The sequence below is a fragment of the Paenibacillus sp. PK1-4R genome, from assembly GCF_030369595.1.
Classification (GTDB): domain Bacteria; phylum Bacillota; class Bacilli; order Paenibacillales; family Paenibacillaceae; genus Paenibacillus.
The window spans coordinates 2,767,251-2,997,936 of record NZ_CP126535.1 but is presented as its reverse complement, the minus strand read 5'-3'; the positions used below and the strand labels follow the sequence as shown (position 1 = coordinate 2,997,936).

176 protein-coding genes, 1 pseudogene and 1 riboswitch (2 of these 178 only partly in view) are annotated in these 230,686 nt (G+C 45.9%); of the genes and pseudogenes, 38 read left to right on the top strand and 139 right to left on the bottom strand.

Translation table 11 applies throughout. The features are described from left to right. The 18 genes from QNO02_RS13170 to QNO02_RS13085 all read right to left on the bottom strand — a co-directional run. A protein-coding gene (locus tag QNO02_RS13170) for a glycoside hydrolase family 32 protein (RefSeq protein ID WP_289392322.1) crosses the window boundary here: on the bottom strand, window positions 1–714 show its beginning. Its footprint begins 762 nt before the window's first position; only the first 714 of its 1,476 coding nucleotides appear in the window; the start codon lies at window positions 712–714; its stop codon lies beyond the left edge, outside the window. 345 nt (window positions 715–1,059) lie between these two features. Further along, a complete protein-coding gene (locus QNO02_RS13165) occupies window positions 1,060–2,043 on the bottom strand; it encodes a LacI family DNA-binding transcriptional regulator (RefSeq protein WP_105598542.1) in 984 nt (327 codons plus the stop codon). Between the two features lie 243 nt (window positions 2,044–2,286). Continuing rightward, window positions 2,287–3,960: a ribonuclease J gene (locus QNO02_RS13160; protein WP_289392320.1), complete on the bottom strand. Its 1,674-nt coding sequence runs from the start codon at window positions 3,958–3,960 to the stop codon at window positions 2,287–2,289. A gap of 158 nt (window positions 3,961–4,118) precedes the next feature. Beyond that, on the bottom strand, window positions 4,119–5,390 hold the full coding sequence (gene rhaA / locus QNO02_RS13155) for an L-rhamnose isomerase (protein ID WP_289392319.1): 1,272 nt from the start codon (window positions 5,388–5,390) through the stop codon (window positions 4,119–4,121). Between the two features lie 19 nt (window positions 5,391–5,409). Continuing rightward, window positions 5,410–7,479 carry a bifunctional aldolase/short-chain dehydrogenase gene (locus QNO02_RS13150; protein ID WP_289392318.1) on the bottom strand — a complete coding sequence of 690 codons (2,070 nt, stop codon included), beginning with the start codon at window positions 7,477–7,479 and terminating at the stop codon, window positions 5,410–5,412. Window positions 7,480–7,658: 179 nt separating this feature from the next. Next, entirely contained in the window at window positions 7,659–8,591 is a 933-nt protein-coding gene (locus tag QNO02_RS13145; RefSeq protein ID WP_370739085.1) for a glycoside hydrolase family 5 protein, read from the bottom strand. A 409-nt stretch (window positions 8,592–9,000) separates the two neighbouring features. Continuing rightward, window positions 9,001–11,340, bottom strand: a complete 2,340-nt coding sequence (locus QNO02_RS13140; RefSeq protein ID WP_289392314.1) for a beta-galactosidase — start codon at window positions 11,338–11,340, stop codon at window positions 9,001–9,003. A 52-nt stretch (window positions 11,341–11,392) separates the two neighbouring features. Next, complete coding sequence (locus QNO02_RS13135) at window positions 11,393–14,731, bottom strand: DUF5107 domain-containing protein (protein ID WP_289392312.1); 3,339 nt, start codon at window positions 14,729–14,731, stop codon at window positions 11,393–11,395. A gap of 173 nt (window positions 14,732–14,904) precedes the next feature. Continuing rightward, complete coding sequence (gene treR / locus QNO02_RS13130; RefSeq protein WP_091031114.1) at window positions 14,905–15,615, bottom strand: trehalose operon repressor; 711 nt, start codon at window positions 15,613–15,615, stop codon at window positions 14,905–14,907. Between the two features lie 127 nt (window positions 15,616–15,742). Then, window positions 15,743–23,248, bottom strand: coding sequence for a fibronectin type III domain-containing protein (locus QNO02_RS13125; RefSeq protein ID WP_289392311.1), 7,506 nt, complete (start codon window positions 23,246–23,248; stop codon window positions 15,743–15,745). Between the two features lie 155 nt (window positions 23,249–23,403). After that, window positions 23,404–24,426: an SDR family oxidoreductase gene (locus tag QNO02_RS13120; RefSeq protein ID WP_133384569.1), complete on the bottom strand. Its 1,023-nt coding sequence runs from the start codon at window positions 24,424–24,426 to the stop codon at window positions 23,404–23,406. 97 nt (window positions 24,427–24,523) lie between these two features. Then, window positions 24,524–24,949: a cupredoxin domain-containing protein gene (locus tag QNO02_RS13115; protein WP_165980157.1), complete on the bottom strand. Its 426-nt coding sequence runs from the start codon at window positions 24,947–24,949 to the stop codon at window positions 24,524–24,526. 432 nt (window positions 24,950–25,381) lie between these two features. Next, entirely contained in the window at window positions 25,382–26,335 is a 954-nt protein-coding gene (locus QNO02_RS13110; RefSeq protein ID WP_091031123.1) for an EamA family transporter, read from the bottom strand. 107 nt (window positions 26,336–26,442) lie between these two features. Then, window positions 26,443–26,553: riboswitch (purine riboswitch) on the bottom strand. A 147-nt stretch (window positions 26,554–26,700) separates the two neighbouring features. Beyond that, window positions 26,701–28,920 (bottom strand): DEAD/DEAH box helicase, encoded by a 2,220-nt coding sequence (locus QNO02_RS13105; RefSeq protein WP_289392310.1) that lies wholly within the window; start codon window positions 28,918–28,920, stop codon window positions 26,701–26,703. Beyond that, window positions 28,917–30,260 (bottom strand): ATP-binding protein, encoded by a 1,344-nt coding sequence (locus QNO02_RS13100; RefSeq protein ID WP_289392309.1) that lies wholly within the window; start codon window positions 30,258–30,260, stop codon window positions 28,917–28,919. Before QNO02_RS13100 ends, QNO02_RS13105 begins: the two co-directional genes overlap by 4 nt. Before the next feature lie 6 nt (window positions 30,261–30,266). Beyond that, window positions 30,267–31,844 (bottom strand): TerB N-terminal domain-containing protein, encoded by a 1,578-nt coding sequence (locus tag QNO02_RS13095; RefSeq protein WP_289392307.1) that lies wholly within the window; start codon window positions 31,842–31,844, stop codon window positions 30,267–30,269. 209 nt (window positions 31,845–32,053) lie between these two features. Then, window positions 32,054–34,594 (bottom strand): diguanylate cyclase domain-containing protein, encoded by a 2,541-nt coding sequence (locus QNO02_RS13090; RefSeq protein WP_289392305.1) that lies wholly within the window; start codon window positions 34,592–34,594, stop codon window positions 32,054–32,056. A gap of 281 nt (window positions 34,595–34,875) precedes the next feature. Then, window positions 34,876–35,478 (bottom strand): biliverdin-producing heme oxygenase, encoded by a 603-nt coding sequence (locus QNO02_RS13085; RefSeq protein WP_289392303.1) that lies wholly within the window; start codon window positions 35,476–35,478, stop codon window positions 34,876–34,878. A 349-nt stretch (window positions 35,479–35,827) separates the two neighbouring features. On the opposite strand from QNO02_RS13085, the gene QNO02_RS13080 reads away from it, so the two are divergent. From QNO02_RS13080 to QNO02_RS13065, 4 genes are all read left to right on the top strand, one after another. Next, window positions 35,828–36,625 carry a Nif3-like dinuclear metal center hexameric protein gene (locus tag QNO02_RS13080; protein WP_289392301.1) on the top strand — a complete coding sequence of 266 codons (798 nt, stop codon included), beginning with the start codon at window positions 35,828–35,830 and terminating at the stop codon, window positions 36,623–36,625. A 523-nt stretch (window positions 36,626–37,148) separates the two neighbouring features. Next, on the top strand, window positions 37,149–37,574 hold the full coding sequence (locus QNO02_RS13075) for a DMT family transporter (RefSeq protein ID WP_017688761.1): 426 nt from the start codon (window positions 37,149–37,151) through the stop codon (window positions 37,572–37,574). A gap of 35 nt (window positions 37,575–37,609) precedes the next feature. After that, window positions 37,610–38,308 carry a Crp/Fnr family transcriptional regulator gene (locus QNO02_RS13070; RefSeq protein ID WP_289392297.1) on the top strand — a complete coding sequence of 233 codons (699 nt, stop codon included), beginning with the start codon at window positions 37,610–37,612 and terminating at the stop codon, window positions 38,306–38,308. Between the two features lie 14 nt (window positions 38,309–38,322). Further along, entirely contained in the window at window positions 38,323–38,811 is a 489-nt protein-coding gene (locus QNO02_RS13065; RefSeq protein WP_289392296.1) for a DMT family transporter, read from the top strand. An 85-nt stretch (window positions 38,812–38,896) separates the two neighbouring features. Here the strand turns inward: QNO02_RS13065 and QNO02_RS13060 are convergent, their stop codons facing one another. The 4 genes from QNO02_RS13060 to QNO02_RS13045 all read right to left on the bottom strand — a co-directional run bounded on the left by QNO02_RS13060 (window position 38,897) and on the right by QNO02_RS13045 (window position 44,110). After that, complete coding sequence (locus QNO02_RS13060; protein ID WP_036608916.1) at window positions 38,897–39,613, bottom strand: YebC/PmpR family DNA-binding transcriptional regulator; 717 nt, start codon at window positions 39,611–39,613, stop codon at window positions 38,897–38,899. 278 nt (window positions 39,614–39,891) lie between these two features. Beyond that, on the bottom strand, window positions 39,892–41,613 hold the full coding sequence (cysI, locus tag QNO02_RS13055) for an assimilatory sulfite reductase (NADPH) hemoprotein subunit (protein WP_289392293.1): 1,722 nt from the start codon (window positions 41,611–41,613) through the stop codon (window positions 39,892–39,894). A 53-nt stretch (window positions 41,614–41,666) separates the two neighbouring features. Next, the gene (locus QNO02_RS13050; protein ID WP_289392291.1) at window positions 41,667–43,502 is read right to left on the bottom strand and encodes an assimilatory sulfite reductase (NADPH) flavoprotein subunit; all 1,836 of its coding nucleotides are present in this window, start codon (window positions 43,500–43,502) and stop codon (window positions 41,667–41,669) included. Between the two features lie 218 nt (window positions 43,503–43,720). Further along, window positions 43,721–44,110, bottom strand: a complete 390-nt coding sequence (locus tag QNO02_RS13045) for a winged helix-turn-helix transcriptional regulator (protein WP_133384562.1) — start codon at window positions 44,108–44,110, stop codon at window positions 43,721–43,723. Between the two features lie 177 nt (window positions 44,111–44,287). Here QNO02_RS13045 and QNO02_RS13040 point away from each other — a divergent pair, with 177 nt between their 5' ends. After that, window positions 44,288–44,848 (top strand): NAD(P)H oxidoreductase, encoded by a 561-nt coding sequence (locus QNO02_RS13040; RefSeq protein ID WP_133384561.1) that lies wholly within the window; start codon window positions 44,288–44,290, stop codon window positions 44,846–44,848. Window positions 44,849–45,039: 191 nt separating this feature from the next. Here the strand turns inward: QNO02_RS13040 and QNO02_RS13035 are convergent, their stop codons facing one another. Both QNO02_RS13035 and QNO02_RS13030 read right to left on the bottom strand, forming a co-directional pair. Further along, window positions 45,040–50,265: an S-layer homology domain-containing protein gene (locus QNO02_RS13035; RefSeq protein WP_289392288.1), complete on the bottom strand. Its 5,226-nt coding sequence runs from the start codon at window positions 50,263–50,265 to the stop codon at window positions 45,040–45,042. Window positions 50,266–50,718: 453 nt separating this feature from the next. Next, entirely contained in the window at window positions 50,719–52,275 is a 1,557-nt protein-coding gene (locus QNO02_RS13030; protein ID WP_017688769.1) for an ABC-F family ATP-binding cassette domain-containing protein, read from the bottom strand. A 197-nt stretch (window positions 52,276–52,472) separates the two neighbouring features. On the opposite strand from QNO02_RS13030, the gene QNO02_RS13025 reads away from it, so the two are divergent. Continuing rightward, a complete protein-coding gene (locus QNO02_RS13025) occupies window positions 52,473–52,946 on the top strand; it encodes an SET domain-containing protein (RefSeq protein ID WP_091031152.1) in 474 nt (157 codons plus the stop codon). A 231-nt stretch (window positions 52,947–53,177) separates the two neighbouring features. On the opposite strand, the gene QNO02_RS13020 is transcribed toward QNO02_RS13025, so the two are convergent. The 7 genes from QNO02_RS13020 to QNO02_RS12990 form a co-directional block, all read right to left on the bottom strand. Then, window positions 53,178–53,798, bottom strand: coding sequence for a DUF1349 domain-containing protein (locus QNO02_RS13020; RefSeq protein WP_289392287.1), 621 nt, complete (start codon window positions 53,796–53,798; stop codon window positions 53,178–53,180). Between the two features lie 45 nt (window positions 53,799–53,843). Next, window positions 53,844–55,190: a dihydrolipoyl dehydrogenase family protein gene (locus QNO02_RS13015; protein WP_289392763.1), complete on the bottom strand. Its 1,347-nt coding sequence runs from the start codon at window positions 55,188–55,190 to the stop codon at window positions 53,844–53,846. Window positions 55,191–55,240: 50 nt separating this feature from the next. After that, window positions 55,241–56,755, bottom strand: a complete 1,515-nt coding sequence (gene opuFB, locus QNO02_RS13010; RefSeq protein WP_289392285.1) for an osmoprotectant update ABC transporter permease/substrate-binding subunit OpuFB — start codon at window positions 56,753–56,755, stop codon at window positions 55,241–55,243. Then, window positions 56,748–57,722: an ABC transporter ATP-binding protein gene (locus QNO02_RS13005; RefSeq protein WP_289392284.1), complete on the bottom strand. Its 975-nt coding sequence runs from the start codon at window positions 57,720–57,722 to the stop codon at window positions 56,748–56,750. The genes opuFB and QNO02_RS13005 overlap by 8 nt, the downstream gene beginning before the upstream one ends. Before the next feature lie 224 nt (window positions 57,723–57,946). Next, window positions 57,947–58,807 carry an ergot alkaloid biosynthesis protein gene (locus QNO02_RS13000; protein WP_289392283.1) on the bottom strand — a complete coding sequence of 287 codons (861 nt, stop codon included), beginning with the start codon at window positions 58,805–58,807 and terminating at the stop codon, window positions 57,947–57,949. Beyond that, a complete protein-coding gene (locus tag QNO02_RS12995) occupies window positions 58,794–59,243 on the bottom strand; it encodes a nuclear transport factor 2 family protein (RefSeq protein ID WP_091031160.1) in 450 nt (149 codons plus the stop codon). Before QNO02_RS12995 ends, QNO02_RS13000 begins: the two co-directional genes overlap by 14 nt. Window positions 59,244–59,375: 132 nt before the next feature. Further along, entirely contained in the window at window positions 59,376–59,960 is a 585-nt protein-coding gene (locus QNO02_RS12990) for a TetR/AcrR family transcriptional regulator (RefSeq protein ID WP_289392281.1), read from the bottom strand. Between the two features lie 167 nt (window positions 59,961–60,127). Here QNO02_RS12990 and QNO02_RS12985 point away from each other — a divergent pair, with 167 nt between their 5' ends. Further along, the gene (locus tag QNO02_RS12985; RefSeq protein ID WP_289392279.1) at window positions 60,128–60,490 is read left to right on the top strand and encodes an iron-sulfur cluster biosynthesis family protein; all 363 of its coding nucleotides are present in this window, start codon (window positions 60,128–60,130) and stop codon (window positions 60,488–60,490) included. 412 nt (window positions 60,491–60,902) lie between these two features. Then, entirely contained in the window at window positions 60,903–61,676 is a 774-nt protein-coding gene (locus QNO02_RS12980; RefSeq protein ID WP_289392278.1) for a M15 family metallopeptidase, read from the top strand. Window positions 61,677–61,810: 134 nt separating this feature from the next. On the opposite strand, the gene QNO02_RS12975 is transcribed toward QNO02_RS12980, so the two are convergent. After that, window positions 61,811–62,050: a hypothetical protein gene (locus QNO02_RS12975; protein WP_249910884.1), complete on the bottom strand. Its 240-nt coding sequence runs from the start codon at window positions 62,048–62,050 to the stop codon at window positions 61,811–61,813. A gap of 139 nt (window positions 62,051–62,189) precedes the next feature. On the opposite strand from QNO02_RS12975, the gene QNO02_RS12970 reads away from it, so the two are divergent. Next, window positions 62,190–62,813: a nitroreductase family protein gene (locus QNO02_RS12970; protein WP_289392277.1), complete on the top strand. Its 624-nt coding sequence runs from the start codon at window positions 62,190–62,192 to the stop codon at window positions 62,811–62,813. On the opposite strand, the gene QNO02_RS12965 is transcribed toward QNO02_RS12970, so the two are convergent. After that, a complete protein-coding gene (locus QNO02_RS12965; RefSeq protein ID WP_289392276.1) occupies window positions 62,791–64,023 on the bottom strand; it encodes a leucine-rich repeat domain-containing protein in 1,233 nt (410 codons plus the stop codon). The two genes, QNO02_RS12970 and QNO02_RS12965, sit on opposite strands and share 23 nt — an antisense overlap. A gap of 165 nt (window positions 64,024–64,188) precedes the next feature. Between QNO02_RS12965 and QNO02_RS12960 the strand changes: the two genes are divergently transcribed. After that, a complete protein-coding gene (locus QNO02_RS12960; protein ID WP_133384551.1) occupies window positions 64,189–64,647 on the top strand; it encodes an AraC family transcriptional regulator in 459 nt (152 codons plus the stop codon). Between the two features lie 318 nt (window positions 64,648–64,965). On the opposite strand, the gene QNO02_RS12955 is transcribed toward QNO02_RS12960, so the two are convergent. From QNO02_RS12955 to QNO02_RS12945, 3 genes are all read right to left on the bottom strand, one after another. Next, complete coding sequence (locus QNO02_RS12955; RefSeq protein ID WP_289392273.1) at window positions 64,966–66,210, bottom strand: aminopeptidase; 1,245 nt, start codon at window positions 66,208–66,210, stop codon at window positions 64,966–64,968. 241 nt (window positions 66,211–66,451) lie between these two features. Next, a complete protein-coding gene (mbcS, locus tag QNO02_RS12950) occupies window positions 66,452–68,044 on the bottom strand; it encodes an acyl-CoA synthetase MbcS (protein ID WP_289392272.1) in 1,593 nt (530 codons plus the stop codon). Between the two features lie 264 nt (window positions 68,045–68,308). Beyond that, complete coding sequence (locus QNO02_RS12945) at window positions 68,309–69,313, bottom strand: aldo/keto reductase (protein ID WP_091031170.1); 1,005 nt, start codon at window positions 69,311–69,313, stop codon at window positions 68,309–68,311. Between the two features lie 201 nt (window positions 69,314–69,514). Here QNO02_RS12945 and QNO02_RS12940 point away from each other — a divergent pair, with 201 nt between their 5' ends. Next, window positions 69,515–70,360: an AraC family transcriptional regulator gene (locus QNO02_RS12940; protein WP_289392269.1), complete on the top strand. Its 846-nt coding sequence runs from the start codon at window positions 69,515–69,517 to the stop codon at window positions 70,358–70,360. A gap of 69 nt (window positions 70,361–70,429) precedes the next feature. Here the strand turns inward: QNO02_RS12940 and QNO02_RS12935 are convergent, their stop codons facing one another. The 13 genes from QNO02_RS12935 to QNO02_RS12875 form a co-directional block, all read right to left on the bottom strand. Further along, window positions 70,430–70,828: an Asp23/Gls24 family envelope stress response protein gene (locus tag QNO02_RS12935; RefSeq protein WP_047842725.1), complete on the bottom strand. Its 399-nt coding sequence runs from the start codon at window positions 70,826–70,828 to the stop codon at window positions 70,430–70,432. Between the two features lie 29 nt (window positions 70,829–70,857). After that, window positions 70,858–71,937 carry an AI-2E family transporter gene (locus QNO02_RS12930; RefSeq protein ID WP_091031174.1) on the bottom strand — a complete coding sequence of 360 codons (1,080 nt, stop codon included), beginning with the start codon at window positions 71,935–71,937 and terminating at the stop codon, window positions 70,858–70,860. A gap of 35 nt (window positions 71,938–71,972) precedes the next feature. After that, complete coding sequence (locus QNO02_RS12925; RefSeq protein WP_091031231.1) at window positions 71,973–73,430, bottom strand: sensor histidine kinase; 1,458 nt, start codon at window positions 73,428–73,430, stop codon at window positions 71,973–71,975. Continuing rightward, the gene (locus QNO02_RS12920; RefSeq protein ID WP_091031234.1) at window positions 73,408–74,115 is read right to left on the bottom strand and encodes a response regulator transcription factor; all 708 of its coding nucleotides are present in this window, start codon (window positions 74,113–74,115) and stop codon (window positions 73,408–73,410) included. The genes QNO02_RS12925 and QNO02_RS12920 overlap by 23 nt, the downstream gene beginning before the upstream one ends. A gap of 232 nt (window positions 74,116–74,347) precedes the next feature. Further along, window positions 74,348–75,793, bottom strand: a complete 1,446-nt coding sequence (locus QNO02_RS12915) for a 4-hydroxyphenylacetate 3-hydroxylase family protein (protein ID WP_091031237.1) — start codon at window positions 75,791–75,793, stop codon at window positions 74,348–74,350. A gap of 173 nt (window positions 75,794–75,966) precedes the next feature. Further along, window positions 75,967–77,925, bottom strand: coding sequence for an ABC transporter permease (locus QNO02_RS12910; protein WP_289392267.1), 1,959 nt, complete (start codon window positions 77,923–77,925; stop codon window positions 75,967–75,969). Beyond that, window positions 77,900–78,670: an ABC transporter ATP-binding protein gene (locus QNO02_RS12905; RefSeq protein ID WP_036608600.1), complete on the bottom strand. Its 771-nt coding sequence runs from the start codon at window positions 78,668–78,670 to the stop codon at window positions 77,900–77,902. The genes QNO02_RS12910 and QNO02_RS12905 overlap by 26 nt, the downstream gene beginning before the upstream one ends. 312 nt (window positions 78,671–78,982) lie before the next feature. Continuing rightward, window positions 78,983–79,966 (bottom strand): sensor histidine kinase, encoded by a 984-nt coding sequence (locus QNO02_RS12900; RefSeq protein WP_289392266.1) that lies wholly within the window; start codon window positions 79,964–79,966, stop codon window positions 78,983–78,985. Continuing rightward, on the bottom strand, window positions 79,963–80,667 hold the full coding sequence (locus QNO02_RS12895; protein WP_091031246.1) for a response regulator transcription factor: 705 nt from the start codon (window positions 80,665–80,667) through the stop codon (window positions 79,963–79,965). The genes QNO02_RS12900 and QNO02_RS12895 overlap by 4 nt, the downstream gene beginning before the upstream one ends. A 41-nt stretch (window positions 80,668–80,708) precedes the next feature. Beyond that, window positions 80,709–82,052, bottom strand: coding sequence for a beta-N-acetylhexosaminidase (nagZ, locus tag QNO02_RS12890; protein ID WP_249910891.1), 1,344 nt, complete (start codon window positions 82,050–82,052; stop codon window positions 80,709–80,711). A 397-nt stretch (window positions 82,053–82,449) separates the two neighbouring features. Then, window positions 82,450–83,553 (bottom strand): NADH:flavin oxidoreductase, encoded by a 1,104-nt coding sequence (locus QNO02_RS12885; protein ID WP_249910892.1) that lies wholly within the window; start codon window positions 83,551–83,553, stop codon window positions 82,450–82,452. Between the two features lie 331 nt (window positions 83,554–83,884). Beyond that, complete coding sequence (locus QNO02_RS12880) at window positions 83,885–85,198, bottom strand: hypothetical protein (protein WP_249910893.1); 1,314 nt, start codon at window positions 85,196–85,198, stop codon at window positions 83,885–83,887. Window positions 85,199–85,379: 181 nt separating this feature from the next. Further along, on the bottom strand, window positions 85,380–86,429 hold the full coding sequence (locus tag QNO02_RS12875; RefSeq protein ID WP_076249528.1) for a 2,3-butanediol dehydrogenase: 1,050 nt from the start codon (window positions 86,427–86,429) through the stop codon (window positions 85,380–85,382). 376 nt (window positions 86,430–86,805) lie between these two features. Between QNO02_RS12875 and QNO02_RS12870 the strand changes: the two genes are divergently transcribed. Beyond that, the gene (locus QNO02_RS12870; protein ID WP_017688801.1) at window positions 86,806–87,843 is read left to right on the top strand and encodes a LacI family DNA-binding transcriptional regulator; all 1,038 of its coding nucleotides are present in this window, start codon (window positions 86,806–86,808) and stop codon (window positions 87,841–87,843) included. Window positions 87,844–87,977: 134 nt separating this feature from the next. Here the strand turns inward: QNO02_RS12870 and QNO02_RS12865 are convergent, their stop codons facing one another. Next, the gene (locus QNO02_RS12865) at window positions 87,978–88,946 is read right to left on the bottom strand and encodes a D-2-hydroxyacid dehydrogenase family protein (RefSeq protein ID WP_249910894.1); all 969 of its coding nucleotides are present in this window, start codon (window positions 88,944–88,946) and stop codon (window positions 87,978–87,980) included. A 270-nt stretch (window positions 88,947–89,216) separates the two neighbouring features. Next, a complete protein-coding gene (locus QNO02_RS12860) occupies window positions 89,217–89,798 on the bottom strand; it encodes a TetR/AcrR family transcriptional regulator (RefSeq protein WP_091031256.1) in 582 nt (193 codons plus the stop codon). Window positions 89,799–90,037: 239 nt separating this feature from the next. Between QNO02_RS12860 and QNO02_RS12855 the strand changes: the two genes are divergently transcribed. Continuing rightward, entirely contained in the window at window positions 90,038–91,258 is a 1,221-nt protein-coding gene (locus QNO02_RS12855; RefSeq protein WP_249910895.1) for an MFS transporter, read from the top strand. A 1-nt stretch (window position 91,259) separates the two neighbouring features. On the opposite strand, the gene QNO02_RS12850 is transcribed toward QNO02_RS12855, so the two are convergent. The 13 genes from QNO02_RS12850 to QNO02_RS12790 form a co-directional block, all read right to left on the bottom strand. Further along, window positions 91,260–91,421 carry a hypothetical protein gene (locus QNO02_RS12850; RefSeq protein WP_155985038.1) on the bottom strand — a complete coding sequence of 54 codons (162 nt, stop codon included), beginning with the start codon at window positions 91,419–91,421 and terminating at the stop codon, window positions 91,260–91,262. 32 nt (window positions 91,422–91,453) lie between these two features. After that, window positions 91,454–91,909, bottom strand: a complete 456-nt coding sequence (locus QNO02_RS12845) for an SRPBCC family protein (RefSeq protein ID WP_249910896.1) — start codon at window positions 91,907–91,909, stop codon at window positions 91,454–91,456. A 160-nt stretch (window positions 91,910–92,069) separates the two neighbouring features. Continuing rightward, window positions 92,070–93,161: an HD-GYP domain-containing protein gene (locus tag QNO02_RS12840; protein WP_133384535.1), complete on the bottom strand. Its 1,092-nt coding sequence runs from the start codon at window positions 93,159–93,161 to the stop codon at window positions 92,070–92,072. Window positions 93,162–93,445: 284 nt separating this feature from the next. After that, entirely contained in the window at window positions 93,446–95,281 is a 1,836-nt protein-coding gene (locus QNO02_RS12835; RefSeq protein ID WP_289392259.1) for a UbiD family decarboxylase, read from the bottom strand. A 214-nt stretch (window positions 95,282–95,495) separates the two neighbouring features. Continuing rightward, a complete protein-coding gene (locus tag QNO02_RS12830; RefSeq protein ID WP_289392258.1) occupies window positions 95,496–96,827 on the bottom strand; it encodes a HAMP domain-containing sensor histidine kinase in 1,332 nt (443 codons plus the stop codon). 2 nt (window positions 96,828–96,829) lie between these two features. Continuing rightward, a complete protein-coding gene (locus tag QNO02_RS12825) occupies window positions 96,830–97,498 on the bottom strand; it encodes a response regulator transcription factor (protein WP_289392257.1) in 669 nt (222 codons plus the stop codon). Between the two features lie 29 nt (window positions 97,499–97,527). Next, complete coding sequence (locus tag QNO02_RS12820) at window positions 97,528–99,492, bottom strand: ABC transporter ATP-binding protein/permease (protein WP_289392256.1); 1,965 nt, start codon at window positions 99,490–99,492, stop codon at window positions 97,528–97,530. 194 nt (window positions 99,493–99,686) lie between these two features. Continuing rightward, a complete protein-coding gene (locus QNO02_RS12815) occupies window positions 99,687–101,639 on the bottom strand; it encodes an S-layer homology domain-containing protein (protein WP_289392255.1) in 1,953 nt (650 codons plus the stop codon). 89 nt (window positions 101,640–101,728) lie between these two features. Continuing rightward, entirely contained in the window at window positions 101,729–102,781 is a 1,053-nt protein-coding gene (locus QNO02_RS12810; RefSeq protein WP_289392254.1) for a dockerin type I domain-containing protein, read from the bottom strand. A gap of 192 nt (window positions 102,782–102,973) precedes the next feature. Further along, entirely contained in the window at window positions 102,974–104,266 is a 1,293-nt protein-coding gene (locus QNO02_RS12805) for an amidohydrolase (RefSeq protein WP_289392253.1), read from the bottom strand. Window positions 104,267–104,344: 78 nt separating this feature from the next. Beyond that, on the bottom strand, window positions 104,345–104,638 hold the full coding sequence (locus QNO02_RS12800) for a hypothetical protein (RefSeq protein ID WP_076214685.1): 294 nt from the start codon (window positions 104,636–104,638) through the stop codon (window positions 104,345–104,347). A 74-nt stretch (window positions 104,639–104,712) separates the two neighbouring features. Beyond that, window positions 104,713–105,810, bottom strand: a complete 1,098-nt coding sequence (locus QNO02_RS12795) for a saccharopine dehydrogenase family protein (RefSeq protein WP_289392252.1) — start codon at window positions 105,808–105,810, stop codon at window positions 104,713–104,715. After that, the gene (locus QNO02_RS12790) at window positions 105,794–106,501 is read right to left on the bottom strand and encodes a class I SAM-dependent methyltransferase (RefSeq protein ID WP_289392251.1); all 708 of its coding nucleotides are present in this window, start codon (window positions 106,499–106,501) and stop codon (window positions 105,794–105,796) included. The genes QNO02_RS12795 and QNO02_RS12790 overlap by 17 nt, the downstream gene beginning before the upstream one ends. A 127-nt stretch (window positions 106,502–106,628) precedes the next feature. Between QNO02_RS12790 and QNO02_RS12785 the strand changes: the two genes are divergently transcribed. Next, on the top strand, window positions 106,629–107,738 hold the full coding sequence (locus tag QNO02_RS12785) for a helix-turn-helix transcriptional regulator (RefSeq protein ID WP_289392250.1): 1,110 nt from the start codon (window positions 106,629–106,631) through the stop codon (window positions 107,736–107,738). Window positions 107,739–107,980: 242 nt separating this feature from the next. Here the strand turns inward: QNO02_RS12785 and QNO02_RS12780 are convergent, their stop codons facing one another. The 6 genes from QNO02_RS12780 to QNO02_RS12755 all read right to left on the bottom strand — a co-directional run bounded on the left by QNO02_RS12780 (window position 107,981) and on the right by QNO02_RS12755 (window position 115,277). Continuing rightward, entirely contained in the window at window positions 107,981–108,994 is a 1,014-nt protein-coding gene (locus tag QNO02_RS12780; protein ID WP_289392249.1) for a FecCD family ABC transporter permease, read from the bottom strand. After that, window positions 108,991–110,016 carry a FecCD family ABC transporter permease gene (locus tag QNO02_RS12775; RefSeq protein ID WP_289392247.1) on the bottom strand — a complete coding sequence of 342 codons (1,026 nt, stop codon included), beginning with the start codon at window positions 110,014–110,016 and terminating at the stop codon, window positions 108,991–108,993. The genes QNO02_RS12780 and QNO02_RS12775 overlap by 4 nt, the downstream gene beginning before the upstream one ends. A 117-nt stretch (window positions 110,017–110,133) precedes the next feature. After that, a complete protein-coding gene (locus tag QNO02_RS12770; RefSeq protein ID WP_091031296.1) occupies window positions 110,134–112,101 on the bottom strand; it encodes an AraC family transcriptional regulator in 1,968 nt (655 codons plus the stop codon). Between the two features lie 289 nt (window positions 112,102–112,390). Continuing rightward, window positions 112,391–113,278, bottom strand: a complete 888-nt coding sequence (gene yidC, locus QNO02_RS12765) for a membrane protein insertase YidC (protein ID WP_289392245.1) — start codon at window positions 113,276–113,278, stop codon at window positions 112,391–112,393. Continuing rightward, a complete protein-coding gene (locus tag QNO02_RS12760; protein WP_176872672.1) occupies window positions 113,215–113,565 on the bottom strand; it encodes a hypothetical protein in 351 nt (116 codons plus the stop codon). The genes yidC and QNO02_RS12760 overlap by 64 nt, the downstream gene beginning before the upstream one ends. A 92-nt stretch (window positions 113,566–113,657) precedes the next feature. Next, window positions 113,658–115,277 carry a DUF4153 domain-containing protein gene (locus QNO02_RS12755; protein ID WP_289392244.1) on the bottom strand — a complete coding sequence of 540 codons (1,620 nt, stop codon included), beginning with the start codon at window positions 115,275–115,277 and terminating at the stop codon, window positions 113,658–113,660. Between the two features lie 134 nt (window positions 115,278–115,411). Between QNO02_RS12755 and QNO02_RS12750 the strand changes: the two genes are divergently transcribed. After that, window positions 115,412–117,229, top strand: coding sequence for an ABC transporter substrate-binding protein (locus QNO02_RS12750; protein ID WP_289392243.1), 1,818 nt, complete (start codon window positions 115,412–115,414; stop codon window positions 117,227–117,229). 44 nt (window positions 117,230–117,273) lie between these two features. On the opposite strand, the gene QNO02_RS12745 is transcribed toward QNO02_RS12750, so the two are convergent. Further along, complete coding sequence (locus QNO02_RS12745) at window positions 117,274–118,611, bottom strand: FtsW/RodA/SpoVE family cell cycle protein (protein WP_289392242.1); 1,338 nt, start codon at window positions 118,609–118,611, stop codon at window positions 117,274–117,276. After that, window positions 118,608–118,943 (bottom strand): PadR family transcriptional regulator, encoded by a 336-nt coding sequence (locus tag QNO02_RS12740; RefSeq protein ID WP_017688825.1) that lies wholly within the window; start codon window positions 118,941–118,943, stop codon window positions 118,608–118,610. Before QNO02_RS12740 ends, QNO02_RS12745 begins: the two co-directional genes overlap by 4 nt. A 284-nt stretch (window positions 118,944–119,227) precedes the next feature. On the opposite strand from QNO02_RS12740, the gene QNO02_RS12735 reads away from it, so the two are divergent. Continuing rightward, on the top strand, window positions 119,228–119,812 hold the full coding sequence (locus tag QNO02_RS12735) for a P-loop nucleotide/nucleoside kinase family protein (protein WP_249910915.1): 585 nt from the start codon (window positions 119,228–119,230) through the stop codon (window positions 119,810–119,812). Between the two features lie 598 nt (window positions 119,813–120,410). Here QNO02_RS12735 and QNO02_RS12730 read toward each other — a convergent pair. The 11 genes from QNO02_RS12730 to QNO02_RS12680 form a co-directional block, all read right to left on the bottom strand. After that, complete coding sequence (locus QNO02_RS12730) at window positions 120,411–121,376, bottom strand: sugar phosphate isomerase/epimerase family protein (protein ID WP_289392239.1); 966 nt, start codon at window positions 121,374–121,376, stop codon at window positions 120,411–120,413. Window positions 121,377–121,676: 300 nt separating this feature from the next. Next, a complete protein-coding gene (locus QNO02_RS12725; protein WP_289392238.1) occupies window positions 121,677–123,383 on the bottom strand; it encodes a DUF8769 domain-containing protein in 1,707 nt (568 codons plus the stop codon). 205 nt (window positions 123,384–123,588) lie between these two features. Continuing rightward, window positions 123,589–124,461, bottom strand: a complete 873-nt coding sequence (locus tag QNO02_RS12720) for a carbohydrate ABC transporter permease (protein ID WP_062834079.1) — start codon at window positions 124,459–124,461, stop codon at window positions 123,589–123,591. A gap of 38 nt (window positions 124,462–124,499) precedes the next feature. After that, on the bottom strand, window positions 124,500–125,402 hold the full coding sequence (locus QNO02_RS12715; RefSeq protein WP_289392236.1) for an ABC transporter permease: 903 nt from the start codon (window positions 125,400–125,402) through the stop codon (window positions 124,500–124,502). Between the two features lie 111 nt (window positions 125,403–125,513). Continuing rightward, entirely contained in the window at window positions 125,514–127,115 is a 1,602-nt protein-coding gene (locus QNO02_RS12710; RefSeq protein WP_289392235.1) for an extracellular solute-binding protein, read from the bottom strand. A 396-nt stretch (window positions 127,116–127,511) separates the two neighbouring features. After that, the gene (locus QNO02_RS12705; protein WP_091031330.1) at window positions 127,512–127,886 is read right to left on the bottom strand and encodes a hypothetical protein; all 375 of its coding nucleotides are present in this window, start codon (window positions 127,884–127,886) and stop codon (window positions 127,512–127,514) included. A gap of 236 nt (window positions 127,887–128,122) precedes the next feature. Then, window positions 128,123–130,366, bottom strand: coding sequence for a helix-turn-helix domain-containing protein (locus QNO02_RS12700; protein WP_289392233.1), 2,244 nt, complete (start codon window positions 130,364–130,366; stop codon window positions 128,123–128,125). 21 nt (window positions 130,367–130,387) lie between these two features. Continuing rightward, complete coding sequence (locus QNO02_RS12695; protein WP_240661826.1) at window positions 130,388–131,611, bottom strand: MFS transporter; 1,224 nt, start codon at window positions 131,609–131,611, stop codon at window positions 130,388–130,390. Window positions 131,612–131,660: 49 nt separating this feature from the next. Next, complete coding sequence (locus QNO02_RS12690; RefSeq protein ID WP_289392232.1) at window positions 131,661–132,713, bottom strand: ROK family protein; 1,053 nt, start codon at window positions 132,711–132,713, stop codon at window positions 131,661–131,663. Window positions 132,714–132,749: 36 nt separating this feature from the next. Beyond that, window positions 132,750–134,003, bottom strand: a complete 1,254-nt coding sequence (locus tag QNO02_RS12685; RefSeq protein WP_289392231.1) for an ROK family transcriptional regulator — start codon at window positions 134,001–134,003, stop codon at window positions 132,750–132,752. Window positions 134,004–134,539: 536 nt separating this feature from the next. Beyond that, on the bottom strand, window positions 134,540–135,379 hold the full coding sequence (locus QNO02_RS12680; RefSeq protein WP_062834072.1) for a YitT family protein: 840 nt from the start codon (window positions 135,377–135,379) through the stop codon (window positions 134,540–134,542). A gap of 373 nt (window positions 135,380–135,752) precedes the next feature. Here QNO02_RS12680 and desA point away from each other — a divergent pair, with 373 nt between their 5' ends. From desA to QNO02_RS12665, 3 genes are all read left to right on the top strand, one after another. Further along, entirely contained in the window at window positions 135,753–136,811 is a 1,059-nt protein-coding gene (desA, locus tag QNO02_RS12675) for a Delta(5) desaturase DesA (RefSeq protein WP_091016855.1), read from the top strand. Window positions 136,812–136,898: 87 nt separating this feature from the next. Then, window positions 136,899–138,047, top strand: a complete 1,149-nt coding sequence (locus tag QNO02_RS12670; protein WP_133384507.1) for a sensor histidine kinase — start codon at window positions 136,899–136,901, stop codon at window positions 138,045–138,047. After that, window positions 138,044–138,643, top strand: a complete 600-nt coding sequence (locus QNO02_RS12665; RefSeq protein ID WP_289392230.1) for a response regulator transcription factor — start codon at window positions 138,044–138,046, stop codon at window positions 138,641–138,643. Before QNO02_RS12670 ends, QNO02_RS12665 begins: the two co-directional genes overlap by 4 nt. 179 nt (window positions 138,644–138,822) lie before the next feature. Here QNO02_RS12665 and QNO02_RS12660 read toward each other — a convergent pair whose 3' ends face one another. The 7 genes from QNO02_RS12660 to QNO02_RS12630 all read right to left on the bottom strand — a co-directional run bounded on the left by QNO02_RS12660 (window position 138,823) and on the right by QNO02_RS12630 (window position 150,675). Next, window positions 138,823–139,734, bottom strand: a complete 912-nt coding sequence (locus QNO02_RS12660) for a hypothetical protein (protein WP_289392229.1) — start codon at window positions 139,732–139,734, stop codon at window positions 138,823–138,825. A 48-nt stretch (window positions 139,735–139,782) separates the two neighbouring features. Then, window positions 139,783–140,523 (bottom strand): polysaccharide deacetylase family protein, encoded by a 741-nt coding sequence (locus QNO02_RS12655; protein ID WP_249910925.1) that lies wholly within the window; start codon window positions 140,521–140,523, stop codon window positions 139,783–139,785. Between the two features lie 471 nt (window positions 140,524–140,994). Next, entirely contained in the window at window positions 140,995–141,498 is a 504-nt protein-coding gene (locus tag QNO02_RS12650) for a ferritin (RefSeq protein ID WP_076217026.1), read from the bottom strand. A gap of 156 nt (window positions 141,499–141,654) precedes the next feature. Continuing rightward, complete coding sequence (locus QNO02_RS12645) at window positions 141,655–141,774, bottom strand: hypothetical protein (protein WP_017688846.1); 120 nt, start codon at window positions 141,772–141,774, stop codon at window positions 141,655–141,657. 100 nt (window positions 141,775–141,874) lie between these two features. Next, window positions 141,875–142,132: a YolD-like family protein gene (locus QNO02_RS12640; RefSeq protein WP_036608707.1), complete on the bottom strand. Its 258-nt coding sequence runs from the start codon at window positions 142,130–142,132 to the stop codon at window positions 141,875–141,877. 153 nt (window positions 142,133–142,285) lie between these two features. Further along, the gene (locus tag QNO02_RS12635; protein ID WP_133384503.1) at window positions 142,286–143,977 is read right to left on the bottom strand and encodes a DUF11 domain-containing protein; all 1,692 of its coding nucleotides are present in this window, start codon (window positions 143,975–143,977) and stop codon (window positions 142,286–142,288) included. After that, a complete protein-coding gene (locus QNO02_RS12630) occupies window positions 143,974–150,675 on the bottom strand; it encodes a CLIPPER-2 domain-containing protein (protein ID WP_502921881.1) in 6,702 nt (2,233 codons plus the stop codon). Before QNO02_RS12630 ends, QNO02_RS12635 begins: the two co-directional genes overlap by 4 nt. A 241-nt stretch (window positions 150,676–150,916) precedes the next feature. Between QNO02_RS12630 and QNO02_RS12625 the strand changes: the two genes are divergently transcribed. Then, entirely contained in the window at window positions 150,917–152,056 is a 1,140-nt protein-coding gene (locus QNO02_RS12625) for a GGDEF domain-containing protein (protein ID WP_091031356.1), read from the top strand. A gap of 102 nt (window positions 152,057–152,158) precedes the next feature. On the opposite strand, the gene QNO02_RS12620 is transcribed toward QNO02_RS12625, so the two are convergent. Both QNO02_RS12620 and QNO02_RS12615 read right to left on the bottom strand, forming a co-directional pair. Further along, window positions 152,159–152,680 (bottom strand): hypothetical protein, encoded by a 522-nt coding sequence (locus tag QNO02_RS12620; RefSeq protein WP_249910928.1) that lies wholly within the window; start codon window positions 152,678–152,680, stop codon window positions 152,159–152,161. A 71-nt stretch (window positions 152,681–152,751) separates the two neighbouring features. Then, complete coding sequence (locus QNO02_RS12615; protein ID WP_091031360.1) at window positions 152,752–154,392, bottom strand: sensor domain-containing diguanylate cyclase; 1,641 nt, start codon at window positions 154,390–154,392, stop codon at window positions 152,752–152,754. 301 nt (window positions 154,393–154,693) lie between these two features. Here QNO02_RS12615 and QNO02_RS12610 point away from each other — a divergent pair, with 301 nt between their 5' ends. The 6 genes from QNO02_RS12610 to mnhG are packed head-to-tail and all read left to right on the top strand — an operon-like array spanning window position 154,694 to window position 160,602. Then, on the top strand, window positions 154,694–157,648 hold the full coding sequence (locus QNO02_RS12610) for a Na+/H+ antiporter subunit A (protein WP_091034942.1): 2,955 nt from the start codon (window positions 154,694–154,696) through the stop codon (window positions 157,646–157,648). A gap of 1 nt (window position 157,649) precedes the next feature. Beyond that, on the top strand, window positions 157,650–157,988 hold the full coding sequence (locus QNO02_RS12605; RefSeq protein ID WP_036608715.1) for a Na(+)/H(+) antiporter subunit C: 339 nt from the start codon (window positions 157,650–157,652) through the stop codon (window positions 157,986–157,988). Further along, on the top strand, window positions 157,981–159,459 hold the full coding sequence (locus QNO02_RS12600; protein WP_036608717.1) for a Na+/H+ antiporter subunit D: 1,479 nt from the start codon (window positions 157,981–157,983) through the stop codon (window positions 159,457–159,459). The genes QNO02_RS12605 and QNO02_RS12600 overlap by 8 nt, the downstream gene beginning before the upstream one ends. 6 nt (window positions 159,460–159,465) lie before the next feature. Beyond that, entirely contained in the window at window positions 159,466–159,942 is a 477-nt protein-coding gene (locus QNO02_RS12595) for a Na+/H+ antiporter subunit E (protein ID WP_036608718.1), read from the top strand. Further along, window positions 159,942–160,226, top strand: coding sequence for a Na(+)/H(+) antiporter subunit F1 (locus tag QNO02_RS12590; protein WP_017688855.1), 285 nt, complete (start codon window positions 159,942–159,944; stop codon window positions 160,224–160,226). Before QNO02_RS12595 ends, QNO02_RS12590 begins: the two co-directional genes overlap by 1 nt. Continuing rightward, window positions 160,210–160,602, top strand: coding sequence for a monovalent cation/H(+) antiporter subunit G (gene mnhG, locus QNO02_RS12585; protein ID WP_076249568.1), 393 nt, complete (start codon window positions 160,210–160,212; stop codon window positions 160,600–160,602). Before QNO02_RS12590 ends, mnhG begins: the two co-directional genes overlap by 17 nt. Window positions 160,603–160,732: 130 nt before the next feature. On the opposite strand, the gene QNO02_RS12580 is transcribed toward mnhG, so the two are convergent. The 6 genes from QNO02_RS12580 to QNO02_RS12555 all read right to left on the bottom strand — a co-directional run bounded on the left by QNO02_RS12580 (window position 160,733) and on the right by QNO02_RS12555 (window position 168,685). After that, a complete protein-coding gene (locus tag QNO02_RS12580) occupies window positions 160,733–161,848 on the bottom strand; it encodes a rhamnogalacturonan acetylesterase (RefSeq protein ID WP_289392762.1) in 1,116 nt (371 codons plus the stop codon). Between the two features lie 108 nt (window positions 161,849–161,956). Beyond that, the gene (locus tag QNO02_RS12575; RefSeq protein WP_289392219.1) at window positions 161,957–162,976 is read right to left on the bottom strand and encodes a dienelactone hydrolase family protein; all 1,020 of its coding nucleotides are present in this window, start codon (window positions 162,974–162,976) and stop codon (window positions 161,957–161,959) included. A gap of 189 nt (window positions 162,977–163,165) precedes the next feature. After that, window positions 163,166–165,412 carry an MMPL family transporter gene (locus tag QNO02_RS12570; protein WP_249910930.1) on the bottom strand — a complete coding sequence of 749 codons (2,247 nt, stop codon included), beginning with the start codon at window positions 165,410–165,412 and terminating at the stop codon, window positions 163,166–163,168. Window positions 165,413–165,520: 108 nt separating this feature from the next. After that, window positions 165,521–166,675 (bottom strand): type III polyketide synthase, encoded by a 1,155-nt coding sequence (locus QNO02_RS12565; protein WP_249910931.1) that lies wholly within the window; start codon window positions 166,673–166,675, stop codon window positions 165,521–165,523. 233 nt (window positions 166,676–166,908) lie between these two features. Then, window positions 166,909–167,529 carry a flavin reductase family protein gene (locus QNO02_RS12560; protein ID WP_249910932.1) on the bottom strand — a complete coding sequence of 207 codons (621 nt, stop codon included), beginning with the start codon at window positions 167,527–167,529 and terminating at the stop codon, window positions 166,909–166,911. Between the two features lie 157 nt (window positions 167,530–167,686). Then, window positions 167,687–168,685 (bottom strand): ABC transporter substrate-binding protein, encoded by a 999-nt coding sequence (locus QNO02_RS12555; RefSeq protein ID WP_133384493.1) that lies wholly within the window; start codon window positions 168,683–168,685, stop codon window positions 167,687–167,689. A gap of 415 nt (window positions 168,686–169,100) precedes the next feature. On the opposite strand from QNO02_RS12555, the gene QNO02_RS12550 reads away from it, so the two are divergent. Beyond that, window positions 169,101–169,751: a hypothetical protein gene (locus QNO02_RS12550; RefSeq protein ID WP_249910933.1), complete on the top strand. Its 651-nt coding sequence runs from the start codon at window positions 169,101–169,103 to the stop codon at window positions 169,749–169,751. A gap of 137 nt (window positions 169,752–169,888) precedes the next feature. On the opposite strand, the gene QNO02_RS12545 is transcribed toward QNO02_RS12550, so the two are convergent. Together QNO02_RS12545 and QNO02_RS12540 are read right to left on the bottom strand one after the other, a co-directional pair. Beyond that, a complete protein-coding gene (locus tag QNO02_RS12545) occupies window positions 169,889–171,124 on the bottom strand; it encodes a multidrug effflux MFS transporter (protein ID WP_091031376.1) in 1,236 nt (411 codons plus the stop codon). A gap of 6 nt (window positions 171,125–171,130) precedes the next feature. Further along, on the bottom strand, window positions 171,131–171,874 hold the full coding sequence (locus tag QNO02_RS12540; protein WP_062834047.1) for a GTP pyrophosphokinase: 744 nt from the start codon (window positions 171,872–171,874) through the stop codon (window positions 171,131–171,133). Window positions 171,875–172,307: 433 nt separating this feature from the next. Here QNO02_RS12540 and QNO02_RS12535 point away from each other — a divergent pair, with 433 nt between their 5' ends. Beyond that, the gene (locus tag QNO02_RS12535) at window positions 172,308–172,997 is read left to right on the top strand and encodes an alpha/beta hydrolase family protein (RefSeq protein ID WP_353959119.1); all 690 of its coding nucleotides are present in this window, start codon (window positions 172,308–172,310) and stop codon (window positions 172,995–172,997) included. 86 nt (window positions 172,998–173,083) lie between these two features. Next, a complete protein-coding gene (locus QNO02_RS12530) occupies window positions 173,084–173,800 on the top strand; it encodes a YoaK family protein (protein ID WP_091031382.1) in 717 nt (238 codons plus the stop codon). Window positions 173,801–173,915: 115 nt separating this feature from the next. Here QNO02_RS12530 and QNO02_RS12525 read toward each other — a convergent pair whose 3' ends face one another. Beyond that, a complete protein-coding gene (locus tag QNO02_RS12525; protein ID WP_091031383.1) occupies window positions 173,916–174,812 on the bottom strand; it encodes a LysR family transcriptional regulator in 897 nt (298 codons plus the stop codon). Window positions 174,813–174,950: 138 nt separating this feature from the next. On the opposite strand from QNO02_RS12525, the gene QNO02_RS12520 reads away from it, so the two are divergent. The 3 genes from QNO02_RS12520 (at window position 174,951) to QNO02_RS12510 (ending at window position 178,307) form a co-directional block, all read left to right on the top strand. Next, the gene (locus QNO02_RS12520; RefSeq protein ID WP_091034944.1) at window positions 174,951–175,655 is read left to right on the top strand and encodes an O-methyltransferase; all 705 of its coding nucleotides are present in this window, start codon (window positions 174,951–174,953) and stop codon (window positions 175,653–175,655) included. A gap of 77 nt (window positions 175,656–175,732) precedes the next feature. Next, complete coding sequence (locus tag QNO02_RS12515) at window positions 175,733–177,043, top strand: MFS transporter (protein ID WP_091031387.1); 1,311 nt, start codon at window positions 175,733–175,735, stop codon at window positions 177,041–177,043. A 148-nt stretch (window positions 177,044–177,191) separates the two neighbouring features. After that, window positions 177,192–178,307 carry an AbrB family transcriptional regulator gene (locus QNO02_RS12510; protein ID WP_249910937.1) on the top strand — a complete coding sequence of 372 codons (1,116 nt, stop codon included), beginning with the start codon at window positions 177,192–177,194 and terminating at the stop codon, window positions 178,305–178,307. A 129-nt stretch (window positions 178,308–178,436) separates the two neighbouring features. On the opposite strand, the gene QNO02_RS12505 is transcribed toward QNO02_RS12510, so the two are convergent. The 13 genes from QNO02_RS12505 to QNO02_RS12445 form a co-directional block, all read right to left on the bottom strand. Beyond that, entirely contained in the window at window positions 178,437–178,640 is a 204-nt protein-coding gene (locus QNO02_RS12505) for a hypothetical protein (RefSeq protein WP_017688872.1), read from the bottom strand. 77 nt (window positions 178,641–178,717) lie between these two features. Further along, window positions 178,718–178,981, bottom strand: coding sequence for a YkgJ family cysteine cluster protein (locus tag QNO02_RS12500; RefSeq protein WP_017688873.1), 264 nt, complete (start codon window positions 178,979–178,981; stop codon window positions 178,718–178,720). Window positions 178,982–179,195: 214 nt separating this feature from the next. Beyond that, entirely contained in the window at window positions 179,196–180,044 is an 849-nt protein-coding gene (locus QNO02_RS12495; protein ID WP_091034949.1) for a chemotaxis protein, read from the bottom strand. 228 nt (window positions 180,045–180,272) lie between these two features. Further along, a complete protein-coding gene (gene treP / locus QNO02_RS12490) occupies window positions 180,273–182,282 on the bottom strand; it encodes a PTS system trehalose-specific EIIBC component (protein ID WP_091031390.1) in 2,010 nt (669 codons plus the stop codon). A 28-nt stretch (window positions 182,283–182,310) separates the two neighbouring features. Next, window positions 182,311–184,032, bottom strand: coding sequence for an alpha,alpha-phosphotrehalase (gene treC, locus QNO02_RS12485; RefSeq protein WP_289392210.1), 1,722 nt, complete (start codon window positions 184,030–184,032; stop codon window positions 182,311–182,313). A 376-nt stretch (window positions 184,033–184,408) separates the two neighbouring features. After that, a complete protein-coding gene (dctA, locus tag QNO02_RS12480; protein ID WP_133384482.1) occupies window positions 184,409–185,764 on the bottom strand; it encodes a C4-dicarboxylate transporter DctA in 1,356 nt (451 codons plus the stop codon). 238 nt (window positions 185,765–186,002) lie between these two features. Then, on the bottom strand, window positions 186,003–186,695 hold the full coding sequence (locus QNO02_RS12475) for a metal-dependent hydrolase (RefSeq protein WP_133384481.1): 693 nt from the start codon (window positions 186,693–186,695) through the stop codon (window positions 186,003–186,005). 97 nt (window positions 186,696–186,792) lie between these two features. After that, window positions 186,793–188,484 (bottom strand): glycoside hydrolase family 13 protein, encoded by a 1,692-nt coding sequence (locus QNO02_RS12470; RefSeq protein WP_289392209.1) that lies wholly within the window; start codon window positions 188,482–188,484, stop codon window positions 186,793–186,795. 139 nt (window positions 188,485–188,623) lie between these two features. Further along, window positions 188,624–189,082: a VanZ family protein gene (locus QNO02_RS12465; protein ID WP_091031398.1), complete on the bottom strand. Its 459-nt coding sequence runs from the start codon at window positions 189,080–189,082 to the stop codon at window positions 188,624–188,626. A 42-nt stretch (window positions 189,083–189,124) separates the two neighbouring features. Then, on the bottom strand, window positions 189,125–189,994 hold the full coding sequence (locus tag QNO02_RS12460; RefSeq protein WP_289392208.1) for an effector binding domain-containing protein: 870 nt from the start codon (window positions 189,992–189,994) through the stop codon (window positions 189,125–189,127). A gap of 264 nt (window positions 189,995–190,258) precedes the next feature. After that, complete coding sequence (locus tag QNO02_RS12455; protein WP_289392207.1) at window positions 190,259–192,691, bottom strand: glycogen/starch/alpha-glucan phosphorylase; 2,433 nt, start codon at window positions 192,689–192,691, stop codon at window positions 190,259–190,261. 561 nt (window positions 192,692–193,252) lie between these two features. Continuing rightward, window positions 193,253–194,356 carry a glucose-1-phosphate adenylyltransferase subunit GlgD gene (gene glgD, locus QNO02_RS12450; RefSeq protein WP_091031408.1) on the bottom strand — a complete coding sequence of 368 codons (1,104 nt, stop codon included), beginning with the start codon at window positions 194,354–194,356 and terminating at the stop codon, window positions 193,253–193,255. 26 nt (window positions 194,357–194,382) lie between these two features. Further along, entirely contained in the window at window positions 194,383–195,552 is a 1,170-nt protein-coding gene (locus tag QNO02_RS12445) for a glucose-1-phosphate adenylyltransferase (protein WP_091031411.1), read from the bottom strand. Window positions 195,553–196,172: 620 nt separating this feature from the next. Between QNO02_RS12445 and QNO02_RS12440 the strand changes: the two genes are divergently transcribed. Further along, a complete protein-coding gene (locus QNO02_RS12440; RefSeq protein ID WP_289392206.1) occupies window positions 196,173–197,174 on the top strand; it encodes a hypothetical protein in 1,002 nt (333 codons plus the stop codon). On the opposite strand, the gene QNO02_RS12435 is transcribed toward QNO02_RS12440, so the two are convergent. The 4 genes from QNO02_RS12435 to QNO02_RS12420 form a co-directional block, all read right to left on the bottom strand. Then, window positions 197,171–197,893, bottom strand: a complete 723-nt coding sequence (locus QNO02_RS12435) for a methyltransferase domain-containing protein (RefSeq protein WP_289392204.1) — start codon at window positions 197,891–197,893, stop codon at window positions 197,171–197,173. The genes QNO02_RS12440 and QNO02_RS12435 overlap by 4 nt on opposite strands. Before the next feature lie 43 nt (window positions 197,894–197,936). After that, window positions 197,937–198,875, bottom strand: coding sequence for a tyrosine-type recombinase/integrase (locus QNO02_RS12430; RefSeq protein WP_289392203.1), 939 nt, complete (start codon window positions 198,873–198,875; stop codon window positions 197,937–197,939). A gap of 160 nt (window positions 198,876–199,035) precedes the next feature. Continuing rightward, window positions 199,036–200,187, bottom strand: coding sequence for an iron-containing alcohol dehydrogenase (locus QNO02_RS12425; protein ID WP_289392201.1), 1,152 nt, complete (start codon window positions 200,185–200,187; stop codon window positions 199,036–199,038). A 246-nt stretch (window positions 200,188–200,433) separates the two neighbouring features. Further along, on the bottom strand, window positions 200,434–202,128 hold the full coding sequence (locus QNO02_RS12420) for a M3 family oligoendopeptidase (RefSeq protein ID WP_289392200.1): 1,695 nt from the start codon (window positions 202,126–202,128) through the stop codon (window positions 200,434–200,436). 604 nt (window positions 202,129–202,732) lie between these two features. Between QNO02_RS12420 and QNO02_RS12415 the strand changes: the two genes are divergently transcribed. Both QNO02_RS12415 and QNO02_RS12410 read left to right on the top strand, forming a co-directional pair. After that, window positions 202,733–203,488: a hypothetical protein gene (locus QNO02_RS12415; protein ID WP_289392199.1), complete on the top strand. Its 756-nt coding sequence runs from the start codon at window positions 202,733–202,735 to the stop codon at window positions 203,486–203,488. Between the two features lie 117 nt (window positions 203,489–203,605). After that, on the top strand, window positions 203,606–203,818 hold the full coding sequence (locus tag QNO02_RS12410; RefSeq protein ID WP_017688899.1) for a cation:proton antiporter regulatory subunit: 213 nt from the start codon (window positions 203,606–203,608) through the stop codon (window positions 203,816–203,818). Between the two features lie 82 nt (window positions 203,819–203,900). Here the strand turns inward: QNO02_RS12410 and QNO02_RS12405 are convergent, their stop codons facing one another. Next, window positions 203,901–206,648 carry a PAS domain-containing hybrid sensor histidine kinase/response regulator gene (locus QNO02_RS12405; RefSeq protein WP_289392197.1) on the bottom strand — a complete coding sequence of 916 codons (2,748 nt, stop codon included), beginning with the start codon at window positions 206,646–206,648 and terminating at the stop codon, window positions 203,901–203,903. A 272-nt stretch (window positions 206,649–206,920) separates the two neighbouring features. On the opposite strand from QNO02_RS12405, the gene tgl reads away from it, so the two are divergent. Then, entirely contained in the window at window positions 206,921–207,745 is an 825-nt protein-coding gene (gene tgl, locus QNO02_RS12400) for a spore coat transglutaminase TGL (RefSeq protein ID WP_289392195.1), read from the top strand. Between the two features lie 183 nt (window positions 207,746–207,928). Here tgl and infC read toward each other — a convergent pair whose 3' ends face one another. From infC to QNO02_RS12310, 18 genes and pseudogenes are all read right to left on the bottom strand, one after another. Beyond that, window positions 207,929–208,420 carry a translation initiation factor IF-3 gene (gene infC, locus QNO02_RS12395; protein WP_091031425.1) on the bottom strand — a complete coding sequence of 164 codons (492 nt, stop codon included), beginning with the start codon at window positions 208,418–208,420 and terminating at the stop codon, window positions 207,929–207,931. A 121-nt stretch (window positions 208,421–208,541) separates the two neighbouring features. Then, window positions 208,542–209,474, bottom strand: a complete 933-nt coding sequence (locus QNO02_RS12390) for a manganese-dependent inorganic pyrophosphatase (RefSeq protein ID WP_289392192.1) — start codon at window positions 209,472–209,474, stop codon at window positions 208,542–208,544. Window positions 209,475–209,730: 256 nt separating this feature from the next. Further along, window positions 209,731–210,483, bottom strand: coding sequence for a metallophosphoesterase family protein (locus QNO02_RS12385; protein ID WP_289392191.1), 753 nt, complete (start codon window positions 210,481–210,483; stop codon window positions 209,731–209,733). Between the two features lie 99 nt (window positions 210,484–210,582). Beyond that, the gene (locus QNO02_RS12380) at window positions 210,583–211,590 is read right to left on the bottom strand and encodes an LLM class flavin-dependent oxidoreductase (protein ID WP_036670607.1); all 1,008 of its coding nucleotides are present in this window, start codon (window positions 211,588–211,590) and stop codon (window positions 210,583–210,585) included. Between the two features lie 236 nt (window positions 211,591–211,826). Beyond that, window positions 211,827–213,764, bottom strand: coding sequence for an LTA synthase family protein (locus QNO02_RS12375; protein WP_289392189.1), 1,938 nt, complete (start codon window positions 213,762–213,764; stop codon window positions 211,827–211,829). Between the two features lie 115 nt (window positions 213,765–213,879). After that, window positions 213,880–216,234 carry a putative PEP-binding protein gene (locus QNO02_RS12370; protein WP_289392188.1) on the bottom strand — a complete coding sequence of 785 codons (2,355 nt, stop codon included), beginning with the start codon at window positions 216,232–216,234 and terminating at the stop codon, window positions 213,880–213,882. 262 nt (window positions 216,235–216,496) lie between these two features. Next, window positions 216,497–216,682, bottom strand: a pseudogene (locus QNO02_RS12365) (hypothetical protein); the annotation flags it as partial. A gap of 86 nt (window positions 216,683–216,768) precedes the next feature. Beyond that, entirely contained in the window at window positions 216,769–217,086 is a 318-nt protein-coding gene (locus QNO02_RS12360) for a hypothetical protein (RefSeq protein WP_289392186.1), read from the bottom strand. A gap of 135 nt (window positions 217,087–217,221) precedes the next feature. Continuing rightward, entirely contained in the window at window positions 217,222–218,688 is a 1,467-nt protein-coding gene (locus QNO02_RS12355) for a helix-turn-helix domain-containing protein (RefSeq protein WP_353959110.1), read from the bottom strand. Window positions 218,689–218,990: 302 nt separating this feature from the next. Then, window positions 218,991–219,995, bottom strand: a complete 1,005-nt coding sequence (locus QNO02_RS12350) for an ABC transporter substrate-binding protein (protein WP_091031442.1) — start codon at window positions 219,993–219,995, stop codon at window positions 218,991–218,993. Window positions 219,996–220,173: 178 nt separating this feature from the next. Next, on the bottom strand, window positions 220,174–220,548 hold the full coding sequence (locus QNO02_RS12345) for an immunity protein PIM1 family protein (protein WP_289392184.1): 375 nt from the start codon (window positions 220,546–220,548) through the stop codon (window positions 220,174–220,176). A 22-nt stretch (window positions 220,549–220,570) separates the two neighbouring features. Then, on the bottom strand, window positions 220,571–221,233 hold the full coding sequence (locus QNO02_RS12340; RefSeq protein ID WP_091031447.1) for a 3'-5' exonuclease: 663 nt from the start codon (window positions 221,231–221,233) through the stop codon (window positions 220,571–220,573). A gap of 61 nt (window positions 221,234–221,294) precedes the next feature. Then, complete coding sequence (locus QNO02_RS12335; protein ID WP_349654648.1) at window positions 221,295–221,873, bottom strand: histidine phosphatase family protein; 579 nt, start codon at window positions 221,871–221,873, stop codon at window positions 221,295–221,297. After that, on the bottom strand, window positions 221,870–224,092 hold the full coding sequence (locus tag QNO02_RS12330) for a class I SAM-dependent methyltransferase (protein WP_289392182.1): 2,223 nt from the start codon (window positions 224,090–224,092) through the stop codon (window positions 221,870–221,872). Before QNO02_RS12330 ends, QNO02_RS12335 begins: the two co-directional genes overlap by 4 nt. A gap of 28 nt (window positions 224,093–224,120) precedes the next feature. After that, entirely contained in the window at window positions 224,121–224,954 is an 834-nt protein-coding gene (locus QNO02_RS12325) for an aminoglycoside phosphotransferase family protein (RefSeq protein WP_091031452.1), read from the bottom strand. Between the two features lie 13 nt (window positions 224,955–224,967). Beyond that, on the bottom strand, window positions 224,968–225,558 hold the full coding sequence (locus QNO02_RS12320) for a GNAT family N-acetyltransferase (RefSeq protein WP_289392180.1): 591 nt from the start codon (window positions 225,556–225,558) through the stop codon (window positions 224,968–224,970). A gap of 8 nt (window positions 225,559–225,566) precedes the next feature. Then, a complete protein-coding gene (locus QNO02_RS12315; RefSeq protein ID WP_289392179.1) occupies window positions 225,567–226,013 on the bottom strand; it encodes a RidA family protein in 447 nt (148 codons plus the stop codon). Then, window positions 226,010–226,912, bottom strand: a complete 903-nt coding sequence (locus tag QNO02_RS12310) for an AraC family transcriptional regulator (RefSeq protein ID WP_289392178.1) — start codon at window positions 226,910–226,912, stop codon at window positions 226,010–226,012. Before QNO02_RS12310 ends, QNO02_RS12315 begins: the two co-directional genes overlap by 4 nt. A gap of 127 nt (window positions 226,913–227,039) precedes the next feature. Here QNO02_RS12310 and QNO02_RS12305 point away from each other — a divergent pair, with 127 nt between their 5' ends. Next, window positions 227,040–228,329 carry a Gfo/Idh/MocA family oxidoreductase gene (locus tag QNO02_RS12305; protein WP_289392177.1) on the top strand — a complete coding sequence of 430 codons (1,290 nt, stop codon included), beginning with the start codon at window positions 227,040–227,042 and terminating at the stop codon, window positions 228,327–228,329. 170 nt (window positions 228,330–228,499) lie between these two features. Here the strand turns inward: QNO02_RS12305 and QNO02_RS12300 are convergent, their stop codons facing one another. Next, complete coding sequence (locus QNO02_RS12300; RefSeq protein WP_289392176.1) at window positions 228,500–228,844, bottom strand: hypothetical protein; 345 nt, start codon at window positions 228,842–228,844, stop codon at window positions 228,500–228,502. Between the two features lie 124 nt (window positions 228,845–228,968). On the opposite strand from QNO02_RS12300, the gene QNO02_RS12295 reads away from it, so the two are divergent. Beyond that, window positions 228,969–229,391, top strand: coding sequence for a hypothetical protein (locus QNO02_RS12295; protein WP_133384455.1), 423 nt, complete (start codon window positions 228,969–228,971; stop codon window positions 229,389–229,391). 199 nt (window positions 229,392–229,590) lie between these two features. Here QNO02_RS12295 and QNO02_RS12290 read toward each other — a convergent pair whose 3' ends face one another. Beyond that, window positions 229,591–230,686 carry the final stretch of a bifunctional cytochrome P450/NADPH--P450 reductase gene (locus QNO02_RS12290; protein ID WP_289392175.1) on the bottom strand. It continues 2,078 nt past the right edge of the window, so only the last 1,096 of its 3,174 coding nucleotides appear in the window; the start codon falls outside the window, past its right edge — the gene reads right to left on this strand; its stop codon occupies window positions 229,591–229,593.

The window sequence follows — 230,686 nt, the reverse complement described above, 5'->3', positions numbered from 1 at the left end:
GGAAAAGACAAGTACACCTCTCCCGTCCATCTCCATATAATCTGGGCACTCCCACATGTAGCCAAAGGAGGTTAATTGCGTACGAATTTCACCAAGAAACTCCCAGTTCTTCAGATCTGTTGAGCGATACAGCACTGTACATCCCGTCTCATCTGTTCTCTGCGCACCAATTACACAATAATACGTGTCCCCTTGTTGCCACACTTTGGGATCTCTGAAGTGTTCCGTGTATCCGTCTGGCACAGATGAGATCACTGGATCATTCAGTTTGGCTACTGAACCGTTTTCATCCATAACTGCCAGGCATTGATACGGGTGTCTGACCCAAACCTCATCCCTCGTATTGCCTGTGTACAACAAGTGCAGCTTGCCGTCTTTTTCAATCGCGCTACCGGAATAAGATCCGTGTGAGTCATACCTGCCACCCGGTTCAATTCCAATCCCGACATTTTCCCAGTTCACCAGATTCTTCGAGCGGGTATGATACCAGTATTTCATGCCGTGTACTGTTCCAAGTGGAAACCACTGATAGAACAGATGATAATAGCCTTGATAATATGCAAAGCCGTTAGGATCATTAAGCAGACCTGTTATCGGCTGAATGTGATAACTCTGTCGCCAAGGACATACGGATATCTGTGCTTCAAGCTTCGCAATCTCTCCAGGCTCCGCTTGCTCAATTCGTCTGTAGCGTTGCTCTCTAGTCATTTTCATAGCTGTTCTCCATTCTTGCTTATATAAGTTAGACCAAGAAATTTCACACTGAAACTACGATGGCAGAACAATCCTCAGATCGCTGTTATCCCCAGATTTCCTGATCCCTTTTCTAAAGGGTGAAATCCGGGGATAAAGGCGAACACTACGTTTCTTCAGATTTTTTCTGCCCTCTCCGTAAATGTTTAATTCTTATTTAACTTATACGAAAATCAAATATAGGAACCGGTTCCAATGGACGCAAAAAAATAATTCCATATGGCATTAATGCCTGCCCGTGTTCACATATCCATATTGGATATTCGCAATGGAACCGGTTCGATGGAATTATCATAAAGGATGTTTTTATAGTTTGTCAACGCTTTCTCGAGGAATTAGTTCTACGTCCAGTGTTGTTCGTTCCTCCACCGACTCGCCTTTGACCAGACGAATAATGTGATTCGCCGCTACTTTGCCTGCCTGCAAATAATGATATTTCACAGTTGTCAGCGTGGGGTGAATCATCTCCGTAATATCATACCCGCCAAATCCGGTAACAGATAAATCTTGCGGTATGCGGATTTTATTGGAAAACGCAATCTTCATCACACCCAGTGCAATATTATCTGTGGCCCCTACAATGATCGTTGGTGTGATTTCTTTCAGAATGGCTTCAGCGGTAACGATGGCTTCAGACATCTTAAAGCTTGTCTCATAATACTTCACTTCACATCCACCACACTCGGCGATTGCTCTCTGGAACCCTTGTTTACGATAGATCCCTACCGCCCGATCCTTCTCGCTAACCCCCATATACACGATCTTGCGGTGACCCTGTTCGACGACATATCTGCCCATCTCATAACCTGCCTGGTCATCATTGTGAACCAGACTGTGCAGTTGCTCATGCTGTTGCCCCACCAATAAAACAGGAATCCGTATATCCTCAACGGCCTTCAGATGTGCTTCAGTCACTTCAGCAGCCAGCAGAATAATACCCGACACCTTCTGTCGTGCAAAATCATAGATGGCATCAATCTCGCGCTGCATGTCCTGACTCGTATTAGCGATCAGCATCTGATATTGATTACTTCGCAGTTCTTCATCAATTCCAATCAATGTCTGGGATGTCGCAAAAGAATCCAGGCGTGGCACAACCGTACCGATGATACTGGTCTTCTTTGCCTTCAGACTCTGTGCAAATGTGTTGGGAACATAATTGTATTGTTTGATAATACGCTCAATCTTCTGGCGTGTATCCTCACTAACCGATCCGCCATTCAGGTAGCGAGAGACCGTGCTTTTTGCCACACCTGCCATCTGAGCGATATCAGAAATCGTTTTATTCATAAAGACTCCTCTTATTTCTATTAGCTAGTTTACCTTTTATTATACTTCGAATCGCAAACCCATGGCGAATTTGATTCAACTCCATTTATCGCACATCTATTGTACATTCCCGATGTAATAGCAAAAGCCCGATATCAATGTCGCTCATACAGAAGTACGATCCGACATTCATCAGGCTGTTAAACTTTCATATACACATTTGCTCAGATCACTAACACAAGAACGATCGCTATTTCCTACATCTCAGACTTCAATAATAATAGGCAAGATCATAGGTCTTCTCTTTGTTTGAGCGTAAATGTAGTGACCGATCTCGTCTTTCAGCTTTCTTTTGATCACATTCCATTGATTCACCCCAGCCCCGGTCAACTCATCCATCCGGTTTAGAACAAGCTCATGGATCTCATGCATGAATTCTTCCGAATCCTTAACGAATATAAACCCTCTGGAGATAATTTCGGGTGACGTGACCATCTGTTTTTCCGTTTTGCTCAGTGTAGTCACAATCACCAGCATGCCATCGGAAGACAGTTGCCTGCGATCACGCAGTACAATATTGCCGACATCACCCATAATCAGACCGTCTACGAGACTGTTGCCTGATGCAACTTTGGGACCTAAAGAAGCAGTGCCGTCTTTGTATTGGACCATATCCCCATTATTAACGATAAACACATGATCACGCTCTATACCTACGGACTCGGCAAGCAGTCTGTGCTGATACAACATACGGAACTCACCGTGGATCGGAATCAGATAATCCGGTTTCATCAGAGTAAGCATCAATTTGAGTTCTTCCTGACTGCCGTGTCCGGAGACATGCATTCCTGCTGCACCACTTGAACCATATATCACTCGTGCTCCGAGAACATACAGGTTATCTATTACATGTGCTAGATTTCGTTCATTGCCCGGAATGGCTCCGGCAGCAATAATAACAGTATCGCCAGCATTAATTCTTACGTGAGGATGTTTACCGGATGCCAAACGTGACAATGCTGCCATCGCTTCTCCCTGGCTACCAGTGCATAATACAACGACTTGTTCAGGTGGAAACTGATCCGAATCGATGGCTTCAATCAACAATCCGTCAGGAACTTGCAAATACCCCAATTCACTGGCCACCGATACCACATTCACCATACTTCTGCCCAACAGTGCCAGTTTGCGACCCGTCTCAAATGCTGCATTCACAATCTGCTGTACCCTGCTGACATTCGACGCAAATGTGGAGATAAATACTTTTTGTTTTGCACGGATAAAGGCATCCAGAATGTGGTCTCCCACCACACGCTCAGAAGGTGTAAATCCGGGTCTTTCTGCATTGGTACTCTCGGAGAGCAAAATATGGACACCCTGTTTGCCAATCTCGGCCATGCGGTGCAGATCTGGGAAAGGTCCATGTACAGGCGACATATCAAATTTGAAATCTCCGGTATGCACGACATTGCCCGCTGGCGTCTTAAAGAAGATACCAAGACAATCCGGTATACTATGACTGGTTGCGAAAAAGGAAACCTCGATCCCTCCCAGCGTAATGCTGGAGTGAGCATCGATCGTGTGCAGGTCCGCCTTGCGCAGCAGCCCATGCTCTTTCAGTTTAAGCTCGATCAGCCCGCGAGTGAGCCTGGATGCATACACCGGGATGTTCATTTGTTTTAACAAATAGGGAATGCCACCAATGTGATCTTCATGTCCATGGGTAACCACAAGACCCCTTACTTTATCCAGGTTCTCCAGCAGATACGCTGCATCCGGAATGATCAGATCAATACCAGGCAATGTCTCATCGGGAAACTTCGAACCACAGTCAATCACGATGATGTCCTGATTGTACTGGATGAAATACATATTCTTTCCTATTTCATTTACGCCGCCAAGTGCAGCGATATACAGTTTGTTGTGGGCTAGATTCAACTCTATTATTCCTCCTCTGCGTGACAAACGTATGCGATACGGATCTATATTCCTAGTATGGAAGCAATCGCCTTACTTATGCATTTCAAAGTGATTATGCTAAAAAAACCACCATGGAATATTCATTCCACAGTGGTTTATACGAAAAATAAATACGGTTACACCAATGATTTTTCACGCTGTAGCAATACGTCTTGTTCATAGGTTTTGATATCGGTGATCCACTTTTCACGAACTGGAACGCCTTGCTGAGCACAATAGTAGTCCCAGATCGCGCCAAACGGATAGGATTTGAACTCTTCCGTTAACGCGAGACGCAGGGTGTAATCTCCTTCCAACTCGGCTTGTTTCAAGGCATCCACCGGTTCGAGCATCGCTCGGAGAAGGGCTTTGATCGTATTACGTGTACCCACAACCCATGCAGCTACACGGTTAATGCTTGCATCAAAGAAATCCAATCCAATATGTGTGGTCGCAAGCAGATCATGTCGAACCAGTTCACGGGCAATTTCCAGCAACTCATCGTCCATAATTACCACATGGTCACTGTCCCAACGCATCGGGCGACTTACGTGAAGCAGAATGCCACTTGTAAACAGAGACAAGGACGACAGTTTATTGGAAATAACCTCAGTTGGATGGAAATGACCTGCATCAAGACAGATCAACGTATCATTTTGCAATCCGTAACCCATATAGAATTCATGAGAACCAACCACATATGCTTCCGAACCCAGACCAAACAGCTTACTCTCTACCGCGTCCAGGTTGTGCTCCGGGTTAAGTGGTTCGCCGAATACTTCATCCAGAGATTCTTTGAGACGTTTGCGTGGTGTCAACCGGTCAACCGGATTATCCTTGAATCCGTCCGGTACCCATACATTGGTTACACAAGTCTGACCAAGCTGTTCCCCAAAGTAAGCACCAATCCGGCGGGACGCCTTGCAGTGATCAATCCAGAACTTGCGAATCTCAGGGTCTGGATGACTGAGCGTGAACCCGTCACTTGATTTCTCATGGGAAAAACATGTTGGGTTGAAGTCCAGACCAAGTCCTTGTTCTTTGGCCCATTTCACCCAGTTGTCATAATGCTTTGGCTCAATCCGATCCAGTTCAACCTGCTCGTCTGTATCCGTGTAAATCGCGTGCAGATTGACCTTATGTTTGCCGGGAATCAGAGCAAAAGCTTGCTCCAGATCATTACGAAGCTCTGCAGGTGTGGTCGCAGCCCCCGGATATTGACCTGTAACGGAAATGCCACCTGTTAACTCCCCATCTTTATTCAGAAAACCTTTGACATCGTCGCCTTGCCAGCAGTGTACGGATACTTTGATCTCCGCGAGTTTGTTCAGTACCACGTCCGTATCAATTCCGTGCTGGGCATACAATGCCTTGGCTGCTTCATACGCTTGCTTGACTTGGTTATCCATCCGCAAGAACCCTCCTATTTTAACGTGTAAATGCTGCCGGTACACCGCCATCAATGGTCATCATGCAACCGGTTGTTTTTTCGGATTTCGAAGAAGCAAAAAATGCAATTCCTTCTGCAATATCTCTTGGATAGATATTCACGAGCAATGTCGTCCGTTTGCGATAATACTCTTCCAATTGATCCGGTTCAATTCCGTATGCCGCTGCACGTTCGTTTCTCCAGGAACCGTTCCAGATTGCTGAACCCTGTAGAATGGCATCCGGAAGAATCGTGTTGACACGAATGCCATACTCTCCACCTTCTGCTGCGATACAGCGTGCCAGATGCGCTTCCAGCGCTTTCGCTGAACTGTAAGCAGAAGCACTTTTACCTGCATACACCGAGTTCTTGGAACCGATAAATACCATGCTTCCCCCAATGCCCTGTTGTTTCATCAGCTTGAAGGCTTCACGAGCCACGAGGAAATACCCTGTGCCCAGTACATTCATGTTCAGGTTCCATTCTTTCAGGGAAGTTTCGTCAAATGGGCTGGATGTGGCCAATCCTGCATTGTTCACGATGATATCCACTCCGCCATATTGCACCGCAACATCAGCATAAGCAGATTGAACAGCTTCCTCATCGGTCACGTCCATTTTCAGCGCATAAGCACGATTCGCACCGTACTGATCATTAATTTCCTGTGCTACCTTCTGTGCGCCTTCCAGATTGAGATCAGCGAGCACCACATGCGCGCCTTCTGATACCAATCTACGCGCTGTTTCACTTCCGATACCACCTGCGCCGCCTGTAATAAACGCCACTTTACGGGAGAATTCAGTTTCTGCCGGGGCCAGAGACAATTTATACAGTTCCAGCGGCCAGTACTCCACATTGTAAGACTCGTTTGCACTGAGCGATACGAATTGACCCAAGCTAGTAGCTCCACGCATAACAGCAATGGCTCTGTGATACAACGCTCCGCTTACTTGGGAAAGCGCCCAGCTCTTGCCTGTGTTGATCATGCCCACACCAGGAATCAGGATAACGCGAGGTGCCGCTTCGAACATGACATCACCTTCGTTTTTGTTGCTCTCAAAATACTGTTGATATTGCTCTTTGTAGGCAGCCACACCTTCTACCAGCTTGGCTTTTAAACCTTCAATATCTTCTGCATCCGGTGTCCAATCGATGAACAGAGGTACCACTTTGGTATGTACCAGATGATCCGGGCAAGCTGCACCCACCTGAGACAATTCCGGGGAATCTGCTCCGCCCACAAAAGCAAGTACGTCCTCTTGATCATCAAAGGACAAAATCATTTTTTTGCTATCCGATACCGCTCCACGAATCGTTGGCATCACACGTGATACGATCTGACGACGAACATCAGCGGCGAGTGCCGGGTGTTTCACACCACCAAACAAACTTTCTTCGTTCACCCGTGCTTCGATGAAAGCTTCTGCTTCATTGATAATCTTGATCGTTTGAGCGTAACATTCCTCGGATGTTTCTCCCCACGTCACAAGTCCGTGTTTTTCCATCAGTACGAGTTCGGCATTGGGATTCGAGAATACGCTTTCAGCAATCATTTTAGATAACGTAAACCCAGGGCGTACGTAAGGCACCCATACAAAACGATCACCGTAGATCTCTTTCGCCAATTCCTTGCCGTTATGCGCACAACACAGGCTGATAATCGCATCCGGGTGCGTATGATCCACATGTTTATATGGAAGGAACGCATGCAGAAGAGTCTCGATGGAGGCGCGCGGGTGCTTGGCATCAATCATGCAATGTCCCAGATATTCAACCATCTCTTCATCCGACATGGATTCACGTTCAATTAATGGCCTTATGTCTTCGAGCCCAAGTCCGGTAAAATGTTTCGCTTCCATGGAACCCAGATCAGAGCCGCTTCCCTTCACATACATTACTTCTACATCACGACCACGAAAATCCTTCACTGTCGTTTTGGTAGACGTATTACCACCGTAGATGTTACATACACTGCGATCAGAACCAATGAGATTAGATCGGTAAACCAACTGCTCAAGTCCTGTTGTTTTCTCAGATGCCTGCGATACATTCCATAAACTCTGTACCATTTGTTTCCCTCCGATAATGTTTGTTTTATTCCTAATCCGAGTTTAACATCTTTGTTTTATTTTGAAAACAAAATATTTTAAAACCAAACGGAAATATTCAAAAGTCATCATAGATTGAGGTATATTATTAAAAAAACACCCTGACGTGAACGTCAGAGTGTTCCTGTATCATCGGCGGATTAGAAAATCCCCGCTTTTTGGGAAGTGTTTTTAATACCATAGGTATCATTAACTACGGTGTTGCCAAAGCTCGTTAAGCTTCCGTTCGGACCTGTGGCCATGTCCAGATAGTTCAGACCGGAGCTGTTTCCGTACCAAGACCAGGCAAGCCAGCCTACCCCTTTTTCCTGACCATATCTCATGATGGCATACTCGTCCACATCACCGTTTGTGTGATATCCCCCGAATTCACCAATGATCAGAGCCAATCCTTTGTTCAGCACATTCTCCATATTGGCTTTGACCGTTGCAGCATCTTTGCCAGCATACTCATACATATGAATGGAGAAGACGGTATTTTTCTGTGAATCGGCTGCAAATACACTTTGTCCATAATCCACGATGGATTGAGGGAACTGTCCCCATCCGGCTGCATCCACAATTAGCGTATTTTTAATTCCCGCATTCCGGAGTTTCGGAATGGCTTTTTTGTAACCATCAGCCCACGCACTTCCATTCCACGTTCCATACCATTCGTTGGCGATGTTGACGATGACCCGATCTTCTTTGCCAATCAAAGCTTCCTTAATGCTAATCCAGTAGTTCACTGCCGCATCCAACGAATTATAATCATCTTTCCCTGTGGCGTCATGTACTTCAAGTACAGCTATCATTTTATTTTGGTTAACCACATTAATAATATTTTTAACAGCGTTCAGATCATCTTTGGTGTACAAGCTACCATTCGAAAGAACAATGCGTACCGTATTGGCACCTGTTTTGGCGATTGCAGGGATAGCGGTATTCAAATCATTCTTGAACCAGGAATGTCCGTGATTAACACCTCTCATGACAAAAGCTTTACCTGTGGAATCATACAATTTGTTACCGCTTACATAAAATCCTGTGGCAGCAGATGCTTTGGGTGCTGCACTCCCTAATACCATGAACATAAGAGCAGCAATAACCGTGAAGATTGTACACTTTTTCAGATTAACCATTCGTTTGGAACCTCCTGTATTTGTTTTTTTATTTCAATTAACCCTGCTCTAGGCAATAAGTTAACTAAAATCGTTGGTAATAGAAGTTTTTTTGTTAGTAAATAAACGACTAATAACTTTATTATAGTTACGTTATTTAGTCTAAATAAACTTTATCGTTAAGGTTATGAAGTTATAGTAAATTGAAAACGCTTACCAGTCAAGATCTTTTTACCATGATTAGGAATCATTTTTTTTACATAACACAGCAAAAAAGGCTCTCTCCCCTCACAATCGTTCGGAGAAAGAACCCTCTGTATTATTAACGTCAGTTAACTCTTGTTTCAGTCTTGTTTATCTGTTGTTTAATCCCTGATTTAGACTAAGTGTCTTCCCTAACTCCCGCCAATACCACCCCAACCCGGTACTGTGGTCTCACCCAAATCTCATTAAACTTTCCGATCTCCACCCCCTCAAACCGCTCCACATAAGCCTGATTAACATAACTCTCAGTCGTCCCTTTTCGAATTGGAGTTATAGACAGACGAAGCGCGTGATCAGCCAGCAAATGACGGGATTGCTTCAAACCAAGCATCCAGCTGTGCCCATAGTGAATATGATCTGTTAACATCTGATGATGAATATGTGCTGCAGCGACGTCTCCTTCATAATCAATCTCGATCCACACGTCATCTACTTGTTCCGGCCACGCTGTGTCCAATTTCAGTGTTGCTGCATACTCTTTGGGATAATCAACCTCTACAGCAGGCTCGTAAGGCGAAACTTGGAATGTGTACGTACCGAATATTCCCTGCTTCGACTGGGATGACACAGCATATTTAGAAGCTGAAACATGCTCTGGAGCCGGATAAAAGGATACCTCCATCTCTGGTTGCTCCACGGATGTACATATGAGCATCTCATTCTGTACATACAGATGGCTGCTGCTAATTACAAGCCTTTCTTCTCCGCCGACACGGAAACGGTAGGCATGTAATGCCTCTTCACGGGTCAACGTAATGATTCGTATTCCCACCCCATCCGATGTCGTGATTCGCAGATGATGGCCCTTGCCGGCAATCGGGTGTATCACAACCTCATTTCCCTGCTCAGATACTGTACCTTCGGGCATATCCACATTTGTAACAGATGTTGCATCAATAACATACTCAGGCGCCATACCTTCATGGGTATAAAACACAACCGTGAGCTCCTGATTTACCATAAATCGGGTCAGTGGCTGAACGGTAGCACTAATGATCTTCATTCCATTCAGATTCATATGGAAAGGCAGAATGGCTGCCATGCCGGATTTCAACTGCATCGTTCCTTCTCTTGGATAAAAAGCAGTCCCTTTGCTGGTATGCAGTTCCAATTGTATATCTCGATCAGGCAACGCCACATGATCCTGATAATTATTTATGAACAGAAATCCAGAGCCATCTTGTTGCCGAACAGACCAACGCAGCTCCAATGTGTTCTCCGGGGTTATAGATTGTTGACCATCAGGTATAACACAGCCCATTGGCGCAAGCAACTCACCGTATGCTTCCAGGAACATGGACAAGCTTCGAATGCGGTCATACGATTCACCAACACGTCCAAATTCCCCGAGTGGCGATTGGTAATCATACGTCATTTTCGGCAATGCCTGCTCGTTCATATATGAATTTTTGCCTATCGGATTGGTCCCCCCGTGATACATATAATACCCAACCAGATTGCTGCCGTTCGCAAGTTTCACAATGGTCATCGCCTCGACACTGTCCGCATCAACAACCGGCCGAGCGTGATAACTGACCTGCATGCCACCAGCAAGCTCGCAATACGCAGCAGGATACTCCAGACTGTCATAATCCACTTCTTCCACAGGATTCATATGCAGATCCCGGAACAAATACTCCCGGCTTGGAGGCTGATTGGGAATCCATGGTGTGTACGCATACCCCGCCAGCATCGGTAATGTTCCTTCATCAGGCACCGCAGCATTACCCCAGGCCGTGGCAGTATAGAACATCGGCTTCATACCGACTTCTTCGGCAATATGGCGAAGCATCTTCAGATGTTCTCGTCCATCCCGGCCGGAGGTAATGTATTTTTCGCGGGTATACCCCCATGCATCCATGGGTGCGCCAGCGTGCATGTACTCATTTTCCAACTGTACCCCGATAACAGGGCCACCCTCCTGATAAAAACAGCCGTTGAGCTGACGGGCAATCTCCCGGTATAATCGCTTGGCGTAATACAGATATCCTTCATCGTTCGACCTGACTTCGATTGGATAACTGAATAGCCAATCCGGCATTCCACCATTACGCACTTCTCCATGACAGAATGGACCAATTCGCACGATCAGCGGCAGCTCATGCTTGCCACACAGATCCACAAAGTGCCGCAAATTCAGGTTTCCTGACCAATTAAATCCCCCTTCCTGCTCCTCGTGAAAATTCCAGAAAACATAGGAAGCGACAATGCTCACCCCGCCTGCCTTCATCTTCAGTAATTCTTCTTCCCACTGTAAGTAAGCGAATCTGGAGAAATGAAATTCACCTACCACAGGAATATGGGGTTTAGCATTACGAGTCATATAATAGTTGGTAAAATCATACGATTCCCCTCGTGGGCTTTTGCCGCCACTGCCAGTCATGCGACCCGCACGAATGTCCTTATCTTCCGCGTCCAATATAAAGCGAATATGGCTTCCTGCTATACTATCGTTCATGGATTATATAACTCCTTTGATATAGATGGGATATGGTAGAATCGATTATCAATTATCGATGGATGATTGCCCCTTGATGATTCGGGTTTTTCTCCAGTACCCGCTCCAACTCAAGTTTGGCTTCACTCGTCCGACCCAGTCCCAGAAGACCCAATGCCCGCATATACCGGCAATGTTCTTCATTTCGCTGATTGAGATCGTCGTCGAATACTAGAAAATCGGGCAGAGATACCGCAAAATAATCCATTCGGATGTGATCATGCATATGTCTTTCCGCATAGTCAATGAGTTTGTTAAAGCGTCGGTTTGCTTCCTTCACATTGCCAAGTTTCTGCCAGGCTAGACCCTGATAATAGATAGATTCCGGCGGTTGATCATTATAAAACATCGCGCTTGCCGGTTCATTCAAACCGATTGATGCTCTGTGGAAATTCTCCTCTGCCGCCTGATCATTCTTCAGTTGCTGGTAGGCACAGCCAAGATAAAAGTAAACTGGATTGTCTCCGGCTCCCTCCAGCTTACCTTCACCTAAGTTCTCCGGGTAAACTAATGCCTTCTGCAACAGCTCCATTGCTAGTTCAGGTTGTTCTTTCTCCAGGTTTTGCTTCGCCAGTTCTGTCAGTGCCGTAAGATATTGTCCAGTTACCTTGCCTTCTCCACCTTCCCATGGATGAAACCGCCGGGTCTGAAGGGCATTCCATGCTTCTTGATGGCTACCTTGCATATTCAGTAAAGTCACCCACTCGATATACAGATCATCACGGTGGTGAACCAACTCCATATGTTGTTCCAGCAATTTGATTCGATGCTCGCAGGAATGCCCTATCTTCTTGTGCAATTGATCCAACTCGTAGAAGATTCGGGCATCCTGTGTATCCAACCGGAAAGCTTCCTCTAATGATGCCAGTGCAAGATCGGGGCGATTCAGCTTGTTATAATAAGCCAGTCCCAGATTCCGATGTACAGTCGAATATGCAGCATCCACCTCGCGTGAAGTTTCCCAATGAGTGATCGCTTCCTCGTAGCGTTTATGATCATATAACCAATTTCCCAGGTAATAGTGAGCACGCGCATCATTCGAATCCACTACCAATACATCCTGAAGCACCATGAATTCAAATAACGTATTAGGAAAACAATAATCCGTTGGAGCAGCTTTCCCTTGTCTTTGACATTCCCGGGCCTGCTCCACATCCCCCAGCTGACGATACAAGTAAGCCTTAGCATAACCAACCAAAGGATACGGCTGTGAATTTTCGGATTCAACATACGAGAGTACCGTCAGTGCTTCTTCCCACAACCCACTATCCGCGTAATCTGCGGCTACATTCAGATAATTATAAACGTCTCCTCGCATCAGACGATGGAAATGTTCACGTGCTTGCTCCGCTTGTTCTCTCTCTGAAGGTGCAGTCGCTCCGCTGTAGATCAGGACTAATTCATGTGCAGCTCCAAATTCAACCGGGTCCAGTTCCAACGTTTCATACGCATATTGGAGGGCCCGTTTATCTTGACCCAACCTGCGCAGCAGACACACCTTCAGATGCCGAGCCTTGTAGTTTCTACTGTTACGAATCAGCGAACGTTCGATGTGATCCAGCGCTTCCAGCTCCCGATGTAACACTGTATCGATCTGAGCAAGCATATAATAACCCGTATCCTGATACTGTGCAGACCATACGGCTTTATACAGTGCTGCGTAGGCTTCTTCCTGTTTCCCCTGTAGTTTCAAACTCAGACCGAGTTGGTAAAATGCTTCACTATCATATGGATTCGTATTTTTCCACGTCAGCGATTGAACGGCCTGTCTGAAATGCTTCTCTGCATCTTGAAACAACCCTCTGCGCAGCAGCAATGTGCCATACGCAATGTTTAGACGAATATCCGTTGCATCACGCTTCAACCCTTCCAGATAATAAGGTTCCGGTTCATACGTGGCATGCCGATATTGCTCCAAATGAAGACCAGCCAGATATAGTTGTTCATTCGTACGAATCTCGGATGGTAACGGGAGTGGTGTGGCCGGATCTGGAACTTCCTGAATCTCAGAACGTTCAGGCTGATAGGCCACGAGTACTCTTCCTTCCGCACTTCGAACACTTAACTTCAACTGATGCCATTCATCTTGTCCGCTCCACGGGAATGAATATTTATATAGTTCCGAAGGTGAGATATTACATCTCTCATGGAGATATACCGTGGTTGGACCTATCACTTCAACGGTCACTTGTTCAAAAACCGACGTCGCATATACCATCACGGTTACCATTCCGGTCGTTTCATCCTTTTCCAGATTAACCGCTGCATCAATCGATGCATTTTTGACCATACCAATTCCTTTATACGGCATAAAATACTGTGAAAATGATTTCGCTTCATAAGGCTGTAACCATGTAAAATCAGGCTGATTATCGGTATAGATCCCTGTCATTAATTCAATATATGGTCCATCCTCGTCCGTTAACTGTCGATCCCAGGCTTGCCCGAATTCCCCGTTCCCCCAGGTCCATTGCTTCTTGCCCGGAGAAATATGATGATTGGCTACATGCAACAAACCCGCCTGAACCCCGTGGTCATAACCCCCTACAAAATTATAATCCGACTTATACGCCATATAGGATGTTGGAACCGGTATGTTTTTGTAGCGCGAGATATCCACACCTTCGGAATAGTCCATCTTGTAATAAGTGCCCGTTGCGATTGGAAAGCGGGATACGTCCCGTTTTCCGTGGTCCAGCACAGCCGTTACATCGGGTGGAAAGACGGATTGCGTATGCTCGTTGACGGCTACAGCCGGGTTGGCCCACCATAGAAAAGTTTGAGGTACGCTGGTGCGATTGTATACCTCGGCATGGATTTCAAGATAGGCTTTGCCGGGATGTAATGTGAAGCCAGCGGTCATTTTGGTACCATACATGCGATCAATCTCACCCACCCACACGGTAGCGCTTCCATCTTCATTATTGTCAAATGTATAATCGACTGGGCCAAACGTGTTGGGCCGATGATGCTGTGGCCAGTTGAATTCAATTCCTCCGGAAATCCATGGCCCTGCCAGACCCACAAGTGCAGGTTTAATCACCCGGTTATAATATACAAAATCGTAGTTGTTGGTCCGATCCAGCGCACGATAGATCCGTCCACCCAGTTCGGGCATCATCTCAATACGTACATATTCATTTTCGAGAATAACTAATCGATAAGATTTCATTTTGGCATCATCTTCAATGCTGTCGATCACGGGATGCGGGTACACCTTCCCCGAACTCCCCTGGTAGATTCTCTTTTCAAGAAACATCGGATTTTTGTCCGGTTTACCTGTACCATAGGTTGGAATATCTCTGGTTTCTTCCCATATGCGAACATTTGATGTCGCTGTCACGTGATTCAATTCGCTCACTCCTCGGCCTCGTATATATTGTGATCATACGCTCCGACATGCAGGAAGAACATTGACATTAAGCGGTTCTTGATGGACGATCTTCGGATTCCCATATAACCAAAGAGAGTACCTATCCACTGAATAATGCAGTGAAAGGTACTCTCTGATCGTTCTTGATTAACTTATCTGCGACGCGCAAAATCCACAAATCTGAACTTGTCCGGTCGATGCCTCGATTCCGTATACTGAAATTGACTGGCATCCTCCAGGTACACTTGGCTCCTCACCACAACCACATTATGGAACCCTTCAAGGTCAAGCAGTTCCCTGTCCTCAGCGGTGGGTTCTTCCACCAAAATCTCTTTTTTGGCAAACGAAATGGAAAGCCCCAGCTCTTGCTCAATGTACTCATAGATGGAATCATTACAGATCTCTTTACTGAGCCCAGGAACAAGCCGCTGGCTAATGTAATCTTTGTCCAGTATGACATGCTCTCCATCCACTTTGCGCACACGTCTGATCGCCCAGACCTGTTCATTCAGACCAAAGTTAATATTCTTATGCAACGCCTGATCCACTTGTTGCTCCTCGAAAACCTTCACATACGTTTGAGCGCGATGTCCCATTTTTTTGGCTAATTCCTTGAAGCTAACTAGACCTGAGATGGGAAAATCGATCTTGCGTATGTCCAGTACAATCGAGCCCTTGCCTTGAATCTTCTGAATGTAACCTTCTTCGTACAACATTTTCAATGCTTTGCGAATAGTCTCTCGAGACGTTTGATAACTTTCCGATAGATCCAGTTCCGATTGAAGCAGCGTCCCTGCCTCAATCTCTCCGGTCCGAATACGATCTGCAATATCTTCATATATCCGGATAAATTTATTATTCATTATTCATCACCATTGTTCATTACCCTTTTTTTATCATATTGGCAACCATTATAGCATTAAAAACCAATCAAGCGGTAATGTCGTTACTAGCGATGCTTGCAGTATCACATGTAAAAATCAATTCAATTTAGATATGACGATCAAACGCTGACGCTTTCTTCACTTGATCTGTACGGTTCTCATCCATGACTTGAATCAGCTTATTTAAGCGGAAGATCAGCGCTGCAGCTTCGGATCTGCTCAAATGCTGCATGGGACGGAAGCTGCCATCTTCATATCCGGTAATCATGTACAAACCCGCAAGTTCCTGCACTTCTTCTTGGGCCCAATATGATACATCAGTCTGGTCGGTAAACGCTCTTGGGGAAGTAAGCGGTTCCGGTCTGATTTTACGAACAACATTTGCTATAATCTTAGATGCCTGTTCACGTGTTACCAGTGCATACGGAGCGAATTTGCCGTTCCCCATCCCTTGAACCATCTCATGATGAACGGCTGCCTTAATCTCAGGAGCGAACCAATCATCATCGTTTACATCCTGAAATCCATGGTGTTCATTAACCATTGTGTCCACACCCATCAAACGCACGATCAATGCGGTGAACTCTGCACGCGTGATCGGACGGCGTGGTTCGAAGCGAGTTTCACTTACACCTTGAATGATATTTTGTTCCGCCAGCCAGGTGATCTGGTCTTTATTGAATGTTTGGCTGATATCAATAAATTTGATATTTTTTTTCGCAGGTAACTCAGGTTGCTCATCAGAAGGTTCAGGTTGTGAACTCACCTCATCGGCTTTTACCGAAGTACCTGCTGGATTTGAAGCTGTACCACTACCGCTCCAAGCGGATGGTGGATACGGAAAAGTCATGGCTGCGGCCCGTTTGCTTTCACTTTTCTCACCTGCTGAATTCTCCGTCCATACTTCCACCTCATAATGCTGCTCGGCATTCAGCCCTGACCATACATGACTACGCTCGGTGCCACGGTAGATCTCACGATCTTTATGGGTGATCACAATCACCTCATTCATTGAATCCAGTTCCCAAGTTAGCTTAATCGTATTAGTACCTTGCGCTATGGCTGCTACTGTCAGTTCCTCGGAAGGCAACGTCTCGAATTCCGGAACCTGGAGTGCCTCACCCTCCCCTGCCTCATTAAATGGAATGATTGCAAAGTCAGTATAACGCTCTGCACTGATTAATTCAGACACATGTATTGATGTCTCCGTTGTTGTTCCCACAAGCTCTTCATTTCGATAGATTCGATAACCCGCAGCACCGGGAATCAGTTCCCATACGATGTCTGCACCATACATGGAACGTCCCTCTACTACAGGAGGTGAAGCAGCACTACCGGGCAAAGTCATTGCATGAAGGTAATAACCACCATCACTACTGCCCGACGCATTCATGGTCTTCACTGTATAGGTATAGTTCACGCCCGGTTCAAGTCCCTTGTCGTCATAGAACAGTTCATCTGCAGGAACACGAGCAACCTCCACACCGTCACGCTCAATGATGAACTGCTCGGCACCTTCGACCCGGCTCTGTTCCAATATAAGACGAATGTGGTCCTTCGCCGAATGATACTCCACTTTGACCGGAGCTGCTGGCTTGGTCAGGACAGAATACATGAGCTTCTCCGATGTATCTCCCTGATCATTCTCTGTGTAGATTTGAATCGGGTACTGCTTACCTGCATCCAGTTGATCAATAATAAACTCTTTTTGTTTGCCTCGGTATACTTCTGTACCATCCAGCAATACAACAAATGTTTCGTTCCCAAATGGGAAGTCCCATTCCAGTTTGGCGTGATCTGTCTCGGGGTATATCTTCATTTCCAGTGAATCCACATGAGGCACGGTGTAAAAAGGAGTCACGGTCATTGGGCTTCCTGAACCAGCCGTATTATAAGGAATAATCTGTACCTGATCATATCGGGTTGCACTCTCCAAATGAGTTAATTTCACCTCTGTGATATCCCCTTCTTCTATAGTGGTGAACATCTGATCTCCGATACGTATGATATATCCCTCCGCCCCTTGTACCTTAGGCCAAGAGATCAATCCCTCCTTTTCCCCAATCATGCTTGCATGTAAAGGTTCGTTAATGGTCGCAGGCAACGTGCGCAAGTGAACTTCGAAACCGGAATCACTCTCTCCCGTTGCATTTGATGTTTTAATGGTATACGTGTAATGCTCTCCTGGTGTCAGTACATGATCTTCAAATGAAGCTTGATCTGCTGGAACCTTAGCGACTTCAACACCATCCCGCATAATGATGAATTGCTCTGCTCCCCGTGTGGAGCTTCCAGTCAGGTCCAGTACCGCAGTCTGATCTGTGATGTGTGTTATGCCTGCCGTCTGAGGTGATATGGGTTTCGTTAAAACCTGAATCTGAATAGACTCTGACCGATGACCATCTTCATTAATCGCAACAAGTTCGAATTCATATGCTGTGCCATCCAGCATGCTATTGAGATGTACAGACGGTTCAGACACGCTCTGTACATCTCCCGTTACCCGATTGCGAATCTCATATGCAACAGCTCCCTGAACAACCTCCCAAGCCAGATCCACCTGATGTGTTCCTGCTTTCACTGTTATACTTTCTGCAACCAATGGCAACGTTTGAGTCATTACACTGAAAGTAAGCGGCCCACTCGTTCCACTCGCATTGACTGCCCGAATTACATAAGTGTATTTCGTTCCTGGCGACAGATCCTTGTCTACAAATTGGGTTTCACTAGAATCCATCTGAGCGATCTCTCTTCCATCCCGTTCAATGACATAATGATCTGCCCCTTGGACACCAGTGTTACTGAAATCCAGACCTAGGCTGCTTTTTGCCACATCATATACTGGAACCTTATCGGGTTTCTGAGGCAAAGTCAGCAGGGATACTTCCGTCGCTTCAGAACGAGTCTCCTGTCTGTTGATCGCCCATAGTTGATAGTGATGCCTCGTTCCATCCTGGAGCCCTGTAATTGTTGCTTCATTCTCCATTCCTCTATAGATCTCCTTGCCATTCTGCTCAATCACGTATTCAGCGGCACCTTCCACGAGAGACCAGGAAACTTTTGCATGATGTACTCCTGGATCAACAAGTACTTCGGCAGGAGACACAGGTTTGGACAATCGGATGAGCTGTGCTGTCTCACCTGGACCAGAAGCATTCGTAGCCTGAACTTGCAAAACGTACTCTGTACCTGGCAATAATCCCTCAACCGTGTAGGCCAGTTCTGATGTTCTGCCCACTTCTGTTCCATTGATTTTCACAATATAGAGATTCGCCGTATCTACAGCTTGCCATGCAAGTCCCATACTTGTCTCATCAGTCGATGTGACATTTAGTCCTTCCGGCCTGCTAGGTAGCGTAAGAATTGTACTACTGGTGGATGCACCGTACCCAGCAGCATTGCCCGCCTGTACTTCATAGGTATACTCACGACTGCTTGACAGGTGGTGAACTGCGAGTTGTGTATCTGATATCTCATGGCTCTGTCCATCGATGACCACCCGATATTTCGTTGCCCCAACGACAGGCTCCCAGCTCAAGATTGCTCCCTGTTCAGTTACTTGAACAACGTGAAGTCCCGACGGGCTCTCCGGTAGTGTTGTTCCTGATACCGAACTGCTCATCCCCTGTCCACTTCCGTTCACTGCTTGTACATCCAGTTGATAAGGTGTTCCTGAACTCAGTCCAGCAAAGACCCATTCTTGGGTTCCGACAGGAACCGTTCCGGACTTCTCTCCATTCAACCATAACTCATAACGATCGGCTCCTCGTACTGCATCCCAATTCAGACGAAGGCTCGTTGTGGAAGCATCCGATACGTGTAAGCTGGTCACCTGCCCAGGTAACGTCTTGAGCAAAGGTAATCCTGCCAAGGGCCCTGGTCCTGTCTCGTTTCCGGCAATCAACGCATAGCTGTACTCCGTGCCACTATCCAGACCTGAATCCAGATACTCTGTCTGCTCTCCTTCATATATAGCTGTTCCATCACGCGAAAGACCATAATACGTTGCAGAAGTCACCGTATCCCACGTTAATGAAATATCATGCTCCCGAATCTGAACGGCCATAAACTCACCGGCCATTGCCGGCAGTGTGAGAAATCCGGTCCTACTGCTACCACCTGCGCCACTTTCATTCATTGCCGTTACCGAAATGTTATGAATGGTTCCTGGAACGAGGTTGCTGACGTAGGGAAGGCTACCCGGATCAGATACCGTCTGATCAAACACGGTGACACCGTCCGCAGTTGCAGCAATGATGCGGTAAGCATCTGCTCCCTGTACTGAATCAAATTGGATTTCGGCCAAATGCGGCTGGGAATCTACTTTTCGAACATGCAACGTTCCGGGAGCTGCCGGGATTGTTAATACTTGAGCGCTTACTGCATCACTTACTCCGGTATGGTTTCTCACTCTAACCTCATATTCATAGACCTGACCACCGCTTAGGGAGTGATCGATTATACTGTGGTTAGGATAATCCAGTGTCCATAACTGTCCTGTTGTTTTATTCGTTATCTCATACTGATATCCATTGGTATACCTTTCCCCTGTTGGCAAATCCACTGTAAGTTCAGCTGATGTCTCAGCGATCTGTGTCATTCTCACATGACTCGGTTGCTCGGGCTTGCGTTGAATATGGTAAGGTGATGATGTTGTCTCATATGTATTACCTGCTCTGTCCATGGTTTTCGCATGGATGTACCATATACCTTCCGATTCGATGGATATTTTATGCTCGTCAGAGCGAGCTTCAAGCCAATGATCCGGTGATTCTGCACTGTTCGTAACTTGATAGAATCGTTCCAGTTCCTGAATGCCTGATTGGGCGTCGGCATACTGAATGGTAGTGGATATGTCCATGTCCGTCCAGCCATGCCCGTTCGGTGCAAATGTAATCGTTGGAGCCATCTGATCCACATAGGCGATTCGACTAACTTCCTTGCTCACATTACCAACGGCATCCCTTGCTCGCGCCCGAATGGTAGTAGCGCCGTTTGTACTAACTGTACCGCTATTTCCTGTCATATACGGGGCATCATTCATGCTGTATTCATAGGAAATCGCTTGTTCATCCACACTTCCAGCGATAGTGAATTGCACATGTTCTTTACTCCATCCAGAAGGACTTAAACTAATCACCGGATCGGTTGGAGCTGTCGTGTCAATTCGAACTGTAGCCTGAGCGGACGTGCTTATATTGCCTACACGGTCAATTGAGCGTGCATATACGATCGTTTCTCCCTCATCGGTAACCGTCACTTCGCCCGTGTAATCGATCCAGGGACCTTCTTTGTTAAGTCGATATTGACTCTTGGCAAGCCCACTGCCCGTATCTTCACCACTGTTTATCGCAAAAGTTACATCCTGATTCGTCCAATTCTCTTCACTTAGCGTAATCGTTGGTTGCTCAGGCCCAGTCTTGTCGATTCTGGCTGTTGCCGAAGTGGAAGCACTGACATTGGACGCCCGATCTACACTTCGTGCATAAATCTCGGTTATTCCTTCTTCACTGAGTGTAAGAGGGGTCTTGTAGTCTATCCATTCTCCCTCGCTTCCCAGCTTATACTGTGTCAGACCAATGCCACTTGCTTCGTCCGTACCTTCCGTTAATGTCACGATTACCGCCGCTTTTGTCCATTCGGGCGGATTCAACGAGATAACAGGTGGCGTTGGTGCCGTCCGATCTACCCTGGCTGTCACAGCCGTTTCCTGTCCTGTATTACCAAACGCATCAATACTGCGTGCCATAACAGTTGTGTTGCCTTCACTGCTTACGGTAAACGGAGTACTGTATTCACGCCATTCTCCTGTCGGACCGACTTTAACTTCAGTCTTTTGAGTTCCGCTCAAGGCATCTTTTCCCTCTTCAACCGTAACGAGAACATCTTCCTTGGTCCATGAGGATGGAGTGACTGTAACAGACGGAGCAGTTGGACCCGTCGTATCTTTAATCATCTCTCCAGCGGATATAAACGGGGTCTGTATCCCTTCACCATTCAGTGCCGCCACAAAAACTTCATATTTTCCGTCCGCGAGTCCGGTCAGGGCAAACGCTGTACGTGTGGAAGTTGTTGTTCCCGTTGCAAGGACTTGCCCGCCTGGACTGCGTATTTCCGTTTTATAATGCGTACCTGCAGGATTTCCATTATTACTCCAACTCGCTGTAACGGAGTTGCCTGATTGTGTTACAGCCGCAGCAGCGGGTGGATTGGCCAGTGTATACTTGGAAGCTGGACTGGAGTAACCCGTATAGGAACCACTTGAATTTTTGGCCCGTACGGCAAAAGAATAACTGGTATTCGGAGTAAGCCCAATCACCTGCCGACTGTTTGATGTACCTGTGTCCACGATCTGATTTGTCGTCATATTCTTCAGTTCATACGTAACGGATGCATCATTCGCCTTCTTATCCCAATTCACCGTCAAGCTATTAGGGTTAACCAATGTATATGTCGGCGTTCCGGGCACAACAAAACTTCTTACCGTAAAGTTAACGGTGCCTGCTGAGGACACCCCACCTTTGTCATCCATGACCCATACTTGTAATGTGTGTGTGCCATCTGGCAGGGTGTCAGGCAAAGTGTAATTGGTGTTGAAAGACTGATTAGAACCCGTTGCGGTCATCTGGGTCAGAATGTTCTCGGACCCACCATCTATGGACCATTTCACGGTCAACTGGTCGCCTACATCCGTATCTCGCGTTGTACCAGAGATCTGAAGTTGCTCGCCTTTGTAATAGGTTTGACCCGAAGAGGGTGCTGTTAAGGTAAATGAAGGTGGAGCATTTTTGGGGCCAATCCCCACAATGGTTGAAAATTTGCGTGAAGCCTGATTTGCTGTTGACTTGGCGTCCCACCAAAATTGTGCAGCTGTATCACTCGCCGTAACGGTCTGGCCTGGAGTGAACGCTGAAGGTGAAGACCCTCCCGTGAGCTGGGCGCTGTCTGGACTGCTGTACTGGCCCATATATATACGATCTGCATTCACAACATTGTACGTATTGGCATAAAAAGCCGTGACCTGAACACCGCCGCTGTAATTGCGCCATCCATTCTCGATGACTTCAAACGGAGATGCATCATTGCCATTCACCATCGTATCCCAATAAAATGTTCCACCCAAATTCAGTGCCGTTCCACTACGATTGATAGCTTCCAGTTCAACCTTCATGTACCCACCTTGTGAGGTAGCATTAACGATAGATACACGCAAAATATATTCCACATTGTCCTTTTGCCGGGACATTTCAATCACATTATTGTTAATTCGGTAATAATTCAATGGCAACGTTTTGAAGTTCACGGGTGATCCATTATGGTCGATAATCGTAGATACATTCCCTGTATCGCCACCGTAAAATACATTTGTGTTTGGTAGTAATACAATTCTGTATTTGCCATCACTGTTCATCTCTACTTTCACCTTGGATGACTGTACAATCTTCATGCTGGACGTGTCGGATACAATCCCGATTGTTTCAACCGTTTCAGCCATTACCGTGGCTGCACCCCATTCAAGCAACAGGGCTTGAGGTGATAATAACGCAAATGCCAGTACCACTTTGGTTAACTGTTCCGCTTGTTTCTTCACACGTTTTCCTGATTTCTTCAACGTCTACTCTCCTTTTTGGCACACAAAAAAGGGAGGCCCCCCAACAAAGGAACGATGTCCTAAGTTGGGGTGCCTCCCCTAACAAGTGTCATTTTTTCTTGATTATAACGATTAAGCGCATGAATGTAAACACTTGATCATGAACGCCTTACTTCTCATTTCTCATCTCTGATCTTTAATAACGCTTCGTCCAGTGCGCCAACGACCTTGTCACACCATACATCAAATTCCGGATCTTCGGTCTGTAATTCAGGATGGGCCAGTATGTGCTCAATCGTACTTCGAATACCCTGATCGGCTCTTGTCGTTGCTACAAATTCCGGAACAAGCCGCTTCAGCTTACTGTTGTCAAACACAACGGTATTGGCTTTGTCCCCCAGCAAACCGCCGCGAAGATCCTGGTCACTGCATGCTGCCAAGAACTCGGAGGGTACATGTACCGCATGAAGCTTAACTCCCAACACACCGGCGATAATCTCATGAATCTGATTCCAGGTGACGGATTCGTCCGAGGTGATATGTACCGATTCACCAATGGCATGGATATTTCCCATAAGCCCGATAAACCCTTTGGCAAAATCAGTATTGTGCGTAATGGTCCACAGTGAGGTGCCATCTCCATGGATGATAACGGGTTTGCCTTCACGTATGCGCTTGATAACCTGCCAGCTGCCTTGAGCACCATGAACACCGAGAGGTACCGATTTGTCACCATACGTATGGCTCGGACGCACGATGGTCACAGGGAATCCGTGCTCGCGGTATTGTTTCATCAGATAGTCTTCACAGGCAATCTTGTTGCGAGAATACTCCCAGTATGGATTCGATAAGGGCGTACCTTCCGTGATCCGGTAATCAGCCAGAGGAGTCTGATACGCTGATGCTGAACTTATAAAAATAAACTGCTTTGTTTTATCCTTGAACAAACGGTAATCTCTCTCCAATTGAGACGGTACAAAAGCGATAAAGTCTGCCACAACATCAAATTCCAGATCAGCTATCAGTTCCGCTACACGTGGCTCGTCATTAATATCCGCTTGAAGTACGTTGACTTCCTTAGGTAAGTCATGGTTATGATTGCCTCGATTAATCAGATACAGTTCACAGCCTTGCCGTGCAAGCATCTCCGTAATGGCCGTACTGATGGTGCCTGTCCCTCCAATAAATAGCGCTTTCATTTTCGCCACCTCCTGATCGATTTCACCCACTTTCTCATGATATCACGCACCAAAAAAAGGAGCAAAGCTCGGTGACCCGAAACCTTGCTCCTTCTGCTTATACGACCTTAATCGTTGCGTATATCATATACATACCGCAGTGAATCTCATATTCTCCCTTTGGCAGATCTTTATCGACGGTATAATAATTAGGTCCCTTTTGCATGTATAGATCCATGCCAAGCTTTTGTGATCCGACTGATTTGACATGTGTCACCGACCGGGTCAGAATAAAGTTGATTTTGGTTGGTACGCCAGCTTTCACCTCGATAACGTCTGGTCCAAAACCATCGTTACTTACGTCCACATCAATGACTTCATATCCCTTCAAATCCTCCGCTGTCTCGGCTTGTGCAGTTACAGCACTTCCAGATCCCGGGGATAAGTCTTTGCCCATAAAATAAACCAAAAATGATCCAAGCAGTACAACAACGGTCAGACCCAGTGTTAACCAAGGCCATGTTTTTCCAAACCAGCTTTTCATATAAACACTCCTCATTCGATGTCCCATCAATATTCAATCAACAGACGGATGTATTCTTTAAGCATACCTGATTCGCATGACAATGAAAATGACCCCTCTGGGCTATTGTAGTTGAGCCGTATAAATTGAACTAAAGAATATTTACATTGGACACTCCGATGACAGAAGAACCTTCCGATCGCTGTTATCCCCAGATTTTTTGATTTCCTTTTCAAAGGGTAAAATCCGGGAATAGCGTATGCTTCCGAAGCAGCTTTCTTTCAGAAAGCTTTTAGGCGCACGCTTCGCTTCTTCAGGTTATTTCTGTCCTCTCCGTTTCGTGTAAATGTTTAGTTCAATTTATATAGAAAATTTAAATAAAAAAAGCCTGATTTCTCAGGCTTTACTACGGTTATTCCCGTTCAGGCTTCCCAATATCCCTTTTTGTATAACTCAGGAATAGATCGGTGTATTCCGACTTCGTCTCATACGTAATTTATACAACTCTGGCAGGGCTACACCAATGAGCACAATAATAACTCCGAACCATTGCAATCCGCTGACATGCTCATGGAGCACGATTGAGGATAACAATACTGCAATTGGAAGCTCCACTGCACCCAATATTCCGGCCATGTCACCACCAATATGCGGAACGCCGATAGCGAACAATACTGGTGGAATGAAGGCCCCGAAGAATCCAAGCAGCAATCCAAATACAAGCAACTGGCTCCAGATCAATCCGTTAAAGAGGAATGTCGGCGGGAACAAAATGCACAGGAGGATCAAACCGCCTGTAACCATCCACGCACTGCGGAAGGCTGGATGCGCTGAAGGAACCGCTTTACCGCTGAACAAGACAAACAGGGAATAACTTACGGCTGCCATTAGTCCAAGAGCAATACCCAGACCGTTGAACTCACCCAATCCTTGTTCCAGGAAACCCGCTGCCAGTAAGGTTCCACCAAACAGAATGATCAACGTCAGGAACGTGACTTTGTCTGGACGTTGACGTTTGCTAATCGCCTGAATCAATACGCTAATCCATGTGAACTGGAACAACAGGATAATAGCAAGTGAAGCAGGGATATAACGCAAAGACTGATAATACACGAGACCTGTAATTACCGTTGGTGTTCCGGCAGCCATCAATAACAGACGTTGTTTCCACGTCAACCGTTTGAATACCTGTGCCACGGCTCCTGATGTTTTGCCATTTGCCTGTGACTTGCGTTTGGTTCTAAATCTTGTGTATAGCGCCAGCATCCAGGAAAGAAGAAAACCCGTTATCAGCTGTGTTCCGACAACCTCTCCAAGTTTATATCCTTCGCCATACGCCAGAACCACAATCGTGGATAATATGCCATAACTCATCGCTCCCGCGAGAACGGACAGATAATATTTCATTTGTGAATAAACCTCCTGATGATAAGAAAAATACGCCCGCATGTTGGTTCATGCCAAGGTCACAGACACCATCTAAATGCAAAAAATCCTAACTACGAGCAAGGAATACATTGATTCCTTGGCATCGTAGTTAGGAAGTATAGGCTTCCCGTAGAGACCCTCGCCCTGTGTACACTTTCGGCCTGCGAGGTTATACGAAATGATATATGCAATTTGATGTAATTCGTGTGTGACGACTTTTCATATATTACATGGGAGGTGAGATGGTGTCAACCCTATTCCGCATAAAAAGTTAAACTACATTATTACACCGAGTCGCTTCGATTGCTGTACCATTCTTCACACACACTGATTACGTAAAAACGTCATGTCCGATTGGAGCTTGAGAAGTCCCACTCCAATGTTTGCTGTAAACCTTCCTTCAATCCATCCAGATCCAGCCCATCCACGGCAAAAGCCTCACGGATCAAAGGCGGCGCGACGAATTCATCATACTTGCCCAGATAAGGCGCTTCATCTTCAGCCAGTAACGCAGATGCGTCTTCGGCCGTCCGACACTCACTCATAATCTCGGCTAACAATGTTCGTTCATCGATCTTGCCGGACACCACAAAATAATAGGGCTCCATGGGCACAACCGAACGCAAGGCAAGTTTCTTGGACAGATTATGCTTCATCAGGCGCTCCAATGTACGGAATGATTTACTTCCCACCCAAGGAAGAACGTACATCGAATCTCCCCCTGCCGGAATGACAACCTGCTTCAACAGTCCACTTTCACGAGCTAAGCGGCGTGCCCGTTCAAGTCGATTGACGGCTTGTGGTGACAGGTAGGGATAGATCACTGAGTCGGACAACACTTCACGCATTTTCTGTACCACCGACGTATGAATATCTCCTCCCGCTCCAAGCCATAACGTATCTACTTTACCTTTTGCAGACTTTACATACACAGCCTTGTGCTTGTGATCGACCTCTTCCACTTTCCACAGTTTGCCTGCGAGCGAGAAGCAATAGCCAGGTGGGGGTACGGTTGTAATCGAACCAATCTCTTCCGAGCCGTTCAGCACTTTATGTTCCTCATCGTCCTTAAACACCGCGTAGAAGCGATAATTATTCACGATTTTCTCACCTGTCAGACCGATAATCAATGTTCGATCCTCTGTCCATTGCAGATGATCCGTCTCAATGAGGTAATTCAGGAAAACCTGATATTGATCAGGTCTAATCAACGCAAAGGGAGCCAGCGAAAGGATGGCTTCTGCAAGATCTCTCGGCTCCGCCTCCCCCATACTTTTCAACATGCTCATCGTCTGATGATAAAGTACACCTATGGGCATTTTGCGGGCTTCAAGCGGCTCTACCCACTTGGTTTTTACATACAGTTCGATAACAGCAATCGCACGCATCAACGTCCACGGCATACGTGCTGGCAATTGCGCTTCCTCGTCCTCTTCCTCCGGACATACAAAAAGCATCTCCGATGCCATGTCCTCTCGTCTCCCCGAACGTCCCAGACGCTGTACAAAGCTGGACGCACTATACGGTGCACCAAGCTGAACCACACGTTCCAGTTCGCCCAGATCGATGCCCAGTTCAAGCGTGACCGTTGCCGCAGCAACCGCGGGCCCTGATCCAGTGCGTAGGGCAGCTTCCGTCTCTTCCCTCAGCATGGCGGAGATACTTCCATGATGCACATGGAACACATCACGCTCTTGCCTGCGAGCCGCGACCCGCCGCATCTCAAGAATAGTAACCTCAGCGTCCGTACGGCTGTTGGTGAAGATCAGCGCTTTTTTTCGATGTGTGCTCTCATAAATGAAGTCGTAGTACGCTTTACGTGCGTTATGAAGCTGCTCCGCCTGCTCCTCGTCCTGCGCATCTGGAAAAGAGAAATGTTCCACCCGCAGTCGCAGCTTGCGACCGCCCGGGGAAGAGACTACATCCACCCCCTGCTGCGTTCCGGCAGCAAGCCAAGATGTAGCCGCATCATAGTCACTAAGTGTAGCGGACAAGCCCACTCTTCGCGGTGTACAGCCAGCCATACGCTCGATTCTGGCAAGTTCGCTGAGTACTTGAATGCCCCGATCCGCTCCCATGAAAGCATGCACCTCATCGATGATGACATATCGCAAGTCATGAAACAGCGCCGGGATTGCATTCGGTCGATTCATGAGCAGACCTTCCAGCGATTCTGGCGTTATCTGGAGCACACCGGACGGATTTTTCATCAGTTTTGTTTTCTCCGCCTGAGGCACATCCCCGTGCCAATGCCAAACCGGAATATTTCCTTCGGATAACAGATCTTTAAGACGTTCGAATTGGTCGTTAATCAGGGCTTTCAGCGGTCCAATGTACAAAATGCCAACCGATTTTGAAGGCCGTTCATACAGCTCGGTCAATGCAGGAAAAAAAGCCGCCTCCGTTTTGCCAGAGGCTGTGCCTGCCGCAATCAGCATATGATGCGGAGTATGAAAACAGATATTGCAGGCCTCAATCTGGGCAGGACGAAGCGATTCCCATCTTTTTTTATAAATAAATTCCTGAACAAACGGCGCCAGCCGATAGAACGGATTCTCACTCATAATTCAAACTCCGCCAGGAAATCGTCCAGTTCATCCGTATTTGCGGAAGCATCTGCCCCTTTAACCGTTTCCTGAGGTTTGGCAGCCCGCTCGCCAAGTAATTGAGTATATGTCACTTCGGGATTCTGGTGGAGCGTATGCAGTACATCCATAAAGTCCCGTACCACTTCACGCGTGGTCAGCAATTCATCCGCCCCCAGTCGATTCACCGCCGTTTGCATAAAATCAACCAATTGTTCATCCGTCAGACTTGCACTGTATCCAAAATGCAGGGCATGAATCTGCCGCAGCTTCTGGAGCAGAATCAGAATCTCTTCATGCGATAACATCGCCAGCTTCAGGATCGGGCCCGTATAATTTGCATACGCTTTGGCTGCATAACGACCATCAATAAGCCTGGAGCGAAGCGCTTCATAGCTGTATAGTCCACGCCGTTCATCCTCCACAAATTGCGGCGTACCGCCCACAAATATGCCCAGGTGCTCTGCCTTGCCCTGCATCGTATCATTAAACATCGTCAGCAATTTCTCATAGTTGCTTTGACGTGAGACGCTGTTTGTAATTTTGTACAGATTCACCGCTTCATCAATGAACAACAGTAATCCTTTGTAACCAATGCGCGCTGTGAATTCAGACCATAATTTGAAGTAGTCATACCAGTTGTCATCGTCAATGATTACACCAACAGCCAGTTCTTTTTTTGCTTCCGTTTTGGTTGCAAATTCTCCTCGAAGCCAGCGAAGTGCCGCCTGTTTGCGATCATCATCAGCGAGCTTGTACCCATTCCAATAAGAAGCCAGTACCTTGGCAAAATCAAAGCCGTGAACCAGATTCTGCATCTCTCCCGTCACCGCATAGATCTGCTTCTCTACTTCCAGCGGCAGAGCCGGATCATCCGGGCGCAGGTTCTGACTTTGCATCGTGGATTGTTGCAACCCGGCGATCCATTTTTGCAAAATCGGCTCCAATGCTCCCCCATCCGGGCGTGTGCGTGTAGACAGACGAGTCATCAGTTCGCGGTATGTGGCAAGTCCCTGACCTTTGGTACCCACCAATCGTCGCTCTGGTGACAGATCGGCATCTGCCACAACAAATTCGCGATCCATCGCATAATTACGAATCATCTGCAAAAAAAAACTTTTACCGCTGCCGTAACGACCCGTAATGAGTTTAAACGCTGCTCCACCCTCCGCAATATTGTCCATATCCCGCAAAATGGCTTCCACTTCCGGTTTCCGGCCAACGGCAATCTGCTCCAGTCCAATTCTCGGGACAACACCAGCTGTCAATGAATTTACAAGTGCAGTGGTCAGCCGCTTTGGTATTTTAAGTTCTGTCACTGAATATCACCTCTTCACATGTTCGAACACATCTATATAATCAGGAGCAATCCGATCAGCATCAATCAGAAGATCACCGATCGTTTCCATAGCCACATCATTAATTTCATCCAGCAGAAGCGTAGGCATCGTTCCATATTGCTCAGCCAGACGCATCAGCTCCGTATCTGGACTTGCACCAAGTAGAACATGAATCGTTTGTACCTGCTGAGGGGATAGTTCCTTGGCAAAAAGCAGCCATTCTTCATCCAGATCAGCCTCAGCAGACTCGTCCCACTGCAACTCAATCGATTCTGCTGACACTCTTGTTGCAATCTCTACTGCAGATGGATCTGGCTCTATGGAATCTTCAGTTGGAGTGATCTCATCCCTTGCTTCTAGCGCATCGAATGGATTACTTGTAACATTTGCGTTGTTAACCTCTTCATCCTTCACTTCAGAAGGGTGATCATCCTCAATTGTAAGTGCCAATCGCACATACTCACTTTCCTGCTGTAACGATGCCAATTTCTCTGTATCAATCCGAATCATCGGTTTTTCCACAGACTCCGCCTGCTCGATCGCATATGCTCTGTCCAGGTAACGCTCAATCAGATTCGCAAGTTCGGGTTCAAGAGTCTGTCCTCGCAATCGGCCTCTGAAGCCGAGCAGTTCACGAAGTTTATTTTCAGTACATCGATAGATCCGCGTAACCATCTGCACAAATTCAGCCTGTTCACCTATGGGCATATATCTGAAAGATACCGATCTTCCATAGATCGAATCATCATAGACTGCTTTGCGAAACAGAATGCGCTCCATGGTGCGTTCATCGTTAAGATCACACTCAGGCAACAGTCCAACTTGTCGCGTACATTCCAGGTACGAATCAACCAAGGCCATGACGCGCGGGATGTACTGCTCCATCACTTCTTTGCCGCCATCTCTATAAAATTTACTGAGTGTAATATCGTAATCATAGTATCTTTGCAGCATATTCAGCGAGATATCCGATACATTATCCTGTAAAATACGTTGCAGCTCCCTATCCAGCATCTCTGCTGGCAGGTATCCGCCCGAAAGGCCCATAACCTCGGATAAGGACATCTCCATCTGATGGACTAGCACATAATCGACCATCCACTCTTGCATATATATATTTAATTGGGGCAACCGTTCACGGTAGTTCACCCATAGCTGCTTCAATTGATCATAACCATCCTGAGGATTCTGCCAGCCAATGCCGTTAATTAACTCGTAGATATGAACAAATAGATAGGACAGATCGGTATCAGGGTATCTCCCGTGACGTACTTCCTTCCTCCAAAACATATACCACTTGCGCTGGGCTTCATTCATCACGCCATACGTTGGCCAGTAACTCATAAAGGGAACCCACGGGGATACATCACCCTCCATCTCTGCCCACTGCTTTGCTTCCTCCACAAAACGTTTCTCTGAGGATAATATGCCTCCACGATGCTGCATCGTATCATGTGCAGACTGCACAATGGTTGAACGATCAGGAACCGGAACTGCTGCTGTTTCAGGTTCTTCACTCAGATCTATCTCCATAAATTCCAATTGTCTTGAGTTGTCTTTCATAGAACGTTATCTCACCCTCCTCCAAGACAGAATACGAACAAGTGTATCCATAGGGATCATTATATCATTTGTCCTGTGTCTGCGGTGACGAAATTTAGACATTCTTGGACACAAAAAAGAAGGCATTTCTGCCCTCTTTTCATCATGTATTTTTAACTTTTTCACAATAATGAAAGTATCGTTTCAAATCGAACGTTGCACAGGCGTAATTACACGACAATTGCCCGATTTTTCCCTTCACTTTTGGCTTGTACCAAAGCCCGACTGGCTTTTTCGATCAGATCGGATGCATTGGAATGCTCATCCGGCACCATTACTGCACCACCGACACTAACTGTGACGATTCCACTCGGACCGGATGATTCCCTTTGAATCTGGAGAGCCAGCACGTGCTGTCTAATCTCTTCAGCAAGTTCTCCTGCATAATCAGACGTTGTGCTCTTCAATTTTAACATGAATGTGCCTCCACGAAGACGAGAGATCAAGGCATGATGCTGTTCGCTAACCACCGTAAGCACCTCACCGATCCATTGCAGACACAGGTCGCCTCCTTGAAGGCCATATGCAGCATTATACGAACGGAAATCATCAATATCTATAATGAGCAGTCCCAGACTGCATTTTTCCTGTAAACAGTCATCCCAGTCAGCTTGAAGCTGTGACTTGAACACCGTCTGAATCGGCATATCCGTTAACGGATCTGTTGTCAGATAGTTCTGAAGCTGGCTCGTTGTTTCAGTGTAATTGTCCTGTTCATGGTGGGACGCGCCGCTGTGCAATAGGACCATCACAGAAGGCTTACCCGCGTGCGTAACAGAAGCAAGTGTAATTTCAAGCAACAATGAGGTACCTGCCGCTGTGGTGAAATAGGACTGGCTGGTAATCAAACTTGTGTTATTGTGCTTTAATTCCTCAAAATTCTGTTGTAACGTCACTCTCGTTTGCTCAGGTACAAACGCCCTGAAGTCCTTGCCCATCAGGTCTTTGGAACTCTCGAACCCGAGCAGCTCGGATGCCTTTGTATTACAGTAGATAATCTGACCGTCAGTCAAAGTAAAAAATGCCACGGGCGAGTAATCCATTAACTGCAAATAACGCTGTTCATTTTGTCGCAAAATACGAGCATTCTGCAGCGCCTGTTCTTCGGCCTGAACCAACTGGTTCTCTGTCTGCCGACGTACAATGGTTTTGAGTAAAGGTAACACGCTAAGCTCTTTGGATGTCCAAGGATACGAAGTTGATTTCACAACCTCACGCCATTTCTCGAATGATTTACGCGGAGATAACCGCATGCCATCATCTGTCTTTAACACTGCCTTCGCGGGGTCACCCGCCCAATCGACAACCTGTACGACCTCAGGTCGGAACCAGAGCATGTAGTTATGCTGTCCAGGCGAAATGGCAACATAAATAACCCCGGAAGCCTTATCCTGATAAGCTTTGGATGTTTCATACTCTGCACTCAGTTTCGACGTATGATAACTATAATCCTCGGACTTTCCTGCAAGCCAACCTGCCAGTTCACGAATCTGTCCACTGTTTGGCGTTTCACCATACAACAACAACTTGTCCTGGTAACAGATTGCTGCTCCGGCAGCACTCATCAGATTCAGCACCGTCTCTTCTTCTCCCTGTAATTCCTCAAGTACTCGGGCAGGACTTGTGTTACCGATAAAAATGTTGGCAATTCGTGAAGCGGCTTCACGTGATTGAATCTCCGATTGATAATCATCGAGTTGCTGACGCTGAAACAATTCATTCGAGAAGAACGCGCCTAGGAAATTGCACAGATTCCGTACGCGATGGGGCACATATCTAGCCGAATAATGATGGCATGTAATGAGTCCCCACAGCTGATTGTTATGAATGAGAGAGATCGTCACAGTCGCACCTACACCCATATTATGCAAATATTCGATATGAAGCGGAGATACACTGCGCAGAACCGAAAGACTCAAATTCAGCGGTTTGCCAGTGAGCGGTTGAAGCGTAGGCACAATCTCCACGGGTTTATAATTGACATTCACAATGGTTCGCAACCAATTGCGAAGATACAATTCCCGAGCCTGCTTGGGAATATCCGAAGCCGGATAGTGATGGCCAAGGAATGGTTCGAGTTCTTGTTCACGCGCTTCAGCAATTACTTTACCATTCCATTGCTCGTCAAACTCATAGATCATCACTCGGTCATAACCGAGCATTTCCTTCACCTGTTCAGCCGCAATCTGACTTGCTTCCACGCGACTATCTGTACTTTTAATCCGACCGAAGAATCGGGATATCCACTCAAAGTCGGTAGTCTCCACGCCCTCTTTTTCATAAAAAGGCTCAATCTCCAGAATGAGCAGCCCTTCACTTTCATGAAGAACAGAGGAGAAGACCCGGTCCTCACCGGATACCTTAATGGTCAGATCCATGTAATGCAAATCAGAGGTTACATCCGCATTGAAGCTGCTACCCAACAGTTTGCTTACTTCTTCCTTACCAATCAGATTTTCCAAAGGCATGCCCAGAACATCCTCATAGGCAATACCCATATGGTCCTCCGTATTTTGGCTACACTGAACAATGGTTGGCGTAAGACTGGTATTAATGGCCAAAAGAACACCATGAGGTTGAATAAAGCCGGGGATATGAATTGGTTCTTTATCACAGTTATTCAGATCTATCGGATCATTTGTGTATGTTCCCTGATGAAGCAACGTGCGGTTCAACAAATTTTGTTCTTTCTTGGACTTCGGTTCGGCCATGGCCAGGAAAATCCCCTCTCATGATGTTATATAAGTTGAACTAATGATTATTTACATTGCACTACGATGACAGAATAACCTTCCAATCGCTGTTATCCCCAAATTTTATCGATTCCCTTTTCTAAAGGGAAAAATCCGGTTATAAAGGCGCACGCTTCGCTTTTTCAGGTTTTTTCTGTCCTCTCCGTTAGGTGTAAATGTATAAGTTCAACTTATATAGATACCTTTTAATATATGAAAAAAGTCTGCCCTACAGGCGTTCGGGGTGGTGAACCGGCATGTTACTTGTCCTTGTCCATATTAATCCACTGATCCAGCAGGCGGAACGTCTCCGATGCACTGTGTACCATGTTGTCATGATCTTCTGGCGTGCTGATGGACTGCTGTAGCAACCCCGTAAACTCGCTCCATCTTGTTCTTGTCTCTGAGCCGTAGGCATTGAAATATTCCAATCCACGATCCGCTTCAATGGACAGGAACTGCGACAAACGTTTGGTCATGATCTGTCCACCGTTCGTGGACCCCTCAATTACATACAGGTATCCAAACAAACGGGCAGGTGTCGAAATATCCGGAAGTTCTTTGCAAAGTGGAAGTTGGCTGATTTCTTCTTCACTTGCACCAAGATTGCGCAGATCTTTCTCCAGTAGTCCAGCCTTGCCTCTAATCTCGATATCCAATCCCGTACTTCCCCAGAAAGGCTGCTGTACAGCCTGATCCTCCAGCGGTTTGAGGAATCCATAAAACTTTTCTAAATATGTTTTATATTCTTCTATAGTCACAGTTTGATTCATAATGGCTTTTGCATAAGGGTTCTGTTCTACTTGTCTGTGGTAATGAGCTGTCTCGCTCTTCAGACGTTCCATAATATTTGTTGCTGTCATCGTAGTTATCCCCTTTCACAATCTGTTCTGTTGTTGCATATGAGTGCTTATCCTCAATCGAATCTCAGTATATATTTGAAATAGAAACCGGTTTGTTGCAAACAGCTCCATTTAAATGCAATAAAGACTCTATGTAAGTATACTTATTCTTGTTTGAGAAAACTATACGAATCCAACATCTGTACATAGTTAACACTTTTCTCCGTTGTTATCTTACCTAACTGTTATCTGCATGTTTTAGTATTAACCGAAAACCATAAAAATGACCCCTATAATCTGGAAGACAGTAGATTTCAGATGTCAACATGGTACACTGTTTTTATATCCTGTCATTGGAGGAATGCATTCTATGGATCTTACTGTTCAAGACGTTGTACTTCATCTCGTAGATAACATTGCACTGCCGGAAAACACGGTGGATCAGCTCATTACTGGCTCACTTGATCGTAAGGTCACAGGAATTATCATAGCTTTTATGCCCACACAATATGTGATTGAACAAGCCATACAGCAAGGTGCTAACTTAATCATTGCGCATGAATCTCCGTTTTATAACCATCACAGTCATACCGATTGGCTTGCAAATGATTCGGTTTATATGGACAAAAAAAAGTTGATCGACGAAGCAGGCATTTCCATCTATCGATGTCATGATATCATCCACCGCTTCCAACCGGATGGCATTACCGAAGGACTGATTCAGGCCTTGGGGTGGTCCTCTTATGTGGAGCAACGAATACCAGAAGCAGACATCCTTTCTTTTCCGGAAGGAAGCACCGTTGAAGCTATTGCTCACCATATGAAAAGTTCCCTGGGCATAGAATATGTACGCATAACAGGCAATGCGGAAATAGTCTGTAGACGCGCAGCGGTACTGGTAGGTTTTCGTGGTAATGGACATGTGACGATTCCCTTGATTCAGAATGAGCAATTGGATCTCATCATCGCTGGAGAAGGATTCGAATGGGAAACACCGGAATATATCCGTGATGCTGTGCAACAAGGCAAGTCCAAGGCACTGATCATGATGGGGCATGCAGAGAGCGAGGCTTCGGGGATGAAGCTATTAGCAGACAGGTTGGCAGAACGTTTTCCCGAATTGTCTGTTCGTTTTGTAAACGAGAAGCCTGTGTACACTGTAATCTAGTAGGATCATTGGATTTGTACGGAGAGGATCTTCTAGCTGATTGCATCTAATCTCATTGCCTGTCCTACCCTGGAGCTTTGGATACTTTCTATGCTCCGGGGTACGCTGGGCAGACTCTCGTTTCAGTTCTTGGATAGCTAACTAACGAACCTGACACACTCTATTTAGTGGATATTTTCCAATTTTCAAAAGTAACGAATTGTAGACACCCTATTCCTCCATTCCCCCCTGTTTTACCGCCCATTTCTACCCGACATAACCCATTTAACGTCGCTGAGATTCGTTAGATTTATCAATTCAATCGAATCAATAAAATAAGGTGTCACTGGTTCGTTAGATCATGATGAATAATGAGTACTGAGCACATATGCCGGCATCTCTTCATGCCCCTTCTGGATTTAGCGAGTTCTTTATAGTACTCTAAATGCTGTGACTTCAAAGCTCAGGACATTTGTCCTTGGCGTTCAGAGTTAATTTATCATTTAATAATAGAAGTCGAAGTGATTGAATAAGGAGCGTACATATGAGAGGAATTATTTTTGCATTACTGGGCGGCGCGTGTATCACGCTCCAAGGGGTTGCCAATACTCGGATTAGCACCGACATGGGCACATGGCAGGCCGCTACGATTACACAACTGACAGGATTCATATTAGCAGCGCTGATCCTAATGTTTGTTAGAGACACCAACCTTCAAGGACTCAAACAAGTAAAACCCATGTACCTGGCCGGAGGTGCTTTTGGCGCCGTCATTATTTTTAGCGAAGTAACGGCAATTCAGCAAATTGGAGTTACATTCACGATCTCGGCCCTGCTCATTGCTCAGCTGTTCCTGACTTTTCTGGTGGATAGTAACGGATGGTTCGGCGTGGTGAAACAAAAGATGAAACTGCCTCAATTTCTGGGCATTGCCTTGATGATCACAGGCGTTATCATTATGAAACTGTAGCTTTTTCGAGAATATAGTCGGGGGTGAATAACAGCGTGCAAGAGATCCATAACGAGCAACAATTAATGCAGTATCTGAAGCAATATCAACTCGAAACTGTATTTCACGAGCCCCTGCGTACACATATGACGTTATGCCATTTCGAGAAGTGTGAATTGATCTGTCGTGAAGGGGAAACTTCCGAATATTTGTACGTACTGGTGGAGGGGAAAATCAAAATTTTCACCACCTCCGCTCAGGACAAAACGCTGGTGCTTTGTTTCAAAACACCGCTTGAAGTTGTCGGTGACATAGAGTATGTCCGTGAAAGCGATATTGTTAATACGGTTCAGGCAGTGTCACCTGTGGTGATGCTTCGCATTCATTATCAATGGCTCGCTGAGCTTGCCAGCGATTATGCACCTTTGCTTAAATTTTTGCTCAAAATCATCTCACACAAATTCTACATTGACTCGAACTTTTCCAATTTCAACCTGATGTACCCGGTGGAGGTTCGTCTAGCCAGCTACCTGCTCTCCATCTCAACAGAGGAAGCCGGCAGTATCGTTCACGAAGAGCTGGACGCATTCAATCTGACTGACATCGCGAATCTGATCGGCACCAGTTACCGACACCTGAACAGGGTCATCCAGAAACTCTGTGCAGACGGATTAATTGAACGACATCAAGGATTGATTATGATCAAGGATCGAGCGGGTCTACGTGAAATAGCAGGTCACAATATTTATGAATAAGGAGTTCAACAACCATGTTAATTACAGGAATTTCGCTTGCATTGCTGGCAGGTGCACTTGTCAGCCTGCAAACGATTTTTAATAGCAAAGTCAATGAACGCACCGGTTCATGGTCCACAACAACGCTGGTGCTTTTCACCGGATTCATTGCTTCGTTCCTCATCTCTCTGCTAGTGGAGGGCAAAAATACATTCAGCTTTCAGCATATGCAACCCTGGTATTGGCTCAGTGGAGCCATCGGTGTTGGTGTAGTCTTCTGTCTCGTGCAAGGCATGAAGTTACTTGGTCCCACATATGCCATCTCGATCGTGCTAACATCCCAACTGAGCTTTGCTCTATTGTTTGATTCCATGGGATGGCTCGGTCTGGAGCAAATTCCTTTTTCATGGAATCAGCTGCTCGGTGTACTTGTCATTGTTGGTGGAATTGTGTTATTCAAGTTCGGTGGGGGTAAATCGGAAAAATCAGAGCAGTCCCCTGGAACGTTGCAGTCAGACTCGTAAACGAACAAAAAAGAGTGTCCGTCCAATCCCGCAGATTGGTCAGACACTCTTTTTATGCAATCAAACCACGTATCGTCTCGTTCTCTTAAACAAACTCTACGTTATGGTAGACCTGTTGAACATCTTCAAGGTCCTCAAGCGCATCGATCAGTTTCTCGAACTGAGCTTGTGCATCCTCTGGAAGTTCAATATGGTTTTGCGCAAGCATCGTCAGCTCGGCTACTGTGAACTCAGTAATACCCGCAGCTTTGAATGCTTCTTGTACAGCGTGGAATTGATCCGGTTCTGCATATACAATTACAGCATCGTCTTCGTCCACGATATCACGTACATCCACGTCTGCTTCAAGCAAAAGTTCAAGTACTTCTTCGGAATTCTTGCCTTCTATCCCGATAACCGCTGTAGGATCAAACATGTAAGCAACAGAACCGCTGACACCCATATTTCCGGCATTTTTGTTAAACGCAGAGCGTACTTCCGGTGCTGTACGATTTACGTTGTTGGTAAGTGCATCAACGATGACCATCGCACCGTTCGGTCCGAAGCCTTCGTAACGCAACTCTTCATAGTTCTCATCCCCGCTGCCCTTTGCTTTTTCCATCGCACGATCAATAATGGCTTTGGGTACATTATACGTTTTGGCACGTTCCAGCACGACTTTCAGTGCACGGTTCGCTTCCGGGTCCGGTTCGCCCTTCTTGGCAGCTACATAGATCTCAACGCCGAATTTAGCGTAGACCCGGCTCGTGTTTGCATCTTTTGAAGCTTTTTTTTCCTTGATATTATTCCACTTACGACCCATATCGTTTCCGCTCACTTTCAACATGTAATCTGCTTTCTACTATGCCATTATATCTTGTTGAGCGTACTTCAACAAGTTAATACCCACGAAAATATGGGAGTAACTGCGGTCATTATCCATCTCCATTTGAAGATTAGCCTCAGTTTATCCTCTCACAAATCTCTCAGCAGCAACGAACGCTACCTCTATTCACTCCATATATAACAAACAAGAAGCACCCCCTAAGGAATGCTTCCGTCCCTAAATCAGTCCTGACTTCGTTCATCTTACCCGGTCAATTAAGCGTGAAATTGTCGACCATCCAACACTTCAGGAACATAGCCCGCACGGATGACAAAGTCTCCGAAATGTTCACCTTCATAGCGCTCTCTGGCATATTGGTTCACCATTGGAGTCAACGTATCCAGAATCTCGGTTTCGCCAATGTTTTCTTTGTACAGCTTATTCAGTCGATGGCCAGTGAAACTGCCACCAAGATACATATTGTATTTACCTGGTGCCTTACCGATAAATGAAATCTCCGCCAGCATCGGTCTTGCACATCCGTTCGGGCAACCCGTCATGCGAATAACAATCTCTTCGTCTCTCAGCCCGGCTTCGTCCAGTACAGGCTCCAGTTTGTCGATCAGGGACGGCAAGTAACGTTCGGACTCAGCCATCGCAAGGCCGCAGGTCGGAAGCGCAACACAAGCCATCGAACTTCTGCGCAGCGCAGAGTAATGTGCCCCATCCGTCAGGTTATACTGCTGAATGAGTGCTTCAATCTTTTTCTTCTTCTGGCTGCTGATATTACCGATGATCAGATTTTGATTGGCAGTCAGACGGAAATCACCCGTGTGCACTTTGGCAATTTCACGTAAACCAGTCATGAGCGGATATCCATCAACATCCTTTACACGACCATTCTGAATGAACAGCGTGTAATGCCATCTGCCATTATTACCTTTTACCCAACCATATCGATCTCCGTTCGTCTCAAAATGATACGGACGTGCCGCATCCAGTTTCCATCCCAAACGACTGGTCAGCTCACCAACAAACCACTCTACACCACGGTCGTCCAGCGTATATTTGAAACGAGCATGTTTACGAACTGCACGATCTCCATAATCACGCTGAATCATAACTGTTTTCTCTGCAACATCAATCATTTGCTCCGTAGTACAGAAACCAATGACTTTGGACACCTGAGGATAGGTTTTGGCGTCACCATGAGACATCCCCATGCCACCGCCAACGGAAACGTTGAAGCCTTGCAACTTGCCGTTCTCCACAATAGCAATGAAGCCAAGATCCTGTGAATAGACATCCACATCATTGGATGGTGGTACAGCAATACCGATCTTGAACTTCCGTGGCAAATACACTTTGCCATAGATTGGTTCAACTTCTTCGTCGGTGTCCTGGGAATCAATGACTTTCTCGCCGTCCAGCCATAGCTCATGATAAGCCCGCGTACGAGGGTCCAGATGATTGCTCACCTGACATGCCCACTCATACACTTCAGCATGCACATCAGATTGATTCGGATTCGGGTTACACATCACGTTACGGTTTACGTCACCACATGCAGCCAGTGTGCTTAGCAACGAATCGTTCACTTCGCGAATGGTGTTCTTAAGATCCCACTTCAGTACACCATGCAGTTGGAAAGACTGACGTGTGGTCAGACGAATCGTCTCATTTGCATATTTATGTGCCACTCTGTCCATCATCAACCACTGCTCTGGAGTTACAATCCCACCGGAAGCACGCACACGCAACATGAATTGGTATGCAGGCTCCAGCTTGGATTTGTGACGCTCATTACGCAGGTCACGGTCATCCTGCATATAACTGCCGTGGTGTTTCATCAGACGGTTGTCGTCCTCTGGAATAGCCCCCGTGATACGATCGGCCAACGTTTCGGTCAGACTTCCGCGCAAGTAATCACTTTTGATCTTTATATCTTCCACATCACTATTCGTGCGCTGTGGGTTAAGTAAGTTATTATAAACCATGCTGCTTTCTCCTCTCGTCTCTGCGGGATGGTGCAATCCGGCTGGGCCGGTAATTAATAGACGTCCCGCTGATAACGTTTCTCCTGCGATAACCGTGTCAGATATTCCGATGCCTGCTCAGGCGATAAACCGCCTTCTTGTTCAAGAATCGTGGTGAGCGCAGCATGCACATCATGTGCCATTTTTTTCTCGTCACCACAGATATATACGCTTGCACCTTCCTGAAGCCACTGGTACAACTCTTTGCTGTGTTCCAGCATGCGATGTTGTACATACACTTTCTGTTCCGTATCCCGTGAGAAGGCTACATCCATCTTCGTGAGCACACCATCTTTGAGCCAACGCTGCCACTCCGTCTGGTACAAGAAGTCCGTGGCGAAATGCTGATCTCCGTAGAACAGCCATGTCTTGCCCTCTGCTCCTGTTTCTTCACGCTCACCAAGGAAAGATCTGAACGGCGCTACACCTGTACCTGGGCCAACCATGATGATCGGTGTATCCGGGTTCTCAGGAAGCTTGAAATTCGGGTTATGCTGTATATATACAGGCAAGGTGTCGCCAGCTTCGATTCGTTCAGCCAGATGTACCGAGCATACACCATAACGTTCTCTGCCACGCGCTTCATAACGTACCGAGCGAACGGTAAGATGAACTTCATCCGGGAAAGACTTCGAACTACTCGCTATCGAATACAGACGTGCCGGAATTTTGCGAAGAACAGCTACAAATTCTGCAGCAGGAATCCCTTTCAGATTATAATCCTGAACCAGATCCAGCAGATCACAGCTATTCATGACTGTGCGGAATTCGGAATCATCTGCGAGTAACGTTGTCAGGCCACTCTCAGGATTCAGTTTCGCAAGTTGTTCCACGACCGGTTTCGTCACAGCTGTAATTTCAAAATAACGCAGCAACGCTTCATGCACAGATGCCTGATCCCCGTTTTTATTCACGGTCACGCGCTCATCGGCATTCCATCCCATGGCTGCAATCAATTCATCAACAAGGCGCGGGTGATTCTCAGGGAATACCCCAAGGCTGTCACCAGGCTCGTAATCCAGGCTGGAGCCTTCCAAAGACAACTCAATGTGGCGTGTTTCACGGTCCGATCCTCTGCCATTCAGATTGAGATTCTCCAACACTTCAGCTTTGAATGGGTTCGTGCGATCATATTCGGACTCCCCGCCGCTCACCGCAGCTGTAACAGCCTCAGTGGTTACCGTGCTCGCAGTAGCAGAAGTACTGCTTAAAGAAGCCAGTACTTCATTCATCCACTCCGCAGCCGGTTCATCAAAATCAACATCACAGTCCACGCGTGGTACAAGGGCTGTACCACCCAACTCCTGCAATCGTTTATCGAAGTCCTTACCTGTCTGACAAAAGAACTCATAGGAGGTATCTCCCAGAGCCAACACCGAGTAACGAAGTCCTTCAAGCTTCGGAGCCCGTTTGCTGTTCAGGAATTCATGCAGCGGAATCGCATTATCTGGTGGTTCGCCTTCGCCATGCGTACTGACGATAATGAGGAGATTTTCAATTTTCTTGAGTCCGTTCGGTTTGAAATCTCCCATCGATGACAACGTTACCTGAAGACCTTGCTCTTCAAGTTTCTTGGCCAGCTTTTTCGATAGGCCACTGGAATTCCCGGTTTGTGAACCAAAAAGCACGGTAACTTCCCGGGATACTGGCGGAGCACTGACAGGTGCAATACCTGTAGTTGGTGCAGCCTGTACCAGGTTAGCTGGAGCCGCTATTGTCGCGCTTGCCTGAATTGCTGCAATATATCCGCTCAACCAAGTACGTTGTCCATCGGTCAATGTAGGAATAAGACGATTAAGCAGTTCAACTTGTTCTTGATTAAAAGGGCTGTTTGTCACTTGAAGTTCCACTGTTTGCCACCTCGCGCATTGCTTCGATTTTAATTCCGACTAAAATCATCACATTAATTTAATTTCTTCTCTCTAAAACCTAACACACCGGGTGTTGAGGGTCAATTTCAATGATTTTATAGCATTTATCAGTTTCGCTGATAAAGGACAAAAAACAACAAAAACCCTCCTTTTCAAATCATGGACGGTTTTGTTTTAATTTTAATTTGGCGGCCAGCTCAAGTTGAAGTTGAAAGTGGAATATAGTCACTAAAATCATTTCCTAGGACTCTGCTTTTATCTCCGTATACTCTGTCCAAGTGATTTTCTCCCCACAGACATATGCGGTCAATGATGTCCTGTAGTGTCAAGCCGTACTCTGTCAGCTCATACTCTACCTTGGGCGGAATCTGAGGATGAATGATCCGATGGATGATTTCATTCTTTTCCAGTTCACGCAGCTGTTGGGTTAGGACCTTCTGGGTAATGCCAGGAATGGCTCTGCGAAGTTCACTTGTTCGTTTTTTACCTGATATCAGCTGATGCAGAATAAGAATCCTCCATTTTCCACCGACCAGTTCCAGCATCGCCTGCACGCCACTCTCATATTTTTTCATTTCTTGTTCCATTTGTACTCCCCCATAATTCACATATATGTATATCCGTTATTAAAAGTAACCGAAGAACCCCAAAGTATCTACAGCACTCTCAGGTGCGTACTTCTCAAGGAGATGTCATGAAACTTATAATAACATTGGTCAGAATGTTTAACCAAAATAAAAAGAAAAAAGGATGGTTACTCCTACATGAAAGTTAAACTGGTCGTTACTCACCCAAGACAGGATTCCCTAACATTTGCCGTGATGAATCGTTTTATAGAAGGTATGCAGGAGAATTCCCATGAAATCGATATCCTCGATCTATATCATGACGGATTCGATCCCCTATATCGTGTAGAAGATGAGCGAGACTGGCAAAATCCCGATAAACAGCATTCCCCTGTGATTCGCAAAGAGCTGGATCGTGTGCTTGCGGCTGATGCCATTGTATTTGTTTTCCCGATCTGGTGGTACAACGTTCCCTCCATGCTCAAAGCGTATCTGGACAAGGTATGGAACATGGGGCTGCTGAACAAGGCAAACTCCAAAAAGGCACTGTGGATTGCACTAGCTGGGGGGACAGAGGCTTCGTTCCATAAATACGACTATTACAACATGATTTCCAATTATCTGAATAACGGGATCGCGGGTTATGCAAGAATGCAGGAATCCCGAGTTGAATTCCTCTATGAAACCATTTCAGAATCCAAAGAACATATCGAAAGCTTGCTGGAGCAAGCATACCAAATCGGCAAACATTACAATTAACAATTCGCAAAAATTACAGATAACATTCATTTAAATCACAGATAACAACTGTAAAACGACATGAATATACTCGTTCGTTGTGTAAATGACTTTTCGCCCATGGCTGGCGTACAATGAAGAAGGCTTACTCCAACCTGGGCTCCAGGTCAAAGTAAGCCTTCTTTTTCAAACGCTACGGTTCTGGTGTATCATCATTTCTTCCATACCAGTTTGCTCATCATCGCATATAACAACGTAGCCGATTCGGCTCGGGTTGCTTCGGCAAGAGGTTTCACCTCACCGTTGTACCCGTTAGCAATGCCCAGATCCACAAGTAATGCCACACTATCCCGGGCATAAGAGCGAATCTCGGAAGAATCACGGAAACGAGTAAGGTTATCTGTTCCAGCCTTCTCGGAGTCAACCAGTCCAGCCGCTGTAAGAGCTCTCACCGTCAGCGTCATCATTTCTTGACGAGTGATCGTGGACTCTGGCAAGAAGCGCCCGTCACCGGTACCACTGGTGATACCTAGCGAACGCGCAGCTGTAACTGCTTCGTAGTACGGAGCCTTTTCGTTTACATCAGAGAATCCATTCCCGGAAGAAACATTCAAACCCAGCGCAGTCATCAACCATTGCATGTATTGGCCGCGGGTCATCTCCTGTTTTGGATGTAACTGCGTGGAATCACCGCTTAACTCTGCATCAATTACACCTCTGACAGCCAAAGCCTCCATTGCTTTCTTGGCCCACTGCACTTCTGCAAGGTCTGCAAATGTCTGCTCCACAGACACAACTGCATAATTTCCTGTGAGTGGCGTTAAAGAAAATACAAGCTGCCCGCTTTTTGGATCGTAGTAACTTTGCGGCAACGGGGTTGCCACACCGTTCGCACCAATGGCAAATGCTACAATCCGATCCTGCTGAGCATTTTGTGATGATTGGTAAGGCAGACGAACTATCAACTCGCTTTCCGATGGCCATGGTTGACCATCCAGTTGAAGTTCAAGCTGGACTCCATATTGCGTGCCAAGCTGATCTGCGACTGTTTTTGGCAGCTCCGTTCTGACAAATCGGATTGATGCAATCCCATCACCAACTATATCCTTCATTACCAGTGTCGCAGGAAGCTCCAACATTCCCAGCTCTGTAACAATGTTGAACACATGTGATTCACCCTGATCTATTAACGCAGAGGCGGGCAGAGATACTTCGTATGCTGTTGCTCCCGAAACCGGCTTCAGCCGAAGTTCGACCAAGCGCTGACCCACATCTATTGAGGGGGCAACTTTAAAAGCCTCTTTAATCGTTGAAACATCCACGTTGGACTGCACTACACCCTTTTGGTTAGACTGTCCCTGCAACTCCAGAACTGAACGGTCTTTCTCAGGTTTAGGCTGTGGTACAGCATTCTCTGCACTTGGACTTCCACTTCCTGATTGTCCGTCATTGTTGCCTGGACCAGAACCATTTCCTGGATTTCCACCGGAATTGCCGCCTGGATTACCGCCCGAACCAGGGTCCGTACCTCCAGGGGAAGGAACAGATGCGAGCACCTTCACCGTCAACGGTACAGTCAGGGCTCTACTGTCGTCAGAAGTTCGAGTAATTTCCAACTCCAATGTTACTGTTGTTTCCTTAGATGGTGGGATAATCGTTCCATCGGTTTGAATGACGGACGGTACCGAACTGGAAGCGATCTTCACCGTGAAACCTTGTGGCACGGATGGTAACTTCAGTTTTTTTGCACCTGCGGCAGGCTGTTCCAATGCTGTAATGCTTGTAGCTACATCGACAGCGCTCTGCTGAGCCGTATGCACCTGATAAGCGGAAGATACACCTCTCACGGATTGCCCCGTCGCATCAAAAGCTTCCACTTTGTAATAATATTCCGTGCCGGGGTTCAGTTCACTGTCCGTGTACTCCCGTCCATTGCCGCTATAGACCACCTTGTACTCACCTTGCTCACGATCTGAGCGGTAGAGCTTGTAGCTTGCTGCACCAAGATGAGCATCCCAGTGAAGCGTTGCGCTTGTTGAATCCAACGCATCAGCATTAAGGCCAGCACTATCATTTGCAGGTGGTACAGCGTCAGGTTTAACGATCATAATCCAACTAATCATCGGGTCCTGCGATGCCGTATTACGCACGGTCAACTCTAGCTTGTTGTCCGACACGCTGATGCCTTTGTGGGCTCTAACACTGGCAGGCGTAAAAGTAACTGCACCGGTATTGGTGCCATTGATGATGAAATTTGCTCTGCGCGATGTATTGGTCCACGGATCGTTGAATCCGGCGTACACATCGTATGTCCCGTTTGGCACATCAAATCTATAGGTTAAGTCCGTGCCTTTAGGTGAATTGCTGACATTGCCACCGTTCAGATAACGTACGGTCGAGAATATATCTCCGCCATTTGAACCGGATGACAGTGCATCTGCGCTGGTATACCCCCAATTGCGACCCTCTGCCGGAGCGTACATCTGGTCCGCCGTTCCCGGGTTGGCAAGTGTTCCTTTCATATAGGCACCCATGAGATTGTAATCAGCCGTTTCGTAACCTCCGCTATTCACAAAATATAGTGCATTCTCTGGAATGACGTTTACACGAACCGCCTGCTTTTTGTTGTTATATTCCGGTGTCGTTACCTGCAACGTAAGCGGTCCTGGCTTAGCAAAATCTTCTGCCGTCATGGCCCGGTTATCAATCGTCCATACTGCTGGCGTTGATACCAGTGCTCCACCCTCGCGCACATTCAATGTTGTTGGCAGGGATGGTACTTTGCCTAGCGCCACGGCTTCTGGCAACGGATCAGCAATATCTACCTTTCCCATCGAATTCAGCAGATCAGGTGTCCAGCTGTTATACCACTTGATCGCGATATCCGAGCCTATTCCAAACTCAATTGGCAAGAACACGTATTTTGCAGCATCATTCGAGAAGTTGCCACCATTCCACGTATCCCCCACGTATATGAACTTGCCTTTTTCCGGATCGACTGGAATGACGGATGTGGTCTGTGTGCCAAATGCCTTGCCTGGATCGGGATCTGTTGGCAACGTACGCACGAACGGATTGGTCTGCGTTGACCATGGGCCAAAGATGTTGTCCGCAACCGTCACTTTGTTTTCGTTAGGGGCCCAGCCAGAAGCTCCGGAAGTCAAAATATAATATTTCCCCTGATACTTGAACATCGCCGGTGCTTCACGTTGCCCTCCCGGGAACACTCGCACGTAATCTACGCCGTATTCCGCCTGATAGGTGGAATCTCGTAAAGGATTGCCTTTGTCATCCGTTCGTCCTTCCTTATGCCACCCTGTTACGTCACTGTAGTCTTCATTCAGTTTGGAGATATACAGCGTCAGGTTTTCCTCACTGGAGTAGATCAGATAACCGGTGCCGTCATCGTCCTTAAACAACGTCATGTCACGGGCCATGCCCTTATCGCTTGGGAAATAATCTTTCTCCCCTTCGGGAGCTCTGTCCATCCGGTAACTCCTCTGATACACAAAAGGCCCTGTTGGAGAGTCGCTGATCGCATAACCGGCCCTCGCCTTACCATAATTCGCATTATCGTTATAGGGGTCCTTGTCGCCGTCCATGTGGGCCCACATCACGTATTTTTTCGTTTTGTCGTTGTAGATGACCTTTGGTCGTTCAATGATCCGTCCTTTGCGAATATCTGCCCAGATATCCACGCGGTCCTCACGCCTCGCATACAATTTGGAGATCAACGGGTCATTGTCAAAATCATCCATGGATTGAAGTGTTGTTAGCGCCATGCCTTCATCCGTCCAATTCATCAGATCCTTGGATGAATACACACGCACACCAACAGCTGGCCAGCCGCCCTTATGATATTCGCCATACCAGTAATAGGTCTCCGTCTGTTCATCATAGAAAAACCCAGCCCCATGCGCATCAATCGGTTTCCCGTCCAGATCTGGCCACAATTGCCCTGGTGTAATGCTTGTGCGAACTGTGGCAACACCCAACGGTGCGGATGCTGGAGAAGTTACGCCGTCCACGGTCGCCTGGATGATGTAAAAATATCCTGTGCCCATCGTCAGACCGCTATCGTTAAACGTGTTTTCATTGCCGCTATAGACCTGCTGATACGTACCCGTAGCACTGGTAGACCTCGAGAGTGTATACGTTACATCAGATCCAGGCAAGACATTCCACCCCAGAGAGATTGATGTGTCCGTCACAGCTGTGGCAACGAATTCTGCTGGAGAGTCAATGGAGTATGTCGTGGCTTCTGCAACAGTGGGCGCTGACTCACCAGCTGCATTAAAGGCCGTCACACGATAGCTGTAGCTAGCGCCGGGCTCAAGCTCCTGGTCTGTATAAGTAAACCCTTTCCCTTCGTATATCTGCTCATATTGCTCACTGCCAGCTTCGGCCCGAACCACGCGATAACCCGTTGACTTGTCCACGGCGGACCAAGATAGCTTCACGCTCGTTGCGTTGAGTGCTTCGGCCTTTAATTCGCCAGGAGCCTGTGGTGCCGCCGCAGTCGTCCGAACTTCGAGAGGAGCAGTCCATAATGATTCAGTTAGGCCTCCGTATTCATAAGCGAGCTTGTAATAATACACCGTATCCCCGCTTAATCCTACATCCGTATGTTCCAAAGATCCGGTACTGGTTACCAGAGAATAACCGCCTTCAGGCGTAGAGGAACGGTACAGGCGATAGGCTGATGCACCTACGATTTCAGACCATTGCAGTGAAACCGAAGACGCCGTCTGCTCCGCAATGGAGAGCTGAATATCGTTCCCAGGCGGCTGCTCCGCAATGATCACGTCATCTGCATGTACCGACTGCCACTTATTCCGAATGCCCACGGTACCTGACCCGTATGTAGTATCGACCAGATCAAATACTAACCGATCGGAGCCGTTTTCTGCGATATATCCGCGAATGTTGGTACCTGATAACACCACTTTAAGTGTGTACCATGTATTTTTGGCAAACGCATAATCCACCGTTTTCAAAGTAGTATCTGTTCCGTTCACCCTTTTGGAGAAAACGAGTTTATTATTGGGAACCTGCATTTGAAAATAGTAAAAGTTGCTCTTATCCTGAAACCGCGGCAATATTCCCGGATACCCCTGATCGGCTCCCGTGTAAAAGCGCATGGACACGGTCATGTCCGACATGGAGTCTCCAGTAGAAATGATGCCTTCATTGGTATCGCTCTGGAAAAGCGTGGAGTTGGACGCATCTGTCGGGTCAGAAATCACTTCCCAGTTGCCTGAGCTTACGTTCCACGCAGGTGATTCCGTGTAATCCCCATCCGAAAAATCGTCCTGCAGCAACGTGGCGGGTATACTGTTCAGATCGGCATACGCCTTACTCGGCAGCAACAACGGTCCGGAAGACAGCGCAAGTGTTGCAGATAACATAAATATCATGGGTTTCCTGAGTTTATCCAATGTTCATTCTCTCCTTTGACGTGAAAGATGAAAGCATGGTTCTTGAATACGCGGTGTTGTTGTTCAGCCTATCCTCAGCAACCAGTGGTCAGTAACGAGCGTTTGTCCACCTCCTTATTTTAATGAAACCGGTTTCATTGAAGTGCAAAAAAAGACCCGTCTTCCCTTCTAAGTGCAATGATACCCATACGGAATACCGTGTTTTCTTTGCCCCTATGCAGTGAAACAGGTTTTTAGTATATAAATGTAATCGCTTTCCTGAATTATATTATTGCCTTATTCAAGCTGTCAACTGTGAATTGGGCTCAAACATTTTTCGTTAAAACCACGCAAAAAAAGCGCGAGTTCTGCCTGTTTTGCAAGCAAAATTCGCGCCTTTTCTCACCCTACGAGCTTGTTCGCAAGCTCGCACGTGATTCGTAATCAAAAGCGGACTTATTGAACAACCTCTAATTAGAATACTTTCGTGGTCCACGACTCACAGTTCCAAGTCTCCGTAACTACATCACGGTAGAATTCCGGTTCATGGGAGATCAGAAGAATACTGCCTTTGTAAGCCTTGAGCGCACGTTTCAACTCTTCCTTGGCATCAACGTCCAGATGGTTCGTCGGCTCATCGAGTACAAGCAGGTTGGTTTCGTTATTGATCAGCTTACAGAGACGCACTTTGGCTTTCTCGCCACCACTTAGTACAGCTACCTTGCTCTCAATGTGTTTTGTAGTCAAACCACATTTTGCAAGTGCAGCACGCACCTCGAATTGGGTATAGGAAGGGAACTCCTGCCAGATCTCTTCAATACACGTATTGTAGTTGGCATCCTTCATCTCTTGCTGGAAGTAACCAATCTCCAGATGTTCACCGCGTTGAACGGTTCCTTCCAGAGCCTGAATTTCACCCAGAATACTGCGCATCAGGGTTGTTTTACCGATTCCGTTCGCACCAACAAGGGCGATTTTCTGTCCACGCTCCATACGCAGATCCAGTGGTCTGGATAACGGTTCGTTGTATCCAATTACAAGACCTTTGGTTTCAAAAATGAGCTTGCCGGATGTCCTTGCATCACGGAAATTGAACTGCGGTTTCGGTTTCTCCTTGGCGATCTCGATGACATCCATCTTGTCGAGTTTCTTCTGTCTGGACATCGCCATATTACGTGTAGCAACACTTGCTTTATTCCGCGCTACAAAATCCTTGAGGTCAGCAATCTCTTGTTGTTGGCGCTTGTAAGCCGACTCCAGCTGCTGTTTTCTCATCTCATGCACTTCCTGGAAATGATCATAATCGCCCACATAACGAGTTAGATTCTGGTTCTCCATGTGATAGATCAAGTTGATTACACTGTTCAGGAACGGAATATCGTGAGAAATGAGGATAAATGCATTCTCATATTCCTGCAAATAACGTTTCAGCCATTCGATATGCAATTCATCCAAATAGTTCGTAGGCTCATCGAGGAGCAAAATATCGGGTTTTTCCAGCAGCAGCTTAGCAAGTAGTACTTTGGTACGCTGTCCACCACTCAGGTCATTGACGTCTTTATCCAGACCGATATCCGTCAGACCCAAACCACGTGCGGTTTCATCCACTTTGGCATCGATCATGTAGAAATCCTGGTTTGTCAATGTATCCTGAATCGTACCCACATCTTCAAGAAGTTGTTCAAGTTCCTCCGGGGTAACATCGCCCATTTTGCCATACATATCATTCATTTCCTGTTCCATGTCAAACAAATACTGGAACGCGCCGCGAAGTACGTCACGGATCGATTGGCCTTTATTCAATACAGCATGCTGGTCCAGATAACCAACACGCATCCGTTTGGACCACTCCACCTTGCCTTCATCCGGCTGAAGTTTTCCTGTAATAATGTTCATGAAGGTGGATTTACCTTCACCATTAGCCCCGATCAGACCAATATGTTCGCCCTTCAAGAGGCGGAATGAAACGTCGTTAAAGATAGCACGGTCACCAAAACCGTGACTTAATTTTTCTACATTTAATATGCTCATTCATGACACCTTTTCTATATAGACTTAATTCTTTGTATATTATAAGCGTTATATCCTGCACAACTCAACGCCATATTCAAAAATATTGCACCTTTTTGTCTGAAATTTGCCTTATATGAAAGTATGGGTTAAAATTTTGCCTTAACGAATTACTACTATATAGAACGGAGCTCTTCGAAGAGCATCAGGTGAACAATATGATTGAAGTGAAACAATCCAAGTTGGGTGATGGTGGTGAGTTTAACCGCGGGGTATTTGCTACCGTTGATATTGCCAAAGGAACGCTTATCCATCAGGCACCCGTTGTGCCTTACCCGAATGAAGATCATGAGCATGTCGAAAAAACGATTCTGGAAGATTACGTGTTCGAATATGGGGCGAATCATACCGCCATTCTGCTGGGTTACGGCAGTCTAATTAACCACTCCTATGAACCTAACGCTACTTATGATATCAATTTTGATAACCACACCTTTGACTTCTACGCGTATACAGATATCAAAGCTGGCGAAGAAATCGTGATCAATTACAACGGTGAGGAAGACAGTATGGACCCGTTATGGTTCCTGGACGATTACGAGGAGCGTATGCTTGAGTTCAATAAGTCCAATGATGATGAGGGTGAAAAAGAGACCGAACCCCAGTCCCTGGATACGGACACGAGTAAATAAACGTTAAACTCAAATAAAGTTCGCAAGCACTCTGTTGTATGTGCGAAAAGGACTCGCTGACTCCGGTGAATGATGAAATGAGTAACTGGAGACTCTTCACAGTCCAAAGTTTAAACACAAAAAATAAGCAAGTCCTCCGTTAATGGAAAACTTGCTTATTTGTGTTGTCTTCGTTTCTAAGCCAGATACACCTATTCATGTTTCATTGTTTATCGTGCATCTTAACTTGTTTTAATCCGTAATCGGCGGATCTGTATGCAAGTCTTGATCGGGTGTCGTGGATCTCCACTTGGTAAATGCTACCTCGAACCCTGCACGCTTCGGTGAACACAAAAATGGACCTGCATGTTTGTTCGTCGGATAGGCAAACCGTGCAACCCGAATCGTACGCCAAGGATGCTCATCTGTGCGAGCACGAATGACAACGGCCTCGTTACTGTAGGAGGCTCTAATTGTTACGATTCGTCCACCCCACTCTGGCACAGGAGAGAGTGACCAATCGGAATACGTATCCGTCACGACGGCTCCAACATGTGCCACGCCATCATTGACCTCAACTCCGGCCTTGATCCATTGGTCTTCTCCGTACCATAACATTAGTCCCGCCTGATCATATAATTCGGTGAATGAGCTTAGATCAAACGATACCTCAATCGCTTCCGTTCCGTCCCATGGAGCAAGCATGGCATGTCCATCCCGATGACAGAACCCGTAGAATGTGTTCTCCCAGAAGTCACTGCCTTCCCGAGCTTCCACAACGAAACGATCCCCATCCAACCGTGCAGCAACGGGTTCCTTAGTCCACTTGCCTTCATGAAGCCCAATAAAATCCGATGACATCGTTGTTTTCATCCTTCCTTCCGTCCCAAAGGGGAGTTCATCCTCACTTCATCACTTCTAAATTAAAGAACCCAGGTCCGATGCAGCAGTAGGATATGCAAAATTCATGGTGTTTAACTGATCGATAGTTAGATTGAACTGAATCGCCATTGCAAAAAGGTTGATCAATTCTTCTGTTTTGCTCCCGAGCACATGCGCACCCAGAATACGTCCGGTTGATTTATCGATCACCACTTTGGCCATGGCAAATTTTTCATGAGTTCGCTTGTAAGTATACCATTTCGACATATCATTTACCTGCACCTCGTAGCCCTCTTTCTTGGCTTGTTCCGTGCTCATACCTACAGCTCCAAGGGCAGGGACAGTAAACACAATGGAAGGCATCACTTTATAATTAGGTTTGTGTTGATTTCCCTCCAACAAATTAAACGATACAGCCCGGGATTCCTGACCTGCTAACGGGGTTAAAGGCAACCCTTTTGTATCAGTTACATCGCCAGCAGCATACACTCTCGGATTACTTTCACTTTGCAAGTACTCGTTCACCGTAATCCCTTTTTTGCTGTAGCTGACGTTGGCTCTCTCCAATTCCAGCCCATCCACATTAGGAACACGCCCGGCTCCATGAACGACAAGTCCGCACTGCCACTGGTGATCTGCACCATTACGTGTGCCATGAACGACATAGGCGTTCCCCTCTTGCCGTATGGACTTCACCTCCGCGTTCAAGTGAACATGAATGCCGATCTCTTTTGATTTTTGCAACAAAGATTCTACCAGCTCCGCATCAAACGACTTCAGAGGCTGTTCACTCCGATGCAGGATGTGGACTTCCGTCCCGGCTCTGGCCGCAATATGCGCAAACTCAAATGCAATGTATCCACCGCCTACCAGAACTAATCGATCCGGCAGCTGTTTCAGATCCAGAAAGTCATCACTATATATAAGATGCTCTGAGCCCTCAATCTCAAGTGGCGCAGGTCTTGCACCGGTAGCAATCAGGATGTGTTTGCCATGGAGCACTTCTTCTCCCACTTGAATATGATTTTCATCGACAAATGAAGCTTTACCATGGAACGTATCCATTCCGGCCTGTTTGAATTGATCTTCACTTGCTCTAGGTATGCTTTCGGTAAAGGTGCGTTTAAAGGCCATAAGTTCAGACCAGTTGATGGTCGCCTGTCCCTGAATTCCTTTCCCTTGCATCCGTTCATTCCAGTCAATCAGCTCAGCCGCTCCAGCCAGCACTTTCTTAGGATCACAGCCACGCAGTGCACACGTTCCGCCGAACTCACGTTCATCAATTACAGCGATTTTCCAGCCAGCTTCAGCGCAACGGGTGATTACAGAGCTTGCCGCGCTTCCTGTGCCAATCGCAATCAAGTCATAAGTTTCTTGTGTCATCATTGTTCCTCCTCATCCTTTTGGTACATCTATTGCAGGGGTGCCTGAAGTTACAGCAATCCAGCCTGTTTAAGGTACTCTGCTGCAACCTGTTCAGGATTCGCTCCCTCTACGTTCACGTCATAGTTCATCTGACGCATCTCATCATCCGTAATTTTGCCAGCAAGCTGATTCAGCACCTCAACCAGTTGTGGATATTGATCTGCCGTTTCTTGACGAAGCATCGGCGCGCCTTGATACGGCGGGAATAACTCCTGATCATCCTCCAGCACAACAAGTTCATATTGTCTCAACTCACTATCTGTGGAGTAGGCATCTACGAGGTTGATATCGCCACGTTGAACAGCACCATAGCGAAGCTTCGGTTCCATTGTCGCAACGTTCGGAAATTCAATCCCATACTTCTTCTGAATGCCTAGGTAACCGTCGTCCCGATCCGAGAATTCCAGCGTAAATCCTGCCTTCATCTGCTGTTCCACCGGTTTGAGATCTGAAATGGTCTTGAGATTGTATTGATCTGCGATGCTCTTTGGAACGGCCAACGTATACGTATTGTTGTAATCCATAGGGTTCAGCAGCACCATGTTGAACTGGCTCAGCATTCCATCTCTTGCCTGTTCGTACACCTCCGTCCGATCGGTACTCACTGCCGTTTCCTTCATGAATTCGGAGATGGCTGTCCCAGTGAATTCAGGATAGATATCAATATCACCCGACTTGAGTGCATTGAAAAGGAATGGCGTTTTGCCTAATCCGGGTTTTAGTTCAACGGTCAGGTCTGTATCTTTTTCAATCAGCAATTTATACATGTTAATTAGAATCTCCGGTTCAGCTCCCAGTTTGCCAGCAATCACGAGATCCTTCTGTCCACCACGTGCCACGAAGGGAATGGTAATCACAAGTATCGCGATAAGAGCCAGCGAACCCAAGGTAACCAATGTTTTCTTGAAGGATAACCGCTGGAATTGACGCAATAGTACATCAAACAAAATAGCCAGCAATGCGGCCGGAATGGCTCCAAGGATGATCAGTGCCGTATCGTTCCGATCAATGCCCAGCAAAATTAATGCACCCAAACCTCCTGCGCCAATCAAAGCAGCAAGTGTCGCCGTTCCTACAATCAGGACCATCGCGGTCCGAATTCCGGCCATAATGACAGGCATCGCCAGTGGCAGTTCCACTTTGATTAGACGTTGCCAACTATTCATGCCCATCGCATTCGCCGCTTCCACCATGGAAGGATCAACTTCGGATATGCCTGTGTACGTGTTCCGGAGTACCGGAAGCAGCGCATACACCACCAGTGCAATAATTGCAGGAAGTGTTCCTATGCCAAATAACGGGATGAGTAAACCGAGAAGCGCCAAGGATGGGATAGTTTGCAACACAGCCGTAACCCCGATAATGGGTTCAGCCACTCTTGGTTTGCGAGTAAGGTATATACCAAGCGGAATAGCAATGAGGACAGCAAAGAACAATGCGATAAATGAGATCTGAATATGTTCGAGCAGAGCAGACAACAACTGACCTTTGCGCTCACTGAACACCTCCGCGAATCTACTCATGTCCTTCACCTCGTTCCTGTAACTGACCAGACCAGTATTTCATCAGATCAACTCGACTGATCTCGCCAATAATCTGGCGGTTACGTTCAACCAACAGATGGTCATGGGAAGCCATGATATCAACTAATTCTGTTAACGTAATGGATACGGGAACGGCGGTTTTGGCTGATTTTGGTACATGACCCGGTGAGAGTGGTGACATGATGGATTCGAGATCAAAATCAGATTGTGAACTCGTGTCGGTGTTAGGACTTCCAACAAATTCACGTACGAAATCATTAGCTGGCTGTTGGATCAGTTCTTCCGGGGTGCCTACCTGCAAAACCTGTCCATCCTTCATAATGCAGATGCGATCCCCCAGCTTCAGCGCTTCCTGAATATCATGAGTAACAAATACAATTGTTTTTTTCATCTGACGCTGGATATCCAGAATATCGTCCTGCAATTTCTCCCGACTCATTGGATCGAGTGCACTGAACGGTTCATCCATCAAAACTATCTCGGGATCAGCAGCGAGTGCACGCAACACACCAATTCTCTGCTGTTGTCCTCCGGATAACTCGGACGGTTTACGCTCACTGTACGTATCTCCGTGCAAACCCACCATGTCCAGTAACGTATGTACACGCTCCTTGATTTGATCTGACTTCCATTTTCGCAGTTCAGGAACAACCGCAATATTTTCGGCAATTGTCATATGCGGGAATAGTGCAATCTGTTGCAGTACATATCCGATATTCCAGCGCAATTCGTGAATGTTGTATTCATCGATTGGGCGTTCATTAATGCGCACTGTTCCATCTGTTCGTTCAATCAGGCGATTGATCATTTTGAGCATGGTGGTTTTGCCACATCCACTCGGACCAATCATGACAAACAGTTCTCCCTTGTTAATGTTGAGGTTAACCTGACGTAAAGCCGTTGTTCCATCAGGATATTGTTTCGATACATTTTCGAACTGAATCATTCGCTCTCTTCGCCCCTTTATCTACTAGGGCGTGTCTCAGACACGCCCTAACATTCATCCTCATCTATTTCCCCAAAAGTGTGTTCGTATAATCACTGCTTTTCCGTGGTGTCCCTGGTTAGGGAGAGATCCATATTTGAATCAACGATGTCAACAAGCTGGTAGACATGCAAAAAGACGGGCACTAGGCACCGTCTTCTCATGATATGAAAATATTTCTTCCATTATTTCCATACTTCCATATGATTTTGAATAAATTGCTCGAATGAAATCGGGTTATTCCCCGTTATTTTTGTCACCGTATCTGTCGTTTGATCTTCTCTCCCCTCCTCCCGGATAGGCACATCCAGTCCTGCGAGGGCAGCAGCGTATTCTTCTGACATTCCTGCGCGAATCATGCTGTTCCTCAATTCATCGTCGGACAAAGATTCATGTTGGATGGACTGACCCAGTACACGGCTCAAGACGTCTGCAACCTGTCCATAGGACAACGACTCCGGCCCTGTAATGATATGCTCCGTATTATGAGGAACAACATCTGTCAGAGCACGGAACGCAACTGCCGCGATATCATCTGCACTAACAAATCCAATTTTCCCGTCACCCGTAGCACTGTATATTTTCCCGAGTTGTTTCGTCGTCTCCCGATGCGGTCCCTCCGTAAAGTTCTCCATAAAATAGGATGGCTGCAATACAGTCCACTCAGGAGCATGGGCTTTTAAATACTGATGTACTTTGCCAAAAATAGGACCATCTTCATCAATTGAAGCACTGCCAAGCAAGACAAATCGCTTAATCCCACTCCACAATGCTTCCTTGATGAACGGAATCATGACGTCTTCTGGGGTCATGTCCATGACTGGCACGACAAGATACACTTGATTCACATTTTTCAGCGCCGGAGCATATGTCTCGGAATCATACCAATCAAAATAGACATAGTTATCATCAGAGCCAGAAAGAGATGGTTTAGTTCTTCCTGCCAAACGCACCGGATAATGATGCTTTTGAAGTATGGCCGCAACACGGCTTCCTGTCTTACCATTAGCCCCTGTAATAAGTGTCAACGGTTTATCTTTGATCATGCTTGTTACCTCCTAAGTCCGATTCGAGTACGACCATTGGATTCCAATAGTCTTTATAATGTGTAATTTTCCCATTAGAGTGGCTCACTACAGAGATGTAAGTTTGGTTGTATGGCTGACCTGTAACTAATGAACGCCCTTTACAAGTAAATTCAGCCACAAACTGTTGTTTCGTGGAATCAGACAAGATCACCGGTTCAGAAAACTGCTGGATTTCAATCATCCCCAGTAGATTATGAAGATGATTCGTAATTGCAGCTTTTCCTTCCAGTTTCTGAGGATATCCTGCTGGTGCATATGGAAATTCGAAGATAGCTTCAGATGTATATAACTCCAACCACTGTTTTAGTTTTCCTTCCAGTAGCAATTGAGTAAAACCATGCATGATCCGATGCGGTATACTATTGCCCGCTTCCAACTGCTGAGATTGTGTCATCCTTATTTCCTCCTTCAGTTTGTTTGGCGTTCTTTTTCCAGACCAATCGGTCTATAATAGTCAAAAAATAAACGCCCTAAGCGTTCATTTTCAAAAAAAGATAAAGAATCCTTACTCAAATCATGTAAAACGCTAACTCATAGCCCTTAGGGTCATCTGTACAAAATCTCGCATCCCTTCTGCGCTTGCACCGCTCTTCGCCGTAAAGGTCAATGAGAGTCGGGAATAATTCAGAAAACGGGCAAGCCCGGGCAATTCTTCCTCTGCGTGCCTCAGTTCGCCACTCCTCTGGCCTCGTAACAGCGCAGTATGAAAAACATCTTCCATTTGTTGGTTAGTGGTTTGAATAAAGGCCGCGATTTCGTGATTTTGTGGTGCCTGTTCAACTGCGCTATTAATGATGAAACATTCATTACGACGTTCGTTGTCTGTCAACACGTTAACCGCTTCGTTGAACAACTCTGTCACGCCTTGCCTCACACTTGTGCATTCGTTTAATAGTTTGATCCCCGCCTCTGTCTTCTGCTGAATATAGAATTTAAGAGCAGAGACAAATAAATCATGTTTAGTTCCGTAGGTGTCATACAGGCTTTGCCGCGCAATGCCAAGTTCACTCAACAGTAAGCTCAGAGATGTACCTTCATAACCGTACGCTCCAAATACAGACGTTGCTTTTCTTAGAACGGTCTCTGTGTCAAACTCCTTGGCTCTTCCCAATTGCAGACCTCACCTCCCTATTCATTAACTAAAGAATACCTTTTCCAGACTGATCAGTCAAGAAAATAAATGCTTTGATTTTTGACAAAGTGGTATAATGTGAATAGAAGCTGAATGAATTCTTTTACCACTTACAACCATGACCACATATAAAGGAGTGTACCTATATGTATATTCAAATTACAGATTTGGCTGCAAAACGATTGACGGAAAGCCTGAATGACCAACCCGGATATTTCAAAGTGATCTATGACTTGGAAGGTTGCGGATGTAACGGAGTTATCGCTATTATCATTGTTGATGAACTTGCAGCTCTCGACGCGCAGATTGAAACCAATCTGGTTCCGTTCTATGTTGATCCGAAGCAGCAGCTGAACCTAGAACAACACATGAAGCTGGATACGGAAGAAAATTATCCTTCTTGCAAATTAAGCAGTGATTCTGGTGTGCTCAGCGCCAACGTTCGCGTTCGTGACACCCGTGCAGTAACAGCGGGAAGCTCCAGTGGATCTGACGCCTGCATGTTGTAATACAGTCCCAGCTTACTTGAAGTAATCTAGCATTATCTTTCTTCACATCAAAAGCCGTTGCATCTAATGCAACGGCTTTTTCATGTATACTGCCTCTACGAGAGTTGCAAAAAAGACTCTATAAAAGATGAACTAAACATTTACACGAAACGGAGAGGACAGAAACAACTGGAAGAAGCGAAGCGTTCGCCTTTATCCTAAGATTTTCACCATTATAAAATTGAATCAAAAAATCTGGGGATAACAGCGATCGGAAGGTTGTTCTGTCATCGAAGTGGCACGGTAAATACCCTCTAGTTAGATTTTATAGCAAACTTTGTTTACAACTCGGAAACAATTGGAGAAGCTATGGATATAATCCTCTAGTATACTCGGTATATAGATTCATATATTCCGAGGAGGAACACACATCATGAAATCTTTTACTCGTAAATCCATCATATCTACAATTCTCGTAGGCTCTGTTGTAGCAGGTTCGGCTTTCACTACGTTTCCCATCACATCAAGCCTGAATACCGTCGCATCTGCGGCAAGCTCCAGCTTCACTCAATTTCTGCATGATAATGCACCTGGTCGTACGATCAAAACGATTAAAAATGTGGCAACCGTGACCAATGTGTCCAGCACAGTTGTACTTGTCAATAAAAAGAGAAATCTGCCTTCGACTTATGCACCTCAAGATTTGGTAGTGCCTAATATTCCTTTTAGCTTCTCAGGTTCCAGTCCGAAGAAACAAATGCGTAAAGTAGCTGCAACCGCTATTGAAAAATTATTTGCCGCTGCCAAAAAAGACGGCATCGATATCAAAGCGGTGTCTGGCTATCGCTCTTATGCGACCCAGAAATCAATCTTTGACCGTAATGCCAGCATCAAAGGTGAAGCTGTTGCCAATAAAACAAGTGCTCGGCCAGGACAAAGCGAACATCAGACTGGTCTAGCCATGGATATCTCCAGCGCTTCGGCTGGTTATGATTTGCAACAAAGCTTCGGCAACACCAAAGAAGGCAAATGGCTGAAAGCCAATGCCCACAAGTACGGATTCATCATCCGTTATGGCAAAGATCAGGAGAAATTGACTGGTTACTCCTATGAGCCATGGCATGTACGTTATGTAGGGGTATATATTGCTGGTGAGATTACCAACCAGAAACTTACGCTCGAGCAGTATTTGGAACGTGCCAGATAAGGCAGGTTTGAACCCAAAGCTTCGACCGTTATTAGATCAGATAAAAGATGCGTGACTATAGATAACATGGCTGAAGGAGAAGATGGGGCCGCAACTGGCCCTCTTCTGCTTCAGTCTTTCATTTACCCACTTCATCATGTCCCAACGATTCTTCTAAAGACCAGTGGCAGTCTCTTCAGACCTTCTGTTCCAGCCCAAGAGCCTACTCCAGCAAGTATTGCATTATGGCACAAATAAAGTGCGACATTGTACACGATAGGGCCTAGAATAATCTCCACGACTACAAAACGTTTTAACGTCGATGATTGGATCACATATACCCGAAATTCATGAGGGTCATGTCCTCCCATATACCTTGCGATCAATGCTTTCATGAATCACCTCTAGTGTTTTATTTTAGCGTATGGCAGACAATCCTTGTCTTATTCTAAAATAATACTTACATAAAGTAACTAAGTGTGTTATAGTCAGTTTATAAATCATACATAAGCGAGGGAAACTACCAAGAGTGAGTTGGAGAATCTAGTCAAAAACCGTAGATCGGCCGTTATTTTTGAAGAAGGAATTGAAATTTCGGATTCGGAACTGCAAGAAATGTTTGCCCTGAACAAATTTGCACCATCTGCCTTTAACCTGCAACACACGCACTATCTTGTGATTAAAGACGAGGAACAGAAAGAGAAAGTCTATGAAGCTTCCCAGCAATATAAGGTAAAAACAGCTTCTGCGGTCATCGTGGTATTGGGCGACGTCAACGCGCATCATCATATCCGAACTATTAACGAAGGCTTGTTGAACCTGGGCGCACTCACTCCTTTCCAATACGAGCAGGAATCCCAAAGTGTCACTGAATTTTACGAATCTCGGGGCAGATTCTTCCAACGTGAGGATGCGATTCGCAATGCCAGCCTGTCTGCCATGCAATTGATGTTGATCGCTCAGGATCGCGGTTGGGACACTTGTCCAATGATTGGCTTTGACTCGGAAGAACTGCAACGGAGTTTGGAAATCCCTAACCATTTCGTACCGGTTATGCTGATCACCATTGGCAAAAAGTCGGAAGCCAAACAGCGCCCACGCGGTTACCGTAAACCGATTAACGAATATGTTAGCTTCAACAAAATGCACGCTGAATAACATAAAAGTAGTTAAATGACACAGCAAAAAAGCCACGATCTCGTGGCTTTTTTGCTGTGTCATAGATCAACGTATCCAACATGTGAAATTCATCGTCAAACTCCGCATATATGTATAGTCGACCAGCAGGTGTATCCCCCGCATCATAACCCAATCGGAAATATTGATCTCCCTGAAATTCTACATCAGCCAAAATCAATTCATTGATATCTTCGTCCGGATGAGCCTCGGCAATAGTTTTAAGCGCCTGCTCACCAAGCATGTCCCACCGTTTCCACGTCTCTTCCATATATGGGGATAGGGCTTCCATCTCTATCTTGGTTGAAACCTGTGCAGTGACTACCAGTTCTTTATCCTGAATATGTAAGTGCATCTGATAGTTGGACATCGATGCGTCATACTGAAACACACCCATCCCCTGAACTTCATGATCGGATTCAAAAATCAGATTGTCTGCATATTGCAGTCTCTCCAGCTTGGGATTAGCGCTATAATCCGACTTGGTTAATTTGTTCTCGGAACAGTACAACTCTCTTAGTTGTACGTTATTGCGAATATCCAGCTCCCTTATATGGTTGTTAAAACAACGGACACTTTCTAAAACCATATTTGAACGAAAATCCAACTGTTTGATATGATTGTGATTACAGCGAAGTTCAATCAAGTTTGGACAACCTGTTACATCAAGTTCCAGCATGTAATTGTTGGCGCAATCAAGTCGCCGCAGTTGCTTATTCTGTTCAAGTTCAAGTGAGAAAAGAGCGTTATAACTGCAACTAAGTTCCTCCAACTGCTCAAGGTGCTCCGAAGCCAGCTCCGACAACATATTCCAATGACACTCCACCGTTATAAGTTTGGAGTTATAAGAAAGATCTAATTTTCGAAGTCGATTAAAACTGCAATCCAGCACTTGCAATTCCGAATTGGAACGGAGGTCCAGTGTAAGAAGCTGATTCTCTCTGCAACGTAACGTCCTCAGCTTGTGATTCTGAGTAAGATCCAGACCGGTCAATTGATTATAGGCACAATCCAGCTCTTGAAGACCCCTGAAATACTCGATTCCATCAAGATTGCTAATATTGTGATTGGAAAGTTGCAATATCTCAACCTCACAAACGTCACTCTCCTGAATGAAATCCCGCTGATCACAAAAACGATCCAACACAACTTGCCTGAAACGTTCATCCGTGAAGGCATAAGTAATATCCATGTCTAACGCCTCCCCCTCTCGTTTTGCTCTATGGAACAGTCTTCCAACATATTATCCCTATTCTATGAGTTTCGTCGCCGGGATTCAACAATTACTTAAGCAAATTCTTTTATACCATGTTAGCATCCAACTTGTAAGAGAAATCGTACAGAGAGGAAGATTTTCATGGAAATGTATATCGAAAACCTCCCGTCATATCGTCTCGCCTATGTTCGACAGGTTGGTCCTTACGGTCCAGCCAATGCTCAAGCGATGAATACGCTGAAACAATGGGCAGACAAAAACCAATTGCTTCATGAATCAGCAACATTACTGGGCATACCCCAAGATGACCCAACTACCACACCGCCCGAAAAATGTAGATATGATGCCTGTATTGTTATCACTGAATCTGAACGTCTGGAAGATGAGTTTGTTGAGATTGGCGAGCTATCAGGTGGAGATTATCTCATCTGTAAGGTGAGACATACGGCAGAAGCTATTCAGCAGACATGGAACATCATCATCCCTCATTTACAAACAAGTGGTTATCTGATGGACAACAAGCCGGTTATAGAACGATATCGTTGGGCACTGCTCAATCAGCATTATTGCGAAATATGTGTGCCTGTAAGACCCGTGTAATCCACGTTACGAGGAAACAAAAAAAAGTGACTTCAGATTGAAGTCACTTTCTTGTTTAATACTATTACTTTTACTATTTAAGTTGAACTAATCATTTACACGATAACGGAGAGGACAGAAAAAACCTGAAAAAGCGAAGCGTTCGCCTAAAAGCTTTCTGAAAGAAAGCTGCATCGGAAGCATATGCTATCCACGGATTTTTCCCTTGAGAAAAGGGAATCAAAAAAATCTGGGGATAACAGCGATTGGAAGGTTACTCTGTCATCGTAGTGTCAGTGTAAATAATCTTTAGTTCAACTTAGATAACTAGATTAGAAATTAAAATGCCCAGTTGCCTTTACGGAATACCGGCTCGATTGTACCATCCTGTAACTCACCATCGATATCCAGCTCTGCGGAACCGATCATGAAATCAACATGGGTCAAGCTCACATTGCACTCATGCTTCAGCAACTCTTCGTTCGACATCGTTGTGCCATCTTTCATGTTGAATGGATATGCACTGCCCACAGCCAAATGGCAGGATGCATTTTCATCAATACCCGTATTGTAGAAAATGCGATTCAGGTTGGAGATCGGGGAATCATGTGGTACGAGTGCCACTTCACCCAGATAACGAGCTCCTTCATCGGTGGCAAACAGATTCTTCAAATGCTCTTCACCGGATGCTGCCGTAAAAGCTACAACTTGTCCATCCTTGAATGTGATTCTCATCTGGTCTACCAGTTGTCCATTCAGGTTCAAAGGCATGGTGCTGCTGACATATCCATTCACTCCACTGCGCTTAGGCATGGTGAATACTTCTTCAGTTGGCATATTCGCGACCGTGTATACACCTTGTTTATTTTCGCTACCACCGCCACCCCAGATGTGGTTGTGGACCAATTCAATTTTCAGGTCTGTACCTGGCGCACGGTAATGCAGGCTCTTATAGTTCTTTTTATTCAGGAGATCACTCATGGTATTCAGGGTATCCAGATGTTCTCTCCAATTTTGTACGGCGTCTCCGCCATCTACACGGTTCATTTTGAAGATGGTTTCCCACATCACGTCGATTCGGTCTTCTTCCGGGATGTCGGCAAACACTTTGTTCGCCCAAGCCTTGGTCGGTGCTTTGATCAGACACCAGCTAATTTCATGATTACGTGTATACTTAGCATATCCCCGACGTGCATGTGCAGCTGCCTTAGTAGCACGGGAAACACTATCGGAGTCAATTCCGTTATACAGTTCAGGATCTGGAACTTTGATCGTCAGGGTAGCGCCGCCTGCTTCTGCAAACTTTTCCATCATATCCGCTTTCCAGGCTGGATAGTAGTCAAAGCTGTCATTGGAGCCATGTTCAAAACGACTGCGGGTAATGTTGTCGTCATCAAAGTCCACTTGTACATAATTGGCACCAGCCGCATAGGCTTTTTGCACAATCAGACGTGTGAATTCAAGCGTTTCGATGGGTGCAGTGACGAGCAGATCCTGTCCTTTTTGAATATTCACGCCAACTTTAACAACTAGTTCTGCGTATTGTTCCAATGATTTTTCAAAGGTTTGTTCAAATTGACTCATGGTTGTATTCACTCCTGTTTCATATATTATGACATGGATTGCAATTGACTTGGACTCTGTTGAGTGGCCGTTACAGCGAAGGATCGTTCTTTAGATCGTCGTTGTCTCCAAATTTTCTTCATCGTATTTTTCAAAGGTTAAAATTAGGAGACAAATACGAACGCTATCGCTTCTTCAGAATCGATTCCTTCTCTTTCACTACGCATGATCAATTTGCAAAATTTCATCTATACAAAATGATCTATACATTTCGTTTTTCTTGTTCGCGTAACTCAATCCTGCGGATTTTACCAGAGTTGGTCTTCGGCAGATCCGTAACAAATTCGATCTTACGTGGATATTTATAAGGTGCTGTGATTTCCTTGACGTGGTGCTGCAATTCACGCATCAGTTCTGGTGAAGCCAGCGAATCATCTCGCAGTACGACAAATGCTTTCACCACATTACCGCGGATCTCATCCGGACTTGCAACCACCGCACATTCCTTCACGCTGGCGTGTTTCATGAGTGCTTCTTCCACCTCGAATGGTCCAATCGTGTAACCCGAACTGATGATGATATCATCACTGCGGCCTTCAAACCAGAAGTAACCTTCTTCGTCTTTACGTGCACGGTCCCCTGTTACAAAATAATCGCCACGCTGACTGGCTTCCTTCCGTCCCTCATCCTGATAATAGGACTTGAACAAAGCTGGCATCTCTTTGTGTACCGCGATATCTCCTACTTCACCCGCAGGAACAGGTTGTCCCTCATCGTCAATAATTTCAATCAATCCAGGTGTAATCGACTGACCCATGGAGCCAATACGTACAGGCGCATCCTTGAGACTGCCGATTAACAACGTGCTCTCGGTCTGTCCATATCCGTCTCGAATAGTCAGGTCGAAGTGACGCTGGAAGATTTCAATGACTTCCTGATTGAGCGGTTCGCCCGCTGAAACAGCACTGCGCAGATGGGACAGGTCATAATGTCCAAGATCATCGGCTTTGGCCATCAACCGATATTCGGTCGGTGTACAGCAAAGGACATTAATCTGATGTTCCTGCATCAGTTCCAGGTAACGCTTGGGCTGGAATGATCCATTGTAGACCAGTCCAGTCGCGCCTCTTCCGAGTACCGACAGGAACGGGCTCCAGATCCATTTTTGCCATCCGGGTGCTGCAGTTGCCCATACGGTATCTGAAGGTTGAATATCCAGCCATAATGAAGAAGCGATTCGCAGGTGGGCATATCCCCAACCGTGACTATGTACAACTCCTTTGGGATTACCTGTTGTGCCCGAAGTATAAGCAAGGATAGCCGTATCATCACGATGAGTCTCCACCGCAGCCATCTCATCGGGTTGATTCTGCATTAACTCATGCACATTAACCCAGCCTTCAGCAGGTACGCCAACTTCGCCATTAGGTGATGCCACAATTCGATGTGCCAGTGATGGCAGATCCGCGTCCATCTTTTCCACTTCCGAGGTCGTCTCGGACCATACAATAACAGCCCGCGCCTCAGAGTGACGCAGACGATATTCCAGATCTTTGGCCCGTAACATCTCGGAGGAAGGAATAACGGCAATCCCCAATTTAAGACAAGCAATGTAAATGACATAGGCAATTATCCGGCGTGGTACCATGACCAACACCCGGTCACCCTTCTCCAGTCCAAGTTCACGCATACCTCCAGCAAGACGATTCGCCTGCTTGAATAAATCACCATACGTAATCTCTTCCATTTCTCGTTGATCGCTGAGCCATCTAAGTGCAATCCGGTCTGATGGATGATTCTCCATCTCGGATGTCAGGTTATAGCTTTCAGGCGAAATCCACTGTTCAAAGTTCAAATGGAGCCTCTCCTTCGTAGTTCAAATGTATAGCTTCTATATATTATACCCTAAATCCTAGGACCAGGTGCTATGAACTAGGCTCATTCCAAAAAAATAAACATAGGTCAATTAATGAACTATTATAATAGATCTTATCCTATAAAGAAAATGACATATACAAAATGGCGCCCTCCTGATAATCAGGTAGGCGCCATTTCATTCTTAATTTATATTAAATTAATTTTACCTAACTATAATTTTCACACAGCTATACTGTGTATGTTACCACGGATAATTACCCATTCCGTCCAAAATACTTTCGATCTCATTCAACTCTTCCGTTGTCAGATCCGCTGCCTGGAGGGCAGCCACGTTTTCTTCAATCTGGGACACACGGCTTGCACCAATCAGTGCTGAGGTTACACGGTTACCGCGCAAGATCCAGTTCAGAGCCAGTTGGGAGATCGTCTGCCCTCTTCGCTCGGCAACTGCCTGAAGCGCATCGAACTTGGCAATCCGTTCGTCCGTGTATGCTTCTTTTTTCAAATTGCCTGTTGGATTGGCGCGTTCTTCCTTGATCTTATCGACATATTTATTCGTCAACTGACCGCGGCCGAGTGGACAGAACGCAATGGAACCTACGCCCTGCTCATCCAGTACGTCTTGCAAACCGTCTTCAATCCAGCGATTCAGCATCGAGTAGTTTGGCTGATGAACCAGACACGGCGTACCCAGACGACGGAGAATGGTTACCGCTTCTTGCGTCTGTTCTGCATTATAATTGGACAAGCCCACATACAGAGCTTTACCTTGCCGCACGATGTGATCCAGTGCCGTCATCGTTTCTTCCAACGGTGTATCCGGATCTGGACGGTGATGATAGAAAATGTCCACATAGTCCAGCCCCATCCGACCAAGACTTTGATCCAGACTGGCAATCAGGTTTTTGCGGGAACCCCATTCGCCGTAAGGTCCACTCCACATATGGTAACCTGCCTTCGACGAAATGAGCAGTTCATCCCGGTAAGGACGCAGATGTTTTTTGTAAATCACACCAAAGTTCTCTTCCGCTGATCCTGGAGGTGGACCATAGTTATTCGCCAGATCGAAATGATTAATTCCGAGGTCAAAGGCACGTAAAATCATTTCTTCCTGAATATCCAATGTGCGGTTGCCACCAAAGTTCTGCCATAAACCCAGCGCAATTTGCGGCAGTCTGATTCCGGATTTGCCGGAACGTACATATTTCATCTCATCATATCGTTGTTCACTCGCAGTATAGGGCATCGTTATTCTCACTTTCCTGTAAGGTTTGTTGAATTCCTTTTCATCTTAGACATTTTCCTGGAAAAACGATATGGCATTTCACTTTGAACATATGTAATAATGATTGTTATCTATATAAACTAGTCTTAAATTATTCATCTTTCACACTAATTAATATGTTAAAATGCAAGATGAGACGAAATCGTACAGGAGTGAATACCCTTGATTACGTATATGTTCAAGAACAATCATTTTCAGGAGCTTCAGCTCCTTCATTATGGCACGGAAGCCTGTACACCTGGTCACCACTTTGGCCCTGCCATGCGAGACTATTATAAAATTCATTATATTTTGAATGGCAAAGGCACCTTCGAAGTTGGTGGCAAAACGCATACCCTGCACAAAGGTCAAGGTTTTCTGATTGTTCCGCATTCCGTCGTGCATTACGAAGCAGATCAGGATGATCCATGGGAATACAGCTGGGTTGCTTTTCAAGGCAGCAATAGTTCTTCCTTTTTACAGCAGGCCTGTCTGTCCGAGCATCACCCGATTTTTGAGCTGGGTAATGAGGATGACGAGATGCGATCCTGCCTGCACCGAATGATCAATTCTCGCAATACCCACAAAGGCTGGGAGATTAGCATGACTGGTTTGCTGTATCAATTCTTCTCCATTTTAATTGATCAGGCTAATTCAGATCATCTTCAACCCATGCCGGATTATTCGAAGGAAACGTACGTAACGCAGGTAATCGACTTCATTGAAATGAACTATGCCAATGCCATTACCGTTCAATCCATCGCGGCCCATGTCGGTTTGCAGCGCAGTTACCTGTGCTCTCTCTTCAAGGACAAGATGGGAAGCAGCATCCAGTCGTATCTGGTTCATTATCGGATGCGCAGGGCAGCCGAACTGACGCTTGATCCCGGTCTGACCATTGGTGATATTGCCCGTTCTGTGGGCTATACGGATCAATTGCTTTTCTCCAAAATGTTCAAAAAAGTGATGGGTGAAGCGCCCACCTACTACCGCAAACATAAAACAGCACCCTCCCAGTTAAGTTGTTAATTGGGAAGGTGCTGTTTTTGTTAATCGCTTAACCTTACTATCGTTATTCCTTACATTCTTTTCATTGGTTTATACCGTCTCCGGCATGGATATGCCAACAACTTGCACTTTGATTTCATCGACCATGACGCCTGCTAATTGTTCAACAGCCTGTTGAACATTATGTTGAAGTTCACGGCAGACCTCGTGCATCTTGTTGCCATATTGAATGTTGATGCGCAGCTGGATGGTTGCCTGATCGTCTTTGACATGTACGTCAATCCCTTTTTGCAGGCTCTTGCCGCTGATACTCTTGGCAATCCCTTCAGTCAGTCCAACCGACATGGAGGATACGCCAGCCGTTGATTGAGCGGCCATCCCCACGATCTTGGATAACACATCGTTCGAGATGTGAATGGTACCCATTTGAACAGATTGAGGTGCGATATATTCAGGTTCATTGTATTGTTTTTCGATAATTTCAGACATGTGCTCCACTCCTTCGAATAATTTAAATTCTATGCATTCTGCCATTTGTCCTTGAAGAACATGTTATAGATTCGAACCAGAAGAATTTTAACGATCATATAAACCGGGATAATAATCAGGATGGCAATAATTCCACCCAGGTCCCCTGCACCCAAGACCAGAATAATCGTCGTTAACGGGTGAATATCCAGCTTTTTGCCGAATACGTACGGTGCAACCAGGTTGTCCTGAATCTGCTGAGCGACAAGAATAATAATCAGAGACCAGATGGCAACCGATGGTGATACCACGAGACCCATGATCACAATAGGTACGGACGACACAATCGCTCCGATAAATGGAACAAAGTTCATGATGACCGCGATTACCGTGAGCAGTAATGCGTACGGCAGTCCAATGATCAGGAAACCGATATACATCAGTACACCCAGCGCCAGATTTACCAAGACTCGACCTACAATAAAACCACTCAGCGCCTGATCAATCTCAAGTACAACTTCACGGCTGTCATTTTGGAAACGTTTTGGAGCGATATGTGCCAGTTTACGACCAAATTTCTCGCCTTGTAACAGCATATAGAACAAAAGGATGGGTAGTGTAAACAAGATGATCGCAAAACTGGAAACGAGTGAGAAGAATCCACTTACATAGTTGGTTACAAAGTTAAATCCTTTGTTGATATACTCCGTGATCTGGGAGAAAGGTGTCGAGCCCTCAGGGAACAAGGCCTGTATGGCACCATTTTGCTCCAGCTCTCTCAGCTGTTCACTTAATGAATTAATTAGACTTGGTGCGTTATCAACCAGATTGATCAGTTGCTCACGTAACGATGGCCATAAACCAATGATGAAGAACACTCCCAGAATAGCAATAACCAGATAGATTAGCAAAATACTTAGCGTGCGATTTATTTTCTTTTTCTCCATATAATTCACAAGCGGTCTGAGCAGATAATAAAAGAACACCGACAACATCATCGGCACGGTAATGACCGTGATCATGGTGACGAGCGGCTGAAAGATGAAGCTTACACGTGATAATAAATAGATATTAACCAATATCAGCGCCAGTGCAATACTGAACCGGACAAACGTATTTACTTTGAACAAAATATTTCCCTCCACATGGACATTTCTTCTCTTATTTAATTTGGAATCTCAATGGTAAACACGGTGGTCTCTCGCCCACGCCGGGAAAGGATCAACCGTCCGCCCATTTTCTCTGTATTACGTCGTGCGATGGACAAACCAAGTCCGGTGCCTCCGGTCGCTGTCCGCGCCTCATCCCCTCGTACAAACGGGTCAAAGATCGTTGACCATAGTTCTTGAGGTATGCCCACTCCGTTATCTGCCACCTCTATCACCACATGGGTATGAAGCGGAATGAGTTCGACGCGCAGTTCTGTCCCGAGTGGATTATAAGACAGAGCATTGGTGATCAGATTCTGAATGACTCTGGATAACAGCTCCGGATCATACCTCGCGTAGATCTCCTGATCAGGAACAAGTACATGGAGGACAAACTGTTTCTGTTCAATCTCCCCATAGGTATCTGCCATAATCTCGCGCACGAATTCTCCAATCTCTCTTCTCTGAATATGCATGCGAAAATCGGGCGAATCCACCTTGAGCAGCTCCAGCATATTCTGTATCATGCGTGCAACTTGAACCGACTTGTTATAGATGTATCCCAGATATCTTTGCTGCCTGTCCTTGTCCTCTCCACGTCCTTCCACCAAAGCCTGAGCATAACCCTGTATAGATGTTATCGGTGTCTTCAGATCATGTGATAAGTCTACAATCAGTCGCTGTTTACTCTCTTCAGCGTAACGTTTCTCCGCAGAGGTGTTCTCAATGACGTCCGCCATGTAGTTAAAGGTCTCACCTATCTGGACAAATTCCCTCTCGGCTGAGATCGACATCCGTGTACTATAATTTCCTTGTATCATCTGCGTAAGACCCGAGGAGAGGATGCTGAGTGGTTTTTTGATTCTCCGTGCGACCCAATAGCTATAGACAAAGATCAATAATAAAACCAAACCGATGCCAATCATAATGTAAAAGGATAATGGATGTTTCAGATTGGTAATCAACTGATTATCATTAATTCGCACGCTGACCAGATCACGCGGGATTTTCAGCAACACATACGCTGCCGCTCCTTCTGTCGAGAGAGGAGTGATCGAATAATAGTATTCCTGGTCACTCCGATTTTCCAGTCCATCATACAGATCGGCTTCACTGTATTGTGTGAACACATCTTGCTTGTCTCCCACATGACGAATGACATTGCGATTCGCATCCAGAATTTCAATCCAGCCACCGCTGTCCTTGAGACGTTGAATCTCTGTGTCTTTGCCTTTCGACACCGAACCTCCACCGGAATAAAATTCGTTCTCCAGCTCTTCCACATACACGTGGGCTTCAACATTCAGATCCGGATCAACCACCTGATCCGAAATGCGAAAATCCACGACATCAAGTGAAACCATAAGGTACACGATCAGTACCAGTAACAGCAAAAAGAAGTTGAACAACAAGAAGTCCAGTGTCAGAGATGTCTGTAACAGTCGCTTTTCTCTAGCTTTCCATGGGCGCTTCAATTTTGTATCCCAGTCCCCTTATCGTTTTGAGATATTCCGGTTGTCTGGAGTCACGCTCGATCTTCTCCCGAATGTTGCTGATATGTACCATAATCGTGCTGTCCTCGTGCGCATAATAATCGCCCCAGACCGCTTCGTATATTTTTTTACGGGTGAACACTCGGCCAGGTTGATCAAGCAACAATTCCATAATTTTATACTCTGTAGAGGTCAATGTTACAGGCGTTCCTGAACGAAAAAGGATACATTGGGATCGATCCAGGGTCAGATCACCTAATACCAGATTCTGTTCTTTCGCTGCGGGGATCTCCGCTGCATCAAATTGATTGACTCTTCTGAGCAACGCCTCTACTCTGGCGACAATCTCAAGCGGGTTGAACGGCTTCGCTATATAATCGTCTGCCCCAAGTCCGAGTCCAAGGATTTTATCGTGATCCTGACTTTTGGCGGACAGGAACAGTACAGGCATGTGATGTGTAGCCCTGATCTGTTTGATCAACTGCAATCCATCCATTACAGGCATCATAATGTCCAGTATGACCAGATCGATCTGTGTTGAACGTATACATTGTAACGCCTCGGCTCCATTCACCGCAGTCTTAATCGTATAGTCCTTCTCCAGATAGAGCTGAAGCAGTTCCACAATTTCTGGTTCGTCATCTGCAATTAATACGGTGTATCTCATGTTATTCCTCTCATTTCCTATACTCTATGCCTATCTCTACATTAATACTATATACTACGTCTCTTAATTCAACCTAAATCATTTCTAAAGATAATCTAAATAAATAGAAACAGAGCCCTGGCGCAAGCCAAGGCATCAACTAAAATAGGGCTGTTTTCAGCCTACATTCAAGCTTTTCATTCTTCATTCAGGCTTTACAATCTTCATTCGGACCATTTGTTTTATCATCAGATCAGTCCTTAAGCGAACGAAGCCACGGTTCAACTTTTCCCAATAAACGTTCCTTGTCATACTGCACATATTGGTTCGCCCGATTGCGCACGGGATCACCCGCGTAGAAACGTTCATATAGATCATGCCTTGCTCCGAGTGGACTTCCAGTCAGCTCCCATGCGAGTTGAAAGAGACGAATCTTCTCCGGGGCTTGCATCGTTACTCCACCAAGATATTTGCCTACCATAGAACCCATCATTTCATTTATTTCAAACGTACCTGAAGGAATCTGAATCAGACCACCCGCAGCAATGGTCTTCAAAATCTCCACCGCACGGGGATAATAGCGATTGCCCAGATTACGTGCGGTTTCAATATATTTGAATTCCGGCAACCAGTTGCCAAATGTGTCTGGTTTGGACTGTGCTTCAGCAGCAATAATCAGTCCCTCGATAGTCTGCATCTGACTGATCAGCTCTCCAAGTTGTTCCTGCACATTCAGGAAAGAGTCCACCCCAATCTCCTTGGCAATGGATGAGGTCACGGCTGTAATAAACTCCAGTTTCGAGTGTAATCGAATGACACTCTGATGGTAGGCCAGACTGGCCGAAGCTGTATTGCAGCGAATCTGCCATACGGCTTCAGGGTTATTGTGCAGTAATACACGTTCCCAGGGCACAAATACATCGTCAAAAAATAATACAGCATCCATCTCATCATACTGCGCACTGAGTGGATGTGATTTATCTGTATCTTTTGTGGCAAAAGATTCACGACACATCATGTGCAAGCCCGGACTGTCCGCGGCTACAATTACCATATGGGCCAGCTCTGGCAGGTGGCCTGGAATTCGTTGAACGGGATAAGCAATGATATCATCGGCATAAGGCGCTGCTGTTGCCACCATTTTGGCCCCGCGAATGACTACGCCCTCCGTATTGCTTTTGACAATTCGCAGCATGGCATCCTCATCTTCACCAACAGGCAAGGAACGGTTAATCTGCGGGTCGCGCTGGACAATGGTCAGGAATGCATCGTTTCGTTTGGCTTGTTCAAAATAAGCCGATATTTTACCTGCAAATGCAGGATCATGTGCTGTCATCTCATGTCGTGTTGCATACCAACCGGTCAGCCTGGATCGGGCATAATCAGACAATCGGCTCATCACCCCATACGTCCGATCGGCCCACAGCCGAAAAGCATCCGCCCTGCTGTTCACGTCAGGAAGTGAACGAGGCACAAGAAAAGAGTGATGCACGTAACTTCCCGTCTGTTCGTCCCAATAGGCCACGGTTTCCCTTGTCTCCGGGTCATCCACCAGATTGAACAATCCTTCTATGGTTTGAAGTGTTCCCTGAAAGGCCTGATGCCCAGTTACCTGGATACGCTCTCCGTCCAGCCATACATTCCGCTCATCATTCAGACGCTGAATGTAAGCTTGTCCACGAGACATCGTGATACTCATGATATGTCCTCCCTCTCAGGCACTGGCCTGACATTTCTGTAACTCCATCCTTCTAACTGCTTGAGAAACTATGTAATGATACATTCTGTATCTAACAAAATAGTACTGTGCCAGAGATAGAAAAGTCAACAGACACCGAGCGAAGAGTCCGGTGTCTGTTGGGCCATGCTATTTTATACTAATTTGGAATACATGTGACGCAGATACCGCCAGCGAACGAGTGCAAAATACAAAATCTGCATGGAAGCAAACACCAAGAAGATGCGCAGGCTGTATCCAAAGACCGAGAAATCAACCAGTTGCTGCAACGCCACAAAGGCAACCGAACTGTGGATGACCGCCACCAGAATCGGCAGGAAGAACATAAGCAATAGCTGCCTTGTTACGATCTTACGGAGTTCGGGACGACTCAGTCCCATTTTGCCAATCATGCGATACTGCGCTTCATCCCGTTCTAGATCTGCGTAAAGTCTGAAATACGTGAAACTTGCTGCAAAGGTGAAGAAAACAATGCCGATCAGGCCGCTCAAAATTAAAATGATGCCATTGGTCTGCTTGGAATTAAGCCAATCCACCACAAGCGCGCTGACCTCGTAATAACCTTTTTCGGAATGATCATCTTGAATGGATTTGATCAATTCAGGAGCAAAGCTACGTGTACCCATCCAATCTTTCACGATAAATTGTATCGTTCGACTCGAATAGAAACCTTCAGGCATGCCAACTTCCTCGTTGTACGCAGGTCTCATCTTATTAAACAATTCGTCGGTTACGACGTAGAGAAAAATTTCGTATTGAAAAGGAATCACAATATCGGTACCAGGTGTCGATAGCTGGACAGGTACGTGCTGATTATCAACCTCCAGATTGATCTTTCCTCCCGAGGCTCCTTTTTCAACCTGTTCACGGTACTCCTTGCGCATCGCCAAATTGCTTGGTGTCATAAATGACTCATCGATTTGTTTCAACGTACGTTCTTCATACCCCAGTGCCTTCGCAAGACGGTTATAATCACTCAGTTTGATAATATTCCCATTATTATTTTCACCTATAGGAGCATAACTGCCCTTCACGTAGGGAACTTGATGATCAATCAACGTTTCTTCAATCTGCCGAATATGTCGCTCGGAGTTTGGAGTATACCAGTTATTCATATAACTGAATGCGTACGGATTCGACATGGACGACAACCCCGGGTCAGCAATAGCAAGCATGGTGCCAATTCCCGTAAATGAAGAAGCTGAAATGATACTTACCATGAAAAACATGATGGCGTTATCTTTCATTCGATAGGTAAGTTCAGATAGGAAGAGCAGATTGGTTTTACGGAAAAACAACCTTGGATTTCTTTTCAGTGCCCGAATGATGTATACACTGAGCTGCGTGAACAGAAAGTACGTACCTGCAATAACAACCACGACACTTGCGAGTAATAACGGAAAGGAGAAGCTTATCCATACAAAAGTGAATACTCCTGCATAACCCCCACCAATCAACAATACGGATAACAAGGCGAGTAGACGTGAGGCTTTGGGTTCCGGTTTCGGTTTTTCCTCTGATTTCACAAGGTCAATGAGAGTTCCTTTGCGAATGAGCAAGGATGAGGACATCGCGATCACAACAAACAGCAGCAGAAATGCACCTGCCGTCAGGGCAATGCTTTTTAGCGGAAAATAGAATCGAAGACTGTTCTCAACAGCCAGCATGGAGCCACAGATCAGCAGAATCAATTTGCCGAAAATAATTCCGAGTCCAATCCCGGTAATGATGGAAGCTAATCCGATACACATGTTCTCCATAAACAGAAGTCTGTTCATCTGCTTACGTGTCATGCCTATGATCAGGAAAATACCAAATTCCTTCTTGCGCGTCTTCAGAAATGAACCAACGGAGTAGAGCAGGAACAGGAATGAAAAGATGAATATAATGATCTCTGCAATCACAAACCCCTGATTTGCAAGCAACGTAACCGTCCCACTTGATCCCTTTAAGCCCGCTTTCAAATCAGGATGGAACAGGAGCAATGCGTAAGTAAAAAAGATCATAACGGAAAATGTACTGCTCAGAAAATGAGCCAGATAAATTCGTTTGTTACGAACAACGTTATTAATGGCGAACTGGCGAAAATTCATGTCCTGAACCTCCCATTAGGGATAATACATTAATAATCTTCTGGTAAAAGGCTGCGCGATTATCGCCGTAGTGAATTTCATTATACAGTTTGCCATCCTTGATAAAGACAACCCGACTGCAATAACTTGCAGCTACTGCATCATGAGTGACCAGCAGCATCGTAGCCTGATCCTCCTGATTGCGAGTTTCGAGAATCTCCATGACATCTCTTGCCGCCTTCGAATCCAGGTTGCCTGTTGGCTCATCGGCCAGAATCAGCTTCGGGGAATGGATAAGCGCTCTGGCAATGGCCGTACGCTGTGCCTGTCCTCCTGATATCTCATATGTCCGTTTGTTCAGAATACCCTCGATCCCCAGCTTGCTTGCCAGCTGTTCAACACGAGTGTTCATCTCTGCTAGCGAAACACCGTCAAGAGTCAGTGGTAGCACAATGTTTTCCTTGACTGTCAGTGTATTTAACAGATTGAACGATTGAAAAACAAATCCAAGCTCTTTGCGCCGGAACAGCGCGAGTTCGTCCTGATTCAATTCAAACGGATTCTTTCCTGCAATCCGCAGTTCGCCTGATGTTGGATGATCAATGGTTGAGATCATGTTCAGCAGTGTTGTTTTGCCACTACCTGATGGTCCCATAATGCCAACAAACTCACCCTCCTGAATACTGAGGTCAATACCTGATAACGCTTCATAAGATACGATGCCTTTGTAGATTTTACTGATCTGTTTCACAGAACAAATCTCCATGGTTACAACTCCTTAGTGATGTATGAATTCAAAATTAAGTTACTTTCATGCTGTGTGCATGTGTATTGTGCGTGGCCTTTCCTGTACTCTTATGACTATAGTCTATCGAAGTTTCGGCCATTCTCCTATGGTTTAACCTTTCATCAACATGACAATGTTGTAAGGTTGCATCATGAAAATCAAAAAGACGCCTTCGCCCCGATCAGGCAATAGACGTCTATACTTACACTTACACTGTAATTCATACCCCACTCACACTTTTTCAACAAAAATACAGCCCTCACATTCCAATCTTATCTTCAACCTGTCACTTCAGGAGTTGAATGTAATTCGGACAGTCGTTCCTTCGCCGTACACCGATTCCAGATCAATCCGATGATTCATCCGTGTTAACACTTCTTTGGCAATATACAGCCCCATGCCAGTGGACTCTTTGAAATGCCGCCCGTTCTCCCCAGTGAAGAAAGGCTGGAATACCCGGTTTAGATCAGACTTCGGAATCCCGATGCCTTGATCCTGCACTTCTAGTATGATGGAGCGTTCCGCTTCATATGCACGCACATAGATCTTTTGCCCGCTGCCCGCGGAGTATTTGATTGCGTTTGATAGTAACTGTACCAATACAAAACGAATCCACTTAGCATCGGATTGTACAACCAGCGCAGAATCTATATGCATCTCTGGATAGACGTGATTGCGAATAAAGAATCGCTTGAGCTCATGGATCGCTTCTTCCCCAGCAGTCTTCAGTATCACAGGTTCCACACTGAAATCCTGCTCGAAGGTATCCAACCGCGCAACATACAGCACAGTCTCCAATCCCCGTCTCATCTGGTCTGCTTCCTCTCGAATGCTTATGAGCCTAGGGTCGTCATCTTCCTGACCTTCCACGGTCAACTCGATGACGGATAACGGTGTCTTCATCTGATGGACCCACTGGTTCATGAACGTCAGATATTCTTGTTGTCGTTGTTCCAGCCGATGCAGATGTGCGTGATACTGGCCGTATTGTGAATCCAATAACTTTTCCAGCGCCAGTGATAATGGACTTGTTTCGTTCAATGGTACAAATTCCTTCAGCGAATCCATCGACCGTGACATACGGGTATAAAAGGAACGATGTGAATAATAACGATACACCAAATATCCAATGTACAAAAATAATCCCAGCGTTACGGCATAAGTAGCCGTGACCCAATCGTTGTAACCGTCATACCAGAACACTGCAACAACGGTGAACAAGATGGCAACAACCCAGCAAGTTAAAGCGAGATGTTCTCGTATAAACAATCTCATGATGGAGAAGAAGCTTTCCAGTTATTGTTCAATCGGTAACCCGAACCTCTGACCGTCTCCAGTGCATCCGTAATACCAAGCTCGGCTAATCGCTTACGCACCCGAGTAACGTTAACGCTGAGTGTATTGTCATCCACAAAAGAGTCATCCCACAGCTTCTCCAAGATTGTCTCTCTGCTCACCAGCTTGGGACTGCGGCGCAGTAACGTTTCCAGCAGAATCGTTTCCTTCTTCGTCAGCTGCACTTTGCGATCACCAAGCTGAATCTCCAGTCTTTCCAAGTACACGACCAAGCCGTCCAGTTCCACCTTGCGTTCTTCGTCACGTGCAGCATAATCCCCATATACCCGGCGTAGCTGACTTCGAATTTTCGCTATCACAATCTCATGCTCAAATGGTTTCGTAATATAATCATCCGCCCCGTTCTCCAGTGCCATGACCTGATCCATCTTCCCACTCCGCGCGGAGATAAACAAAATTGGGCATGTGGACAGCGTACGAATCTGGCGGCACCAATAGAAACCATCGTAACTGGGCAAATTGATATCCAGAAGTACCACATGTGGCTGTACCTGCTCAAACTGTTGCACAATCATCTCAAAATCCTCGACCAGAACGGCCCGGTCCCCGTAGCGTTCAATATGTGATTTCAATAATCCCGCAATCTTGGGATCGTCCTCTATTATCATAATGGTATACATTATTGGATCTCACCTCTGGCAAAATCATAACACAGGATTTATTATCGAGCATCGATTTCCTTACGCCAATCCACAATATCTGCATTCAATTGCTTCAGGTCTCCGGAAGCTTTCTGATCATCGGATAACTTGTATTGTTGCTTCAATGCCAGGATACGATATACACTTTCATCAATTCGGGATTCGGAGATTTTACCTGACTTCACTGCACTCATTAGCGTGTCAAAAATCGTCTTGGCACTTTCATAACTATGAGCTACCAAGAGAATGTCACTTCCTGCTTTAACCGTTGCTAGGGCAGCTTCATCCAACTTGAAGTTCTTCGCTATTGCTCCCATACTCAGGTCATCTGTGATGACGACACCGTCATACTTAAATTTGCCGCGCAAATGTTCACCAATAATGACATCCGATAAGGAAGCCGGATGATCCGGATCAAGCTTCGGGAACAAAATGTGTGCAACCATGACTGCTTCAACTTGTTCCTTCACCGCGGCCTGGAACGGAATCCATTCCAGCTCAGCCAGTTGTTTTTCCGTTTTGTTCACGACAGGAAGGTCAAGATGGGAGTCCACGGACGTATCCCCATGCCCCGGGAAATGTTTCACTACCGGAATAATGCCTTCACTTCGTAGACCTTTCATCTCAGCAATCCCCATACGTGACACCAGTTCTGCCGAGCTGCCGAATGAACGATCTCCAATGACCGGGTTCTTCGGGTTACTGTTCACATCCAGCACAGGAGCAAAGTCCACATTAAAACCTGCAAGTTGAACCTGTCTCGCCAGCAATTCCCCCATCGTTTCAGCAAGCGCGCTATCATTCGTCTCGCCTACTTTTCTACTGGAAGGAATGGATTCCACCGTCTCTGGCATACGACTGACTTTGCCACCCTCCTGATCCACACTCATGAAGATCGGTACCGGATTGGATTGATTCGCTTCCTTGATGGATTGTACAAACTTGGCTGTTCCCTCGAGTGTCGATACATTGTTGGCATAGAAAATAATGCCCCCTACCTTTTGATCGGTAATCATCTGTTTGGCTTGATCATCCAACGTTGTCCCTTGAACACCGGCCAGTATCATCTGTCCAATCTTCTCTTCTAACGTTAATGAACTGAGCTGCTCCTGCACCGGATCGACTTCTTCTTGCGGTTCCTCTGGTACTTCTTCCTGCGGTGGAGCGGTATTCTGCTCCGGCGATGAGGAAGATTGCCCTGGGTTGGAGCCAGCGTTTGAGCCGCCGGTATTCGAGTCCGTTGCGGAGGAAGGTTTCTGTGCTTGGCCACATGCCGATAAAAGCAGGACTACTCCCAGCAGAAGACACAGCATATGCAGTGGTTTTCTCCATTTATTGTTCGAGTTGTACCTATAATTGTGCAAGGATATTCATCCTCCTTATGTAATGTCATCTTGGTAATTCAAAGGTTCAGGCCTAACCTTATCACAAGGTGAATGATTTTCAAAATGAGCGCTTCTGAGGATTGAATCGTTGTGCTGACATATATGCAGCGAAAAAAATGGTTGCTATAGAACCTGAAATATGGAACTTAATGGTGTTGTGACCAAGCGCGTGCGGGACGTGTGGGGATAATCAATAGGAGCAACGGCGCAGGAAAGTGTTTTGCTATTTTGAATTTTTCATATGTTGAAATTATTAGTATAGGTGGCTCAAAAAGCCGCCCAAAGGCGGCCTATTTGTTCGTTTTATTTACTTTTCGTTGTAAATCGTTGCCGTTCAGCGTTGGTTCACCTTTCACCAAACGTTCTTAGGCTTCTATTAATGGAGTGTTTGCAACACTTCCGTTGTAAATGGAATGATTTCGGATATGCGACCTTCACGAACTTTGGCAGGCCATTCGGGATCACTAAGCAGAACACGACCCAAGGCGATCAGGTCAAATTCATTGTTCTCCAGCTTCTCATTTAATAGATCCAGATGGGCATCCCCTGTTCCCTGGTTCTCGGTTGCTCTGTCCACAAATTCAGCTTCAAGACCTACCGATCCAACCGAAATGGCTGGTTTGCCAGTGATTTTCTGCGTCCAACCCGCAAGGTTCAGCTCGGAACCTTCGAACTCCGGTAACCAGAACCGGCGTGTAGAGCAATGGAATATATCCACGCCAGCAGCACTGAGTGGTGCCAAGAATTGCTCTAATTGTTCTGGCGTCTCCACCAGACGTGCCTCATAATTCCCCATCTTCCATTGGGAGAACCGGAGCACAATTGGGAAATCAGGACCAACCGCCGCACGACAAGCTTCAATTACTTCAACCGCAAATTGAGTTCGCCGTACCAAATCACCACCATATTTGTCGGTCCGTCGATTCGTCTGCTCCCAGAAGAATTGGTCAATCAAGTACCCATGGGCTCCGTGCAGTTCAATGCCGTCAAACCCGATTCGCTGTGCATCCGCTGCCGCTTGGGCATATGCCTGTACAAGCCCTTGAATCTCCTCTTCCGTTAAAGGTTCACGTGATGGTTCACCTGCCATGCTAACCCCTGACGGACTTACAGGCTCAGCTTCTGCGTTAGGCAAGTCACCGGAACGACGTGCTGTACCCACATGCCACAATTGTGGCATGATTTTGCCACCCGCTTCATGTACTGCTTTCACAACATTAGCCCATCCTTGCAACGAATCTTCACCATGGAATAATGGAATACTGGCTCCACTAACCGAAGATGGATGATTAATGCCTGTACCTTCCGTTATGATGAGCCCCACTCCACCTGCTGCTCTGCGACGATAGTATTCAGCAACTTCTGGTCCAGGTACACCCTCTGGTGAGAATCCGCGAGTCATGGGTGCCATAACGATTCGATTAGACAATGTTAGCTTGTCCGAGGTGAAAGGTTTGAATAATGCTGAAGGTACGTTCATAGTACATTGCTCCTTTGCAATTGGAAGTATGGAACTCCGCATCCACATGAAATGCGACATGCTTTTGTATATTGTAACAAGTGTACTCCAGTTGACTGGTTTAGGATTATTTCTCTATCCATTTTATAGTTTCTTAATTTTATTTTCAAATTTTCGAAGTTGGGCGTTCAAACGTATCTTATAGAAAAAAAAGAAAGCTACCTTACGGCAGCCTCTGTTTGATCCACTACGGAAGCAGTCTGACATGCACTCTACTACATCTTAAAGTATTTTCCCGGTCACCAATAATGTGGATGTAGCATAGTATATAATCCATAATCTTCCTTCGAATTTAATTAGCATTCACAGGGATATCACTGCGGTTCACTCGAAGCAATTTCCCTGATGAAGTCGATAACACATCCGGATCGGTACCCAGACCAAAGTAGAAGTCACCCTCGTTCTCTTCGAAAGACTTGGCATAGGTGTCCTGATTAAAACGTAAAATCTCATTCCATGTGGTCAGATCCGTGGATTGGTAGACCCGATTGATATACAGATTGGCACTTTGGCGAGTGTACGTAAGCACATATACCTTGCCGTCTCGTAACAGCACATCCGTAGGAAGCGCCTTGGCATCTGGGAGATTAACTCGCCTTGCCTGATTAATGTCGGTCATGACATTCAAGGATTTGGGCAGCAGCTGCCCATCATTGAACACGCCTCCCGCTATATAGAGCAACTTGTTATTGAAGTTAACATTTTTGCCTATTTTATTATAAGGAATCGTGCCCGTTTGATAGGTTAGTCCAGGCAGCATTTTGCTGCCATAGATGACAACATCCCGTTTCTCAAGCTTTTCGTTAATCTCCAGAATATTAGTTTTGTCATTCCATATTTTATTGGCAGGATACATCATGCCAGATGCATATAATTTTCCATTAAGATGGAACATGGTATAGGCCCGGAAACCAAACGTATTGATCGTCGCATATTTCTGCCAAGTTTCACCTTCATCATGAGAGATTAATATGGTTGGTTTGGACTCCGTGCCCAGCGCGGCAAACATCTTGCCCTGATAAGAAGCCAAATCGTATACGTGTACACCAAGCGGCAGATTGCGATATTTGGTCCACACCTCTCCATCCAGACGATAGAAGTTACCCAGTTCCCACTGTTCACTATCGGAATCATTGCCAGGAATATATAACTTGTCGTTTAGTACTCTGTAGATATCAATCTGTTCCTCATCCACATACATCTTCGTTGATGGCAAGATGCCCGGGTTGCTGTTAGTCACCGATTGGGTCTTAAATTTCGCGTTCGCTGTATCATAATAAATGACTGGAATAGGGCCTGAATTTGGAGCTACGCCCAGATTGCTGCTATTTCCGTGGCCCAAATATATTTTGCCGTTGTACAGTTGCATGTCCCAGACGTTATTAGCATATGGTGTTTTGGTAAAAGGTCTGCCTAACAGTTCGATCTTCGATGTTACATCCGCTGAACTGATCGGTGCATTCGACACCTTGGCAAGCCCACGTTCCGTCGCAGGGGGTTGACTCGTTGACGTGGTGTTTTTCGGTTTGGAGTTCCCCATTAGCATCCAGCTCATTCCTGCGACAATGGTCAAAATTACGGCTGTCCATTTTGTATGTCTCTGCATGTCCGCTTCCTCCTTCATTTTTTCATCATCATTACCTTCACACCAAGATGATACAAATTGTATCTTTTTATACTATGTAAAACCACCCGCACATGCAACAAATTCCGCCCTATTTATACAAAAAAAGTAGACAATCACATCTGTTGATGTGCTGTCTACTTGTTCTTACTGTCTGTGATTTCTATTCAGCTTTTACCAAAATCTTAACCTGATTTTTCTCTTTCAACAGTGCTTCAAATCCATGCTCTACCACTTCATCCAACGAAATTCGTTTGGTCACCAGCTTGTCAGCCGGGAAGAAACCTTTATCCATCAGACTGATAACCGCCGGGAAAACATCGCGATAACCAATAATGCCATTAACTGTACGTTCTTTCATGACAATTGAGTTCGGGTGAATCGGTGCTTCCTGTTCAAAAATACTGACGATCATCAACTCTCCACCAATACGTGTTGAATCGATGGCTTGTTGCAGAACACGTGGAACACCAGTTACTTCATAGGCTACGTTAACGCCACCTTGTGTACGTTGATGGATCTCTTCCACTACATTAAACTGCATAGGATCAATCACAATGGCACCGAGCTCTTCGGCTTTTGCTTTCCGTTCATCCGATAACTCCACCACATAAATATCCGACGCTCCCGAAGCTTTAAGCGCTTCGATGACCAGTAGTCCGATTGGGCCTGCGCCAAACACGGCTGCCGTATCTCCCACTTTCAGTTTGCTTTGGCGCACAGCGTGAAGTGCTACAGCTGAAGGTTCAACCAACGCACCTTGCTCATACGAGATTGAATCCGGAATGGCATGTACCATGTTTTCTGCAGCAGTTACATACTCGGAGAATCCTCCTCCGCCTCCAGCGAGTCCAAGGAAACCCATCTGATCGCAAAGATTGTATCTGCCCTGTTTACAAGCTTCGCAGTGTCCACATGCATAGATGGGTTCTACCACAACACGATCGCCCGCCTTGAAACGTGTAACACCTTCCCCTACTTCAACCACCTGTCCTGAGAATTCATGCCCCATGACTATAGGCGCTTGTTCCCCTGTTAGCGGATGTGGCGCTTGAGCCGGAATGAAAATCGGACCTGCTGTGTACTCGTGCAAGTCACTGCCGCAGATGCCGCACCATTCCACTTTTATTTTGACCTTACCTTCTTCAGGGTGAGGTTCATTAATATTTTCGAGACGTAAATCTTTGACTCCATGCCAACGTAATGCTTTCATTCATTTCATCTCCCAGATCATAATGTGTGATATAATCGGAAACGTTTCCGTAAATTAAATATGTCACATTTTAGATACGCTGTCAAACATATTTCTCCACTAATATGTCTATTTCGTGATCATATCGAGTTTACTTTAGAATGCTTATACTTTAATTCAAGTGATCTTAAAACGATGTAATCCTTATTATTAACATATATCATGGCAAATAATATTGCAGACTGAATGAAATATAATCATACCTCGCCATAAATCTGGTCCTTTCACGGGATACTTCATTGTTCAAATGTTATAATCAAGTTATATAACTATCGTGAAGTTCATACATATTCCTAATAATTCGGAATCGTTTCCGATAAAGTGAGGTAACCGTACATTGAGGAAAGAACAGAAACTTACGATCAAGGACGTTGCAGAGCGTGCCGGAGTGGGCATCGCTACCGTTTCCCGGGCCATCAACAATTCAGAAGGCATCAGCAGTAAAACACGGGATAAAGTGATGCAGGCCATTGAAGAACTGGGGTTTGTACCCAACACCTCGGCACAGAGTCTGAAAATCCGGCAAACGCACCAGATTGCACTCGTGGTACCCGACATACGTAACGCCATCATTCCGGAAATCTCCTGGTCTGTAGAGCAAACGGCGAAGCAGCATGGGTACCATGTCGTGCAGATCAATACGGCAGGCAATGCCAGAACCGAGTTGGAAACCATTCGTAATGTCAAAAAATTGCATGTGGACGGACTGATCTTCATGCCTCTCGCGTATCCCAAAACGTTACCCGGGCTGATTGATAAAGCGCCGCTCCCTATCTCCATGATTAATTACGGCAAAAAACTGGAACCGGGCATGAAGGCAGATATCGTCTCTCTGTCTCAACCTGAAGGCAAATTGGTGATGGAGCATCTGTTCAAAATCGGCCGGACTCGAATCGCTTATGCAGGAGCACCGAAGGACATTATAGAAGAACGCTTTCGTGCGTATGAGCAAGCCGTAGGTCACGTGGACATTTCTCTCGTCTACTTTGGTGAGGACTTTTCATTGAATACAGGTGCCAATGCTGCAGATTATTTCTATGGACTTACGCATATGCCAGATGCCGTCTATGCCATTAATGATATGGTTGCCATCGGATTGGTTAATCGGTTCAAGGAGTTAGGGGTTCGTGTACCTGAAGATGTGGCTGTTGTTGGTGTCGATAACAATCAATGGACGACCGTCACGTCTCCTCAGATTAGTTCCGTCTCCATAATGGGCGAAGAAGTCGCCAGACTTGCTACCGAGCTGTTGTTAAAACGAATTCGGGAGATGAATACGACCGATTACGAACATATCCAATTTGAACCGCGCTTAATCGTTCGTGAATCAAGCGTAGCCATGATTCATTCCTCCCAGCGAGGACCACACAGTTAAGCTATTCCTTCATTTGTTCTGCTACACAGATATACTAAAAAGGTGTTGCTCAGGTCTAACTCTTTCCTGGCAGCACCTTATTTGTCGTTGATTCTATATAATTATAGCCGAGTCATACTCCGCATACGTTCATTCTAAGAAAGCAGTTGCCTGATTGGTGTTCCCTTCAGGAACATCGCTATATTCTCCACGGTATGATCATAATAGATTTCATAATTGCCACGAGTCACATAACCCAGATGCGGTGTGGCCAGAACGTTGGGCAATGTTCGCATCACATGGTTAACTGGCAGCGGTTCCTGCTCATATACATCCAGACCTGCACCAGCAATCACACCACTCTGCAATGCCTCCACCATAGCTTCCTGATCGACAATGCCCGCTCGCGACGTATTGATGAGTAGCGCACTCGATTTCATTAGTTGAAACTCGGCTTGTCCGATCAGATTCCGCGTACGATCACTCAATACCAGATGAATGGATACGATGTCGCTCTGTGCAAGCAATTGCTCCTTGGTCTCGGACCAGATGACACCATGTTTTTCGGCTTTCTCTTGTGTTAGATTCTCGCTCCAGGCCATCACATTCATACCAAATGCTTGTGCGATCTCAGCCATGCGAGTGCCTATCTTGCCCAAACCGAGCAATCCAAGTGTTCTCCCATGCAAATCCAACCCTACAGTGCTCTGCCAGTTTCGATTGGAGCGAAGTGCATTATTTTCCGTAACCAGTTGTCTGGACAGCCCCAGAATCAGTGCCCATGTAAGCTCCGTCGGCGGATTAGAGCTTCCCTCGGTTCCACACACAATGATCCCGTTCTTCTCTGCAGCCTTGAGATCTATTGACGCGTTGCGCATACCACTTGTAATCAGAAGTTTTAGCTTAGGGAGCTGAGAAATGACCTTCTCCGGAAACGGTGTACGTTCCCGCATCAGAACCACAATATCGAAATCCTGCAATTCCTGAATGACTTTTTCTTCCGAGCCCATATAGTTGTTGAATGTCTGAATCTCTACCTGATCCATCAACGGACTCCAGTCCGCCGACGTCAGCGCAACGTTCTGATAGTCATCCAAAACAGCACAGCGCAACTTTGTATTCATTTCTGATCTCCTCCTATATCTGCTCAATTCTTATCTGTATAAATTGTCTAAAGAATCTTTACACTGGTCACTCCAATGACAGAACAACCTTCTGATCGCTGTTATCCCCAGATTTTCTTCGATTCCTTTTTATAAAGGAAAAATCCGGGGATAAAGGCGAACGCTGCGCTTCCTCAGCTTATTTCTGTTCTCTCCGTTTTGTGTAAATGTTAAGTTCAATTTGTATATATTGTAGCAACTCCGCATCACTTTAAACAGAATAAATCCCTATTATTGCAACAAAGATAGTGTAACCTGGATGCTTTGCTCTACAAACAAGCGGTCCGGTCCTGATTTCATCAGAACAGTCAATCCAATCATGGATACCACCAAAGACTGTGCTACCGCACTCGCGTTCAATTGGAGGGACAATTCCCCGCTCTGTTGCCCTCGTTCTATCGTTTCTTTGAAAAGAACACCCAGGTACATCTGATGCTCCCGTGTAAGGACAGCGAATTTGGGATCATGTGGAGCCAGTTCAACCATCGTATTAATGCAAAAACAGCCGTGACTAGGCTCGGTCACACTCCCCTCTGCTCCTATATGTTCAAACAGTCCACGAAAGGCTTCTCGCACGGAGGAGCTCTGTTGAAGTCTGGCTCTGACTTGAGCAGCATGCTGAGTGGTATACCTGCGAAGTGCTGTTTCAAATAATTCCTTTTTATCGCCAAAAGCCGCATACAGACTGGGACGTTGTATGCCCATTGCGGTCGTCAAGTCATTTAAAGATGCCGCTTCAAATCCCTTGTCCCAAAACGTATGCATCGCTGCATCGAGTGCTTTATCCGTATCAAATTCCCGTTGTCTAACCATACAATTCACCTCTTTATGTATCGATCAGTATGTTTATATATTTTAACCTCATACCAATGGATAAGTCAAAGATCACTCAATAAAGATTATTAAAATTAAAAAAACTCTTCCATAAAGCGTTTTTAACCAAATTGAAAATCTCATCCAATTCTCTGTTGACAGAATTCACGTAAATAAAGTATGGTTATCCCGAAACATAACATACCGATCAGTACATAATAGAAAGGTGACAAATACGCATGCAAACTTCTTCTTCAGATGCACAATTATCCAATAAGGATCGTCCTGCCATGTCACGGTTAGTTGCTCTTCTCTTTGCCGTGTGCAGCGGACTTGCGGTCGCCAATATTTATTATGCTCAACCTCTGCTGGACTCCATTGCTCAAGAATTCAGTCTCTCTCCATCATCCATAGGGATTGTCATCACAGTGACTCAAATCTGTTATGCCTTGGGGCTGTTCCTTCTCGTTCCGCTTGGTGACCTCTTAAATCGCCGCAAGCTGATCATCATTCAAATGCTCTTATCTGTGCTTGCACTGGTTCTCGTAGGAACCGCACAATCCAGCTCACTTTTATTCACGGGCATGGCTGTCGTTGGTTTATTAGCCGTCATTACGCAAACGCTCGTTGCCTTTGCTGCACACTTAGCAGCCCCGTCCGAACGTGGTCGCATTGTCGGGCAGGTAACCAGCGGAATCGTCATTGGCATTTTACTTGCACGAACGGTTGCAGGTACACTGAACGATTGGCTCGGGTGGAGATCGGTATATCTGTTCTCTGCCAGCCTTACATTACTCGGAATTGTCGCATTATTTTTTGTTCTCCCAAGGCAGCAATCACCACAAGTGAAACAAAGCTATATCCAATTACTCGGTTCCGTCTTGCAACTGTACCGTGAGTTGCGTGTGTTACGAGTACGAGGTGTGCTGGCCATGTTGATTTTTACAGCCTTCAGCATCTTGTGGACTTCTATGGTACTGCCACTAAGTAGCCCTCCACTGTCCTTGTCTCATACGGTCATAGGTGCATTCGGTCTGGCAGGAGCGGCTGGGGCACTGGCCGCTGCCCGTGCAGGTAAACTCGCCGATCAGGGCCTTGGGCAGAAAACAACCGGTGTCGCCCTTGTCGTTCTGCTCTTGTCCTGGCTGCCCATCGGTTATGTCCATCATTCTCTCTGGTTCCTGATCCTGGGTGTTATCCTGCTCGATCTCGCCGTGCAGGCCGTACATGTTACCAACCAGAGCCTGATCTACGAAGTTCGCCCCGAAGCACAGAGTCGCCTGACGGCAGCTTATATGATCTTTTATTCCATCGGCAGTGCAACCGGCTCCATCGTTTCTACCCAAGTGCATGCATGGGCGGGCTGGACAGCCGTATGCTGGTTAGGTGCTGGCGTTAGTGCAGCAGCCCTTGTGTTCTGGATGATCGATCGTTATATGCATCGGAATCTCAATCGTTGAATTAGTCCAGTTTATTCCACACCACAATAAAGAGGGTTGCTAACGGACCAAATAACAGGGAAATCAGAAACCAGTTCCGACCACTTCTGTTTTTTCCCTGAGCTAGTCCGGCATTAATCAAGGCAAGCGTGCCCCAACCTACAAAATATTCATTATCCATCAAACGTCTTCTCTCCTCTATCCCTTCAATTATGACTACTGCTCAAGCATATCTTTGAGCTTACGATTGCGACTCTCCAGAAATGCCTGCATGTATCTCTTCAGCACAAGTCGTTCGGTTGCCCATCCCAGCAATCCAAGTGGAGCTTCGAATCGAAGTGTGTCTCTCATGCAAGTCATCTGATCCCCAATTACGCTGAAATGATGTTCATGTCGCATGCTCTTGAAAGCCCCTTTCTCCATCTGATCCACAAAGAGGAAAGGTCGTTCAAACTGCACAATTCGGGACTTCAGCTTCTGTCTGATACCAAAATGAGTAGCCTGAAATGTAACTGTATCCCCTGCTCCAATTCTTCCTGTGGTTACTCCTGCGACTGCTCGCTCTCGCGTATGTTGCCAGACGGTCTGAGTATGTACATCAATATCCCGGGCATAGTCAAAGCACCGTTCAATCGAGGCATGTATCGTAATCTCGGTTGTCACTTCAATCATGGCGATCGCTCCTTGGCAGGAAAAATAAGGTCTTTGCAAGTATACGCTTGCTTCCTTGGTCGAACAACACATCGTGGATGATATAACAAAAAACGGGTCCCCTGTCTTAGTACAGGAGGCCCGTTCTCAATATAAGTAAGGAATACAGATCATATTCAGATTAAATAAGCAATTCATCAATGGCAAGCGTACGCTCTTTGGAGAGATCGCGATATTCTTCAGACTCCACTTTGATGAGTGGTTTGAAAATATCAGATGTATTGTTCATGACAATAACACCTTTTTCTCCATTGCTGAGCAGAACCTGTTTCCCGATGAAATTAGGAAGCAAATGTTGCATCAATGCCTGAACCGGTTTTTCATTCAATTTACCAAATCCCATTCCATAGATATCTCTAAGGTTGTTGATCAGGTTTGGATTGCTTCCTCCGTGATTCCCGGATCTCATGCCTATATAGATATCCGCTACAGATACAATTTGTGTATATGGATGAATTTCACTTTTCTCAAGTTGCATCGGATAACCCGACCCATCTTCCCGTTCGTGATGCTGCAGAGCAACCAGTGCTGTCGCTTCATCCGTCATCGAATTTTTGATAATTTCATGACCATATATGGTGTGACGTTGCATTTCAAGCTGCTCATCAGCCGTCAACGGTTCTGTTTTGTTCCGAATCCGGTGGGATACTTTGCACTTTCCAATGTCATGCAGATAACCACCGCGACTAATCTGATAACTCTCCTTCTGAGAATATCCAAGCCAGTTCGCAAGGTAGAAGGACAACAATCCTACCTGGATTGAATGTGTATAGTTATTGACGTCATCCCGCTCCAGCATCATCAGGAGATGAACGACATCTTTCTGCTCATCCAGTCCCTCAACCATCGGTTGCAGTGCATCATCCACCATGGTGGCGTTGAACTTGCCAACGGTCAGAGCTTCGAGAAAAGCATTTTGATAATTATGTACAGTCTGAATAAATTGGGACTTCATCTCTTCTTCAGGTGCTTCTTCCTTCGTGCTAGTACTTAACCCGGAAGCATGCTTTGCCGCTGCAGCAAAAAATTCTGCTTCAGTGATTTCCTCTTCGCGTGATTCAATATCTACATAATCTACACGGTGCTGCATAAGCAAGGAGATATCCTCACCTTTGATCACAGTTCCCTTCCCGAGAACGTGTAATCCTGCATCGCTGAATGTATCCGCAGTTAGACGGTCTCCGTCTTGCAGGTTCATAATATGGATTCTCAAATCGGTATTCCCCCTGAACAATTCATTATAGTAACAGCACCCAACGGAACGGGGCCACAAAAATACCTATACTTCTTTATATCGTTATAATTCTTCATTTCATACATAGTTCAAACGACCTTAATCACAATGGTAAATACGAACGTATAAGACTTTATCCTCACTCCAACATCCAAATTAGTCCCGGTTTTAAACTTTTACACACTTTTGTGCCTCATTGCCGTATCAGAGTAAGCCAAAGAAGTTCAAACTCTTTCGTTTGAACTTCTTCAAGACATCTCAAATTAGATTTTGATCGAACCCAGACTAGCCCCTTTAACAAATAAACGTTCAATGCTCTTCTCGACCGAAGCATCGGGAATCAGCGGCGGTGCCTGGTGAGGTTTGGTACGTGCATCAATAATGACCTGATCACAACCCCAATGCTTGTGGTCATATCCGCTATTAACCCCGTACATGTCATGTGAAGGGTTGCTTCGAGTAAACGTTGCCCATAAGAAGTTGCTGAGGTTAGCACTCAGGAACGAACTGTCGTCACATAGAATGATCATCGGACACGAGTCCAGATCGCCTTGTTCTTTCAATAGAGAAGTGAATGCTTGCATCTCCTGTGCTGTATCCGCATAACTCGTGAAGGCCGATGTCTGGATCGAAACGATACCCGGCATGATGAGCTGCGGATTCTCATAACCACGAATGTTTTTCAAAGACTCCGGCACTTCCGTGCACAGATCCCGAATCTTGTCGCCATAGGCTGCAAAAACAACTTTGCTACCGCTGTTCAGCCCTGTACCCGAGTAATCCAATGTATCAATGGTCGTATGGGTATGGAAATGAATATCCCGCTGCATATCCATGCGCTCCAAGATATAGGTCAGGAATTCAACTTCCTTATGGGTGTCCAAAGGCTGCTGATCCTCTGCGGTAATGAAGAGATACTTCGCCAGACTGAGCTGACCCGTACCCAAAATACGATTGGCAATCGTAAGCAACTCTGTCGGCTGCTTCACCGCCTGATACGGCGTGTAACGTTCACTGCCGATTGCAAATAGCAATGGATGGACCCCTGCCGCATCGACCGCATGCACTTCTTTGACACCTGGAATCTCCTGTTTGATCGCGTCTCCAGTAATCTCATGAATCAAATCCCCAAAAGCCGTATCCTCTTGCGGTGGACGACCAACAACCGTAAACGGCCAGATAGCATTAGGTTTGGCATAGACTTTATGCACACGCATTAGCGGAAATTCATGCGTCAGACTGTAGTAACCCAGATGATCCCCGAACGGACCTTCGGGCTTTGTCTCGCCTGGGTAGATATCACCCGTGATGACAAAATCGGCATCATTGCTAATGCAATACCCGTCCTTGTAACTGTACCGGAAACGACGTCCAGCGAGCAGACCGGCAAATGTCATCTCACTGAGTCCTTCAGGCAAAGGCATAACCGCTGAAAGTGTATGTGCGGGTGGACCCCCAATGAAAATACTAACTTTCAATGGTTCTCCCTTTTTGACCGCTTTGGCTTGATGTATACCAATTCCGCGATGAATCTGATAGTGCAATCCAATTTCTTTGTTTAATTCAAAATCATTGCCATTTAGTTGAACCCGGTACATCCCCAGATTGGAATTCATGATGCCTGGCTTATCTGGATCTTCGGAATACACCTGTGGCAACGTTACGAATGCCCCACCGTCCATAGGCCAGTGTTTGATGAGCGGCAGGTCCGAGATTTGAATCTCTTGTGCCGACACGGGTAGGCTGATAGACTTCTGCTTTGGCAGTGCCTGCCATGCAGCAAGACCTGTGCGGACATGCTGAAATGGCGTCTTAAGCGCCTTCATGGGATCGTCACGAACAGCCATGACCCGTTGTACGCCTTCGAGTGTACCGCGGAACATGAATTTGCTTCGTTCCACCGTGCCGAACAGATTCGATACAGCCTGGAACTTTGAGCCTTTTACATTTTCGAATAATAACGCAGGGCCTTTAGCCTCGTGCACTTTCATGTGGATCGCTGCCATCTCCAGATGAGGATCAACCTCTTCTTTGACCCGAATCAAATGACCGTGCTGCTCCAGATCGTTAATACAATCTTCCATATTGCGATATTTCATTGGATGGCTCCATTCTGTGTATGATAAATTGATTAAGTTCATAGATTCACATAACGTCTCTTCTATTTTATCAAATGATCCACTGCTAAACAAAACTATACGTGAAATTTTGTCGCGAATACAGATATAAAAAAGCAATATGGCAGCAATTTGAATCCTGAACGCACAGGAACCAATTGTTACCATATTGCTGCTCTCTCTGTTCTGACTTGCCTTAAGGTGTAATGGTCGATCTGGGGATCGTGACAATAAACTGCGTACTTTTTCCGACTTCGCTCTCTACATCAATTGTACATTGATGCAATTTCAAAATTTTAATCACAATGGACAACCCCAATCCATTGCCTCGAAGCGAGCTGCTTCGGGCTTTGTCCACCATATAGAATCGATCAAAGATATACGGAAGAGCTTCCTCAGGAATGCCTTGTCCAGAATCTCTAATCAATACCTTCACAAATGAAGATGACGTCTCAATTTCGACATGAATGGTCCCCTTAGGACCGGTGTATTTGATCGCATTGTTTATTAAATTCTGCCAGACCTGATCAAACAAATCTTTGTCCACTGTGATTTCGCAGGGCAACAAGTCCAACTCGATCTGGATATCCTTCTGCGCCCACTGCGGCTCCGCCAGTAAGATCGCCCTTCTTAATTGTTCATCTACCTGGAACGTGGTGAAATGAACCGGATGATGCTCTGAATCCAGCGAGGCTAGCCGAAGCAGATTATCACTGAGCCTCGATAAGCGCAGCGTTTCCTCATAGATAATATCCAAATGCTCTTTCTGCTCTTCCAGAGGAATAACACCATCTTGTAGTGCTCTGGTAAATCCCCTGATCGAAGTGAGCGGAGACTGCATTTCATGAGAGACGTTGCTGACAAAGTCATCACGAACCGAATCGATTTTTTGCAACTCACTCGCCATATGATTAAAGCTCTCCATTAGTTCGCCAAACTCATCCTTGTTATTATGTTTCAAGCGGACCGACAGGTCTCCAGATGACATCTCCTTCGCTGCAACCGTTAATCTCTTAATCGGTTTCACAATGTACCCGGACATGAACAGGATTAATAGGCTACCGATGACCAGAACCGTTAACAGTGAGGTTAAGAGCGTGTTTCGCAATGTATGAAAAAGAGAGGAGAAATCACTTTGAATCAGAAATGTGCCAATCCCCTCGTTTGTTCCGGGAACACCTATGGTTGCAATTCCATCTTTACTGGACAAAAAAATGGCATCTGTTGTACCCGTTTCAAATAACGAATGAACTTTGTCCTCTGGCAAGGAAGATAACACTTCACTTTGTTCATTCACAGGAGTGATATTCAAGCCGTAGCGAGCAAAGATATCGAAGCTTGATTTCACTTTTTCCGGATCATCAATCAGGTTAATCAGTGTAGCGAGATCTTCAGCAAAAGTAACCATAAACCGATTAGGTGTCTTCTCCTGGGACCCGTTATTTAACATAAAGGAGAGAATCAAACTCACCAGAACAATCCCGATAAAAGTAGCTACGATGCGAAGTCGCAGGCTTTTCCTAAACATGTTCATGCCCGCTCCAGACGATATCCAAGTCCTCTTATCGTTGAGATCACTAGCTCAGGTACAGGTTCAAGCCGTTCCCTTAACCGTTTGATATGTACATCAACCGTGCGCTCATCTCCTTCGTAATCGATACCCCATATATCATCTATAAGCTGTGTACGTGTGAATATTTTCCCTGGCGAACTCGCCAGAGAAAATAACAATTCACATTCCTTCTTTTTCAATTCGATAGTTTGTCCATCCGCAATGACCATCAGATTGCCCAAATCAATCGTCACACCGCTGATCTGAATCATGTTTGATGAATTTTTGTTATATCGTTTCAGTAACGATTTTACACGCAGGATTAACTCCACAGGATCAAACGGTTTAACCAGGTAATCGTCTGACCCGGCATTAAATCCTCTGACTTTGTCCTTGGATTCTCCCTTGGCCGTCACCATCAAGATTGGAATATCCAGATAGGACCGAATATCTTCCGTCAGTTCAATGCCGTCTATTCGCGGCATCATTACATCCACAATCGCCAGATCAACTTTCGTATGCGAGAGGATATCTAAAGCCTCTTGACCGTCTGGTGCTTCCAGCACGGAGAATTGATTCTTTTCAAGATAGATTCGGATTAATTTGCGGATATGGGAATCATCGTCCACCACCAGAATTGTGTTCATGCAGCCATTATCCTTTCCAAAATTGATATTTATTCGTATCGTAAGGATTCCATCGGGTCCAGCTTCGCCGCTTTTGATGATGGCATCAAACCGGCCACAATACTAATTCCTGTACTTACCACGATACCAAACAAGATATAATATCCCGAGAGATTAATGAGTTTTGCTCCAAACGCATTGTCCAATAGAATATTTAATACATAACTAATGATCACTGCAAAGATCACCGCAATAATACCACTAAATACGCCTAATAAGGCAGATTCGGAGAAGAATATGCGCTTGATATCTTTCTTTCGTGCTCCAATGGCCCGAAGAATGCCGATCTCTTTCGTCCGTTCCACGACACTAATATAGAGTACAACCAATATCATAATACCAGATACGATTAACGAAATGCCTGCAATACCCGCGAGTACAATGGAAGCCATACTTACATATGTGGTGATATTCTCCATAACTTTGGCCATCTGGGAGCCTGCGAAGCCAGCATCAACAGCAGCTTCATTGATATCATTGACATATTTCATATCGGTTGCATAGGCGTTAACCTGAATCGGCCCGATTGTTATTCCTTTGTCCGTATACATTTGCTCCAACGTCTCTGATGAAATGTATCCCGGGGATTGCTGCATTGGAGATCGTGGATCTGCCGCTTCGTAGATCCCTGAGATGGTTACTTCTTTCTCCAAAGTTAACGGTTTATTATTGCCATCCATCTCATTGATATATAGAAACACGGACTTGCCGATCATGGATTCAGCTTGGTCATTTCCGCTTAATTGTTTCGCCGTATCGAGAGGTAACAGCATCTGATTTTCTACTGGCAGAACACCAATTGTCATCAGTGCTGGATCAAAAGCATCCGTTAACGTTGTTAACTGTGTGAGTCCTACACTTTGTTTTTCATTCACCATAGTGGATTTGCCTGTAATGGTCGTGATCGTCTCTACATGATCCACATTAGGGAAATTTCGGATCGTCTCGATATCAGCTTCGGTGAACGGTTCACCTGGTGCCATCAAGGCCTCGGGGCCTTGCATGTCCTTGGCTTCTTCACTCGGCTTTGTTATATCCACGAGCAAAGGGTCCATACTTGAATTGATTTCGTCATTCATATACGTCGTTATACCATTCCCCAAGGAGAGCATCAGGAGTACACTTAATATACCTATAGATCCACCCAATGCTACCAGTACATTACGCTTGCCGTTGAGTTTCATATTTTTAAGTGCCATCTTGAATGAAGCAAGCAAGCTCAGGCTCCGGGAAGAATCCTGACCACTCTCGTAAACAGCCGTAGAAGGATCTTTCAGGTGAATATCGTCACTAATGCGCCCCTCTTCAACCTTCACAATACGTGTACCGGAATCAGCGACTTTCTGCGAGTGAGTTACGGCAATCACCAGCATTCCCTTTTTGGCTATACTGTCCAGCAAAGCGAGGATTTGATCTCCGTTTTCCCTATCCAGAGCACCCGTCGGTTCATCAGCCAGAATAATATCGGGATTGTTGGACAAAGCCCGTGCAATGGAAACCCGTTGCTTCTGACCGCCGGATAACTGGTTGGGACGTTTGTTCAGATGATCCTTCAGCCCCACCTCTGTCAAAATATCAACAGCACGTTGGTTCCGCTCCTTCTCACTGGTATCCGTCATTTGCATCGCAATCATCACATTTTCGAGGACAGACAGATGCGGGATCAGATTGAAATTTTGAAAGACAAAACCGATATTGTTCTTCCGATAATCATCCATTTCTTTCTCTGTCATGGCACTTAAGTTCTTGCCTCGAACAACGACGTCCCCTTCATAGTCGGAGTCCATGCCACCAATGATATTCATCAGTGTCGACTTACCGCAGCCAGATTCGCCAAGGATGGAGACAAATTCCCCTGTCTCAAAACTCAGGTTCAAACCGTGGAGTACGGGAACTTTTTCTTTTCCATATAAGGTGTATGATTTCTTCACATTTTTAACTTCTAGTATTTTCATATGGATCTCTTCCTCTCCTGATCATGCACAATATCTATCTATTTGATGTTCATATCGTAACAAATCAGTATGAACTGATAATGAACTGGACCATTGCATCTATAAGAGGTTCGAGAAAAACGATATGCAAAAAAAACACCTACAGCTTGCTTGAAATAAATCATTTCAAGTAAGTGTAGGTGTCCAAAATTTGATTAGATTAATCCGGCTTTTGCCAGCAGCCTTTTCACAATTGCCGCAGATTGTGCACGACTAATGTCTGCATCTGTCATCAGCTTGCCATCAGCACCTTGTACCAGCTCTTGTTTAATCGCCGATGCAACCGGCTCTGCTGCCCATGCTTGTACTGTAGCGCTATCGCTGTATGTGCTCAGCAGACTTGTTGTCTCTGACGCGTCGGCCTGTGCCAGACCGACCAGTTTCATTGCACGTGACACAATGGTCAGCGCTTCAGCACGAGAAATTTCGCTGTTCGGACGGAAGCTGTCATCAGCATAACCTGAGATTAGGCCGTAGGATACAGCCGTCTGAACCTCATCCTCATACCAGCTGCCAGTCTTCACATCTGTGAACGATGCCGCTTCTGTACTGCGCGGGGAGTGAAGACCCAAACCTCTTAACAGAACAGCCGTAAACTCTGCTCGTGTAATACTCCGGTCTGGCGCAAACACGTTCTCAGCAGTACCTTGTACGATCAGACGGGATGCCAGATCCTGTACGTCATCACGACTCCAGTGACTTGATACATCGCTGAATGTTGCCGGGTGATAGATCAGAGCGTAAGTGCTGTTCGTCAAGCTGTTAATGATAGCAGAATCTTGCAAGTTACCTTTGATAACCTTGGTCGGTACATGCAGAAGGCTGCCATCTGGCTGAAGCACAACTCCTGTCGTGATCTTTGAACCATCGACACCTTCCGGCAATGTAATAGTGCGCTCTACATAGGAGTTAAAACGATCCACATTAACTTGCTGCCCATTCCAGATCGCTTTTACTTCAAAATCAATCGGAGCTGCGATCACCGTTGTGTTCTCCAGCTTATCCGCTGCGGCCTGAATTGCTGTTTGTTTAGATGTGGCACTAGGCGCAATAGCGATTTGAATTGTGATATCTTCGAGTGGAGTCGTTCCTCCAAATTGGTTATGAATCTGATCCACCTGAATCTGATTAGCTGGGAGGGTGTATGTACCACTGTCAGTCTGAATGACAACTTCGGCATTACTTCCTTCCATTGTTTTGACCAGCTTGCCGTTCAGTTCACCAACGACCGCGCCCTTACCTGTACCCGTAATCGGCAGCAGAAGTGTTCTTAGTCCACTTCCAATCTGATTAATGACTTTGTCATTATCCACATGAACCGTGGTGGTAACCTGATTGTTTACCGTTGATGTGGTAGCCCTCGCAGATTGTTCCTGTTTCTGTCCGTTCACATAGATGTCTACACCTTTGGTTACCGCTGGAGTGGATGGAACTGGGGTAACGACGGGTGAAGTTGGTGATACACTCCCTCCTCCTCCACCCGAAGAGTTACCAGGATTCGGTGTAGGTGTCGAGCCAGAATTGTCGCCACCTGAGTTTGCTGCTGTAATTGTGATTGTTCCACCGGACAACTGCGCAGCACTATTGTGTTCTACATTCGTAAAATGCCAATGTTCTGAATCGCTTTGCTCCACTGTGAGCTGTTTTGTTCCAGGAGTTGCATTACTTTTGGCTTTGACCTCAATATCAAATAATTGTTGTTCGTCTAAAACCAGACGTTCACCTGCATTGAAATCAACCCAGATGATCCTTACCCAGCCTTCTTCATTATTAATTACGTACTGGAAGTCTCCTACACCAGTTTCCTCCGGGGATGTGCTAATGGTGTTGACAGATTTAGGCGTGATACGGACAACTTCCAATGCAGATGTATCATAATCAATCTGCATATTATAAGCGCTAACCTGGGAATAGGACTGCTTTAATGTAACAGGGACATGAACCGTCTGCCCAGCCTGTACAGTAACATTTGCAAATTGCACCTCTGATGGCTCCGTCGACTCTGCTCCTGCTACACTCGGGAATACGAGTGACGAGAGTAACGTCAGTGCGATCAGACCTGACATCGTTCTTCTGATTCTTGGACGTTTCTTTTTCGGTTGAAACATGTATTAGCCTCCATGTCTGTATCAATTGATAGATCGTTTGGTATAGATAGAAAAGTATTGTTACCCGTTATCTAATTTGAATTTTTAAATTAAATAGGTCGTTGTACTGCTTCTTTTCCAACAATGTACGCTCGTCTAGGTTTCGTATTCGCGTCCGAAGAGGACTGTGCAATCACTTCAAGCACAAGGTAATAATCAACGTCCTCAGATCTGACAGTATATTGTTCTCCTGTTTCCCCTAAAATCAGCTCCATATCTTCTCCTGAAGCGTCTGTTGCACGGTACCACTGATAAGAAGGAGTAGCAATATCATCCCTATCAACATCCATTAAATAATAATCAGCGCCAATTGCATTTCCAATTTGCATGTAACCCTTCAATTCACCATTCAACACATACGGCACATCGTCCACTTGTTGGAAGGTCAACACATAATCATTGTTTTTCGCGCCAAGTGTTTTGTTGGCATATCCGTTTAACAACGCATTCATATCCCCCAAAGAGGGTTCCGCATTACGATCCACGTCCATTCGGTTCATCTCTACGTAGGTAAAGCCGCGGCGACTTACCATGTTACGAAGATAAGTCAAAAGGTCTGCTGCATCCAGAGAATTCACTTTTCCGTCTGCATTTACATCCCCTTTTTTACTAATGTTAAGTTCAAAGTTATCCGTAACCGTTTCCGGTAAATTAGATACAGTATAATAAGCCTTCAATTCGATGTTGATTTTGCCGCTCTTGTAAGGAATAATCACCAATGTACTTGTAGGCGTTGGCATATTTTCATCTTGTCTCGTTTCTACATACACCTCAGCTATACTGCTATCATCTGAACTGGCTGTGAGCGTATTAAACTCATCAGATCGTAAATGGGTACTCAAATCGATTCTAACTATATTGTTCGTTACCTCGATGGGTACACCGGACACAAAAGAAGGATCGTTTTGTTCCGATGAATAATTTAACCACTGGATGCCATCGTTAAGAACAGGTCGTGAAATGTTTATTACCGGACCAATTGCTCCTGCGTTAACCTGTGGAAGCGCTCCACCTATAGGCAACGCAATGCCCAAACCGAGTGCAGTCAACATGCTTTTTTTCAATATCGGCTTAAGCCGTTTTTTGTTTTGTTTCCCCTTCAATTCATGTTCCTCCTCGTGCACATTTCAAATTTGAACAACTACATGCTCAGTATAACGGGCTATTCTGAACCGATTCTGAACAGGACCATGGACCTATTCCCAGTTATAATTCGACAAAAAACGCCATGGAGTAAGCCTCCATAGCGTTTTGAGTACAAATATTTTTCCAGTTTGGATCAAATTCACTAAAAATTAAATTCCCTCAACAATTCTTTTTGCTCTAACCTTTACCTCACGGTAGAGTTCATCCTCATCAATCGTCAGCAGTTTCCTGCCTCGCATGAGGATCTGACCGTTCACAATGGTGGTGTCCACATCCGCCCCATTTACACTGTAAGCCAGTAGCGACTCTACCTCATGTATCGGTTGAAGATGTGGTTTCGCCAGATCGATCAGGATCAGATCAGCTTTGCGACCCACCTCAAGCATACCCACTTCATCCTGTAGACCAAGCAGACTAGCACTTCCGCGTGTAGCCATGCTTAGTACGTCCTTGGCTGGCAAGCGAGTGGGATCGCCATAGTCCAGCTTTTGCAGCCAGGTCGCGGCTTTGATCTCCTCGAACATATCCACGGTTGTGGCACTTCCCACTCCATCGGTTCCGATTCCCACGTTAATCCCCTGTGCCAACATCTCGGTGATCGGAGCAATTCCACACCCCAGCTTCAGATTACTGACTGGATTGTGTGCTACACCGCCGCGCATGCCCTTCAATCTGCCGATGTCCCTTCGATTGAGGTGTACACCATGCGCAAGCAACACATGTGCCTGTTCGAACATACCCGCCTCTTCCAAATACTCTGTTGGTGTCATGCCATAGCGCTCACGGATCTTCACAACTTCTTCCTTCGTCTCAGCCAGATGAATATGTAGCGGGATATCCTCCGTGACAGCCAGAGCAATGACTTCACGTAGCGGCTCCATGGGACAAGTGTAGGGTGAGTGGGGCCCATACATGGTTGTAATTCGCCCATCGGCCGCTCCAGACCAGCGTTGCACCAGATCGGTTGCCTCCTGCAACCTGCGTCCCCCATCCTCCTCCATGAATACCATCCCACGTGTAAGCGATGCCCGCATACCCGTTTGCTTAACCGCTTCTGCAATCTCATTCATATGGATATACATATCCGCAAAAGCAGTGGTACCCGAACGGATCATCTCGGCGATGGATAACTTGGCACCCCAATAGATGTCTTCCGGGTTCATCCGCGCCTCGGCAGGCAACATTTTGCGTTCAAGCCAGTCCATCAGCTTCAGATCATCCGAGAATCCCCGGAGCAGACTCATCGGTGTATGTTGGTGGGCATTAATCAGTCCTGGCATGGCAACCTTATTGCGTCCATCGATAATCTCATCTTGCGGTTGAGGCAGAATGTGATCAGTAATCTGCGTAATGCGATCTCCCTCAACACGAATATCCCCCGTAAAGGGGGCATCGGCATCTTTCATCGTTAGGATCGTAGCTTGCTGAATCAGTATACTCATTACATTCACAGCTCCTCTGAATTGGTTATGGTTCCTTCCATATCCGAGGGTAAGCCTTCACGTAACGGCAAGGTCAAGTCATTTTAATTTTTGAATTGTCATCTTTCTGAAACTTTGTATAAACGGTTTGGGGTCGATTTCGACCATATATGGATATACTCCTGTGCTTGTGTGCAAATAGAAAAATCCACCTTCGTCACCCATACGGCGAAATGACATATCAAACACTTCCGTGATGTTGAACTCGCGGTATTTGGTCACGATTTTATCTGAATACAGAATCATGGAACGGGCATTCATCTCAATCTCTTGGGCGAGACCCGTCACTTCTCTCTGTACTTTGTAATAAGGTAATACAGCAACGCAGTTCATGATCTCCCTCCATTCATGCCATGATTATTGTTCCATCATAGCAGATCGGCGGTTCCCAGCAAAAGAACATGTAACTAGGTGATCTTGGTCGTCACCTTTAGTGGCGTATGAAGTGCATCCTGAATGTCCTGCAAAGAGAGACACTGTTCAATATGAAATACACCATGTGGCATCTCTGTTTTATACACACGTTCTGCCACGGCTGCAGCTACTGCTGCTGTTGCATCTGCTTCCTTTGCGCCGACCAGTAGTTGTTCGACGCGGATTTGCTCACCATTTTCCCACCCTACGGCATCGACCTTGACTGCATACATCGGCTCTCCCCCAGGAATAAGGCCAAATGCCTTAACCGTTCCACTCCGAATAGACGGGATACGCAGCAACGAAAACAACCCTGCACGTTTGGAGATTGCCATGGATCTTGTGATCCAGCGGGAGTCCAGACAGAGTCTGGTAGATACGGTTGGAATACGTAACGTCCGAGCAACCACGTGCTGATCGGAAAAGTTAAATCGATACGCCTTTCGGTTCCCCAGTTCCGCTCCAAAATCAATACATTTGCCATCTCCGAAACTTTGTACCTCAGCAGATTTGCCCTTTTGCATCACTTGGTAGGTGGCATTCATCTGATCAACGGTCCACTCCACGGCAGCTTTTCCGTGTTTCTCTCCAAGTCCCAGCATTACGGTAATGTCTGCTTCCTCCACCTGATCCATATGCATGGTCGCTTCACGTACAAGCAAATTAGTCACTCCGGGAGATAATCCAACGCTGAGTATCGCAGTCGATTTGGAACGTTGCATTTTGGTGTGCAGTTGTTCCACCTGGGCGAGAAAATCATATTTTGCAGAAATATCAATATAATCGGTTCCGGCTTGTGCACAGGCTTCAACAAACAGGGTATCGCTTTGGTCCACACACATGATGACCAGCTTCACTGGCCTTAACATAGATGGCTCTACAGGTCGTGTTACATCCAGTTGAAGCGGTAGTACAGCGCCACCTGTAGACCTGCTGAACTCTTCCGCACGGTTCATGCGTGTACCCGCAGCCCATACTTTACCCGGGAACAATTTCCCCAGTTGAGTACATATCATCTGTCCCACTTGACCATAACCGCCAACCACCCAGATCTGATCTTTCATAGGTTTCACGTTAGTTTCGAATTGCATAATACCCCTCCACCCAGAACGCCCCGAAGTAACGTGTAATATGTGAGAAACCGCATTCGGTCAGTAGCTGAGTCATCTCTTCAGAGCATATTGGGTCGGATTCACGGCCCAGGGAAGCAGCAAAGCGCTCCCACTCTTCAGGAAGAACGCCCACACTCAACATGTGATCCTTCCAAGCTTGCATCATGATTGGATGTGCAGGTGAACGAAGATCGGCATTTACAGCCGCAACAATCAATGGTGCACCCGGTTTAAGTCTCGCTGCGAGGCTGGTCAGAAACGTTCTCTTGGCCTCCATCCCCTGAAGGAAATGTAACATGAGCATGCTTGTCGCCCCATCATATACGATATCCTCCGGCAATTCTTCAACCGTGACAGGTTGCAGCTTCACTCTGGAACCGATGCCTGCTTCCTCGACTCGTTTCTCAGCAAGTTGCAGCATGGGCTGTGATGGATCTACTCCAGTCAATGTCCAACCGGCATGACGTGATCCGAGCAGAGCAATCTCTTTTCCCCCTCCCGCTCCGGCAACAAGGATATGAATATCGTTGTTATCCGTAATCGATGCTGCAAGCAGCCGTTCCATTAGATCATGCATATGAGAATAACCTGGAATTTTCAGGGCTATCGATTGTTCGTAACGATGAACATCTGCTGTTTCCCAGCTCATCGGTGATGGATTGTGATTCATGGACACCGCACTCCTCTTGAATTGAAGTTAGACTTGACTCGTTGTTCGTCTAATTTCATTATAGAAGGATACGGCGAGCCTACAATCCCAGAACATTGGGATATGCGCAGAGAGAGGAGTAATTTTGTTGACATCACGTATTGATCGGAACCATAGACTTATCACTTCTCTTGAAAAAGGAACCTGGACCTCACGTACCTATCGGGAAGCTGTTCTCAAGCAGATCCATACGGTTGTACCTTACGACGCATACTGTTTTACCACCGTTGATCCTCTGACTCTTCTCTCCACAGGAGCCGTGACAGAAGATGGCATTGAGGCCATTCATGATCGGTTATTCGTCAATGAATATATGGAAGAAGATATACATAAATACGCTGAATTAATACGAAGCGGTGAACATACAGCTTTACTTCATGCATCCGTGAATGCACACTCTGAACAAAGCTCAAGGTACATCAACATTCTTCAGCCAGCTGGGTTTGGTGATGAACTGCGCGCTGTATTAGTCAGTGGAGACGCTTGTTGGGGATACCTGACGCTGTATCGCAAGAGTGAGAATTCTTTTTTTACAGAAGACGAACGGTTGCTGATTCAGACCTGGACTGCTTCTATTGCATCGATGCTGCGGTCCACGAGCCTGACACTGATCGATGAGATTACGAGTGACAGTCCCGAGGAACCCGGAATTTTGATCACCTCAGACACGTTCCAGCTCTTATCCCTGAACGCCTCCGCTCAATATTGGCTGTCCCAATTGCGCATGCTGGAACATGTAGGGCCTGATGTTCTGCCCCGTCCGGTACGTGCAGTGAGTTCCCACTTGCAACGCAAGAATCAGGCAGAACGGGCTAAAAATACTCAACTCACTCCTGACTCGCCCTCCAAAGTCTGTATCCAACTTCCGGATGGGCGTTACCTCCTACTTCATGCCAGTCTTATGCAACACCTCGCGGGACCGGATCAGATTGCCATCCGTTTGGAGCAGGCGATGCCGCAGGATTTGCTTCCCTTGCTCGCCGAGAGCCATGGATTATCCAGTCGAGAGCGGGAATTGCTCGGATATGTGCTCCGCAGCTATTCATCCAAAGAAATTGCTGCTGCGATGCATATTTCTGTCTACACCGTTCAGGATCATTTAAAATCCATTTTTGCCAAAACCAAAGTATCCTCACGGCGCGAGCTCATCTGGTATTTCGTTTCCCGTTTCCAACTGTCGGATGAACCGGCGATATAAATCCTGATGAAATTTTCCCGGTAATCAAATTGACTATCAAATAATGAGTAAAAATCAAAAGATGCCAATACGATATCATCGTAATGGCATCTTTTTCTATATGCTATTGATTGATAAACATAGCGGTAATGCAGGCTAGCTACGAACGTTGAACTTCATATCGTGCATTCTGCTTTTAAACGCAGCGTGCAGTTATCCCAACCCTTTTTCCACAAAATATCAAGACCATTTCATTGATTGTGTTATTTGGCTTTTGCTAGTAAATAAAGAAAATATGGAACACTAATGACTGTAATGACGATTCCTGTCGGCACATCTCCTACCAGGCTAACCGTGCGCGTAATCGTGTCAGCCAACACCACGACTAGTCCCCCGGCCAAGCTGGCAGCCGGAATGAGCAATTTATGATCGGGACCTACCAGTTTTCTGGCCATATGCGGAGCGATCAAGCCAACAAAAAAGAAGCTTCCCCCCACAGCTACACTTCCAGAGGATAAAGCAACAGCAGCGATTGACAATCCCAAAAACTGCCGATTTACGGAAACACCAAGCCCCTGTGCTGTCTGATTGCCCAGATGGAGGGCATTCAGTACGCGAGCCTTGTAAAAAATATAACCGATTAAGATCAAAACCCATGGTGTCAGTATGGAAATATAGCCCCAATCATCGCCCCATAGGCTCCCCGCGAGCCAATACAGCATGAAATTCATCTGCGAATCATCCAGCTTGAGTGTCAAGAAAGTCGTCAGCGCCCCATACCCGCTTCCTAGCGCGACCCCGGTCAAGATTAAACCGATTGGTGAGATGTCTCGTCCGCGGCGATACGATAATAAGAAGATCAATCCCGCCGCCAATAGTCCGCCAACAAAAGCCAACAGAGGCAGAGCAATGAAGGAACTCTTCCCTGTTGGTGCAATGAATACAACGAAGAACAGGACAAACAAACCCGATCCCGAACTAATTCCCAGTGTTCCCGGACTAGCCATGTCATTGCGCAGCAAACTCTGCATCACGACCCCCGCCGCTCCCATCCCCAGACCTACCAAGATCGAAAGTACAATTCGTGGCAAACGAAAATCAAACACAATCAGATTTTGCTTATCGGTACCGTTTCCTATGAGAACGTTCAGCACTTCTAGCGGTGAAAGATTCATCTTGCCAGAATTCATGCTAATGATAGCAAACACAAGGATGAGCACCATAAGCACTGCATTGATGATAATGCCTCGTTTCACCGTATAACGCCGCTTGGTCATTCGTATTCCCTCCTTTGTCTTCGAGCCAAGAAGAGAAAATACGGCACACCAATGATAGAAAATATAATGGCAATCGGCGTTTCGAACGGTTTATTGATCAAGCGTCCAGCCAAATCGGCCGATACGGTGAGCAACGCACCATATATTGCCGCTGCCGGAATAATGTATCGATAGTCGACACCTACCATATATCGCACAATATGCGGGGTGATCAGACCCACAAAACCAACCGGGCCAACCACAACAACAGCCAATCCAGTCAGCACAAGTACAATAATGGTCGACAAAATCTTGACCAGTCCGCTACGAATGCCGAGTCCACTTGCCACATCATCTCCCAAACTGAGCAATGTAACGGAAGGGGATAAGGCCAGTGCCAGCAGTATACCACCAACAAAGAGCGGTGAGATAATCAGCAATTCTCCCCATTTGACACCCGCTGTACTACCCGCCGTCCAGAATGTCAATGCTCTGCCCAGGTTATAATTGATCGCCAAATACTGACTGAGTGCGCCAAACAACATTGAAATAGATAGACCTGCCAGTACAAGCCGCTGTGGCGTCATTCCGCGATTGCCCAGTGACGCGGTAAAGTAAGTCATACCGGTGGCGATCGCTGCTCCCAGACAAGCGAACAACATCATCTGCCAATACGAATAACCCGGCAGAAAGGCCAGGCATAGTGCAATTGCAAATGCTGCGCCAGAGCTAATCCCCATGAGCCCGGAGTCGGCCAGCGGATTGCGCGTTGTCCCCTGCATGATAGCGCCACATACCGCAAGGCTGCACCCAACGATCAGATCAGCTACGGTACGCGGAAGACGTATGGTTTGGATAATTTGATGTTCAGTGCGCATTGGATCAAATCGGAAAATAGCCTCCCATACCGTTGCTAACCTCATATCAGCAGCACCAAACATAATCGATGCCGCCGACATGAGAACCGTTAATCCAAGCCCTACTACCATGTACATGGTGAAGTTTATCGCCCCACGGCGTTTTTGTTCAGGCTTGCTTTTCATCTCGTTTCCCTTTCATCACCTATTGACAATCCAAACGAATATGGATATTAACGTCCATAAATTCGACTGGTCATGTTTGAAAATTTGGAGTTCTCAATTAAAATTTCGTTCTAACTCTTATTTAGCTAATGCCAGCAATTGACTAACAATATAATCAATCAATGCACTGGAAGTCATTACGTCGGTGGACCAAGATAGCGAAGAATCTACCTTTACGATCCGATCATGTTGCACAGCAGGTATGGCATTCCACACTGCATTATCAGAAGCAACGTTTCCATCTCCTAAGAAGATCATATAATCCCCAGAGTAAGCGGGTAATACTTCCATGGAGACATCGCCCCAATATTTATCTGCATCGATAATATCCGTTTGGACTTTTGAAGGTGCCTGCAATTGAAGTTCATTGTAAACAAGCTCGCCAACGGCATGCTTGGCTCCAGCTATGTAGTTACTTTTATCACTGAATTCTCCAACCGTAATCGTCATATCGGAAAGGCCCGCATTCTGAAAGGCTAGCTTTGCTTCTTCGATTTTTCCGGTATAAGCATTCAAAACATCCTTAGCCTCTTCCTGTTTGTTCAAAACATCGCTAATAAATTGTATCCGCTCTTCTGTAGTCATATCACCATAGGGAACATAAATGGTCGGGGCAATTTTGGATAAATCATCATACGACTCATCACTCCATGCCAAAATGATAAGATCAGGCTCAAGCGTCATGATATCTTCCGGCTCCATGGCTACTTTTATGGAGTCTGTAATCTGGTTAGCATAAACAGGCTCTGTCTCTCCCCGTGCAGCTCTAGCCACACCTAAAGGAGTTACACCTAGGGCTACCACATCACCAACCAAATAATCGACTACAACTCGCTGAGGATTGTTAGGCACCTCAACATCACCCTTAACTGTGGTTATCGTTCTGGTCTGCGAGACTGCTTCCGAAGCTTTTGTCTCCGACCCTTCCTGTTGTGCCGTCTGCTGTGTCTGAGCAGGTGTTGTATTCGCCGTTCCCCCATTATTCGCTGGCGTCCCTGACGTACATGCTGTCAATAACAGCATCATGCTTATCGCCGCCGCCAAAATCATTTCTTTACTTCTTAATGATCCAAACATCGTTGATTCCCCATCTCTATAAGACTTGACTAGACTCGCTAGTTCCCTCTCATCGTAAGGGAGATGAGAATCATTATCAATACCATCAACCTGCATGGATAGTGCGTTTATTTTCCGATAATCACTTGGTGTCATCTTGTAATGTTTCTTAAACATGCGGAACAGGTTTTTCTCATCTGCGAAACCAGCTCCAGTTGCGATTTCTTTAACCGTCGCTTCTGTATGTTTCAAGTCATGACAGGCAGCTTCAATCCTTCTCTGAATGAGATACTCCTGTAAGTTCATCCCTTCCCTTTTTTTGAACAACCGCGTTAATTGTCCACCACTGATCCCAAACATATCGGCAATTTGTTGAAACATAATCGGCTCCCTGTAATGTTTATCGAGATATATCTTGGCAGAACAGGCTGGATCTGGCTGGAGATACCGAATCTCACCACCCTCCAAATCCCTGTATACCTCATGAATCAATTGATATAGAAAACTTTTGGCCTGTAGTTGATCCATCGCCTTGCCACGTTTCCAGCCATTCATCATCCGTTGGAACCAATCGCGTAGCAAGATGGGATTACTTGGCGTATAACCAAACTGTTGAACAAATGGATTTACTTGCTCCAGTAATTGTTGCAAATGTTTCTTGAAAAAGAGAGGTGATTCTGCTCTATAAAACACCATAAAGGTCTTCACCATCTCCTCTTTAGGTGTAATACTGAGCAGGCTCCCCTTCCCGCCGTGAACTAAACCAAAGCGTTCCATTGCAAATGTGGTTTCATTCAGTTGGATTTGCGCTTCTCCCCCATATGCATAGATAAACATGCTACTAGGCATTTTATATTGCTCCAACGGGTATTGTGACGCTACATTCTGAAAGCGTACATCTATTAATGTAATGATCGAGCGTGTCCAGATACTGGCCATCATATCAATCATCTCTGGTGTAAATCCCTGTCTTGCTTCTTCCTCTTGCATCTATCCGCGCTCCTCGTTTCACTTTTTCCAATGTATACATCACTCAATAATTGATATTGATTATCAATATCATATTTGATCAGGTAAGTATATCATCATTAAGTGATATTGGGGAACAGGCAGTAGACGTTATGCTTTTCATCCGCTTTCGTAAAAAAAACTAAAAAGGAACACCTGAGAGTACAAAAAAAGCCTGATCCATATGGATCAGGCTTCTTCATTATGTTTTTTTGTATTCAACAAGTTTACGTAGTCACCATGTTTCTCTTGTCACCTGCGACCAAATTTATTAAGACTTTGCAGGTTTCCGAGAAGGTTTGGATGAGCTCGATTTTTTATTCTTTTTCTTACTTACTTCCACAACCACTGGCTCCTGTGGATGTTCCACCGGGTACATTTTGCGGAACAATAACGTCTGCAGTACCAGGAACGAACCCCCAACTGTCCAGTAGAGCGGCATCGCTGCCGGAGCTGTAAGAGAAAAGAATGCCATCATCAATGGGGAGAGATATCCCATGATGGCGAACTGTTTTCGCTGCTCAGGCGCCATATTGGCTTGTGATACCTTGGCTTGAATCAGATATATGACCGCGACCACCACAGCGAGTACATAGTCCGGCGCTCCCAGTTTGAACCACAGGAACGAGTGGGCGGACAACTCCGGTGTAAGTCGGATGGCTGTGTAAATACCGGACAGGATAGGCAACTGAATGAGCATTGGCAAGCAACCAATGTTCAGCGGATTGAACTTATGTTTCTTGTATAGCTCCATCGTTTCCTGAGACAGCTTTTGCTTATCAGCAGGGTCATTTTTGCCTTCATATTTTTTCTTAAGCGCATCCATTTCAGGTTTCATGGCGTTCATGATGACTCGTGTTCCCTGCTGGGACTTGGCTTGACGCATCATCAATGGCAACAGTGCTAAACGAATGACCAGCGTAATCACGATAATCGCGACCCCGTAGCTTCCGTTAAATATCGTGGCAATATGCTGAATCAGATACGACAGTGGAAATACAACATAGTGGTTAAAAAATCCCGGTGTCGATGAAGTAATCTCCGACACGTTGTTGCTGCATCCGGCAAGCAGCATGACTGCAAACAAAATGGCAATCAGGCCATAGATCCGTCCCTTGCCCGATCTAAAAGTGAATCCCTTGTTAGTCTTATGTTCCATATATATCCTCCTCGTTGATTTGTTGACCAATCGTTCAACGAGGAATGACAATCTGGTTCATCTTCATCGGGCGCTTCTCTTCGTCTAATCATGCGGCTCCAGTCTTCCTGTCTATGCTGTCTGTCCAAACACAGGGCAGGAAGAACAGGTTCAAGTCCACCACCGGCGCCACCTTCCATCCAGTACTCTGTCATGCCACAATGAAGATGGGCAATATAGGCATAACTGACGGTGAAGATGAGTCCAATCGAGAATAAATATGGTAATAACTCCTGCAGTTCAAACAAGGGATTCACCCCCTTTATAGGTTAGTTTTTATATTATAACACTTACATATTGTTTTTGCATAAATCCGTACGTGAAAACAAATACTCTTCAGCTATTCCGTTCTCAATTTGGACAACTCTTGCTCAGCTCGGTGTCTTGCCACGTTATAAGAAGGCCATGAGCGATCTGATGTATCCATATCCAGATATGCTTGACGTTCCAGCATTTCCCTCTTGAGATCCGGATACTCCTCCTGAGCAAACTCTCGAAGTAACGGAACTGCATCTGCCGATAGACTCGCCAGATAGGTTGCATCAATATTGCCAGTCTGATGATAACGTTCAATATTCAGCTCGGCAATCCTTTTATCCATGCCCACATAGTTGACTGCAACATAAGCTGTGAGCGCCAGCACAATATACCAGCGAATCAGCGGTATTGACGTGTACCGTATACGAAGGCCAGCAATCAGCAACAGGAGTGCAAGGAAGATCATAAATGCGTGTACCAGGAAGCGGATGTACGTATATCCATATGCCTGCTCATAAAGATTTAGGCGCATAAACGCGGAATACAACATAATTGCTGAACAACTGACCAGAATCAGGAGCAATACCTGATGCACGATGGAACCCGCTTTGCCACTCGAACGGGTATACTGCAAAGCAACAATAAGAATAAAGAAGTTAATACCTGTGACGAGAATTAACTCTGCGAATCCACTTCTCGCATAGTCTGCGTAAGACAGATCTACCGGAAGATGCCCCTCTCCTGCACCAAACAGATACGAAAACTGTACAAGTACAAACAAAACGTACACACAGTTAATGACAACCAGCATCGTCCCTACAATGATGGGATCCAATCTGAATGGTTCCCGCTGAACTGGAGTGCGTTCGGGCTCGGGTGTAATCTTATTCGTAACCTTACCTTCAGTGGCCGGGTCCACAGGAGAGAATATATAGGTGTGGTCACGCTTATCAACCGTGGATGCAGCTCCATTTTTCCAATGTGCGTTCTCTCTCTTCTCTGCCTCATATTGCATTGGCTGTACGAATCCCCATACATAACCGAACAGCAATACACCTGCGATGACAATCCAGATGATTCTCGGTATCCCTGGAGTAAAAGCTAGCTGATTCAGCCACTCCGGAAAACCGGCTAAATACTGATCAAAGACCCCGTCAGCAGAGGACAGTAATGCAACGACTACAATGAGGATAGGCAAGGACGCCACAAGACCAATGAGTACTTTAAAAACAACTGTTTTCTGTGATTTGCCGATGCCACGCCCTCCTGCTCTCACAGCAATGGCAGCAACCGTCCCCCAATGACGTATGGCTTGAGGCAGCAAGTGGTCAATAGCCGTACCAATCAAACCAATCTCCCACCACTGCTTCTGTTTTCTGCCCATCAAATACGTCATATGTAAGATAACTACGCCGGGTACAACCAGAAAATTAAGAACATACAGCAGTTCATTGTCGTATAACAGGAACGTTAGCGACAACAATAGTACTACAGCCGCCACAAAAGCATCAATCAACTTGAAAGACCTCATGCGGTCCCGTGCAAACAGATACATGAACACATAAAAGAGAATTGCAAAGATAGGATACGATACGCCAATCTCATTACCATAGAATAAATACTGGTGAATGATCGCCAGCATCCATGCAGACAGTAGCGTGATTAGAGCGCGTTGCGGTGAAGCCATTATTTTATCAATCATGGGAAAAACCTCCATTAACCTTTCTATGCTATATTCTAGATGATAAAATAGGAATATAAATAGAAATTAAAATCGACAAAACTTCTTATTTTAGAGGAATACGTCAGAGTTCACCTCCAGGAGGGGATCAACACTTGAAATTACATCAGCAATATCTGCTGTTGCATCGTCATTACGGTCACCATACAGAACATGAACTTACACTCGCCGATCTCGCTGAGTTGCTAAATTGTACACACCGCAATACGTTAACGATTGTCAAAAAGATGGTTGCCCATGATTGGATTCGTTGGGTTTCCCAGCGTGGCCGTGGTCGGCGTTCTTCACTGACTTTGCTTGTTCCGGCTGATCAAATCGCCGCAGAATATATGATGCAGGCCATGAATCGCCGGGAGTTACAGGAAGCTGCCGAGCAGGTGAGCGCATTCTCCAGTTCAACAATCATGCAGGATCATCTAAACCAGTGGTTGCTTGGATATTCAGGACATCATACGGAAGCCGGCACCAATAATGAGCAGATTGATACACTTCGGTTGCCCCTCCGCCAACAGCTTCATGCGCTTGATCCGCTTTACATTAATCTATTAGCTGAATCCTTTGTTACTAGCCATGTCTTTGACGGGTTGGTTCAGCGGGGTGAACAGGGAGAGATTCTCCCATGTCTCGCTCATACCTGGGATGTCAGTGCAGACCGAAAGACATGGATCTTTTATTTGCGGAAAGGTATTACTTTTCACGATGGTCAGTTGTTGACGTCCCATGATATTGTACATACGTTTGAACGGCTGCAATCTACAGATCGCCGGACACTGTACCGTGATGTAAGTAAACAGATTCTTTCTATTGAAGCGGTCGATTTCTTAACCGTGTGTTTCCAGCTTAAAAATCCTCATGAATTGTTTTTGTCCTTCCTGACAACAAGTCGTGCGGCGATTGTACCCTCACCAGGAACAAACGAACATAAGATGAAGCATTCGAGTGATGTACATGGGATGCAAAAACCTGTTGGGACGGGGCCGTTCAAGGTCACTGCCTGGGATGATCACTTGTGCAGACTTGAAGCCTTTTCCTCGTATTTTCAGGGTAGAGCACATATGGACCGAGTAGATATCCTGCAAATTCCGTGGAGTGCCTCGGCAAAAATGGACGATAGCCAAGATATCGAAACTCCGTTCTTTCATCTAGTTCATAATCCGTCTTTGTCTGCGGGTGCAGACTGGACACAGATTAGTGCAGGTGTGATGGTTCATAAATTACTCACGTGTAATACACAAAAAACCGGACCGTTAAACGATCCGGCAGTAAGAGCACACCTTCAGTTATGCCTTGCTGGAATGTATAGAGATGATGGAACTGCAGAAGACTCTGAGGTCGTTGTGTCTGATTTTAGTACGGTGAATACCAAGAAAGTCCAGGCCCACTCGGAGGGATTTAGCGATATATCGATAAGTTCCGTATCCTCCAGTCCCATCTCCCTGCACATTGCAACCATTCCACAATATCGCAGGGATGCCCAACATCTGGCGTCCATACTGGAGCAGTGCGGTTTCTCTTGTACCGTCCGTACCGCTACAATGGAGCAGTTCAAAGGAAATCTGCGGTTGGAATCTGATCTGATTCTCTTCTCGCTCATTCGGGACAGGGACGAAGAACTGCGCAGGTATGATCTCTACTCCACGTTGTCTGAGCATTTGGAAGATTCTGCTCGCATAGCGATTCATAAGATTTTGCAAACCATCGTCGCCTCTCCCATCGCTGCGGATCGAACTCGTGAATTAGACCGCATTGAGCAATTTTTGGTCAGCCAGAACCTACTGTTCCATTTATCTGAAAAACCGGTAGAGACGGCTTATCTGCCTTCGGTGCGTGGTCTATCTTTCAACAGCCAGGGCTGGGTGAACCTGCGTCATATCTGGTTTCCTTCTGACGCACGAGCACATCAGTCTGATTAAACATCGTATTATATGACTTATACCATCCGATCACGTATCTTTTTTTATTTTGACATGGTCGTGATCGGCTCTCCCTGTTTGCTTCTCAATAAAATAGTATCTTTACGTCGATATACTCCAAGCAGTAAACCCACCATGGCGTATTCTAAGATCACATGAGAACCAAATCCAATAAAAGGGAAAGTAACGCTGACAATCGGAACCTTTCCGGTAGTCATCGCCAGCGAGTAAAGCATTTGCAATGCAAACATCATTGTAATACTAAACACGATCATACGACCAAATTCATCGAGTACACGAGGTAGCATTTTCAGCATACTAGTAAGAAACCATACGATTCCAAGCAACAGCATTATGCCTGCTAACCAACCAAATACATCAATAAGCATTACACCGGGATAGTCCATATAAAATCCTGTAAAGTGGTCCAAAGACGTGTCAGAACCGTTTCCCCACCATCCGGCAGAATGAAGAATATTCATAATCGTTTGGTTATAGTAACCGTTTCCTAGCGGATCATTCTGGAGATCCAACACAACAGAGAGTCTCTCAAACCGCCTGTATTCACCATTCAAAAACAACTGTATCATAGTGACACTTCCCGTAATTGCAGCACCCACGAACGTATAAAACCATTTTCGTGTAATCCAGGCAAACAAGATAATAGTTGCCGTTCCGAATGGAAACAATCGTACCCAATCTGAAGCCTGAAACAGGCTAAAAGACGGCAAAGCCACAAGAAGAATATACGATGAGACAGATTGTACATCGCACTTATTACGCAGCTTATCCATCATAATCGCACCTATGGCAAGGGGCAATACCCACATGGATATCGTCGTAAGATCAATTGTTAACCCAAATATGCTCCAGAACCGTTGTACACCATAATCAAACGGTGATACCAGGGGATTAATCCACAACATTCCACTTAACAAAATATAGATCCACCAGGCAGATTTTTTCCATTTTTGATAATCAAAATACATCAAAAACACCATCAGCACTAAACCAACAATAGTGTAGAGCAAATGACTTTTATACAAAAACTGAAACTTTTCAACTGAGATATTTGTCGTATAAATCCATGTCAGCAGCAGGCTAATGATTAGCAAACTGGCAAGTCCCGTTAGCAACCCCCAATGCATACGATGGCGATGCAATCGGTGCATGCTTTTGCCCACTACTGAAGGATCACCCATCTGTTCAATGGCATATGCAATTGCTTCTTCCTCTGTATAACCTTCTTGTTCTTTATCCAAAATCATCTCTTCCATGTGGTTTCCCAACTCATCACGCAAGTCATTATGTACTTCGCGAGCTTTAACCTGAACACACATGTGATCAAGATAATGCTGAATTCGCTCATGTCGATTCGTCATGTCAGGCCTCCTTCCCCAAGCACCCGATCCACAGCTCGACGGAACAAATTCCACTCTGCTTTTTTACTTTGTAAGGCCTCCATCCCCTTGTCACGAATCGAATAATATTTCCGTTTACGGCCTTCAACCTCCATCCAGTACGACTCTACCCATCCTTCAATCTCCATGGCATGCAAAATAGGATATAACGTGCCCTCTTTCAAATTAAACACACCCTCAGATTGACGATGTAGTTCCTTAATTAATTCATAACCATACAACGGTCGTTCCTGAAGCAAGGTCAGAATCAATGTCTCGGTACTGCCTTTAATCATTTGTTTGTTAACCTGCAACGCGCTCACTCCTTACTTTTCAATTCATTTAGCAAGAATTTTTAGATTTTGAAAAATGACACTTTCAAATCTCTTCTTTTCACATACATCGGAAACCTATGCATAGAACAACTAGGTATGATATTACCTTATCCTTCCTTTTCTGTCTAGCCAACAAGCTTCTTTATTTATGTTAAAATAAACAAGTCTTTCATTCACGAACTCTAATGATGGATCTATATATTCGTGTATTTTTCAATTACATATCCTATTTTTTGAATCTAATTAAAGGAGGCATTACATTCATGAGCAAACTAATTTTCTTTCTCGGCGGGGCCGGAAGTGGCAAGACCACACTTGCCAAAGCCCTTTCCCGTAAACATAAAGCTGCTTTCTTCGACATGGATATTCTGCTTCGCCCCGCGGCTGAGGCGATTATGACCCTTCAGGGACTCGATCCATCCGACCGAGATTCGCCTGAATACAAGAGGTTGTGCCGTGATCTTGGGTACCGCATTACGATGGACGCCGCTCTGGATAACGTTCAGTTGGGTATCGATACCATCGTTGTAGGACCCTTTACCAAAGAAATTGAAACCACCGATTGGATTGCTCAGGAACTTGCACAGATCGGACGTACCCTGGATGATACGGATGTGCGCGTGGCCTATATATATCTGGAGAATGAAGCGTTGTATCACAAACGGATCTCAGCAAGACAATCCCCACTTGATGAATGGAAGTTAGCCAACTGGGATGCCTTTACAGCTTCTCTCATCCGAAAAGAAGTAGCTTGGCCCCTCCCAGCTTCATCCGTCGCATATATTGATAATTCTAGTGATGATCCTGCGATTGCCTATGCCGAACTTGAACAACGGATGTACGAGTAAAAAAGAATCACACCTCAATCTTGCTTTGGTGATAGGTAGAATAAACGCTTCTCTCGCCAACTTCTGACTCACTTCTAACACGCTACGAATCTCAGGCACCTTATTACCTGGTTTGGACTAACATGAAAATTCTAACGAACCTCAGTAACGCTAAACTGGAGCAGACAAGTGAAAATGGGCAAAAACTGGCTATATACGAAGTGATAAGGTGTCTAAGATTCATTACGATTTCAATCTGACTCATATGCTTGGAATAGGGTGCGTCAAGTTCGTTAGCTTTCCCAAAGAGTGCCCAGCAATGAAGCCAATTGTGCGCAAAAATGCTTCTGAATGCTATTCGAATGTGATCTGAATGAAAGCTGTTCACTGATCACATATACATATCTAATCAAAATCAAAAAAAGGGATCCGTCTCACCAAGCCTAGCAGGCCGATGAAACCGATCCCTTTTTCCATTAAACATCCCCGCACAACATGGGATATCCGATACCTTCTACTCCAATTGGACGTCAGATATCTGCCGAGAAGAATACTTCACATTCCTCCGTCCCCCTACCATCCACCCATCCATGCACTTAGCATAAAATTACCAATCTCCCTATCCGCGCTGACGCGCCGCATGACGTTCAGCAATACGAGCCGTAATTATTCCATGACTCTCATCGATTTCTTCCGGTGTACACGCGGCTTTTAATTCATATACTTTCACCCGCGAACGATCAATGATATCCAAAAATGAATCAAAAAAGGTCATGTCTTTACTATGAATGTATGGACACCAATGATCTGCCAACCCTACGGTTTCATGAATATGCACACCAACCACGTGATCAATCAACGCGTTAGCCTCACGTACATTGTCATATAGGCCCATTCGATCCATCATCATGCCGTGACCAATATCGTACCAGAGTCCAAGCGGCGCGCCCTTCATGTGTCCAATAATCGTTCCGGCTTCATGCAAAGTGGGCATCTGATAACAGCGTGAACGGGTCTCAATACCGAAGTTCACTCCGTATCCCCGCTGCTCCGACAAGTTGCATACCTCTTCCAGACTCTCCTGAATCCGGCTCAGGTAATGTGCGCTGCCATCTTCCCGCTTCTCCAGCATCTCTTGCCATAAAGATTGATATGAAGGTGAGTCCGGCCCCTGATCGTGGTATATCTTTTTCAACGCTTCATCTATATTGTATTCAAACGGAACCTCACCCGGATGTACAACGACAGCCTTGGCCCCATAACGATGTGCGTACTCAGCTGAGCGAAGTAACAGTTCAATCGCCCGTCTGCGGCGCGGTTCATCATCGAATCCGAGCAGGACGGAATCCGTCCCGTAATCTGGATCAGCCACATGCGGAAATGTATTATGCACACTGGATACACCGATCTCTCCCCGTTCAATCATCGGTTCTATCGTCTGCAGCATCTCTTCCGTAACGTTGTAATTCAATTCCACCTGTCTGAACCCAAGAGACTTGATCTCTTCAATCATGCCTTGTCCGGTCGTATGACGTTTGATATTCCAGCATGTTGAAAACGAATATTCCTGCTTGTCCGTATACATGATTGGTCCTCCTGTCTCTCATTCTATCGCCCATTCATATTCCATTTATCTCTATCTATATAAGTTGAACCAATAAACTTTACACTAGATCACTCCAATGCAGTACCATCTTCCGATCGCTGTTATCCCCAGGTTTTTTTGATCCCCTTCTCCAAAGGGAAAAATCCGGTGATAGCTTATGCTTCCGATGCAGCTTTCTTGCAGAAAGCTTTCAGGCGAACGCTCCGCTTCTTCAGATCCGTTCTGCACTCTTCGTTCTCGTGTAAATGTTCAGTTCATCTTATATACCTATTCATTCCTCTATCCGTTGTTTTCACGGAGGGTCAATTCAAATCTCATCTTGTTCGCAGTCTTTCCAGGCACATACCGATAGATGATCTCCGCATGATTCACGTACATTAATACGGATGGTTCAGGCGCTTCAGCCTTCACTGTACACGTAAGTCCAGGGAACTGCCATAACGCTGGTGTAATGTCCTGCTGCCGAAGGGATGGCCCTCTGATTTCAAAATAAACATCGATCTCTTCCGCCGTATCCAGTTCCACATCAATGGTTAACGAATCTGGCGTGAGATCCGCGTCAAATGTCACTCCGCGCAGATGACTGTTCCAACTCTCTCCTACCTCACGGCGGATCAAGCGAAGATAATAACGCTCACCCGTTTCTGTCTGCCAGTGGATTGTGGCCGGATGCATCTGGCCGTTGGTATTCACACTTCCCGACATCGCACCAATCATCCGGTCCTCACCAATCCAGGCCTTGGCCGTACATAGATTCCGATTGGACGTTGGATCATTGCGCTCACACAGTTCCATGAACTGTTTCTGCACAAGCCGATCCGCTTGATGAGCCTTGAAATACGGCACGGCTTCCGCGGGGACATCTACTCCAAGGAGCGCAATCAGTGGATCATGGCCTGACTCACAGTTGATTCCTGTCAGATATTCATACCCTTCACCAAGTAAAAGATAGATAAATACACCGATTGAACTATGCTCTCGCATCTCCATGTCGTACGCCCGAGAGAATGGGCCGGAGAGATTCTCGAGGTTGGCATTGTAATATAGCGCAATGTTATTCCAGAGCCCGTGTTCGATCCGGTGTCCAATTTCAACCAAACGTTCGGTGAGACCATACTTTCGATACATGCCAAGCACGGACAGATCGACACCATAATAGGTTGTCGTATTGAATTCCGCGAATGTACCGTCGTATTGTTCAAACTCCTGCATCAACCCCTCCGCCTGTTCATCCGAATGCTGAATCCATTCTGTTCGGTTCAAGCGATGGCCGTAGTAGTGGGTGATGAAAATATGCATTAACTCAATATTGGTGTTCATGGGGATTACGTCAGATAACCTGCGTTCTATTGACCCTTGAACAGCCAATGCCATGGCATGGTCCATCCGTTTCATGAGTGTCTCCGGTATAAGTTCAGCGAATTCAGCAGTTACGACTACACAGACACAAGCGATAAACTCGCGCCAGTTGGGATCATAGCTGATCCATACCGGTGGCAGAACCTGATTCACCGCCGAATGAAACAGGCGTTTCATTTGTTTGGGATCTGCGGCCTCTGTGAGCAGAGATCCATCTTCCTGTAGTTTATGGATAAACTGCGCAGACACCTTCTCAAAGGTGCGTTCCAGGAAATAGGCCGTGCCTGGCGCAAAAGATTTCCAAGCATAGTGACCCGCTGGTGGATGCGCATCAGTGGGTCGGGTCGCAAAGGTTCCGTGATAAATCTCATCCGGAGCGTCATATTGAACATCGAGCACCTTGTGGAACACTTGTATCGCGCGTTCCACATCACCAGGCTCATTTCGAATTAACAACCCTAGCGCATAATGTGCGCTGGCTCGTGTGCTGTGCTGCGATGAATCCTCTTCTTCAAAACTCCGAAGCAGATCCAGTTCCTTATCATAGAAGCTATCCATCATCGTCATGGACTGGTTTACAAGATACTGCTGCTCTTTCGACATCTTTTCTACCATTCGTTGTGTCATGTCATTCGCCCTCCCGAGACTATAGGTGCGTGTTCAAAAAGATCAGTTTTCAGTACCAAGAAGATGGAATTAAGCTAGAAATGGAGTAGCGGAGCGTAGGACAACTACGTGAGCAACGGACATTTCGGCTAAATTTCATATTCGATGCTGATGATGCCACTAGGCATCATTCGTAATCAAAAGTGAACTTTTTGAACAACCTCTATTAACCTTTTACAGCACCTACCATTACGCCACTGATAAAGTACCGCTGCAACCACGGATACACAAGCAGGATCGGTAACGTTGAGAATATAACGCTGGCTGCTTTCAGACTCTCAGGCAGGACCTGAACGGCACCAATGCCTTCGTTCTGCATCAATTCTGTAATCTGGTTTTGCTGAATCATCTGATACAATTTCAATTGCAAAGGGTAAAGCTCAGGCTTGGTAATATACATGAGTGCATCCTGGAAACCATTCCACCGTCCTACCGCGTAGAACAGGCTCAGTGTTGCCATAACCGGAAGGGATAGCGGCAAGATAATACGCATAAGTGTTCCGAAGTGGCTGCTTCCATCAATGCCTGCTGCTTCTTCCAGACTTTCGGGAATACCTCGGAAGAAGGTAATGAGGATGATCATATAAAACGGACTAATCAATCCAGGCAGAATAAGTCCCCACGTGCTGTCGAGTAGATGTAGATTTTTGATCAGAATGTACTCGGGAATAATGCCGCCACTGAAGAACATCGTCACGACAATGACAAGCATGAACCACTTGCGCCCTTTCAGATTACTCTTCGCCAGTGGATATGCAGCTGCAATGGTCATCGCCATGCTTAACACCGTACTCAGAACGGTCAGCCAAATGGTATAGATGAGGGAACGAATCATCGATCCATCTGCAAATACTTTGGTATACGCCTCAAAGGATAACTCTTTGGGGAAAAAGGAAACTTCTCCTGAACCGATCGCCCGGTTCGAGCTGAGCGAGATCGCAATAATATGAATGAATGGTGCAAGACACAGCACCATCGTAATGATAATAAGAATGACGTTTACCGTGTTGAATATTCGATTCGCCGTGTTTTCAGACATCTCACTCACTCCTTACAGATCATATGTGATTCAATCCACTACATAATGCTCTCATCGGTTAATTTCTTGGACGTATAGTTTGCTCCGAGTATGAAGACAAGTCCAACTAAAGCCTGGAACAGACCTACAGCTGTCGCGAGCGTGACCTGACCGGATTGTAAACCGACACGATACACAAACGTGCTGAGCACATCCGAGTATTCACGTACAGCCACATTTCCGATAATAAACGGTCGGTCGAAGCCGATAGAGATCATGTTGCCGACATTGATGATCAATAAGGTAACAATCGTTGTTTTGATGCCTGGCAAGGAGATGTGCCAGATTCTGCGTAACCGACTTGCTCCATCCACTTCAGCCGCTTCATACAGCTCACGGTTAATCCCTGTCAGAGATGCCAGATACAGAATCGTACCCCAGCCTGCACTCTGCCACACACCTACCGCAAGATACGTAAAGAGCCAATAGTTTTTGTCTGAAAGGAATGGTAATGGATCAAATCCCATGCTCATCAAGATATTGTTAATAAAACCCGATTGTGTACCGAATACTTGAAGTACAATCCCTCCAATAATTACCCACGAAATAAAGTGAGGAATGTACAGTAAAGTCTGTGCAAGTTTTTTGAACCATGCCTTTTTAAGCTCGAACAATAAGATGGCCAGTATTAGTGGCGCCGGGAAAGAAACCAGTAGATCCAGCATGTTTAGCACTAACGTGTTACGTAATGCAGTGTAAAACCCCTGATTTTGAAACACTTCTCTGAATGCATCCAAGCCAATCCACTCACTACCAGAGATCCCTTGAAAGAAGTTAAAATCCTTGAACGCAATCTGCACGCCATACATTGGCCCATACTTGAAAATAATGAAGTAGATCATGGGCAGTAGGAGCAACGCATATAGTTGCCAGTTTCTACGGAAATAGATGCTTGATTTCATAAACCTTCCCCCCATGTCATTCAGGATTCTTCATCAAGGCGATGTTGCCATCGCCCTAATGAATTCCCTGTTCTTTGTTGTCATACACATTAGATGTGAACTCTACTCTACTTATTTCATCGCTTTGTAAGCTTCTGTACGTTCATCCAGGATCGCTTGACCACCGCTTGCCATGTAGTCTTTCATCATGCTGTCATACGTGGCTTCAAAATCAGCGGGTTTGGAAATGGTTGTTTTCACGAAGAACTCCATGAATTTGTCTTTCAGGCCGTTACCGTAACGTGCTTCTGCATCAATCGGTTTGGAGAAACGTACCGGTTGAATCGTGTCCGTGTTGGAAATTGCTACCGACTTGCGCATGTCATCCCGATACTTCGACTCTACCTGTACGACATAAGCCTCTTCATTTTTCTTATCATCCCCAACGTATTTACCATTAACGATAATGGCAATGTCACCGGAATTATAGATACGACCTGCGATTTCAGGTGAAGCATCATCTTTGATCAGTGGTACACCATCCACGAGCTCATAGTTCTCATTTTCAACACCGAATTGCAGGTCGAACAGGTTGTTGCCCGAAGCCATCCAATCCAGATACTTCATCGCTGCTTCCGCATTTTTGCTCGATTTTGGAATCATGACATACATCGCATTGGGAGCATATGCCGGTTTGGCGAATTTGCCTTCGGAGTTTTTGAATGCATCAATCGGTGTGATCACTGCACCAGGTTTATTGGTTTGCAAGTTTTTGTACGTACCGGAAATGTAAATCTCCCCTGCATCTTCGGTGTAGAATCCAACTTTGCCGTTAGATACATCTTCCCACAGCTTTTTCTTGTCTTTATCTAGTCCAAAGTCCTTGCTCATTAATCCTTCATTATAAAGTGTGTTCATATATTTCAGAGCGTCCTTGAAACCAGGCAACAACGTTGGATAGTCATTGGAACCCAGTTGCTGCGTTAATGTATATTTTTGTTCTTCCGTTAGCGGTTCAATGAATGACCAGATCAGGGGTTCATATTGAGCCGAGGCAATCGACATCCCCATTGGGATAAGTCCTGTACCGACTTTACCCGGATCTTTTTCCTTAAAGGCTTTCAGTGTTGTATGCAGCTCCTCAGCTGTCTCAGGTGAAGGCAATCCGAGCGCATCCAGCCAGTCCTGACGAACATAGGATGCGTACTTGCCTAGAACAAGACGTTTACCTGGAACCGCAAACTGTTGTCCATCGTATTGACCGTAGGCCAGCGTTTCATCTCCCAGGAACTTCTTCAGGTTAGGACCGCTTTGATTGATCAGATCCGTAAGTTCGGTCAGACCTCCTTGCTCTGCATACCGATTGAATGTTCCCGAATCGTAGGTAAAGACGATATCAGGCACTTCAGAGCCACTCGCCATCAGAACGTTAAGCTTCTGTACTTCCTCCGAGCGTGGTACCGGAACAAATTGAACATCGATGTTGTTTGGATCACCAAACTTCTCTTGAATGAAGCGAGTCAGATAACTGTCCGAAATGGTGTAGCCCGCCGGAGTGTTTCCCCGATCGAAGATTTCTACTTTCAAAGTTGTTTTTTCCCCCGAACCCGACGCTCCAGATGAAGATGTTGATTCGCTTCCCGACGAACATGCAGATAATAATAGAGTGAATGCTGTTACCACTGCGAGGATTGAACTTGCCTTGCCTGCCTTACGTCTTTGAAATAATCTCATTTGACCTTTCCCCTTTCGCACACTCTCTGAATGGATTCACATGATTGCCACTCCACTTTGTTCATCCCATTTTGTTGCACCTGTGAATGTCACTAATCATTACATATGAGCTGATATTTAGACAATAAACTATTTTCAAAATGTAAAATTCACGATTTTTAAGTTAAATACCGCGATATATAAACATATTTCCTGAAAATATACAATTTTCACGACGCTAATGTTAACTATATTAACATAATATGTTGTGTTAAGGTCGATTTCTCATACCCAATCTGGCATCACCCATCTTGCAATAATCCTTTTTCCATTGAATCTCTCTTCAAAAAAAAGAAAAAGAGACCACATCTTATGTGATCTCCTTGTTTAGCAACACGTGTAGAACGTTTCGACGCACTAATTCCTCGGTGGAAGATTAAACTTCACTTGACCAAACAACGTATCGATGGCATTTCCCGCAAATTGATCGATAACATGTTCGTTGTTCGTATCCGTATGTTCCAAAATCAATACATTATACTTCTCATCATAATGCATTCCGCCCAAAATAAATCGTACAGGAATGTTCTGAGCCGCCCCTGCCTTCGAAATGGCCTGAATAAGTTCGGATTCATGCCTTTGTTGACTTGTTGTGTAGGTACCCACAGGTATAGTTATCGTATATGACAAGTTATCTACATGGAATGTAAATGTATTATTGCTTGCTGTAATGGTAACCCGCCTATTGATATCTACGGATCCCCACACTTGCTGTCCGTATGTATACATCATCTTCAACTTCTTCCCTATGAATTAATGGATTGTCATAATGCTAGTATAGGTCATTCGTTAAATTCCTTAACGCACCAGCTTAATGGGCCTAAGATGTTGTATTCAACATCCAAAAAATCCCCTGCAAAGGACGATAAGGTACGGACCTTATTCCTTCATACAGGAGATTTCATAGATATCTCTAGGATTAATTGGATTTCACCCATTACCGGGATGCTCTAACACGACCCATATCGTTATTGATCCCCTTGTTTTCCACTCTGCTTGCGGTAGTCGCCTGGTGTCACGCCCATAATCCGTTTAAATACTCTGCCGAAAGAGATGGCATTGGCATAACCCACTTGCAGAGCAATATCCTGAACAGCCATATCGGATGCAGACAACAAACGGCAAGCCTTTTCGACCCTCAATTTCACCAGAAAATCAACAAACTTCATCTCAAACTCTTCCTTGAACAAATAACTCGCATATTTACCCGAGATCTGGAACCGATCACTCAGATGTTTTAGCGACAGATCGGGATCATCAAAATGCTCTTCGATATAAATTCGCAGCTCGTTGATCATCGCACGATGACTTTTCGTTTCATTCACAGACACATAATTGCGATAAACCTCTTTAAGCCACTCCTGCAAAATCTCTTGAATCCCCTCCAGTGTCTCCACCTGCTGAATATCACTGCGAAGACGAGTCAGGATTTCCTCGGCAAATTGGCTTTGCAACCGCTCAGACAGTTCCCCAAATTCACGGGACAACATCTGGATTAACGCCTGCAGCAACATGCGAATATCGTGATCTGTAATCTGATCTTCGCTGAACGCAACAAACATCTGGTCCAGCTGCGTCCGCCAACCATCACCGGTTAGTCTGAATTCACGGACAAAGTCTGCGAGCATCTGCAAATACTTGTACGATTGCAACTCAATACGATCGGGCAGTTGCTCACTGAGAACGATGGCATCTTTACCAAGAGTAAGTCTATGCTGCAATCCAGCATCTGCACTCGCATAGGAACGAGTAATCTCCTCCCAGCCCGATACGGTTCGTCCAATCCCGAACGTAAACCGGAGGCGGAAATTTTCCGCAATCCACATATGCATCTGCTTAGCCAGATCCATAAGCAATTCACGGTCCAGTCCTTCCTGCTCATCCGACGCAATCACCACAATAAGCCTGCGGTTCCCAAACCATTCAGCCCAACCACCGAATTGAGTCTCGTTCTGCACAAGTTCTTCCACTACGTTCATGAGCGCAATCTTCAGAATATTCTGATTGGTCGAGAGATCGTCACCATTCATCTCCGCAATGAGGACAGCAACACTCTTCGGTTCCATGAATCGTTCCTCTAGCGGTTGCAGATGGCGAAGTCGCTGACGGAACGAATCCATTCGCTCTCCTTCCATCAGGTCAACAAGTAACTGTCTGCGGTGAATCAGCAAGTTTTCATGATGCTGTTTCTCATAGTCAACCGTCTGAGCAATCAGATGTTCCAGCGCACGGTCGATAAGTGCCAGTTCATCTTTGACGGATGGAGTTGCTTCATCCTCCTCGGCACGTGGCTGTAACGCCTGAATTCGATTCATGATGAGCTGAATGGGACGTGTATTTCTGCGCGTAATGTAGATCAGTCCCGCAACCGCACCAACGATCGTTAATAATCCAATACCGATCCACACGTAAGAGACAAGGGATACCCATGAATACAGCTGTCCGGATTGAATACCACTCTCAAAGACCAGACCAAGCTTGTCCGCAGTCACACGATTAAGGATTTCACCTGCTGAAGGGTCCATTTGATGCGCGGTATAGATCAGATTGTCGCTTTTATCCCGAACCTGAAGAACAGATAACTTTTCATTGGTCATGTTATCGATCTGCCGTTCCACTGCATACATGCGGATGGTAATGACGAGCAGTCCTTCCCCGCCCCACGGTAACGGAAGCCACTTATTCATGCTAATCACCTGTGAAGGTACGTCGAAGGAACGTTCCTTATAATCACGTGGCAGGTTCCAACCGAGGTTCTCCCGATCTTTCAAGGCTTGCTCAATATAGGCACGATCTTCGAAATCTTCCAAACGCATCATGCCTCTGGGCGTAAGAATCTGGGAATCGGACATGCGATAGAGATAAATGGATTGAATCATATCCTGCTGATCCAACATACGTCCCAGCCCGCTTGCCGCATCATAGATGAACTGACTCGATAATTGTCCCTGTCCAGCTTCCAGAAAGCGACTATATGTCTTGTTTGCACCAATGTCTTCAAGCAACCGAAGTTCAATGTCACTTAGCGATCGCTCCAGTGTATCCACGATATAGCGGGTGGAGATCATGTCGGCTTTTTGTGTTTCGTTACGTGAGAGTTCGTTGACAATCAGGAAGGAGAGAAAGATCAGAATGGAAATCGTAAGCAGAAAAATAGGAAAATACGAATACATCAACTTGGTGTGCCAATTCCGCTTCAGATTTACTTTCATAGGCTCCAACTCCTTCCATCTCTATTCTAATGAGTATGCTCTTCTCTGTTCTTTGGCCTGCCTGCTGACGATATACAGAATCACTGATCCTAGTGCCGCACTGATCGTGCAAGCCAGATACATCAGTGATGGACCGCCGGAATCGAGTAAATATCCGTTAAGCATATTACCAACAATTCCGCCCAGGCCAGCAAACACCATGTTAAATAAACTTTGTCCTGTGGCTTGCATCTCCCGTCCCGTAACGGAAGCCACATATTCCACTGCTGCGATATAGAAGAATCCGAAGGATAACCCATGCAGCACCTGAACGCCAATCATGACCTCAGGTGTCGGCCATAGCCATTGTATCCCCCAACGTAACATATACGCCCCGGCTGCAAGCAGCATCGTCCGTTCATGTCCCCATTTTCGGAGTATGAATGCTGCTGCCAACATGGATGGAACATTGGTAATCGATGCAAGCAATAGCGCTGTACCTGTCATCGTCACAGAACCGCCAGCCATCTGAAATGAAATAACAAAAAAGGAGTTAAACGCAGTGAGCGTTTGGTTAACCAGGAAACAACCTGTTAGAAATAGAAGGAATGTCCGGTTTCGGAGCAATCTTGCCAAACCTACGGAGAAGGTTACCGAGGACGAGGAGATACTCGTCTGCCGGGGAAGTGTACTTGCCAGTATAGCGCTCAGAATGTTAAACAGGAGAAATGGCAGCCATAACATGTGAATGGAAAACTGGGAGAGATACATCCCTGCGGCAAATCCACCAACTCCCGTTCCTATGCTGCCGAAGAGTCGGATCATGCCATATGAGGTGTTTGCGGCTCTCGCGGCTGTAACCGCATAGGAGTCAGCAACGGGTATTTGAGTCACTTGGAATATAGTGCATAAAGTATAAATCAATATTAATATAAAGTACACTTGAATATTGTAGAAGTACGCTAACGATGCAGGAACAAGCAGGCTTATCACCAGGACGAACCGTGTCTTTTTAAACTTATCTACCAGAATTCCCCATATAGGTTGAAGAATAATGGATACAAGTGTGCCAAACGCCATGATAAATCCGGTTTCTTTACTGGAAAAACCTTGTGCAACCAAAATGGGATTAATGTACGGGTTAAACATCCCCCCGGCAAGCCCCATAAACAGATATAGGCCCTGCAATTGGAGTAAAACACGTTTTGCATCATTGGAATCGGCTTTTGTTTTCTCTGTGTAAGCCTTCATATGTCTACTTCTCATCCGGATCTCCATCCTTTATTTCTGTAGTTGCTTCGCCTATTCTCTATTTTTATGTGCGTGTTAGACTCGACTTGATTGCAGCCAATGCCCCGATTGCTCCTGCTTTGTTCCCCAGTTCAGCTACAGCTAAAAGTGTAGGCAGAACAGTGTAACGTTGGAGGCGTGTGCGCACTTCATTTAGATAATAGGTTGGGTTGGATGCAGCCACGCCACCACCGATCACTATAATGGAAGGATTGAGTAAAGCCGTAATATTCGCCAGACCTCTAGCCATATAACGCATAGGCAGTTCCAGAATCTCAAGTGCAGCAACATCACCTGATTCGGCTGCTCTGAATACATGTCTGGCTTCAATCTGTTCCACTTCCCCTCCTGCCAGACTCATAATCAGGGATAAGGAACTCCCCTTTCCAGCAGCAAAATAACGCCTCGCCTGTTCGGTAATTCCCGTACCTGAAGTCACTTGCTCAAATACGCCAAAGGAATCCGCATCAGCAACGTAACCGGCATGAAGCCCTTCGTCTCCTGCAATGAAATGCCCAATCTCACCTGCTGCTCCATTCTGGCCGCTGTAGAGTTGTCCGTTCAGGATAAGAGCAGCTCCAATGCCTGTTCCAACCGTGACCATCACACAGTGTTGATGTCCCTGCGCTGCCCCTTGATCATATTCTCCCATTGCAGCCAGATTCACATCATTGTCCAACATGATATTCCCGCTATAATACTTTGCAATCACAGGGCGAATATCATGCTCAGGCCACTGAAAAGCTGGAGCATTTCGCAGTATTCCCTCCTCCTGCAAAATCACACCAGGGAATCCCAAGCCTACACCGTTAAGTTGATCCAGACTGCATCCAACTTCGCGGCAGAATGTTTCCAATTCAGCGAATAACCATCGGAAGAACTCATCCGGCTGATCACTGGCAAGAGTAGGCAAGATACGTTCATGAACTTCACTTCCAGCCTGTTGTGATGACATGAGCATTAATGTTTTGGTGCCTCCAATGTCAACACCTGCTATCCAACCGGATCGATCACCTCCAACCGTACCATCCTGATTGGACAGATCATCATTACTTACGTTTTTCACGGATTCTGTCATCCCGTTTTCCTCCTCACATGTTGTATATCCATTCTCTTAGTCCAACGCTTCCTGCTGAAGGTTCAGCATCGTTTGTTGTATGGCTACCTGTACCGCGCCAGTGACAACAGCCTGCTCACCAAGCTTGGAACAGATTAACTGTGGTTGCACCGGGAATTGCTCAGATATGATCTGCCTCAGTAAAGGCAATAACACATCACCGTTTCCTCCTACGCCTCCGCCAAGCACAATGAGATCTGGAGCAAGCACAACGCTAATCTGCCGCAGAGCTGAAGCAATCTTCTGGCTGTATTGCTTTAAAATCTCTAACGCCTCTACTTCTCCACTACGTGCAGCTTCAAATAACTTCTCGGGAGTCAGGTGTCTGTGAAGATCATTTGCAACTACAACTACATCTACATCTACATCTACATTTACATTTACATCTGCACCCGAATCAGCAGCTTCCAATAATAGTTCATCATGCTGATCTAGATAATCTTTCGCCAGTTGCATCAGACCATCAGCGGACAGCACTTCCTCCAGACGTCGACCATCGTCCACCAGCATCTCTGCGATCTCTCCAGTTAAGCCACCTAAACCTCGAAGCAGTTGGCCATGTACCATGATGCCAGCACCCGTCCCTGTACCAATCGAGAAAAATACAAACAAGGGATACCCTGCTGCTGCACCACTCCGATACTCCCCAAGCGCCGCAAGATTCACATCATTTTCCAGAATTACTTCACAGGGAAAAGCTCCTGACAACGACTCTAGAGAGAAAGCTTCTTCCAGACCCGCTAACGGGTCCACAATACGATGGATACGCCCTGAATCAGGCAGCACTACGCCTGGTATACCAAACCCGATGCATTGAATCTGATCCCATTTCAGATGATTCTCATCCAGCAATTCGTTCATATGGCTTCGAAGAAGCTCCAGCATCGTCGCTTCTGCTCGCTCATAAGCCTCTTGAACAACCATGGGATATGTTCGATAGGCAATGATCTCTCCATTCAGATCGGATAATGCAATCCGAATACGTGTTGCGCCGATATCTATACCACAGACATAATAAGCCGTTTCATTGAAACGAATGAGGGTTGCTTTGCGCCCCTGAGCGTTGTCAGCTCTCCCCATTTCCCTCACCAGATTACGGTCAATCAGATGTTCGATCGCCAAAGACACCGTTGGTTTACTAAGTCCGGTCTGACGGCTGATATCCGCTCTCGACATCGTTCCCTGATTTATCAGGGCATCCATAATGAGATTTTCATTCAGATTGCGGATATACTGCGGTGTGCCAGCCATGTTATCGCCTCCTCTAATAGTTAGTTAGGTTTATTAACAAATTGATTAATTCAATATATCATCGTGCTTAGTCGGTGTACAGCTTTTTGTCATTGCACTCTTTTACTAGAAAGAACCACATCTTCACCTGTAACACAAAAGCCTAATAAAGGAATTATTATACAATAATAGACGTTTATACATTTCCGAAACAGTGACGCGGTCATAGAATACCTTATCACGATCAGGGAGGTTTTAATATGTATAGAAAACATCATAAATGTCATCATCCAAGACCAAAGTGTTTTTACAAAAAAATTACGAAAACTTGTGTTACCAAAATCAAATATGTCCCTACAAAGTGTAAAAAACATTGTTGTGTCACTGTTGAATATTGTCCAGTCAAAAAAAGAAAACATTATTAATATTCTTTTGCCCTTCTCTATAGAGAAGGGTTCTTTCTATTTGAACTAGATTAATACCGGATACCATTAACCTATCAAAAAAGTTGCGGTGATATTTCACCGCAACTCCTTTCTTCCTTATATACATATTCATTAAGTTTTGGAGAGTTCAATAAATCCTTCACCGAATACATCACGCACGTCATGAATGGTGATAAAAGCAATCTCATCTTCCGCTCGTACAATCTTCTTCAGCATAGAAACTTCCTGCTTACTAATCACAATGTATAGAATTTCTTTCTTATTTTTCGTGTAATAGCCATGACCAGACAGGACGGTTACTCCGCGATCCATCTTCTCAATGACTTGCTTCGCGATTTCATCCTGTTTGGAAGAAATAATCATGACTGCTTTTTTCGGATTGAGTCCTTCAATAATGAACTCCATTGTTTTGGTTCCGACAAACAGCAAGACAATTGTACACATTAATCCTTGCGGTCCAATGATGAAGTATGAGGAGAAAGCCACAATCAGATCGAAGAACAGAAGTCCGTAACTGATATTCCAATCCAGATATTTATTGGCAAGTCGGGCCAGGATCACTGTTCCCGCCGTTGTGCCTCCCACTCTAACAATTAAGCCAATACCAAGACCGGCAAATACTCCAGCAAAAATGGTATTGATCCAGAGTTCATCCGATGCAATCGTCCAACTCTCCGTCAGATGCAGGAACAACGAGTTGAATACCACCGCAATAATCGTATATACCGTAGTCGTTTTATCAAGAAACCGATATCCCACAATTAACAAAATACCGTTCAGGATCAAGTTCATCAGTCCAGGGGACCATTCAAACAGGTAATACAAAATAATCGTGATACCCGTGACGCCGCCTTCAGCCAAATCGTTCGGGATGACAAACAGGTTCACCGCCAGTGCAAACAGAAATGCACCTGCCATAATAAATAGGATATCCGTAATTCGTTTCTTCATTATGCATTCCATCCAATCCATCAGAAATCAACCTAATCGACCCGTCTCATAAGTTGTCATAACCACTCAAAGATAGATTTTACCATGCTCTCAACAAAATTTGTATACATAATACAAATTGTTGCGTAATTTGTGCAAAGGAATTTGTAAAACCTGCTCTTCCGTCTTCTGCAGAGCTATTGAGCATCATACACCCATGACAAATGTCATGGTCCGTCATTGATATTCATCATTACAGAAGGCTGACGTTTATGACTTACTGTCATGTTCGGATTGTTTTACAATGATAAAAACGCTTCCTACAGGAAAGTCTAGCGGGAAACGCCAAGTTGTAGCTGATTACAGTTATAACGATTGAGGAGGACACAATTTTATGAACAGATCAAAAGAAATGGCCTTAAAAAAAGAAGTTACCCCTTACGAAAAAAATGATCTCAGATTAAGTATCCGTCAGTTAATCAATACATTGCTCCCGCTCTTCTTGTTATGGGCTGCAGCTTACTTTAGCTTATCGGTTTCCTACTGGCTGACCTTCCCGATTGCTTTGGTGGCATCCGGATTTGTACTTCGGACCTTTATTATTTTCCATGACTGCTGTCATGGTTCGTTCTTCAAGAGCAAACGCGCCAATGATATTCTCGGTACCATTACGGGTGTATTAACAGTCACACCTTATCAGCAGTGGAAAAACGAGCATTCTATCCATCACGCGACAAGCAGTAATCTTGACAAACGTGGTGTAGGTGATATCTGGGTTATGACGGTTGACGAATACAAAGCAGCTTCTCCTTGGGGACGCCTCTTCTATCGGATTTATCGTAACCCGTTTGTATTGTTTTGTATCGGACCTATCTACGTGTTTCTGTTGGCTTACCGTTTTAACCGCAAAGGTGCAAGACGTAAAGAACGTATCAACACACATCTGACTACAGTATTAATCGTAGTGCTCTATGCATTCATGTCCTGGTTAGTCGGATGGCAGGCTTTTGTAATGGTGCAGGCACCTATCTTCTTCTTCTCCGGTTTCTTTGGTATCTGGCTGTTCTACGTTCAACATCAGTTCGAAGAGACGTATTTTGAACATGAAGATGAGTGGAGTTATGTAAAAGCAGCTGTTGAAGGCAGTTCTTATTACAAATTGCCAAAATTATTGCAATGGATCAGTGGTAATATCGGGTTTCACCATGTGCATCACTTGAGCCCACGTGTACCTAACTATTTCTTGGAAGAAGCACATAACGCAACACCACCCTTGCAAAAAGCAACTACTATTACACTACGTTCCAGTCTGGTTGCCCTTCGCTTCCGTCTGTGGGATGAAGATTCTAAACAGTTTATTAGCTTCAGACAGCTCAAAAACTTGTCCCGCAAGCCGTATGTTCAACCGCCTATCCGAGTAACGAATCCAGCGGGTCTGACAGAGAAGCCTTAACTCTGTCGGATTCGTTTTCTTGTGTTCAAGCCATAGTCATGCTACAGTCATGCTAAAGTTGAGTACAAGTGCAAGGAGGAGAATTACATTCAAAAGTGGATGCAGATTTTTTATAAAAATACAGGGTTAAATCCTTATGTATGGCTCGTCTTTTTCATCCTGCCCTTCTATTACATTTCACAATATTCCAAATTATGGACGATGGTAACAGGTATTATTATCATTCTCGTTTTCTTCGTCTGTTATCTGCTCGCTTTCATCACCAAAGGCTGGCAGGTATACATGTGGATTGGATTGCTCATTGCCATATCCATTACGATGACGATCGCCTATGATTATGCCTACTTCTCATTGTTTCTTGCTTTTTTTATTGGGAATATTAAAAATAAAGCCGGTTTCTTCACCCTATACTCGGTGAATTTGGGAGCCAGCTTCCTAACCATTAATTATGGTTTTATCAATCAGAGTTCATTGCTCGTGAGTCAGTTCCCGTTTGTATTCATCAGCTTAATGGCCTCCATCCTGCTCCCAATCAGTACGTATAACAAAAACAAAACTGAACATTTGGAAGGCCAATTGGAGAATGCGAACAAGCGACTTGATGATCTCGTAAAAATGGAAGAACGCCAGCGTATCGCTCGTGACCTGCACGATACACTTGGACAGAAGCTCTCTCTCATCGGGTTGAAAACCGATCTGGCGAGACGGCTGCTCCGCAATAATCCCGATCAGGCCGAGATTGAATTGAACGACCTTAGACAAACGGCAAGCACAGCTCTGAAAGAGGTCCGGGAAATGGTCACCACCATGCGTGGTACACAATTGGTTGATGAACTGTTTCGAGCGGAGCAGATTCTGAAGGCCGCTTCGATTGATTTTGTGCTGGAAGGCAATCCGAAGTTACAGGATACATCACAATTGAATGAAAATGTGCTCGGTATGTGCTTGAAAGAAGCCGTCACCAATGTCGTCAAACACAGTCAGGCAACAACCTGTACCATCATCATTAAGGAAACCCTAGCGGATAATGTATTAACCGTTCAAGATAACGGTGTTGGAATAGAACGAACTCGCAAACAGGATCGGCGCGGAACAGGAATTTTGGGCATGAAGGAACGACTTGAATTTGTGAACGGTTGTCTGGATATTCGCTCTGCGACAGACATCCCGGGTACAGCGATCATTATTCATGTTCCAAAACTCGTCCGCAAACCGATAAAGGAGGCAGAATCATGATTAGAATTGTAATCGCGGAAGATCAGCGCATGATGCTCGGCGCCTTGTCCTCCCTCCTCAATCTGGAGGAAGATATGGAAGTCGTCGGACGTGCCAGCAACGGCCAGGAAGCCCTCTCCCTTGTCCAGGAGCTTGCACCAGACATCTGTCTGATGGATATAGAAATGCCCGTGAAAAGCGGCCTTGAAGCCGCAGAAGAACTCAAAGGAATGAGCTGTAAGGTCATTATCCTGACCACTTTTGCCCGGACCGGATATTTCGAACGTGCCCTAAAGGGCGGTGTCCGTGGTTACCTGCTCAAAGACAGTCCAATTGAAGAACTTGCCGAGTCGATCCGCCAAGTTATGAATGGCAGACGCATCTTCGCTCCCGACTTGGTAGATGAAGCTTATGTAGAAGAAAACCCCCTGACAGAACGGGAGAACGCCGTACTAGGCCTCATGGCAGATGGGAAAAACACCAAGGAAATCGCCGGGCATCTTTTCATCACAACGGGAACAGTGCGTAACTACATCTCCATTATTCTCAACAAGTTAAATGCCAGTAACCGCATTGAGGCCATCACTCGCTCCAAGGAAAAAGGGTGGTTCAAATGAAAGTACCGCTTTAACCCACTGAAACAAAAATAAACATGTGTCCCGGCTGCATAAGCTGCGATAACATACTCAAAATAAAAAGCTTGGCCCAGCAATTTCTTCCTGGGCCAAGCTTTTTTATGTGTATCGTCACAATCCAACACTCATCTCTTCTACATTGCAGAATATCCGTAAAACACTTAAGATTTCACAGATACAACCATGCCAAGAGCTTCTAATGGCACTTGATCGGTCTTAAGCTGATGAATTTGGTTACCATCCTGCCATGAGATCGTTACATGAACAGACTTTCCACCACTTGGATATTCAACCTTGATATACCCTTTATCTTTGGGTACAGGCAACGTATGTGACTCCAGGTACTCCACCATTTTCTTCGCTATGCCCGGATTATTCATTTCATCTTCGGAAACCGAACGAATTTCCAGCGTCCATCTACCTTCTTGCCAAGTCAGATATTGACTGCCTGCGGCACCTTCACTCATGCCTTTGATGCCATGTCCCAGATCCACAGCCATATCTGCTGGAATATCTTTCAGGTCCGTCTCAGGGAAAATTCCTGGCTGATTCGGGTCCTTATAGGTCTTCACTTCATAGGTAGCCAGTACAGGTATCTTACTTTCGGATGCAGTTAAAGACGGATCATTAATGGCAACAGACTGAGTGGTAGCGTAGAAGTTTACCTTAAATGCATCAGCAGTATTGGACAGTATTGCCGCACCCAAAGATGTACCCTTGTCCAATGTGAATGAAGTGGGTAACGCTGCATCTTTCATCTTCAACTGGTTGCGAACTTGCTTGATCACATCATTCACACCTGATTGACCCGTGGCAACTTGGTTGTCATTTGCCTTCGATCCTGATGTGTCTTCATTATCTGTTGTGCCCGTATTCTCTTTGGTTCCCGTTTCATTTTCATTAGAGAAATCAGCACCACCACTGCCGGTCTCGGTCTGCTCAACCACTGTTGTCGTTGGTGAAGAACTATTCTCTGATGATGCTGCATTTGAATCCGGTCCTCCACATCCTGCCAGAGCAAGTAAAACGGCTGTCGTTACTGGAATCGTGATCCATAATGGTTGTTTCTTCATGATGTGTGCCTCCTTCGTTGTAGCCAATCTGTAGAAAAATTAAAAAGATTAACGCTTGTCGTTCCAGAAGTTAACCGGCTGCACTTTTTTGCTTAATACTTCAAAACGATACCCTTCTGCCTTCAATGTTTTCAACACTTGCGGTAATACTTTCAGCGTTGCTTCCTGGTCGTGCATAAGCACAACTGGTGTTGTTCCGCTCTTTTGCACATTGTGGATTTGCTTCATTACACTGTTATAGACTTTCTGGTGATCTTTCTTGTATTTCCAGTCTTCCGAATCGACATTCCAATCCCATAGATGGAATCCACCCTGGCCCAGCAGTACATTACGGAATGCCGGTTTGAGATAAGGTTTACTACCATATGGCGTTCGCACGAGACTTGTTTTAACTCCGGCAACCTTGTTCAGACTTACATTGGCCTGCTGCATCTCTTTTAATCCGCTATATGCAGATTTATAGAATTTGCTTGGAACGTGAGACACACCATGCAGACCCAACCCATGCCCGTCAGCTACGATTCGTTTGGTAGCCTTCTGAAATTTCTCCATTTGAGGACCCAGCATGAAAAACGTTGCCTTCGCATTATACTGATCCAGAATATCCAGTAACTGACCCGTATGAGCGGTTGGCCCATCATCAAACGTCAGGTATATGATTTTGGAATTTACTTTGCTTGCACCATCCTTGGATGCAGCTGATTTGGCAGATACCGACTGCGGCAATAAGAGTGGAATGATTAGTAAAATAGCAAGTGTGACCATGATAGATTTACGAATATGTAGCATAATTGAAAGTCTCCCTTATGTGTTATATTTCCCCGGGTGTCCATGTTTTTCTACCTTCATCCCTTGGCGATTAATCCTAATACTATCAAAGATAGTGGCTCCTGTTCTCGCTCCAAAGGCTACGGTAGAGTTACACTTTTGTCAGATAAACCTAAAATTTAATACGAATTTGATAGATTTGCGCAAAATAAGATCCCGCCAGGATAGATCAATTGTGACATATCCTCTATTACCCACATTCAGAATTTTGATAGACTATTACTCCAATTCAAGCAAATCAATACAATCATTAAATATCGTTGCATGCAAAAAAACCTGCACAAGTGCAGGCTTCTATGTCTTCAATCAGCATATGGCATCAAACCATCATCCCTTGCAAGGAGATTGCCCCCATTGCATTCAGGATCATTACCTTATGCTGTATGTACATGGTGTTTTGACGCTGGAATCTTATCGACTCCTACGTAAAAGTTATTCAGCAGGAGCAGTGAACGAACGTTTGCCAAACTCGGCATCCAGCATGTAGAAGGCATTGCTGTCTTTTTCAATGCGGCGCAACTTCTGAATAATGTTGTCAAACAATGCTTCCTCTTCAACCTGCTCATCAATGAACCATTTCAGGAAATACATCGTTGCATGTTCACGTTCATTCAGAGCGATGTCAGCCAGATTGTAGAATTTTTTCGTGTTTTGCTGTTCATGAGCATAACCATGCTCAAATACATCCAGCATCGAAGCATATTCATTCTTCGGTTCTGGCAAAGCCGCAAGTGTGGCACGTTGACCACGATCATTCAGGAATTTGTATATTTTCATGCCATGGAATCGCTCTTCTTCCGCTTGCACGATAAAGAAGTTCGCAAATCCATCCAGACTTTTGCTGGAACAATAAGCTGCCATAGCCAGATATACATGAGCGGAATAAAACTCAAAGTTCATCTGTTCATTTAAAGATTCTGTTAACGTTTGGCTCATAATCAAAACACCTCTTTCTTTCTCTAGGGATGGTTATATTCTAACATAACGTAAGCAGGACTAACACCGATTTTCTACAAAATTCGCCAATGACTGAACGAACAAAAAAGCTCTGCCATGATGGCAGAGCTTCTTTCATTCTTTAGAGATATGCAATTATACCAAGAACGCTTTGGAGATGATAACCAACAGGATGAACAGAACCAGAATGGCACCTACAGAAGTGAAACCTCCGTATCCGTAGCCTCTTGTTTCTCCACCTAATACTTCGCTCATTGACCGTACCTCCTCTGCAACAGGTATGGGTTATCTTATGCAGGAAGAACGACTTTGACAGGGCGGATGCCCTAATTATTCAGATTGCTATTTTTTTCGTTCAGTACCGGGGAGATTGCACACGCATGATATCCAGAAAAGGTACCTTCGCTGTGAACTCTTCTTCGGTATACTCTACATGCACTAGTCGTGTACGGGAGTCCATTTTGACGATGACTCCTTGTACCTGATCTTCCTTGCCCCATACCGTCAACAGTACTTCCGAACGTTCCCGAAAGGCTTCAACCAGCTGGTTTCCCAACTCTTCAAGTTCAAACTCATCCCGTGTAGGTCTTTTTGCTACTTTTGCTTTTGCCAATGTGGCTGCCTCCTCTACTCCGACGTCCCGATTCCACGGGTTGATTGCCGAGTTCATATTCAATTAGTATACCATTCATTTACGTTCGTGTAATCTCATGGCATCCAGAATGAGCAAATTCCTCAGGCAAGTTACCGTTAACCGTGATACCTCCTATTCTTCTCCATACTCCACAATGATGCTGTACTCATTCGATCGGGTTTCGCCAGCGCGTTTTTGTCCATTCCATTCATACGTGTACCTAGCAATCAAGGCTCCTTGCAGCGTCCCCGTCTTCTCAGAAGCTAACTTCGCTACATAGGAGATGTTCTTTTCCGTTCCAGGCTCAATCACACCCACATGCAGAACCCGTGGTGTGGAATACTCTGGTAAGCTCAATTGGATCTCACCCGTAGCTTGCCCAAGCCATCTGGCACCCTCAGGTAAAATGCTCCCAAGTTGTACACGTGCCGGCAAATTGCCCGTATTCTCCACACGTACCTGAAAAGTGACGGTACCTCCCTGCTCGACCAATGTGGGTGTCACTTGAACATAAGCCTGAATTATCGGCGCTTTTAATTCGACCACAGCTTCATTGGATGTAATCATCCGCTGCACTGATCGTGAATCCGGCAATCGAAATGTATACATCAGGCTAGCATGATTCACATACCTGTAATCATCAGGCATCGAATCATCTCGATCTGGAAGTTTCGCTTCAAACTGAATATTCAGAACCGACCGGGCTGTCAACGTCCCCAGATTAAGCCCTCTAGCTAGATTGGTTCCGGGACGTTTAACCCCATTCCAGCCCAAACTGCCTTCGACAAACGTCAAACCTGTTGGCAGTACATCCAAGAGAATTCCATCCACCGCATAACTGCTTGCATTGGAGACGGTAATATTATATTGGACGGCATCACCCAATGTGGCCGTTACCGGGAGCACACTTTTCAGCACAGAGACCTGGGGCTGTATAACTTCCAGGGTAACCTGATTGGAGTAGACCGTCTCCTGCTGTCCTGCCGAGATATACGCCAGTACAGCTACACTTGATATTCCGTTCGCATCGCTTCCCCCCATAACCTGAACCCGATATTGTATCCTCATTGAGCTTCCGGGCAAAATCTCTCCAAGTTGTATGCCCGTATCAGGCGTTACTTGTGGCGCAAACATTTCATCTACGATGACACTCGCAGGTATAAAAACAATACCTTGTGGCAAAGAAATCGTTACTTGGGCATTCGTGGCTGTAATAAAACCCGGATTGCTCACGATGACGGTGTACATGACAATATCCCCTGAGAAGGTATAGATGTGATCCGCCTGAAAGGAGATCTCCAGCCGGGATGAGACCATATTGACCTCCACGATATTGGATTGTTCCACACCCGTAACCGTTCTGCCTTCCGGTGTCAAAAACTCATAGTTAACCTGTGCCTGATTCAGCAGCTTCAGTGTCTCAGGTAAACGCAAGATTACAACTTGGAAGTGGTACCGCAACATGGCTCCGGGCGCGATTTCAGCTGGAGGCAATCCTCTCTCCGGTGATGCTCCCGGTAACGGAATACCATCACGCAATACACTGTTGGGAAGCAGTGCCGTCTCTGCAGATAGCTGATCCAATAGGTGCACTAGGGCCGTAAGATTTCCGGTGTTAACAATTTCAACACGGTAGATAAGAGACTGCCCCAAGGCAGCCTCTGTGACATTGCACACTTTTCTGACTTCAAGCCTGGGGCCGATCCACGGTGTTACAACCGTATTCGAATAGGATACCTGTTCCAGTTCAGTCGCACCCGAGCTGAATCGAACCAGGGACTGATTCTTTAGCCAGTGGGACAACGGACCGGAAGATTGGCTCATATCACCACAACCTCTACTCTGAATGTAACCGTAACGGAAGCACCCGCAGCAATCGAACCAAGCGTGATGCCTGTATTCGGATTCCCTGTTGGTCTTGGCACACCATCCACCGTAACACTTCCTGGCACAAATACTGTACCGACAGGTACCGGGTCAACCATGACCACATTATTCACCACTTCAATGCCGCTATTGGTTACTACAACCGTATAGGTGATTACATCACCAACAACAGCATCAATGGCACTTGTGCTTTTGGCAACAACAACATTTGGTGCGGATACCGGGATAACCAGAACATTCGAAGATACGGTCCCCGTCAACAGACGGCCATCGGGTGGACTAAATGTATAGTTGGCCACCGCCTGGTTAACCAGTTGCTGATCCTGCGGCAACGTATCTACAGTCACTTCGAGGGTAACCGTTACAATAACCGTACCTCCGGACGGTATGGCACCCACAGCGATACCCGTCTCCGGATTGGCACCTGGCTGTGGAACACCATCAATCAGAACACTGTTGGGAAGCAGTACGGCTCCATTCGGTATATTGTCCGTTAATGTCAAAATTGCATCAAGATTCCCGCTATTGTTAATGGCAAAAGAATAGGTGATGGTGTCACCAATCGTTGCATTGGAAGTGCTCCCCGTTTTGGTTACGGCAATAATCGGCTGATAGATTGGTGTTACAACCGTATTGGAATACGCTGCTCCCGAGAAGACACCCGATGTGAAACTTACGGAAGACTGACTGCTCACTTGTGGTGGTGTTGGAAGCGTATTGACCCGCACTGCATACGATACCGCTATCGATGCTCCAGGCGCCAAACTACCAAGAGCTATGCCCAGCGCAGGGTTGGCCAAGGCACGTGGGACGCCGTCCACCAGAACACTGCCTGTAACAAATGTGGTGGCTGGGTTAATCGGATCGGTGATCACAATGTTGTTTACCGGGTCAATTCCTTCATTGGTCACAACCATCTCGTATACAATCGTATCGCCCACCACAGCATCAATCACCGGAGTAGTCTTCACAACGCTGACATTCGGAGCAGATACCTGAATGTTGAGTGCGTTGGACGTAATCGTGCCTCCAAGTGTTCTTCCATCAGGCAATGTATACGAAAATGTAGCAGAAGCCTGATTGGTGATGGACTGGCTCAAAGGTAACGTCACAATCACAACGGAGAAGGTAACTAGAGTTGTTGTGGAAACGACACCAAGCGGAATACCCGAAGCCGGATCTGCACCTGGTGCAGAAGCCCCGTTAATAATAACGCTATTTGGAACAAGCTCTGTTCCTGCTGGAATGGTATCGGTCAACGTGACGGATGCCCCATAGTTCCCGGCATTGGAGATGGCGATGCTGTACACAACTGTATCCCCTACCGTTGCTATCGTCTGATCTCCCGTTTTGACTGCCGACAGAATAGGTTGATAGACCGGAGTTGTAACCGTATTGGAGAATGTGGTCGCTGAGAAAACACCTGATGTAAAGCTGACCGTGGACTGATTGTTTAACACTGCACTTGCCGGGAGCGCCGTAACCTGCACACTAAATACAACGGTTACCGTAACACCAGGTGCGATGGAACCAAGTGTTATTCCCGTAGAAGGATTGGCACCAGGGCGCAGAACACCATCGACAAATACGCCGGTTGGCGCAAGAACGGTACTTGTCGGCACTGCATCCGTGAAAACCACATTGTTCACCGTTGCAATTCCGTTATTGGTTACAGCGATGCTATACGTTACGACATCACCAACAGATACCGCCGTTGAAGTTGTGGATTTGACGACATCGACATCCGGTGCCGATACGGTAATGGTCAGCACATTGGATAGAACGGACTCCGTGATGTTCCGCCCATCCGGCAATGTATATGATAGAGCTACCGTAGCCTGATTCACCAGTTGTTGCGGACTTGGCAGCGTATCAACAACTACTGAAAAGGTAATGGTGGTCGTAGCTCCAGAAGCCACATTGCCTGCGGGGATGCCCGTTGCTGGATTTCCTGCTGGCAGTGGTTGACCGTTCACAATAACGCTATTTGGAACAAGGATGGTTCCGGCTGGAAGGTTATCTGTCAGGTTAATCTGGGATCCATAGTTTCCCTGATTGCTCACGGTTATCGTGTAGCTGACCGTATCCCCAACGGTAGCGTTTTGTGTACTGGCTGTTTTTTGTGCTGAAAGAATAGGCTGGTACACCGGAGTGACCACGGTATTAGAGAAGGTTGTGCTTGAGAATGTACCTGAGGTAAAACTGACCGTAGAGCGATTGCTCAACTGATTGCTTGGCGGGATCACGTCGACACGGATACTGAACGTGACCGTTGCGGACGTTCCGGGCCCCAATGTCCCAAGGGATACCCCACCTGCTGGATTGGCTCCAGGTTGCGCAACCCCATTCACTGTGACACTCCCTGTTACAAAGGAGGCTCCAGCTGGAATCGGGTCCGAAAACTGAATATTGTTCACCGGTGCAATTCCGCTGTTGGTCACCAGAATGGAATAGGTCACCGTATCGCCTACCGTAGCCGCAGTGGAAGCTGTGCTTTTGACAACAGCGACGTTTGGTGACGAGACTGGAAACGTGAGCGTATTCGAAGTGGCTGAGCCAGTCAATGTTCGCCCATCTGGAGGTGTAAATGTAAAGGATGATGTAGCAAAATTGCTAAGCTGCTGCGGAGATGGAAGTGAATCCACAACAACGGCAAACGTGACAACAGCCGTCGCCCCCGCTGCTACAATGCCTACCGGAATGCCTGCTGCTGGCGTCGCTCCAGGCTGTGGCACACCGGATACAACCACACTGTTGGGTACTAAAGTAGTCGCAGCAGGAATGGTATCTGTCACGGTAACATTTGCCTCCAGATTGCCTGTGTTGCTGACCGTTACCGTGTATACAACCGTATCACCTACGGTCGCATTTATGGTATTTGCCGTTTTGACAAGTGAAATCTGCGGTTGTATGACCGGAGTCTGAGTGGTATTGGACGATGATGACCCTGAAAATGAACCGGATGTGAAGCTGACCGTCGACTGATTGTTAATCTGCGAAGGAATCGGCATGGTAATCGTCACCTCAAAAGTTACGGTAACCTCGGCTCCTGGAGCCAACGTACCGATTGGAATGCCGGCTGTCGGATTGGAGAGCGGGAACGAAGTCCCGTTCACAATGACACTTCCGGGTACAAATGGGGTATTTGAAGGAAGAGGATTGACATATACCACATTATTAACGGCTACTGTGCCGTTATTACGAATAACAGATGTGTATCGAATGACATCCCCGACTACGCCGTACTCTACATTGTCACTGTTAACAATCGTAACATTGGGTAGAGACACTGGAATAGTGATGGTGTTTGATGACGAGAGACCGGCAATCGTTCTACCACTTGGAAGCGTGTAGGCAAACGAAGCAACCGCCTGATTAATTAACTGTCTTGCATCTGGCAAACTGGTAACCGTCGCAACAAAGGTGACCGTTGCACCTGAGCCCGCAGCAATCTCTCCTAGACTGATTCCTATTTCCGGGCTGAGCCCAGGTGTAGGTACGCCATTAATAATGACACTATTTGTGCTGAATACTGCTCCTGCTGGAATGGGATCTGTCAAGGTAACCGATGCAGCTATATTACCTGTATTGTTTATCTGGATGGTGTAATTAAACGTATCGCCTACCGTCAAACTTGTTGTACTTGCTGATTTCACCACTTGAATCACTGGCAGAAATATGGGGGTATTTACTGATACGGAAGAAGAAACACCATTAAAACTGCCTGATGTAAATGCTGCATTGGCCCGGTTACTAACCAAACCTGTGGATGGAACAGAATTCACTCTGGTCTGATAGGTCACAGTTACACTACTTGAGCTATTCAATGTACCCACTGCGATTCCCGCAACGGGGCTTGCGCTGGTAACAGCAGATCCATTAATCGTGACACTACCCGGGACAAATTCAGAGCCGGATGGTGCATCCGAAATCACCAGATTTTGTACTGCACTAATTCCTGCGTTTGTTGCAACAACGGTATACGTAAGTACATCTCCTACTGTCGCATCCGGTGTATTTACTGTTTTACTAATAGAAATATTCGGAGCCGATGCAGATATACGAACGATATTGGATAAGCTGCTGCCTGAGAGATTCCGTCCACTTGGAAGCTGGTACGTATAACTTGCAGTCCCTTGATTCTCCAGTGTCGGGGGAGTCGGAAGTGTGGTGAGTGTAGCGCGAAACACCACCGTAGCCGTAACTCCCGGCAGGAGGCTGCCCAGTGTTATTCCGGTTAATGGGCTGGTTCCAGGACGTGCAGTACCATTCACGGTTACCGAATTCGGGACAAACGTCAGCCCCGCTGGAATCGTATCGGTCACATTCACTTGAGTCGCTATGTTCCCATTGTTCGTGACCACAAGTGTGTATGCAATCTGATCCCCCAGTGTCGCATTGGTTTGGCTTGCCGACTTGTTGATCCCGACAACAGCTTGGTATACAGGGGTTGTAATGGAATTGGAGTTGGAAATACCCGTGAACGCACCTGAGCTATACGATACTACCGCTCGGTTGACTAATGAACCCGAAGCAGGCTGGGACTGCACATTCACCTGAAACGTCACCGTTGCAGAACTTCCGGCCGCCAATGTCCCAATAGAGATTCCACTGCTCGGATTCGCAGACGGTACGACAGTTCCCCTTACGGTTGCACTACCGGAAACAAATGTTGTTCCAGCAGGGAGCGCATCTGTAAGTACCACATTGTTAATCACCTGAATACCGCTGTTGGTAGTAACTATGGTGTACGTGAAAGTCTCCCCGACAGCAACATCGGTAACGGATGCTGATTTTACCGTGTTCACATTGGGCAATGTTACCGGGATTGTTAAGGTATTCGAGGCGATGTTTCCCGTGATCGTCCGACCATCAGGTGAATTGAAGGAATAAGAAGCCGTAGCCTGATCCACAAGAGTCGGAGGTGTCGGCAAGCTTGTTACAAGTACCTGAAAGGTCACGGTATTGGCACTTCCTGCCGCGAGGCTCCCCAGATTAACGCCGGTAACCGGATTGGCGCCAGCAATCACATTTCCATTCAGACGAAAGCTTCCTGCTACATATGAGCTACCACTTGGAATGTTATCCCTCAAAGTAACGTTGGCAGCAACATTCCCTCCGTTGTTCACTTGGAGTGTATAGGTTACAAGGTCACCCACCGTGGCATTGGTAGTACTCGCCGATTTCACAATGGACAGGTTTGGCGAATAAACGGGAAGGGTGGAGTTATTGGACGGAATAACTCCGGTAATGACCGGTTCCCCTGCTACACTTTGAAATGTAAAGGCTGCATTGGCCGAATTCACTAGTTGCAGGATGCTTGCATCCTGACCGATGAGTGCTCGATAGGTTACAACGACACTGCTGGATAAAGTTAACGAACCCAGAGGAATGCCTGCCGTCACATCAAGTGTTGGACGAGGTACACCTGCAACCGTGACACTGCCTGGAATAAAGGTAAGCCCTGCAGGAAGTGAATCGGATAAAACAACACTGGCCGCACTCGCAGTGCCTGCATTGGTAACGGTAACCGAATATAGAATACTATCCCCGGCAACTGCACCGGCGGCGACCGTTGCCTTAGCCAATGTGATCTTGGGTGCATTAATATCAACTTGAATTGCATTGGCGTTGACAATGTAGGCATCCCCCGAGGTCGTTAATGTCAACACCGCAGATGACTGGTTATTGATCAGTCTTGCTGAAACATCCACATTGGTAATATCCCAGCCTTGACGTCCACCGATAATATTGGTACCTGGAGCTCCGTTGATCTGATTTCGTGTCCCAAACGTTCCGGTTGTATTAAGCGCTCCGGTATCTCCGTTAATCTGAGAAGCAAAAAAGTTCGCAGCTAGATTATTGGGCCCGGACAAAGCAACCGATGTAGCTGAGGTTGGCCCGAATAATGCCTGGTCACCGGTCCGGTTCGCGTCGCCCTCCTGCGCACTGAACAGTATTCTTCCTCCCAATACACCGGAAAGGGGCGTTGCAAATCCAGTCAGTGTGGTAACGACAGGGGGTGAAGTAGATTGAACGAGTACGCCCCCTGCACGCAAAGACATGTTGCGAAAAGGCAGATTGGGATTCTGATAAATGACCCCAAGTGTCCATCCCGCATGATTGGCCGTGGAATCATTTGTAATAACAATAGTTCCTACCACTGCTCCGGTGATATATGTACCTGCTCCCCCATTTTGTACAAGTGTCGTCACATTGGCGGAACGTACATAGCCAGCAGCACCGCCCCCAAGATCGAATTGATTGTAGGTAAGTGGATCTGGGGTGACACTGGAAGTCCCTGCGGGTGTAATAAACGTAACCGGATTGTTGATGGCAGCACTCAGATTGACTGTACCATTGATGTAACTGCCCCCCCAGATCAATTCTGCATACAGAACGGTACTTCCAGCAGGTAGTGTAAGAATGGCTGCTGAACTGTTGCTCTGATACAGGCTTGTAGTTCCCAGTGGATAGGTGCCGTACTGGAGGCTGGTGTTGGTTGTGATAAAACCTCCAATACTGTCCTGTGTTCCAGGTATCCCCGCTGTTTCCGAACGACTCAGTCCAAGCGTATTTCCTGTAAATGTAATTGCTCCCGTAGCATTAACGGTTGAACGAACGACAAGAGGAATGAAGATCACCTCCCCTTCATCAATGATTTCCTACATATGGAACGGAGCCATGTATATAGTCTATGAGTGTATCGTTGAGTTTTGTTTGTCCTCCACAAAAAGTTTGTGACAACTCGAAACTTCTGTGAGTCTTGTTCTCATATAACAGTTAAATACATTTGCGTTTTGTTCATTGTCATTTATAATCATCATATACGAGAGTAATTCTGTCGTACCATTATGATGCAGTCAGCGGTGATATATGAAAGGTTTCCATACGCAAAATAGTCACATTCCAACAGAATACGAGTTCAAACATTCCAAATGGATTCAAAAAATGCTCCATGCCTACTGGATAGTCATCATTGCACATTTCGCCATTCAGATTGGCTGTTTCCTGTTTCTGGATTATGATCGCACACCTACAGATTTCTTGATGAATGTCCTGTTCTGGCCTACGGCCGTCAGCAGTTCATGCATTTTGTTCGCAAGTTGGGTTGATCGGCGCTTCAGTTCATATTCCTTTTACACCATGTCTATAGCCAGCACGGTTATCGCCTGGACGATTATTCATGTCAATTATGACATTCGGATTATATTAGCGATCTGCCTGTTGCCCATCTTTGCTTCGGTGCTGTTCTTCAGTAAAAAGAGAGTCTGGATTGTCTTTCTGATGCAGATGGCTGGTTACCTTCTGGTTTTGTTCGATCCGGCCTACCGGTTGTACCTGTCTTCATTTGACATGGTATCCATTCCTGCTTTTCTAATCTTAGGTACATATGTAGCACAGGTTATCGTAACTAGCGGCGTTGAGGTGCTCGATGATCTTCAAGCCAGCATGCTTGCCAAGCAGGACCTTATTGTGCGGAATGCCATTATGTCCAAACAGTCCAAAACAGACGGTTTAACCAACCTTTATAATCAAAGCTCCTTCAAGGATTATTATGAAAAAGCATTTGAGTATGCCAACAGTGGCATGAGTCTGCATCTGGCCCTGATCGATATTGATGACTTCAAATCCATTAATGATACGTATGGTCATCGGGTTGGAGACATCATTCTGGAGAAAGTGTCCCTGATCATTCAGGAAACCATTACCTCAAGTGATATTGCAGCACGGTACGGGGGCGAAGAGTTCGCCTTATTGATGTTTGAGCAATCTTTCAAGCAGGCCTATGCCTTGGTGGAACAGATTCGTCAGAAGATTGCCCTGATGGGCCATCTGGAACTTGAAGGAGCTTCCATCACGGTGAGTATCGGTCTCAAAAGCTACAGTCCTAATCTAACCAAAGACAAATTGTTCGAGGAAGTGGATGCCTGTCTGTATGCCGCCAAACGAACAGGTAAAAATAAAACCGTAACATCACTTGATCTGACTTCGTCCTTGGCAGAGAAAATATAAATAAAAAAGTTGTGCTGTACACCGGAATTCCGGTGTACAACACAACTTTTTTTTGGGTCTGAATACGATCAGCAGGCCGATCTTCTTCATATGTCTATGTTTTCATTCCGCCCATTCCCAGCGATGACGATTTTGCTCCAGCCTGGGATGAAGATCACCTGATGGCCCGTCAATGATGAGACGAAGCTCTTTGATCCAATCCTTGAAGGAATCAAATGAAGCAAACATATTCGCCATCTCTATCGTCAAATAAAGAAAATGAGGGGCTGGATATTCCGCAGTGATATGGCGCAGCGCGCTATCCACAGGTGTATATTTCTTTCTCTTGCCCTCAAGCCCCTCCACACGTATACGTGAAGTCGGATGTTCTCGCCGCCAATCATGAAGGCGATCTTCTCTTTTGTAATATGCCTGTATCGTATCCTTGCTCATTCGCTTAAACGTGCTCTCGTGTAAAGGATACAGCACAAGCTGTATGAATGAACGGGTATCTACCGTTGCAGCGGCTCGCTCGAGTTGCTCATCGGTCACATGTTCAAACGAGTCATAAAAAGTCAGTGTGCCCTTGCGGCTGGCCGCAGGAGGCTCATAACCATAAGGTACAGTTGTATATTTTCCAGACATTTCACCCCTCCTTGTTTATACGCGCATTCGCACAAAGGTGATTGGGATAACCCAGCTAATGTTATTATACGCTAACGATCCTGCTTCAACTCGGAATAAAATGTCATTCTGTTCTTCCCTGCACGTTTGGACTCATACAAAGCTTCGTCCGCCATCCGGATTATCTCACTTGGGTTGTCGCTGTTGGTTGGATATTCAGCTCCTCCAATGCTACATCCAATTCGAATGCGCTCGTATTCGATAATAAACGGCTTGTTCAGACTTTGAATGATGGCTTCTGCATAAGCCATGGCTTCTTCCCTCGGATGATTTCCAACAGATTGAAGTACAATCAGGAATTCATCCCCGCCCAATCGGACTGTTATACCCTTCACCTGACCAAGAGCAGACAATCGCTGGGCCACTTTCTGTAGCAGCACATCTCCAGTCTGATGCCCAAGTGTATCGTTGACCCGTTTGAATCCATCGAGATCCAGATAGAGAAAAGTCAGCGTGTGATTTTCACTTTCGGTCTCCAGAGACTCCTCCAGATACACTTCAAGAGCAGTGCGATTCGGCAGTCTAGTCAACTGATCAAAATGCGCCAGATTCTGCATCACGACCAGCTCTGAGTTTTTATTCATAAGAGAGGTCAGCATATCCCGAAGCGAACGGGACAACACTTCAATCTCCTTAATCCCCTTAATCGCAGGAATCTCAAGCTCTTCCCCTGCACGCAGTCGATTGGCTACTCTGGTAAGACGCACAAGTGGGGCAGAGATCAGACGTGAGACAAACCAGCCAATCAATGCAAATAGCACGGTAACGGCAAGTCCCGCCCACACATTAAACCACATCAGGTCAAACACAGAAGCAAAAGCAGTCGACTTGACTTGACGAATGACTACAGTCCAGCCTAATCCGGGATAATCCAGATGACCCTGGCTGTAGGCAAACCCTGTCACATATTCATTACCGTCAGGCCACTTTTCTATGGACCAACTGCTTTTGTTGCGCTGGGCCTCTTTAATGCCGGGCAATACCAACGGTTTACCGATCCATTCCTTCGGCCCGAGCAGTACTGTATGTTCCTTTTTGCTCACGATAAAGAACTCAATGTCTTTTTCTTCCCTTTTCAATGGGGCGAGCACGGATTCCTCGACTTCCTTCGCCCATTCCCAGCTTAAATGTGCAGCGAGCACACCTTGAATCATTCCTTTGCTATCCTTCAGCGGAAAACTGATATCGACAAATTGCAACGGCTCTCCCGTTGGATTCGGAAGCAGCTTGGCAAGAAGTACTGCATTATGCACATCTCCAATGAATTTACCCTTGATTCCCTCCTGATACACAGGTCGCTCTGATAAATTTTCCCCAAGCAAGATACCATCCGTAGCAGCTAACACTTTTCCTTTGGGGTCCATGAATCCAACCCATGAGAATGAGGGAAAGCTATCTTGTAACTGATCCAGCAGCATCTGAATCTCATCAGGTTGGAATTCATCTTCCAACGAAGCCATTTGGCCCAGCAGGTCCAGTTCACCCGCGCGAGCGGACATGAATCGATCCAGCTTGTCCGATGCCTGTGAGGCCGTTCCTGTAAGCGAGTGACCAATCTCAGTCTCTACAGCAACAAATGACTTTTGGCTAAAAATAGACCCAATCGTCAGGGTAACCAGCAAGGATAACACAGCAAAGATGACTGTAAGCACAGTTCTAATTTTGAATGACATTACTTCCTCCATTACACGGTGAAACCATCTTGCTTTTCAACATAACTATGCTGCAAAGAGTACACGGAATGTCACCTAATCGTTTTCATATTTATCGGAACTTGTGTGTTTTTTTATTATACATGCCCATACAATATTATACTGAAATCTTCACCGTGTTTCTTCCATTCAAAGAATAGACACGATTCTGTATATACATACTTGGGTTATGAATATAGAGAGCAAGCATATCCTTCAAAGGATCATGCGCCTGTATGTCACAGAGAGAGTAATCGAAATACTAAACATTGGGGGTGTAATGTTGAGCCTGCTTCATGTTGCTGTTATTCTGCCTTTTGCCGCTGGCATTCTTCTTGCCATGCTGCATCGTTTCTTCCGTAAATTACATTTGGGATGGCCGGTTCTCCTTGTCCCGGCACTATTATTTGTATACTTTGCGAGTCTAATACCCGCTGTGTCACAGCGCAATACCGTATCCGGAAATATCCCATGGATTCCTTCACTGGACATTGGATTTAACCTGTATCTGGACGGTTTGAGCCTCATGTTGACACTGCTAATCACCGGAATCGGTGTCCTCGTTGTTCTCTACTCCATCTTCTACATGGATATGAAAGAAGCGCTGAACCGTTTCTACCTGTATCTGTTGATGTTCATGGGAGCCATGTTGGGCGTGGTGCTGTCTGATAATATGATCGTGCTCTACGGATTCTGGGAATTGACCAGTATTACGTCATTCCTGTTGATTGCATTCCATTACAAACGTAAAGCCTCGACTTCAGGAGCACAAAAATCATTCCTGATTACGGTATTTGGCGGTTTCGCCATGCTTACCGGATTCATGATGATGTATCTCATTACCGGAACATTCAGTATTCGTGCAACCATTACAGGATTGGGTCAGTTTCAGGAAAGCGCACTATTTCTACCCGCACTTATCTTGATCCTGATTGGAGCTTTCACCAAATCAGCTCAGTTCCCATTCCATATCTGGTTGCCGGATGCCATGGAAGCCCCAACACCTGTCAGTGCCTATCTTCACTCAGCCACCATGGTTAAGGCTGGACTGTACGTTGTAGCCCGGTTTACACCGATCTTCGGTGGACAGGGACTCTGGTTCTGGCTCGTTACTGGCGTTGGTCTTCTGACTTTGTGTTATGGATCATTCCTGGCGGTGAAAAAAAACGATCTCAAAGCGATTCTTGCCTATTCGACCATCTCTCAACTTGGTCTGATCATGTCCCTCTTAGGGGTTGGATCTGCTGCTCTCTACTTCGGATATGGCGAATCCTCTGCGATGTACACTGTGGCAATAACCGCTGCGCTGCTTCACCTGTTTAATCATGCGACCTTCAAGGCCGCTCTGTTCATGGTCGTAGGAATTGTTGATCATGAAACGGGTACGCGTGACATTCGGAAGCTCGGTGGACTTGCTTCATTCATGCCAATTACATTCACCGTGGCATTGATCGGTTCACTTGCCATGGCGGGTATTCCGCCGTTCAACGGATTCCTGAGCAAGGAGTTATTTTTCCAGGCGATGGTGGAAGTCACGAATCTGCGAATCTTTGGACTTGGGTCCTGGAGTGTTCTATTGCCGGTATTCGCTTGGCTTGCAAGTGTGTTTACCCTGATCTATGCGCTTATTATTGTGTTCAAAACATTCCTCGGTCGTAGCCAAAGCGAAATCCCTGCCGAGAAGCTGCACGAAGCGCCCGCTGGCATGCTCATTCCGCCTGTTGTTCTAGGTGTTCTTGTCATTGTATTCGGACTCTTCCCGAATCTGCTGGCCGGATCACTGATTGAACCGGCAATGGCCGCTGTGCTTCCATCCCTCTTGAATGGGAATGAGCGCTTCGATGTACATTTCTCCCTGTGGCATGGATGGACTCCGGAACTGATTATGACGATCGGAGTCGTGATTCTCGGAATCACTCTCTACAAGCTGTTGCCACGATGGAGGAATATTTATGAGCATTATCCACAAGGATTAACAATTAACAATATGTACCACGTCGTGCTGGATAATCTTCAGCATTATGCACGTAAATGGACGGAAGCCTATATGAATGGCTCGGTTCGTAATTATCTCGTTTACATTTTCTCATTCACGGTCGCGTTGCTGGTCTATGCCTTCTTCCGTTCAGGAGAAAATATCACCTGGAATCTGCAGGGCAATGCACCTTACTCATTCTACGAGGTCGTACTGCTAGTCACGCTCATCGGTGCTGCAGTTTCGATTCCTTTTGCCAAGAACAGACTGTCAGCAGTCATTATGACCGGAGCAGTTGGTTACCTTGTAACTCTGCTGTTTGTACTCTTCCGGGCGCCGGATCTGGCGTTGACACAGATGATTGTTGAGACGGTATCCGTTGCACTGTTCCTGCTCTGCTTCTACCATCTGCCTGAGCTTCAACGTGGCAAATCAAGCCGCAGTTATCTCACGGTGAATATGATCGTAGCGATTGCAGTCGGAATTGTGATGACTTTTGTTGCATTGGCCGCAAGCGGAACAGCCTCACTGGACAGCATTTCTACCTTTTTCCTTCAGGAAGCGTATGACTCGGCTGGTGGTAAAAATGTCGTGAACGTGTTGTTGGTAGATTTCCGTGGCTTCGATACGTTATTGGAGATTATGGTGCTTGGCGTTGCTTCGTTATCCATCTACTCCATGATTAATCTGAACCTTGAAGCAAAAGATCTCGGAGCCCGCTTGAAGTTCCGTAAGAAGGACGAGAGTCATGATTCCGAACCTGCTCTGGATGATGAAGCGGACAATACGAAAAAGTATGGTAACCGGGAACGCAGCTCATCCTCGTGGGATACCGTCCCCTTGCAAAGTAATGATGTATTGCTGCAAACGACTACCAAGGTCGTTGTGTTCATCATACTGACGTTTGCCATGCACCTCTTCTTTGCCGGTCACCACAATCCGGGCGGAGGTTTCATCGGCGGCTTGGTAACAGCGGCAGCGCTCGTATTGATTGCCCTGGCATTCAGTACAGATACGATACGCAAAGCGTTACCGGTTGACTTCCGTATTCTAACAGGAATCGGATTAGGTATAGCCTTACTTACGGGTGCGGGTTCATTTATATTCGGAGTCCCGTTCCTCAGCCAAACCTTCGGTTATTTCGAACTTCCTTTGCTGGGAGAGACAGAACTCGCCACAGCCATGCTGTTTGATCTTGGCGTGTATCTCGCTGTCCTGGGTGTCACCATGACCATCATTCTACAGATCGGGGAGGATCGCTGATATGGAAATATTGATGTGTGTAGCCGTTGGCATTCTGTTTGCGGTTGCCGTCTTTTTAATCTTGTCGCGGAGCCTGCTCCGTATCGTACTTGGCATGTCCATACTAACCCATGGCGTGCATCTGCTCTTGATCACCATGTCACGTCTCAAAACCGGGGCACCACCACTGCTTGGGGAGATGGCTGAACGTTATGTCGATCCTCTTCCTCAGGCTTTGATACTAACTTCGATTGTTATTAATTTCGGACTCACTGCGTTCTTCTTTGTTCTCTCCTATCGTTCTTATCTGAAGCTGAGAACAGACGATATGGAAGAAGTAAGGGGGCGCCCATATGAATAATCTCGTCGTTCTGCCCATTCTTTTACCTTTGATTACAGGTGTTCTGGCTCTGCTATTTTTCCGGAAAACAAATATCCAGCGGATCATTAGTGTCATTGGACTTTTGTTTACAGCAGCGGTCTCAACGATACTCATTACGCGGGTAGCTCAGACTGGAGTTCTAACACTTAATATGGGTGGATGGGCACCTCCCTATGGTATTGTGCTTGTTGCGGACATGGTATCGGCGCTACTTGTCGTTGCCGCTTCCATCATTGCACTGGCGTGTCTGCTGTATGCGTTCCGCAGTGTGAACAAGGAGCGGGAAGAGCACCACTTCTATCCGTTCTTTCATTTTCTGATCGCAGGCGTTAACGGTTCATTCCTAACCGGAGATTTGTTCAATTTGTTTGTCAGCTTTGAACTGATGCTCATCTCTTCCTATGCACTAATCGTATTGGGAGGCACGGAAAGACAGCTTCGGGAAACGATCAAATATGTCTTGATTAACATCGTTTCTTCAGCTCTTTTTGTCGCTTCCATCGGCTTCCTCTACTCCATAACTGGCACACTGAACATGGCAGATTTGTCCGTCAAAATTGCTGAGGTGGGACAGAGCGGAGTCATTACCTTAATTGCTGTTCTCTTTCTGATCGTATTTAGCATCAAGGCCGGGCTGTTCCTGTTCTTCTGGCTTTCGGGCTCTTATGCGGCACCACCTGCTGTCGTCACTGCATTGTTCGCAGGATTACTCACCAAGGTTGGCTTGTACGCGATTGTGCGAACATTCACACTGATCTTCTATCATGATCCGGATTTCTTCCATGCACTGATCGGATGGATGGCTGGTGCAACGATGGTCCTTGGTGTCATCGGTGCGATCTCATACCGCGATGTAAACAAGATTCTCATCTACAACGTGGTCGCAGGTGTGGGGTTTGTAGCTTTTGGTATGGCCGCGGCCAGTCGCCCTGCACTGGAAGGTCTGCTCTTCTATATGCTGCATGATATGTTAATCAAAACTTTGCTCTTCCTGCTCGGCGGTGCCTTGATCGCTGTTGCCGGAACATCCAAACTCGATAACATGGGCGGGCTGATCCATCGCTATCCGCTGCTCGGCTGGATGTTCTTCATCAGCGCACTTGCCTTGGCAGGTTTGCCGCCATTTAGTGGATTTCCAGGGAAGTTGCTTCTCTTTGAAGGCGGCTTGCAGGCAGGCTTGTATGGTCTTACCGGCATTGCGGTGCTTTCGAGCTTGTTGATGTTATATTCGGTACTGCGTATCTTCATACAAGCGTTCTGGGGCGAACCGCCTGCCGGGGTTACAAGACGCCCTTACGCGGTGAACGGCCTGCTGATTCCTGCCGGAATTCTGTTTGTATTCATCATCGTAATGGGTGTGGGGGCTGAAGGCATGTTCCAATTGACCTCCCGCGCAGGCGATATTCTACTGCATCCCAATATTTATATTGATGCCGTATTGAAGGAGTAGATGTCTATGGCCTTTCAGATTGTACTGAATCTTATCATTGCTTTTGTATGGATGTTTCTGAACAACGCCTGGAATGGTGTTGGTTTTCTCATAGGTTACCTGCTCGGACTGCTTCTCATCGGGGGGATGCGCAGATTCTTCCCCCAGCGCTTTTATATTGTGCGAGTCTGGGCCATCTTCAAACTGATTACACTGCTGTTCAAGGAACTGGTGCGAGCCAGCATTGAGGTTATACGCCAGATTATCAAGCCCAAGCTAGATATAAGGCCCGGTATTTTTACGTATAAAACTCAATTGTCCTCGGATTGGGAGGTTACTCTGCTCTGCTTACTCATCTCATTGACACCAGGTTCTCTTCCGCTTGAGATCTCGGGTAATCAACGCAAACTGTTTATTCACGCACTGGATATCAAGGATGAACAGAAAATGAGAGATGATATCCAAAATACATTTGAAAAAGCAATTATGGAGGTGACGCGTTAATGTTATCCTCACTGTTGTTCATCTCATTGCTCATTCTCTCCTTAGCCATTCTGGGTTGCTTGTACAGAGTGCTGCGGGGACCATCCATGGCTGATCGGATCACGGCACTGGATACCATCGGTATCAATGTGATTGCCATCGTTGCCGTTCTGTCGATGATGCTGCAAACCCAAGCCTATCTGGATATTATCTTACTGATTGGCATTTTGGCTTTTCTAAGTACAGTGGCATTTGCACGTTATATTGAACGGGGGGCGGTATTCAAAAATGATGGAGATCGTTAAAGTAACCGCTGAAACAGCTATAGGTCTACTCGTACTGCTCGGTGCACTACTCAGTGCACTCAGTGCATTCGGACTTATTCGTCTGCCTGATGTATATCTACGTGCCCATGCCGCAACCAAAAGTATGACGCTTGGTGTGTTCTGTGTATTAAGCGCTACATTTTTCTACTTCTGGTATTTCGATAACTATATCAGTGCCCGCTTGTTGTTAGGTATCCTGTTTGTATTCATCACAGCTCCGGTCGCCGGACATCTGAATGGTCGGGCCGCCTATCGCACAGATGTACCACTGTGGGAGCAGAGCGTGCAAGATGAACTGGAACCCTTGTTAAAAGGGAAAAAAGTGAACCATGAAGCCAAGGATATGATGGAGTAATCCCCCCGAGGCATAACGAATACCCCCGAGGATCTGCCGCTCGTTTCGCGGTATGTTCCCGGGGGTATTTTTATTTTTCATACACGGATCATATCAAGCACTGATTATGCAGACTGATTAAGTAGTAAAGTCAGAATCCATTCAGTCCCTGTCTTCTCAGATCCGCAGCCACAATACGTGCAAGCTCCGCAGCCCCTTGACGATTCGGATGCAGACTATCCCCTGTCAAATACAGAGCAAGTGTTGCCGCAGGACCAATAGACGTGAAATAGGCAGAACTCAGCTTGTTCAGTTCAACAAGGGTAACCCCCTCTTCCTGAGCGAGTGCACGTGTGGATTGATTGTACCAGCGATTCTCCGCTTGATGTACATTGGCTGTATTAAAATCTGTTGCCCGGCCCTGAGGCGTGGAGAGGATAACCGTTGCTCCTTTGTTCTTCGCCTGACGTACCATATCCCGCATAATCTCCTTGAACTGCGCCTCCGTTGTATTGTTCTTGGCATTAGTATCGTTAATTCCGAATTGCAAAATAAAATAATCTCCCGGCTTGATATACTTCAGAATCGCTTCCATCTGACCATCATCGCGGAAACCTCTCGCAAATTGACCACTTGACGCCATATTTCGAACCTGGAAGGTAGCATTGTTCACATAAGACGGAAACAGCTGTCCCCAACCTCCTTGTACACTGCTACCCAGCGGATAGTAATTACAAACTGTTGAATCACCACCAATGTAGATTGTGCGGTTGGTAACGGTCTGATTGGATAACTTTCGGATTTCGAGTGCACTAAGTGTGAAGGCGGTGCCTGTCTTTCCTTCCGTAATGAGCAAATTTAATTGCCCGTCTGTTATCGGAATTTGAAATTTATCCGTCGCCCCGTTACCCGTCATATTGATGATCTGGTATACACCTTCTGCCGCTACACTCGCTCTGGCTGTATTGCCCAGGACCACTTTAACTTCATATAGTCCATTGGACAGATTCACATTGAAGGTATTGGTGCTCTTAGTGCCGTAAGTCAGAAACTGGACAGCGTCGCTCATCACTCCGCTTCCGGAGGCAGACACATTTCGCATATTGGCAGGTGTATTGAACCCATATCCTTTGGTCGCAGTATAGGCATCTCCTGCGGACACACCTGTGTAACCGCTCTCAACAGCACCCGAACCAAAATCAAATCTGTAATTGTCCGTTGCCGCTTCGGCGACTTGCCCTCCACTGCTTCCCAGACCAATGCCCATCGTACTTGCAAACAGAACAAGACAGAGCAGAAACTTTACCGATGTTGACCATTTCATCACTGGATTCTCCTCTCGAATCAGAATTAACTCGGTGCACGATCCACAACTTCACAGAACTTGATCAAGCCAGTCATAGGCCTTCGCTCCGCTAATCTCATGTCCACCTGTAAAGAAATCCGCATCCAATGATTCTGATGCTCCCGCCTGCTCATATATGTGTGTCAAACGCGCATACGCCTCTCTCGCTGCATGGATCGGGAACACCTGGTCATCACTTCCGGCTTCAATAAAGAGTGGTCTAGGCACAATCAGGCCAATGAGATCCGGCAACTCCGCTTCACGCAGGATACCTGGCACATAGTTGTCGAGACAATGGTTCCGGTCCAGTATGCTGCCCTGAAATGTATTTGCATAACCACTTACTACAGCTGCACGGAACCGTTCATCCAATGCGGCTGTAAATGCGGTCACCAGACCGCCGCCCGAGATGCCCATGCTCCCAATTCGCTCCGAGTCCACTTCAGGTCGTGTTGATATATAATCCAGTACTCGTGTTGTTTCATATACCCGATGCCCGGCGAGAGTTTTCCCCACCATGAGCAGATGCGCGGCAATCTTCGTACAGGAACTTACCCCCGGTGGCGAATCGCGGTCTTCTTCCAGTCTTCGATCACCAAACCCGAGCAGCTCTGGAGCCGCAACCACATATCCACGCTTCACAAGAGCTACTGCAAAGTCCTTGTGTAATCCGGGCTCTCCTGTCCGCGGTGACCCATCCGGTTCCATACCCGATATCTCTCGGCTACCGTAGCCATGCCCATGGCAAGCAATGATAGCAGGTCTCTTAGTATCGGTAACGTTACCCTCACCTGGAATTAATAAATACACAGGCATGCGAAGTCCTGCATAGGTTGTGATTTCAATCCGCTCCCGAATATATCCGTCACATGTAATGCGCTCCAGTAAGACAGGATTCAGTGCTGCACCCATTGTTGGAAAACCGCCCAGCCGCTCTTTCACGCGGGTACGTAACTGACTGCGCCATAATTCCAGGGGTTGATCTGCATGATACGCGGAACGACCACGGAGATTCGTTTGTTGTTGTAGATAGGCTTCAATATCCGACATGGGCCTGTGTTCCTCCTGTTTTTCATAGGTTAACGTAGATGAAATACTATCATATGGAATTAATCCCATCCATTATAGAACATCTAGGTCAGCCATGAATTGAACATGTTTGCCTGTTTTGAATGGAATCACACGATTTCTAGCCAAAAAGGATATCTCCAACCTGAAGACAGGTTACGGAAATACCCTTCATTTTATCTGACCTGGCAGCCACCAGTTCCACCTGCCCATTAATTTCATCAGCGCAGGTACCAGTATTAGACGAATCAACGTAACATCAATCAACACCGCTGCCGTGATTCCGATCCCTAACTGCCTCACACCTGCGACTTCAGCAAAAGCAAACGGCACGGTCACCGCAAGCAGAATTGCCGCTGCGGAGGTAACCAGACGGCCTGTAGAAGCCAATCCCTGTTGGACAGCCACATCACTGTCTCCGGTTCGTCTATACACTTCCTGAATACGGCTCAGCATAAACACACCATAATCCATGGATATGCCAAACACCAATCCTGCAATGAATACAGGAATCATAATGGCAATGGCTGACGACTCCATACCCAGATGTCCTTCATTGAACACCCACACCAATATGCCAAATGAAGCGGCTAAGCTGAGCAGATTCATCACAATTGCCTTGATTGGAATGAGCATCGATCGGAATGCCGCCAGTAACACAAGATAATTGGTGACCACTACAAATACCAGCACTTTGGGCAGTTGACTTGTGACTTCCTGCATTATTTCATACTGCTTGGCAGCTTCCCCACCATAACGTATTTTTACGTTGTTGAAACCTGGTGCATGATCGCTATTCCTCATTCGTTCATGCCAGTCTGCAACCTGTTCCGAACCAGGCCCCCCGTGCACGGTGGCTATCAATCGTATGGAATGCTCAGAGACCGTTGAACGCAGCCATGCCGTCCTTGTTGACTGTTTGCCTTCTATGGAAGGAGTGAGCGACGACGGTGGGATCCGAAAAAGACTTTGCGAGCCAGTTTGATTCGGCTGTAATAGGCCCCATGGTGAAACAATGCTCAATACGTCTGAGTCCTGCAGTAGTTGACGGGCTTTGTTGTGGGCCATCTGCCAGTGTGAGGCAGTCAACCGTTCCTGCTGTCCGCCAATCAGAATCTCGATAGCGGAGGTGTCCTTTTGCCCCAGATCATATTGCAACTGCTCTGCTGCCTGGCGGGACTCCATTCTCTCTGGCAGTGAAGAAGCATCCGGGACAGACAGTTCCAACCGGGTCACTGGATAGACGCACAGAAGCAGCACAACGGTACCTCCAATGGCCATACTGACTGGTCGTTTCATGACCATTGCTGACCATCTATGCCAGACCGAGCTTCTGGGTAACAAATGGACTAACTTTCGCCTGAAGACCCGATCCGCAGACAGTGACAGCAGAGCTGGCAGCAGCGTAACATTTAACAGTAGCGATAGGAGCAGAACAATAATAGCCCCCAAGGAGACACTCAGAAACATCGGCAGTCTGATCCAGAGCAGACCCAGCAGCCCAAGGAGCACGCAAGCTGCCGAGAACAACACCGCTCTGCCTGCTGTACGTAATGTTCGCTGAAGAATCTCGCTCCGCAAAACCTCGCTCTGCATATCCAGGCTGCTGCCCGTAACGTTAGCTTTGCCTTCATCTTCATACACCCGCTGAAGTTCTTCCCTGTACCTGCTCAGGATGATCAGGGCAAAGTCTGTGCTCAGTGCCATGCCCACCATGGGAATCACATTAATGATAAAGTTGGACAATTCCAGATGATAACCAAGGAGTGACGTGACTCCCATAGCGGTAATCACAGCACTGATCCCCATCATGACAGCAATCAACGCGGCATATAGCCCCCTGAATGCAAAACACAAAACGATCAGGGCAATCGGCAGTCCCACCATCTCTGCCCGTTCCAGATCACGAAAGCTCAGATGATTGACATCCTGCTGGACGACTACCTTTCCCGTCAATTGCACCGTACCTGGACCGTCTGTTGCCAGCACGGCGCGCAACTGCTCCAGTGGGGGACCCATCTGATGCGGGGGCACATCCATTTTCACAAGGGCATATGCCCTATGGTCTTGAAACGTCACCCTTTCTCCAGCATCCAAAGGGGACGTGATAGATGTTACCTCAGGCAACACTTGAACCTGTGTCAAACGATCCTTGATCCACTGCCGGAACTGTAACGGCGAGGTATTTTCCTTTTTCTCAAAAACCAGAATAACCGGATCAGCAGGAGAACCGAATTCGTCCTCCAGAACAGCTTCAACTGCTTGCGCATCCCCGTGAACCCTTTTTAATCCGTGATCTTGAACAATATCAGGTAACTTATATGCCCAGACCGCTGACATCCCGATGATAAATACCCAGCAGAGAATAATGAACCGCGGATATCGGCTGATGAAGGCAGCAAGTCTGCGATAACCCATACCTAAGCTCCTCTGCGATCAGATTAGTCATTCGATTATGTTCATCGGTAAGATCATAAGCACATTCATACACTTGCGGTGTATGTCTCCTTCACTCGGGTTCGCGAACTATTGGATACCATGATTCACAGGTGTTCTGTTCGCTATGGGGGCAGGGATGTATGTAAAAGGAAGTAACTCTGCTGTTAATCCCGGGCCAAAGGCCAGCGCTATCCCACTGGAATGCTCTTCCTTCTGTCTGTAATCCTCGCGGATGGCTTGAAGAACAAAAAGAATCGTCACGGACGACAGGTTGCCATAATCCCGCAGGATGTTTCGGCTGTAGGAGACCTGCTCATCTGTCAACTGATATAGCTTCTGAACGGCATCCACGATGCCTCTGCCTCCCGGATGGATCGCCCATATTTCCGGTAAACTGCTACCCTCCAGCAACCGCTCTACCTCTGGACCGAGATGCAAACCAAGCAGCTTCGGAATCTGTGGTGACAGGTAGAGATCAAAACCTGTATTGCCCACTTCCCAGATCATTTCTTCTGCACAATCCGGGAGCAGCGTTGATTGCCCACGACCTAATCGAAAACATTCATTGCGGTCTGTTCCGGACGCACCAATAACACAGGCAGAGGCACCGTCTCCGAAAAACGATGCGGCATACAGGTCGTCCCGTTTGGCAGATGGCTGAAAGTGAAGTGTGCATAGTTCCACACACACGATGAGAACTGTAGCCTTCTGATCTGTCGTTACAATGGAATTCGCCAGTTGGATCGCCTTTAGACCGGCTGCACATCCTTGAAACACCAGTGGAATCCGGTTGATCTGCGGTGAAAGTTCAAGCTGCTGGATCAGCCGAACATCAAGTCCGGGCAGGAATTGCCCCGTGCAACTCACCGTAATGAGATGTGTAAGTTCCGAGGAGGATATGTCTGCATCCTGAAGGGCCTGTCCGGCCGCTTCCAGACCAAGTGGAACAGCAGCAGCTTTGTATTTTGCCATACGCTCGGCTGTAGTCGGGACTTCCTCCACAGAAGTAAAGGGTAAATATCGGCAAGCCTCCACAGGCTCAAGCAGATTCGGTTCACATGTATAACGAGTCTCCACACCGCACTGATTAAAGATTCGCTTCGCCCATCTTCTCGCATCCGGCTCATGTTCCAGCGCCTGTGCGAGACGGGCGGACACATCCTTTTGCTCAATACGGTGGGCAGGCCACGCCGTTCCTATTCCCATAATACTTGCCCCAGTTGTTGCCTCAAGCTGGTTCATCGGCTTAACCTCCTATATCGTACGTGTTCAAAAGTAGGCTTTTTAAACAACCTATATATAAAATAGGTTCATATGACATATGTGCAGGATATAGTACAAGTCTATTCACTACCTGTCCTGTTTATGTTCATATTAACAAGCAAAGGCGGACAACATATGCGAGTTTCGCACGTGCTGTCCGCCTTTGCTACCGGATTAAACCCATTCCTTATTACATGTTCGATCTGTCAGAACTATTCAGGTCGAATCACCGTGAATCTCTCCCCAAGCTTGGCATAATCATTACCCGCCAGTCGGCTGACTGGTTTCAAATGATCCATCAGGATATAGCCCTTGTCCGGATTGTAGACTTGTTCGCTGAAATGATACTGTACAATACGTACCAGCAGCAAGTCGCTCGTGGGTTTGCCCTCATCATTCGTGATGGGAATGTGCTGATACAGCTCACACTCCATCCGAATGAGTGCTTCCTGAATTCCTGGCACAGCAACCTTGGTACTTGGCACTGTAGTAAGTTTTGTCCGCTCTAACTCACTTTCGTGGGGTTCCAGTATGGCTGCTGTCTCATTCACTTCTGTTATGATTGCTTCATCACAGATATGCACGACCAGTTCTTGATGAGCAAGCACATTACGTGCAGTATCTTTCATGGCACCGTCTTTACGTGCAATGGATATGGATAACAGCGGTGGGTCCGAACTAACCACATTAAAGAAACTAAAAGGCGCTGCATTAATTACACCATTCTCATCTGAAAGTGTCGTCACAAAAGCAATTGGACGTGGTACCACCGAACCACTCATCAGTTTATAATTGTCTCTTCCCGTTATTTCACGTGGATCCAATGTATACATATGTAAATATCCCCTTCCATGCTCATGTTACGTTAATCGTGGTTCACTTACGTTACTTCCTCGTTATTATATATCCATATCTGTTCAAAAAACAAAAAACGCCTTGATGCTCATGGCATCAAAGCGTTCAAATGACTGTTTCGCATATGTTTGGTTGTTACTTCACAATACTGCTTTGAATATCTTGCAGAATTTGCGTATTTGCTTGAACGCCACTGTACAACCAGCTGCTTGTGCTTTCAAATTCAAACACATTACCTGTCTTTACAGCAGGGATGCTCTGCCATACGGCATCTTTCAGCGCTTCTGAGCCTGCTCCCTTGTCACTGTTCACCAGGAAAAGATAGTCTGCGTCCATTTCCGCGATCTTCTCCAATGAAATCTCAGACCAGTTACCCGTTGCCTTTGCGGATGCTTCCTTCACAACATTAGGCTCTGCAAGTCCAAGTTCGTTGTACATCACTTCACCACTGGAAACATTGTTGCTTACAACATAAAACTTGTTATTGAACAACCACAACGCTGCGGCCGATTTTGTTCCTCCAGTAACAGCAGTTACTTTTTCTTTGACATCCTTTGCTTTGGCATCATAATCGTCAAGCGCCTTCTGCGCTACATCCGATTTGTTCAGAAGCTCGCCGATCTTGAGCAGAGCCTGACGCCAATCCTTGTTGACCTCATCTCCGAGTACATACGTAGGGGCAATTTTATTGTATTGTTCGTATTTCTCCCCTTCAACTGTACTTTCAGAACCCATAATAATCAGGTCTGGTGAGAAACTGGCCATGGCTTCAAAAGGTAGGTCACTTGCAATACCAGGTATGCCATTCAGATCGTTTTGCAGATAATCCTGCAAACCACTGCCGTTGTTGATGGACCACTGTGCTGCTGGCTTAACACCGAGTGTAACGAGATGGTCTTCCAGATAAGACGCGATGACACGCTCAGGATTAGCCGGGATGGTTACTTCATGTCCCATAGCATCTGTTAGTGTGCGCTCTGTCGGGACTTCTGTTTGTGTCTCTGTCTCCGTTGTTGTATCGTTCTCTCCTGCTGCTCCGTTCTCTGCAGGCTTCGCTCCACACGCGGCCAACCAGATGGACATGACCATTACCGTAATCAGAAGTAGGATCATCTTTTTATTTCTCTTAAACAATTTATTATCCCCTTTCAATATGGAAACCTTATTGGCTGTATTGGGACAGATATCAACGTTCAAAAATATTGAAACTATTATTGATACATATAATATCCGTATGTACATTTGTCCGATTCCATTGACAATGATAATTGTTATCAGTTCAGTTGTCAATTCGATTATATTCTGCGCTATACAGTTGAACTAAAATTTATTTACACTAACACTACGATGATAGAACAACCTTCCAATCGCTGTTATTCCCAGATTTTTTCGATTCCCTTTTCTCTAAGGGAAAATCCGGTGATAAATGCGAGCGCTTCGCTTTTTCAGGTTTTTTCTATCTTCTCCGTTTGGTGTAAATGATTAGTTCAACTATATAGATCATATAAAATCTTCTTGGCGGCACTCACATATAGGCGGATGCCGCCATATGCTGAATGCAGAATACGACGACAGGAAGGATGTTCTGTACATGTATTACGAATATAACCCTTATCTAAGTTATGGAGAAGACCGTTCCTTTCAATTGCCTCCACTGTTCCCAGGAGGTGGCGGTGGCGGCACACCGGGTGGTCCGACGTTTCCTGGTATACCTGGTGGTCAAGGCTCCTATCCTCCATACATTCCAGGCGGAGGACCCGGTCCATATATCCCCGGAGGCATTCCAGGTACAATCCCGGGTACAGCACCGGGCGTACCTGCGCAGCTGACTCAAGGCAATCTGCCCACCCTGCTTAGTGCCTATCCTCGTCCGGTAGGTCAGCCTCCGGCAGAAATGCTTTTTCTATATAACCTGATCAAAAGCAGCCCGGGTCTGCTTCCGCTCTTCCTCCAGCAACAGCCGCAAAACCTCACTCAAGCTGTGCAATTTGCACAGACTGGTACAGCGGCACCACGAGATAACGAAGAACGTGCGCTGCCCTACTTTTGCTACAACCGGTGGTCCCTTGTCTTCACATACAATGATGTCTACCTGATGTGGCCTGCGATTAATCTGTTTGGTTTTGTGGTGGGGTACTTTTATCCATTCCTCACGCCAGGTATACTGTCCAATACACAGATTTTGTTTGCACTCTGCTAAACCCGTCCTTACCTACAGCAAGAGCCCCACTTGGAAGCATGATTCCTTCCAAGTGAGGCTCTTGTTCGTTCTTTTATCCAGATGTACTTTTACATTATTAAGACTCCACAAATGCAAGGTGTGCAGAATCAGTACATTTAACTCAACACTTGTTCGTTCTGGCGCTTCCTGCCTCTACTGACCATTAGGAAGTAAATCACCAAGGCACCGAGATCAGCACACCCGATAACGATTCCCATTGGCACAGCTGTGCCTTCTCCCCCGAGACCTACGAGGGGAGCGACAATACCACCGAACAGGAACGTCATCACACCAATAAGCGCAGACGCACTGCCTGCCGACTTCTCCTGATTGGCCATCGCCAAGGCAAAGGACGCGGTATTGACCAACCCAACACTGGATACCACCAGAAATAACGGAATCAGTACAGAGATTAGATTACCTCCAGCCAGAATGGCGATGAGCAGTGAAGTTCCTCCGAGCGCCGCGGTTAGCAGGCCCGCGATTAACAGCCGGGTTTCAGATACCTTACCTGCAAGTCTTCCAGCAACCTGACTGGCCAGAATAATGCCAAGTCCGTTTATGGCAAAGCAAACACTGAACATTTGCGGAGATACCCCGTATAATTTCTGAAGCACAAAAGGTGAACCGGATATGTAGGCAAACATGCCAGCAGCTACAAAACCCTGGGTCAACGCATAACCCATAAACTGACGATCCCCTGCGATTTGGCGAAACGTAATTAATGTCTGCTTCAATCCCCCGCTTGATCTGCGATTGGAAGGTAATGTCTCTCCAAGACCGAAAATGACAGCCAACAGCGTCAGTATTCCGATGAGGCTAAGCAAAATAAATACGCCGCGCCACGACGTATACGTCAACAATTGTCCACCAATGATTGGTGCAGCAATCGGGGCTACGCCGTTAATCAGCATTAACAGAGAGAAGAACCGTGTCAGTTCCGGGCCCGAATATACGTCTCTGACGATCGCGCGCGAGATGACAATCCCTGCCGCTCCAGCTACACCCTGAATGAATCGCAGCACAACAAAAGAGCCCATCGTAGGGCTGACCAGGCAAAGTATGGAGGCGATAGTATAGAGCACAAGCCCTGCAATGAGCGGTGTTCGCCGACCACGTACATCACTTAGAGGTCCGGCAAGCAACTGTCCAACCGCAAGTCCAATCATACACGCCGTCAGACTGAGTTGGGCATACGATGTAGATGAACCAAACTCATCAGCCAGCGTGGGCAATGCGGGTAAATACATATCCAGGGACAACGGCCCAAAGGCCGACAGTGTCCCCAGAATTAAAGCCATCCGTACACGAGATGTGGAGTTTGTGTTCAATGAAGCTGTTGTACTTTTCATCAAATACTACTCCCCGCTACCCAGCAGCTTGAGCAGGTTGGACGGCAGTGTGAACTGTTGATTGTTAATAATAATACGGCGCAGTTCTTCTTCATCCCGCTCGTTCTCGGCGTCCTTGATCTCCTGAATTTCACGGTGAAGTCGTTCCATCTGTTGATCCAGTGCATTTGCCGAATCTGCCGCACTCTTTAACTCTCTCGTCAAATGCTCGGGAACATCCTTATTGTATTTATAAAAAATCTTATGCTCCAGACTCGCCCAGAAATCCATCGCGATTGTACGGATCTGGATCTCCACACATGCTCGTTCTTCACCATTGGACATGTACACAGGCACTTCCACCAGAAGGTGAAGGCTTTGGTAGCCGTTTGGCTTTGGATTCTCGATGTAGTCTTTGACCTCCAGTACACGCAGATCACTCTGGTTGCACAGCATATCCTTAATGCGATAGATATCCGAGATAAAGGAACATGTAATCCGTACCCCGGCGATATCCTTGATATTTTGCTTGATGCTCTCAAATGTTAACTCATGATTTTTGCGGAACATCTTGTTCATAATGCTCTCAGGTGATTTCAGTCTGGACTTTGTATGCTCAATTGGACTGTAATCATGCAAAGACTGGAATTCTTCCTTCAGGACTTCAATCTTGGTCTCCATTTGATCCAGAGCAAATTTATAGATCATCATAAATCTGGTAATTTCATATTTGAATTTCTTGAATTGATCAATTGGATGTGGAGCGTTCATCATAGCTTTCTCCCTTTCTTTCTGCACACTAAAATTAGTTTTATAAAAATGAGGACAGCGGTCAATGCATATGCCTCCTGAACCATTATAAATCATATGGAGCCAATAAACGAATTTCTTACATTCGGGCTGGCGATTCAGCCTGGAAGGTATGGGAACTTATTTTACGCGCATCCTATAGAAGCATGCCTGTTATTTGGCCCGCAATTATTAATAAAAGAGGTGGATTTTACTGCTCTATCAAGTGACATATTCATCCGATACACTTCGAGTTAAAGCTTATTTATACCTGCCACAAGGTTGTTCATTAACTGATATCACAACATATGAAACTTCTCATCCCGGCTCTGTCTCCTCTGCCTTTCCGGAATTCGCTTCCATACATACATCTCTACATTTGCAACCACTCGCCAGCCATTACCCTGCTGCAAAAATGCATGATATCGCTCACACACAGGAACAGTGGCCTGTGCTGATCTATTGTCGCGGCGGACTTGGCAGCTATGGCGGGGTAAATACTGTTTGGCTTGAGCAATTTGTACATAAAGGTTATATCGTGTTCGCCCCATCCTATCGTGGCAACGAAGGCGGTGAGGGTCGTGACGAGTATGGCGGAAGAGATGCCGAAGATGTGCATGCCGCTTATCGGTTGATCCAGCGTTTACCTTTTGTCGACCCGACTCGGATATCGTTAATGGGGTTCTCCCGTGGAGCCATTAATGCTGTACATACCGCAACTACCTATAATGAGGGACCGGACAAAGTACATAAGTTAGTTCTTTGGAGCGGTGTCGCCGATGTGGAACGCACTTACCATGAGCGAACCGACCTGAGGCGCACATTGAAACGTGTGCTGGGTGGCTCCCCACGCGCAGTTCCGGAAGCTTATCTCGCCCGTTCTCCCTTGTCAAAAGCAAACAAACTATCTTGTCCCGTGTTAATCATGCATGGTACATCAGATACACAGGTGAATTACAGTCACGGAACCCGAATGTATCACTGGCTTAAGCGCCGAGGTGCAGACGTCACATTTCACGCTTATGGCGGGCAGGATCATCATTTTCACGAGAAAATACATGAGTCAGCAGTGAACAATATGTTTGATTGGCTCGCTGCACCTTAAGTCTTGCGCTATGAATTCATTTTGAAGAAGCATGGGTTATGGCTGTATACTAGAGGGGCTACGTTTTTTTTGAAAGGACGGATAGGATGAATCAAAGTACCCTCCAAAAATACGCCATGCTGCTTCTCTGCATGTCTGCCGGAATGGTAGATCTGATCGGATATCTGGGACTGGGGCATGTGCTCACAGCCAATATGACGGGAAATATTGTACTGCTCGGTATTGCCATTGCCCGTGCTCAGGAATTTGTTGTGCTGCGGTCATTGCTTGCTCTCATTGGTTTTATTGCTGGCAATGCCATTGCAGCACATATGGTCGGACATGTGCAGACCAAAAATGGCTGGTCTTCCAAGGTCACAGCTGTATTTACTGTTGAAAGCATATTGCTCCTGCTGTTCGCGATCGCTATGATTAGTCCATTTTCAGAACAACTGTCTTATCTGTTAATTGTCATCCTAGCCGTTGCAATGGGGATGCAAACAACTGCGGCACGCCGCATTGGAATTGCTGGCATCTCAACAACCGTACTCACCAATAATTTGGCCGCTGTGGTTGAAGATACCGTAAGCATCCTCAAAAAGCTGCGACATGCCAATATCCGATCGTTAGCCAAAGCCTTGTCCACAGACTCCTACCTTCGTGCAGGTGCTGTTGTCATCTATTTGATCGGCGTCATTGCAGCCGCATTGTTATTCCACCGTGTGCCCTTGATTGCAGTCTGGATTCCTGTCCTGATCATTGGCGGCGTAACCCTATACGCCCGATTACATGCATGGGGAACTTCACAACAAAGCGAAAGTTAATAGTTAAAAAGAACCTATTCATTTTCAAGAGGATGTTCAAAAATCCGCTTTAGGGTACTGAAAACTGGTCTTTTTGAACACGTATTTTAAGTTGTTTTAAGTACAACCACGCTATTTATTTCATCAAAGCAGCTTCTTGGCGGATAAGCTTGACCAGATGCTGTGCAGCAGGCGATAATACCTCCCCGGCTCGTGTACATACGGCAACCGTATTTCTCAGCTGTACACCTCGAACAAACACACGTGCCAGCCTGCCTTGCTGCACATCTTCGTTCACAACCAAAGAAGATATAAAGTTGGCCCCATAACCTGCCTTCACCGCACTGATCGTTTCGTTCAGCCCGTTGAACTGAAGCGCAATGCGGGGAGCGGCCAGGTTATTTGTAGTGCAAAGGGAAACGAGTCGCTCACGTGTGGCACTGCCTTCTTCGCGCATGATGAACGGCTCTGCCATCATCTCATGCAGCTCGATTTCTTTTCCCGCATACGGATGGTCAGGGTGCACAACAAACCACATCTCATCGTCAAACAATTCATCCCATTGCACACCTGCATGTGTAATGCCACTTCCACCATACACTGCAATCTCTGCCTCATAACGAAGCAACTGGTCAAAAGCCATCCGGGTGTTGGTTGTGCTCACAACAATCTCCACATCCTCGTGCATTTGCTTAAACCGCGCAATCCAGCCAGGCAACAGAAAATTCGAAGGCAAGTAGGTTGCCGTAAGACGGATTAGTCCTTTCTTGCCCTCCCGAAAATCCTGCACAAAATTCTCGACATCCTGCTCCAGCATGAACAGACGTTCCGCATATCCTGTTAACTGTAACCCCGCATCCGTAAGCACCAGTCTTCTTCCCTCCGAAACAAAAAGCTGGATTCCTAATTCACGTTCAAACTTCTTCACCTGAGAAGATACCGCAGGCTGACTAATATTCAGTTCCTCTGCGGCACGAGTGACCCCGCCATATCTCACGATGGCATGAAATAATCGTAATCCATGCAGATTCATGTTTACACCTCTTCCACGTCAATTACATAATCTAAATTTATATTAACATACATAATATATATTTTATTTATATATCTACTCCATCTATAGTTGAAATATGAAATCCAATACATGAAACAAGGAAAGGAACATGTGAAGATGAAAAATATAAATACGACCAACCTACAGCATACCTGGACTCAAGTCGACGATTACATGAATGATCTGCTGATTCCATCAGATTCCCTGCTTGAACATACACTGCAAAGCAATGCCGAAGCTGGACTCCCTGCTCATGACGTAACACCAAATCAAGGAAAGTTACTTCAGCTCCTGCTGCAAATCCAAGGTGCATCCCGTGTACTTGAAATCGGCACATTGGGTGGGTACAGTACCATCTGGATGGCAAGAGCACTGCCTGAACACGGACGCATCGTCTCACTGGAATCGGAATCACATCATGCAGACTTGGCCCGAGCCAATCTCACACGAGCAGGACTGATGCACAAGGTTGACCTGAGAGTTGGTCCTGCCCTAACCACCCTTCCCGATGTTCAGGAAGAATACAGGGAACCATTTGATATGATCTTCATCGATGCTGACAAACCGAGTAATCCCGATTATCTGAGATGGGCCCTGCGACTGACTCGGCCGGGGAGTCTTATAATTGGTGATAATATCGTCAGGGACGGTGAAGTGATCCGCACAGACAGCACAGACCCTAGAGTTCAAGGCGTTCGATCATTCCTGCAGTTGATCGCGGATCACCCTCGGCTTGAAGCTACAGCATTGCAAACGGTTGGTAGCAAAGGTTACGATGGATTCGTCATTGCTCGTGTGATTGATGCCCCTGAACCAAAATAAACAGTGGTCAATTCTTCCGCAAATTCCCCTTTCCTGTTAAACTGGAATCACTGCACAGGCAGACTGGGGGGAACCACTTGAGAGTTTTACAACATATTCATGATGAAATTCGCGGCTGGTCCCGCAATATTCAACTGTTTTTCCTGGCTAGCATTCTGTATCAGATCGGAAATGGCATGTTCTCTGTCTTGTACAATCTGTACATTCAGGGGCTGGGCTATAATGATACAATGAACGGCCAGATTGTAAGTATTCAATCACTCGCAACAGCCATTATGTTTGTTCCTATCGGTCTATGCGGTGATCTGTTCAGCCGCAAGCGATTACTCATTACCGGGGCGTTATTCAGCGGAATCTTTCTAATCGGACGCTCCTTCGATTATTCGGCTACAGGACTGATTTGGTTCGCGGTATTTTCTGGCCTTTTCGCTGGGGTATTCCAAGTACTGGCCATTCCTTATCTGGCGGAAAACGTCAAGAAAAGCCAGCGGCTGAAAATGTTCAGTTATTATTCATCCCTTGTGCTCGCTTCCCAGGTGCTTGGTAGCCTGGGCGGCGGTGTATTCGCAGATTTGTTACATACGGCAGGACTCGCCAAAGTGACCGGATTGCAAACCGTTTTGTTTGTCGGCGGTGCAGCAACACTGGCTGCATTTATTCCACTGTTATTTGTAACCGAAGGCAAGGCCGCTCCGCAGACAACAATTCCGGGGCAACCCGTTCTTCAACCCGATTCGGATCTAAAAGAAAGTTCAACGAATACGTCAAGCACGGACGATTCGATCACGAAGAAAAAAGATTCCCGACTGATTGGTCAGTTTATAGTGACTCAGTTGTTAATTGGATTAGGTTCCGGACTGGTTGTACCGTATCTGAATCTGTATTTCACCAATCGGTTCTCGGTTTCTCTGAGCGGAATGAGCTTACTAATTGCACTTGGTCAGATTATGACGATTGTATCCATGCTGATTGGTCCTACCCTCGCGGCAAAGGTCGGAAGCGTAAGAGCCGTTGTCATTTTCCAGGTCATGTCGTTGCCCTTCCTTCTATTAACAGGCTTCACCAATCTGTTGTTCATCGCTTCGCTCAGTTTCTTGTTCAGACAAGCATTGATGAACGCAGCCAATCCCATTCATTCAGCCATACTGGTGGATCGGATCTCTGACAAACGCCGCGGCATTGCCAATTCACTGATGCAGACCTCGTTCATGATCGGTTGGGCTACCATGGGACCTGTCCAATCCTATCTGGTCACCACGTACGGAACGTATTGGGGTTATGCAATCACATTCAGCATCACAGGCTGTCTATACGTTATTTCATCACTGATGTACTTTGTAATGTTCAGAGAACCTAAACCTTCCGCTACGGCTATCGCAGGATCTTAATGAGTTGAACAGAAGTAGCCTGGTTGTTCCGCAGATAACGCAACGTATCTCATCATCAGGAGTGATCACACATGAACATGAATCTTTCATTACACCTGAATGTATACCTGAATCTCATACCACCTCATTCAACCGGTAGGCTAAACGGATGGAACTGATGCATAAGCTCGGTTCCAACGTTGTCTTTCGGTTTTTTCTTAGTCTGGGTGTCTCTGTTCTTGGCGGATTGCTGTTCACAGTCATTCGTACACCGATCCCGTGGTTGCTCGGGCCAATGGTATTCATGCTGCTTGGTTCCCAAGTTGCCAAATGGCCGCTCATGTGGCCTGCCTCCATACGGGACTATGGCATTCTCATTGTTGGTTATTCAATTGGTCTCACCTTAACAGAAGAGGCACTGCAAGGCATCCTGCAACAACTTCCCATGATGCTGCTGATGACCTTGCTGTTAATTGCATTGTGTGTAATTACAGCCTACATCGCTTCAAAGGTAACCGATTTTGATTTTCCCTCCCTGCTGGTTGGCAGTATTCCAGGAGGGCTGTCCCAGATGGTGTCCCTTGCAGAAGAGATGAAATCCATCAATCTGACGCTGGTTACTTTTTTGCAGGTGACTCGGCTGATCATGATTGTCTTCTGTGTTCCGTTCCTGCTATTTAGTCCTTGGATTGGAGGTACTGTAGGTGGTGGAACAGATCAGCCTTTCATTGACGTAGCAACATGGGGTACCCTTTTCCCTGAGATTCTTCTCTATGCTCCGCTCTGTGTAGCGGGTGCATGGGTTGCACGCAAACTCCGATTTCCGACGGCCTTTATGTTGGGTCCCATGATTGTTATGTGTGTCGTTCAATTAAGCACAGCGCTGCACACACCCAGTCTGCCAACCTCCCTCTTAAACGTATCGCAATTGATGATTGGCAGTCACGTTGGACTGATGCTCAAGCCGGAACAGTTGCAACGCAAGACACAGACAGTCACGCTAGCGGTGATGAGTAGTGTACTGCTCATTGTTGGTGCGCTTGGATTGAGTTATCTGTTAATGAATGTGTTCTCCCTCTCTGCGGCAACCTCACTACTCAGTATGGCCCCTGGCGGGATGGATCAGATGAGTATCATGGCACATGAAGTGAATGCCGATCTTTCGGTTGTATCCGGGTATCAATTGTTTCGGATTCTATTTATTTTCTTCATCGTCTCTTCCGTACTGAAGATGATTCTTGTACATATGTTGAAAGAAAAGAAAGCTAAGCCCTATCCTCAATGATCATATTCCTACCTGATCCCATGCCAAAGAGAGTATCCATTTGATGTCACATCCTGCGGATACTCTCTTTTATTTGTACACACTCATCTTCAACATTTGGCCTCATTCAATTTTAAGCATAATGACTACTTATGAATAAATTCGGTTGTACATCCAGCCTACAATGCCCACCGTAACCACTGTTGCCCCAATAATAAATGCATAATAGCCAATCTTACTTTTGGACTCCGAAGTCTGATGGTCATAATAATCCGAGTTACGTCGGTAAAATCCCATCCATAACTCTCCGATCATATTCACAACTACCAATACAAAACGTTTAACAAGCCCCATTGTATTCGCGTCTCCTCTCTCTGATCAACCTTCTTCCATATTAAGTATAATTATCCCAATTCATTAAAACAACCTACTCATATTACCTTCGGTGCAGTTTCTTGCTCCAACCAGGTTAGAATATCAAATGCTTCCTGATCGGTGCTACCACACATCTCTTCCTCAGCTTGCAATCCGCTGCATACCGCAGGACGATCTTTTTGACCAAAAATTCCGCAGCGATTATCATCCGTAAGCTGCACACAACGTACACCTGCCGGCTTGCCATGGGCCATGCCCGGTATCGGTGATGATATGGAAATCGCGATACAACATGCGGCACAGCCTGTCCTGCATTCCATACATAGTCCCTCCTAATTATAAAACTTACAATATGTGTTCAAAAAGACCGGTTTTCAGTACCAAGAAGATGGGATGAAGCTAGAAATGGAGTAGCGGAGCGTAGATAGAGCTACGTGAGCAACGGACATTTCGGCTGAATTCCATATTCGATGCTGATGATGCCATTAGGCATCCTTCGTAATCAAAAGCGGACTTTTTGAACTACCTCTGATATTATGATCGATTTATCCAGGTCCAGGTTCGAGCAAGCCCCTGAGCAATTCTCCGATTCATGCTTCGATTGGAAAAATACCCCCCATGACTTAGCGGATTCCAACTCATAGCCACGCCGCCAGAGTTCACTTCAATGTCTTCTTTGACCGCTTTCTCATAAGCAGGATCAATGGGGCGTAACGGATAACCCAGAATATCATCCCGATCGTAGAAGTTCACCCACTCCCCTTCCAGCCCGGCATAATACTGATTCACATGGGAAGAGGGCACCTGAATTGGGCAACTAAAGTCATGATAACGCAAACTCCATAAGGGCAGGGTTGTACCAAACGAGTAAAAATTGGTCAGGGTGTCACCCCGCTCCAAAGCCGAGTTCACATCCACAACTTCAGGAACACGACTGGACGGATATTGCAGATCGTAGAAGAAGTTACTGGCGATTACGGCACCCAAACTATGAGCAACCACACAGAGTGGAGCTTCCAATCCATTACGCTGTGCAAGGGTATGCATCGCCTGATTCAACGTTCGATGTACGGCATCATAGTTATGGCCTTGATTTTCCACCGGTTGATAAGCAACCGCATCAGCCAGGTAATGGATGACAAATCGGCGCAACCCCTGAAAGTTCAATCCCGGAGAGCTGACGAGCTGTTGAAAGAGCGCCTCTTCCCGCTCCTCAAATACATCCGCCCAATATACAGGTTCGATATCCAGCATCTGTTTGGAGGCTCCAGGCAAGACCATCACCTTGTCCAATTCCTTATGCAAACAAGCAATCAGCCTGTCCGCGTACCCATCCTTCCGCATACCCAGCCCATGAATGACCATCACCGCAATACGTGTCATGGCTCTCCTCCTCATCGATTGACTAGGATCTCTTTCTCCACCATATGAACGCCACGACTCGAACATGCCTGAAGCTTGCTTTGTCAGAAGAACCTTTCCAACCACCATTATTTTAAAAATGTGATTCTTCCAATTTATATACAGTTTACCATGATCGTCATGAAAATAACGATCATACAACAAAAAGGAGCTGCGCATCATGCAGCCCCTTCTTGTTGTTGTATTCAATTAACCTTTCAGATGAACCTTCAACACACCATTTTGATTAGATGTAACATCACCTGTGGTGACTTCCACCCGTTCAACCATATCCTGACCATCTGGAATGATAATCGGTGTAATCAGCGGGTATCCCGCATCTTCAATTACCTTACGATCAAACTCCAACAGTTTTTGTCCAGCCTTTACATGCTCGCCAGCTTCCACATACATGTTGAAGCCTTCACCTTTGAGGGATACCGTATTAATACCGACATGGATCAGAACTTGTAATCCACTTGCGTGTTCAAGAATCACCGCATGTTTACTTTTGATCACATGAGCTACCTGAGCATCAAACGGGGCAACAACCAGGTTGCCGGAAGGTTCAATCGCTACACCTTCACCCATCTGTTTCTCGGCAAAAGCCGGATCAGGTACTTGCTCCAGTGACACAGCCTGACCTGTTAATGGCGCCATGATTTCAAGTGTATTCACTGCTTCGTGCCCTACTTGAGCTGCACTACGTGTGCGCTGGTTTGGAGCAGTTGAAGAGGTAACGCCCGAAGCAGACTGCGATGTAGCCGCTTTAGGCTCATTAATGGTTTCATTGCTTGCACTACGATCTTCTTTTCTCAGTTTGGCTCTGCCAAAAAGGACGGTCAGTACAAATGGTACAACAAGGACAATCGCCATGCCGATGAAGAAGACGCCCCATTTGTTAGGGAAAATCGACAGGAATCCCGGTACGCCACCTACACCGATGGAGGTTGCCTGAACATTATTCATCGTCAGCAGCACACCACCAATTGCGGAACCGACCATACCAAAGATAAACGGATAACGGTAACGGATATTCACTCCGAAGATCGCCGGCTCAGTTACCCCGAGGAAGGCCGATACCGAGGACGTTGCCGCAAGTCCTCTCATTTTCTTCTCACGCAGGACAAGCATCATCGCAAGTGCAGCCGAACCCTGTGCGATATTGGACAATGCCAGCATCGGCCACAGGAACGTACCGCCCTGACTACCAATGAGCTGAACATCCACCGCGAGGAACGTGTGATGCATACCGGTGATAACGAGCAAAGCGTACAGACCACCGTAGATCAAACCACCCAGCGCCGCGTATGAATCGTATACATAGATCAAGCCGGATGTAATTGCATTTGCAATAGCAAATGTAACCGGTCCAATAATCGTAAATGCCAGGAATCCGGTAATCAGCAACGTAACTGGTGCAACGACCAGCAGTTTGATCGAATCATGTACCCTTTTATTCAGGAAAATTTCCATCTTCGCAAGCAGATAGGCCGATACCAGTACTGGCAGAACCTGCCCTTGATAACCGATCTTCTCAATCTCCCAACCGAACAGATTCCATGTTGGCACCGTGCCATTATTCACAGCATCAGCGTAACCATATGCACTCAGCAGATCGGGATGTACCAGAATGAGACCCAGCACGATCCCGAGCAGCGGACTGCCGCCGAACCTTTTTACAGCTGCCCAACCAATTAGAGCCGGCAGGAACGTGAAGGCTGTACTTGCGATCGTATTAATAATGGACGCAAGATCCTTCCAGGCTGGATAGACATCTACCAGTGATTTTCCATCAAAGAAAATGCCTGGACCTGTCAGAATATTGTTAATTCCGAGCAAAAGACCTGCCGTAATGATTGCAGGCAAGATCGGAATGAAAATATCCGAGAGTGTTTTGATCGCTCGCTGAATTGGATTTTGCTTTTTACCAGCAACCGCCTTCACATCATCTTTGGAAGAACGATCTCCCCCGGTAATCTGAATCATCTCATCATAGACTTTATCCACCAGACCAGGCCCAATAACGACCTGGAATTGTCCTTGGGAAGAGAACTGTCCTTTGACCAGATCATTCTGATCCAGACTTTCAGTATCCACTTTACTCTCATCGTACAAGGCAAACCGGAGTCGTGTAACACAGTGTGTTGCAGCTTCAATATTCTCTTTGCCACCGACTGCCCGGACGATCTCCTCAACCTGTTTTTTATCGATTGCCATAGTGTCACTTCCTATTTATAAAATGTGATTAGTCCTGTTGTGGCACAAGCCACATATAGGATGCATACGGACTGAGAGAGATTTCCTGCGTCAGCGCAGGGGCTGCCTCCGTATTTCCTATGAGTAACTCTGCTGATTTGCCTGCAATGTGATCATTCCAGACCGCTTCCGGAAGCGAGAACGTGACGTCTCGTTTACTGAAGTTGGATACAACAATCAGGGTTTCATTTCCATTGGTCCGTGCGTACGCGAATACATCCGGGTGTGCATCGTCCAATCGTTCATACAGACCGTCGATCAGCACGTTAACCTGTTTACGCAGGGCAATCAATTTGCGGTAGTGGTAGTAGATCGAATCTGGATCAGCCAGCTGCTGTTCCACGTGAATGGAAGGATACCGCTCATCCACCTTCAGCCAAGGTGTTCCGGTAGTAAATCCGGCGTTCTTACTTCCATTCCACTGCATCGGTGTTCGGGAGTTGTCCCGGGAACGCTCTTTTACAATGTTGAAAGCTTCTTCAGCGGATTTACCTCGTTCTTCCTGAAGCAGGCGGTACATGTTCGTTGATTCAATATCGCGGAACTCACTAACGTCATTCCAGACTGGATTGGGCATTCCGATCTCTTCACCCTGGTAGACATAAGGTGTACCTTGCATTCCGTGTATCGTTGTTGCAAGCATCTTCGCACTCTCGGCACGATAATCACCATCATCGGCGAATCGGGATAGCGCCCGCGGCTGATCATGGTTATTAAGGAACAGCGCGTTCCAACCTCCACCGGCCTGCATGCCTGTCTGCCACTCACTGAAGAGCTGCTTCATCGCTTCAAAATCATACGGCATCAGTTCCCACTTCTGACCATTCGGATAATCCACTTTCAGGTGATGGAAGTTAAACGTCATCGAAAACTCCCGGGAAGCCGGGTTCGAATATTGGATACAATGTTCCAGTGTTGTCGAGGACATCTCGCCTACCGTCACCATGTTGTAAGGCCCAAATACTTCATCGTACATCTCGGTGATGTACTCATGCACACGTGGTCCATCCGTGTAGTATTTGCGTCCATCACCCGGTGACACGCTTCCATCATCATCAGGGAACCGCTGGTCTTTGGAGATCAGGTTAATCACGTCCATACGGAAACCGTCCACACCCTTATCCGCCCAGAACTTGATCATATCCCGTACAGCTTTGCGTACTTCTTCATTCTCCCAATTCAGATCTGCCTGCGTTTTATCAAATAAAGTCAGGAAATATTGTCCCGTTTGTTCATCATACTGCCAAGCGGGTCCACCGAACTTCGATTGCCAGTTGTTTGGCACACCGCCATCCGGGGCAGGATCTTTCCAAATATAATAATCCCGATACGGATTATCCTTGGAAGAACGGGATTGCTGGAACCACTCATGATCGGTCGAGGAGTGATTCACCACGATATCAATCATCAGTTTCATATCACGAGCCTTCAGACCTTTCAGCAGTTCGTCAAAATCCTCCATAGTCCCATAATCCGGATTAATTCGGTAATAGTCCGCTACGTCATATCCATTATCATGCTGCGGGGATACATATACCGGCTGCAACCACACAATATCGATACCCAGATGCTGCAAATAATCAAGCTTCTCGGTTAATCCACGAATATCTCCAGTACCCGATCCCGTTGTATCATTAAAACTCTTCGGATATACCTGATACACCGTTGATGTCTTCCACCAAGATGACGGAGTGGTGTTATTAGAACTCATGTTAACGCCTCCAATAAATTGTAATGCTCTTATGTGATGTTCTCGGTTAACTTCATATCTATATTACATAAGTAAACATGTATATACAAGTTGAAACTATAATATGTATATTCTTCGCCTCTTCTACACATTCCCCATAAATCTTTCCTCTGTAACATTTATTTTGGAACCTGCGTTCGTGAACCCAATGATATCTGTATTGGGACAACAAGAAACCGTCTGTTCTTCCCACGATCGGAGTGGGCAACAGACGGTCTAATTTGGTTGAACTTGGTTGAACATTTAAATGTATTTTACTGTCTTTTTACTGTTGTAATGGATTGTTATTTTTAAGTTGCTGTCACTTCACTTAATCACCACAGCGGAGACACGCCTCTTACGACATCTCCGGTGAAACTACGGCTTTCCCTTGTTTTTCCTGCATATTCAACTTCAATAGAGATAGTGCAGCTTGCTCTTCTCTTTCCAGTTCAGCAGCACTGATCTCACCAGAGAGTACGGCACGCATTCGCTTTTGATCCAGCAGACCTTCCCATTTTGCGACCACAAATGCTGCAACACAGTTGCCCATCAGGTTTGTGAAGACACGCATTGTATCCATGAATCGATCTGCACCAAGCAGCAGAGCAACCGCTGCTACCGGAAAAGCATTGACGGCCACTGCCGTTGCGGACAGGGCCAGAAATGCGGAGCCAGGTACTCCTGCCATGCCTTTGGAACTTAACATCAACACCAGTAAAATTGTAATCTGCTGCATCAATGTCAGTTCAATCCCTACGGCCTGAGCAACAAAAACCGTTGCCAAGGATAAATAGATCGAAGCGCCATCCAGATTAAACGAGTACCCCGTCGGCACTACAAGACCCACAACCGCACGATCACAACCCGCCTTGGTTAGTTTGTCCATCATGCGCGGCATCACCACTTCTGATGATCCGGTTCCAATCGCCAGCATCACTTCAGAACGGGTATACTTCACAAATTGCAGGAAATTCAGCCCGGTAATCCACCAGGCAGCCAGTGCCAGCATGACCAGAAACAGCAGCGCTGCGCCGTAACAGGCCAGAATTAACAGACCAAAGGACGATAATGTGGAAGCCCCATAGGCACCTACCGTGTAAGCCATGGCTCCAAATGCACCAATTGGCGCGAGTTTCATGATATAACCGATGATGCGGAACACAATGCTGAGCAAGTTCTCAATCAGCGTCAGTACATTCTCTTTTGCCTTGCTCTCTGTTGCTGCCAGAGCAACCCCGAACAAGCATGCCACGAGCAGTACTTGCAGAAGTGCATTTTGTGCAAAGGCATCTACAACACTTGTCGGAATAATATTCATAATAAAGTCTACCGTATGTGGTAACTCGGAACCATTGGTTTTTGCTTCAATGCCGCTTGCATCTATGGTTGAAGGGTCCACGTTCATTCCGGCACCGGGGCGAAGCAGATTGGCTGTTCCCAATCCAAGTACCAGCGCCACTGTAGTTGCAATCTCGAACCACACGATAGCTTTCAGTCCAATGCGACCTACCGACTTCAGATCACCGATCTTCGCAATGCCTGTCACAATGACCATGAAAATCAGTGGTGCGATGATCATCTTGATCAATTTGATGAAACCTGTTCCGAGCGGTTGCAGCAAGCTACCCAGATCCGGCCACAGGATGCCTACACCAATCCCGATGATTACCGCTACAATAATTTGAAAAAATAATGATTTCATAAATGACATGAACGCTCCCCCTGTTTGCGGTCAATTCGGATTTCCGTTTGGTTTCCGTGTAACTTTTTATATCATTCTAAACGGGAGTTCAACAATGGAATTTCAATGTTTTTGTCATTTGTACCAACTCTATCGGTGAAAATTGAACCTGGAACCGAAAAAAGACGAATATCGCGTCAGTTATCTTGACGTGATATTCGTCTTTATCCAGAAGTCCATTTATTATTGAACAGGGGTTAAATGTGCATCACAGGGTAATAGATTCTCCCGGGGCCAGCACACGGCCTTCCAACCCTTTTGCAGCCAGTTGTTGCACGAAGTGTTCCGCATCCTGACGAATCACCGGGAATGTATCATAATGAACCGGAATCGTCAGTTTGGCATTAAACCATTCCGCCGCTTGTAGCGCATCCTCAGGTCCCATGGTGAAATGTCCACCGATCGGCAAGAAAGCTACATCAATATCATGGCGATCACCGATCATTTTCATATCCCCGAAGAGACTTGTGTCTCCGGCATGCAAAATCGTTTTACCACCAATATTAATGATATATCCAGCAGGCAAACCTGCATACATGATCCGTTGTTCTTCTTCGAGCACAATCCCGGAAGTATGGAACGCCTGAATCATTTTAGCTTGAGCAAAGCCAAGATCTACCGTGCCGCCCATGTTCATGCCGAGTGTATCCAGACCTTTCCAGGACATATATGTAGCCAATTCCACAATAGCCACAACTTTGGCGTTATTCGCTTTGGCAATAGGCTCAGCATCGAGGATGTGATCCATATGTGCATGTGTCAGCAACACAACATCGGTCTTAATATCTTCAGGCTTTGTGACGGCAAGCTCGTTGCCACGCAGGAAGGGATCAATGATCAGAGACTTTTCTTCTGTGCCCAGCTGTACACTGGAGTGACCGTGGAACGTAATATTCAACAACTTGGATTCCTCCCGACATATGTTTTGATTATTTTGAAACCACTATTCATTATAAATCATAGCTCTTCACCAACGCAAAATTACGCTAGCCTCCGTGTCACCGCTGCTTACGATATACCCTTGCCTCATACGGCTGAAGCTGAATGGCACCTTCATCGGTAGAATAACGTCTGCTTACGTTGCTAATGATCAGTTTGGCATGCTCGGAATCCCAGCCTTCCGGCCAGTGCATCTCAGGTTCATGGCCACGGAAATTCAGAATGACCAGCATCTGCTCATCTTCCAGCGTTCGGGTATAGGCATAGATATCCGGATCATCCGGCAGTAACAGCTCATATGCGCCATAGATAAGCACTTTATGTTGTTTGCGAAGCGCAATTAACTTACGGTAATAATGCAAAATGGATTGCGGATCACTTTCGGCATCAGCCACATTAATCTCAGGATAATTATCATTCACCTGAATCCACGGCTGCCCCTGGGTAAACCCTGCGTGTTCCGTCTCATCCCATTGCATCGGCGTGCGGGCATTATCGCGGCTCTTCAGCCAGATCGCCTGCATGACTTCGTGCTTCGACTTACCTTGACCAATGTAATGATTGTAATAATTTTTGGTCTCAATGTCCCGGTATTGTTCGATATCCTGAAAAGCGACATTGGTCATGCCGATCTCTTCTCCTTGATAGATGTAGGGGGTCCCTTCGAGTGTAAGCATCCATGTCGCCAGCATTTGAGCAGAACGCACCCGATATTTACCGTCATCACCAAAACGGGAAACCGGACGTGGCTGATCATGGTTGCCCATATAATTGGCGTTCCAGCCTCTACCATGTAAAACTGTTTGCCACCGGCTCATGATTTCTTTGAGATCTGTCAATTTCCATTCCTTATAGTTCCATTTACCAATTCCGGAGGATTTGGCATCGATAAACATATGCTCAAACTGGAATACCATATTAAGTTCGTCACGATCCGTCCCCACATAAGCCAAGGCCTGCTCAGGCCCAAGTCCGGAAGTCTCGCCAACCGTCATGGGTCCGTAAGGTTTCAGGATCATGTTATTCAGTTTCTTCAAAATCGAGTGTACCTGTTCCAGGTTGGAAAAGAGCTGATACGCTGGAACCACCGGCAGATTATCCGGATTGTGGGCACTTGGCAGACCCTCTGCCTTGGCGATATGCGCTACTGCATCGAAACGGAATCCGTCGACCCCTTTTTCCAGCCACCAATGCACCATCTCATACATCTCTTCTGCCATCTGTGCATTGTTCCAGTTGAGATCCGGTTGCTGTTCCGAATACAGATGCAGATAATACTCATTTGTCTCGGGATCATGCTTCCACACCGAACCTCCAAAATAGGACTCCCAGTTATTCGGCACCTGACCATTTTTGCCTGAACGCCAAATATAATAATCCCGTTTCGGATTTATCTTTGATGAACGCGATTCAGCAAACCACGCATGTTCATCCGACGTATGATTCAGTACCAGGTCCATCATGATCTTGAGACCACGCTTGTGTGCCTCTGCCAATAATCGATCAAAATCCTCCATCGTCCCATACTTACGTAAAATGCCGTAGTAATCCCGGATATCATATCCGTTATCATGTCCTGGTGAATCGTAAATGGGACAGAGCCAGATCACATCTACGCCTAAATTCTCCAAATAATCGAGCTTCTCATAGATTCCCTGCAAGTCGCCATATCCATCCCCGTCCGAATCTTTAAAGCTGCTCGGATAAATCTGGTATACCACACTCTCTTTCCACCAAACGATATCGCCCACCTCGCTCTCATCTTTGTCTAATATATAATCTCTGCTCACTGTATTAAGCCGTTAATATGTTTTATCCGAAATGATTCCCTTGTAAACATTTGAAAGGTATCTTATGCAAAAAGACCCGGTCATGACCACGATCTGCGGGTCAATTCCGAGTCCTTCTTCGTGAACATAAGATTAACTTAAATCCGGCGTAACCTATCCAGGCACCGATCGTGTTCAGAATAATGTCATCCACATCAAACGAACCTACACGTGTAATCAATTGTGTGACCTCAACACCCAGCAGAAGCAAAACAACTGTAGATGTAAAGGTCAGGAACGAACGACACCTCCGAAACAACCATGGGATCCAGATGCCCAGCGGAATGAACAATACGATATTGCCAAACAGGTTTTTGACCCAGGTATCTGTATTGTACCTCTCCCTCTCCAACAGAAGTGGACGAATCGTCTCGAAGGGTACGAGATTATATTGATAATACATGCTAGGTGTTCGTCCACTGACAAACAGTAAAATGCCCATAATCAGTAGGTAAAGCACTGCCATGCAAGCAACAATGGTCAGCATCCACTTGGAGTGGAGCCACGACTTTTCGTTCATTCCATCAATCCTCCGACCTTGTTTTCCACGAAGCGGTAAGGTCTATTTTAACGGGATATAGATCTTCATGTCCAATTGTTCAGGGGTCGATTTCCAGACATCCGTCACTTCAAAGTCCGGCCCTTCCCTCCGTTCATAGTTGGACTGCGGCAGCCAGCTGCCATAGATCATTTTCCGAATATCCTGCCCAGAGCCTTCCACGGTGAACTCTGCATACAAGCCGCCCGGAATTTCAATCGAAGTAAAATCGGGTTCAAGTGCCTGTGATGCTCCACTGCTTTCTTCACCCACAATAAAAGAAAATGCTCCATCCTCTTCAAAATGACAGGCCACACCGTAAGCCATATCAGGGCGTGTCCTCTCCGGGATCGCCATGAATCTCTGTTCCATGCCAAAATCATGATAAAATCCGGGGATTTCAGCATAATGTTGATTGTCATTCAGGTTGGTCTTATATTCATAGCCGACAATCCAGTTTGGTGCCAATGTGACCAGACGGGGTGTGTTCATGTGAAATGTTCCACCAAGCGAAGTTCGATAATCATTAAAATCAATACTCTGTTGCATCTTCAGAAGAGACAACTGATCCGTTTCCAGCTTACGCAGCTTCGCAGGTGTCATTCCAAAGTGGGCTGAAAATGCGCGGGTAAATGCCTCCTGGGATTGATAGCCAAAGCTCATTGCGATGTCCAATATGCCTTCCGATGTGCTCCGCAGCATCGCAGCAGCCTCCGTTAATCTGCGTCTGCGCACGTATTCCAGTACTGTGAATCCCGTGATCGCCTGGAATAAACGCTGAAAATGAAACGCCGAAAAGCTCGCAGCAGCGGACGTCTCTCTGATATTAAAATCATCTTGCAAATGCTGCTCCAAATACTCAATAGCAAGCTGAATTCGTGTGTAATGATCCATAGTGAAGGCTCCCCTATCTAATTCAAAATATCAAACGATTTCTTATGTAGTATGACTGAGATCCAGATCTTTTTTTTGATTTTGTGTGCGAACTTGTATGATGAAAAATACGCGAGTTTCGCTTATCTTCAAGTTGAATGACACTATGATACACTGTATGCCAAAATCCCCTTGTTCTACAAGGAGATACTCTCTACTCTGGTTGATTTACCAGCAGAGATGTCTCTTGTGAACAAGGGGACTTGTTAGTCTAACAATCTATTCTTAACCTTTCCAGTTCCCGGACACGGGATGAATACCCCAGATATCTGTCGCATACTCACTAATGGTACGATCACTGGAGAATATGCCGGAATGTGCCGTGTTTAATATCGCTTTCCGAGTCCAGCCCGGAATATCCCGATACGCTTGGTCAATCGCAGCATGCGCATCTGCATAAGCAGCAAAATCACGCAAGACAAAGTATTCGTCACCATGGGCCAGCAAGGAGTCATAAATATCCCAGAACTCCCCGTCACGATAACAGAATGCACCTGGATGCACTAATTGCTCCACGACCTCGCGAATGCGTTCATCGTGCTGCACAATCTCATTCGGACGATAGCTGCCCGAACGATAGTACTCAAGCACTTCGTCTGCACGCAGACCATAAATGAACATATTTTCTTCTCCGACCTGCTCCGCCATCTCCACGTTGGCTCCATCCATCGTGCCAATCGTTAAAGCACCGTTCATCATAAATTTCATGTTGCCCGTACCGGAAGCTTCCTTGCCTGCGGTTGAGATCTGTTCACTAACATCCGCAGCGGGAATGATCTTCTCTGCAAGAGAGACGGAATAGTTTTCGAGGAAAAATACCTTCAAGCGGTCATTTACGGCCGCATCCCGATTCACTGTGTCAGCCACGGTGTTGATCAGCTTAATAATTTTCTTGGCAAAATAATAACTCGGCGCTGCCTTGGCACCAAAGATGAAGGTACGTGGCACCATATCAAACGAAGCATCATTCTTAAGCCGGTTATACAGATGCATGACATGCAGAATGTTCAACAGCTGACGTTTATACCCGTGCAGCCTCTTCACCTGTACATCAAAGATGGAATCCGGATTCACTGCTGTCCCGGTATGATCCAGAATATACGCAGCAAGCCGCTCTTTGTTGTGCCGCTTAATTGAACGGAACTGCTCTTGGAATGATGCATTATCCGCAAAGCCTGCCAGTTGATCCAGCTTACCCGGCTCTGTTATCCATTCGTTACCGATTGTATCCGTAATCAGATCCGACAGTTTCGGATTGGCATGCATCAACCAGCGGCGATGGGTAATACCATTCGTTTTGTTATTGAAACGCTCTGGATACAGCGCATAGAACGGAGCCATCTCGCGCTCTTTCAAAATCTCGGTATGCAACGCAGCAACACCATTCACGCTGTGACTGCCCACAATCGCCAGATGCGCCATCCGTACCTGATCGTTCGCAACAATCGCCAGATGCCCTATGCGATCCTGATCTCCCGGATACCGATCCAGCAGCATGCCACAGAAGCGTTTGTTGATCTCTTCAATGATCATGTAGATCCGTGGCAGCAGCTTGCTGATCATGGATACAGGCCACTTCTCAAGCGCCTCACTAAGCGTTGTATGATTGGTATACGATACAGTACGGGTTGTAATATCCCATGCTTCATCCCAGCCATACCCCTTCACATCAATAAGGATGCGCATCAGTTCTGGAATAACCAAGGTTGGATGCGTGTCATTAATGTGGAAGGCCACTTTATCAGGCAAACGATCATACGGTAGCTCCAGCTTGTTGAACGTACGCAAGGCGCTCTGTACACCTGCTGAACACATGAAGTACTGCTGCTTCAATCGCAGCAGCTTTCCTTCGTACTGGGAATCATCCGGATACAGGAATTCCGAGATTGATTCAACCGAACGACTATAATCCAGATAGCCGTAGTAGTTCGAAGGGGTGTCAAGTGAAGTCTCGCGCTTTGGCTCGGCACTCCAGAGTCGCAATGTATTTACATGGGTTTGACCATAACCAATGACAGGCACGTCATAGGGAATGGCGACGACCGATTCGGCATCTTTTGTAACAAACTGATATTCTCCATCCTGTTCGTGAGCTTCTACCCGGCCCCAGAACTGTACTTCCACCTTTTTGTCTGGACGGCGGACTTCCCATTCATTGCCCTTATCCAGCCAATTGTCGGGTAACTCTACCTGATTACCATTGATGATTTTTTGCTCAAACAACCCGTATTTATATCGAATGCCGCAACCATGTCCTGCATATCGGAGTGATGCGAGTGAATCCAGGAAACAGGCAGCAAGTCGTCCCAGACCTCCGTTACCAAGTCCTGCATCCGCCTCCTGTTCTTCCACCTCTTCCAAGGAGAAACCCAGATCAGCCAGACTGTCGCGGACCAATTCCAATTCATTTACATTCAGCAGATTGTTGCCGAGCAGACGTCCAATCAGGAATTCCAGCGAGAAGTAATAGACCTGTTTATCCTGGCGCTGCTTGAACCCCTGATTCGACGCTGCCCAATCCTGGCCTGCATATTCACGAATCATGCTTCCCAGTACGTGGTACACGTCTTCCTGTGTTGCTTCTTCAATCGGTTTGCCCAATTTGCTGACCAGATTCCGTGTAAATATACTCTTGAACGTTTCCTTGTTGTCAAACAAAAGTAGGTTCCTCCCGGGGAAATCCTGTAGGATGGTGGCGTTTCATACACTCAGTTGCTCAACATTGTGCAAAGTGGCCGTTAGGGTTACGAATCGTTCTTATGATCGCTGTTGTCTCCAAATTCTCTCGATCAAACTATATTCATTGAACTAAATGATATTTACACTGGCCACTTCGATGACAGAATAACCTTCCGATCGCTGTTATCCCCAGATTTTTTGATTCCTTTTTAAAAGGGGAAATCCGGGGATAAAGGCGAAGCATATGCTTCCGATGCAGCTTTTTTTCAAAAAGCTTTCAGCTCCGCTTCTTCAGATCATTTCTGTCCTCTCCGTTTTGTGTAAATGTTTAAGTTGAATTTATATAGTACAAGGGTAAAATTTGAAGCCAAAGGCAAACGCTACGCTTCAGAATCGATTTCATCCCCTCCACTACGTTTGCACGCATGAGGGAGCTCTAGCAATGGGGGACCCGATGCTTAGAAAGTGTATGAACCTTAAATCCATCCTACAGGATTTTTATTTTATATATTTATAGAAGATATCGGTTACGTGTGGGCATTAGATAATAGTACTTTTCGCTAAAATGTATGGATTCGACGGGTCGCCGATCAGCGTCTGTCCTCCGGTCAGCCTCACGTCTTTATCGAGAATGACATTCTCAAGGACCGTCCCCTCACCAATGTAACATTTCTGCATGATGATGGAACCTTTTATTTTGGCACCCTTGGCCACCTGTACACCACGGAACAGAATGCTGTCCTCCACCTCTCCACCAACAATGCAGCCATTCGCGAGAAGTGAATGTTTAACATCGGCGGTATCCAGGTATTTGGCAGGCGCTTCGTATTTAATTTTGGTCTGGATCGGATCTTCCTTGAACAGTTGTTCATATTGCCCTGTGTTCAGCAGATCCATACTGTTGCGATAATAACTGTCAATGGAATTGATGACTGCGTGATAGCCATCATATGCATACGCAGCGATATTCAATCCATCCGGATTTTTTTGAATCACATCTCGGAAGAAATGACTCTCGCCATGATCAATGCAGCGTTGCACCTGGCGCAAGAACAATTCTTTTTCCATAATGAAAATTTCTGTATATATATTCGGATGATTAGCGCTTTGGTGAATGTCCACCACGTTACCGTCCCCGTCATGGTCAACTTTGACACAGGCGTCATGCTCAGGCAGCAGCTGATCTACCTTTTTGCAGACCAGTGTAACGTCCGCTCCTTTACTGATGTGATACCTGTAGACATCCTGGAGGTCTGCTTTGGTCACATGGCGACTGCCCGCATGCACAACATATTGCCCTGCCCCTCTGTGGAAAAAGTCCAAATTGTTATGGAAATGCTGCAAGTCCCCTTGTGACGTATCTGTTGGATCATTCCAGTCTGGTGGCAAAATAAACATACCCCCATGTTTGCGATCCAAATCCCAAGGCTTACCATCACCAAGATGGTCCATCAACGAGCGATATTTTCGCCGTACAAATACACCAATACTCTCAATTCCTGCATTCATCATATTGGATAGAACAAAATCGATCAGACGGTAACGCCCGGCATATGGCACCGCGGCTCCGCAGCGAAAATACGTCAATTCCTTCAATTCTTCAAGTTCATGGTCAAGGTTAATAACTCCGATCAATGGTTTCATCGCATGCACCGTCCTTTTAACTTCAATTAGGCCTTGCTGGTTATTCCTTGGCGAAGCTGACGTTCCAATTCTTCCTGATCCACGAGCAATATATCACTCTCATCTCCCGGTGCAGGCGAAATCTGTGTTCCATCAGGAATAACCAATCCTTCTGCGATAATAGCTCGGTAAATGCGCACATTTTGCCCGATTTTCACTTTTGGCATGATCACCGAATCGATGACAGCACTGTTCTCACCAACTTCAATTCCGTAGAACAGAACAGAATGATTGACCTCACCATGCACTACAGTGCCTTCACTAATAATACAATTCCGTACCTTGCCCGAAGGTGAGATATATTGTGCAGGTTGGTTCGGATTGCGTGTGAAAATACGCCAGTCCGGATCATTGAGATTAAATGGTGTGTCTTCGTCCAACAGGTCCATATTGGATTCCCACAGACTGCGAATGGTACCAACGTCTTTCCAATAACCTTCGAATGGATATGCATATAAGGATTTTTCGTTTTCAAGCAACAAAGGAATAATATCTTTACCAAAATCATAGGAGGTGGATGCCTGTTGTTCATCCTGGATCAGGAACCGTTTCAGTACATCCCACTTGAAGAGATAGATACCCATGGAAGCCAGTGTGCTCTTGGGCTCAGGAGGTTTTTCTTCAAATTCATAGATGCTATAGTCATCGTTGGTGTTCAGCACCCCGAACCGGCTGGCTTCTTCCAATGAGACATCGATGACCGATATGGTGCAATCCGCATCTTTTTCTTTGTGATACTGGAGCATTTTTTCGTAGTCCATCTTATAGATATGATCCCCTGACAGAATGAGCACATGCTCGGGATCGAATTGTTCAATAAAGTTCAGGTTGCGGAAGATCGCATCCGCTGTACCCCGGTACCAGTTGCTACCGTCTTCACGTTCATGTGGAGGAAGTACATATACCCCGCCGTTTTTCCGATCCAGATCCCAGTCACTGCCAATGCCAATATAGGAATGTAAGACAAGTGGTTCATATTGAGTTAATACACCCACTGTATCAATACCAGAATTAGAGCAGTTACTCAGCGGAAAATCAATGATTCGGTACGTGCCCCCAAAATATACAGCTGGCTTAGCCAGTGATTTGGTCAATCCTTTTAACCTCTTACCTTGCCCTCCGGCAAGTAGCATCGCTACAACTTCTTTTTTCGCCATCATTACAGCCTCCTCCACGTGCATTCGTTCTGATTCTTTTCAGAGCCCATAATCGATATTCTGTTGTGTGGACACTGTTGTCTTGATTAGGAGCATGCTGTACAGATGTGTAACTGGATGAATCTTATTGCAGTTGAACTTCTGGATTGTAAAGCCTGAAATAGAGATGATGCTGGTGTAGAATTGCTTGACTGTCTTACAGAGGTGAATGTTAGATGCAGAACTTAAGGTGTAGCTCGTGAACAATGAAATAGACTACTCCTATTTAACATTAAACACGAAACGGACCGGGGAATCTTGCTGGAAAACATCGACATCAAGTTGCGGGTGAGATTACCCTTTCTCGTGCCGTTGTTGTTCATATTGTATTCGATAAAAGGGAACCAAACTCCTTTTGGAAAATTCATGGTAAAACTGCGACACTACTAGACCCATAAACCTATAAAATCAAAAATGCAGGTCTTACGAATCAGAAAACAGCAATTTATTTGTAAATTTTTAGAGGAATATATAGAAATGTGTCGAATAGTTAGATGTAGTATAGAAGTTATGATCAGAATTGCCAAAGCAATCTATCAGAAAATTACATACTAATAACTATAAATTATTTGGAGGTTACCTTGAGTCCATTAACTAACTGTTACAAAGTGAAACTAATAACGAGATCTGACGACGAAGACTATATTAAAGCCTTAAAGATTTATGAAGATCAAACTCCTGTTGAAATACAAACCGCTACAAATGAAATCTCTTATTGGATAGAAAAGAGTAAGGACAGTGTTGATTTTACTTTTATGGTTTTTGCAGTATATTTGGATAATACGGTCATTGGATACTCACAGACCTCTTATTTTTCGCAAAATAGATTTGTGTTATTCGACTACATCACATTCAGTAAAGATTTTAGAGTAAATGCTGTGTTTTTTCCTGTATTCAGTTTGATTAAGAGTTACTTTAAAGACAGAATGAATTTACCTGTAGATTATTGGATTACTGAAATAAGTGATCGTGATAATGGGAAACAAATCGATAAAGAAAGTGCATTCCTAAAAAAACTTTTATACATGGAAAATTTTTGTTCTATTGATATTGATTACGTCCAACCACAGTTAGGAGGTACTAATTATGAAAGTTCATTTCCATGTAAACTCTACCTGCAAACGAACTCAGAAATATTTCAACTATCAAAAGAAACTGTAAATAGTATTGTGAAAAGTATTTACTATGCTTATTACTTCAACTGGTATGTTCCATTCCTTAAAGATTCTGAACTAAAAATATATAAAAGCAATTTAGATAAACACTATGATTATTTCAAGAAGAGTATCTACGATAAAGAAAGCATTTCGGTTAAATATAATAAGAATCTTCTTGATGATGCTCATTCACAGATAACTTCTGGATCAGTCCCAGCTAGTAAAAAAAAGAGTAAAACATTGAAATACTCTTTTTTTGTATCTTGTGTCATTGTTATTCCTATACTGGTTGTCGTTTTATCAAATCTATTATTTAAAATCTTTGGTTTTGAGTTGGACATCACGTCTAGTTTTTCAGGAATAATGCCTGCAGTACTTTCAGCTATAGTAGTCTGGTTAACAAGCAGGAAAGGTGAAAAATTTTAATTCTTTTGGCACAGCAATATTACATTATGGCTTTTTCTTGAGAAAAACGGAATAAAACGAAAGAGCGGGTCTAGTTTAGCATATGGCGCCGCTTTATTTTCGTTTTTAAACAATCTATACGCAAAACTGCTTAATATGTGGAATCTTCTTGAATTAATTATTTTGAAATTATGTTCCTTAAGTAATGTTTGAATGTATTGGTTGGAGTAAACCCATAATTTATGTTCTGAGTCAAAATATTTTGTGATTGCCATGCCAACATTTTTTTTATGTATAGGTGTTTTGTAGAACTCCATGCTCCAACTACTTTCAAACTCTAAGATTAAATAACCTTTAGTAGATACTACTTTTGAAAATTCTCTTACACAGGTAGAGGCGTTACAATAATTCAGAACACTTCCAACACAAATAACTACATCGAACATATTCTCTTCGTATGGAATATTCTCCACACTTCCTACAGCATGATTTATAAATTTAGATATATGTTTATCTGTTAAATCTAAGTGGTACATTTCTTGATCAAGATCATATGTACTGCCACCTGAACCTGCATTAAGTACTTTGAAAGATGTGTTTGCTCTTATTTTATTCATATATTTATTAACATACTTAATTAGCTGATTTTTTGTGTACTGATGCCAATTATCACCTTCTGGCCAGATATCTTCATGACTATCGTAAAAACTTTTTATCTCTTCGTCCTTTATCTCTTGCATTACAAGACCTCCAAATAATTTATAGTTATTTGGAGGTTTTTCTCTACACTTTTAGATTATTTCTTGGATTAAATTTCGACAGTACATCCTTCTTCCGTTCAACAGACACTTCTGTATATATTTGGGTTGTACTGACATTGGTATGTCCGAGAATTTCCTGGACTGATCGTAAATCTGCACCATTGTTCAGAAGGTGTGTAGCAAAGCTGTGCCTGAGATAATGCGGTGTTGATTTTTTGCTAACTTTAGATAAGTCCCTGTATTTAGAGTAAATATCCTCAATGGAGTAAATGGAGAGTCGATCACCATATTTGTTGAGGAACAGAGCATCAGATTGGGGGGCGAAATGTTCGCGGGCATGCAACCATGTTTTAATTTTATGGATGACCTCGCTACTTGAGATGTAGAGCAGCCGCTCCTTACGACCTTTTCCAAAAATCAATACGGTTTTCTCTTCGAGATCGATGTGCTCCATATCAATATTCACTAGTTCTCCAATACGAATTCCAATAACATAGAGCAGTTCAATAATAGCATCGTTGCGAAGGTTGATTCTTCTTCTAAAACTCGTGTGCAATTGTTTCATGTGCTCTTGTGGTGCATTTAATAACTTTTCAACCTCATTAACAGAAAGTGTCTTTGGAATACGTCTTGCCGTTTTGAATTTTTTTCCGAAACCAATAATTGGGGACTCGATTATATCACCGCTTTGAACCAAATAATTAAAAAATGCTTTAAAGCATATGTACTTTCTTTTAATGGTCGAGTCTTTAAGTGTGTGTTCACTATTTAATTGTTCCAGATACATTCGTAAATTTTCTCTGGTTACATCTTGAATATGTTTAGTATCAAGCCATTCTACAAGTCTGTTGAGATCAGACAGATAGGCTTTAATGGATTTAAGGGATAGATTTCGCTCTACGCTTAAATAAGTCTCATATTGCTTAATATAGCTGTTTAGGTTTCTTGTACTAAGTCTCATGATGCCTCCTGATGTCGATGTCATATGTTGCCAATGGCCCGACCTACATTATTACGCATTGAACTCCATTTGTGAAGATGCCCAAAGGCATATATACAATATCCAAGATTTTAAAAACAAAAAAAAGAGCCGGATTCCCTCCGACTCGATACGTTCTCACTTATATAATTTTGCGGAACAGCTCCATCACTTCATCCTTGGACGGTTGATAGGGATTGCCTGGTGCACAAGCATCTTTCATCGCGTTATCGGCAAGCAGTTCCACATCGGGATCTTTTACACCTAGTTCAGACAGTTTCTCAGGAATGCCTACTTCCTTCGATAGCTGACGGATGGCCTCAATGACGTAATCCGAACACTCTTCATCACTTCTACCCTTCACATCCATACCAATTGCCTTAGCAATATGACGGAATTTGCCGGGTACATGCTTGGCGTTCAACTCTTCCACATACGGGAGTAACATTGCGTTACAGACACCGTGCGGCAGATCATATACGCCACCCAGTTGATGCGCCATCGCATGGACATAACCCAGGCCCGCATTATTAAAAGCAATCCCGCCAAGGAAACACGCATACGTCATATGTTCCCGCGCTTCCAGATCACTGCCGTCTCTCACGGCTCTAGGCAAATATTCAAAGATCAGTTCAACAGCTGCTGCAGCTGTCGCACTTGTCACTGTAAATCCACCCGGTGTAACCATCGCTTCTACGGCATGTGTCAACGCATCCATACCCGTGGCCGCTGTGAGACTTGCAGGTTTGCTGAGCATCAGCTCCGGATCATTAACCGACAGGGAGACCAGACTATTGCGGTCCACCATCACCATCTTCACTTTACGTTCCTCATCTGTAATCACGTAGTTAATTGTCACCTCGCTCGATGTGCCAGCCGTTGTGTTAAAAGCCACAAGTGGCACGGACTTATGTTTCGATTGATGAAATCCTTCATATTCACGGATATGCCCACCGTTGGTAGCTACAATGCCAATGCCTTTGGCAGCATCCTGCGGTGAACCTCCGCCTATCGATATAATGGCGTCACAGCCATGATCCTGGAATACTTGAAGTCCATCATGTACATTCTGACATGTTGGATTAGCCTGAACCTCATCATATACTACATAGTCTAACCCTGATTTTCTTAATATAGACAGTACCTGTTCAGCAACGCCTGAAGTAATCAACTGACGATCACTTACAACCAGCGCCTTGCGGATACCCATCTGTTCAATCATCTGACCTGCTTCCTGTAAACATCCTCTACCCATCAAGTTCACGGGCGGAACATAATATGCATGTGTTGCCATTTGAACCAGCCTCCTGTAACCCCTGATTTACTATCTCCATTGTAACTGAATCCGTTTTCAGATATAGTGAAATAAATCACAATAAGTCCGATAAATGTTACACTTGAGGTTGATTTTTACCCATAATGAAAAAGACGACCCAGACACCCGAAGGTCTCCAAGCCGTCTTACTTATCTATCTTAAAGCTTTATCCAGTGCTTATACCTTACCGAAGGTACTTTCACTAAAAGCATCCTTACGAAGGTTTACAGCGCCTTATCGTTCACACCGTCAAGCCATGCCTCAATATCGCCAATTACGGAAGATACACAGCCATCCTCGAATGGAGAGTTCAATCCAGCCAGTTCAACCAATCCGGTGAAGGACAGGCTTCCTCCCGCTTTGCACAATGTCAGATAGTCGGCCCATGCGGACTTCATGTCCTCATTGCTGCGTTTCCAGAACTGGAATGCACAGATTTGTGCCAACGTGTAGTCAATGTAGTAGAACGGCGATGAGAAAATGTGACCTTGCTTATGCCAGAAACCACCCTGCTCCAGATACGCATTATCTTTGTAATTGATGTGTGGCAGATAGGTCTTCTCAATGTTGCGCCATGCCTGCTTACGCTCCGTTGGTGTTGCATCCGGGTTCGCATACACAAAATGCTGGAATTCATCCACAGCTACACCATACGGAATGAACAACAGACCAGAAGACAGGTGATCAAACTTGTACTTGTCCGTATCTTCCTTGAAGAACAACTGCATCCACGGCCATGTGAAGAACTCCATACTCATGGAATGAATTTCAGCCGATTCATATGTCGGCCAGTTGTATTCAGGCACTGCAAAATCACGGCTCTCATACACTTGGAAAGCATGACCTGCTTCATGTGTCAATACATCAATATCACCGGATGTACCGTTGAAGTTGGAGAAGATAAAAGGCACTTTGTAATCGTTCAGGAACGTACAATATCCGCCGCCCTGTTTACCTTTTTTGCTTACCAGATCCATAAGCTCGTTTTCGGTCATCATCTGGAAAAATGCATCCGTCTCTGGTGATAATTCAGCGTACATTTTTTTACCATTTTCAATAATCCAGTCTGCGTCACCCTTCGGTGTCGGGTTACCCGTCTTGAAGCTGAAGCCCTGATCGTAATAATACAGTGTATCCACATCAATCCGATTACGCTGACGCTCTCTGAGCTTGGTCGCCACAGGTACGATATAATCACGAACTTGTGCACGGAAGTTGGCAACCATCTCTGCGTTGTAATCCGTACGGTTCATGCGATCATAGCCGAGTTCCACATAGCTTGGATAACCCAGTTTCTTCGCGATCTGTGTACGCACTTTAACCAGTTCATCGTAAATGCGATCGAATTCAGCTTCATGTTCAGCCATGAAAGTGTATCTGGCTTCCGAAGCACGCTCCCGCATGGAGCGATCCGTGGACAGTTCAAATGGATGAAGCTGTGGCAACGTGCGCTCTTCACCTTCGAACGGAATTTTGGCCGATGCGATCAATTGATTGTATTCTGTGGAAAGTTTGTTCTCCTTCTGGAGTTCTTCAATAATTTCCGGGCTGAATGTTTTCAGTGAAAGATCCGCCAGTTGGAACAGCTGTGAACCCCATTTTTGTTCCAACTCATTGCGGAATTTGGAGTTAACCAGTGCACGGTAAAAATCCGTAATATATTCCTGCACAATTGGTGCATTCTCATCCAGAAATTCGTTCTCCGCTTTGTAAAACTCATCATTGGTATCAATGGAATGACGGATGTAGACCAATTGGGCTTGTGTCTCAAAATCACTGCGCAGCGCGTTAATCTGATCCATGAACCCACTCTGTTCTTCAACCGTTGCCGCAGCTTCAAAACCGCTCAACAGCTCACGGAAAGATGTCTTGATGTGCTCCAGATTCGGACGTGTATACGTATACTCACTAAATTTCATTTATGTACACCCTTTCCTGTTTGGCAGAATTTCGGGAGGATCCCGAGTTAAACTACCCCCTATTATACAAAAGAGCAGCTAAAAAATCCCATCTTTACGAAAAATATTTGTCCATCGGTCAAATTGTACAACATGAATGGTTACATATATTACGTACTTATGTAAGGTCAGTGCCTCACAATTTTCCCCACACAAATAAGCCCGCCTCGCGTTAGCGAAGCCAGCTTATAGGTTGTCTCTCTTCTTTTCACATTTAAACAATACTAGCTTTGGTCTTTATCCATAATCTGATAGAACCAGCCCATTCCGACCATGCCCACGACCATAATAACAGCCATAATAATGATATATGTCATGAATGTAACCTCCCTGCTTCCGTATATTCATCACACTACTACTAGTGTACACGGTGAAGCGCCGTTTGAATTGACCGAACATTGACAAAAATACGAAATCTTTAATTTTAATAAATGGATTATTCCCCGATCTCACTAAATCATACGTACCTCATTGCACGGTTCAAAGTTTCATCCGCCATGCTTACGGTGTATACTATACTTCTATGAAATGGAATTTGGATTTTTACGCAGAAAGGTTGAAAGACATGTCAACTCGCATCCCCTTACGTCAGTTATTTCTTACTGTTTTATTAGCCCTTATGTTATGTATTTTATCCGCCTGTGCTGATGGAGAAGCCCATCTTACGGTGAATATGGATGGATCAACGGATCTGGATCTCAATCTCAACGTAAAGAACTCCGCTCTTGGAAAAATTGGACAAGACAATCTCATGCCTTTGATCGCAGATGCATTGAATCGAAATAACTTCCAGGCAGAGGTTTCGGAACAGGGAGATAAGAAGCAACTCACAGCGACCACCCATTATGAAAAAAGCAATAAAACCAGCTTTGATACGTCCAAGTTACCACAAGGGATCAAGGTTGAACAATCAACTTCACCCGGCTTCTTCACTTCCAAGATGCACATTACAGCAGAAGCCGATCTCATGGAGTCCATGCCCGATGGTGAGATCAAAAATCAAATTAACAAGGTGCCTAGCTTTCTTAAAAACCTCTTGTTAAAAGATGTTAACTTTGACTTTAAGTTGTCTTTGCCCATCAAGGCAGCCGATTCCAATGCAGATCAGGTGGAGGATGGCGGAAAAACGCTCATTTGGCACGTTTCACCTCTCCAGATGAATAAACTGGATCTGACTGTGCAGGTTCCCAATATCCGGAATATCATCATAATTGCAGTCATTGGTCTATTAATTATCGCTGCTCTGCTCATTTGGTTTTTTGTTCGTCGCAGACGGGCCAGACAGCGCCATATCGCAAGATCACATCGCGGAAAAAATTAATTCTTCACACCAATTTTATTTGTGGCTTGCCAAACGGTGTTATGGATAGTAGAATACATCCGTACTGTGTGAACGGTTAATTTTTTATTAAGCAAAGCTAAAGAGGTGACAGGTTTCATGAATATCCGCGAATGCCCACTACCTGGTATCGGAGTTAAGTACCAGTTTGATACAAAGGGCGGCCATCAGTTAGTCATTATTGTGCATGAGGACGGACGCCGTGAATTATTCTCCGTTGATCCACAAGACAACGAAGAACTCACTCTGATTGCAGATTTGGAAGATGACGAATGTGTGACTCTCTCCGGTTTAATCGGAGGCTGGTCCTGATTTTTGTTGTCGGTGCCAACTAATTTGAGTAAATGACAGAATAACCTGTACCTTGAATTTCAAGGCGCAGGTTATTTTTTCGTTACGTTACCCTTTGAGAGCGAATATATGGAACCCATGTATTCAGTACGCGGCTAATCTCCGTGGAATGAAACGGTTTGCTGATAAAGTCCTGCATCCCGCATTTCAGACACTCCTCACGGTCACCGGCGCCTGCAAAAGCTGTAATCGCTGCAATAACCGGTATGTCTGGGTGGCTCTGTCTGATGTGGCAGGTCGCTTCAATCCCATCCATAACTGGCATTTGAATATCCATAAACACCAGGTCATATTGAACCTTGTTCAATGAATCGACGGCCTGTGCCCCATTCTCAACGATATCACACACTCCGCCAAACTTGCGCAGCATCTCCTCCAACAGATGACTGTTGACCGCTTGATCCTCAGCAATCAAAATTTTGATGTCATGGGCAAGACTAGCTCGATCCAATTGCAATTCATCATTCGTGGTGATATCGATCGGGTCATTACTTTCCTCTAACCACCGCTCCACTACGAGGGTGAACTGGAATTCTGCCCCCTCACCGATCTCACTCTGTACGCCAATCGCTCCGCCCATTAACTCCACCAGTTTTTTGCTGATCGCAAGGCCTAGACCTGTCCCGCCAAACTTACGATTGATGGCCGGATCAAGCTGTGAGAAGGATTGGAACAATTGATGCTGCTTTTCTATTGGAATGCCGATCCCTGTATCTCTCACCTTAAAGGTCAACATCAGGTTATCCTGACCATGCTCATCTGAGAAATCAGCACCTACGCTTACCATAATGCGGCCCTGCTCTGTGAATTTAACGGCATTACCCACTAGATTAATCAAAATCTGCCGGATTCGTGTCTCATCCCCTCTAATGCGTTCAGGAATGTGATCCGACACTTCATAATAGAGTTCAATATTTTTCTCTGATGCCTTCAGTGCAAACAGCTCGATCACCCCACCCAACATCGCCTTAATATCTACAGGTGCGCGCTCAAGATCCATTTTGCCTGCTTCGATTTTGCTGAAATCCAAAATTTCGTTCAAAATGTACAAAAGGGATTCGCCGCTATCAATCATGATTTCCGCAAAACCTTTCTGTTCATCATCCAGCTCGGTTTCCATTAACAGATGGGCCATGCCCATGATGCCGTTTAAGGGCGTACGAAGCTCATGACTCATGATGGCGAGAAACTCAGACTTTGCCCGGTCTGCATGCTCTGCTGCTTCCTTGGCACGTATGATGTCCTTAACAGATGTCATATCACGGAAAACCAACACTGCCCCGCGGGTTCTACCCTGATCCATAATCGGCTTCAATTGGAACTCCGCCAGGAAACTGGATCCATCCTGTCTCCAGAATACGGATTCGGTACGCGGCAGACCTCGTCCCTCACGAACAGCCTGTAGAATTGGTGTATCCTTGGATGGGTAGGGGATGCCTTCGCTCTGCATTTGGATCATCATCTGGTCAAGGGGCTTGCCATTCATTTCACTTGGACAGAAGTTCATGATCTCCGCAGCGGCTGGATTGGCAAAGTTCAGATTCCCATCCAGGTCCAGTCCGATAACACCCTCAGACATGCCATTCAAAATCAATGCCCGTTCATAACTAAGATTCTCGATTTCCTCGACGTAACGTTTGGACTCTGTAATGTCACTGGTAATCCCGTAGACCCCGACAACTTTGTCCTCAAGTATAATAGGAACATTAATCACATTTGTTTCAATTCGCTGCCCATTTTTGTGAATTAAACCTATCTCGTAGCTCTGAGCATTGCCCTTCACCGTTTCCTCAAAATGATATCGAGTCTTCTCCAGATCCACAGGATCAATGAGGTGGTCAAAAGGTCGACTCAGCAGCTCCTCCTTGGTGTGTCCTGTCAACTGTTCCTGACCCATATTGGCTTTCAGCAGATTGCCTTCCAGATCAAGAGAAGCCACACCTAGGGGATTACAGTCAAATAACGATCTGTACTCCTGCATGCTTAACTGTTGTTGCTGGCTGGCAGTGATATCCCGGGTTACAGCGACGAGCTCTATCAGTTCACCTGCACTGTCATAAACATAATGTGTAATGGTATCTGCCCACACCGTAGATCCATCCTTATGTAAAAGACGATAATTGATCCGTTTGGGAGCCAGACCCTTTCTCTGCTCTTCCACGTACGCTTCAACCATAGGCACATCCTCCGGATAGATAACAAATGTTCCCGGCTTACCTATAATTTCTTCTGGCTCATAGCCCAACATGCTCTTACATGCATTCGATACATATTTAAATGTACGACTAGAATCGGCATCATGTATTGCAATCAGATCTAATGAAGACTCCGCCAGCAGGCGAGAGATACGACTGCTCTCTTCCAATTGCTTACGTTGCACGATGAGTATTTCCTCTGCATCTTTTTGTTTCGTAATATCAGCAGCTTGTACCAGCAAATACAAGGGCTCACCATTCGTTTCATCCCTAACAATGCAAGCTCTAAGGGTTGCCCATAATAACGAACCGTCCTTTCGTTTCAGACGAACCTCCGTCTCGTACATCGGACTTGTTTCATGGGTCATTTCCCAAAACTTGCTGCGGAATTCCTCCATATGCAGATCTTCTTCGTAGATCATATGTATGACCGAAGTATCGATCAGTTCATCTTCACTGTATGCAAGCATCTCGCAAAATGCAGGATTAAGCTGCAACCACCGTCCATTTACATGCGATGCGACAGCAATGCCGATTGGTGCGTGCGTATACAATTGTTCGAACAGAGATCGGCTCTCTGTAATGGATTTCGACATTACATGTCCTCCTTTATGAGAATTCGAATGTATTCCGTATGAATAGATCGACCTGAACATAACTTCATCTATAGAGTACTACCCCAAATGCCATGATTGATAAACGAGATCGGACAAAATCCCTGCATGAAGCGACATTTTTAATTTTGAATGCTGACAACTTTCATTGTGTACATACCAATTCGAACACATCACGTCATATACTACACAATACCCGTGCTCTCCCGATTATACAATGTTGAATATTCGAATAGGAACGGAGGTTATGGATCATGATCATTGTTGCTAATCACCCCGCCCAGCTGAACCGCTCGGAATGGTCTGCTTTTGAATGGCATTGGTTACAGCAACTCCAGAATCGGCCTACAAGGTATGTGTACCAATCCATGGATCATCTTCGTTTTGAATGGGACTTGAGGGGCTCTCTCGTGGATGCAGCGGAAGGATTGGATCGAAGCGGTGTGAGTTTTGCATCCTTTGAGAAATCCAGATGTAATCCTGCCTACTGGGATCGTAATGCGGAAGGTGGGTTCGAGCTAAGATCAAACGTGACACCCGCCGACGGTATCCGGGATATCTGGAGGAATGGACACTTATATGCCTTTGAATGTGCAACAGCTACCGTTATTGTGCTGTATGGTGGCGTGCTGGGAAGCATTCGCGAAGACGCCTTTAATTCCCTGTTTCGAAATCTGTTACTCTTCGACTGGCATTATGACAGTGACCTGCGATTAACCGAAAAAAACGGTAGTGAAACCGCCCTTCCAGGAGATGTGCTGTATTTCAAAAATCCGGATGTTTCTCCGGAAACCCCCGAGTGGCAGGGAGAGAATACGTTCATGCTGCGTGAGAACTGGTATTATGGTCATGGCATTGGTATTGCACGCGGCGAAGAAATTATACGTACCCTGAATCAGTTCCGCGTTCCAGGTAGCCGGGTCTCCGCCTACTTAATGGATATGGTGATCTATCCGGACTTCTTTTATTTATCCCGATTCGCCAAAAACAGCCAGAATAATATGGCCGCTGGTTCCACGCCTGTATTACCTGGGCAGTTATATGTACGTCTTGGTGGCAGCCGTTATTTACGCAGCTGAACTACTGAAACAGAAACGGCTTTTGCATTAAATTGGACGACACCTCAATCCAAGTGATGACAAACAAGCCCAATACAGCAGCAGTTAACCTGCCACCTCATTGGGCTTTCTTTACATCCAAAAAATCATTACTGTATCGACATTCGTTACCTTTGTGCTACACCGAGGATCGCTCCAGGCAGTTTACGCATTAGGGTCCAGTTGCACAACAACCTGTTTACCACTTACCTGAACACCTGTCGTTTTGCTACCGAATTCAGCCAGCGATTTGCTCAGTTGCTCAGCCCACTCCTTGCCTGCAACTCCTTCTTTGGCTCCATGCACCTGGATGACGAGTTTTACCGAATCACCCTTCTTCAGAATGCGCTCCGCCTGAGATTGCTTCGTATCCCGGTCGTGATCCTCCATCGCAAGGTTCAAGCGAATTTCCTTTACTTTACGTTTATCGGGGGATTTACTCGCTTTTTTCTTCGCCTGCTGCGCTTCTGCTTTGGCCGCTCCAGCTCCAATCAGCTTGCATGGCGGTGGACTTGTCATCAAGGACAAGCACACCAGATCTACTTTATGTTGCTTCGCAAGTAGAAGTGCTTCCTGCGTTGACATCACACCCAGATCTTCACCATTTAGGCCGGTGAGCTGCACTTCGGCCGCTTTGATCTTTTCATTTTTAATCATGATTCTTCCTCCTCTACATCAAAAGCCTGTCCTGACCATTTACGGATCAGAGCAGGCTAAGGATGGTGTTGCTACTTATTTGTAATACATATCAGCGTATGAATATGCCAATCGGTTTGATTTACAGCGTGTTGAATGCTTCCGTCAGAACCGGTACAATTTGTGATTTGCGTGATACTACGCCTTTCAAGATAGCTCTGCTATCAGACAGCGTCACATTGTAGGCTTTCTCCACGGCTTTAGTGGATGTACCATATGCCAAAGCTACAGAATCGTTGTTCAGAATGTCTGTTACGACAAATACAAACAGGTCGAGACCTTTGCTGGAAATGATTGCATCAATAGCGGCTTCAAGCTCAGGTTGCTTCACGAGAACATCATTCACGTCAACGGCATTAACCTGTGCAATTTCCACTTTGGATTGACCCATTACAAATTCTTTTGCATCCAGGGAAATTAGTTCAGCAATTGTTTTTTTGCTCAGATCCGCGCCGGCTTTCAGCATGTCCAGACCATAGCTGTCTGCATCTACACCAGCAATGGTAGCCAGTTCACGCGCAGCGGCTACGTCCTGCTCTGTGCAAGTCGGGGATTTGAACAACAAGGAATCGGAGATAATCGCAGACAACATCAGGCCAGCAATTGGTGCACTCACTTCGATGCCATTTTCTTTGTACATTTTATTCAAAATGGTTGCTGTGCAACCTACAGGCTCTGCACGGAAATACAGAGGTCCGCTTGTCTCAAAGTTAGCAATACGGTGATGGTCGATAACTTCAACGACAGTCACTTCCTCAATATCGCTTACACTTTGCTGACGCTCGTTGTGGTCAACCAGAATAACTTTGTTTACTTCATTTGCAGCTGTTTTAATCAGACGTGGTGCTGCGATTTTGAATTGATCCAGTGCGAACTGGGTTTCACCATTGACTTCGCCGAGACGCACAGCTTCAACGTCCTGACCCAACTTTGTTTTCAGATCCGCATAGGCGATTGCCGAACAGATCGTATCCGTGTCGGGATTTTTGTGACCGAAGATTAACGCTTTCTCCATATTTATAGCCCTCCGTCAATTCTCATTTAGAATAATACATGTCATATTTTAATCATACCCTACTGATTATAGCGCTAATAAGGCTTAATTCCAATCCTTTTACAGCGAATTGATTGCAAATCATTCTCAGGTAAGTCATTTTGGAAAATAGCCAAACTTGGTTCATTACCCTCAAGTCGATATGATATGTATCGTATTTATTCATCGTACAACCTTATAAAATTAGCATACGAAACCCTGATACGCAACGAAAACATTAAATCTCAGGCTCTTCCGCGCTCTGCCCTTGTCGTACAAAAAAGGTCTGTAGACTGCCGTCTTCGCTAATCTCCAGCAGGTTCAATTGCGCTCCGTAGGCACAACCACCGTCAATGCCAATTTTGTCTCCGCTCGGGTCAAACCAAATGCCTGTCTCATCATGCAAATGCTTCACGGGGGTGTGGCCAAATACGACCGTCTCTCTAATCGTCGTTGGTCTGGAATAGAATGATTCACGAATCCAAATAAAGTCCCGCTCGGACTGGCTTCTCCAATCCTCGATATCCGGATTGATCCCGGCATGCACAAAAATATAACCCGGAATTTCGTACACCAGCGGAAGCTGTTCCAGGAAACGAAGATGATGTTCATAGTGTGTACGTATCCACTGTTTGGCTTCAGCATAAGCTTCCCAATCTATCTGTTGCTCATCATAAGTAAGCTCCAGATCCAGATAACTTGCCATCGTCTGTAGTCCACCATTACGAATCCAGTGTTGATCATATTGCTCAACATCCTGGGTAAGCGCCTTCACCATCATGGCATCGTGATTGCCTTTGATCACCATAATATGGTGCTGTTGCTGAAGCTGCATAATCTGTTCGATGACCTGTCTGCTACTTGGACCGCGATCCACATAATCACCGAGTAAAATCAATTCATCCTGCTGCGGATTATAATCTGCAAGCTTAAGCAGTGCATTAAATTCATCGTAACAGCCATGAATATCACTAATGACACATCTGCGCATGTGAATCTCTCCTCTCCCTGATCACGCAAGAGTATAACCGGAACCTTGCATGAGCAAGATTCCAGTCTGTTTAGAGTAGTTATTCCCGCTTGCTTACCATTAGTCCTGCTTGAGTCCAAAGGCTTCTGCAATCAAGCCAAATGAGCGCAGACGTGCTTCAAACGAATGAACCGCTGATGCAATAATGACTTCATCTGCTTCATGGCGTTCTGCCATTGCGGTAATTTTGTCTTTCACCTGATCTGGTGTTCCCACGATGGAAAAAGAACGACGTTGACGGATCTGTTCCATCTCCATCGCTGTGTATGGATAGTTGTTCACCGTCTCCAGAGATGGGAAGGAACTTTGTTCAAGACCTCGTCCAAGGCGTAAGAAGAAAAGTTCATTGCTGCGTGCAAGTTCAGCCGCTTCTTCCTCTGTCTCCGCGCAGAATGCCGAGACAGCAATCATTGAATGTGGTTTGTCATTCAGGATGGACGGCTTGAAATGTCTGCGGTAATGTTTCATCGCTTCTTCGCCGCCTGGTGTTCCGAAGAATTGGGCAAACGCATACGATGTCCCTTGTGCCGCAGCAATTCTTGCACCTTCGGAGCTGGAACCCAGCAACCACACTTCGGGTACCGTGGGAACCGATGGTCCGGCTACCAGAGATGCAAACCGATGATCCTCGGGCAATTGCTCATGGAAGTATCCACCCAGATCCGCAATCTGTTGCGGAAAGAATTGTACATTCGATGATTTCCCCTCATTCAGAGCTCTGCTGGCAATTGGCATGCCACCTGGTGCTCTGCCAATTCCAAGGTCAATCCGCCCCGGATGCAAAGCTTCCAGCAGACGGAAATTCTCTGCAACCTTATAGGCACTATAATGAGGTAACATAACGCCACCGGATCCTACGCGAATTCGATCCGTATGTGCAGCCACATGTGCAATCATAACTTCAGGACTGGAGAAAGACAGCGCACCACTACCGTGATGCTCCGACATCCAGAAGCGGGAGTACCCCAATTGATCTGCATGTTGTGCGAGTTTCACCGTTTCCTGCAACGTATCCTGTACACTTCGTCCTTCGTTGATATGTCCATGTTCGAGTACACTCAGTTTCATATATATTCAATCCTCTCGTCTGTTAGGTTCATAAGTACTTTGAATATGAGATCTGCGAATATTACGCGCTTTTGCTCACTTCATTCTTGCTCATCCCATTGTAACATTAATTATTACAGTTTCAAACTTTAGTTATCCTCTTTATTACAACACTTGTGCAAGAAACATGCAAAAAAAACGCCACCAGCTTTTGAACTGGTGACGTTTTTGATCTGACCTATTGCAGAAAAATTGATTTATGGTGCACGTTTCGGTAACAACTTCACATACTCGTCAGACAGTTTCATCAGGCTGAGCACATGTTCATAATCGGCACGATACGGTTCCAAATCCGTTACCGATTCATAAGTCTTCAGCGAATAGGCTGTTCCATCGTCAAAGCCCGCACCCGGGATAAACATAATGTCATCGTTGACAAATGAACCCGTCGGCAAGTAATACCGGATACCGAAGGCATTGTGGTCCATGTTGAGCAAATCATGTCCGAAGGCAGTGAATTTCTCATCCTGGAGCGAAACTCCCATCAGATTCATAATCGTTGGCAACATATCCAACTGACCGCCTGGCTGCTCAATCAATTGCCCTTTGGTCTGTTTCGGCGTGTGAATCATGAACGGGATGTTAAATCGACTTACTTTACCGTCATACGGGACGCCCAGATTGGCCTGAATCTGCTGTGTAATCTCTTCGTCAGCAGGCAGACCAAAGTGGTCTCCGTAGAGCACTAAAGTAGTATTATCCCATAATCCGTTCGCCTTCAACTCATTAATGAGTTGACCGATGGCATAGTCCGTATAGTTGATTGCTTGCAGATAATCGTGAAGCAATTTGTTCGTGATGGTCGCAGGAATCGTAATTCGTGCACGATCAGCGGGAACCGTAAACGGCGAGTGGCTCGATGCCGTAATGAACTGAGCATAGAACGGCTGATTCGCAGCCTGATGCGCAGTCATTTTTTCCACACCTACACGGTACAACTCTTCATCCGATGGTCCAAAGTCATTGAATCTGTCATTCTCGAAGCTGGGCTTGTCGAAGTAACGAGTGAATCCGAGTGCCGGATACATCTTGTTCCGGTTCCAGAAGGTAACGTCATTGACGTGGTACGTCTCGGACTCATATCCTTCTTTCCCCAATAACTTGGGAAGACTCGGCAGTTCGCGGTCACTATACCCTGCTGACATGGGAACAACTCCGGTTGGATAGATAGACGTGTTCGACATGAACTCCGCGTCTGATGTGTTTCCCTGTCCGATCTGTTGGAAAAAATGAGAGAAATAATAGCTTTCTTTGGCCAGATCATTCAGTACCGGTGTTAACTCCTGACCGTCTAATGAAGCATTAATCGGGAAATTCTGAAAGGACTCCAGTTGCAGTACAATCAGATTGCTGCCTTTGGCCTGACCAAAATATTTGGCTTTCACAGCTGAGCCGTTACTTGGTTTATCCTGATACGGATATTTGCTAACCAGCTCATTGATCTTAGCAATTGTTTCGTTAATGTTACCATTCGCAATGGCCTCATTCTCTTTGCTCGTCAGAATGGCAGACGATACCTGATAGTTCAGGAAACCGAGATTCTCCGCCCGAACCAGTTCGTTATCAATCGTTTCACCTTTGACAATAAAACTGCCAGACAGCACGATGCAGAACGCAGCGGTAAGCGCAACGCCGAGCTTGCCCCAGTAACGTCTGCGAATTCTGCCAAACGTCAGACCGCTATCGCGGTAACTGCTGCGGTTACGTCCGCCGGAACGTCTGTGCATAATCAACCATATTGGCAATGCCAGTACGATGTCTGCAAAAAACAGAAAGTGCTCCGGTCGTACCAGTGGTCCGATACTTCCCCGTACTTGGGCAACTTGCCCCAACTCACTTAGCGCGGTATAGGTGGGTACCGAACTGAAATGAACGTTATACAGCGTAGCCGCGAACAGCACCAGAGAAAACAGAACATTGAATCCTCCGTATACTGCTCGCTTCCAGCCTTTGGGCACGATCAGATCCAGCAGGCATACCACAGTTAGTGCGCCTAATGCGTCAGTTAACAGACCGATACCGGACAGACCCTGGAAAAAGAAATACCGCAGCAGTGACAGCTTCAGCAGCATAAGAATGAATAACACGGCGAATAAGGTCCGTGATGAAGTTCGTTCATTTTTGGAATTATACATGGTCGCTTTCAACCCTTACCCTGAAATTTTACGTTCATTTTACAAAACGCATATTTCAGTATAACAGTTTTCCGGTTGCTATTCCATGGAAGTTCCGTGTAGGACAGGGTGAGCGTTACGCAATTGTAGATATATCCGTTTTCTGCGTGTCTGCTCCCTCTCTCTGTGCCTTAATGGCTGCTTGTGCAGCAGCAATTCGTGCATATGCGATCTGTTCAGGCAAACAACTTACGTAATCCATACCAATGCGGTGACAGAAGGTTATGGACTCTAGATCCACAACATTTTCTCCGCAGATCCCTGTCTTCAGATGAGGTTTTCGAATTCGACCTTGGACTACCGCCATCTCAATCAGTTGTCCGACTCCCTCAATGTCCAGCACATGAAATGGATTATTCATTACCGTACGAGAGTCCGTATCCAGTTGAATGAATCGCTTCTCGGATTCATGGCGACTATATCCAAATGTCATCTCTGTCAGCTCATCCGTGCCAAACGAGAAAAAGTCTGCCTGGCGAGCAATGTGAGTCGCCGTCAGCGCCGCTCTCGGAGCTTCGATCATCGCCCCCACTCTATAGAGACAATGCCGCTTCTCCTCACCAAGCACTTGGTCAGCCACATGATCCACCAGATCTCTCATCACCTGAAGTTCATGCACATGACCGATCTGCGGGATCATAATCTCGGGACGTACCCACCAGCCTTGCCGGATACCTTTCACCGCTGCGCGAAAAATCGCTTCCAGCTGCATATCAACGATCTCCGGGAACACCGTACTCAGCCGACAAGCCTGTTGCCCCAATGTCGGATTATGTTCATGCAATTCACTGACTCTGCGAATTACACGTTCCAGTTCCTCCAGTTCAATCTGATGGTCTTTTTGCTCCTGCCACTCCTCTGCTTGTAACCACTCACGTCGTTTCTCCAACACTCCCCGATCCGGTAGCAGTTCATGCAACGGCGAATCGAGCAAACGTATCGTTACCGGGTATCCATCCATCGCTTCGAATATCTGTTCAAAATCAGACTGCTGCATCGGCAACAGACGCTCCAAACCACGCCTGCGTTCGGATTCACTGTCTGCCAGGATCATTTTTTGTACAAATGGTAACCGCGCAGGTGATAACAGCATGTTCTCCGTCCTGCACAGACCTATTCCCTCAGCCCCCAGTATCCGTGCTGTTATGGCATCTTGTGGTCGATCAGCATTGGCCATTACCTTCAGCTCTTTCACTTCATCAGCCCAATCGAGCAGTAGTTGCAGATCTGCTGATAAAAGTGAATCTGAGTTGTTATAAGCTGGACATTCATCATTAGTTACTGGAAAATTTCCAGTGCTCGCTTCGTTGATAGAACTAGGATTTGTGTAAAGCTTCTGCACTTCCGTTATATGCGCAGGTTGGATGCGAAGAAGTGCATCCTCCTTGGTGATGAATCCTTCATGGACAAAATCCACGGTACTCCTCAGTGTGGCTGTGGAGGATAATCGTGCGGGCTGAGTCTGCGCAACATACATCGCGCCGGATTCAATCACAAAGGTGATTTCCTGCACTTCTCCCTTATGCGTCTCCAACTGGCTACCTATCTCCAGCAAACTTTTGTACAGCTCAAGTTCGTCATTCCGTAAACGCTCCAGACCATGATCTGTTTGGCTCGCGTTCCCGGTTGGGACGTATTGTCCAGTGATTCCCCTTCCTCCTGTAAGTGGACTGCGTGTATACAATGTTCCGGTACCGCTTGATTCTCCACATTTTCCATGCATCATCGTCTGTATAAGAACAGGAGCGCTTTGCTCCGAAGAGATGTAATATGATTTACGCATGATCTCGTCCTGAGATCTGGATGCTTTACTACGCTGTGAATGATATACCGCACGTACTGCTTCTTTGAATTGAATTTGAACATCTTGAGGAAAAGGGTTCCGCCCCTCCCCTTCGATTAAATATTTAAAGTGTGTAATGGTTAATTCAAGTTCCGTTTCATCCCGACCCTTGACATGACTCGATATTTCTGTGAAAAATTCAGACGGAATTGCATACACCAGCTGTCCATATTCCTTTAAGTAATCTAGATAACATCGGAGTGCATACAACCGATCACCGGTTTGACGTGCGAGTCCTTCCACAGTAGCATCATTAAGACCAACATTGAGCAGTGATCGTGTCGCAGTTGCTGATGCTCGATCCTGGTCCGTACGTACCGCGAGTAGTAGCGGATTCTCCGAATGTCCGAAGAACTTCCCGGTTTGCTGTTCCAGATGCCGGATCGCGTTAATAATCTCTTCCTCTCCTTCACCGGAAAGATGTCCAAGACGGGTACAGAACTCGCGACAGCATTCCGTTGTGACCACAAATCCGGCTGGGACAGACCACCCTGCATGGATAAGTTCTGCAAGATCAGCCCCTTTACTGCCCATTATCCCTTTCATCTCTGCCGTACCTTCTTCCAACAGAATTACCCGTTTTGTCATTACAGCTCTCCCATCCGCCATTCATGGCTATGCTTGAAGACTTCAAACTCTGCGTTACAGATCAGCCTTCATTCTAATGGTATGTCACAATCGTTCAGTCAAGGACATCCGCTTTTGCATTTTGTGCTCGTTATCCAGTTTTTTTGTAAACGCTACACTAAAATAAGTTAAAACAAGCCTTTCGGGTAGTTGCATTGGCTCATTCATCACTGTGAAGCAAAAAGAAGCCCCTTTAGCCTAAGCTGAAGGAACTTCATATTTTTTAGTATTCACTTACCTCAAACGTCAGCACCCGATCAAACAGGATATAATCCTTCCGACTCTTAAAAGGTCCTTTGTTATTGTCGTGTTTATCGATCGCATACGAAGCTTTTCCGCTTCCCGCTTGCTTGGCTTCATACCAGTCGATGAAATCATTTACTTCTTTCATGCTTAGGTCGAATTCTTGAAATTTTATTTTTTTATTGGATATAAAAAGAGCCCAAGAAGAAAAAACATCTTCTTGCGCTCCTAAATTGTAAAGTGATGAATTTGCTATTCCCATTCACCTTTTTTGACGTAAGTTGCATCATAAGCAACAATTACATTCGTTTTATCTGTTACCTTTTGTACATCATCGAAAACAACTTCTTCTTCGCCGTAATCTACTAAACTCGAATCAACTTTTTCGAAGATCCCACAATCCTTCACATAAATTACATCTGGATGGTTAGAATCATATCTTAAACTTTCAGGAAGATCTTCACCCGAAATTTCATGCGATTCGGCGACCGCAGTCGTCGATATTGCTGTAACAGGAATCATCCCAATAACAGCTACTACTAAAATTGAGGCCCAGATTTTTTTCCGCATAGGAAGTTCCTTTCTTGAATCTCTATTTTTCCTATATCATACAATAAATCAGATTAGTGGAACATTTTTTTTGATTTTGCTTCGAGTTTAATTTAATTATTGAACCAGCTTGTTTGTAGTTTTAGCTCCCATCCCTCAAGCCATGAACCGCAATACATCCTCAATTTTCTTCCCATGAGAGATCACACCATAGTTCATCCAACTCATGAAATCCACTTCGTACACATTGCCACTCTTCACCGCAGGCAGGTGCTTCCATTCGTCCCTGTTGAGCAGTTCGCGCTCATCTCCAGGTTTAGCAGAATTTCCAGTGTCAAATGTAATCAACAAGTGATCCGCATGAAGCTGACTTAACTGGTCCAATCCAATGAAAATCCTCCGCTCGTGTCTTGTCCATTGCTGCACACGGGAGTGCGGAGTCAGTCCAAGATCCTGATAAATTACAGGTCCGACATAGCCCTGCTGATCCCCATAGAGAGTAATATCCGACGCGGATATACGCAAAAAAGCTACGGTTTCTCCACGCATATAACGCGATAACCGACTCTTAGCCTCTGATGCCTTGTCCTCATACGCACCAATTACATCTTGAACCCGATTCACCTTCCCTAAAACATCGGCTGTCGATCTTAAAATGGAGCGCCAGTCCTCTCCCAGATGATCTACGTAAAATGTAGGTGCTACCTGCTCAAAACGGTCCAGATTCCATCGATCATGTCCCTTGTTCAACATGATAAAATCAGGTACATTATCCAGATTAAACTGCGCATCTTGCTGGCTCACATCAAATTCAGGTACGTCATCCAACCCCAAATATTGCTGTTTTCCCCAGGAATGATGCGAACATTGCAATACGGGTTTTACGCCAAGAGCCAACACAAAGTCTTCTAGATACGGAGCAAAGACACGAACCTCTTGACGGTGATGACGGCGGTATAACCCAGGTGAAATACCAGCATATTGCTTGAAACGGCGACCAAAATAATACTCGCTGCTAAATCCCACATTTTGAGCAATTTCATGGATGCGATCATCCGTCAGCTGCAATAGTTGCTTCGAGCGTTCAAGCCGAACCGCATTTACATATTCAAGCGGGAGCTTACCCGTAATTTTTTTGAATTGCCGAGTGTAGCTGGCTCTTGTTAGACCAATATCTGCTGCGAGCTCATCCACGGTTATGGTCTGATCATAGTGGTCGCCAATATAACGAATTGAACTTTGAAGACGGGCACGGTCATCGGGTACTTCTGTTTCGGGGACACTCTGGCGAAGCAAGGCACGGAACCACTCCTGGAAACGAAGCTGTACCTCCCATTGCTCCAGCCAATCGTCAGTGACCTGTTGACGCAGTATTTGTTCCAAGGCTTCCAGACAGGAACTCCACGGACTGTAGCTGAGTTGCATAAGCGGTAATAATGTCGGAGAATCTGGACTTTGGGAATGTTCCTGCTGCTCCCCCGTGTTTCTTCTAGACAAAGCGTTCGAAGTCTCTTCGCTTAACTCAGCCACCATCAGATCAAGCTTATAGTACTGCAATTCACTTTCTGTCCAAGGCGAACCTTCTATTTTAACGGATGTTCCAGCCGGAACAAACATAATCATTCCTTTCTCCAGATGAGATTCCCGATCTGAGCAAACTATTGAACCTTTCCCAGACGTTACAACAAATATGGAGTGTGAAGTCGACATTCTGTATAACAAACGTTTATCGATATGAGATTGATGGTGATCTACGTATTCCATATGCTGAAGTGAGCATAGCCAGGGCTTGGGGATCAGTTGTATTATGGTGTGGCACATGTTCATCGTCCTTAACTGAGAATTATTATCATTTAAAATAGTGTATACGAAAAAAGAAAGCTCTTCAACCCTGCTGAAGAACTTTCTTTCTTATGAGATTATTCTTATGGAGTCATTTTTTCCAAAATATCATCTATTTTCATGGAATTCGCTGTAATCGCACCTGATTGCCAATGTGATCTTTCCATGATGTACACCTGATTGTTCTTAACGGCCGGAAGAGATTTCCACAATTTGCTGTCAAGTACCTTCAAGGCTTCCTTGTTCTCAGGAGAAGACCATTCTCCATTGGAAGGGAAAATAATAAGATGATCTGCATCAAGTTGCGGCACGGCCTCCTCAGACAGAATTTCCTGATATTCTTCCATCTTGCTAACCAGAGGATGTGGTGTTAGACCAAGCTCGGAATAAATAAATCCGGTAAATCGATTCTTCACACCGAACAACGCCAGTGTGTCATCGTTAACATTCAGCCGGACAACTGCGACAGTCTCGTCTCCAACCGCTTCCTGCAACTTCGCCTTAGCATCTGCAATCTTGGCCTCAAATGCCGCAGCAACTTCTTCACCCTTTTCCGGTTTCCCTACAACATCGGCAATGGTTTTCAAAACTTGATTCGAATCCTGCAGTACGCTCTCAGGCAGACGATACGTCGGTGCCACCTTGGAATACATCTCATATTTCTCCGCATCCGCTCCACCATCTACAATAATAAGATCCGGATTATATTCCAACAAAGCCTCAATACTCCCTGTAGTATCAAATTTCGGAACATCCAGTTCTAGATAATCCTGCACGCCCCACATCGGATTATACCACTGCACGACTGGTGTAATATCGAGCGCCTTCAGATAATCTTCCACATATATTCCAGCAATCCGCTGTGGCTGAACCGGAATCGTCACATCTCCAAATTCATCCTGTACAACTCGTGTCGCAGGCTCTGTCTCGTTTCCAGAAGTATTTTCTCCAGAAGCTGCACTTTCAGTTTCAGTTGCAGGAGTCTGTTCCGCATTCGTAGCGGTATTTGTACTACATCCTGAAATAACCAGACCCATGAGCAGTAATGTAATTGTCCACCCTTTGAAACCTTTAACTAAACCTACCATGTTACCCTTCACCCCTATGTGATCTGTTGATGTAACCGTGAGAATGTTTCACATATAATGATTATCATTCTCATCGATTGCTTAGGTGAATTGTACCTTATGCCTCAGCCGACCCACAATGTACATTTGATGCTGTTTTTTTATACAAACGAAAACAGCCCTGTTGGTCCTCCCCCGCTTATCGCAGGGGCAACCTGCCTTGACGATAACTTTCCAACAGTTCATTAACAAATGGTTCATGTACCACATCCTGTAACAGTGCAGCGCCAATTAAACCGATATCATCACTTACATACCCCGCTAACTCAGGTTCGCCGGTGAGAGCTAAAGTTTGTTTGAAAGCCTGTTCCCTGCATGCGCGCAGCACCTCTTCTTCAGCCACCGCTGTAACTCGAGCCCATCGTTCAAAAGCTTGCATCCACTCGTCAGCAAATACAGAGGCATCCCTTTCGTCCAGGTAAACTTCCACATCCAGTCCTTCGAATGTCTGCTGGGTCAGAATCCGTCCCTCGTTAAGATCCAACAGTAGCTTCTCCACATCCGTTCTGCTCATTGATCTCTCCTCCAGTTCCTTATCATGTCAGATACATCTCTGGTATAACGAAACGTTTCATCATCTGCTTGGGATCGGCAGTAAAATGATTCAATTGAAGTTTCTCATATTCGCTAAGAATACATTCAAAGATATCAGCGATCACACTACAATCTGCCAAAGCATTGTGCCTGTGAATTCCATCTGTATTCAGATCATAATACCCAATCAGAAAATCCGTTGAGACGACCTCGGTAATCTCAGGATGAATATAGGTAAACATCGCTTTTGTATCTAGCACCGGGTTGGTCAACATCGGGAGGCCATACTCATCACAATGCCGCTTCAAGATGGGCAGGTCATACTCATATCCGGCTTGTGTCACCAGGACGTTATCCCCTATGAATTCCTGAAAGGTCTGAAATGCTTCTACAAACGAAGGAGCTTCCAACATATCCTCATTCGAAATGCCTGTTAACTTGGCCACAGGTTCTGGTATAGGTTTGTTCGCACGTGCAAGTGAAGAAAATGTTGTATTACATTGTTGACCTCTCTGGTAATGCATCGCACCAAATTGAGTCACACTCTCCACCACAGGATTAATGCCTGTCCCTTCGAGATCAAATATGCAGTACATTCTATCCTGTAATGAAGATACGCTTAGATTTTCAATAAAGTATGTATCAGGCAAAAGCGTAATTTTCATCCGTCCAACTCACTCCTCTCCACTATCATTCTGGTTAATACATTTCTCATATATAACTCTGTCACTCCCACAATCGGGTGACCTGGACCAACTTGCGCGTTCCATCAAACCGCAACTTATAGATATCCGGCATCGTAGTACTTTCCCAGAAATCATAACCGTAGGAAGAATCATAGTGTTGTAAAATAAGCGTCATGACATCTCCATGGGTTCCGATGACTACCTTGTGACCCACATGTTTATCCAAAATTTTCTCGATCGCCGTTACTGCTCTTAAGCGAGCCTGTTCACCAGACTCTCCTCCAGGATACGCATACGTAGGATCACGGTACAATCGTTGCTTGGCTTCACGAAAATTATCATGCCTCACATCCGAACTCGATAACTGGCGTTCACGCAGATCTTCCTCTGTCACCACAATTCCACCTGACCGATCTGCCAGAATCTGAATCGTATCCACCGCTCGCCTGTAAGGGCTAGAATAGAACAGTTGAATCTGCTCCCCATGGAGCAGACTGGCAACCGTTCCCGCATCTTGATGACCTTGCTCTGTTAGTCCACGCTCGCGTTCCTGTCCTTCAACATACCGTGACTCCGCATGTCTAACAAAATACAAAACCGTGCTGGCCTCGCTCATCATCCATCCGCCAATCCTTTCTTCTTCTCAATGACAATCAGGCAGGTACTGTCTGGCAAAGGCGCAGGTTCTCCATCTTCCCTCATAAAGATAATTCGTTCACCTAGTGCCTCCGTGTAACCCTCCTGAAGGAAATGTCGTAACGTAATAATGTCGGCTTGTTCACCCAGCGCTTCTCGAATACAGTTCTCATAGGCTGTTGACGTGAATATACCGAACTGCTCCTGAATTTCATGGACGTATGCCTCTTCCCCCCACGTATAGGTATAGAGAAATTCCATCGCATCGTTGATCGGCAATACGACCTCATTGTCTGAGACCCGCTCATATTGAATTGCACGTCCCTGAAAATCCTCTGCATACCGCTCCAGCCAGCGCATCCCATCCGGTTCCAGAAAACGAATCCGGCGCTTCTGTGCCTCCGGTTCACTCATGATGCCATCCCGAATCAGAATTCTTCCTCCAGGTGACAGCACACGGAATGAACTTCTCAACGCTGCCACAACCGTATCAGAATTAAATCTTCTACCGTCCAGTTCAATATATGAATATAGTTCATGCAGAATGGATGAAAAAATAACCGTATCCACAGTGCCCGGCTGCACATATTGCTCCAGTTGCAGGGCATCGCCCTTCATCACTTGCCAGCGATGTCCCTCACGCTGTTTTTTGCGTTCCAACGCTTCAATGACATTGGCTGAGATATCGATACCTATCGGCTCCACTTCAGGTTTTTCCTGCTCAATCAGATCCAGCAGAATTCCTCCACCTGGACCAATATCCAGTACCCGTTTACCAACGATATAGTCAAGCAGTACTTTTTTGTAATCACCGGAGCTGTTCATATCGGATAAATACGTCTCTTCGTTGTGGAAACGGTCATAGGCATCCCGGCGTAATCCGAACAGGTCAAATAACAGCAATACAGCTTTCTCGTATAATGGTGACTTTTCCGCTTCAATACAGAATGCAATCAGCTTCTCAGCCGCTGGGGAAAATTCGAAGGTCACAAACAGTGTATCGGGCAGATCCGCATGACGCTCAATGCGATGTGTTAGATGGGGATAGACGATCTGCTCCCCTGCCGTAATCTGTTCCCATGTATACTGTTCCAAATATTTTTCAATCATTCGTTTCTTGTAAATATTGAGCTTCTTGACACCCTTGTAGTCGTAATACATCGTATTCATCAATGGTTCGAAGCTAATATGGCGAACGATTTCAGATCGACTCTCCATAAATGTTGGATTCATACTTTCGCTGCGAAGCGCCAACAGGAACACCTTCACCATCTCCTGCAACGAAAAATCCTGCATGGCCGACTCCACATACCATAATGTGCGATGAGCCAGTGGAGCCAGCGTCTGTTCTAGATCCAGTTCCGTTTGGAGCTTGGCGTAAGCCGTATCCATAGCTTCTCCCTGCCGAATGGATGAACTTCTTAAGCGGGATAACCGTTCCTTCACGCTCCAGTCCTCATGATCCGGTCCAGCGATAATCCAGCCTACAATTCGCTGTACCTCAGCCTGAACCTGAACCCATAACGCTGGATCAACGCCTGCAATAATGCATTCATTTAATGCCATCAGTATGGTGTGCAGTTCATCTGTAGTAAGCCATCCTTTGACAATCAAGGCGTGAAGCGGAGCATTCTCGGCAAATGGAATCTCACCGCGTATGTATTGACCAATAAGTCCATGTGTAGCAATTAGAGTACGAATAATCTCATGCCTTGGTGTGTGTGAAGTCAGCACAGTATGCTCGCTTATATCTGTACTCTTACTTTGGGCACCACTCGGAGATCCAGGTTGATTTATACTTGTCTCCTTGGTCTTACCTATGTCATTATCCAGGTGGTCTGTCCCTGTGTATAGATCATATAACTGAGCGGACCCCACATTGTGTACAAACAGGTTAACGCCCTGCTTTTGCCATACCCGCCGCTGCTCCCGAGATCCGGCCTTCGCCGTCTCTGACCAGATTAATACGTCCTCCAGAACTTCTCTTACCCAAAAAGAAACCTGAAGTTTCTCCAGCACTTGCAGTGTACGTTCGGTGTAATCCAACACCGGATTTGTTCCCTCAAGTTCGGCAATGGAATGAATGCGTTCGAGGTTAATATGGGGCTTCTCCGCTGCTGCCAGCAGTTGCAACCATTGCTGCTGGTCTTCCGGCGTGTTTCCTGACTTGTATGATTGTATGGCCTTTAATGAATGCAGCATGAATAAGTCCCCTCTTTCTCTACCCTTTTTATATAATATAGTTAGATTCGTCTAACCGACGAATACGTTCCTGAACAAACTTGAGCAGCTGTTCCACCTCTTGAGCAGGCAAATCCTCGTCAAGACGCGCGGCAGCAACTGGCAGCATCCAGGACTCTATTACTTCACGTGTAATCCCGGAAAGTTGCATATAATGATGGATGTAATATTCGACCAGCGATTCACGAGCCGTTTCAAAACCCATTCGTATAGCAGGATCTGTATCTTCCGGTAATGTGCCGCTCATTAATATTACCCAGCTTCGAGCCACATCACCCGCAGGATCACCGGACATACCAGTCATCCAATCGATGACCCAGTATTGATCGCCAGCCTCACTGAGCATAACATTATCAGGGTGAAAATCGCCATGACAGATCTGCTGTTGATCAGGCAATGTTGTTAAGTAAGAAAGGACTCGCGCTTGATCGTCCTCCGACAATAATCGAACATTGCGAATCGCTCCCGATAAAATCTGCTTCTGTAAGGGGAGCGTCCCTTCATCATCTCGCTCGCAATGAAGTCTGTAATGGCAGTCAGCCATTTTAAACGCCAGCTGCTCCAGCAACTCCGGTTGCTGAATGATAAGTGATAACAGGGTAATCCCCTGGATCCGCTCAAAAACAATGCCAGCACGCGACGTAGTATGTTCTATCAAGGATACTGCCTGTGGGACGGGGAGTCCTTTTTTGTATGCCAACTCACTTATTCTGAATTCATTCTGGACGGCTTCGTGAGGAAAATCCATTCGATATAACTTCATAATGTACTCGTTCGAATACGTATAGATCTCCGCAGTTCTTCCCTGACCGATTCGCTCCATACCTGTCCTCCCTTTACCCAAACTCACTGCCTCTGACTTTGGAGAAAACCATACAATCGACCAGCGTACCTGTACTGTCACGCCGCATCTTGCGCAATATACCTTCCAGCGTATAACCCGCTCGTTTGGCTACTTTGGCACTTCGCACATTGCGGGCATCACAGCGGATCTCCAGCCGGTTCGCCTCCAGATGAGTAATGGCAAATTGCTCAATGCCTTTTACCGCTTCTGTCATCAAACCCTCACCAGTTCGCGATGATCGAATCCAGTAACCGATCTCAAAACAGCGTGCATTCCAGTCAATACGATGTAGCCCGCTGCTACCTACGAAATCATCCGTATGTCTATCACGCAAATGTAACATCATGTCGGTACGTTCCAGATCTTTCAGCCTTGCTTTGCGAACAGTCACTTCAGACTCTTCCAATGAAGGGATTTTCTCGGCAAAAGGTAACCACAACCGCAGCTGCTCCGCACTCTCACGGACCGCTTCATTAACGGCTGCGCCATCCCCCCACTGCGGTGCTCGAATCGTGAGGCGTTCCGTATGGAAGCTCTCGGGTATCGTTAACATGATCGGATTAAATGAAGACGACTCTGCCATCGTTATACCTACTCCTCCACTTGAAATATGGAATCTATGATCATCGGCAAGTTGTCCCTCACAGAAACTGCACCGAATACTGAACGGGCGTGTATTCCCTGTTCCCCGAATACCTCCATCATCAGATCCGAGAACCCATTCAGAACCTTATGATGCTCCTGATATGAAGCGGACGCATTGATAAAGCCCTGCACTTTAACCACTCTCTTCACCCGATCCAGTGAACCCAGCACATCTCGAACGACAGCGAGCACCTCCAGTCCGGCGTTTCGGGCAAATTCATATCCCTGTTCTGTTGTGAAGTCTGATCCCAGTTTGCCGCGTTCAGAGGTATCCGGTCCTTTCCCGGATACATACATGATTCCATTGACAATAACGGCATTGGCATATTTTGCTGCGGGCGCGCTGGCCTGTGGTAAAATGATCCCCAGTTCATTTAATCTTGCTTCAATCATTTTATATTCTCTCCCTCTTTTATGGTCCTCACGGAACCCGATTCCTTGTATTCCTGTCGGTAGACTCTTGGTGATACCTGAACGGTACGTTTGAACATCTTGCCAAAATGAGAGAAGTTACTGAACCCCGCAAGCCAGGCGATGTCCGTGATGGATTCTTCACTTTCTCGCAGTAAACGCTGTGCTTCCTTCACCCGTAACAGATTCAGATAATCACTGAAGGTAAAGCCCGTCGTTTGTTTGAACAATCGACTCAGGTAATGCGGACTAATGCGAAACATGCCCGCCACCTCCGGTAATGTCAGTGGCTTCTGATAGTTCTCATTCAAGTAACGAACAACTGCCTGTGTCTTGGGATGAAGAACCGGCTCACGATCATCGGAGCTTAACCTGCCCAAGTGTTGATTCCGATAGGCATGCAGCAATAATTCAATAGCCCGGTGACGGAGCAACAGGTTGCTTCCAGGTTGAGGACAAAGCATTTCATCCACCATTTCGCTAACCATCCGTTTTAGAACCTCCGTGACCTGTGAAGGAAACCTTACAATAGGAATCTCCCAGCAGAAGGGTTCCTTCAAGCCTTCAACTAACTCCGCGGAAATAGCTATGGCTGCAAAAAGCTCAGGCTTCAAATACAGCACCATCCGCTCATGGTCAGGCATGCCACTCTCCAATGTTTTATGAACCGTATTTCGGTCAACAAACACCAGATCACCAGCCTTTACCCGGTAGGTCCGGTCCTTAATAAAATAGATACGCTCGCCAGACAACAGGTAATACAACTCATAATGATCATGCAGGTGGTCATCCGTCATCGAGAAGTATCCAATGCGACGATCATATTCGATATGTAGTAAATCCGTGGGATCATGAAAATCTGCACTGAAAGGTTCTGTCATGTCGGCCTCTCTCCTTTCCATAAATTATAGCAAAATATGCGGCATTTGAAAGCGGTTACGCATAAAATGCGGCGAAAGAAGTACTCCCTTGTTATAGTCTAGAGCTATATTCAAGGAGGCGATAGACATGAGTAACAAGAAACGTTATGTATTAGTCGGAACCGGCGGCCGCGCTGAATTTTTTTATGGTGCTTTGACCCGGGATTACAGGGATACATCCGAGCTTGTCGGCTTTTGCGATATAAATCAAGTCCGTATGAACTACGCTAATCAACTGTTAAAGGAAAAGTACAATTATCCCGAGGTACCCACCTATACTGCAGATCAATTTGATCAGATGATTGAAAACGAGAAGCCTGACTATGTCATCGTAACCAGCGTTGACCGCACCCATCACAAGTACATCATTCGTGCGATGGAACTGGGTTGTGACGTTGTCACCGAAAAACCGATGACCATCGATGAGGAGAAATGTCAGGAGATTCTGGATGCCGTCAAGCGGACTGGCCAGAACGTCAGAGTAACCTTTAACTACCGTTATGCACCGCACCATACTAAGATTCGGGAACTTATTTTGAATGATACCATCGGGAAAGTTACTTCCGTTCATTTCGAATGGCTGCTGAATACCCGCCATGGGGCAGATTATTTCCGCCGCTGGCATCGGGACAAGCGTAATAGCGGCGGACTGCTTGTGCACAAATCCACCCATCACTTCGACTTGGTGAATTTCTGGATTGGCTCACAGCCAGATACCGTGTTTGCATTTGGTGATCTGATGTATTACGGCAGAGAAAATGCAGAAGAACGCGGTGTAACGCAGTTCTACAATCGGGCAACCGGCAATCCGATCGCGAAAGAAGATCCTTTTGCACTGCATTTGGATTCGGATGCTCATATGAAGTCCATGTATCTGGATGCCGAATCAGAAGATGGTTATCAGCGGGATCAGAGCGTATTTGGGGATGGCATCAACATTGAGGATACGATGGGTGTTCTTGTGAAGTATCGGAACAAAGCGATTCTGACGTACTCCCTCGTCGCCTACCAGCCATGGGAAGGTTACCGCATTGCCATTAATGGCACCAAAGGCCGGATTGAAATGAACATTGTGGAGCAATCCTATGTCAATTCATTGGGTGACAAAAGTAAAGAAGGTGCATTAATCGGTAAAACGTTGCGGGTTCTTCCAATGTTTGATGCGCCATATGAGGTTGAAGTGGAAGAGAAAGCAGGTGGACATGGCGGAGGTGACCCGGTTCTGCTGAATGATCTGTTTGGAGAGCCTGTTGAAGATCCGTTCCATCGCGCTGCTAACCACGTGGACGGTGCCAGATCCATTTTGACGGGTATTGCGGCCAATCGCGCCATCGCGACGGGCTTGCCTGTCAACGTCAATAATCTGGTTCGTTTCTAAGTCTCCCGGGTCGTTACCATATACGCCAAAAAGCGCAAGTTGCGAAGGCTTACTGCCCTGCACTTGCGCTTTTACATCTCAATATATTCTGTTGCTGGTATAAGTAAGATCATGGCCAATTTGATTGGAGAAGAACCCTCCCTCTGGTTACAGAGGAAATATCTATCCTTTTACACCTTCCGGTTCCACGCCGGGTGACGATAAAATTCAATCGTATCAATATAATTTACGGTGAACTGCTGTTCCACATCCGACAGGTTCAACAGTTTGCGGTCGATTTGCTTCATCCCCATGACCACATCGTGCCTTAGCAGGTCCATCGCAATTTTGCCTACAAACCCGCCTTCCATCTCTTTATGCTTGGCACGGAACTCTTCATTGTAGATCAGTTCAGGTGTGAATGCCGCTTCAACGAATGCATTAACGAGCGTAAGCTCATTGCCATCCATCTGTACTGCCAGATAATAATTGCCACGCTCATCCTGAATGAGGTCTTTATACATCTCTACGATCAATTAAATCACTCCTCTATTATAAAATGAAACCCCGTTAGCCGTAACGAACATGGGCTATCAAACGTACACCTTCCTACCCCGTGCCTTCATATACTAGGTACAAATGGCGAACGGAGGAATTCTTATGAGCTGGCAGCATCTCCATACTGGAAAAACACTTCAGCAGCGTCTGGCAGAACTCCAGGGGCACCTTGCAGAACTGAATACACCACTCTCCGGGTTGGAACCGGGACGTATTCGTCGTGTCTACCCAAGGCAGTTTATCAAAGTAAACCGCCAAATATTCATTCCACTTAGTCTGAATTCCATTCGGGTATTCGATATTCCTCGTACCCGGCGAGGCGTCAGAGTCGGAATCCGCACGACTTTCCCTTCCTGGAATGCATTTAACAATATCAGACTTGTGGGTGTGGGACTGGATTATCTTGAACTCCAGGGAAAAGGCAGAGTCCCTTCCCGTATATTATTTCCTCTCTCCAGCGTCGAGTCAATCTATCGGCCAACCACCGGAAGAAAAAACCTGAAACGGCCTTGTAGGCGGAAGTAAAGCTGGTTCTTTTCGTAAGCCATACAATGGTTCCCGAATGTCTGCATACGGGTGCTCCCTTCCAATATATAATTATAACCCATGCAACCACTTATCTGCTGAAGAATCATTTTATGTCAAAAAGCGGTGAGAACAGAACTGCTTCTGTATCTCACCGCTCAGCCAGTTACGGATCAAGCTGACCCTTCACATGTGTATATCAGATGCCTGTCCATACATCCTTGGCATAACGACCTTCCTGCTGAAGCTGATTAAGCCACTCTTCTGCTTCTTTCGCGGACTTGCCATGAATATCAGCGTATGCCTGCTGGAGTGTAGCTTCCACATCAGGTGCCATCTTGCTGCCATCACCGCAGATATACAGATGCGCACCCTCTTCAAACAAAGGAATCAGGTGACGGGCATCGTCTCTCATCAGATGTTGTACATAACATTTCTCCTCCCCGTCTACACGGGAGAAGGCCGTATGAAGCTTCACAAGCCCTTCTTGCTGGGCTGCTTCCAGTTCATTTTTGTACAGATAATCATGCTCGGGCTTCCGGCATCCAAAGTACAGGTGGGCTTCGCCAACCTCTTGACCTTGTTCCTTCAATACATGCCTTGCCTGCAAGAAACCTCGGAATGGAGCAACACCCGTACCCGGCCCTACCATAATGACGGGAACCTGTGGATCCTCCGGCAGTTGGAAACCCGATTCCGGTGTCCGCGTGAACATGACGATCTCGTCACCCGCTTTCAGGTTAGCCAGATAGTTGGACGCAATGCCTTTGTATTCTCCCTGCCCACTCCATGCCGGGGCACGCACCACACTCACCGTAATACTTGCCTGGTCAGGCTGAACACGCGGTGAACTGGAGATCGAATAATATCTGGCTTTTAATGAAGGCAGTAATTCCAGGAAACGCTCAAACGGCAGTTCACATGCCTCATATTTCACCAGATAATCCAGCATGGAGATCCGTTTGTTCCGAACTTGATCCATATACACCGATTCATCAAGCAGCGCTTCAAGTTCCTTCTTATGCGGTGGACATACCGTGTATGCTGCCATTTCTCTCAACTGTGCACGAGTTGCCGCTTCCTGAAGCTCAACGCTATGACTGAGCAGATCATACAGGTTCACCGGTTGATGCAGCGGCAGATGCGCGGCACTGCGACCGGATGCATCCAGAACGAGATGCTCCGTTCCGGTAAATCCATATCGACGCAATACACGTTCCACCAGTTCCGGTGGGTTCTGTGGCAGAATGCCCAGATGATCCCCTTCCTTGTAGGTTATGCCTTCAGGCAATTGG

What these genes read in the sequence shown, in the direction of transcription:
- QNO02_RS13165 (WP_105598542.1), bottom strand. Translation starts at nt 2,043, where the DNA reads ATGAATAAAACGATTTCTGATATCGCTCAGATGGCAGGTGTGGCAAAA.
- rhaA (WP_289392319.1), bottom strand. Translation starts at nt 5,390, where the DNA reads ATGGATAACCAAGTCAAGCAAGCGTATGAAGCAGCCAAGGCATTGTAT.
- QNO02_RS13150 (WP_289392318.1), bottom strand. Translation starts at nt 7,479, where the DNA reads ATGGTACAGAGTTTATGGAATGTATCGCAGGCATCTGAGAAAACAACA.
- QNO02_RS13145 (WP_370739085.1), bottom strand. Translation starts at nt 8,591, where the DNA reads ATGTTCATGGTATTAGGGAGTGCAGCACCCAAAGCATCTGCTGCCACA.
- QNO02_RS13140 (WP_289392314.1), bottom strand. Translation starts at nt 11,340, where the DNA reads ATGAACGATAGTATAGCAGGAAGCCATATTCGCTTTATATTGGACGCG.
- treR (WP_091031114.1), bottom strand. Translation starts at nt 15,615, where the DNA reads ATGAATAATAAATTTATCCGGATATATGAAGATATTGCAGATCGTATT.
- QNO02_RS13120 (WP_133384569.1), bottom strand. Translation starts at nt 24,426, where the DNA reads ATGAAAGCGCTATTTATTGGAGGGACAGGCACCATCAGTACGGCCATT.
- QNO02_RS13115 (WP_165980157.1), bottom strand. Translation starts at nt 24,949, where the DNA reads ATGAAAAGCTGGTTTGGAAAAACATGGCCTTGGTTAACACTGGGTCTG.
- QNO02_RS13110 (WP_091031123.1), bottom strand. Translation starts at nt 26,335, where the DNA reads ATGAAATATTATCTGTCCGTTCTCGCGGGAGCGATGAGTTATGGCATA.
- QNO02_RS13105 (WP_289392310.1), bottom strand. Translation starts at nt 28,920, where the DNA reads ATGAGTGAGAATCCGTTCTATCGGCTGGCGCCGTTTGTTCAGGAATTT.
- QNO02_RS13095 (WP_289392307.1), bottom strand. Translation starts at nt 31,844, where the DNA reads ATGAAAGACAACTCAAGACAATTGGAATTTATGGAGATAGATCTGAGT.
- QNO02_RS13090 (WP_289392305.1), bottom strand. Translation starts at nt 34,594, where the DNA reads ATGGCCGAACCGAAGTCCAAGAAAGAACAAAATTTGTTGAACCGCACG.
- QNO02_RS13085 (WP_289392303.1), bottom strand. Translation starts at nt 35,478, where the DNA reads ATGACAGCAACAAATATTATGGAACGTCTGAAGAGCGAGACAGCTCAT.
- QNO02_RS13080 (WP_289392301.1), top strand. Translation starts at nt 35,828, where the DNA reads ATGGATCTTACTGTTCAAGACGTTGTACTTCATCTCGTAGATAACATT.
- QNO02_RS13075 (WP_017688761.1), top strand. Translation starts at nt 37,149, where the DNA reads ATGAGAGGAATTATTTTTGCATTACTGGGCGGCGCGTGTATCACGCTC.
- QNO02_RS13065 (WP_289392296.1), top strand. Translation starts at nt 38,323, where the DNA reads ATGTTAATTACAGGAATTTCGCTTGCATTGCTGGCAGGTGCACTTGTC.
- QNO02_RS13060 (WP_036608916.1), bottom strand. Translation starts at nt 39,613, where the DNA reads ATGGGTCGTAAGTGGAATAATATCAAGGAAAAAAAAGCTTCAAAAGAT.
- cysI (WP_289392293.1), bottom strand. Translation starts at nt 41,613, where the DNA reads ATGGTTTATAATAACTTACTTAACCCACAGCGCACGAATAGTGATGTG.
- QNO02_RS13045 (WP_133384562.1), bottom strand. Translation starts at nt 44,110, where the DNA reads ATGGAACAAGAAATGAAAAAATATGAGAGTGGCGTGCAGGCGATGCTG.
- QNO02_RS13040 (WP_133384561.1), top strand. Translation starts at nt 44,288, where the DNA reads ATGAAAGTTAAACTGGTCGTTACTCACCCAAGACAGGATTCCCTAACA.
- QNO02_RS13030 (WP_017688769.1), bottom strand. Translation starts at nt 52,275, where the DNA reads ATGAGCATATTAAATGTAGAAAAATTAAGTCACGGTTTTGGTGACCGT.
- QNO02_RS13025 (WP_091031152.1), top strand. Translation starts at nt 52,473, where the DNA reads ATGATTGAAGTGAAACAATCCAAGTTGGGTGATGGTGGTGAGTTTAAC.
- QNO02_RS13020 (WP_289392287.1), bottom strand. Translation starts at nt 53,798, where the DNA reads ATGAAAACAACGATGTCATCGGATTTTATTGGGCTTCATGAAGGCAAG.
- QNO02_RS13015 (WP_289392763.1), bottom strand. Translation starts at nt 55,190, where the DNA reads ATGACACAAGAAACTTATGACTTGATTGCGATTGGCACAGGAAGCGCG.
- opuFB (WP_289392285.1), bottom strand. Translation starts at nt 56,755, where the DNA reads ATGAGTAGATTCGCGGAGGTGTTCAGTGAGCGCAAAGGTCAGTTGTTG.
- QNO02_RS13005 (WP_289392284.1), bottom strand. Translation starts at nt 57,722, where the DNA reads ATGATTCAGTTCGAAAATGTATCGAAACAATATCCTGATGGAACAACG.
- QNO02_RS13000 (WP_289392283.1), bottom strand. Translation starts at nt 58,807, where the DNA reads ATGATCAAAGATAAACCGTTGACACTTATTACAGGGGCTAATGGTAAG.
- QNO02_RS12995 (WP_091031160.1), bottom strand. Translation starts at nt 59,243, where the DNA reads ATGACACAATCTCAGCAGTTGGAAGCGGGCAATAGTATACCGCATCGG.
- QNO02_RS12985 (WP_289392279.1), top strand. Translation starts at nt 60,128, where the DNA reads ATGTATATTCAAATTACAGATTTGGCTGCAAAACGATTGACGGAAAGC.
- QNO02_RS12980 (WP_289392278.1), top strand. Translation starts at nt 60,903, where the DNA reads ATGAAATCTTTTACTCGTAAATCCATCATATCTACAATTCTCGTAGGC.
- QNO02_RS12975 (WP_249910884.1), bottom strand. Translation starts at nt 62,050, where the DNA reads ATGAAAGCATTGATCGCAAGGTATATGGGAGGACATGACCCTCATGAA.
- QNO02_RS12965 (WP_289392276.1), bottom strand. Translation starts at nt 64,023, where the DNA reads ATGGATATTACTTATGCCTTCACGGATGAACGTTTCAGGCAAGTTGTG.
- QNO02_RS12960 (WP_133384551.1), top strand. Translation starts at nt 64,189, where the DNA reads ATGGAAATGTATATCGAAAACCTCCCGTCATATCGTCTCGCCTATGTT.
- QNO02_RS12955 (WP_289392273.1), bottom strand. Translation starts at nt 66,210, where the DNA reads ATGAGTCAATTTGAACAAACCTTTGAAAAATCATTGGAACAATACGCA.
- QNO02_RS12945 (WP_091031170.1), bottom strand. Translation starts at nt 69,313, where the DNA reads ATGCCCTATACTGCGAGTGAACAACGATATGATGAGATGAAATATGTA.
- QNO02_RS12935 (WP_047842725.1), bottom strand. Translation starts at nt 70,828, where the DNA reads ATGTCTGAAATTATCGAAAAACAATACAATGAACCTGAATATATCGCA.
- QNO02_RS12920 (WP_091031234.1), bottom strand. Translation starts at nt 74,115, where the DNA reads ATGAGATACACCGTATTAATTGCAGATGACGAACCAGAAATTGTGGAA.
- QNO02_RS12915 (WP_091031237.1), bottom strand. Translation starts at nt 75,793, where the DNA reads ATGAGTATCACGATGTCTCGTGGACAAGCTTACATTCAGCGTCTGAAT.
- QNO02_RS12910 (WP_289392267.1), bottom strand. Translation starts at nt 77,925, where the DNA reads ATGAATTTTCGCCAGTTCGCCATTAATAACGTTGTTCGTAACAAACGA.
- QNO02_RS12905 (WP_036608600.1), bottom strand. Translation starts at nt 78,670, where the DNA reads ATGGAGATTTGTTCTGTGAAACAGATCAGTAAAATCTACAAAGGCATC.
- QNO02_RS12900 (WP_289392266.1), bottom strand. Translation starts at nt 79,966, where the DNA reads ATGAGATTGTTTATACGAGAACATCTCGCTTTAACTTGCTGGGTTGTT.
- QNO02_RS12895 (WP_091031246.1), bottom strand. Translation starts at nt 80,667, where the DNA reads ATGTATACCATTATGATAATAGAGGACGATCCCAAGATTGCGGGATTA.
- QNO02_RS12885 (WP_249910892.1), bottom strand. Translation starts at nt 83,553, where the DNA reads ATGAACGTACCTTCAGCATTATTCAAACCTTTCACCTCGGACAAGCTA.
- QNO02_RS12880 (WP_249910893.1), bottom strand. Translation starts at nt 85,198, where the DNA reads ATGCAGAGACATACAAAATGGACAGCCGTAATTTTGACCATTGTCGCA.
- QNO02_RS12875 (WP_076249528.1), bottom strand. Translation starts at nt 86,429, where the DNA reads ATGAAAGCATTACGTTGGCATGGAGTCAAAGATTTACGTCTCGAAAAT.
- QNO02_RS12865 (WP_249910894.1), bottom strand. Translation starts at nt 88,946, where the DNA reads ATGAATACAAAGTTGCGCTGTGCTGTTTTGGATGACTATCAGAACGTT.
- QNO02_RS12860 (WP_091031256.1), bottom strand. Translation starts at nt 89,798, where the DNA reads ATGGTTAGACAACGGGAATTTGATACGGATAAAGCACTCGATGCAGCG.
- QNO02_RS12855 (WP_249910895.1), top strand. Translation starts at nt 90,038, where the DNA reads ATGCAAACTTCTTCTTCAGATGCACAATTATCCAATAAGGATCGTCCT.
- QNO02_RS12845 (WP_249910896.1), bottom strand. Translation starts at nt 91,909, where the DNA reads ATGATTGAAGTGACAACCGAGATTACGATACATGCCTCGATTGAACGG.
- QNO02_RS12835 (WP_289392259.1), bottom strand. Translation starts at nt 95,281, where the DNA reads ATGAAATATCGCAATATGGAAGATTGTATTAACGATCTGGAGCAGCAC.
- QNO02_RS12830 (WP_289392258.1), bottom strand. Translation starts at nt 96,827, where the DNA reads ATGTTTAGGAAAAGCCTGCGACTTCGCATCGTAGCTACTTTTATCGGG.
- QNO02_RS12825 (WP_289392257.1), bottom strand. Translation starts at nt 97,498, where the DNA reads ATGAACACAATTCTGGTGGTGGACGATGATTCCCATATCCGCAAATTA.
- QNO02_RS12820 (WP_289392256.1), bottom strand. Translation starts at nt 99,492, where the DNA reads ATGAAAATACTAGAAGTTAAAAATGTGAAGAAATCATACACCTTATAT.
- QNO02_RS12815 (WP_289392255.1), bottom strand. Translation starts at nt 101,639, where the DNA reads ATGTTTCAACCGAAAAAGAAACGTCCAAGAATCAGAAGAACGATGTCA.
- QNO02_RS12805 (WP_289392253.1), bottom strand. Translation starts at nt 104,266, where the DNA reads ATGAGTATACTGATTCAGCAAGCTACGATCCTAACGATGAAAGATGCC.
- QNO02_RS12800 (WP_076214685.1), bottom strand. Translation starts at nt 104,638, where the DNA reads ATGAACTGCGTTGCTGTATTACCTTATTACAAAGTACAGAGAGAAGTG.
- QNO02_RS12795 (WP_289392252.1), bottom strand. Translation starts at nt 105,810, where the DNA reads ATGCAATTCGAAACTAACGTGAAACCTATGAAAGATCAGATCTGGGTG.
- QNO02_RS12790 (WP_289392251.1), bottom strand. Translation starts at nt 106,501, where the DNA reads ATGAATCACAATCCATCACCGATGAGCTGGGAAACAGCAGATGTTCAT.
- QNO02_RS12780 (WP_289392249.1), bottom strand. Translation starts at nt 108,994, where the DNA reads ATGACCAAGCGGCGTTATACGGTGAAACGAGGCATTATCATCAATGCA.
- QNO02_RS12775 (WP_289392247.1), bottom strand. Translation starts at nt 110,016, where the DNA reads ATGAAAAGCAAGCCTGAACAAAAACGCCGTGGGGCGATAAACTTCACC.
- QNO02_RS12770 (WP_091031296.1), bottom strand. Translation starts at nt 112,101, where the DNA reads ATGCAAGAGGAAGAAGCAAGACAGGGATTTACACCAGAGATGATTGAT.
- yidC (WP_289392245.1), bottom strand. Translation starts at nt 113,278, where the DNA reads ATGGAACATAAGACTAACAAGGGATTCACTTTTAGATCGGGCAAGGGA.
- QNO02_RS12755 (WP_289392244.1), bottom strand. Translation starts at nt 115,277, where the DNA reads ATGATTGATAAAATAATGGCTTCACCGCAACGCGCTCTAATCACGCTA.
- QNO02_RS12745 (WP_289392242.1), bottom strand. Translation starts at nt 118,611, where the DNA reads ATGACGAATCGACATGAGCGAATTCAGCATTATCTTGATCACATGTGT.
- QNO02_RS12735 (WP_249910915.1), top strand. Translation starts at nt 119,228, where the DNA reads ATGAGCAAACTAATTTTCTTTCTCGGCGGGGCCGGAAGTGGCAAGACC.
- QNO02_RS12730 (WP_289392239.1), bottom strand. Translation starts at nt 121,376, where the DNA reads ATGTATACGGACAAGCAGGAATATTCGTTTTCAACATGCTGGAATATC.
- QNO02_RS12725 (WP_289392238.1), bottom strand. Translation starts at nt 123,383, where the DNA reads ATGACACAACGAATGGTAGAAAAGATGTCGAAAGAGCAGCAGTATCTT.
- QNO02_RS12720 (WP_062834079.1), bottom strand. Translation starts at nt 124,461, where the DNA reads ATGTCTGAAAACACGGCGAATCGAATATTCAACACGGTAAACGTCATT.
- QNO02_RS12715 (WP_289392236.1), bottom strand. Translation starts at nt 125,402, where the DNA reads ATGAAATCAAGCATCTATTTCCGTAGAAACTGGCAACTATATGCGTTG.
- QNO02_RS12710 (WP_289392235.1), bottom strand. Translation starts at nt 127,115, where the DNA reads ATGAGATTATTTCAAAGACGTAAGGCAGGCAAGGCAAGTTCAATCCTC.
- QNO02_RS12705 (WP_091031330.1), bottom strand. Translation starts at nt 127,886, where the DNA reads ATGATGTATACATACGGACAGCAAGTGTGGGGATCCGTAGATATCAAT.
- QNO02_RS12700 (WP_289392233.1), bottom strand. Translation starts at nt 130,366, where the DNA reads ATGAAAGTAAATCTGAAGCGGAATTGGCACACCAAGTTGATGTATTCG.
- QNO02_RS12695 (WP_240661826.1), bottom strand. Translation starts at nt 131,611, where the DNA reads ATGAGAAGTAGACATATGAAGGCTTACACAGAGAAAACAAAAGCCGAT.
- QNO02_RS12690 (WP_289392232.1), bottom strand. Translation starts at nt 132,713, where the DNA reads ATGACAGAATCCGTGAAAAACGTAAGTAATGATGATCTGTCCAATCAG.
- QNO02_RS12685 (WP_289392231.1), bottom strand. Translation starts at nt 134,003, where the DNA reads ATGGCTGGCACACCGCAGTATATCCGCAATCTGAATGAAAATCTCATT.
- QNO02_RS12680 (WP_062834072.1), bottom strand. Translation starts at nt 135,379, where the DNA reads ATGAAGAAACGAATTACGGATATCCTATTTATTATGGCAGGTGCATTT.
- desA (WP_091016855.1), top strand. Translation starts at nt 135,753, where the DNA reads ATGAACAGATCAAAAGAAATGGCCTTAAAAAAAGAAGTTACCCCTTAC.
- QNO02_RS12665 (WP_289392230.1), top strand. Translation starts at nt 138,044, where the DNA reads ATGATTAGAATTGTAATCGCGGAAGATCAGCGCATGATGCTCGGCGCC.
- QNO02_RS12660 (WP_289392229.1), bottom strand. Translation starts at nt 139,734, where the DNA reads ATGAAGAAACAACCATTATGGATCACGATTCCAGTAACGACAGCCGTT.
- QNO02_RS12655 (WP_249910925.1), bottom strand. Translation starts at nt 140,523, where the DNA reads ATGCTACATATTCGTAAATCTATCATGGTCACACTTGCTATTTTACTA.
- QNO02_RS12650 (WP_076217026.1), bottom strand. Translation starts at nt 141,498, where the DNA reads ATGAGCCAAACGTTAACAGAATCTTTAAATGAACAGATGAACTTTGAG.
- QNO02_RS12645 (WP_017688846.1), bottom strand. Translation starts at nt 141,774, where the DNA reads ATGAGCGAAGTATTAGGTGGAGAAACAAGAGGCTACGGATACGGAGGT.
- QNO02_RS12635 (WP_133384503.1), bottom strand. Translation starts at nt 143,977, where the DNA reads ATGAGCCAATCTTCCGGTCCGTTGTCCCACTGGCTAAAGAATCAGTCC.
- QNO02_RS12625 (WP_091031356.1), top strand. Translation starts at nt 150,917, where the DNA reads ATGAAAGGTTTCCATACGCAAAATAGTCACATTCCAACAGAATACGAG.
- QNO02_RS12620 (WP_249910928.1), bottom strand. Translation starts at nt 152,680, where the DNA reads ATGTCTGGAAAATATACAACTGTACCTTATGGTTATGAGCCTCCTGCG.
- QNO02_RS12615 (WP_091031360.1), bottom strand. Translation starts at nt 154,392, where the DNA reads ATGTCATTCAAAATTAGAACTGTGCTTACAGTCATCTTTGCTGTGTTA.
- QNO02_RS12605 (WP_036608715.1), top strand. Translation starts at nt 157,650, where the DNA reads ATGGAAATATTGATGTGTGTAGCCGTTGGCATTCTGTTTGCGGTTGCC.
- QNO02_RS12600 (WP_036608717.1), top strand. Translation starts at nt 157,981, where the DNA reads ATGAATAATCTCGTCGTTCTGCCCATTCTTTTACCTTTGATTACAGGT.
- QNO02_RS12595 (WP_036608718.1), top strand. Translation starts at nt 159,466, where the DNA reads ATGGCCTTTCAGATTGTACTGAATCTTATCATTGCTTTTGTATGGATG.
- QNO02_RS12590 (WP_017688855.1), top strand. Translation starts at nt 159,942, where the DNA reads ATGTTATCCTCACTGTTGTTCATCTCATTGCTCATTCTCTCCTTAGCC.
- mnhG (WP_076249568.1), top strand. Translation starts at nt 160,210, where the DNA reads ATGATGGAGATCGTTAAAGTAACCGCTGAAACAGCTATAGGTCTACTC.
- QNO02_RS12580 (WP_289392762.1), bottom strand. Translation starts at nt 161,848, where the DNA reads ATGGGCATTGGTCTGGGAAGCAGTGGAGGGCAAGTCGCCGAAGCGGCA.
- QNO02_RS12575 (WP_289392219.1), bottom strand. Translation starts at nt 162,976, where the DNA reads ATGTCGGATATTGAAGCCTATCTACAACAACAAACGAATCTCCGTGGT.
- QNO02_RS12570 (WP_249910930.1), bottom strand. Translation starts at nt 165,412, where the DNA reads ATGGGTTATCGCAGACTTGCTGCCTTCATCAGCCGATATCCGCGGTTC.
- QNO02_RS12565 (WP_249910931.1), bottom strand. Translation starts at nt 166,675, where the DNA reads ATGAACCAGCTTGAGGCAACAACTGGGGCAAGTATTATGGGAATAGGA.
- QNO02_RS12560 (WP_249910932.1), bottom strand. Translation starts at nt 167,529, where the DNA reads ATGTATACATTGGATCCACGTGAAATAACGGGAAGAGACAATTATAAA.
- QNO02_RS12550 (WP_249910933.1), top strand. Translation starts at nt 169,101, where the DNA reads ATGCTGAATGCAGAATACGACGACAGGAAGGATGTTCTGTACATGTAT.
- QNO02_RS12545 (WP_091031376.1), bottom strand. Translation starts at nt 171,124, where the DNA reads ATGAAAAGTACAACAGCTTCATTGAACACAAACTCCACATCTCGTGTA.
- QNO02_RS12540 (WP_062834047.1), bottom strand. Translation starts at nt 171,874, where the DNA reads ATGAACGCTCCACATCCAATTGATCAATTCAAGAAATTCAAATATGAA.
- QNO02_RS12535 (WP_353959119.1), top strand. Translation starts at nt 172,308, where the DNA reads ATGCATGATATCGCTCACACACAGGAACAGTGGCCTGTGCTGATCTAT.
- QNO02_RS12530 (WP_091031382.1), top strand. Translation starts at nt 173,084, where the DNA reads ATGAATCAAAGTACCCTCCAAAAATACGCCATGCTGCTTCTCTGCATG.
- QNO02_RS12525 (WP_091031383.1), bottom strand. Translation starts at nt 174,812, where the DNA reads ATGAATCTGCATGGATTACGATTATTTCATGCCATCGTGAGATATGGC.
- QNO02_RS12520 (WP_091034944.1), top strand. Translation starts at nt 174,951, where the DNA reads ATGAAAAATATAAATACGACCAACCTACAGCATACCTGGACTCAAGTC.
- QNO02_RS12510 (WP_249910937.1), top strand. Translation starts at nt 177,192, where the DNA reads ATGGAACTGATGCATAAGCTCGGTTCCAACGTTGTCTTTCGGTTTTTT.
- QNO02_RS12505 (WP_017688872.1), bottom strand. Translation starts at nt 178,640, where the DNA reads ATGGGGCTTGTTAAACGTTTTGTATTGGTAGTTGTGAATATGATCGGA.
- QNO02_RS12500 (WP_017688873.1), bottom strand. Translation starts at nt 178,981, where the DNA reads ATGGAATGCAGGACAGGCTGTGCCGCATGTTGTATCGCGATTTCCATA.
- QNO02_RS12495 (WP_091034949.1), bottom strand. Translation starts at nt 180,044, where the DNA reads ATGACACGTATTGCGGTGATGGTCATTCATGGGCTGGGTATGCGGAAG.
- treP (WP_091031390.1), bottom strand. Translation starts at nt 182,282, where the DNA reads ATGGCAATCGATAAAAAACAGGTTGAGGAGATCGTCCGGGCAGTCGGT.
- treC (WP_289392210.1), bottom strand. Translation starts at nt 184,032, where the DNA reads ATGAGTTCTAATAACACCACTCCGTCATCTTGGTGGAAGACATCAACG.
- dctA (WP_133384482.1), bottom strand. Translation starts at nt 185,764, where the DNA reads ATGTCATTTATGAAATCATTATTTTTTCAAATTATTGTAGCGGTAATC.
- QNO02_RS12465 (WP_091031398.1), bottom strand. Translation starts at nt 189,082, where the DNA reads ATGAACGAAAAGTCGTGGCTCCACTCCAAGTGGATGCTGACCATTGTT.
- QNO02_RS12460 (WP_289392208.1), bottom strand. Translation starts at nt 189,994, where the DNA reads ATGGATCATTACACACGAATTCAGCTTGCTATTGAGTATTTGGAGCAG.
- glgD (WP_091031408.1), bottom strand. Translation starts at nt 194,356, where the DNA reads ATGAAACCATTGATCGGAGTTATTAACCTTGACCATGAACTTGAAGAA.
- QNO02_RS12445 (WP_091031411.1), bottom strand. Translation starts at nt 195,552, where the DNA reads ATGGCGAAAAAAGAAGTTGTAGCGATGCTACTTGCCGGAGGGCAAGGT.
- QNO02_RS12435 (WP_289392204.1), bottom strand. Translation starts at nt 197,893, where the DNA reads ATGCAAGAGATAAAGGACGAAGAGATAAAAAGTTTTTACGATAGTCAT.
- QNO02_RS12430 (WP_289392203.1), bottom strand. Translation starts at nt 198,875, where the DNA reads ATGAGACTTAGTACAAGAAACCTAAACAGCTATATTAAGCAATATGAG.
- QNO02_RS12425 (WP_289392201.1), bottom strand. Translation starts at nt 200,187, where the DNA reads ATGGCAACACATGCATATTATGTTCCGCCCGTGAACTTGATGGGTAGA.
- QNO02_RS12420 (WP_289392200.1), bottom strand. Translation starts at nt 202,128, where the DNA reads ATGAAATTTAGTGAGTATACGTATACACGTCCGAATCTGGAGCACATC.
- QNO02_RS12415 (WP_289392199.1), top strand. Translation starts at nt 202,733, where the DNA reads ATGTCAACTCGCATCCCCTTACGTCAGTTATTTCTTACTGTTTTATTA.
- QNO02_RS12410 (WP_017688899.1), top strand. Translation starts at nt 203,606, where the DNA reads ATGAATATCCGCGAATGCCCACTACCTGGTATCGGAGTTAAGTACCAG.
- QNO02_RS12405 (WP_289392197.1), bottom strand. Translation starts at nt 206,648, where the DNA reads ATGTCGAAATCCATTACAGAGAGCCGATCTCTGTTCGAACAATTGTAT.
- tgl (WP_289392195.1), top strand. Translation starts at nt 206,921, where the DNA reads ATGATCATTGTTGCTAATCACCCCGCCCAGCTGAACCGCTCGGAATGG.
- infC (WP_091031425.1), bottom strand. Translation starts at nt 208,420, where the DNA reads ATGATTAAAAATGAAAAGATCAAAGCGGCCGAAGTGCAGCTCACCGGC.
- QNO02_RS12390 (WP_289392192.1), bottom strand. Translation starts at nt 209,474, where the DNA reads ATGGAGAAAGCGTTAATCTTCGGTCACAAAAATCCCGACACGGATACG.
- QNO02_RS12385 (WP_289392191.1), bottom strand. Translation starts at nt 210,483, where the DNA reads ATGCGCAGATGTGTCATTAGTGATATTCATGGCTGTTACGATGAATTT.
- QNO02_RS12380 (WP_036670607.1), bottom strand. Translation starts at nt 211,590, where the DNA reads ATGAAACTGAGTGTACTCGAACATGGACATATCAACGAAGGACGAAGT.
- QNO02_RS12375 (WP_289392189.1), bottom strand. Translation starts at nt 213,764, where the DNA reads ATGTATAATTCCAAAAATGAACGAACTTCATCACGGACCTTATTCGCC.
- QNO02_RS12370 (WP_289392188.1), bottom strand. Translation starts at nt 216,234, where the DNA reads ATGACAAAACGGGTAATTCTGTTGGAAGAAGGTACGGCAGAGATGAAA.
- QNO02_RS12360 (WP_289392186.1), bottom strand. Translation starts at nt 217,086, where the DNA reads ATGCGGAAAAAAATCTGGGCCTCAATTTTAGTAGTAGCTGTTATTGGG.
- QNO02_RS12355 (WP_353959110.1), bottom strand. Translation starts at nt 218,688, where the DNA reads ATGATTATGTTTGTTCCGGCTGGAACATCCGTTAAAATAGAAGGTTCG.
- QNO02_RS12350 (WP_091031442.1), bottom strand. Translation starts at nt 219,995, where the DNA reads ATGGTAGGTTTAGTTAAAGGTTTCAAAGGGTGGACAATTACATTACTG.
- QNO02_RS12345 (WP_289392184.1), bottom strand. Translation starts at nt 220,548, where the DNA reads ATGAGCAGAACGGATGTGGAGAAGCTACTGTTGGATCTTAACGAGGGA.
- QNO02_RS12340 (WP_091031447.1), bottom strand. Translation starts at nt 221,233, where the DNA reads ATGAAAATTACGCTTTTGCCTGATACATACTTTATTGAAAATCTAAGC.
- QNO02_RS12335 (WP_349654648.1), bottom strand. Translation starts at nt 221,873, where the DNA reads ATGATGAGCGAGGCCAGCACGGTTTTGTATTTTGTTAGACATGCGGAG.
- QNO02_RS12330 (WP_289392182.1), bottom strand. Translation starts at nt 224,092, where the DNA reads ATGCTGCATTCATTAAAGGCCATACAATCATACAAGTCAGGAAACACG.
- QNO02_RS12325 (WP_091031452.1), bottom strand. Translation starts at nt 224,954, where the DNA reads ATGGAGCGAATCGGTCAGGGAAGAACTGCGGAGATCTATACGTATTCG.
- QNO02_RS12320 (WP_289392180.1), bottom strand. Translation starts at nt 225,558, where the DNA reads ATGGCAGAGTCGTCTTCATTTAATCCGATCATGTTAACGATACCCGAG.
- QNO02_RS12315 (WP_289392179.1), bottom strand. Translation starts at nt 226,013, where the DNA reads ATGATTGAAGCAAGATTAAATGAACTGGGGATCATTTTACCACAGGCC.
- QNO02_RS12310 (WP_289392178.1), bottom strand. Translation starts at nt 226,912, where the DNA reads ATGACAGAACCTTTCAGTGCAGATTTTCATGATCCCACGGATTTACTA.
- QNO02_RS12305 (WP_289392177.1), top strand. Translation starts at nt 227,040, where the DNA reads ATGAGTAACAAGAAACGTTATGTATTAGTCGGAACCGGCGGCCGCGCT.
- QNO02_RS12295 (WP_133384455.1), top strand. Translation starts at nt 228,969, where the DNA reads ATGAGCTGGCAGCATCTCCATACTGGAAAAACACTTCAGCAGCGTCTG.